Source organism: Embleya sp. NPDC055664, assembly GCF_053618075.1.
Genome location: NZ_JBSHGZ010000004.1, coordinates 1 through 167,482, shown reverse-complemented (window position 1 = coordinate 167,482; position 167,482 = coordinate 1). Strand labels below are relative to the sequence as shown.

Sequence of the window (167,482 nt, the reverse complement as noted above, 5' to 3'; positions counted from 1 at the left end):
GGTATTGGTCTTGCGGCGTGGGGGGGGGCCGGGGTGGGGTGCGGGGGGGTGCGGGGTGGACGGACGCGGGCGCCCCGCCCGGCTTTCGGTCGGGGCGCCCGGGGCGCGGGTCGGGGCCCGCGGGTTTACGAGGTGCGGGCCGGCGGCGGCTTGGTCGCGTGTACGTGCTCCTCCCACGGCTGCCGGGGCGGCCCGGGGTGGATCGCCTCGTCGATCTCCAGGAGCGACTCGCTGTGCCGCTCGCGCTCGAACGCCTCGGCCCCGCCGCGCACCCCGAACAGCCGTTTGGCGACGATGATGTAGACCACCGCGAGGATGTTCAGCACCAGCGTGCAGACCTTGAACCAGCTCACGTGCTCGCGCATCTCGTAGCCCTCCAGCGGCAGGAACGCCGCGGTGGCGACCACCGTGAGGTATTCCGCCCAGCGCTTGAGGTACCACAATCCGACCGCCTCGACGATCTCGATGACCGCGTAGACGACCATCCCGATTGCCACCCAGATCAGGGTCGAGCGTTTGTAGTCGAACGTCTTGCGGATCGAGTCGACGATCGGCGAGTGGTCCAGGTCGTAGTGGAAGTGCTCGGCCACCGGCCGGAACGCGGTCAGGTCGTCCTCGAACAACCGGCGTACCGAGTCCTGCGAGTTGCTGAACCGCCAGACCGCGTAGGCCGCGAGCAGGATCAGTACGCCGCGCGCGGCCCGCTCGATGGACAGGAAGCGCAGGATCAACACGTCGCGCAGCGCCCGACCGCGCATCACCACCGGCGCGTCGCCGGCGGGCCCGCGGCCCTTGACCTCGCCGAGCACGTAGTCGCCGCAGCGCAGGCAACGCCACGCCTCGCCGACCGGCGTGGTCGCGTGCAGCCGGTCGCGCAGCGCGGGTTCGTCGGGAGCGTACGTCTCATGGCCGCGCCGTGCGCAGGCCCGTCGATTCCAGTCCACGCGGTGAAGTTACGGTCTTCCGGACCGGCCACGTTCACGATTCGACCGGGTTCGTACCAAGGATTGGTCATCGAAGCGTGAAATGAGGTCGTACGCTCCGGATCAGGGCGCCCCGTTCCCGGCGAGAACATGGTCCAGACTTGCCGCCCACTGCCGTACGACCGCCCGCCGACGCTCGTCGTAATCGATGACCAGGGCGCTGATGCCCAGACCGCGGGCCACGTCGAGGGTGGCCTCCACGGCGGCGGACACCCCGGGCAGGGAGACGTCGGCGTCGAGCAGCTCGACGGCCATGTCGTATATCGCCGCGGTCAGTCGCAGATCCAGCGGGATCACCCGCGCGCGCAGCACGGGATCGTTGACCGCGGCCGTCCACAGGCTGAGCGCGGCCCGGTACAGCCTGCCCCGGAACATCGACGCCAGTGCCTCGACCACCGCCTCGGTGTGCGCGGGGCCGGGCGGGATCCGGGCGCCGTCCAGGCGGGTACGGGCGACCAGGTCACCGGCGATGTGGTCGATCGCGGCGGTGAACAGGTCCTCGCGGGTGGGGAAGTGGTGCTGCACGGCGCCTCGTGAGACGCCCGCGCGCTCGGCGACCACGGTCACGGTGCCGCCGAGCCAGCCCAGCTCGGCCAGCACGTCGACGGCGGTGTCCAGGAGTCGGGCGCGGGTGACACGACTGCGGTGTTGACGTGGTTCGCGTACTGGTGCGCTGGTCACGTAGGTCAGCCTAACCCCCGAAACGGGGCTCGATGCCGGTTTTGTCGGTTGACGTGCACGGGATCGCCGACGCGCGCACGAGGATGTCGCCGCCCGGGTCGATGCTTGACAGCATTTGCGCCGGCGGGTCGAATGTCTTAGCGAACGTTCAGTAACCTTGCCGGCAGGACCCTGCGGGAATCCGGGAGCGGCCGGCCCACAGCGGGATCGCGGCACGATCGCGCGGACCGCGCACCGGATGCCACGACCGGGTCCGGCCGTCGCGGTGCGCCGGTTCCACCGTCGTGAAGGAGACGCAACGCCATGACCACAGCCGTCGTCGTCGACGCCGTACGCACCGCCTCCGGCAAGGGCAAGCCCGGCGGCGCCCTGTCCGGTACCCACCCCGTCGACCTGCTCGCGCACACGCTGCGGGCCCTGGTCGAGCGCAACGGTCTGGACCCGGCCCTGGTCGAGGACGTGATCGCGGGCTGCGTCACCCAGGGCGGCGACCAGTCGCTGAACATCGCCCGCAACGCGGTGCTCGCCGCCGGATTCCCCGAGGGCGTGCCCGCCACCACGGTGGATCGGCAGTGCGGATCCAGCCAGCAGGCCGCGCACTTCGCCGCGCAGGGCGTGATCGCCGGCGCGTACGACATCGTGATCGCGGCCGGTGTCGAGTCGATGAGCCGGGTGCCGATGGGCCTGGCCTCGCACGGCGGCAACCCGTTCGGCGGCGAACTGCTCGCCGCGCGCTACCCCGAGGGCCTGATCCCGCAGGGCTACTCGGCCGAACTGATCTCGGCCCGGTGGAACCTGGACCGGGAGACGCTGGACCGGTTCTCCGCCCGCTCGCACCGCCTCGCCGCGCAGGCCGCCGCCGAGGGCGCGTTCGACCGCGAGATCGTGCCGATCACCGTGGCCGGCGGCGCACACCGGGTGGACGAGACGGTACGTCCGAGCACCTCGGAGGAGGGACTGGCCGGTCTCAAGCCCGCGTTCGTGGACGAAGGTATGGCCGCGCGCTTCCCGGAGATCGACTGGCGGATCACCCCGGGCAACTCCTCGCCGCTGACGGACGGCGCGTCCGCCGCGCTGATCATGAGCGAGGAACGGGCGAACGCGCTCGGCCTGACCCCGCGCGCCCGCTTCCACGCGTTCGCGGTCACCGGCGACGATCCGCTGCTGATGCTGATGGGCGTCGTCCCGGCCACCCGCAAGGTGCTGGAGCGGGCCGGCCTGGGGATCGACGACATCGACGCGTTCGAGGTCAACGAGGCGTTCGCGCCGGTGCCGTTGGCGTGGGCGGCGGAGGTGGGCGCCGACCTGGAGAAGGTGAACCGGCGCGGCGGCGCGATCGCGATCGGGCACCCCCTCGGTGCCTCCGGCGGGCGGCTGCTGAGCACGCTGCTCGGGGTGCTGGAGGCCACGGGCGGGCGGTACGGGTTGCAGACGATGTGCGAGGGCGGCGGGATGGCCAACGCGATGATCATCGAACGGCTCTGAGGTCGTTCGGTCGTTCGGTCGTTCGGTTGGTTGGTCGGTCGGGTTTTTCGGTCGGGTTCGTCGGCCGCGTTTTTGTCAGTGAACAGCGAGTTACGGAGACACACGTATGCGCATCGAAGGCACCACCGCCCTGATCACCGGCGGCGCCTCGGGGCTCGGCCTGGCCACCGCCGAACTGCTCGTCGCGAAGGGCGCGTCGGTCGTGCTCGTCGACCTGCCCTCCTCGCAGGGCAAGGAGGTGGCCGAACGGCTGGGCGAGCGGGCTCTGTTCGTACCCGGCGACGTCACCCGCGAGGACGAGGTACGGGCCGCGGTGGAGGCGGCCGACGCGGACGGCACGCTGGCGATCACGGTCAACTGCGCGGGCATCGCGAACGCGGCTCGTACGGTGGGCAAGAAGGGCGCCTTCCCGCTGGACGTGTTCGCGCGCGTGGTCAACGTCAACCTGATCGGCACGTTCAACGTGCTGCGGTTGGCCGCGGAGCGGATGAGCACCCACGAGCCGGTGGACGGCGAGCGCGGCGTGGTGGTCAACACGGCGTCGGTCGCCGCGTTCGACGGGCAGATCGGGCAGGCCGCCTACAGCGCGTCCAAGGGCGGGATCGCGGCGATGACGCTGCCGGTCGCGCGGGATCTTTCGGGGTTGGCGGTGCGGGTGATGACGATCGCGCCGGGGTTGTTCGAGACGCCGCTGCTCGGGTCGTTGCCGGAGGCCGCGCGGGAGTCGCTGGGCGCGCAGGTGCCGCACCCGAGTCGGTTGGGGCGGCCGGCGGAGTATGCGGCGCTGGTCGCGCACATCGTGGAGAACCAGATGCTGAACGGGGAGGTCATCCGGCTGGATGGGGCGATCCGAATGGCCCCTCGGTGACGCTCGGCGCCGGGCCGCAGGGGACCTGGCCTTCGGCCTAGGTTTTTGGCCTCAAACGCCGGCCGGGCTGGATGTTGTTGGGCTGGGGGTTCGGCCGGCGTTTTGCATTGGTTTTGTGAGGTGGCCTCAAGCGCCGGCCGGGCTGTGGGTTGCCGGGCTGGATGTTACTCGGCTGGGGGTTCGGCCGGCGTTTTGCGTTGGTTGCTTGGGGTGGCCTCAAGTGTTGGTGGGGGTGGGTGTTGGCGGGTTGAAGGTGCCTGTGTAGCCGACTGTGGACAGGGAGATTTGTACGTAGCGGTCGGCGATTTGTTGGGGGGTCAGGGGGCCCGTGGGGCGGTACCAGTTGGCTACTGCCTGGCAGCACGTGATGACTGCTCGGCCGGCGTCGATCGGGTATGGGGTGGTGAACTCGCCCAGGGCCACGCCGTCGCGGACGGCGGCGTGCATCAGGGATTCGAGTTCGTCGCGCATCGCCACGTAGCGGGCCCGGTTGGCCGGTTCCAGGCTGCGCATCTCGGTGTCCAGGAACGCCAGCGGCGCGCGGTTGGCCATGTACAGGACGATGCACTCGACCAGCGCGGCGAATCGTGCGGCCGGCGCGTCGTCGGCCGCTTCGAGCGCGGCCCGGCAGCGGCCCAGGGCGGCGTTCATCGAGCCGATCAGCAACTCGACCAGCAGGGCCTGCTTGTTCCGGTAGTGGTAGTACAGCGCCGGCACCGTCACGCCCACCCGGCGGGCGATGTCGCGCACCGTCGTGCCGTGATAGCCGTGCTCGTCGAACGCGGCGAGCGACGCGGCCAGGATCGGCGGCAGCAGCAGCGGTCGGTACCCGCGCCAGTCGGTGTGACCGTCGGCGCGCAGATCCGCCGCCAAAGGCTCCGCCATGGGTCCGCCTCCTGATTCCGCGGACTTGCTCCGGCCGTTCCGGGACGCATCGTCTTGGTTGCCGGGCATTCTAACGATCGCTCGCTCGGTACCCGTACCCGTGCGCCGGCCGCGCGACCCGGGCCGCGGTCCGGGTCGCGCCGGGGTCAGCCGCCGATCTCCTGCAGGGTCTTGACCAGTTCGGCGAAGCCGATGCCCACCTCGTCCAGCACCCGGAGCAGCGCCGGCGGCGGGTCGCCGATCTGCCGGTTGAGCGGGCCGACCCGGCCCGGGACGCTAGCCAGGTCGCCGCCACGGAAGCGCGACTCGGGGTCGGCCGGCGGGCGTATCTGGTAGCTGCGCCAGTTCCGGGCGGGCCAGTTCAGCAGCGTCAGGTCGGGCGCCTCCCAGGCCATGAACGCCCAGCGGCGCTTGTTGCCGGCCTGGATCAGCACCGGCTCGCCGTACTGCGCGAGCCGGGTCGCGGCCACCGCCGCGATCGGGACCGGGTTGCCGAACGAGCCGGTGATCCGCCAGATCCCGTCCTCGATGCCGGCCACCCAGCCGTGCGCGGCGAATTCCTCGATGGCCTCGGCGTACGGGCTGTCCTCCGGCGCGGGGGCGAACGTGGTGGTGCCGGCCGACTCGAACTCGGTCCCGGAGGCGACGTAGAGCGGCGGCGGGGTCGGCGCCGGAGGGGGCGTCGGAGCGGGCGCGGCGACCTCGACCGGACGCGGCGGCGGGCTCACGGGTGTCGCCGGCGCCCGGGGCGGCTCGGGGGCCCTGGGCGCGGCGGGAACGGGAGCCGGGGCCGGCGCGGCCGGCGTTGGCGTCGGCTCGGCTCGCGGTGTCACCCGCTGCTCGCTCGGCCGTGCGGCCGTGGCCGGGCTGTACGCGAAGACCACGCCGGAGTGTGTCACGCCGCCGTCGGCACGCGGAAGACTGCCCCGCACCGCCGGGCCCTGACCGGCCGCCGGCGGGAAGGTCGCGCTCGTCGCGCCGGCCGGGACGACGCCCAACTCCCGCCAGGAGCCCGCCGATCCGTCGACGGACGTGGCGATCGTGACCGGCTCGCGGGCCGGCCCGGCGAGTACCACGTGCAGCCCCGCGCCGTCCGCCCGGGCGCCGAGCAGGACCAGTTCGGGCGTGGCCGCCACGCCGCGCAGCGCGTCCAGGTCGGCGGGCGCGACGGTGCGGCCCTCGCCGAGCGGCAGGACCGGGTCGCCGACGGTGTGTACCGCGAGGTCGAGACCGCCGCCGGCCGCCGCGGTGGTGCCGAGGCCGGCCCGGCTCAGGTCCGCGTTGCCGGTCAGCGCGGACCACTGCTCGCCGATCCGCCACTGCGCGAACCGGCCGTGCGTCAGCCGCTGTTCGGGCAGCACCCGCACCTCGGCGGGCCGCCCCGCGAGGGCCGAGCGCAGCACCGCGCCGGAGTAGCCCGACCAGTTCTCGTGTACGCCCAGCACCACCCGCGCGGGAGCCAGTCGGGCGATCAGCTCGCGCAGCGTCTCACCGGCCGGGTCCACGGCGGGGGCGTACAGGTGCAGCTCGTCCACCGGACCGTTCGGGAGCCGGTCGAGCAGCGGGCGGTCGAGGTTGTCCAGGAGCCGGGCCTCGGGACCCGGGGTCTCGTCCGCCAGGATGTGCCGCTCGGTCAGCAGTCCGGCGATCTCCCGCAGGTGCTCGGCGGCCCACGGCGCCATCGCCACCGCGTCCAGGTCCGGCAGCTTGTCCAGCCAGTCCGCGACGTCGGCGAGCAGCGCGTTGGAGGCGTCGTCCTCGGTCTCGACCACCGTCCACAGGCCGTCGTCGCCGGCCCAGCCGGGCAGTGCGGGGGTGCCGCCGCCGATCGCGATCCGGCAGGCGTGCTCGCCGATCAGTACGACCAGCTTGGCGCGCAGCGAGCCGGGACACACGGTGGGTGCGTAGAGGTAGTCCCGACCGGCGCCGCGCACCCGGCTCGGGTCGTACGCCTCCTGGGCGGCGTCGCCGAGGATGGCGACGCGGGCGGACAGGTCCCGGGCGAGGGGTACGGCGACCCGCTCCAGGAAGGGCAGGTCGACGCCGAGGCCGAGGAACAGCGCCTCGTGCAGGGCGGCCCCGTCGGCGCGCTCGCGCCATTCGCGCAAGAGCGTGACGGGGGATGCGGATCGGGTGTGCTGCGACGCGGTCATATGTCGATGTCCAAGGTCGTTCGTCCCGAGGGGGTGGCGTGCGGCTGCGGCTCGCGGATGCGGTCGGTGGAGCCTTCGACACGGTTTCGATGGTAGGCCCGGTCGCGCCGTGGACGAGGGGGATCGGCGGGCGGAGGTACCCCCGGCCGGACGCCGAGCGGCGTACGGGCCGCACAGGTCACGCCGGCGAGCATCCGAAACCACCTTCCTCGTCGCGAGGATCATCGCAGGAGCCGCCCCCGGGGAGGGCGAAGGCCCCACCTGCCGGGCACCACGACGGGCCATGTCCGGGGGCGACGCGCCCCCGCGTCCATGTCGCCGATCCTGCTGCCTGAGATATTAGGCGCACCGGTCCGGGAAGGTGCCGGCCGCCTCGGGATCGCGAGCCGGCGGCGCCCGGCCGCGCCGATCCGGGCAGCGATCGGGCTTTGCCGGTCTTCGCCGATTCGTGTGTGCGGAGCCGACCGGGGCCGGGATCCGGAGAGAATCCGGGCATGACATCGAGCTCGCCGGCGCGCCCGAAGAGCCGGACCGCCGTTGCCCGCGAGGTGATCCGGCGGCGCATCCTGCGCCTGGAGATGCCGCCCGGGACGGTCTTCAGCGAGGGCGACCTGGCCGCCGCCCTGGACCTGGGCAAGACGCCGGTGCGCGAGGCGCTGAACCTGCTCACCCACGAGAGCCTGGTGGCGGTCGCGCCGCACTCGGGCTATCTGGTCATGCCGGTCACCCTGCGCGACGTCCGGGAACTGCTCGAACTGCGGGTGACGGTCGAGACGTTGCCGGCCCGCCTGGTGGCCGCGCGGGGCGAGGGCACGGCCGGCCTGGACGCGGCGGCGCTCGCGTGGTGGCAGGCGACCAGCGGGGAGCGGACGGACGCGGTGCCGACGCCGGTCCAGGGCCTTGCCTACGCCGCCGCGCTGGCCGAACGGGCCGGCAACGCGCGGGCGGCCGGGGTCGAGGGGTACGTACTGCGCCACCAACTGCGGCACCTGTACCTGGCCACCGCGCTCGGCGACCCGCTCTGGCCCGCGCCCGACCGCTCCGCGCTGCCGGTCGCACTGGCCGCGGGCGACCCGGACGGCGCGGCGGCCGTGGTCGAGGACGGGATCCGGGCCCTGGGCGCGGCGCTGTTCGCGACGCTGGTGCCGGTGGTGGCCGCGTACCTGAACCGGCCCGCGGACGGTGGGCCCGGGGGCCTGCCGCCCGACGCGGTGCTCGACCTGAACCTGGGCACGCTGCTCCGCGACGGCGACGGCGACGGTGCCAACGCCGTCGCCGTGCGGCCGGGCCGGGTGATCACCGCCGAGGCGACGGCCCGGTGATGTTCACGTCGAGCAGCGCGTCATTGGCCAGCAACGTGTCGAGCACCCGCTCCCGACAGCCGGTCAGCCGGGTGTGCGCGGCCCGCCCGGCCGCCTCCGCGTCGCCGTCCGCCAGCGCGTCCAGGAGCGGACCGTCGTCCCCCGCGATCACCCGCAGGTGCGGCCCGTCGGCGGTGACGCACAACCGCAGCAGCCGGTGGTGGGCGTACAGCGTGCCGGCCAGCGCGCGCCGCAGATGCCGGTTGCCCGCCAGGTCGGCGATCACCAGATGCAGCCGGGTGTACCGCTCCAGCCAGGCATCCGGCCCGGCCACCGGGGTCGGCGTACGCACCCAGGCGCCCTCGCGCGCCGGCGCCGAACCGACCTCCGCCGCGCGCCGGGCCACCGCCGCCGAGGCGTCCCGGGCGAGCACCCGATGCAGGTCGAACAACTCGCGCGCGGAGCGCAGCGTGACCCGGGTGACCCGGTAGCCGCTGCGCGGGATCACGTCGACGAACCCGTCCTCGGCCAGCAGCGCCAGCGCCTCGTGCACGGGTGTCTTGCTCATGCCCAGCTCCTCGGCCACCGCCTTCTCGGTGAACCGCGAGCCCGGGGCCAGCTCCAGGTACAACACCCGGCGTCGGATCTCCCGATACGCCGATCCCGTCAGCGACCCCGGTCGCCCCTCGCCACCGGTGCGGTACCCGGGCGGACTCGCCTGCGCCATGACACTCCTCGGGACTCGGTACGACTCGGTACGACTCGGTCGGGTGCGATGTGGTGCGAGGTGGTGCGGTGGGACGCGCTGTGGTGCGATTCGGTGCCGTGCGGGCTCGCTGCTCGCTGCTCGCGGCTCGGTGCTCAGTAGAAGTGCCGCAGGTCCGGCCAGATGCGGGACCAGGGCTTCGTGGTGCCGGCGCACAGCTCGACCACCGCGTGCTGCTCCTCGTTGTCGACCCCCTTGCCGTTGTCCACCCGGGTGACCAGCCGGCAGTCGACGAAGTCGCGGTATCGCGCGGTGACTTCCCCCTCGCGGACGACCACGACGGGCCCGTCGGCGCGGTCCGGCGGCGGGCCCCAGTCGGCGAAGGACATGTGGCCCGAGTACGGCTTCGGCAAGCCCCGGGCCGGCCCGTATCGGTCCAGCGCGCCGGCCTCGCCGTAGTTGCCCGCGAACAACACCGCCCGGCCGCGCTGGTCCGGCGGGATCCGCCCCCAGGCCACCGCCGCCGCGTCGGCCAACTCCGGCCAGCCGATCTGCTCGCCCTGCTCGGGGTTGATCCCGATCACCGCGTTCACCCGTCCGGCCGGCAGCAGCGGCAGCGAGATGACCGCGCTGGTGACGGTGGCGACCAGGAGCATCGAACCCACCGGCACCCGTCGCCCGGGCCGGCTCGCGGCCCACTGCACGGTCGGCTCGCACCCTGCCGCGACCAGCACCAGGAGCAGTGGCAGCGCGTAGTACGACTTGCCGCCGGAGGCGATCACCAGCACACACAAAACCGCGTAGCCCGGCACTATCGAGCGCGCCCAGTCGATCTGCGGCGCGCGCAGCAGCCGGCGCGCGCCGGCCACCCAGATCGGTACGAACAGGGGTGACAGGTAAGCGATTTGCAGCGGGACGAACATGATCCGGTTCTTGATGCCGTCGTCCGTGCTGATCCCGCCGGCCACGGTGAACTGCGGCCAGTCGTGGGTGGCCTGCCACCACAGGCCGGGCGCGCTCAATCCGATCGCGATCGCCGCGCCGCCGACCAGCCACCGACTGCGCAACACCTCGCGGGGGCCGACCGCGAACAGGCCCACGAGCAGGGCCACCACGAGATAGCCGACCAGGTACTTGTTCAGCATCGCGAAGCCGACGGCGGCACCCACCGCGAGCCACCAGCGCCCGTCGCCGGTGCGCAGCAGCCGCAGAACGAACCACGCGATCAGCAGCCAGGCGACGATGTCCAGGGTCGCGGTGGACCACAGGTGACCGATGCCGAGCACGATCCCGGAGGTGGCCGCGCAGGCCGCCGCGAGCAGTTGGCCCGCCCGTCCGCTGCCGAACTCCCGGGCGATCAGGGCGACCAGGAGCACCGTCCCGGCGCACGCGAGGGCGGCGAATATGCGGAGGTCCTGCGGGTCGTCCCCGAACAGTTCGCCGGACGCCCGGGCGAGCAGCGGGGTCAGTGGAGGCTGGTCCACGTAGCCCCAGGCGAGATGTCGACCGGCCACGACGAAGTACAGCTCGTCGCGGTGGAATCCGTAGCGCGCGGACACCGCCGCCTGCAGCGCGAATACCGCGACCATGATCAGCACGATCGGTCGCTTGGCGAGCGGGGGCAGGGCGGGCGGGGCCGGGGCAGGCAGCAACGGTTCGGTCGACGTGCCTTTCTCCACACGGCTCATTAGGTCATGGTGCCGGATCGACGAGCGGTACGGCAGAGACTCGCGCGCAGGTCCGGACAACAAGTCGGATCGGTCGAACGGACGGCCTAACGACGCCGGAACGGACGGCTCGACGCCGTCGGGGCGGAATCGGGGATGACCGTTTTCCGACGCGATGACCGGATCCCGGCGCACACTGTCCTTCGGGGGTGGCCTGCCATGGACATGCGGGGTTCGGGGCGCTCGGTCGCGGGCCGGTATCGGCTGCGCGAGCGGCTGGGTGCCGGGGGGAGGGGCGTGGTCCGGCGCGCCGCCGTGTTCGGCGAGCCGCCGCCGGAGTCGCGCCGGGCGGGGCCGCTGACCGGGGTGATCCTGGGGCTGCCTGCCAAGGAGCCGGAGCGGCGAGCGGACGCGGATGAGGTCCGGTGGGCCCTCGACGCGGATGTGACGGACAGCGGGACACGGCAGGTGGGGCCGGAGTTGGCGGGGCGGCCGTCGGCGCTCGCGGAGCCGGCGCGGCCGGTGGAGGCGGAGCGGGCAGACGGGGAGGCGAGCACGGTTCGCGCGCCGATGGGATCGCCCGCCGTCGAGGGCGGTGGGGACGGGAGCACGGTTCCTGTGCCGGTTGGATCGCCCACCGTGGCGTTGCCGGTTGATCGGGTGGCTTCAGGCGATGTCGTCGACTCGGCCGATCCGTTGCCCCGACGTCGCCAGTGGCGCCGGGTGGGGGCCGGTCCTCGGGGCGGTCGGCGGGATTCTCGTGGTGATCGTGGTGGTGAGCCTGCTGCCCAACGGTCGCGGTGGTGGGGGCGGTGGCGGGGGTGACGAGGGTACGAGCGGTCCGGCGGCGGTCGAGTCCGAATCGGCTTCCCCGGACCCGACGGACACCTCGTCCCGGGGCGATGCGGTGCCTCCGTCCTCGGACGGCGGTGCGGCCGAGCCCGCGCCCGCGTCGACGGGGGTCACGGCGACCGACTACACGCTGCGGGGGTTCGGGCCGGTCGTACCCGCCGTGCCGGCCGTATCGATCGACTCCCGACAGCCGGCGGCAGGCCCGTCGCACCTAGGCAACTCCCGTGTTGCGAGCGGCGGATCGTGGTCGCGCTCGGGGCGGCGGCTGCTACGGTGGCTCCCGACCGTCCGGACGGTCCGGAGGGTTCGAGCGGGTTTTCACACGGGGACGGGGGCGTGCCGATGCGTGATCGGCTGTTGGACGCGGTGGAACGCATATTGGTTCGGGACGGCGTGGAGTCGGTGCGGCTGGACGCGGTCGCCCGGGAGGCCGGGGTCAGCAAGGGCGGGTTGCTGCACCACTTCCCGAGCAAGCAGGACCTGGTGCGCGGGGTGGTCGAGCGGCTGGCCGATCGGTTCGAGGCCGCGCTGCCCGAACCCGGCGCGCCGCCCGGGGCGTTCACGCTGGCCTGGTTGCGGGCGAGCATCCCGGCCGAGTCGCCGACCGGCGATCGCAGCGGCGCCGACCAGGTCCCGCTCGCGCTGCTCGCCGCGGCGGGCGGACCGGACGTACTGGCCGCGCTGCGCGCCCGCTACGCCCACTGGCAACTTCGGCTCGCCGACGACGGCCTGGAGCCGGCCGTGGCCGATCTGGTTCGGATGGCCGTGGACGGCTGGTGGGCCGCTCGGCTGTTGGATCTGGGCGTGCCGCACGACGACGCGCACACCCGACTGCGGGCGCTGCTGGTCGAGTTGATCCGGACTCGAGGCGGCGCGGAGTGAGCGCCGGGGTGGGCGCGTGTGTACGCGAACTGCTCCCGGGCGGCGCGAGCCGTGCCGTCTCCCGGGTGCGGACCGTCGACGTGATGTGCTTCACCCGCGTCTCGATGGCCGTTGCCGACGTGGGCTTCCTGCTCTACTGGACGGTCACCCTCCTCGCGCTGCTCCCGGCCGAATACGCGTACAAGGACTACGCCGATCCGGTGATGAGCGACTGGAACTACTCGTTCATGCCACTCGACGTCGCCGCCGCGGTGACCGGGCTCGCCGCGCTGCGCCCGGGGCGGCGGATCGCACCGGACCGGGTACATGCGCTGCTGCCGATCTCGCTGGTGCTGACCGCCGTCGCCGGCCTCCAGGCGGTGGCGTTTTGGACCCTGCGCGGCGACTTCGCGATCGAGTGGTGGTTGCCCAACCTGTTCCTGCTGCTGTTCCCGCTGCCCGCGCTCGCCCGGCTCGTGCGGCGTACGACGATCGTCCGGCCCTGACCGGGGCGGGTAACGTCACCACCCGGAACGCTTCGCGTTCCGCGCCCGAGGGCGGCTTTCCGGCCCGGACGCCCGACCCCTGCGAGGAAGCCCCCCACGTGTCCAAGATCCCCGACATCGGCGCCCCGGCACCGGACTTCACCCTCGACGCGGTGCGTCTGACCGAGGGCGAGGCGATCCGCGAACCGCTCACCCTGTCGGCGCAGCGCGGTCGTCCGGTGGTGCTCGCCTTCTACCCCGGCGACGACACCGCGGTGTGTACGAAGCAACTGTGCTCGTACTCCTCGGGTTTCGAACAGTTCACCGACCTCGACGCGGTGGTCTGGGGGATCAGCCCGCAGGGACTCGACAGCCACGAGCGCTTCGCCCGCAAACACGGCCTGCGGATGCCGCTGCTCGCCGACACCGAGCATCGAGCGGTCGAGTCCTACGGCATCGGCATGGGCGGCAAGGCGCTGCGCCGGGCGGTGTTCATCGTGGACGCCCAGGGTGTGCTGCGCTGGAAGCACGTGGCGCTGGTCGGCCTCACCTACCGGGGAGTCGACACGCTGACGGCCCAACTGAGGTTGCTCGACGCCTGAGTCGGGCCGTGGTGCTCGGCTTCAGAAGTTCAGCGGTTGGACGAAGGTCGGCGCCCCCTCGGTCGGCCCGCCGCTGATCAGGGCGACTCCCGTGGAGCCGGTGTGGACCGGGCCGCCGGAGTCGCCGGCGGCGCCGGACTGGGTGCTGCGGGCCAGGCCGGTGACCGGGCCCTCGGGATAGTTGACGGTGACGTCGAGGGCGTCGATGGTGCCGCAGCGGGTGCCGCTGGACGCGCCGGTGCCGCAGACCCGGTCGTCGAGGCGGGGGCGGCCGAAGGCGGTGATCGTGGCGGTGGCGTCGTCGTCGAGGATGTCGGGGGCCAGGGAGACGCCGTCCGCGCCGGGGACGACCGCCCAGTCGGCGCCCGGGAAGCGGGAGTCGTCGACGGTGCCGATGAGGGTGCCGCTGCCGTCGTACCAGGTGGACGCGTCGTGGGCGCAATGGCCCGCCGTCGTGGTGGTGTTCGGGCGGTAGCCGTTGAAGCCCGCGGTGCAGATGTAGACCGTGCCGGTGAGGCCGCTGTACAGGGTGCTGCCGCCGTGGAAGCCGGCCGCCTGCCGCGGCGTCGCCTCGCCCGCCGGTGCCCGGGCCACGCGCGGGCGCATCGGGGTGTCCACCTCGGTGATCTCGACCAGTGCGGGGACCAGGCGGGCGGCGGCCAGGAAAGCGGCGGTGAGCGGGTCGGCGGCGCCGCGCAGGATGGCCACGGTCAGCGTGCAGCGGCGGTGGTCGACGTACCAGTACTGGCCGGCGCCCGCCCGGCCGTCGAGCGCCAGCGCGTCGAGGCGGCCGTGCAGCGCGCGCAGTCGGTCGAGCCGGTCGGTCAGGCAACCGGCGCCGGCCGGGTCGGCGCCGGCCGGGGTGGTGAGCGAGGTGAGCACGAGGACGACCGCCGCGGCCATCGCCCCCGTCGACCGCGTCATGGTGCTCCGCGTGGTCCGCGTGGTCCGCTTCATGCGGAAGACCGTACGGATCACGCCCGGTTCGGGCGGGCGAAACCGCGCCGAGGTCACCCGATCGGGCGCCCCATGCCCGCATCCGAGCGTGGGCATGGGGCGATTCCGCATTCCGGTGGCGCGTCGATCCGCGCGGGCGGATGTGTTCGCCGGCCCGGACCACCTTGCGCCGAATGCGCAAGGTAAGGCTAACCTAAGTGACGTCCTGGGGGGCGCCGTTTTCACCCCCCGTACTTTCTCGCGCCCGGAGCCCCACATGACCACTTCTCTTCGCCCGCTCGCGACCGCCCGGCGGCGTGCGGTTCGGTTGCTCGCCGTGGCGGGGGCGGCCGGTCTGCTGCTCACCGGATGCGGATCCGACTCCGACTCCAAGTCCGATTCGAAGTCCGACCCGAAGTCCGCCGCGAGCCAGGGCGGCAGCGGGGGCGGCGACGCGGCCGGCGGCACCCGGACGGTCAAGGACGCCACCGGTACCACCGTCCAGGTGCCGGCCAACCCCAAGCGCGTCGTGGTGCTCACCCAGGAGGACCTGGACGCGGTGCTCGCGCTCGGCGTCAAGCCGGTCGGCATCACCAACGGCCAGGGCCTGGACAAGCCGCCCGCCTACCTGGCCGACAAGGTCAAGGGCATAGAGGTGATCGGCAACCTGCTCCAGCCGGTGATGGACAAGGTGATCGCGGCCAAGCCCGACCTGATTCTGGCCGGCGACATGCAGGACACGCAGATGCTCGGCCAGTTGCGCAAGATCACCCCGGCGACGCTGGTGACCATGGCGCCCACCGACGACTGGAAGTTGTCCTTCCGCGGCGTCGGCAACGCGGTCAACAAGCTGGAGCAGGCGAACAAGGTGATCACCGACTACGAGGCCAAGGCCAAGAAGACCGGCGAGGACCTGACCGCGAACAAGGGCGCCGCGGTGAGCATCGTGCGCTGGAACCCGAACGGCCCGAGCTGGATGGAGAAGCGCCAGTTCGCCAGTGGCGTCGCGCTGGACATGGGCCTGACCCGGCCGAAGGCGCAGGACAAGGACGGGAACGCGCACACGCCCGCGCTGAGCCTGGAGAAGATCTCCGAGATCGACGGCGACTGGCTCTTCCTCGGCACGCTCACGGCGGACGGCGCGAGTGCGCTCAAGGAGGTGCAGAGCAAGCCGGCCTACAAGGAGTTGAACGCCGTGCAGAAGAACCACGTGGTCACGGTGGACGGTTCGGTGTGGTCCACGCGCGGCGGGCCGCTGGCGGCCGACGTGGTGCTCGGCGACATCGCGAAGGCGCTGTCGGCGACTTCCTGAGCATGGGCCGGGTGAACCGGGCTCGGTGATTCCGGGCCCGGAGCCCCGGGCTTGAGGAGCCCGGCCCGACCGGCTTGGGTCCGACTGTTGGTGATTCGACTGTTCTCGACCTGCGGAAGGCGACCGGCACCATGGACACTCCGATCCTGCACGCGCTGAGCCGGGCGGTCGACGCCGGACGCGCCGACGCCTGCGCCGAGTTCTGGGCCCGGGTCGAGGCGGTCGGCGCCCCGCTGGTCGAGCCGGATCCGGACGATCCCGGGCAGCGGTTGGTCACGTTCGTGTGGCGGGACGGCCCGGCCGGGCCCACCGGCGACGTGCTGGCGCTGCTGCACACCTTCACCGATCGGGACCGGCACGCGGGCGATCTGACGCCGCATTTGCTGCGTCGGGTGCCGGGGACGGACGTACGGGCGATCACCCACCGGCTGCCCGCCGGGCTGCGCGCGTCGTACCAGTTCTTCGTCGGAACCGGCTCGCGGGCCGAGACGCTGCGTACGGATCGGGCGGCCTGGCTGGGCGTGTTGGACGCCGCGGTGCCCGATCCGTACAACCACGCACCCACCCTGGCCGCCCGGGACGGCCGCAACCCGTCCTCGATCCTGGCGCTGCCGGACGCCCCCGCGCAGCCGTGGGCGCGGCGTCGGCCGGGGATCCCGCGCGGGCCGCGCGAGGATACCACGGTCGACGGCCGGCGGGTGAGCGTGCTGCTGCCGCCCGCGATGGGACAACAGCCCTGCCGGGTCGTGGTGTTGCTGGACGGGGAGGTGTGGGGTTCGGTGCTCGCGATCGGCGACACCCTCGACAACCTGCACGCCGACGGCCGCATCCCGCCGACCGTCGCGCTGCTCGTGGACACGATGGGCCGGGAGCGGCGGATGGCCGATCTCACCTGTAGCGAACCGTTCGTGGACTGGCTCGCCGACGTGTTGTTGCCGTGGGCGGGCGAACGGTACGGCGTGAGCGCGGATCCGGCGCACACCGTACTGGCCGGGCAGAGCGCGGGCGGGCTGACCGCCGCGTTCGGGGCGTTCCATCGGCCGGACCGCTTCGGCAACGCACTGTCCCAGTCCGGGTCGTTCTGGTGGCCCGACCCGGACGAGACCAACGACGGGCCGGAGTGGTTGACCCGGCGGTTCGCCGCGACCGAGCGGCGGCCGATCCGGTTCCACGTCGAGGTGGGCCTGCTCGAATGGATGCTCGTGGCCGAGAACCGGCGATTGCGCGACGTGCTGCGCGAGCGCGGATACCCGCTCACCTACGTCGAGTTCGACGGCGGCCACGACTACGCCTGCTGGCGCGGCGGGCTCGCCGTCGGACTCGTCGGACTGCTGTCAGCCGGAGGCTGACGCGCCGGTGGGTGCGGCCGGCTCGCCCCGGGCTGCGGCTTCGCCCCCGGCTTTCCCCCCACCCTCGACCCGGTCCTCGCCCGGCTCCGCGTCGTTCGGCTCGTCGTCGTCGAACGGCGGCGGTTCCGGCGCCTCGCGCGGCAACCGCAGGGCGAACAGCGCGCCGAGGGCGACCAGTCCCGCCGTGACCCAGATCGCGGCCCGATACGGCCCCGGCGCACTCGCGTCGTGTCCGTCGGCGCCGCCGGCCTCGATCACCGCCGCGCCGGCCGCGATGCCCAGCGAGCCGCCGAGCGTGCGCACGATGGTGAACAGGGCCATCGCATGGCCCATGTCCGGCGGTTCGATCCCGCCGAACCCGGCGATCTGTACGGTCAGCACCGCCGTGCCCAGCACCAGTCCGACGCAGAACATCAACACCCGTACCGCCCAGGCGTGATCGGCCACCCCCGGCAGCGCGAGCGCGCCGAACACCAGGGCGGCCAGGACCAGCGCGGGAGTGGTCAGCCGGCGTGGGCCCAATCGGGGCAGCAGGCGATCCACCACCTGCGAGGCGAACATCAGCCCGACCGCCTCCGGGAACACCCCGAGCCCGGCGTCCAGTGCCGAGGCGCCCAGCGCCGCCTGATAGAGCAGCGGGAAGACGAACAGCACGCCCATCAGCCCCGCCGAGGTCACCAGCGCGAGTGCGGTGGCCGCGCCGAACGCCCGGTCGGACACCAGGCGAAGGCGCAACAGCGGCTCGGTGGCGCGCAGTTGGTGGGCGATCGCGACCACCAGCAGGATCAGGCCGAGCAGGCCGGAGACGGCGATGGCGGGCGTGGTCCAGCCCTGCGACGGACCGAAGCCGAGCGCGTAGGTGAGCAGGCCGAGGGTGGGCGTGGTGAGCCAGAACCCGGTGCGGTCGAACGGGGCGACCACACCCGCCCGATGCTCGCGCAGCCCGTACAGGCCGAGCAGCACTGCGGCTGTGCCGATCGGCACATTGACCAGGAACAGCCAGTGCCAGGACAGGTGTTCGGTGAGGAACCCGCCCAGCGGCGGGCCGAGGGCCGGCATCAGCGCGGTCGGTACGATCAGCCACTTGGCCAGCCGCATGCGTTCGTGCGGCGCGAACGCCGTGAACAGGATGGTCATCCCGACCGGCGTGAGCAGCCCGCCCGCCAGGCCCTGGACCGCCCGGGCCAGGACCAGCGAGACCAGGTTCTGCGACAACCCGCACGCGGCCGAGGCGGCGGTGAACACCGCGAGCGAGCCGAGGAAGACCCGCTTGGTGCCGTGACGGTCGCTCAGCCGCCCGGCCACCGGCAGTGCGGCCACCAGCGCGACCAGGAAGGCGATCTCGACCGTATTGGCCGCCACCGCCGGGCGATCGAAGTCCTCCGCGATGGTGAGCAGCGCCGGGTTGACGATGGTCGAGTCCAGGCCGTTCATGCACATCGCGGCGGTGTAGACGAGCACCACGATCCAGGCGGAACCCTGCGACGTGGCGGTCCGGGTTGCGCCCTGTTCGGTGTGTTCCGGGTTCACCGCGCGACCGGGCCGAGGTCGGTCCAGTGCGCGGTGATCCACTCCAGCGCGGCCGGGCGCGGGCACGGCCCGTGCGCGATCGCCCAACCGTCCGGCACGGCGGCGAAGTCCGGCCACAGGGAGTGCTGACCGACGTCGTTCACCAGCACCAGGAACTCGCCGTCCTCGTCGTCGAACGGGTTCGTCGGGGTCTCGCGATCACGGCTGCTCATCGGTCTTGCTCTCCAATGCGGTCAGGCGGTCGGCGACCACGCGGGCGATGTGCGCGATCGGGCCGGGCAGGGTCATGTCCTTGTGCGAGCAGACCACGTCGGTGTTGTCGATCCGACCGCTCACGTACGGGGTCCAGGTGTCGGGGGTCAACGTGTCGTCGATGGTGTCGACGGTGGCCCGGAAGAAGAGCACATCGCCCCAAAAGACCCGGTGGTCGTAGGCGCGGACGAGGTGATTGGTGTTCAGGTAGATGTCGCCCAGCGCCTCGATCGTGGCCGGTTCCAGACCGGCCAGCGGGCTGCCCTCGCGGCGCAACACCTCGATCACCGGGCCGAGTTCGAGCGGTGCGCCGGCCAGGCTCTCCGGTCCGTAGCCGCCCATCGTGAGCAGCGCCTCCAGCGCCTCCGCCCGGTCCGGGACGGGCAGTTCGCGAAAACCCTCGGCCGGATAGGCGTCCAGGATCGCGAGCAGCTCGACCGGCAGGCCCAGCTCCTGGAGCCGGGTGGCCATCGCGTGCGCGATGATCCCGCCGGTGGACCAGCCGAGGAGTCGGTACGGGCCGCTCGGGTCCACCTCGCGCAGGCGGTCCACGTAGTGCGCGGCCAACTCCTCCAGCGTGGCAGGCAACGGCGCGTCGGCGGTCGCCGCACCGACGCCCTGTGCCTGGAGGCCGTGGATCGGCACGTCGGCCGGCAGATGCCGGATCAGGCCCGCGTAGCACCACGACAGTCCGCCCGCCGGGTGTACGCAGAACAGCGGCGTTCGATCGCCGGGAGCGGCCGGGCGCAGCGGCAGCAGTACGTCCAGCGCGTCGGTGCGGTCGGTGGCCTCCAGGGCGGCGTCCAGGCCCGCGGCGGTGGGTGCCTGGAAGACGGTGCCGATGCCGATGTCGACGCCGAGAACAGCCTTGATCCGACCGGCCAGGCGCACAGCGAGCAGCGAATGGCCGCCCAGGTCGAAGAAGTTGTCGTCGATGCCGACGCGGGGCACGCCCAGGACCTCGGCGAGCAGCGTGCAGAGCAGTTCCTCACGCGGCCCTCGCGGTGCCCGTCCGGTGGTGGTCGGGGTGTACTCCGGGCGGGGCAGCGCCTTGCGGTCGAGTTTGCCGTTCGCGGTCAGCGGCAGGCGGTCGAGTACGACCACGGCCGACGGGACCATGTGCACGGGCAGTGTCGCGGCGGCGTGTTCGCGCAGCGCGGGTCCGTCGGCGGCCGGCTTGGCGGTGGGTTCGGCGTCGGGTTCGAGCGCCGGTTCGGGGCTGGGTTCGGGGGTGGGTTCAGCGGTGGGTTCGGCGACCACGTAGCCGACCAGGCGTTTGTCCCCCGGCGTGTCCTCGCGCAGGATCACCGCCGCGTCGGCGACGGTCGGGTGCGCGGCCAACACCGCCTCGATCTCGCCGAGTTCGACCCGGAAGCCGCGAATCTTCACCTGCTGGTCGGCGCGCCCGAGGTAGTCGAGCGTGCCGTCGGCGCGGCGTCGGGCCAGGTCGCCGGAGCGGTACATCCGGGTGCCGCGCTCGCCGAACCGGGCCGCGTGCGGGTCGGCGACGAAGCGCTCGGCGGTGAGCGCGTGCCGACCCAGGTAGCCCCGGGCCAGGCCCTCGCCCGCGACGTACATCTCGCCGGTCACCCCGGGCGGCACGGGCTGGAGGTACCGGTCCAGGACGTAGACGCGCAGGTCGGGGATGTTCACCCCGATCGTGCTCGCCGTGCCGGCGGCGGCCGAGGCGCGGTCCAGCGGATGGTAGGACACGTGCACGGTGGTCTCGGTGATCCCGTACATGTTCACCAGGCGCGGCGCGTCGTCGGCGTGCCGTTCGTACCAGTCGGCGAGCCGGGCCGGTTCCAGCGCCTCGCCGCCGAACACCACGTAGCGCAGCGTCAGTTCGCGGCCGGGCCGCTCCCGGTCGGCGGCCACCGCCTGATGGAACGCGGACGGCGTCTGGTTGAGCACGGTGACCCGCTCGCGGGCGAGCAGGTCCAGGAAGGCGGCCGGGTCCCGGCTGATCGTGTGCGGCACCACCACCAATCGGCCGCCGAACAGCAGCGCGCCCCACAACTCCCAGACGGAGAAGTCGAACGCGTAGGAGTGGAACAGGGTCCACACGTCGTCCGCGCCGAAGCCGAACCAGTGGTCGGTCGCGGTGAACAGGCGGGCCACGTTGTGGTGGGTGACCGGTACACCCTTGGGTCGGCCGGTGGATCCGGAGGTGTAGATGACGTAGGCCGGGTCCGACGGGCGCAGCGGGCGTTTGCGCTGGGCCTGGGTCAGGTCGAAGCCCGGGTGGGCGTCGGCCTCGTGGCCGTCCACGTGGATTCGGGGCAACTCGTGCGCGGGCAGGCGGGGTGCGGTCGCGGTGTCGGTGAGCAGCGCGGCGGGGTGGGCGTCGTCGAGCATGTAGGCCAGCCGGTCGGCCGGGTAGTCGGGGTCCAGCGGTAGGTAGGCGGCGCCCGCCTTGGCCACCGCGAGCAGCGCGACGACCAGGTCGAGTGAGCGGGGCAGGGCGAGCGCGACGATGTCGCCGGGGCCGATGTCGCGCGCCACCAGGAGCCGGGCGAGGCGGTTGGCCCGGGAGGAGAGTTCGGCGTAACTCAGCGACAGGCCCTCGCAGTCGACCGCGGTCCGCGTGAAGTGCTCCGCGGCGACACGCTCGTAGCGGGCGACCAGGGTGGTGGAGGAGGTGGCGGTCGCGGTGGGGCCGACGTTCCATTCGACCAGCGCGCGGTGCCGTTCGGCGTCGTCGAGCAGCGGCAGTCGGTCGATCGGGGTGTCGGGTGCGGCGACGGCGGCGCCCAGCAGCGCGGCGAGTCGGCGGGACAGGCCCAGCGCGGTGCTCCGGTCGAACAGATCGGTGCGGAACTCCAGGAAACCGCCCAGGCCCAGGCCGGGTTGCTCGCCCACGTTCAAGGTCAGGTCGAACTTCGCGGTGCCGGTGGGCGTGGCCACCATACGCGCGCGCAGCGGGCCGAGCGCGAACTCGGCGTCGGGTCGGGACTGCCACGCGATCATCACCTGGAACAGCGGGTGCCGAGCCAACGATCGGGCCGGATTGAGTTCGTCGACGACCCGGTCGAAGGGCAGGTCGGCGTGGTCGTAGGCGGCCAGCGTGGTGGTGCGGACCCGGTCGAGCAGGGTGCGGAAGTCGGGGGAGCCGGAGGTGTCGGTGCGCAGCACCAGGGTGTTGACGAAGAACCCGACCAGGTCCGCGGTGGCGTCGTCGTCGCGGCCCGCCACCGGGGTGCCGAGCGGGATGTCGGTACCGCAGCCGTGCCGGGTGAGCAGCGCGGCGAACGCGGCCTGGACGGCCATGAACACACTGGTCCCGCTCGCCCGGGCCAATTCGACCAGGCCGGTGTGCGTGGTGGCGTCGAGCCGGAACGGCACGGTGTCGCCCGCCGTCGAGGCGACCCGGGGGCGGGGCCGGTCGGTGGGCAGCGCCAGTTCGTCGGGCAGCCCGGCCAACGTCGCGCGCCAGAAGTCGAGTTGCCGCCGGGCGAGGGGGGTCGGGTCGCCGGGGTCACCGAGCAGCCGGGCCTGCCACGCGACGTGGTCCGAGAAGCACACCGGCAGCGGCGCGAGATCAGGCGCGCGACCGGCCACGCGCGCGGTGTACGCGGCGGCCAGGTCGCGGGCGAGCGGGGTGGTGGAGGCGCCGTCGCCGGCTATGTGGTGCAGCAGCAGAACCAGGGTGTGGGTGGTGCGGTCGGCGGTGAACAGTGTGGCGCGCAACGGTGTTTCGACGGCGAGGTCGAAGGGGTGGCGCACGGCGGAGGCGAGTTCGGCGGCGGAGGCCGCGATGTGCAGGGTGGGGCGGGCCTGATCAGGGCTCAGGATGTGCTGGTACGGCGTGTCCTCGATGGCCGGGTGTACGGTGCGCAGCGTCTCGTGCCGCTCGACCAGGTCGGCCAGCGCGAGGTCGAGCGCGGCGCGGTCCAGCGGTCCGGTCAGGGTCAGCACCAGCGGGATGTTGTAGGTGGGGCTGGGCCCTTCGAGCCGGTACATGAACCACAACCGCTGCTGCGCCGGGGACAGCGGCAGCCGGTCGGTGTCGCGCGGGACGGGGGCGAGCGCGGGACGCGGCTCGGGACGGGCGCCGGCGCGGGCCAGTTCGGCCAGGCCCGCCGGGGTCGGCCGGCGGAAGACGTCGGCGAGGCCGATCGGGGACCGGAAACTCTCCCGGGCCCGGGCGGCCAACCGCGCGGCGAGCAGTGAGTGGCCGCCCAGTTCGAAGAAGTCCGCGTTGCGGTCGGGTTGTTCGGGCAGCGCCAGGACCGCCGCGAACAGATCGCACAGGATCTCCTCGTGCAGTCCACGCGGGCCCTCACGCAGGCCCGGCACGGTCGGCGCGGGCTCCGGCAGCGCACGCTGGTCGATCTTGTCGTTGGCGGTGCGCGGCAGCGCGGGCAGCACCTGGATCGCCGCCGGCACCATGTGCTCGGGCAGCACGTCGGCCAGGTGCGCGCGCAGCGCCTCGGGCGCGGGGGAGCGGCCGGCGACGGGCACCGCGTAGCCGAGCAGGCGTTTGCCGTGCGCGCCCTCGCGGGCGATCACCACGGCCTGGGCGACGTCGCGGTGCGCGGCCAACATCGCCTGGATCTCGCCCGGTTCGATCCGGAAGCCGCGGATCTTCACCTGTTCGTCGGCGCGCCCGAGCAGTTCGAGGGTGCCGTCGGCGCGGCGGCGGGCGAGGTCGCCGGTGCGGTACATCCGGGCGCCCGGGTCGCTGTGTGCGGCACCGAACGGGTCGGCGACGAAGCGCTCCGCGGTCAGGTCGGGCCGGCCCAGGTAGCCGCGGGCCAGGCAGGCGCCCGCGATGTGCAATTCGCCGGTGACGCCGACCGGGGTCGGCCGCAGCGCGCCGTCCAGGACGTAGGCGCGCGAGCCGCGCACGGGCCGGCCGACGCCGTCCGCGCCCCAGAAGTAGGCGTCGACGGTGGTCTCGGTCGGCCCGTACAGGTTCAGCGGCCGGCTGCCGGGGATGGCCGCAAGGCGGCGCCACAGCGGGTCGGGCACACTCTCGCCGCCCACCACGAGGATCGCCGGGTGGTGCCGGTCGGGGTCCAACAGGCCGTCGGCCAGCAGGACTTCGGCGTAGGTGGGGGTGACGTCCAGGTAGTCGAGGCGGTGTTCGTTCACGTAGGCGATCAGCGCGCCGGGGTCGCGATAGGTCGCGTCGTCGAGCAGGTGCAGTTCGTGGCCGTGCACCATCCACAGGACCGGGTCCCACGACGCGTCGAACGCGAACGACGCGCTGTGGCCGATCCGCAACCGCTCCCGACCGGTGCGCTCGACGGCCGGCGCGATGTGGTCGGTGCCGTGCCCGGCGTACAGGTTGGCGAGCGAGGCGTGGGTGACCGCGACGCCCTTGGGCCGGCCCGTCGAGCCGGAGGTGTGGATCACGTACGCGGTTTGCTCGGGGCGTGGCGGTCGCGGGGCCCGGTCCGGGTGGGCGGCGAGCCGGGCGCGGATGCTCGGGTCGTCGAGGACCAGCGTGCGGATGCGGTGCGCGGGCAGGGCCGCGAGGGTTTCGGTGGTGCCGATCAGGCACGCCGGACGGGTGTCCGCCAACACGTCGGTGATCCGCCGGGCGGGGTGGCCCAGATCGAGGAACTGGCAGACGCCGCCCGCCTTGAGCACCGCGAGCAGCGCGACGGCGGTGTCGGCGCCGCGGTGCAGGGCGACGGCGACCGGGACATCGGCGGTGACACCGACCGCGATCAACTCGTGCGCGAGCCGGTTGGCGGCCGACTCGAGTTCGGCGAACGTACGCGCGTCGGCGCCGGCGCGGACCGCGATCGTGTCGGGTGTGCGCGCGGCCCGGCGGGAGTACAGCTCGGGGAGCGTGGCGTCGACCGGCGGTTCGGCGCGGCCCTCGGTCGCCGCGTGCACCTCGGCGGGGGTGAGCAGATCGACCCGGCCGATCGGCAGCGCCGGCGCCTCGTGGAGCAGCGTGACCAGGCCGTCGAGGTAGCGCAGCAGGCCGCGTTCGTGCTCGGCCAGCGAGGTCGGGTCGTAGCGGTCGCGGTGCGCGTCCAGGTCGAGGCGCAGGCCGCCGGCGGGGGTCGGCACCACGCCCAGGGCCAAGTCGTCGATCGGTCCGGCGGCGAGGTTGTGCACCCGGCCGACCGCGTCGCCGAAGACGAGGTCGCCCTCGAAGGTCTTGATGTTGACCATCGGCCCGTAGAGCGGCTGTTCGCGTCCGGCGGCGCCCAACTCGCGCAGCAGGTCTTCCTGGCGGAAGCGCTGGTGGCGGCGCACCGCGCGCAGTTCGAGTACGACCCGGCGCAGCAACTCGGGTGCGGTGTCGCGGGGTTGAACCGCGATGCGCATCGGCAGGATGTTGACCGTCATCGCGGGCGTGCGCAGGGCGGTGACGCTGCGCCGGTTGAGCAGGGGCAGCCCCAGGGTGATCTCCCGCGCCCCGGTGACGCGGTGCAGGTATCCGGCGGTGGCGGCGAGCAGGAGTTCGGCCCAGGTGGCGCGGACGGTGGTCGCGGCCTCGGTGAGGCGGGTGGTGCGGTCGGCGTCGAGTTCGAGGGTGCGGTGCAGGATCGGCGAGGCGGGGGTGGGTGTTTGCGCCTGCTCCGGGTCGGCCTGCGATGGCGGGACCGACGCCGTGGGTCGGGATTCGGCCAAGGTCACGGATCGGGGGCGGTCCGCGAGATGTTCCAGCCAGAATGCGCGATCGGTGTCGTACGCTTCGCTGGCTCGGTAGTCGGCCTCCTCCGCGACCAGTTCGCGCAGGGTGCCGAAGGGGTTGGGGGTGGTCGGGGCATGGGTGGCGAATCCGGTGTACAGCTCGGCGACGCGCCGGCCGATCAGGGTGAGTGCGTACGCGTCCACGGCGATGTGGTGGACGCGCCGGTACCACCAGTGGCGGTCGTCGGCGAGCCGGAACAGCGCGTGGGTGACCAACAGACCGGTGGTCGGGTCGATCGGCCGGGCCAGGTCGGCGCGCAGCCACTCCTCGGCCGCCGCCTCCGGGTCGGCGGCGGTGTGCACGTCGATGCGGTGCAGGGGGTCCTCGCGGCCGTCGGCGGTGGATCGTACGCCCTGGACCGGGGTTCCGTCCGGGCCGATCGACACCAGCAGGTTCAGCGTCTCGGCCTCGGCGCCCACTTGGCGCAGGGCCCGCGCGAACAGGTCGGCGTCCAGTGGGCCGCGGATCTCGATCCGGTCGGCGGTGTTGTACTCGGGGTCGTCCGGGGCCAGGGCCTGCGCGTAGTGGATGCCGGCCTGGGCGGCGAGGAGGGGCAGCCGCACGGATTCGGGGACTTCGGGGCCGTCCTGACTCGGGTCGGCGTCCGTGACCGTGGGCTGGGCCGGGTAGTGACGCATGGTGTGGGGACTCCCGGAATGCGACGAGGGCAGGCGGAGCGTACCGATCCCCGGCACGCCAAGTTAGGTAAGCCTAAGCTATCTTTCGAATGCTCGACGGGGTGCCCCCGGGAGCGATGGAACTCGATCAGGCGGAGCTCTCGATCAAGCGGAGCTCCCGAAGGGACGGAGCTCTCGGTGACGTGCGCGGCGCGGCTCGCGAAGGAGCTGTCGGTGCGGCTCGCGGTGGGGCTCTCGGTGCGGTTCCGGACACTGCTCTCGAAGCGGCTCTCGAAGCAGCTTTCGATGCAGCTCTCGCTGAAGAACATGAACTGGAGCGGAACATGAGCGTGGCCGACGTGGCGAACCTACCGGCCTCGGACGCCGACCGGGCCGCGATTCGCGATCGAGTCCTGACCAACCGCGACGAGTTGCTCGCGCTGAGTCGACGCATCCATGCCTACCCGGAGCCGGCGTTCGCCGAACACCGGGCTTCCGCTTGGTGCGTGGAACTGCTGCGGGCGCACGGCTACACCGTCACCGCGCCCGCGCACGGCCTGGAGACGGCCTTCGTCGCGACCGTCGGCACGGGCCCGGTGACGGTGGCCATCGCGTGCGAATACGACGCGCTGCCGGGCCTGGGCCACGCGTGCGGACACAACCTGATCGCGGCGGCGGGGGTCGGCGCGGCCCTGGCGCTTGCCCCGGTCGCCGGGCAACTGGGCCTGACCGTACGGGTGATCGGCACACCGGCCGAGGAACGCGGCGCCGGCAAGGCGCTGTTGCTGGAGGCGGGCGCGTTCGACGGGGTGGACGCGGCGATGATGGTGCACCCGTGTCCGTTCGAAGTGGCCGAATTCCGCTCCTTCGCGCTCGGCACGCTGTCCGTGGAGTTCCTGGGCACCGCGGCGCACCCGAGCCTGAATCCGCACGAGGGCCGCAGCGCCGCCGATGCGCTGACGGTGGCTCAGGTCGCCCTCGGGCTGCTGGGGCGGCAGTTGCCCGCCGACTGGAGGGTGCACGGCATCACCACGGCGGCGGGCACCGCGCCCAACGTGGTCCCGGAGCGGGCCACGGCGGAATACGAACTGCGCACCACCGACGCCGCCGACCTGGCCGAACTGCGCACCCGGGTCGAGGCATGCTTCCGCGCGGGCGCACTGGCCATCGGCTGCGAGGTCCGGCTGACCCGCCCCGAGCCGGACTACCTCGACTTCCGCACCGACCCGACCCTGATCGCCCTGTGGCGCGCCAACGCCCGGGAGCTGGGCCGCCCGGAACCCACCACGCGCCCACCCTTCGCCTGCACCGACATGGGCAACGTCTCCCACGTCATCCCCACGATCCACCCGGTCCTCGACATCACGGGCGGCACGAGCGCCCCCCACGAGGCGGCCTTCGCCGAAGCCGCCATCTCCCCACAGGCCGACCAGGCCCTCCTGGACGCCGCGATCGCCATGGCCTGGACCGCCGCCGACTACGCAACCCTCCGCCACAACACCCCCCACTGACAACACCCCACCGCCTCCCGGCCCCAATCCCTGCGGGATTCACATAGCGATTCGAATTCCGCCCGATTTCCCGAGTGCGGCCCTATCTCGGATTAGTCCGTTGACACGTGTCGGGAGCATGTATGTCCCAGCTTGCTTTCTCGATCGAACCTGCACTACTGAAGACTTATAGACAAAGTCTCGACCTTGGAATGGCAGTCCTACTGTCCGGATCTGCCGTATAAGTGACCTGACTTTACCAAGTCTTTATGGGTTTCCCTTGCCTCGGTCAAGCCTTGATCTTGTGGTGGAGTCGATAAAGGAAAAAGAATCCAACCGCGCCGTCTGGCGTCGCTGCACATTGCCCCGGGTGGGGGGTCGTGACCGGGGAGAGCCATGTCCGCACGTGGTGGGTCCATTTTCCGTACGCGCATTCCGCGTATGCGCCGACGCTTCGGAGCGGTCGCGGTCGTCGCCGCGATGACCCTGCTCGGGACCACGGTGCCGAACGCCCTCGCGACGCCCTCGAAGCCGAGCACGTCGATGCCGGACCTCCCCGGCCAACCCGGCGGAACCGCCGCCGGCCGAAGCCACACGGTCGACAGCGACGCGACGCGCATGCCGGGGAGCGAACGATCCGCGAAGGCGGCATCGGAGACGCCACAGGACAAGCGCAAGTCGGCGGCTCCCGCGAAGCCCACGCTCAGCAACAACCTGAAGCCGCAGACCCCGGGGCCCGTCGACGCCAAGGACGTGAAGTTCCCGGTCGACCCCAAGAACCCCAAGGGTGCCCAACGTTCGGCCGCCGGTACACCGCCCAAGGGCTTCGATCCGGCGACCAGCGTCGAGGAACCACAGCGCCGCGACGAGACGACCAAGGTCTTCCGCAACGCGGACGGCACGTTCACCACTCGGTCCTACGCGGCCCCCGTGCACGTGCGGCAACCCGACGGTTCGTGGGCGGACATCGACACCACGCCGGCCCGGCAGCCCGACGGGCGGCTCAAGCCGCGGCAGACCGAGGCCAAGTCCGATCTGGCGCCGAGCGCGGACGACCGCGCGATCCAGAGCCTGAAGATCGACGACGGGCACTCGGTGTCGCTCGCGCTGGCGGATGCCGCCCCCGTCGCGCCGCGGATCGACGGCAACGCGGTGATCTATCCCGACGCGCGCCCGCACGCGGACGTCAAGTTCGAAACCACCAACGCCGGGATCAAGGAAACGCTGGTCCTGGACTCGCCGCAGGCACCGTCGACGTGGACCTTCCCGATCACCGTTGCGGGTCTCCAGGCGGTTCGGACCACAGAGGGCGAGATCGAGTTCAAGGACGATCACGGCGTCGTGCGGGCGGTGATCCCCCGGGGCTGGATGCAGGATTCGTCCGGCAAGGGCGACGCGGGCGCCGGGGTCCGTTCGTACAACGTGGCGTACGACTTGGTGCAGCACGAGGGTGGCATCGCGCTCCGGGTGACGCTCGATCAGGACTGGCTGCGTGATCCGAAGCGTGTGTATCCGGTCATGGTCGACCCGTCACTGAACAACAAGTCCAGCTTCTCCACGTTCGTCAACTCGTGTTCGACCGATACGCACCACCACGATCCGTACATGGTGACCGGCACCAGCAACACCGGGTGCGTCAACCAGGCCTACATGGCGTTCAACAACTTTAGGACGCAGCTCCCCAACGCCTACGTGACCGGTGCGGCGCTTCAGTCGTACGTGACCTACTCGGCGTCGTGTGCGCCCAATGTGGTCAACGTCGTGCCGATCACGCAGTGGTGGGACGCGAGCAAGTTGCGCGCCTTTCCCGGGCCGGCCACGGGCGGCGTGATCGGCTCGGCCTCCTTCTCCGGTGGTGAGACGCCGTCCGGGACCAACTGTGGTCAGGCGCCGGGTTGGCGGGCGATTCCGTTGAGTTCGGGTGGCGTCGACCTTCTCACCTCGTGGGCCCAGGGCCGCGACAACTACGGTTTGTCGCTGGTCGTCGACGCCGGCAACCGCGACGCCTACAAGATCTTCGCCAGTTCCAACGGCGCATCGCAGAACGCGCCCTACCTCCAGGTCGAGTGGAGCCCGTGGAACGCCGTTTACGACTGGGGGCAGTTGAACCCAGCGCCCACCAACAACACGCCGGGCAAGATCTCTTTCGGCGCGAAGAACATCGGCATGAACACGTGGACCGTGGGCGGCAACGGGATCATCTGGAGCACCGTCGACTCCAACGGGACGATGCGGACGGGCGGACAGCCGATCCCCTTCGACACTCCGAACGGCCATAATTTCGAGACCGACGTCAACATCGATCCGATGCCGCCGGGCTCCTACTACCTGTGCATCGAACTCACCCGTCCCGGTGGGGTGTTCGGTGACCAGGGCGTGACACCCCGCTGTGGGACGATGACCGTCGGCAACGTGCCTCCGGTGCTAGGCACCCCTTGGCCGCCGAACAACTATGTCCAGGGCTCCTTGACCCCGCAGTTGACGGCATCCGGCAGCGATCCCGACAACTCACCCGGAGGTCCCCTCGAGTACAAGTTCACCATCTGCCCCGAAAGCGGCTCGTGCTTCGAGTCGGGTTGGGTCGGTGAGCGTTGGCGGGTGCCCGCGGGTGTGCTGGCCTGGGACAAGTCGTTTTCCTGGAACGTCCGGGTCTCCGACACGGTGGATATCGATCAGACCGAGACTTGGTGGTCGTCGTTCCGCACCGAGGTGCCGCAACCCGGCGTGAGCTCCAACCTGGCCGGGAAGCCGGGTGAGCAGGCGATCAAGGGCGTCGACCCGTATCTGGGCAACTACACGACCGAGAGCGTCGACGCGTCGATCAAGGCGGCCGGGCCGGCGCTGGAGGTCCGGCGCACGTACAACTCCCTCGATCCGCGAGGAAATGGGATCGGACGCGGCGCACCGCTCTTCGGGCCGGGATGGTCCACGGTGTACGACGCTCGCATCTGGTCCGACGACATCGGTGCCATGGTCACCTATCCGGACGGCCGACAGGTCCGATTCGGGCGCAACAGCAACGGGACGTACGAACCCCCGCCGAGCCGGCAGTCGACGCTGCAGGGAGGTTCCTCGGGTTGGCTGCTCACCGATAAATCCGGGTTCCGCTACATCTTCGACCAGTGGGGTCGCTTGACCCAGTTGGCGACGCACGACGGGCGTACGCAGACCGTCACGTACAACGACGTGCTGGGCGTCGACCGTGTCGTCGACGACACCAGTGGCAGATCGCTTCGCTTCACCTGGAACGCCTCGCCCCTGGTGGGTGGTCATGTCACCAAGGTGACGGCGGACGCGCCGTCGGCGGGGGCACGTGCACCGGAGTGGACCTACGAGTACACCGGCGCCGCGCTGACCAAAGTGTGCTCGCCTGACGCCGGTACCAAGTGCACGGTGTACGGCACGACGCCGATCTCGCAATACCGCTCACTGATCGCCGACGCGATGCCGGAGAGCTACATGCGGCTCGGCGAATCGGCCGGTTCGGCTACGGCGGTCAGGGAACCCGGCTATCCGGTCGCCATGCCGGATGGCCAGTACAGCGGCAATGTGGTGCTGGGCGTGCCGGGCGTGTTGACCGGTTCGAGCAACACCGCGGCCAGGTTCAACGGAAGCTCGTCGGTGATGGAGCCCTGGCACAACCTCCAGCGCGAGACGGCGGAATCCGCGATCGAGATGTGGTTCCGGTCGACCTCGAACAACGGTGGCGTGCTGTACGGCATGCAGAACAAGAGCGTTCGGGACAGCGCAGGGGCCTTGGACCTCTGGCCGGCGTTGTACGTCGGTACGGACGGCAAGTTGCGCGGCTCACTCCCCGGCGTCGCCGCCTACAACCCCATGACATCGACCTCCTCGGTTACCGACGGCGCTTGGCACCATGTCGTACTCACCGCCGACGGGGTCAATCAGCAGCTCTGGCTGGACGGTCGGCGCGTCGATGAACGCGCGGGCGCGGCAACGGCGTCGCGGTACCAGACGAACGCGTCCGTCGGCGCCGGGTACATCCACAGCTGGTGGCCTGCCGCAGGGCAGGATCTCCGCGGTTGGTTCAACGGTGACATCGACGAATTCGCGCTCTACGACCACCCCTTGAACGCAATGCTGATCGGCCAACACAGCGACATGCGTTCCGGCGGGTTCGGTATCACCTCGATCACCACGCCCGAAGGAAGGACCGCCGCCGGCCTCACGTACGCGACCGGTCAGGATCGAGTCGGGACGGTCACCGACATCAACGGTGGCAAGTACTGGATCACCTTCCCGGACACGTCCACCACCACGACCTATTACCCGAACTCGGTGCTCAAGGCCCGGCCGTACGACTACTACCGACTGGGCGAGCGGTCCGGGACCACGGCCAAGAGCACCGTGTTCACCGACGGACACGACAGCAACGCCACCTATACCGACGTTGCGCTCGGGCTGGAGACCCTGCCCTATCTGCGAGCGGACGACACGGCGGCGGGCTTCAACGGAAGCACATCGCAGGTCAAGCTCCCGGACGGCGAACTCTCCGGCGCCCCCAATCTGACGGCGCAGATGTGGTTCAAGACGGACCGGGCCGGGGTGCTCCTGTCCAGTCAAAAGCGCGCGATCACCGACCCCGCCGTGACCACCGGGGACTACACGCCCGTGCTCTATGTCGGGACCGACGGTCGGGTGCACGGACAGTTCTGGGACAACTCGCTGAATCCGATGACGAGTCAGAGCCGGGTGGACGACGGTTCGTGGCACATGGTCACGCTCATCGCGAACGCCGGTTTCCAACTCCTCATCGTGGACGGCGCCTGGGCGGACTCGCGGGTGGGGAAGCCGTTCAACTTCGACGACCAGCGCTTCGTCTACGTCGGAGCCGGTGCGATCTCGGGTGGCTGGCCGGCCCAACCGGCCGACAAGCTCGGACACTTCAACGGGGTGATCGACGAGGTCGCGATCTACCGGCACGCCGACCTGGGCCTGTTCCGGGTAACCGCCCAATACCGCCAGAGCCTCGGGCTCTGGGGCGAGATGATCCACGCGATCGACCCGGGCAACAACGTGCTCAGCTACATGTACGAGCCGGGGAGCCGGGGAAGGCTGCTGTCCTACGTGGACGCGGCCCAGGGCAAGTGGCTCTACGACTACGACGATCGCGGCTACCTCAAAGCGACGACGGATCCGAACGCGCACACCGTCAGATACGAGAACGACGAGCGCGGGAACGTGCGTTCCAAGGAGACCTGCCGGAAGGCATGGGAATGTCAACGCGAGTTGTACAAGTACTACCTGGACGAGGCGAATCCGACCGATCCGCGTAACGACCAGGTGATCGGTTCGTGGGACGCCCGGGCGGCGGGGTACGACGACAACCGGTACGCGAGGGGATACATCTACGACGCGTCCGGTCGACTCGCGATCTCCTGGGAACCGGATCCCCTGGACGGCGGCGGCAGTTCGCAGTTCACCCTGCGCGAGTACACGGCCGGGACGGAGCCGGCGGCGGGCGGAGGCACCCAACCCAAGGGATTGGTGAAGGCGGAGACCACGCCGGGTGGCAAGAAGACCGCGTACGCGTACAACCGCGCGGGCGACCTCGTCTCGACGGTGGCTCCTTCGGGACTGGAGATGCGATACACCCACGACGCGCTGGGACGAGTCCTGACGCAGACCGAGGTCTCGGATTCCCAACCGGCGGGCGCGATCACCACATTCAACTACGACGCGTTGTCGCGTGTCGTCCTGCGAGTGGATCCGACGATCACCGACGCCGTCACCGGTCGTGTGCATCTGCCGTTGATCTCCACGCAGTACGACCAGGACGGCAACCCCACCCAGCAAATCGTCACCGACTACACCGGCACCGATCCCTCCCGAACGACCTCGGCCACGTACGACGCGTCCAACCGCCTGGCGACGAGCACCGACGGCGCGGGCAACGTCACCACGTATGGATACGACACCTTCGGCAATCGCACCAAGGTGGTGGATCCCGAGGGCGCCGAATTCGCCTACACCTACTCACCCACCGGGCACCCGACCCAGAGCGCGCTGAAGAACTGGAAGGGCCGACTCGGGGACGAGACCGCGAAGACGCTGGTCCTGGAGTCGAAGGCATACGACCCGGCCGGCCGACTGGCCACCACGACCGACGCGATGGGTCGCACCCGTCACGTCTTCTACTACGACGACAACCTGGTCGGGATGGTCCGCCAGGACGGCTTCCGCAACGCGGACGGCACCACCCGCGACATCGTTCTCCAGCGCAACGAGTACGACAACGCGGGCAACATGATTCGGCAGACCGTGGGTGGCACGGACGTCACGGAGAGTACGTTCAACGCGGCCAACCTGGTCACCAAGACCGTGCGCGACCCCGGTGGGCTGGCCCGCACCGACTCGTACTCCTACGCCCGCGACGGCGAGATCCTCGCCACCACGCATGCGCAGGGCACCGTCGCGCAGACGACGAAGTACGCGTACAACCCGGCCGGCATGCAGATCAGCAAGACGGTCGGCGACTCGTCCACTACGGCCGTCACGTCGTGGACGCGCGATCAGCGGGGCCTGGCGCTGACGCAGACCGAGCCGAGAGGGAATGTGAACGGCGCCGACAAGGCGGCTTTCACCACCACCTTCGGATACGACGAGGTCGGACGACAGACCAAGACGATCAGCCCCACGATCTCCATCGAGTCCGCGGGCGGCGCGCCGGTGTCGTCGCGAGCGATCACCATGACCGGCTACAACACGTTCGGCGAGGTGGCGGAGAGCAGCGACGCCAACGGGAACATCACCACGCGCACGTGGTCCGCCCACGGCATCAACACGGCGACCGCCGCGCCCGCCTATACGCCGCCCGGGGCGACGACACCGTTGAAGCCGACGGTGTACAGCCTGCCGGACAAGAACGGTCGTCCCGTCGCGGACATCGACGCGACGGGGGCGATCACCCAGACCAAGTACGACGCGCTCGGCAACGCGGTGCAGCGGAAGGATCCGGCGTTGCCGGGCAAGGACGCCGGGATCTGGTCCTTCTACTACAACGCCGCCGGTGAGCGCATTCAATCCGTGGCGCCGGACGGTGGGTTCAGCACGGCGACGTATGACGACCTCGGGCGCCAGGTCACCGCCGGCACGTTGGAGCTGGTGCCGACCGGCAAGACGTACACCACGAAGTACACGTATTCGGACACCGGTGAGCGGCTCAGCACGGTCGGGCCGAACGGTGAGACGGAATGGACGTTCTACAACGCCCTGCACGAACCGACCCTGTTCATCGATGCGACCCAAAGAAGCCGTGTCGTCGAGCGTGACCTCAACGGCAAAATCACGAAGTCGACTCTGGCCGACGGGACTTACCACACGCAGACGTACGACGCGTTGGGTCAGCCGGTGATCACGAGCGACTACGACGCCGACGACACACTCCTGCGGATCAGTTCGACCTGGTACGACGTGTCGGGCAACCTCATTCAGACGATCGACCCGAAGCTCAAGTCGACCAGGTACGAGTACGACGCCCTGGGCCGACGCACCCGACAGACCGAACCGGGCCCCACCTCGGCGGGCATCGTCACCGCCTTCGGTTACGACGCGGCGGGCAACCGCACGCGGTACACCGACGGCAACGGCAACGTCACGACGACGACGTACAACTCGCTCGGGCTCCAGGCGTCGATGGTGGAACCGGCCACCACGGCGCATCCGGCCGCGGCGGACCGGACTTGGTCGACCGCGTACGACCTCGGTGGTCGTCCGGTCAAGGAGACACGTCCGGGGGGCGTGAACGTCGATCGCACGTACAACGTCCTGGGCGGGCTCACGTCGCAGACGGCCACGTCCACGGGGCCCGACGCGGCGTCGTCGAGCAAGACCTTCGACTACGACCGCCAGGGCCGCCTGGTGAAGGCGTCCACGCCGAGTGGCGACGACACGTTCGGTTACGACTGGCGCAGCCACATCGTGTCGACGAGCGGCCCGTCGGGGACGTCGAGCTTTGCCTACGACCATCTCGGCCGGATGACCGGTCGGACCGACGCGTCCGGGACGTCGAGCTACACCTATGACGAAGCCGGTCGCACCAAGACCGCGACCGACGCCGTGACCGGGACGAATCTGGCCTACTCCTACGACGGCATCGGTCAGTTGACGCAGGTGGCGTACGGCGGTACGGGAGGGTCGGTCAGGACCTTCGGTTACGACAAGCTGCACCGGATGACGTCGGATGTGCTCAAGACGTCCACGGGCGCGCAACTGAACTCGATCACCACGAGTTTCGACGCGGCCGACCGGATGACCGGCAAGACGACGGACAACGGCACCGGTCCGGTGGTGAACACCTACGGCTATGACGACGCGGGTCGGCTGACGAGTTGGAACAACGGCTCGACGACGGTGCCTTACGAGTACGACAACGCCGGGAACCGGACGCGGGACGGGCCACGCACGGCAACCTACGACCAGCGCAACCGGCTGCTGAGCGATGGCGCGTACACCTACGACTACACCGCGCGCGGCACGCTCGCGAAGAAGACCACGGTCGGCGGTTCGGCGTTCACCAGCCTCACCTACGACGCCTTCGACCGGCTCACGGCCGACGGATCGTCGACCTACACGTACGACAGCCTCGACCGGGTACTGACCACGGGCGGACGCACCTTCGCCTACAGCGGCACGGGCAACGACCTGGCGACGGACGGCGCGGACACCTACAGCCGCGGGGCGAACGGCGACCTGATCGGCATTCGCAACGGCTCGACCGGCCAGGCGGACCTGGCCGTGGTCGACGAACACAGCGACATGGTGGCCACGTTCCAGGCGAGTGGGACGACGCTGAGCCGGTCGGTCACGTACAGCCCGTACGGCCAGGTGCTCTCTTCGTCCGGGCCGCGTACGAGCGTGGGGTACCAGAGTGGTTGGACCGACGCCGGCAGCGGCAAGGTCAACATGGCCGCTCGCTGGTACGACCCGTCCACGGGCGCGTTCGCCTCGCGCGACGGCGTCACGCTCGATCCGTCGGCGTCGACCAACGCGAACCGGTATGCGTACGCGAGCGGCAATCCGCTCATGTACACGGACCCGACCGGGCATTGGTCGATCAAGGGGGCGCTGAAGAAGGTCGGCAAGGTGGCCGCTGTCGCGGCGCCGATCGTCGGCGGTCTGGTCGGTGGTGCGGCGGGCATGGCCATCGGCAACCCGGCGCTCGGCGGTGCGATCGGCGGCGCGCTCGGGGGTGCCCTCGCCTACGGCATCACCACCGCCATCAACGGCGACAACTTCAGCTTCAAGGAACTCGCGTACCAGTCCGGGCGAGGCGCCATCGAGGGGGCGATCGGTGGGCACTTCGCCAAGGTCGGCGGTTATGCCGCCCAGTTCGGGTTCGGCGCGTTCGCGAGTGGCATCGGCTACGGCTTCGACGTGGTCACGGGGCGCGCCGACTTCAACTGGGGCGACCTGGCCATGCAGATGGCCATCGGCGGCTTCTTCAACGCCGCCGGTCGCTACGTGAGCAACAAGTGGAACAAGTGGCGCGGCGGCCGGGAGGAGGTCGAGGGCCCGGGCGGCCGAAGGGGCGAGGAGGACGGCCCCGGCGGTCGGCGCGGCGATGAGGAGGAACCCGCCGCGCGCAAGGCCCGCGAGGACGCCGACGCCAAGGCCCGAGAGGCCGCGGAGGCCGAAGCGGCCCGCAAGGCGGAAGCGGCCCGCCTCGCCGAGGAGGTCCGAGCCCGCTCCCCACAGGGCGCCGCCGACGACGCCTCGGCCGGCAAGGGCCGCGCCTACGAGGCGGCCACCACCTACGCCCCCCGCCCCGAGCCCATCCGCCCGGAGTACCTGGCGAAGCCGGCCTCCATCCAGGAAGCCCAGGCCCAAAACGCCGTCCGAGTAGTCGAAAACGCCCCCAAGCTCAACGACGGCACAAGCACCGCAACCTTCACCCCCGCCGAGGCGACGAATCCGTCATCGCCGCGCGGAGGTTCAAGCGAGAGCGGTAGCTCAGCCGGTCGGGAGACTCCCGGGCGAGGAACCTGTGCGAGACCGAACAGCTTCGTCCCCGGTACGCAGGTGCTGATGGCCGACGGAACCCACAAGAGCATCGAGGACGTTCGTATCGGCGACGAGGTCTTGGCCACCGACCCCGAGACCGGTCAGAGCGGACCTCGAACAGTCACCGCCGAGATCACCGGCACGGGCGACAAGAACCTGGTCGAACTCACCGTCGACGTCGACGGCCCGGCCGGCACCCAAACCGAAACCATCACCGCCACCGACAACCACCCCTTCTGGGTCCCCGAACTCGGTAAGTGGAAAAACGCCGCCGACCTCAAGCCGGGTCACTGGTTGCGAACCGCTGCCGGCACCTGGGTCCAACTGACCGCAATTCGATCCTGGGCCCAGCTCGCAACCGTCCATAATCTAACCGTCGACGACCTGCACACCTACTATGTGCTTGCAGGTGCGACGCCGGTTCTCGTCCATAACGAAAACTGCGACGATGAAGCTATTGTTCACATGGCAAATTATCCGGATAGGCAACATGCTCTCATTACCATTCATTACGGTGACGATATTTTGCGGACCCATCAGTTCGGCAGTCTTACCAATCCTGTCAACGGTATAACCAGGTTCACCCTGGATGAGCTGCCGAGGCTGACGATCAACCTTCGAGTGCCTTTGCCGCACGGGCTGCGAGCAATCATGAAAGCGGAGGATGGATTGTATAAAACGGAAATGGGAAGATATCCGCCCTACAGTTTGCCGGATCAGGGTTGCGTGTCCTATTGTGCGCAAGTTTTGAAAGCCGGAGGCGTGGAAAACATTCCGGAGCACAATGACGAGGCGCAAGCATGGCTCTTTGCGCGCTATGGATAAAGGATGTGATGTATGTCTCGACCCGAAGGTTGGGAGTGGCTGGACGAGCCGCGAGAGCATTGGGATATCCCTGCTTCCCTCCGCGGGCCTGGCGGCTCGCCACAATCCAACCTCGTTATCGCAATGCTCTCATGTGAATTCTTGGGTCACGAGACCGTAGCGCTCGCAGGTCGATTCATCGCCGAGTATTCGATGCTCTATCTTCGTCCACCGGACAGAGGGCTGAACTTCCACGAACAGTCGCGACTCGGGGCTGTGATCACCAGGCATACCCGGCGCACATATGAGGCGTGGGAGGGGTTCAAGGCGGCTGCGGAGAACGATGGTCCGGCCGCCGAGGTTCGTCGACTCATTCAGGAAGGCAGGCAGGCGCTTGCCCTTGAGTTGAACAGTGCAATCTCGGCCTTCCGGCAGCTTCCGGGAAGCGTGCTGTGAACCATCGGTGTGCCATGCATGTGGCGACGCGGTGTGGTGATGGAGCATCCTGCGACGGAGGTGTCCTTCGCCGGCCTGCGGAGCACTCGGTATGCACAGCCACGACGTGATCTGGGATGGTCCGCAGCGGCGCACGTGATGTATTCGGTGTCCGCCATCCATGAGGCAATCAGATGCCCACCGTGGTGCGGATGAGGTTGCGGACTTGTGAGTGGGTGATTTTGGGGTCGGGGGATAGGGCGGTTATTTGGGGGGTGGGTTGGCCGGAGTCGGCTATTGCCCATTGGATGTCTGTGGTTCGGCCGGCCATGGATCGGGCGGCTGTGGTTACGTGTTGGCCGGTGGCGATGATTATGCGGCATTTGCGTGACACGAGGGCGGTCAGGTAGGTCTCTGCGTCGGTGGGGGATGTGGCTGGGATTTGTAGGCGTTGGGCGTTGATTTTGTTTGTGGTGGCTGCGTCTTGGAGGGCTTGCCAGGCTGCGTCGGCGGTGGCTGGGCCCGTGGGGTCGTCGGTGCCTACTGCGGCGCAGACCACTGGGTTGAGGGAGACGTTGCGGGCTGCCGGGAGCTTTGGTTTGTCGTTGCCGTTGTCGTCGCGCAGGGCGAAGAACGTGATGACTCCGGTGATGGCCACTGCCATGGCTATGGCTGCGGCTAGCAGTTTGGTGCGCATCGGTTGGGCCCACCTGTTCGTGTGAGGCTTTTGGCTCGCCTCGGGGTGGGAGAACCTGAAGGGGTTTCTATCACTTGGGTTGTTTGTTGGTCAGGCGGTTTCGGGTGGGGTGGGGAGGAACTTTCGGGTGATTGTGGTGAGGAAGGGGTCGCGGAGGCTTTGGAAGGGTTGGTCGTCCACCATGTAGGTCCAGGTGGTGCTGGGGCGGGTGAGGTTGGAGGCTTCCTCGTCCAGGCCGGACTTGGTGATTTTGGCGGTGTCGAGGGATTCGGCTGCGGTGCGTTGGGCGCGTTGGAGCAGCGGGGCGAAGGCTCGTTGGGTTTCGGCGTGGAAGGCGTCTATCGGGTTTTGGCGGGCCAGGGCGCGTAGGTGGATGCCCTCGCGGAGGTCGGCGGTGCGGGCCAGGTGGTCGGTCCAGGCGCGGTCGAGGGCGTGGAGGAGGAGTTGGCGGGCGGCTTCGGCCAGGACGGAATCGCCTACCTCTTCGTGGAGTTCGGCCCAGCGGTCCGGGTTGAGGTCGGCCAGGATGACGGTCGCCGCGTCGTCGTGCAGGACGTCGTGGCGCAGGGCCAACACCTCCTGGCGTTGCAGGTGGAGTTGTTGGTTGTACATCCACGTGGTGCGGTGGGTATCGAACAGGGCGCCTTCGGCGACTCTTTGGGCCTGTTCGACGTAGCGGCGCACGGCCGCGTCGAGGATGCGGCCGTCGGACTCGACCCGGGCCGCGCGGGGCGGGGGTTCGGTGGTGTGCCGGGTGATGGACTCGTCGTCGAGGCTGGTCAGGAAGACCGAGGTGCCCGGGTCGCCCTGACGGCCGGCGCGGCCGCGCAACTGGTCGTCCAGCCGTCGGGTGTGGTGTCGGCCGACCCCGACCACGAGCAACCCGCCCAGTTCGACGACCCGTTCGTGGTCGGCCTCGTCCGCGCCGCCGAGGCGGATGTCCGTACCGCGCCCGGCCATCTGGGTGGACACCGTGATCGCGCCGATCGCCCCGGCCTCCGCGATGATCGCCGCCTCACGGCTGTCGTCCCGGGCGTTGAGCACTGCGCACCGCAGGCCCGCCTCGCGCAGCGCGGCGCCGATTCGCTCCGACGCGGCGACGTCGCGGGTGCCGATCAGGATCGGTCGGCCCGTGGCGTGGGTGCGCTCGACCAGCGCGATCAGCGCCGCGTCCCGGGACTCCTCGTCGTGGTAGAGCCGATCCGGCTCGTCCACCCGCACGCAGGGCAGGTTCGGCGGCAGGTCGCCCGTCTCCAACCGGTAGAACTCGCGCAGCTGCTCCGCGACGATCACGGCCGTGCCGGTCATCCCGGCCACCGTCGGATAACTCCCGATCAGATCCTGCACGATCAGCTGGTCCAGGACCTCCCCGCGCGGCCCGGCGGTCAGCCCCTCCTTGGCCTCCACCGCCGCGTGCAGCCCGTCGGGCCAGCGCTGCCGCTGGGCGACCCGGCCGCGGTTGGCGTCCACCAGCTTGATGCCGCCCTCGCGCACCAGGTAGTCCACGTCCCGGCGCAGCAGCGCCCGCGCGTACAGGGCGACGTTGACCTGGGACAGGCGCGCGTCCATGCCGCGCGCGTACAGGTTGTCCACGCCCAACGCCCGCTCCACCTCGGCCACGCCCGTGTCGGTGAGCTGTACGGTCATCGCGTCCGACGCGGCCTCGTAGTGCCGGCCCTCGACCAGGTCCGCCACCACCCGGGCCGCCTCCGCCTCGTCGGACCCCGCGGCCGTTCCGCCGGCCAGGACGAGCGGGATCCGGGCCTCGTCGATCAGCACCGCGTCGGCCTCGTCGACGATCGCCACATCCGGCGCGGGCAACACCAGTTCGGCGACATCCGTACGCAACCGGTCGCGCAGCGTGTCGAAGCCGACCTCGGTGACGGGCACGTGCACCACGTCGCGGCCGTAGGCGGCCCGCCGCTGTGCCGGGGTGGATTCCTGGGTCACGTGCGCCACACGCACGCCGAGCAGGTCGTAGACGGGCCCCATCCACTCGGCGTCGCGGCGGGCCAGGTAGTCGTTGACCGACAACACGTGCACCCGGCGGCCCTGGAGCGCGAACCCGGCGGCGGCCAGCGCGCCGACCAGGGTCTTGCCCTCGCCGGTGGCCATCTCCACCACCGTGCCGCGCAACAGGCTCAGTACGCCCAGGAGTTGCACGTCGTAGGCCCGCTCGCCCAGGGCCCGCCGGCCCGCCTCGCGCCCCAGTGCGCACAACTCGACCATGGCGTCGTCGTCCCAGGGCGTGCCCGGAATCCCGGACGCCCGGCCGGCCCGACCGAACCGGCCGCCGGAACGCGCGCCGGCCCCCGCTTCGGGGTCCGCGCCGCCGACCCGTACCCGTAGCGTGTGCGCCGCCGCGCGCAGCTCGGCGTCGGACAGATCGCGCAGCGCCGCCTCGCGGTCGGCGGCGCGCCGGACCAGGGGGCGCAGGCCGGTCGGGGTCACGGTTCCGGGCTTGCCCAGGAAACGACGGACGGACCGGGTGAGAGCGCCGGACGAACCCACTGGGCCTCCACTTCCGCGGGGCGGATGGCGCCCCTGTCGTCGGCAGCCGAGGCGACGGCGACGTCGGTCGGATGCCGTGCGACGCGCGGTGTACCCACCCGCGCCCGCCCGTTCCGCACCGCGCCCCCGCGACCCGACACACACATCACAACCTCGGCCCCACGTCGCCGAGGATCCGGTCGGTGCGGCCGTTCGGACAACGAAGCGAGGTCCACGGCTGTTCCCTGTTCGTGACCCGGATTCCCTGTCCGTGATCGCATACCCCGCGATCGGTGACCCCGCCCGGCGGGATCCGGCCGGCGACCGGTGCGGCGACCCGGATTCCTTGTGATTCAGTCGTCGCACAGATAATCTCTGCACAGGTTAAATGTCGCCGAGCAAGCGGAGCGGGCACATCATGTGGATTCACGAGCACACGGTCGAGACCGAGGTCGGCGCCGAGGCGATCTGGAAGGTGCTTGCGGACGTGGACAACTGGGCGCGCTGGGACACCTCGATGGAGGCGGTCGTGCTGGAGGGACCGTTCGAGGTGGGGTCGTACGTCTCGATGACACCGACCGGGCAGGAGCCGATCCGGTCCGTGATCGTCGCCCTCGAAGAGAACGAACTGTACGCGGACGAAACCGAGTTCGGCGGCGTGCGGCTGCGCTTCAGCCACGCCCTGGAGCGGCTCGCGAACGGCGTCGGCACTCGGGTGGTGCACCGCCTGGAGATCACCGGCCCGGACGCCGACCGCGTGGGCCCGGAGCTGGGACCGGCGATCACGGCCGACTTCCCGGAGGCGATGGACGCCCTGCTCGGCCGCGCGGCGGCCTGAAACAGCGCACCGGGCGAACGAATGGGGCGGGGCCCGCGAGTTCGCGTGGCCCCGCCCCGAGTCGATGCGCTCCGTGCGCGAAGCGTACGAAGTGTGCTCAGTCCGCGAGCAGTTCCGCGCGCAGCCGGGTCAGGATGCGGCTGAGTAGGCGCGACACGTGCATCTGGGAGATTCCGAGCCTGGCGCCGATCTGGGCCTGGGTCAGTTCCTGGCCGAACCGCATCGACACGATCTCCCGGTCCCGCTCCGGCAACGCGGCCAGCAGCGGCTTCAGTACGTGCAGGTTCTCCGCGATCTCGTAGCCGGGGTCGACGTAGGACGAGCGGCCGGAGTAGCCGTCGCCCGGACCGTCCTCCGAGGTGGGCGCGTCCAGCGAGGAAGCGGAGTAGCCGGCCGCCGCGGTCAGCCCCTCGGTGACCTCCTCGATGCTGAGGTCCAGGTATTCGGCCAGCTCGGCGGGAGTGGGTTCACGATCGAATCGACCGGTGAACGCGTCCCGCGCGCGGGCCAGTTCGAGCCGCAGCTCCTGAAGGCGCCGCGGCACGTGTACGGCCCAGCTGGTGTCCCGGAAGAAGCGCTTGATCTCACCCGAGATGGTGGGTATCGCGAAGGTGGGGAACTCGGTCCCGAACGAGGCGTCGAAGCGGTCGATCGCCTTGATCAGCCCGATGGTGCCGACCTGGACCATCTCCTCGACCGACTCGTGCCGCGAGCGATAGCGGCCGGCCACGAACCGGACCAGGGGGAGGTTGAGTTCGATCAGGGTGTTGCGCACGTACTGGTACTCGTGTGTGCCCTCCTCCAACACCTTCAGTCGGTCGAAGAGGACCTTGGACATCGCTCGCGCGTCGCTCGCGGTCGGTTCCGCGCGATCCGGCGAAGCCAAGGTGTCGAAAACCCGGTCGGCGAACTCGCCGGACGTGCCGACCGAGGATTCCGGAGCCGAGGACGCGAGTGCCGGGAATGCGACGGAACGAGCCGTGTGAGCAATCTCCGCGGCGGCTGTGGTCGCGGTCGTCGTGCTCGGGTTCATCGTCTGCCTTCCCCTCTTGTCGTACACGGTGCGTGGGCGCGGGTGCATTGTTCCGACGTCCGGGCATACTGCCCCGCCTCTTTCGGCGTACACCCCTTCGCCGCGGATTATTACGATCCGGCCTCGACCCCACCCTACGCGCGTGCCGAGCCGGACCGACCCAGCAGCACCCACAGCAGGAACGGACCGCCCAGCACCGTGGTCACCACGCCGACCGGAATCTCCGCGCCGTCCAGGACGATTCGGCCCAGCATGTCGGCCAGCACGATCAGGATCGCGCCGACCAGCATCGAGCCGAGGATCGGCACCCGCAGCGGTCCGGTCAGCCGTCCGGCGATCACCGGCGCGGCCAGCGCGACGAAGCCCACCGGCCCGCAGATCCCGACCGCCAGACCTGCCAGGCAGACCGCCGCGACCAGGCAGATCAGCCGGATCCGGCCCGGATCCAGGCCGAGCGAGGAGGCGGTGGAGTCGTCGAAGCGCAACACGTCCAGCTTGCGCCCGAGCGCGAGGGCGAGCGGGACCAGCACCGCGAGCCCGATCAGTACCGGCCATGCCACGCTGTATCCGCGCCCGTTCAGGCTGCCCGAACTCCACACGTACAGCGCGCTCGCCGAGTTGAGCGATCGCCGGGCGAGCACCACCTGCGTGATCGCGGACGCCAGCGCGGACAGCGCCAGGCCGACCACCAGGACCCGATAGCCGCGTCGGCCCAGGCCGCCGGCGACCGCGGTGACCACCACGGCGGCGACGAGCGCACCGATCGGTCCGGCCCACCACGCACCGAACGAGCCGCTCGCGCTGAAGCTGACCGAGACCAGGACGGCGGCGGTGGCGCCGTCGTTGACGCCGAGCAACTCCGGGGTGGCGAGCCGGTTTCGGGCCAGTGTCTGGGTCAGGCAGCCCGCGACGCCCAGCGCCGCGCCCGCCGCCGCGCCGGCCACGATCCGACCCAGTCGGAACTCGCGGACCAGCAGCACGTCGAAGTGGTCGCCCCGGCCGAGGATCGCGTCGAAGGTACGGACCAGGCCCAGTTCGCGCTGTCCGGAGTAGACCGACACCACGATCGCCGCGGCCAGCGCGACCGCGAGCAGCGTCGTAACCAGCACCGCCCGACCGGGCAACACCAGGGAGAACCGGCCCCGGCGCAACACCAGATGCTCGGGCAACCGCCGAATGCTCCGCCCGAGCGCCGCGGAACGCGCGGCCTCGTCCGCACGCGCCGCCCCCGCGCCCCCGCCCCCGCGCCCGATCAGACGCCGCACCCGCGCCGCACCGCCGAAACCCCCACTCGACGCCGACACCGACTCCGGCGCGTCCGTCAGCCCCAGCGCGCCCAGCCGCCGCGACCGCACCACGCCGATCAACAGCGGCGCGCCGATCAGCGCCACGATCACCGAGACCGGCGCCTCGAACGGCCGGGCAACCACCCGGGCCGCGACGTCGGCGGCGGTCAGTACGGCCGCGCCGATCAGCGCGGAGAAGCACAGTTGGGCGAGGATGCGCGGGCCGGCCAGGGTCCGGGCGAGGAATCCGGCGAGCAGGCCGAGGAAGGAGATCGGGCCGATCAGGGCCACCGAGGACGCGGTGAGCAGGGTCACCGACACCGCGACCAGGGCCCGGGTCAGCGCCGGGCGATGGCCGAGCCCGCGAGCCAGGTCGTCGCCCAGGACCAGCGCCGACAACGACCGCGAGACCAGCACGGCGAGCACGAACCCGCCCGCGAGCACCGGCGCGAGGCTGCCGAGCGAGTCGAAGCCCTGGATGCCGGCCAGCGAACCGAGGATCCAGAAGCGGAAGTTGTCGTACGCCTCGGTGGAGTTGACGATCAGGATGTTGGTGATGCCGCCGAAGGTGGCGCTCAGCGCGGCGCCCGCGAGCACCAGCCGCATCGGCGAACCGCCGCCGCGCCGGGCGGAGATGGCCAGGACGAGCAGCCCGGCCACGGCGGCGCCGGCGAACGCCCAGACCAGATAGCCGTATCCGGTCTGCACGCCGACCAGGGTGATGCCGAGCACGACGCCGAGCGAGGCGCCCGCGTTGACCCCGAGCAGCCCGGTCTCGGCCAGCGGATTGCGGGTGACGGTCTGCAACAGGCAGCCCGCCGTGCCCAACGCGGCGCCGGTGAGCAACGCGGTGAGCGTGCGCGGCAGCCGCAAGTCGCGAATGACCAGGGTCAGATGACTGTCGGAGCGGGCGCCGTGCCGGTTGAATATGTAGTCGAAGGCGCCGCCGACACCGACCTCGCCGGCGCCCACCGAAAGCGAGATCCCGGTCAGCACCACCACCGTCGCGGTCAGTGCGATCGCGGCGATCAGGACCGTACGCCGACCGGCCGCGCGCCCGGAGGGGTCGTCGCGGCGATCGTCCGAGTGCGCACCGGGCGTGGCGTCGGTGGACATGCTCGGCGGGCCACCCAGGTTTTGCAGAATCGGCTGATGCACAGTCATAAAGTGAGGCTAACCTAACCACCGAGCACCCTTGGAAGGCCGCATCACGCCGACTTCGAGCCCGCGCAGAGGGCCCCACCGGGATCGACCATGAGATCGATATTAGGTTAGGCTAACCTAAATCCCGATCAACGGGGTTGTGCTTGCCAAGGGGAGTTTCGTGCACCCATCAGACCTCGCCGGTCGCGTCGCGGTGGTCACCGGCGCCGCGCAGGGCATCGGTGCCGCCGTCGTCCGGGCCCTCGTCGACCACGGCGCGACCGTCGCCGCCACCGACCGCAATCCGACCGGCGTCAAAGACCTGATGGCCGACGACGGCACCGACGCGGTGATCGCATACCCGCTCGATGTCACCGACGCCTCGGCGGTCGACGCCACCATCGCCGCGATCGAGAATCACCTCGGGCCGATCGACATCCTGGTCAACGTGGCCGGCGTGCTGCACGTCTCGCCGGTGACCGAACTCACCGACCGGGACTGGGCCGACACATTCGCGGTCAACACCACCGGGGTGTTCCACACCGGCCGGGCGGTGGCCGGATCGATGGCCGCGCGCGGGCGCGGCAGCATCGTCACGGTCGGATCCAACGCGGCCGGCATCCCACGCACCGGGATGGCGGCCTACGCGGCCTCCAAGGCCGCCGCCACGATGTTCACGATGTGTCTGGGACTGGAGCTGGCACGCAGCGGTGTGCGCTGTAACGTGGTCTCGCCGGGTTCCACCGACACCCCGATGCAACGCGCCCTGTGGACCGACCCCGAGGCGCCGAAGCGGGTGCTCGATGGCGACCCGGCGGCGTGGCGCACCGGGATTCCGCTCGGCCGGATCGCGGACCCCGCCGACATCGCCGAGGCGGTCGTGTTCCTGGCCTCGGACCGAGCTCGGCAGATCACCATGCACAACATGTACGTCGACGGCGGCGCCACGCTGCACGTGTGACGAACGGGCGCTCCTCGTATGGGACTTCGGCCACGAGCCGCCCGGCGGAACGGCCATGCACCTGTACCCGCACGCACACTCGCATCGCAACACCGCGCGCGGCGACCGGTACCGCAGACCGTGGAAGCGGACCGCGCGCACCGGTTCGACGTGCCCCACTCGCCCGGCCCACCGGCCGACCGGCCGGTCGTCGGTGCCGCACGGACTCCGTACCACCCCGTCGGAGAATCAAAGGAGCCTCAGGTGACCACCCCAGAAGCCACCGGCCTGGCCACAGTGGGCGCGGCGACCGCGCTGCTGGAGGCGTATCGTCCGGGCGACACACGCTTCTTCGCGTCCCCCACCCGCACCCTGCTCGCGCACGGCACGCAGGCCGAAGTCCCGCACGACGCCCGCCCGTTGCCGACGCGCGTGGCCGCGACGCTGGCCGACGCGAGTCCGGTCGGCGGCCGGCCCCCGATCGTGCTCGGCGCGGTGCCCTTCGACCAGGGCGCACCCGCCGCGCTCGTGGTGCCCGGCACGATCGACTGGGGGCCGCCGCTGTCCGCCGACCCGCTGATCGCACTGGCCGCGCCCGCGCCACCGCCGACCGACTGGGACATCCGTCCGGTGCCCGCGCCGGAGACCTACCGCGCGGGCGTCGCCGAGGCCGTACGGCGCATGCGCGCCGGGGCGTTCGACAAGGTCGTGCTCGCCCGCACCCTGGAACTGCACGCGGCCGATCCGCCGGACATACCCGTCCTGTTGCAGCGCCTGGCCCGCCGCGACCCGCAGGGGTACACCTTCGCGGTCCCGGGCACCCGGCCCGACCACACCCTGATCGGCGCCAGCCCCGAACTGCTCGTCTCCCGGCACGGCGACCGGGTGGTCGCCAACCCGCTCGCCGGATCCGCCAAACGCAGCACCGACCTGGCCGAGGACGTACGCCGCGCGATGGCCTTGCTCGAATCCGAGAAGGACCTGCACGAACACGCCGTCGTGGTGGCGGCCGTGCGGGACGCGCTCGCCCCACACTGCGCCACCCTGGAGATCCCCGAACGGCCGACCCTGGTCTGCACCGCCGCGATGTGGCACCTGTCCACCACCGTCACCGCCACCGTGGACCCGGAAAGGCGGCCCTCCGCACTGGAGTTGGCCTGCGCACTGCATCCGACACCCGCCGTCTGCGGCACCCCGACCACCACCGCGCGGCAGACCATAGCCGACCTCGAACCGTTCGACCGGGGTCTGTACACCGGCATGGTCGGCTGGGGCGACGCGGACGGCGACGGCGAATGGGTGGTCACCATCCGCTGCGCCGAGGCGGCGAGCGACGTGCTGCGCCTGTACGCCGGTGCCGGGATCGTCGCGGAGTCCTCCCCGGACGCGGAAACCGCCGAGACCGAGGCCAAGTTCCGCACCTTCCTGCACGCCGTGGCGGGTGAACGATGAGCACCCCGAAGCCGCCGAGCACCGCGACCACGCCGAGCACGCCGAGCACCCCCAACCCCGGGTCGCTCGCGCCCACCTGGCCCGCCGAGTTCGCCGAGCGCTACCGCGCGGCCGGTTGGTGGCGCGGCGAGACTTTCGGCGGCGTCCTGCGCGACCGCGCCGCCGCGCACCCGCACCGGGTCGCCGTCGTGGACGGCGAACGCCACTGGACCTACCGCGACCTGGACGAGCGCGCCGACCGCGTCGCCGCCGGACTGCTCGCGCTCGGCGTCGCCAGGGGCGACCGGGTCGTGGTGCAACTGCCAAACGTGGCCGAGTTCTTCGCGGTGATCTTCGCCCTGTTCCGGATCGGCGCCCTGCCGGTGTTCGCGCTCCCCGCACACCGCCAGACCGAGATCGGCCACTTCTGCGCGTTCAGCGAGGCGGTCGCCTACGTGATCCCCGACGTGTCCGACGGTTTCGACCACCGCACCCTGGCAAGCGCGGTACAGGCGGTCACGCCCACGCTCCGGCACGTCCTGGTGGTCGGCGATCCGGGCGAACACACCGCACTGGTCGACATCGAGCGCGACCCGGTCGAGATCACCGACCCCCCGGCCCCGGGCGATCTCGCCTTCCTGCAACTGTCCGGGGGCAGTACGGGCGTGCCCAAGCTGATCCCGCGCACCCACGACGACTACATCTACTCGCTGCGCGGCTCCAACGAGATCTGCGCGGTCGACGCGGACAGCGTGTACCTGTGCGCGCTGCCCGCCGCCCACAACTTCCCGCTCAGCTCGCCCGGCACGCTCGGCGCGCTGTACGCGGGCGCACGCGTGGTGTTGTGCCCCAAGCCCACCCCCGACGTCGCCTTCGCGCTGATCGAACGCGAACGGGTGACCATCACCGGGGTGGTACCGCCGCTCGCCCTGGCCTGGACCGAGGCCGCCGAGCGCGGCGGCTTCGACCTGAGCAGCCTGCGCGTACTCCTGGTCGGCGGCGCCAAGTTCAGCGAGGAGGCGGCCCGCCGGGTCACCCCGACCCTCGGCTGCACCCTGCAACAGGTGTTCGGGATGGCCGAGGGCCTGGTCAACTACACCCGCCTGGACGACCCCGACGAGATCATCGTCACCTCGCAGGGCCGGCCGATCTCCCCGGACGACGAGATCCGCATCGTCGACGACGCCGACGTGCCCGTCCCCGACGGCGAGACCGGACACCTGCTCACGCGCGGCCCCTACACCATCCGCGGCTACTGGAACGCCCCCGAGCACAACGCGCGATCCTTCACCGAGGACGGCTTCTACCGCACGGGCGACGTGGTCCGCAGACTCGCCTCCGGCCACCTCGTGGTGGAGGGCCGGGCCAAGGACCAGATCAACCGCGGCGGCGAGAAGGTGGCGGCGGAGGAGGTGGAGAACCACATCCTGGCCCACCCGTCCGTACACGACGCGGCCGTGGTCGCCGTACCGGACGCCTACCTGGGCGAACGCACCTGCGCGTACGTGATCCTGCGCGCCGGTGCCGAACCGCTCAAGCCCGTGGCCATCCGCCGCTTCGTCCGCGAACGCGGCCTGGCCGGCTACAAGGTGCCCGACCACGTCGAGTTCGTCGAGACGTTCCCGTATACCGGCGTCGGCAAGGTCAGCAAGAAGGACCTGCGCGCGGCGATCGCGGCCGGACTGGCCGCCCGGGCCGGCTGAGCCCGCCTCCACCCCCACACATCCACCTCCCGAAGGACCGCCTCCCCGATGGCCCTCCCCAAGATCGCCCCCTATCCCATGCCGAACGCGGCCGACCTGCCGACGAATCGGGTGGACTGGACCGTGGATCCCACCCGCGCCGCGCTCCTTGTGCACGACCTCCAGAACTACTTCCTGTCCGCGTTCACCCCGAACGCCTCGCCGATCACCGAACTGCTCGCCAACGTCGCCCGTCTCAAGGACGACTGCGACCGACTCGGCGTACCCGTGGTCTACTCCGCCCAGCCCGGCGGCCAGACCGCCGAACAGCGCGGCCTGCAACAGGACTTCTGGGGCCCGGGCCTGCCCGACGACCTGCACGCGGCGGCCGTCGCCGCACCGGTCGCGCCCGGCCCCGCCGACACGGTGCTCACCAAGTGGAAGTACAGCGCCTTCGTCCGCACCGAGTTGCGCCGCTGGATGCGCGACCTGGAGCGCGACCAACTGATCATCGTCGGGGTGTACGCGCACATCGGCGTGACCACCACCGCGTGCGACGCCTGGATGCAGGACATCCAGACATTCGTGGTGGCCGACGCGGTGGCCGACTTCACCTCGGACAACCACCGCATGGCCCTGTCCTGGGCCGCCGCGAACTGCGCGGTGGTCACCGATACCCAATCACTCTTCGCGGGAAAGTAGACCGGACATGGCCCTGACCCTCGAACTGATCCGCACCGACGTGGCCGACATCCTCGGCGAGGACCCGGCGGACATCCCCGACGACGAGAACCTGGTCGACTACGGCCTGGACTCGGTGCGGGTGATGGCGCTGGTCGAGCGCTGGACCCGCGACCACGGAGTGAGCGTGGACTTCGCCGACCTGGCGGAGCGGCCGACACTGGAGGGGTGGACGGAACTGCTCGCGCCCAGGCCGTAGTCGCCCGGTCACGGGTGGCGTGGATCCGGGGCGCACAGGGCGTGGTCGATCAGCGCCCGGGTCGCCGCGTCCACCCGTGCACCGCCCGCCTCGTCGTTCTCGTCGACGCCGTTGCGCACCACCAGGACCGCACGACTCCCGTCGCCGGTGACGCCGTTCTCGCTGGAGAAGCCCAGATCGTCGCCGCCGTGTTGCCAGTACCGCCCGCCGCAGCTCAACTCGGTGCTCTCCAGCCCCAGACCGTACCCGCGTCCGGGCTCGTCGGGGATCGGGTGGGTGCGTTGCATCTCGGCCAATTCGGCGGGGCCGAGCAGCCGGCCGGACAACAACGCGACGAAGAACCGGTCGATGTCGCTCGGCGTGCCGTGGATGGCGCCCGACGCGTCGGCGACGGTGTGGTTGAGCACGGTGGTGTCGGTCGGCCTGGTGTCGCCCGCGAAGGTGTGCTGCGCCTGCGCGTGTGGCCGCGGCAGATACGGATCGTCGCCCGGGACGCGGGTGTCGTGCAGGCCGAGCGGGCGGATGATGCGGTCCCGCACCTCCTCGCCCCACGAGCGGCCGGTGACCTCGCGGATGATCAGGCCCACCAGCAGGTAGTTGGTGTTCGAGTACGCCCACGAACTCCCCGGCTCGAAGCGGCTCGGCAGGGTCAGCGCGGCGGCGACCAGATCCTCGGCCCGGTAGTGCCGGAAGCGGTTCTCCAGGTAGCCGCGCGCCGAGTACAGGGCCGGTACGGCCGCGGGCAGCGCGGTGTAGCCGGGGATACCGCTGGTGTGCTGGAGCAAGTGACGCAGGGTGATCCGGCGGCCGTCGTTGCCGTTGCCGCGCACCAGGCCGGGGAGCCAGGTCTCGATGGGGGAGTCGAGCCGCAGTCGGCCCTCGGCGACCAGTTGGAGGGCGACGGTGGCGACGAAGGTCTTGGTCGTGCTGCCGGTGCGGTAGTGGCCGTTCGGGGGCAGCGGCCGGCCGGTGTGGAGTTCGGCCTCACCGCTGCGAGCGGTACGGACGGTGGTGGGCCCGCCGGGCGTCGGGCGAGCCGTGTAGTGCACGGTGACGCCGATCGTGCCGGCCGCGCGGACCGCGTCGGTATCGCGTTGGAGGCGGGAGGCAGGGGCGTCGGCGCTCGCCGTCGCCGCGCCCGGGCGGGCCGCCGTCAGGGTCAGGGCGATGCCCAGGGCCAGGGCCGCCGGGCGTAACGACCTTTTGTGGATCCGGTTCGGCGCGGTCATCGTGGCGCGCTCCCTTCGGGGCAGAGCAGGCGGTCGGTGAGTTGTTGCACGGCCACCTCGGCGCGCAGGCCGTGTTCGTCGTCCGTGTAGGTGCCGTTGGCCACGATCACCACGCTGCGCCGGCCGTGCTCGGTGACGCCCATGCGGATCTTGGAGCCCTCGACGTCCCCGCCGTGGCCCCAGCGATACCCGCCGCACGGCAGCGGTTGGCGCATCAGGCCGAGGCCGCACCGCACACCCGGCATCACCTGCTCGAAGTCGGGCGGCATCGGCACGGTCTCGCGCATCAGCGCGAGTTGCGCCGGTGGAAGCAGTCGGCCGCGCAGCAGCGCGGTGAAGAAGCGCTCCAAGTCGGCGTGGGTGGTGACGAGTTCGCCGGCGGCGTCGGCCCAGGACATGGTGCGTACGGTCGTGTCCACCCACTCGTCCCGGTCCGGGAAGCGGTGGTACGAGTGGGCGTACGGCGCGGGCAGGGTCGGGTCGTCGCCGGGGGCATGGGTGTCGGTGAGGCCGAGCGGGCGAAGTACCCGGGTACGCACCTCCTCGGCCCAGTGTCGGCCGGTGATCCGCTCGATGATCATCCCGGCCAGGATGTAATTGGTGTTCGAGTACTCCCAGTTCGGCGCCGGGTCGTCGGGCGCGGCGGGCGGGAAGCTCGGGGGGAAGCGCAGTGCGGCGGCGACGAGTTCGGCCGGCCCCGTGTGGCGGAACCGCAATCGTTCGAAGTCGGCGGCGGTGTCTCCGAGTTCGATGCTGTAGTTGTGCAGCCCGCTGGTGTGTCGCAGCAGGTTGTGCACGCTCACCCGGCGTCCGTCGTTGCCGTTGCCGGCCACCACGCCCGGCAACCACCGGTCCACCGCATCGGTGAGCGACAACCGCCGCTCGGCGACCAGTTGCAGGACGACGGTGGCCACGAACGCCTTGGTGGCACTGCCGGCCCGCAACGCGCCGCCGCGCGGCATCGGTTGCCCGGTACGCAGCTCGCCGGGTCCGGCGCTTGCCTCGATCCGCTCGGACCCGTCCCGGAGCAGGATCGCGACATTGACGTAGCCACCCTCGCGCAGCAGCCACTCCGCCTCCCGGCGCAGTCGCGCACCGCCCGTCCGGGCCCGCTGCGTGCCGGTGGCAGCGGTGGCGGGCGTGGTGGCGACCACGGCGGACCCGGCCAGCGTCACGGCCAGTACGCAGCAGCGACGACGGGTCACGGCGGTGGGATTGCCGGGCAGGTGGATCGTATTCGGGAACACGCCGACTCCTCGGGGACGCACGGGTATCCCCCGAGGGTCCCGCCCGGCGGGGTGCCGCAACGACCGTGCGGACACCCGAACCGGCCGGGGTGCAGCCCGGTGTGCGGAGGTGGGGCGAACCGAACCTGCCGGGTTAGAGTCGGGGCATGGCAACAGACGAGGCGACGACCGTTCGGGTCGACAGTTGGATCTGGTCGGTGCGGCTGACCAAGACCCGCTCGCTTGCCGCCGCGGCCTGCAAGGCCGGGCACGTGCGGGTCAACGGGGACCGGGTCAAGCCCGCCCAGACCGTCAAGGTCGGGGACGAGGTGCGGGTGCGCGTGGACGGCTACGAGCGGATCGTCGTGGTCAAGCGCATCGTGCGCAAGCGGGTCGGGCCGCCGGTGGCCGCCGAGTGCCTGACCGACAACAGCCCGCCGCGTCCGCCTCGGGACGCGCTCCTGATGGTTCCCCAGCGGGACCGCGGCACGGGCCGCCCGACCAAGCGCGACCGTCGCCTCTTGGAGCAGTTCCGCGAACACTGACCGCGAACACCGACCGCGAACACCGACCGATGGCGCGGTGGGCCCACCGAGCGGAGTGGGCCCACCCACGCGGGTCAGAGCGCGGTGGATCCCGTGGACCCCTCGTCCTTCGCAGCCCCCGCCGATCCCGGAGACCCCACCGGGCCCGCAGGCCCCGCGGACCCCACCCACTCGACCACGGCGTCCCTCGAAGCCACCGCGTGCGGCAGCGTCTCGCCGCGGAAGAACGACGGCGCGACGAACCGGTAGCCGAGCATGAGTACCGCGCCCAGCAACAGCGCGCCGATCCCGGTCAGGAACACCCCGCCGAGCTGCCAGTGCGGCGCGAACGGCAGGGTCCAGTACGTCGTGCCGTAGTCCTTGTCCGAGTAGACGTAGCACGCGTCGATGAAGAAGTACGCCAGCAGTGCGCCGCCGAGCCCCGGCATGATGCCCTTGGTGATCAGGTCGCGTCGGCTGCGGGTGAGCACGCGCCGGTAGTACCAGACGCAGGCGAAGCCGGTGATGCCGTAATAGAAGGCGATGGCCAGGCCGATCGAACCGATCGAGTCGGTCAGGACGTTGGTGCTGACCCGGGTGATCGCCACGTAGAAGGCCACCGACGCGATCCCCATGCCGACCGTGGACCAGGTCGGCACCTGGTTGCGGGTGTGCACGCGCGCGAACTTCTCCGGGATGGCCCGGTGCGCGGCCATCGACAGCGCGGTGCGCGCGGTCGGCAGGATGGTGGTCTGGGTGGACGCCGCCGACGAGGTCAGCACCATGAACACCAGCAACTTGGCCATGAACCAGCCGAATCCGACACTGCCGAAGACGCTCGAACCGAGGCCGGACAGTACGTCCCCGGAGTTGTCCGGATTGGCCAGACCGCTGCCGGTGTCGCCGGCGCCCGCGAAGGACAGCGCCGAGGTGCTGATCAGGACGTAGATCAGCAGGAGCAGAACGGTCGAGATCACCGCGGCCCGGCCGGGGGTGCGCGCGGAGTCCGCGGTCTCCTCGTTGATCGAGACGGCCGTGTCCCAGCCCCAGTAGATGAACACCGCGGCCAGGACGCCCTTCGTCAGCGCGTCGACGGAGTCGATCTCGAACGGGTTGAACCAGGACCCCGCGATGTGGACCGAGCCGTCGGGGGCGTTGCCGAGGTAGACCTTCCAGAGCGCGGTGAGGCCGAGGGCTACCAGGACCACGATCTCGATGGTCAGCAATACCTTCTGCAGGTTGGCGGACAGTTCGATGCCGACGTAGCAGATCCAGGTCATCAGGATGATCCAGACCACGCCCGCGAAGGTGGTCCAGAACGTGTCCTCGGCGAGGCCGTAAGCGCCGACCAGCTGGAAGCCGTACTGGCCGGCGATCTGCGCGAGGTTGGCCATCACGATGACGTCCGCGACGATGATGGCCCAACCGCCCATCCAGCCGGTCATCGGGCCGAACGTGCGTGAACCCCAGGTGAAGGTGGTGCCGCAGTCGGGGTTGTCCTCGTTGAGTTCCTTGTAGCCGTAGGCGATCAGGAACATCGGGACGAAGGCCAGGACCATGACGATCGGCGATTGCAGGCCGACGCCCGCGACGATGATGCCGAGGGTGGCGGCCAGGCTGTAGGCCGGTGCGGTGGAGGCGAGCCCGATCACGACGCTGGACGCGAGGCCCAGGGCGCCGGTCTTGAGGCCCTTCTCGCCGGCTGCGCGACGCGGGGGCGGTTCGGGCGAGGAGGGTCTTGCGGGGTCGGTGGAGACCATGGCGAACCGTCCTGTCCTAGACGGGTGGTTTCTACCCGTTCGACCGAAAACGGACCATTGAAGCAGGGGATCAGATTAGACCCCCCGGCAAGCCGTCCGGCAGCCCCGGAGGCCGGAAAAATCAAGGGAACTGATGCTGTGTCAGGTGCACGGGACGGCAAGTGTCGCGGGGTGCGGCGGGATGGTCACCGTCGGCCACGAAGTCGACCCGGCGCGGCCGGCGCCGGGCGCCGCTCAGGCGGGCACCCGGGTCGCTTCGGCGGCCGGATGCGCGGCGTGCGCGGATGTACGCCCGCGCATGCGGGAATCCGTCCAGGCGCTCGCCAGTGCGATCAGGCCCAGGGCGACGCCGACCCACGCGACGGCGGCGTAGTCGAAGCCGGCCGCGATCACCCGGCCGCCGAGCAGTGGGCCGACGGTGATGCCGACGTTGAACGCCGCCGTGTTGGTCGCGCCGGCGAGGGTGGGGGCGTCGGACGCGATGGCGAACACCCGGGCGTTGACGGCCGGGTTCGCCGCGAAGCCGCCCGCGCCGAGCAGGAAGACCAGGACGAGGGTGGCCGGCACGTTCCGCGCGGTCAGCGCGAGCAGCAGGGACACGACCACGACCGTGCCGAGGCTGCCGTACAGGGTGCCGAAGGGGTGTTCGTCGGCCAGCCGTCCGCCGACCGTGATCCCGACCACCGCGCCCACCCCGTACCAGGACAACACCAGCGGCACCCACGCCTCGCCGATCCCGGTGGTGTTGGTCAGCATCGTGCCGAGGTAGCTGAACACCGCGACCACGGCGCCGAAACCGGCCGCCGTCGTGGTGTAGGCGACCCACAGTCGCGGCCGGCGCATGGAGCGCAGTTCGGTCCGGACCGCGCGCGGCGCCTCGTTCGCGGTGTGACCGCCGGGCAGGACCGCGTACACCGCGACCGTGCTCAGCGCGGTGAGCAGGGCAACCGCCCAGAAGGCCGCGCGCCAGCCGGCCCAGGTGCCGATCATGGTGCCGAGTGGGAGGCCGACCACGGTGGCCAGGGACAATCCGCCCGCGACCACCGCCATCGCCTTGGCCCGCGCGTTCGGGGCGACCAGACCGATCGCGGTGACGGCCGCCACCGCCCAGAAGCCGGCGTAGGCGATGGCGCTGACCACGCGGGTGGCGAGCACCACCCAGTAGCCGGGGGCGAGTGCGCCGACCACGTGGCCCAGGACGAACACGGCCTGGAAGGCGATCAGGGCGGTACGCCGGGGCCAGTGCAGGGTGAGTACGGCGAGCAGGGGTGCGCCGACGACCATGCCGACGGCGAAGGCCGAGATCAGCAGCCCGGCGTCGGGGATGGAGACGCCGAGGTCGGCGGCCATCGTCTCCAGCAGCCCGGAGAGCATGAACTCCGAGGTGCCTTGCGCGAATATGCCGAGTCCGAGGATGTAGACGGCCAGGGGCATGCGGGTACTCCCGAGTCGGTGGTGCGGTGTGCGTTCGTGTTTTGGAATGTACGGTTCAAAACAGGGGCATGCGTGAGCCGGGCCCGGGGGTGCGGTGGGCGCCGTGTCGGCTCGGCGCGCGCGGGTCGCTAGAGCGCCGCGAGTGTCGTCTCCGCGATCGCCGTCAGGCCCGCACGGTCGACCCCGCTGCGGGCGGCGAGTCGGATTCCCGACACCGCGCCGATCACGGCGTGCGCGAGGGCGTCGGCGTCCTTGTCCCGGTCGATGTCGCCGTCGAGCCGTCCGGCGTCGATCGCGGCCCTGATCGCCGCGTGCCGGCGGCGGTAGTCGCGTTCGAGCAGCGCGGTCACCTCGACGTCGCGGCCGGACAGTTCGATCGCGGTGTTGACCACCAGGCAGCCGCGCCGGTCGCCGGGGTTGTCGGTCTCGTCGACCACGATCGAGGTCAGCAGATCGCGGATCTTGTCGTGTACGGGGCGATCGCTCTCCAGGTTCGCGACCTGGACGCTCGTCATGTGCTCGATATAGCGCCGCAGCGCGCGCAGGAACAGATCGCGTTTGCTGCTGAACGTGTTGTAGATGCTGCTGCGGCCGAGGCCGGTCGCGTCGCACAGGTCCTGCGTCGAGGTGGCCTCGTAGCCCGCCCGCCAGAACGCGTCGAGCGCGGCCTGGACCGCCTGCTCCTCGTCGAACTTCCGTGGTCGGGCCATACGGAGCACGCTAGCAGGTTTTGTAATGAGTGGTCCAATAAGGTTGATCGCTCCCGCCCGTCGACGCCGCGCGCCGGAGAGGGAAGGATTGTCGACCATGGTGGAGTGGGGGCCTCTGGCCGGGCTGGACGGGATCGACTGGGCGGGTTCGGGACACGCGTACGGCTCGGCCGAGGACGTGCCCGAACAGCTGCGCGCGTTGCGCTCGGCGGATGCGGAGGAGCGGAGGCGGGCGCTGAACGCGCTCTACGGCAACATCTTTCATCAGGGCAGCCGGTACGAGGCGACGGCGCACGCCGTCCCGTTCCTGCTCGCGCTCGTCGCGGATCCGGGCACCCCCGATCGGGCCGACCTGGTGCATCTGCTCGCGGCGTTGGCGATCGGATACGACGAGGCGCATCTCCCCGACGGGGTGGCGATCGCCGCCTGGCGCGCGGCGGTGGGTCGAACACGTGCGGAGGGTGCGGAGGGGGCTCGGCGGCGGTTCGACGGCTGGATCGCGGAGGCCGACGGCGAGGCCGAGCGACGCGTCCGGGAGCGGCGGCGGGACACCTTCGACTTCGAGGAGTCGTGCCGGGAGGCCGAGTACGAACTGCGCGCGTACGACGCGGTGCGTGCCGGTGTGCCGACACTGTGCGGTGTGCTGACCGATCCCGATCCGCAGTTGCGGGCGGCGGCGGCCTACGCGGTCGGCTGGTTTCCCGAGGAGGCGTCGCGCATCCTGCCCCGGCTGCGCGACCTGCCGGCGACCGAATCGGTACCGGGCGTCGCGGCGAACGCGATCGTGGCGATCGGGCTGCTCGGCGACGCGGCCCAGATCGCCCCGCTGCGGGCCTACCACCAGGGCACCGACGAACCCCTGGCCCGCTGGGCGGCAGCGATCGCACTGGCCCGCCTCGGCGCGGCCGACCTCGAGGTGATCGCCGAACTCGCCGCCTGCATGGTGGACCCGCCGGCCGACGACGAGGCGGTCCCGCTGGGGTTCTTCGACGGCGACCTGGGGGCGTACGCGTCGAGCAGCCTGGTCGCCCTCGAAGTCGGCGAACTCCCGGTCGACGTACTGGAATCGGTCCTGACGGGGCTGTCCCGCACCTCCGGCCCCTCGGCCTTCGCCATCACGGACGCCGCACTTCGCCTGGCCTTCGGCACGGAAACACTGGGAGTGCCCGCGCCCGCCTTCGCCGACTTGCCGGCGGCACGGCGACGGGTCGTGGCGACCCTGGCCGAACTGGATGTGGACACCTGGAAGTGGCTCAACTTCCGCGAGCTGTTGCGGGCGCGCGACCTGCCGGACGACCGGGCGGCCTGCCGGAGGTACGCGGGGTTGGCGGCGGACTGAGCCCCGCGGGGCGCGGCCTATTCCGTCGCCGGCGCCCGCAGCGCATCCGGGTCGGTGGCGGCCGTCAGCAGGCGGGCGTGGATGGCGGTGCCGGCCCGGGTGTAGGCGCTCTCGTCGTCGTGCAGGACGCTGATGCCGTTGGCGGCCTCCAGGAACGCGATGATCTCGAACACGAGTTGGGCCACGTCCAGGTCCGGGTGGGCCTCGCCCCGGGTTTTCGCCGCCTCGGCCTCGGCGGTCAGCAGTGCGCGCCAGCCGCTCCAGGCGCCGGCCAGTGCGTCGCGGACCCGGCCCGGGCGGGCGTCGAACTCGGCGGCGGTGTTGAAGAAGAAGCAACCGCCGGGGAAGACCCGGTCGCGCGAGTAGGCGATCCAGTGCTCGGTCAGCCGCCACAGCCGGACCAGGCCGGCGGGCCCCTCCATCGCCGGGGTCACCACATGGTCCACGTAGACCTCGACCGCCGCGCCGATCGCGGCGAGTTGCAGTTCCTCCTTGGAACCGAAGTGGGCGAACACCCCGCTCTTGCTGATCTCCAGGTCGCTCGCGAGCCGGCCGATGGACAGTCCCTCCAGGCCCTCCATCGAGGCGATGTCGGCGGCCCGGTGGACGATCGCCTGCCGGGTGCGATCGCCCTTGCGGACCCGCCCGTCGGTCGCGGACGTGCTCATGGCCACTCCTGTCTCCGCCGGCCCGACCGGTCCGGCCCCTCGGGTCGGCCCGCCGCCTGCTCGGCCGACCGGCGTCGATTATCCCGCTGTCGTGCCTCCCCTCGGGCCTTGACAGTCTTCGCCGACTTGATAAATAGTACGACCGGTCGTGCAATTTTGACAGGGCGGGTTGCGTTTCAGCCCGGCGAACCACTCACCCAGGGGGCGTGCGGACATGATCCATACGAAGGGGTCCGGCACCATCGCCGGCCGGAATGATTCCGAACTCGCCGCGAAGGCACCGGAGTTCGTCGACACACGGGGGTCGGCGAACTCCGGGTCGGTCGTCAGGCGGGCCGGGGAGACGTCTGCGCGGTTGGCTCTGCGGGCGACGACGGCGCTGTCTCCGCGAGCCGCCGGGGCGCTGGCCTACGTGCTGTTTCGGCGTCCGTTCGGGCGCAGTCCGGTCCGGCCGGCGGAGCGTTCGGCGCACCTGTTCGCGGTCACCGACACCTTGGATGTCGGCGGTCGGAAGGTGGTCACCTACCGCTGGGGCGACGGGGCCGAGCCGGTTCTGTTGCTGCACGGATGGCAGTCCCGGACCTCGCGCTTCGCGCCGTTCGTCGAGGAGCTGCGGGCCCGGGGGCTGACCCCGATCGGCTTCGACGCGCCGGGCAACGGGGATTCGGGTGGGATCGGCCCCACGGTGTTGGACTATGCCGAGATCGCCCGGCAACTCCAGGAACGTCATGGGGAATTCCGAGCCATGCTGGCGCATTCCTTCGGTGTGCTCGGGGCGTTCCAGGCGTTGCGCTCGGGGGTGCGGGCGGATCGGGTGGTGGCGATCGGCGGCGTGTGCGACATGGAATACCTGTTGCACCGGTTCAGTGCCCGACTCCGGTTGGATGCGCGGGTGGTGGCGCTGGTCCGGGAGCGGGCGGACGAGCGACTGCTGGCCCCGGAGTCGGACATCTGGGAGCGGTTCTCCGCGTCCTACGGTCCCGAGCGGGTACGGGTGCCGATCCTGGTCGTGCACGACGAGGACGACCCGATGGCGACGGTCGATCAGGGGTATCGGCTCGCGGCGGCCTACTCCGACCGGGCCCGGCTGTTCGTCACCAGGGGACTCGGCCATCACCGCGTGATGAGCGACCCGGCCGTGGTCGCCGAGGTGCTGCGATTTCTCGACGAGGACCACGGATACCGGTCCAGGATGCGCGACGGCGTGGCCGTGTTCTCGTCGTCGACGACGTGCAGGTAGCGCAGGCCGACGTAGTTCGCGGTCGGGTGGCCGGCGAGCAGCGGACTGTCGAAGCTGCCGGTGCCCGTGGCCATGTCGGTGCGCGGGTTGGCCAGTTGGATGTACGTGAAGGTGCCGGCGCTGCGGGCGATCCAACCGGTGAAGATCACCACGTGGCCGTCGGCGGTGTCGTCCAGCGCGTCGCCGGGGAGCAGGTCGTCGCGGCCGACCCGAACGGTGACCGAACGCCGGTCGAGGGAATCGGTGTTGAAGTCGGTGCTCGGCAGATGCCAGGCCATCGCGACCATTCCGGAGCAGTCCGTGCGGTACTCGTGCGCGCCGTCGGCGTCCGGGGCGACGGCCTGTTGGTCGTACTCGACCCTGCGGTCGAACCAGTCCTTCGCCCGGGCCAGGACCTCCGAACGGGCGATGGCCCCACCACGCGCGGAGGCGGCCTCGGCCGTCGGTGCGGTGGTCGGGCCGATGGCGGTCGCGGACAGGAGGAGGGCGATCGTCACCCGGGCGCGGACTCGGGTACGGATCCGGATGTGACGGCGAAAGGCTGCAATAAGGATCGAATGGTGCATTTCACTAGATTTATTCACAATTCGACGATCTCGATGCATCCTCCGGGGCGTGTCGGCCTGCGGATCAGTGGCTCAGTGCCGCCCGGGACGCGGCCAATGCGGCGGCCTCGATCGACCTCGGCGGGGTTCGGCCCGCCCCCAGGTGTCGGCGCAGCGCCGCGTACGGCACGTCGACCAGCGCGAACGTGACCCGCTCCAGGCCCGCCGGCGAGACGCGGCCGAAGCGCGCCCGGGTGTACGCCCGCAACGCCTCCCGCAGCGCGTCGTTGATCCCGGCGGGGTCTCGGCCGAGTTCGTTGGGCCAGTGGGCGACCAGGTCCTCGTGACGGTGGAGGAGCAACACCCGAGCCTGGTCCGGATGCTCCCGGGCCCAGTCGAGCACGGCCCGGATCGCCCGGTCGGCGCCGCGCTCGGGGTCCGGGTCGGCCAGCGCGGCCAGGAAGGGCTCCTGGAAGCGCTGCACGGTGCGCACCCACAACCGGGCGAGCAGCAGGTCGCGCGACGCGAACCGGTGGTACACGGATCCGACCGGCGCCGCCGCCTCGGCGGCCACGGCCGCCATCGTCACCCCGGCGGCGCCGGCTCGCGCGGCGACCCGCAGCGCGGCGTCGAGGAAGTCGTCGTCGCCGAACCTCGGTTTGCGGCCCACGTCCGTCCGCCTCACCCTCGTGCTTGATTTTTAATGGAACCATGATTCTAGTATGGAGCCATTAATATCGGGAAAGCGCTGTGAACGATCGGCGGTCGACCATGTCCATCACCCCCACCCTCCTCGACACGGCCCTGCGCATCGTGCGCTCGCATGGGTTGGGCTTTTTGGCCACGACCGACGAGCGCGGCGTGCCCCGGGTGCGCCTGGTGCAGCACCTCGCGGTCGAGGACGACGCCACGATCTGGTTCGCCACCAGTCCGCGCTCGCGCAAGGCGCTCGACATCGGTGCCCGACCGGAGGTGTCGTACTCGGTCGAGGATCGCCCGGCCGTCGCCTACGCGACGTTCTACGCCCGGGCCGAACCGGTCGACTCCGAGCGGGAGTCGACCGCGCGCTGGGACGAGACGCTGCGGCCGTTCTTCCCGGCGGGTCCGACCGGCGGCGACTTCGTGCTGGTGCGCCTGGTGCCGCATCGGGTCGAGGTGCTCGACTTCTCCGCCGGGGTGCACCCGGAGCCCTACGGGCTGGTGCCGGCGATGTCGGTGGTCTTCGGCGCCGGGGCGGGACCGGCTCAGGCGGGGAAGTCGAAGGTGTAGCCCTGTTGGACCAGCCAGGGAAGCAGCTGCTTGAGCGCGGCCAGGGTCTGCGCGCGGTCGCCGCCCGCGTCGTGCATCAGGATTATCCCGCCCGGCTTCAGCTCCTTCTCGGCAGTGGCCAGGATCTTGTCCGCGCCGGGGCGCTGCCAGTCGCGCGTGTCGTCGGACCAGTCCAGCGAGCGCATGCCGTACCCGGCCGCCATCGCGCGTACCTGCGGTGACCAGTCGCCGCCGGGCGCACGGAACCAGTCGACCTTCGTGCCCGGTCCGGCCGCCGCGACGATCTGGTCGTGCGCGGTGGTGATCTCGTACTTGATCCGGGACAGCGGGCGCTTCGCGATGCCCTCGTCGTGGGTGACCGAGTGGTCGCACAGCCGGTTGCCGTCCGCGACGACCTCCTTGACCAGCTTCGGATTGGCCTTCGCGTTCGGGCCGAGCATGCAGAACGTCGCCTTCGCCTTGTACTGCTTGAGCAGCGCGAGCACCTGCGGCGTCCATTGCGGGCTGGGCCCGTCGTCGAAGGTCAGCGCGACCGTGCGCCCGCCGGTCGCGGTTTTGCGCACCAGCGCGTCCGGCACCAGCGGCGCCGGGATCGACGCCTGCGGATCGGCCGCGGTGGGCGCGTCGGACGGTGGCGGACCGACCTCCGCGGACCCCTCGCGCCCACCGGGCTTCGCCTTGTCTCCGGAACCTCCCGAATCCGACGAACACGCCGCGGTTCCGGCGGCGAGCACCCCGGCCACGGCGAGAACGGTCAGACGACGCAGGACACGGCGGGTGGGCAGGCTCGTCACCGGTGACTCCAAGCACTGTTCGGAACTACGGACACATGTCCGAACACGTACGCGGCCAACGGGCGGGTTCCCCGCCCGACACCCATTTTGCGGCGACTTGGCGCGCCCTTTCCCTCGGTGGGAGGTCAGCCGCGGTCGAGGGCGCCGAGCGTGGCGGGCAGGTCGGGGGTCTCGGCGGCGGGGCGGTTGTAGGGGAGTCGGCCGAGTACGGCGGCCATGCCGCAGGTGTTCGTGACGGCGGAGAAGACCAGGCCGGAGCCGATCGCCGCGGACAGCAGGCGCACCTTGGGTGCACGGCGGCCGGCGAGCAGGCCGAGCACCACGAGGGAGCCGGCCGCGAAGCGGACCTGACGCTCCATCGGCCACACCGCGCGGGCGCCGTCCGGGGCGTCCAGGGCGTGGCCCTCGGCGGCCCAGGCCGAGGTGCCACCGCTCAGGTGCGCGGCCTCGATGCCGGCGGCGGCCAATTCGGTGCGGGCCCGCTCGGAGCGGGCACCGGAGGCGCAGACGATCAACAGTTCGGGGTGCGCTGCCCGCTTGAGCACCGGCACCGCCTCGCGCAGCCGGTCCAGCGGGACGTTGTACGCGCCGGGGATGTGGCCCGTGGCGAATTCGCCGGGGGTGCGCACGTCGAGCACGGTGAACGCGGTCAACCGGGCGCGGACCTGCGCGGGAGCGAGGGCGGTCATGGTGATCGGCCTTTCGACGGCCCGCCCGCCGCCGGGCCGGGGACCGCGCCGGTGCGTGGCGCGGCTCCCCGGACTCGACACCGGGTGGGGTGATGGGGAGGACTACCTTCCGGTAACGGTGGGATCGAGCAGGGTGTTCCGGTTCGGCGGCGTATTTCGGGTCGCAGCGGCACGCCCGACCCGCTCCAGGGGTTCGGCACTCCCGACGCGGTCCGCCTGCCCCGCCCGCTCCAGGAGTTCGGCGACCAGGGGTGCCACCTGGTCCAGTTCGAGCAGAAAGCCGTCGTGGCCGTACGCGGAGCGCACCACGCGCAGGGGGCCCGCGTTCGGGATGGCGTCGGCGAGGGTCCGCTGCCCGCTCGGCGGGTACAGGCGGTCGCTGTCGACGGCCGCGACCACCGTCGGCGCGGTGATCCGGGCCAGCGCCGCCGCCACGCCGCCCCGGTCCCGGCCCACGTCGTGGCTGTTCATCGCCTCGGTCAGGGCCACGTAGCTGCCCGCGTCGAAGCGTGCGGTCAGCTTGGCCGCGTGGTGGTCCAGGTAGGACTCGACGGCGTAGCGGCCGTTCGGGCCCTCGCCCGGTTGGCGCTCCCGGCCGAAGCGGGCGGCCAGCTCGGGCTCGCTGCGGTAGGTGATGTGCGCGATGCGGCGGGCCAGGCCGAGCCCCCGCCAGGGCCCGGCCGAGGCCGGCCGGTCGTGGTAGTCGCCGCCGGCCCACCCCGGATCGGCCCGGATCGCGTGCAGTTGTGTCGAGCACCACGCGATCTGCTCGGCGCCGGCCGCCGCCGTGGTGGCGATCAGGAACAGCGCGCCGACCCGCTCCGGATGGGTCACCGCCCACTCCACCGCCCGCATCCCGCCCATCGACCCGCCCACCACGGCCGCCCACCGCTCGATGCCCCACACGTCGGCGGCGGCCACCTCCGCGGCCACCTGGTCGCGAATGGTCAACCGGGGAAAACGACTTCCCCAGGCCCGGCCGCCCGGACCGGGCGAGGCGGGGCCGGTGCTGCCCCGGCAACCGCCGAGCGCGTTCGGCGCGACCACGAACCAGCGGTCGGTGTCCAGCGCCCGACCCGGGCCGATCAGGCCGTCCCACCACCCGGGGGTGGGAAAGCCGGGACCGGCCGGGCCGGCGACGTGGCTGTCCCCGGTGAGCGCGTGCAGGACCAGCACCGCATTCGAGCCGTCCGGGGCGAGCCGACCCCACGTCTCGTAGCCGATCCGGACCTCGGGCAGCACCTCCCCGGACTCGGTCCACAGCGGTGCGGGCAGGGTCAGCGAACGAGGCCCCGGCGGGGCGGGTGTGGCGTGCGACATGGCGAGCGTTCCGTCCGAAGTTCCCGGCTGTCCCGGCTAGTTCGACTGCGCGGCGGCGCGGAATCCGGCCACCAGGTCGGCGCGCAGGTCGGCCAGGCCCTCGATGCCGACGGAGAGCCGGACCAGGCCGGGGGTGACACCCGTGGCCAGCCGTTCCGCGTCGGTGAGCTGGGCGTGCGTGGTACTGGCGGGGTGGATTACCAGGCTGCGCACGTCGCCGATGTTGGCCAGGTGGCTGAACAGGGACAGCGCGTTCACGAACCGGCGGCCCGCCTCGACCCCGCCCTTCAACTCGAACGCCACGATGGCGCCGGCGCCGCGCGGCAGATAGCGCTTGCCGGCGGTGTACCACCGGCTGCTCGGCAGACCCGCGTAGTGCACGGTCTCCACCTCTTCCCGGCTCTGCAACCACGCGGCCAGCGCACTCGCGTTCGCCACGTGCCGCTCGACCCGCAGCGACAACGTCTCCAGGCCCTGGAGGATCAGGAAGCTGGTCAGCGGCGCGATCGAGGCGCCCACGTCGCGCAGCAGTTGTACGCGCAACTTCGCCGCGTACGCGCCCGGGCCCAGATCCGGCCAGTAGCGCAGCCCGTTGTAGCTCGCGTCGGGCTCGGCGAAGCCGGGGAATCGTTCGGCGTGCGCGCCGAAGTCGAAGGTGCCGCCGTCCACCACGACCCCGCCGATCGCGGTGCCGTGCCCGCCCAGGAACTTGGTCGCCGAGTGCACCACGACGTCCGCGCCGTGCTCGATCGGCCGCAGCAGATACGGCGTGGGCACCGTGTTGTCCACCACCAGCGGTACACCCGCGGCGTGCGCGACATCGGCGACCGCCGCCACGTCCAGCACGTTGGCGCGCGGATTGCCCAGCGTCTCGGCGAACAGCAACTTCGTTCGCGGCCGGATCGCGGCGCGCCAGGCGTCGAGGTCGTCCGGGTCGTCGACGAAGGTGACCTCGACGCCGAGCTTCGGCAGCGTCCAATGGAACAGGTTGTACGTACCGCCGTAGAGCGACGCGCCGGCGACGATGTGGTCGCCCGCCGCCGCGAGGTTGAGCACCGCCAGCGTGGTCGCCGCCTGCCCGGAGGCCGTCGCGACCGCCGCCACGCCGCCTTCGAGCGCCGCCACGCGCCGCTCCAGCGCGTCGGTGGTGGGGTTGTGGATCCGGGTGTAGATGTGGCCTTCCTCGGACAGGTCGAACAGTCCGGCCGCGTGGTCGGTGTCCCGGAAGACGAACGAGGTGGTCTGGTAGATCGGCACCGCACGGGCCCCGGTGGTCGGATCGGGCTCGGCGCCGGCGTGGACCTGCCGGGTCTCGAAGGACCACGAAGCGGGGTCGTCGGTACGTACGGAGCCGTCGGTGCCCACGGGTTCGGCTTCGACGACGGGCGGCGTGTCGGTGGCTTCGAGAGTCATCGGGAAACTCCTTGCGGGGTAGGGGTGTCGGCGGTGGGCACGGGCAACGGTGGGTGGAGCCGGGCCGATTGCGGGTACGCGGGACCACGCCCCCGGGCGGGTGGCGAACGGGCGTACCGCACCGACCGCACGGCACGCGGCGAAGTGGCCGCGAGACGGGCGTGGTTCGGCCACCCGAAGGCCCGGGCCGAAAGGTGCCCGGATACGGGGGGAGCGGAATGCGGGAAGCGGGAAAACGTGGGACGCGGCGGAGCCGGCGGGTCAGCGCCCGGGCTCACACACCGCGCGAACCACCGGGACCGGAACGGTCACCGTGGTTCAGCGGGACATGCGACAGGCCATGCTGGTCACGCGCACGAGATCCACGTGGCGGCGACTGACGAGCATGGGGCAGGACATGGCCGCGAGTGTAGGCGGCCCGAAGCGGTTTGCGCCACGGGGTACCGCCCGACGCCCGCCGTCGGTCGGTCCCGGACCCGCGCATCGGCCGCCGACCGGCGCGATGTCCGACCCGTACCCTTACGCGTCGTCGACCGGATGTGACGGAAAGTCCGCTGGACCAACACGCCTTCCTCGTGCTTACATCACGGCCATGTCTCCGCGTCAGGTCGCTTCCGCGCTGCTCGACCCCTTCTGGGTGGGTCGACGAGCCGACCACTTCGACCAGATCTGTCGCTGACCCCTGCGCTCGTGCGGTGCGCTTTCGCGCCGCCGAGCAGGTGTGTGCCCGCCCCCGCGTGACCGATGCCGGTCCGCCGCGCGCCGGCCCGCCCGCGTTCCGCGTCGCCGCCCTCCGGGCCGGCGCGCCCATTCGTACCCGATCTCGCCCCACCCGCCGCGGGTCCGCCGTGCCGCGTTCGGCCCCGTCCCGGGCCGGCGTCCGGCCCGGCGTGCCCGAGGCTGTACCGAGGACCCCAGTCATGGCAACCAGCGCACCGCCCACCACCCTGCCCGTGATCGACATCTCCCGATTCCGCGACCCCGCCGCGGACCCGGCCGCCTTCCTGGCCGAACTCCGCTACGCCGCACGGGAGATCGGCTTCTTCTATGTGATCGGCCACGGCGTCGACCCGGAGCTGCGGGCCCGCGCCCTGGCGGTCTCGAAGCGCTTCTTCGCCCTGCCCGAGGCGGACCGGCTCGCGGTGGAGAACATCAACTCGCCGCAGTTTCGCGGATACACCCGCACCGGCACCGAGTACACCGAGGGCGGCCCGGACTGGCGCGAACAACTGGACATCGGCCCCGAGCGGGCGGCGCTGGACCTCGGCCCGGACGATCCCGCCTACCTGCGGCTGATCGGCCCCAACCAGTGGCCGGCCGCGCTGCCCGAACTGCGCGAGACCGTACTCGCCTGGCAGGCCGAGGCGTTGCGGGTCAGCCGCGAGGTGCTGCGGGCGCTGGCCGCCGCGCTCGGCCAGGACAGCGGCTACTTCGACGAGTGGTTCGACGAGGAGGCCGCGGTCCACGTCAAGGTGGTGCACTATCCGGGGCGGCCCAGCGCCGACGTCGACCAGGGAGTGGGCGCGCACAAGGACTACGGCTACCTCGCGCTGCTCCAGCAGGACGAGATCGGCGGCCTCCAGGTGCAGGCCCGGGACGGCTCCTGGATCGACGCGACGCCGCTGCCGGACGCGTTCGTGTTCAACATCGGCGAGATGCTGGAAATCGCCACGCGCGGCTATCTGCGGGCCACCCGGCACCGGGTGGTCGCCCCGCAACCGGGCGTCGACCGCTACTCGTTGCCGTTCTTCCTCGGCCCACGCCTGGACGCCGTGGTCGAACCGCTCGACCTGCCCGCCGAGTTGGCCGCCGAGGCCGACGGGGTCACCGAGGATCCCACCAATCCGCTCAAGCCCGCCTACGGGGAGAACGCGCTCATCGGGTGGCTGCGGTCGCATCCGCGCGTGGTCGAGCGGTGGTGGTCGGACCTGCTCCCGGACGCCGCCGAACCGACCAACCCCCGACCGGCCTTCGAAACCCTCCAGGTGCATGCCGGGGCCCGCCCCGACCCGGCCACCGGCGCCCGCGCCGTGCCGATCTACCTGACCAGCAGCTACGTCTTCCGCGACGCGGCGCACGCGGCCGACACGTTTGCGCTCACCGACCTGGAGACGCACGCGTACACCCGGCTGTCCAACCCCACCACCGCCGTGGTGGAGGAGCGCATAGCCGCACTGGAAGGCGGCACCGCCGCGGTGGCCGTGGGCAGCGGTCAGGCCGCCACCACCCTCGCGCTGCTCAACCTGGCCCGCGCCGGCGACCACCTCGTCGCGGCGGCGTCCCTGTACGGCGGCACCCGCACCCTGCTCGAACACACCTTCGCCGACCTGGGCATCGAGGTGACCTTCGTCGACGACCCGGACGACCTCGACGCCTGGCGCGCCGCGATCCGACCGGCCACGAAGGCGCTGTTCGGCGAGAGCGTCGGCAACCCGCGCGGCAACGTGCTCGACCTGGCCGCCGTCGCGGAGATCGCGCACACCGCGGGTGTCCCGTTCGTGGTCGACAACACGGTGCCCACGCCCTACCTGCTCCGCCCGATCGAGCACGGCGCCGACATCGTCGTGCACTCCACCACCAAGTTCCTCGGCGGTCACGGCACCGCGATCGGCGGGATCGTGGTCGACGGCGGCACCTTCGACTTCGGCGCGCACGCCGACCGCTACCCGGGCCTGGTCGCGCCCGACCCGACCTATCAGGGCCTCTCCTTCTGGGAGCGGTTCGGCCCGGACCGGATCGCCTACGCGCTGCGCCTGCGGGTACGGCTGTTGCGCGACCTCGGCCCGGCGGTGTCGCCGCTGAACAGCTTCCTGCTGCTCCAGGGCATCGAGACGTTGTCGCTGCGCCTGGACCGGCACACCGCCAACGCCGAGCGGGTGGCGGCCTGGCTCGCCGCGCGCCCCGAGGTGGTGCGGGTGGACCACCCGAGCCTGCCCACCAGCCCGTGGCACGCGGCGGCTCGGCGCTATCTGCCGCGCGGCGCGGGGGCGGTGTTGTCGGTGGACCTGGCCGGCGGCCTGCCGGCCGGGCGGCGCTTCGTCGAGGGACTGCGGCTGTTCAGCCACCTGGCCAACATCGGCGACGCGCGCAGCCTGGCGATCCACCCCGCGTCCACCACCCACGCACAACTGGACCCCGAGCAGCGGCTCCACGCGGGGGTCACCCCCGGTCTGGTCCGGTTGTCCGTCGGCCTGGAGGGTATCGACGACCTGCTCGCCGACTTGGAAGGCGGGTTGTCGGCCGCGGCGGCCGGCACCGACACCTTCGCGGAGGGCACCCGATGACCACCCGTCAGGCCGTTCACGAGAGCCGGATCCGCGGTGCCCGCGGCGAGTTCCACCTGCGCGTGTGGCCCGTCGAGGGTGAACCCGTCGCGGTCGTGCTCTTCCTGCACGGACTCGGCGAACATGCCGGCCTGCACGAGCCGTTGGCACATCGACTCAACGCCGACGGGATCGAGGTGTGGGCCCCCGACCAGATCGGCCACGGCCTCAGCGACGGCACCCGGGTCCTGGTCGAGAGCCTGGACGCGCTCGCCGACGACGCCGAACTGGTCCTGGCGCGGATCACGGCGGGCCGCCCCGGCGTACCGCTGATCCTGGCCGGCCACTCGCTCGGCGCGGCCGTCACCCTCCTGCTCGCGGGCGAGCGGGTCGCCGCCGGGTCCGCCCGCGCGCTGGTCCTGGCCGGCGCCGGGACCGGGTTGTCGGCGGGCGAGAGCGGTCTGCGCGCGCTGCTCGCCGAACACGACATCGACCCGATGTCGCTGCGCAAGGACCCGAGCGAGCTGTGCGGAAACGCCGAGTACGCCGAACGGTTGCGCAACGACCCGCTGGTCTGGTCCGGCGGCCTGCGCCCCGAGACGCTGGACGCACTGGAAGCCGGCGGCGAGCGGATCGCCGCACTGATCGCCGGCGGCACGATCACCCGTCCGGTGCTCTTCGTCCACGGCGAGGCCGACGACCTCGCGCCCGCGAGCGCGGTCCGCGCCGCCGCCGAGACACTGCCCGACGCCCGGGCCCGGATCTTCCCCGGCGACCTGCACAACGTGCTCGCCGAACGCGACAGCGACCAAGTACACGACGAAATCGCCGAGTTCGTGCTGACCGCAGCTCGCGGCTGAGCCCTCGGTCCGACTCCGAGGGCTGTACGCCCCCGCCACGTCACGTCACCCCGCACCACCCCACCCGCAAGGAGATCGATCCACCATGCGCCGCTCCGCGCTCCGCATCGCCGCCGTCCTCGCCCTGGCCGGACCGGTCCTCGCCGCGTGCGGCTCCGGCGGCACCCCGAACCCCGCCGCCAACGGCGCCAACACCCAGGCCCCGGCGCCCGCGGACAGCGCGCTCGACCCGAACGCCACGGCCCGGGTGCGGCTGGTCCTGGAACCCACCAGCCTCAACCTGACCACCACCGCCGGCGTCGCGCTGGAACAGGTCCTGCTCGACAACGTCTACCAGGGCCTGCTCGGGGTCGACACCAACGCCGACAACAAGATCGTGCCCGCCCTGGCCTCCGGCTTCGAGACGTCCCCCGACGGCCTCACCTACACCTTCCACCTCGCCCCCGGCGCCGCCTTCCACGACGGCTCGCCGGTCACCGCCGAGGACGCCGTCTGGTCGCTCCAACAGGTGCTCGCGCCCGGCTCCAAGCAGCCGAACGCCAAGACCCTGGCCACGATCGCGGGCGTCGCCGCGCCCGACCCGGCCACCGTGGTGATCACCCTCAAGCAGCGCGACACCAACCTCACCTGGGCACTCACCCAGCGTCAGGGCGTGATCTACAAGAAGGGCACCGACTTCGCCAAGCTGGACACCACGGAGAACGGCACCGGCCCGTTCAAGCTGGACGGCTGGCAACGCGGCTCGGCGATCACCCTCGTGCGCAACGACGCGTACAAGGGCGCCAAGGCGAAGGTGGCCAAGGTCGTGCTCAGCTACATCCCCGACCGCAACGCCGCGAACAACGCGCAGGCCACCGGCCAGACCGACATCGAGACCGCCGCCGAGGCCACACTGCTCCAACCCTTCACGGGCAATGACAAGTTCACCGTGCTGCGCGGCACCACCACCGACAAGTACACGCTGGCGATCAACAACGCCAAGGCGCCGCTGAACAACCCGGCCGTGCGGCACGCCATCCGGCGCGCGATCGACAAGGACGCGCTGATCAAGTCCCTCGGCGGGGCGGGAGTTCGGCTCGGCGGCCCGATACCCACCTCCGACCCGGGCTATCAGGATCTGACCACGATCGACCCGCACGACGCGGCGGCGGCGAAGAAGGCACTCGCCGACGCCGGGGTCACCGATCTCAAGCTCACCCTGAAGATCCCCAACATCTACCCCGCCGCGATCGGTGACGTCCTGGTCTCCAACCTCAAGGACGCCGGCATCGAACTCACGGTCAAGCAACAGGAGTTCACCGCCTGGCTGAGCGAGGTCTACACCGCGAGGGACTACGACCTGAGCCTGGTCAACCACGCGGAGCCGCACGACGTCGGCAACTTCGCCACCCCCGGCTACTACTTCGGCTACGACAACGCGCAGGTGCGCGACTGGTACACGCAGGCCGTGGCCGCGCCCGACGAGCGCACCCGCACCGACCTGCTCGCCCGGGTCGGCCGCCAGGTCGCCGAGGACGCCGGCGCCGACTGGCTGTTCCAGGCCCAGACGCTGACCGTGGTGCGCAAGGGCGTCAGCGGCGCACCCCAGCACCACACCAGCAGCCGACTCAACCTCGCCGGCATCGGGATCGGCAAGTGACCTCGCGTCGGGGGCCGTCGCACGACGGGTCGTCGCGGCACCGGCCGGATCGGGGTCGGGCATGACCGTGTTCGTCGTGCGCCGGCTCGGACTGCTCGCGCTGTCCCTGCTCGGCGCGAGCATCCTGACCTTCGCCCTGCTGCGACTGCTCCCCGGTGATGCCGCCGCCTCGGTCGGCGGCATCACCGCCGACAAGGCACAACTCCGGGCCATCCGGCACGACTTGGGCCTGGATCGACCGCTGATCGTGCAGTACTGGACCTGGCTGACCGAGGTGCCCACGGGCGACCTCGGCCACTCACAGCTCAACGGCTCCTCGGTGACCGGCGAACTCGGCGAGAAACTACGGGTCACCGGCCCGCTCGTGCTCGGCGCGCTGGTCCTGGCGCTCGCCTTCGCGGTACCGCTGGGGATGCTTGCGGCCGTGCGCCGAGAACGGCGCGACGGTACCGCGATCAGCGTGGCGAGCCAGCTCGGGATCGCGCTGCCCACGTTGTGGGTGGGCCTGTTGCTGATCCTGCTGTTCGCCGTGCAGACCCCGCTGCTGCCCGCCCAGGGCTTCCCCGTGGACGGTTGGACGGATCCCGGCGAGGCGAGCCGCAGCCTGGTGTTGCCGACGCTGACCCTCGCCCTGTCCGAGGGCGCGGTGCTGCTGCGCTTCGTCCGCTCGGCCACGCTCGACGTGCTGCACCGGGACTACCTGCGTACCGCGCGCGCCGCCGGGCGCACCCGCACCGGCGCGTTGCTTCGGCACGGGCTGCGCAACGCGGCCGGGCCGGTGTTGTCCATGCTCGGCGTACAGGTCGCCGCCCTCCTGGTCGGCGCGATCGTGGTGGAGAAGGTGTTCACCCTCCCCGGCGTCGGCTCGATGCTGGTCGCCGACGTGGGCAACCGGGACCTGGTCAAGGTGCAGGGCGAGGTGATGCTCCTGGTGGCGATCGTGCTGTTCGTCGGCTTCCTGGTGGACATCGCCCAGCGGCTGATCGACCCGCGCCTGGCGGACGTTCGGGTCCGGGAGGTGTCCGGATGAGGGCGCGCATCGCCGTCGGCGCGGCTTTGCGTGCGCTGCTGCGCGACCGTAACGGCCTGATCGGCGGCACGTTGATCGCGATCCTGGTCGGCGCGGCGCTGCTGTCGCTGGTGTGGACCCCGTACGACCCGACCGCCGTCGACCCGAACTCGCCCTGGTTGCTCCCGTTTTCGCACGGGCACGTGCTCGGGACCGACATGCTCGGGCGGGACCAGTTCAGCCTGATCCTGGTCGGCTCCCGGGAGACGCTGGTGATCGCGCTCGTCTCGGCGGCGATCGCCGCCGCGCTCGGCGTGCCGCTGGCGCTGGCGGCGGCGCTCGGGCCGCGCCGGGTCGCGGCCGGGGTGGTGCAACTGGTCGACGTGGCCATCGCGTTCCCGGCGCTGCTCACCGCGATGATCCTGGCCGCCGTGTTCGGCGGATCGGTATGGACCGCCGCGAGCGCGATCGGCGTCGCGTTCGGGGTACACCTGGCCAGGATCGCCCGGGCCGAGATCGAGCGGGTGGCCGGCACCGACTACGTCCTGGCCGCCGCCGCGAGCGGATCGAGCACGTGGCGCACCATCCGGCGGCACATCCTGCCGAACATCGCGCCGACCCTGCTCGTCCAGCTCTCGCTGGTGATGGCGGTGGCCTCGCTGACCGAGGCCGCGCTGTCCTACCTCGGATACGGCAGCCCCGCGCCCGCCGTGTCCTGGGGCCGGATCCTGCACGACCAACAGCCCTACATCGCGGCCCGGCCACTGCTCGTGGTCTGGCCCGGACTCGCCGTCGCACTGACCGTGCTGGGCTTCAACCTGCTCGGCGACGCGCTACGGGACGCGACCGATCCGCGCCTGCGGCACGGGGGACCGGGGCCGCTCGCCAAGGACGAGGGCGAGCGCGCGGTGCGGGCGATGCGTACGCCCGCCGAGGTCGACGGCGCGCTCCTGGAGATCACCGACCTCACCATCCGGATCGCCGGCCGCACCGTGGTGGACGGCGTCGACCTGACCCTCGCGCCCGGCGAACGGCTCGGCCTGATCGGCGAGTCCGGGTCCGGCAAGTCGCTCACCGCGCTGGCCGTGCTCGGCCTGCTGCCCGAGGGCGCCCAGGTCACCGGCAGCATCCGGCTCGACGGCGCCGAACTGCTCGGCCGCTCCGAGCGCGAACTCGCCCGCATCCGCGGCGATCGGGTCGCCATGGTCTTCCAGGAACCGCTCACCGCGCTCGACCCGACCATGCGTATCGGCCGGCAGATCGCCGAACCGCTGCGTCTGCACCGGGGCATGACCCGCCGTCGGGCCGACGAGGCGGCGATCGAGCTGGCCGCGCGGGTGGGCCTGCCGGATCCGGCCGACCTGGTCCGGGCCCGGCCGCACCAGCTCTCCGGCGGGCAGCGCCAGCGGGTGGGCATCGCGATCGCCCTGGCCTGCCGACCGGCGCTGCTGATCGCGGACGAGCCGACCACCGCACTGGACGTGACCGTGCAGCGGGACATCCTCGCGCTGCTCGACGAGCAGGCCCGGGAGCAGGGCACCGCGCTGCTGTTCATCACACACGACCTCGCGGTGGTGTCCTCGGTGAGCGATCGCATCGCGGTGCTGCGCGGCGGGCGCACGGTCGAACAGGGCCCACTGGAGACGATCCTGCACGACCCGCGCGCGCCCTACACGCGCGCGCTGCTCGCCGCCGCGCGGGCGACGGCGTTCGTGCCGATCGAGACGCCGACCGAGATCGTCACCGACTCCGTGGAGGCCGCGTCGTGACCACGCCCGCCGTACTGCTGCGCGCCGAGGGGCTGACCCGGACCTACCGGCTGCCGCGTCGTTCGTTGTGGGCCCCACCCGGGCGGCGGTACGCGCTGCGCGGGGTGGATCTGGCGCTGGCCGAAGGCGGCGCGCTCGGCGTGGTCGGCGAGTCCGGCGCGGGCAAATCCACCCTGATCCGGCTGCTGCTCGGCCTGGACCGGGCCGACGGCGGCACGGTCCACTACCGCGACCGCGAGGTCCGTCCCGGACCCGCCCGCACCCTGGCCTGGTTCCGGCGCGAGGTGCAGATCGTGCTTCAGGACCCGATGAGCTCGCTCGACCCCCGCGCGTGCGTGCGCGACATCGTGGCCGAACCGCTCGAATGCCTGGGCGTCGCCGGCGACCACGACGCGCGGGTGGACGAGGTACTGGCCGCCGTCGGCCTCGACCCCGACACCCGGGGCCGCTACCCGCACGAGTTCTCCGGCGGCCAACGGCAGCGTGTCGCCATCGCCCGAGCCCTCGCCCCGGACCCGCGCGTACTGGTCGCCGACGAGCCGGTCAGCGCGCTCGACGTGTCCGTCCGGGCGCAGATCCTCGACCTGCTCGGCGACCTCAGGACCCGGCTCGGCCTGTCCCTCGTGCTGGTCTCGCACGACCTCGGCGTGGTGCAACACCTGTGCGACGAGGTCCTGGTCCTGAAGGCGGGCGAAGCCGTCGAGGCCGGCCCCACGGCGCGGGTCCTGGGCAGCCCGAGCCATGCGTACACCCGCGACCTGCTCGCGGCGATCCCCACGTTGCCCGCGCCGAGGGAGTCGGCCGTGTAGCGCGCCCGGCGGGTGGGTAGCAGCGCTGATCCCGGGTCGGCACGGCCCGGGTGCGCCCACCCCGGAGGGACCATGTCGATCGAGCCCGCCGCCGACGAAGTCGAACTGCGGGTCAACGGGGACCCGCGCCGGATCCGCGTCGACCCGCGCGTCACCCTGCTGGACGCGCTGCGCGACGAGTTCGGGCTGACCGGCCCGAAGAAGGGCTGCGACCTGGGCCAGTGCGGCAGTTGTACCGTGCTGCTCGACGGGCGCCGGATCACCTCGTGCCTGACCTTCGCGGTGATGCACGACGGGCGCGAGGTGACCACGATCGAGGGCCTGGGCGGTGACCCCGAAGGGGAGTTGCACCCCATACAGCGGGCGTTCGTCGACCACGACGCGTTCCAGTGCGGCTTCTGCACCCCCGGGCAGATCATGGCCGCGGTCGCGCTGCTCGCCGAGGGTCACGCCGGGGACGACGACGAGATCCGCGAATGGATGAGCGGCAACCTGTGCCGCTGCGCCGCGTACCCGAACATCGTCACGGCGATCGCCGCCGCGGCCGGGCGGTGACCGCCATGCGCCCCTTCACCTACACCCGTCCGGACGAACCCGCGCACGCCTGGGCCGAGCTGGGCCCGGACGCGATGTACATCGCCGGCGGCACCAACCTCGTCGACCTGATGAAGTGCGGCGTGGCCGACCCCGCCCGACTGGTCGACATCGGCGGACTGCCGCTGGGCGGGATCGGGCCCGACGGCGACACGCTCCGGATCGGCGCCCTCGTTCGCAACAGCGACCTGGCCGGGCACCCGGTGGTGTCCGAGCGCCTGCCCGTGCTCGCCCAGGCCCTGCTCGCCGGCGCCTCGCCACAACTGCGCAACCTCGCCACACTCGGCGGCAACCTGATGCAGCGCACCCGGTGCGGCTACTTCCGCGACCCGTCGATGCCGTGCAACAAGCGGCTGCCGGAGAGCGGCTGCGCGGCGCTGGACGGCGACCACCGCGGCCATGCGGTGCTCGGGACGAGCGAGCGGTGCATCGCCACCCACCCGTCCGACCTCGCGGTGGCGCTGCTCGCGCTGGGTGCCCGGGTGCGGATCGACGGACCCGGCGGTCCGCGCGTGGAGCCGATCGACACCTTCCATCTGCCGCCGGGGGACACCCCCGAGCGGGAGACCACACTCGCGCACGGCGAGTTGATCACCGGGGTCGAGGTGCCGCTGACGGCACTGGGTGCCCATTCGTACTACCTCAAGGTGCGCGAGCGGGCCTCGTTCGCGTTCGCGATGTGCTCGGTGGCGGTCGCCCTGGACGTCCGCGAGGACACGGTTCACGACGCCCGGATCGTGCTCGGCGGCGTGGCGACCACGCCGTGGCGGGCGGGCGCGGCCGAGACGGCGCTGATCGGCGCGCCGCCGAGCACCGCCGCGTTCGCCCGGGCGGGGGAGGCGGCCACCGAGGGCGCCCGGCCGCTGCGCGACAACGGATACAAGGTCGAACTCATCCGTCGCGTCGTCGCTCGGGCGCTGACCACGCTGACCGCCGTGGAAGGGGACCGCGGATGAGCCCGGAGCAGCCGTGGATCGGCCGACCCCGGACGCGGGTCGACGGTCCGGTCAAGGTCACCGGTACCGCGATGTACACCGGCGACGTGGCCCTGCCCGATCTCGCCCACGCCGTGCTGCTGCAGAGCACCATCGCCAAGGGCCGGATCCTCGACATGGACGTCGCCGCCGCCGAGCACGCGCCTGGTGTGCTGGCCGTGTGCGCCTCCGACGGCTCGCTGGGCATCGGCCCGGTGGCGTCCTTCTATTCGGCGGACAACGGGCCGATGGGTGACGGCCGGACACCGCTGTCCGACCCGGTGGTCCACCACCACGGGCAGCATGTCGCGATGGTGGTCGCGGAGTCCCGGGAGCAGGCGTGGGCCGGCGCCGAGCTGATCCGGGTGCGCTATCGCGAACAGGCGCCACTGGCGCGGATCGAGGACGCCATCCCGCAGACCCCGCCGGGCCGCGAGGATGTGGTCCGGGGCGACCTGACCACGGGCCTGGCGGTGGCCGACGCGACGATCGAGGCGTACTACGAGACACCGCCGCAGCACATGAACGCGATGGAGCCGTGCACCACCACCGCGCGCTGGACGGGCAATCGGCTTACCGTCCACGACTCGACGCAGTACGTCTTCGGGGTACGCGCGGCGCTGGCCGAGGCATTCGGGCTGCGGCCCGAGGACGTGCGGGTGTTGTCCGGGTTCGTCGGCGGCGGCTTCGGCAGCAAGGGCACGGTGTGGCCGCACGTATTGCTCGCCGCGGCGGCGGCGCGGCTGGTCGGCCGACCGGTGCGCCTCGCGCTCACCCGGCCGCAGATGTTCACCTCCTGCGGCGTGCGCCCGCCCACCCGGCAGCGGGTGGTGCTCGGCGCGCGACGGGACGGCCGGTTGACCGCGATCGCCCACGACGGCACCACGGCGACGTCCTTCGGGGAGAACGTGGTGGAGAACATCGGCGCGACGACCGCGATGTTGTACGCCTGCCCGAACGTGACGATCCGTCAGCGCATCGCGCGGCTCGACATGCAGCCGCCGACCTTCCAGCGGGCGCCGGGCCGGGCCCCGGGATCGTTCGCGCTGGAGTCGGCCCTGGACGAGTTGGCCCACGAACTGGGCGTCGACCCGGTGGAGTTGCGGCTGTGCAACCACGCCGACACCGATCCCTCGTCGGGGCGGCCGTGGTCGAGCAAACACCTGCGCGAGTGTTACCGCCTGGGCGCCGAGCGGTTCGGCTGGGATCCGAACGACCGCACGCCCGGCACCCGTCGCGACGGCGATGTGCTGATCGGCAGCGGGATGGCGAGCGCGACCCACGAGATGGACCCGGGACGGGCCGCGGCCTACGCCGAACTGCGGGTCGACGGCACGGCCGTGGTGGGCGTCGCCTCGCACGAGATCGGCACCGGGACGTACACCGTCTTCGCGCAGATCGCCGCCGACGTGCTGGGCGTCGGGCCGGAGCGCATCTTCGTCCGGCTCGGCGACACCGAACTGCCCGAGGCGCCGCCCTCGATCGGCTCGCAGACCGTGGCCTACGTCGGCCCGGCGATCCGGCGGGCCTGCGAGGCGGTGCGCGACGACCTGCTGGCCGGTGCCCTGGGCGATCCGGAATCGCCGCTGTATCGGCGGGAGATCGGCACGATCGACTTCGGCCCCGACACCTTCGTGGGCGAGCTGTCCCGGATCGGCTCGCCGTCGATCTCGGCGATCGGCCACGCCCATCCGGACGCCGGATCGCCCTACGCCGTGCACTCGTTCGGTGCCCAGTTCGCCGAGGTCGCGGTGGACGCGCTGACCGGGACGGTGCGGGTGCGGCGGATGGTCGGCGCGTTCGACATCGGCCGGGTGATCAATCCGCGCACGGCGCGCAGCCAACTCATCGGCGGGATGACCTTCGGTCTGGCCCAGGCGTTGATGGAGGCGACCACGATCGACCCGCGCCGGGGACACGTGGTCGAACCGCATCTGGCGGGGTATCACCTGCCGGCGAACGCCGATGTCGGTGCGCTCGACGTGCTGTTCACGAATGTCCCGGACCCGCACATCGGCGACGTCGGCGCGCGCGGCGCGGGCGAGATCGGCGTGGTCGGCGCGGCGGCGGCGATCGCCAACGCGGTCTTCCACGCGACGGGGGTGCGGGTGCGCACGTTGCCGATCACCCCGGACCGGGTGGTGGAAGCCGGATCAGGGCTGGGGAGGGGGAACTTCGGCGAGTGACGGGGGTTTCCCGTCGGCGTCGGGCCGTTCGGCCGACGGGAGGGTGAACACGATGCGGGTACCGCCGGTGTACTCGGGGTCCAACCCGATCGTGCCGCCGTGGAATTCGACGATCTTCTTGCACATCGCCAGGCCCATGCCGTTGCCCGGATAGGCCTCGCGGGTGTGCAGGCGCTGGAAGATCACGAAGATCCGGTCGGCCTGGGCCGGATCGATGCCGATGCCGTCGTCGGTCACCGAGATCCGCCACATACCGTCCACCGCCTCGGCCTCGACCGCGACCCGGACCGGCCGGTCCGGCTTGCGGAACTTCACCGCGTTGGCGATCAGGTTCTGCACGACCAGGGAGAGCTGGGAGCGGTCGCCGCGCACGGTGGGCAGCGGATCGTGCCGGACCTCGGCGCCCGCGTCCCGGATGGCCAGATCCAGATCGCCGACCACCGTCTCGTACACGGCGTTCAGGTCCACCGCCGCGTCGGTCGCCGGACCTCGGCCCACCCGGGAGAAGGCGAGCAGGTCGTCGATCAGGGTCTGCATCCGCACCGCGCCGTCCACCGCGAAGTCCAGATAGCGGTCGGCCCGCTCGTCGAGTCGCCCGTGGTACCGCTTGTCCAGCAGACGGCAAAAGCTCGCGATCTTGCGCAATGGCTCCTGGAGGTCGTGCGAGGCGACGTAGGCGAACTGCTCCAAGTCGGAGTTGGAGCGGCGCAGTTCGGTGGCCTGCTCGTCCAGCCGGTGCCGGGCGTCGTGGGAGAACGCCAACTCGTCGGCGAGGCGGCGGCGCATCGCCTCCATCGCGTCGGCCAACGCGCGCAGGTCGGCGGGGCCGGTGGGGGTGATCTCATGTCGAAAGTCGCCCCCGGCCACCGCATTGGCGTCCGCCACCAGTCGGCTCATCGGCCGGGTCACGCCGTGCCGCAACCCCGCGAACACCATGATCGCACCTCCCACGACCACCAGGGCTATCCCGCTGAACACCCAGGTGCGCAGGTCGCGGACGTCCTGGAGGTCGGCCCTGGCGTTGTCGCGCTGCCGTTGGAGGCGGTGCAGCTGCTCGCGGGTGGCGGTGCGCAGCGCCGGGTAGGCGGAGGTGTCGGCGACGGCCGCGCGTACCTCCGCCGGCGGCTCGCTCCCGGGCGGGACGGCCAGCACGGGCCGGACCACCCGGTCCTGCCACGCCTGCGCGCGCTCCTGCACCACTCGCAGTTCGTTGCGCGCGGTCGGGTCGTCGCGCAACAACTCGCGCAGTACGGCCGCCTGTTCCTGCTCGGTGGCGCGGCCCGTCGCGTAGCCCTCCAGAAGCGAGGCGTCGCCGGTCCACACGTAGCCGCGCACCGCGGCGTCCTGGTCGGCGTACGCCGTCTCCAGGCGCACCGCGGCGATCAGCGCCGGCGAACTGTAGTCCACCAGCCGTCCGTTCACCGAGGTGGAATGGGTGAACACCCATGCGCCGAGCGCGGCCAGCAGGGCCGATACGACCAGCGTCGTGGAGACCCCGACAAGCAGCCAACGCCTGGTGTCCCAGGTGTGCCGCCGCGTTCCGGCCCCCGGCGCCCCCGACCCGGCGCCGACCCCCTCGTGTCGCTCCACCACACCGTCCCCATCGTGCCCATCGCGCCGAGCCCGCCGGCGGCGGGCCGGACATCGTGCGAGGACCGATACCTGCCCGAAACGGCGACCTTTGCACCTGCCGAGCGGCGGCGGATCAGGCGCCGGTGGAGGACCCCGGCCGGACGATCATCAAGACGGTCACGGTGGCCCAGAGCAGGTTGAACACACCCGTGAGCATGCCCAGGCGCACCGTGGCGCGGTGGAACGGGGACAACGGATCGGGGGCCACGGCCGTGGCGGTACCGGCCCCGCCGTCCGCCGTCCCGATGTCGGCCAGCAGCGCGCTCTGTCGGGGTAGCACCGCCAACCCGAGAACCGCGGCGGCGATCGCGGTCAACGCCATCGACACGATCAGCCACGCGTCGCCCACCACGTCCATCTGCAGGGCGACCCCCAACCCGAAGACCGGTACCACCACGCCGACGACCGCATAGACCCGACAGGTCCGATGCAGCGCGCGCACCACCGCCGCGGCCTGCTCGTCCTCCGGACGGGCCCGCGCCTTCCGGACGGCGGGCGGGAACATACTCGCGGCAACGGTCACCGGTCCGACCGCCAAAATCGCGGCAAGCACATGTACGGCAAGCAGAAACTTGGTCACCAGCCGAGGCTAAAACTCGCCCATGATCGGCACGAGTGGCAACGGTGCCACCCACCAACGGATTATCGCCAGGGGCTGCCGCGCCACAGGCGGGGGTGCGGCCTCAGCCCGTTTCGCCCCACCTGCGCTGCTCGTCCTCGACGATCCGCCGCACCGTCGTCTCGTCCGACACGTCGACCGCGTCCGGGCTGGCCTCCGCCAGGTCGCTGCGCCGCGCGTACGCGTCGAACAGCGCGGACTTCTCGGCCAGGATGTCGAGCATGCGCTGATCGACACTGTCCGGGGACAACAGGCGATGCACCTGGACCGCCCGGACCTGGCCCATGCGATTGACCCGCGCCTCGGCCTGCTGCTCCGTCGTGGGCTTGACCTGCGGTTCGCAGATCACCACGACCGAGGCCGCCTGCAGGTTCAGCCCGACTCCGCCGGCCTGGATCTGTGCGAGCAGCACCGCGTGGCCGGACACCGCGGAGAACTCGTCGACCATCTTCTGCCGGTGTGCCGCGGCCACCGCGCCGGTGATCGGCCCGAAGCAGCGTGGACCGTCGAGGGCGGCGCCCACCGTGGCCAGCACGTCCCGGAAGAAGGAGAACACCACCACCTTCAGGTCGATCTCGGCGGCCTCCGAGACCAGTTCGCGCAGCCGCTCCAGCTTGGCCGAGTCGTCGGCGCAGACGTACGCGGCCCGGCGCATCCGCATGAAGTTCCCGGCGGCCACCGCGTCGCGGTAGGCGTTTCGATCGGCGGCGCTGAACTCCTCCCACTCCTCGACGCGCAACAGTTCGGGGAGTTCGGTGAGTACGTCCTCCTGGTTGCGCCGCAGGTACGCGGGCGCCACGGCCATGCGGAAGGCGCGGGATCCCGCGAGCGCGTCCCGACCGTGGATCCCGGGGACCAGGTCGGGTTGCAACCGCTGGACGAGGGACCGGAATTCGGCGACCCGGTTCTCCATGGGGGTGCCGGTCAGGAACAGGACGTGCCCGGCGTGCTCGGTCCAGCCGGCCAGCGCCCGGGAGCGTCCGGTGTCGGGATTCTTCACATAGTGCGCCTCGTCCACCACGAGCATCCCCACGGCCGCTTCGGCGGTGGGCGCGGGGAGCGTCTTGAGCCCGTCGAAGGTGGTGATCGCGACACCGCCGGACTCCTGCCAGTGACCGAACGCCTCCACCCGGGTCCGGCCGTGCACGACTATGGGACGTAGCTTGCTGTGCTTGCGCACCTCGCGTTCCCAGTTGATCAGCACGCTGCTCGGGCACACCACCAGGAAACGGTGGTGACCGCCGGCGGCGAGGTGGGCGAGTGCCGCGATCGCCTGGACGGTCTTGCCGAGCCCCATCTCGTCACCGAGGATCGACCGACGCTGCCTGAGCGCGAACCGAGCCCCGAAGGACTGGTATCCGCGCAGTGAGGCGAGCAGAAGGGTCTCGTCCAGCGGTTGGGCGTTGACCCGTTCGGCGATCTCCGCGGGGATGAATCCCTCGGCCGCGTCCCGGTCCGGTACCCGGCCGGCGATCGTGTCGAGCAGGGCGTAGTAGTCCGCCGGGCGCTGCTCGAAGTCGCACCACGCCTCGAAGTCCGAACCGGGGACGCGCAACAGGTCGGTCGAGGCCTGGGCGAACAGCAGCGGCAGGTCGCGCTCGGCCGCGTCCGAGACCAGCGTGTGCAGTTCGGCGAGGGCCGCGGCAACCCGTTCCCGCTTGTCGGTTCGGGCGAACCACATCCGCAGCCGACTGCGACCCGGGCCGGCGGCGGCGCGCGGGGCGACCAGGCGCCCGGTGAGGTCCTCGGCGATCGCCGCCGTCCTGCGGGCCTCCGGGCCGGCCGCGACCAGGGTGTACAGCGCCCGGACCAGCGCGGTGATCTGCTCCGTGGGCCGGTCGGGGTCGATGCGGACCGTGACGGTGTCCTCGACTGCGCGGGCGATCCGCCGTGCGGCGCCGACGGCCTGGGCGGCGGTCTGCTCGCCGACGCCCGGCACCTGGCGCAGTCGGTACGGCGGCGCGTCGTACACGGCGCCGACCGTCGCAAATCCGGCCGCCTCCAGGGCGCCGAGGCGCAGTCGGCCGTCGGTGGCCTCGCGGAGCTGGTCGATCGGGATGCGGGCCAGCGCGGCGGCCACCAGTTCGGCGCGGAGCGGGGACAACGCCGAGCGCACCGCGTCGAGCGCCCCGGCCTGGTCGGTGGTGACGGTTCGGGCGGCGGTGTACAACGCCTCCGCCGCGGCCAGCACTTCCCGCGCGCGTCTGCCGCCGGCCGGTGCGCCGGCTGCCGGTTCGGCCGATCCCATCGAGTACTCCGCCCCATCCTGCTCGCTGCGACGGGGCATCCTCCCATGCCGCGCTCGAAATCCGGGGTTCGCGGACGTGGGGGCGGCCGGCGGGTGACAGTGGAGGGGCCGGGGTGCTTCGGGTGCTCCGGGCGCTCTGGGTGCTTCGTGTGCTGCGGGAGAGGGGTTGGTGGGTCGTGGCGAGTGGTGAAGGGGAGCGGGTGGAGGAGCCCTGGTGGAAGTCGGCGGTGGTCTATCAGATCTATCCGCGGAGTTTCGCGGACTCCGACGGGGACGGGATCGGGGATCTGGGCGGGATCCTGGCTCGGCTCGATCATCTGGTCGGGCTCGGGGTGGACGTCTTGTGGTTGTCGCCGGTGTATCCCTCGCCGCAGGACGACAACGGGTACGACATCAGCGACTACCAGGGCATCGAGCCGATGTTCGGTACGTTGGCCGACTTCGACCGGCTGACGGCGGCGGTACACGAGCGTGGGATGCGGCTGGTGATGGACCTCGTGGTCAACCACACCTCGGATGAGCACGCGTGGTTCCGGGAATCGCGTGAGGGGCCGAACAGCGCCAAACGGGACTGGTATTGGTGGCGCCAGGGGCGGCCGGAGCGCGGGGTCGTGGGGGAGGAGTCGGCGGCGCCGAACAACTGGGGGTCGTTCTTCTCCGGGTCGGCGTGGCAGTACGACGACGCGAGCGGGGAGTACTACCTGCATCTGTTCTCGCCGAAGCAGGCCGACCTGAACTGGGAGAACCCGGAGGTTCGCCAGGCGATTTACGCGATGATGCGCTGGTGGCTCGACCGCGGGGTGGACGGGTTCCGGATGGATGTGATCAACCTGATCTCGAAGCATCCGGACCTGCCGGACGGCGAGTCGACGGGCGACGGGCTGTACGGCGACGGGTCGCCGTACTACGTGTGCGGGCCCCGGGTGCACGAATACCTCGCGGAGATGCATCGTGAGGTTTTCGCCGATCGGCCGGAACGGGTGCTCACCGTGGGCGAGATGCCGGGGGTGACGTTGGAGGACGCGCGGCTGTTCACCGACCCGGCGCGCGGCGAGGTGGACATGGTCTTCCAGTTCGAGCACGTGGGGCTGGACTTCGGGCGGCACAAGTTCGACGTGCGGCCGCTGCGGCTGACCGCGCTCAAGGAGTCGTTGGGCCGCTGGCAGACGGGCCTGGCCGAGGTGGGCTGGAACAGCCTGTACTGGAACAACCACGACCAGCCCCGGGTGGTGTCCAGGTTCGGCGACGACGGGCCGCGATACCGGGTGCGTTCGGCGACGATGCTGGCCACCGTGCTGCACCTGCATCGGGGCACGCCCTACATCTACCAGGGCGAGGAACTGGGCATGACCAACGCGCCGTTCGCCTCGGTCGAGGACGTGCGGGACATCGAGGCGCTGGGCCATTACCGGCAGGCGATCCGGGCCGGCGAGGACCCGGAGCGGGTGCTGGACGGACTGCGTGCGCGGGGGCGGGACAACGCGCGTACGCCGATGCAGTGGGACACGTCCGGACACGCCGGATTCACCACGGGCACACCGTGGTTGCCGGTCAACCCGAACCACACCACGATCAACGCGGCGGCGGCGCGGGCCGACCCGGAGTCGGTGTACCACCACTACCGCCGACTGATCGCCCTGCGGCACAGTGAACCGACCGTCGTACACGGCGACTTCACGATGCTGTTGGCGGACGACGAACGGCTGTACGCGTTCACCCGGCGCTATCGCGACACCACGTTGCTGACGCTGGCCAACTTCACCGGCGAGCCGGTCGAGCTCCCGGCGGCGCTCGCGACCGAGTGGGCAACGGCGCCGCTCGTCCTCGGCAACGTGGGCACGTCGATCGACCCGACGACGCTGCAACCGTGGGAGGCCCGCGTACAGCGAAAGGGGTAGTCGGGCGTGTGGGGGATACTGGGGGTCTACCTAAGGAATCTCATGATTCGCAGGACCCGCATGACTCTCGGCATTCTCGGCTCCTCACTCAAGGAGAACGAGCACCGATTGCCGGTCCACCCGCTGCACGTCGAGCGGATCGCGCCGGACGTCCGCGAACACCTGTTCCTGGAGGAGGGCTACGGCGAACGTTTCGGCGTAGCCGACGCGGAACTCGTGCGGCACGTGGCCGGCCTGCTTCCACGTAAACGCCTGCTCGCGGAGAGTGACGTGGTGCTGCTGCCGAAACCGACCCACGAGGACGTGGCCGCGATGCGCGACGGCCAGGTGTTGTGGGGCTGGCCGCACTGTGTGCAGGATCCGATCATGACCCAGCTGGGCATCGATCGTAGGCTGACGATGATCGCGTGGGAGGAGATGAATCACTGGACCGCGACCGGCGCGTTCAGTGTCCACGTGTTCCACAAGAACAACGAACTCGCGGGCTACTGCTCGGTGTTGCATGCTCTCGCGCTCGGCGGCGCGACCGGCAGCTACGGCCGCCGGATGCGCGCGGCGGTGCTCAGCTTCGGCGCGACGGCGCGCGGCGCGGTGATAGCTCTGGAGGCGATGGGCATCTCGGACGTCACGGTGCTGACGGCGCGGGACGCGGTCGCGGTGGCGTCGCCGATGCCCTCGGTCGTGATGAGCCATTTCCGTTTCGGCGAGGACGACCCGTCGCGTCTGGAGGCGCTCACCGAGGACGGGCCGGTGCCGTTGGGCAGCCACCTCGCCGGCTACGACATCGTGGTGAACTGCATTCGGCAGGACACCGACGCGCCGTTGACGTTCGTACTGAACGAGGATCTGCCGGAGTATCGGCCCGGTTCGTTCTTCATCGACGTCTCCTGCGACGACGGCATGGGCTTCGAATGGGCCCACCCGACCACCTTCGACGCACCCGCCTTCACGGTCGGGGACAACTGCCACTACTACGCGGTCGACCACAGCCCGTCCTACCTGTGGGACTCCGCCACGTGGGAGATCAGCGAGGCCCTCATCCCCTACCTCGGCACGGTCATGGCCGGCCCGACCGCGTGGGACGCGGACGCGACCATCACCAACGCGATCGAAATGCGCGACGGCGTGATCCGAAACCCGAAGATCCTGACCTTCCAAAACCGCGCGACCGACTACCCACACGCACGGGCGGCGGGCGCGGGCGTCTAGGTCGGGGGGACTGTGCGGATTCGGGTGGTGGAGCGGGACGCGGGGGAGCCTCGGCGGGTCGTGTTCGGGTCGGATGTCGGTGGTGGGGTCGGCTACTGGAATGTCGGGCCGGACTTTCCGGATCAGGTGCCGATGGTGGGCGAGTGGTACGACGTCGAGGTCGATCCGGCGGACGAGGTGCTCGCGTGGACCCGGGTGCCGGCGGGTGACGTGACGGGATTTGCGCCGGTGGACGGAGGCGGGGTGGTCGTGTCCGGGGTGCTGGAGCGGGTCGAGCCGGGGGCTTCGTTGGTGGTGATGCGGCTCGGGCTCGGGCTGATGTCGATCGATGTGGCGTGCGGGGGCGAGGAGTTGGCCGTGGGGGATGTGATCCGGTTCGAGACGCCGTGGATCGAGGTGTGGCCGTATCTGCCGTGAGGGGTGAGCGCGCCGACGGGGTCCGGGCCGGGGGCGGCGTGGGGTGGGTCGTAGGGTCGGTTCGCCTTGGTCGTTGCCTGGAAGGGATGTTTGGGTCGTGCGTCTTGCGTTTGCCGGGTTCGCCCACAGTCACCCGTTCACCGATGCCGGGGTGGCTCGGGATCTGGGGGTGGGCGAAATCGACGGGTGGGACGGTGGTGAGCCCGGGCGGTTTGCGGCGTTTCGGAAGCTGCATACGTGTGAGCCGGCCGCCTCGCTTGCCGAACTGATCGCTCGGCGGCCCGACGCGGTGGTGGTGACGGTGCGGCCGGCCCTGATCGCGGCGACCGTGGCGCGGGTGTTGCGGGCCGGGCTGCCCTGCTTCGTGAACAAGCCGGCTGCTGCCTCGGCGAGTGCGCTGGCCGAGTTGGACCGGGCCGTGGCGGGGCACGAGGAGCGCTTCCTGACCTCGTCCGTGTTGCGCTTCGCGCCCGCCGTGGTGGACCTGGCCGAACGCCTGGCGGGGCGACGGGTGCTCGGGGCGCGGGCGTTGGTCCGGCACGACATCGCGGGCTTCCTGACGCCGGAGCGGGCCTGGCAGGACGATCCGGCCGAGGGCGGCGGCACGCTGGTCTCGCTCGGCCTGCACGGCGCCGAACTCCTCGACGCGGTGGCCGGTCCGGGTGCGCGGGCGGTGGCGGCGAGCCGGTCGGTGCTGGTGCATCCGGCCACCCGCTCCGAGGACACGGGCACGATCCTGGTCGGCTGGCCGGACGGGCGGCCGGGCACGATCGAGGTGTCCGGGGCGGGCGGCGAGGAGGTGTACGAGGTGGCGGTGCAGACCGAGGACGGGGTACACACCACCCGCCTCGGCGGCGCTCCCGACTGGCAGGAGGCGCTGGGCTACCGCGCCACGATGCGCACGATCCTGGCCATGGCGGGCGGCGCGGCGTCGCCGTTGCCGTGGTCGCGGAGCAGGGCGGTCCTGGAGTGCGCCGTCGACGCGGCGACGATGGCGCGGGCCTGACCGGGCCGCCGCGTCACGGGCGCGTGGTGGTGGCCAGGCGCAGGATGGGCAGCGAGGCCAGGAGCACGATCGGCAGGAGCAGGAACGCGGTACGGACCGGCATCAGGTCGGTGGCCACGCCGAGCAGGAACGGCGCACCTCCGGCGGCCAGGGTGGTGGCCCCGGCGAGCCGGGAGACGGCCAGGTCGGTGCGGCCGCCCGCCGCGCGGATCGCCGTCGCGGTGGCGAGGGGGAACTGTACGGACAGGCCCAGGCCGGACAGGAACAGGCCGGTATAGCCGAGCCACGGCACCGAGGCCGTCCAGAACACCACGAAGCCGACCAGGTTGACCGCGACGGCCCCGCCGTACAGCCGATCCAGCGGCACCCGCAACACCAGCCGCCCGCCCGCCAGTCGACCCAGACACAGGCCGGCCACCACGGCGGTCATCGCGGTGGCGGCGGCGCTCTCCGACATCCCGGTGCGATCGCGCAACAGCGTGGAGGCCCACAACGACAACGAGAACTCCACCGCCACCGAGCACACCGTCAACAACCAGGCCCACCAGTAGGCGGCCGGCAGGCCCCGGGCCGGCGGCCGTTCGTCCTCGGTCGCTGTCTCCCGGTGGTCCGGTGCCGGGCGGGCCGGCGGGTGCGGATCCGGGATCGGGGTTCGGCCGTACACCAGGGCCAGGGCGGCGAAGAGCACCGGGACCACGACCATGGCCCAGCGCCAGCCGGGGCCGGAGGAGTCCATCACACCGATCAGCAGCGGGGCGGCCGTACCCACGCCGGCGGCCAGGCCGTTGGCCTCGCTGAGCGCGCTCGGCCCGGCGATCGGGCCGTGGTGGTCGGCCAGCGCCGTACCCGCCACGTTCACCACCAGGAACGCACCGAACCCGCACAGCAGCGCCGCGCTCAACGACACGGCCGGGGTATCCGCCGCGCAGTACGCGAGCACCCCCAGACACAGCACCACACACCCGGTCCACAACGTGCGCCCACGCCCGAAGCGGCGCATCGGCCGGTCGCCGAGCAGGGCGATCAACACGCCTGCCGCCGCATAGGCCGTACTGTGCAGCGCGGCCACGGCGTTGCTCACGCCCAGTTCGTCGCCGAGCAGCGTGACGGAGGGGCCGAAGCAGTACAGGAAGTAGCCGAACGCGGCCATGTGCAGGTACAGCGACCAGGTCGCCCGGTCGCGGACCAGCCCCGGCGCGGAGCCGTCGATCACGCGAGATCGCCCACAGTCGTCCCCATCCGCATCGTGTGGGCCCCGTCGCGGATGAACCCGCCCCGCCCGGATCGTATGCGATCCACATGAACACCCGATGCCCAAACGACCACAGAACCCGGACCCGGGCCGCACGGTCACGCCCCCGCGCTCCGAAGCCGGCCGGTGCGACGCCCGCCCGACGCCCCGGCCACCCCCGGACGGCCCGACCCGGACCGTCCACCCCCGTCCCCCCGCCCCGTCCCCCCGCCCCGTCCTCCCGGTCCCGCCCATCCCCCCGACACCGACCGCCCGCTCAGCCCACCCCCGCCGACCACCCCTCACGCAGGCGTCGCTCCGCCGCCCCGCCCTCGTCCACCGGCGCCCGCCCCTCGCCGCGCAGGCGATCGAGCCCGAGCAGGGCCGCACCCACCACCGGGGGGTCCGACGCGACCTTCAGGACCGCCCTCGGCGCGACCTCCAGCACCCGCCGCGCCACCGCCGCCATCAACAGCGGCGGCTCCGCGGCCAGCACGCCGCCGCCGAGGACCACATCGGCCGCCTCGCCCAGCAGGTCCAGCCGACCCAGCGCCGTCACCGCCAGTACCGCGATCTCGGCCGCCTGCCGCTCGACCACCTCGCCCGCCACCGGATCGCCCGCCGCGGCCACCCGGAACAACAACGGAACCAGCTCGTGCAGCCGCTCGGCCGGCAGCTCACCGAGGTGCACCGCCTCGGCCACCGCGGTCGCCGACGGCAGACCGAAGTGCTCGGACGTGGCCGCGGCCAGCGCCGTGGCCGGCCCCCGACCGTCCTCGGCCCGCACCGACGACCACATCACCTCCTCCATCAGGCCGATCCCGCCGCCCCAGTCGCCGGTCATCCGCCCGAGCGCCGGGAAGCGCGCGGTACGCCCATCCGGCAGCAGGCCCACGCAGTTGATCCCCGCGCCGCACACCACCGCGACCCCGCGCGGCGCATTCGTGCCCGAACGCAGCACCGCGAACGTGTCGTTCCCGACGGTGACCGTGCGGCTCCACCCCCGATCCTCGAACTCCTTGCGCAGCCGCAACTCCTCCACCGGCAGGTCGATGTTGGCCAGATAGGCCGCGACATGCTCCACCGGCCCGACCCCAGCCGCCGCGCGCAGCACCTCCTCGACCAGTTCGGCAACCGCCTCCGCCGCCGCGTCGTGGCCGAGCACGTACGGCTTGTAGCCCGGCCCGCGCGCCCTGCCCCAGACCCGACCGTCCGCGTCGACCACCGCGACATCGGTCTTCGAATTGCCCGCGTCGATCGCGAGCACGGCCGGGGCCGGCCCGGGCGAGGCGCCCCCGGTCACCGCGCCCACGGAAGGTGCTCCTTGCCCGCGGCAAGGAGCCGATCGGTGAGCGACTCGGCGATGTCGTACTGCCCGACCAGCGGGTGCGCCAACAACGCGGTGAACACCCGGTCCCGCCCGCCGCGCAGCGCCGCGTCCAGGGCCAACTCCTCGTACGCCGCGACATGCGCGATCAGCCCGGCCTGCAACGGCCCCACCGGCGCCACCGGCAGCGGCGTCGCCCCGTTCGCGTCGACCCGGGACTGCACCTCGATCACCGCGTCGTCCGGCAAAAACGGCAGGATGCCGTTGTTGCGCACGTCGGCGACCTGGATCCGGGACGCCTCGTCGGCGCCCTTGCCCATCAGCGCGGCGACCAGCGCCACCGCCGCCTCCGAGTAGTACGCCCCGCCCCGGCGCTCCAACAGCTCCGGCTTGGTGTCCAGGGTCGGATCCTTGTACAGCTCGAGCAGTTCGCGCTCGATCGCGGCCACCTCCTCGGCCCGCGAACCGGTGTGCCGCTGCGCGGAGACCACCGCGTCGTGCGCGTAGAAGTAGCGCAGGTAGTAGGAGGGCACCGTGTTCTGCCGGTACATCAGATCCACCGGCAATTCGATGTCCGCCGCGATCGTGGCCCCGTGCTCGGCCAGCAGACGCGGCAGCAGGTCCGGCCCGGGCGCGCCCAGGTCGTCCAGCACGTGGATGCCCCGCTCCCAGGTCAGGTGGTTGAGCCCGACATGGTCCAGGCGCAGCCGATCCGGCGCGACGTCCAACAACGCGGCGAACCGCCGCTGGAAGGTGATCGCGACGTTGCACAGCCCCACCGCACGATGGCCCGCGTCGAGCAGTGCCCGGGTGACGATGCCCACCGGGTTGGTGAAGTCCACGATCCACGCGTCGGGGGCGACCCGGCGGACCCGCTCGGCCGCGTCCAGCACCACCGGCACCGTGCGCAGCGCCTTGGCCAAACCGCCCGCCCCGGTGGTCTCCTGCCCCACGCAGCCGCAGTCCAGCGGCCACGCCTCGTCCTGCGCCCGGGCCTGCTGACCGCCCACCCGGAGCTGGAAGAGCACCGCGTCGGCGCCCTCCGCTCCCGCGTCCAGGTCGTCGGTCAGCACCACCCGGGCCGGGTGTCCGTAGCGGGCCAGGATTCGGCGGACCACCGCGCCGACCGACTCCAGGCGTTGCACCACCGGGTCCACGAGCACGAGTTCGTCGACCGGCAGGGTCTCGCGCAACCGGCCGAGGCCGTCCGCGAGTTCGGGAGTGTAGGTGGACCCACCGCCCACCACCGCAAGCTTCAACCCTTTACTCCCGTCAATGTCACGCCCTCGATGAACGCCTTCTGCGCGAAGAAGAACACGAGGATCACCGGCGCCATCACCAAGAGGGTGGCGGCCATCATGAGATTCCAATTGACCTGATGCGCGCCCTTGAACGACTCCAGGCCGTACGACAACGTCCACGCGCCCGGATTCTCCGAGGCGTACACCTGTGGACCGAAGTAGTCGTTCCAGCAGTAGAAGAACTGGAACAGCGCCACCGCCGCGATCGCCGGCCGGATCATCGGCAACACGATCGAGATCAGGATGCGCAGCTCGCCGCACCCGTCCACCCGGGCCGCGTCCAGGTATTCGGACGGGATGGTGAGCAGGAACTGGCGCAGCAGGAAGATGGTGAACGCGTCGCCGAAGGCCATCGGGATGATCAGCGGCCACAACGTCCCGGTCAGGTGCATCTGCTTGGCCCAGAAGATGTACATCGGGATGACGATCACCTGGGGCGGCAACATCATCGACGAGATCACCAGCATCAGCGCCACGCCCCGGAAGCGGAACCGGAACTTGGCCAGCGCGTAGGCCACCGGCAGGCTGGAGACCACGGTGAACAGGGTGCCGAGCCCGGCGTACATCAGCGTGTTGCGCCACCACGTGCCGAAGCCGGGGGTTTTCATCACCTCGGTGTAGTTGCCCCACTCCCACGACGTGGGCCACAGATGGCTGGTCAGCGCCTGTTTGTCGGACATCACCGAGGTCAGGAACAGGAACACGAACGGAAGGATGAAGAACAGCACGGCGGTGACGGCGAGCGTGTGCACGCCGATCCAGCTCAGTACACGCTTGCGCCGATGCGGCTGCGCCGGTGTCCGGGCGGGCGCGGGCGGCGGCACGACGCCGGCCGCCTCGGCCGTGACGGTCTGGGCCATGTAACCGATCCCTTCTGGGCACGGTGGATCGTCGAACTCGGGTTTTCGGCAGGGAGGTTCGAGGACGGGCGGGGCGGTCGTGGCGCCTTCGGCGGCGCCGGCCGCCGCCGCGCTCAGTCGTCGTCCAACAACCCCGACCGCCGCCGAAGCAGCACGAAGGTGAATGCCATCGCGATGGCGAACAGGATCAGCGAGATCACGCACGCCGCACCGGTGTTGAAGGTGGAGAACCCTTCCTGGTACACGAGTTGCGGCAGCGTCAGGGTGGTGCCCTGCGGATAGCCCGGCTCGAACGGCTGACCGGAGTTGCCGATGATGCCGCTGGCGACCTTCCCGGCGACCATCGCCTGCGTGTAGTACTGCATCGTTTGGATCACCCCGGTGACCACCGCGAACAGCACCACCGGCGTGATCGCCGGCCACGTGACGTAGCGGAACTTCTGCCAGGGCCCGACGCCGTCCAACTCGGCCGCCTCGTACTGCTCGCGCGGCACGTCGAGCAGTGACGCGGTGAAGATCACCAGCAGGTCGCCGATGCCCCACAGGGCGAGCAGGGTGAGCGCGGGCTTGGACCAGTCCGGGTCGGTGAACCAGCCCGGCTGTGGCAGTCCGGCGTCGCCGAGCAGGTTGTTCACCGGCCCGGTACCGGGGTTGAGCAGGAACGCGAAGCCGATCGTGGCGGCCACCGGCGGCGCCAGATACGGCAGATAGGACAGCGTACGGAACAGCCCGGATCCGCGCTTGAGCCGGATCGCCAGCATGCCCAGAGCGAGCCCGAAGATCACCCGCAGGGTGACCATCACCACGACCAGCCACAACGTGTTGCGCAACGCCTGCCACAGCGCCGGGTAGTCGTTGAAGACGTAGTTCCAGTTGCGGGTGCCCACCCACACGGGCGGGTTGATCAGGTCGTAGCGCGTGAACGAGTAGTACACGGTCGCGCCGAGCGGATACGCGAAGAAGACCGAGAAGCCGATCAGCCACGGGGACAGGAACGCGAGCGTGCGCAGGTTCCGCCGGCGGCGCTGCCTGCGCAGCGCCGCCGGGACCTTCGCCGCCGCGGGGGCGGTCGTGGTCATCGGATCACTGGACCTGGGCCACGTCGGTGTCGATCTGCTTGTCCAGATCGGCCAGACCCTTGCTCGGGTCGCCACCCCCGCCGGCCTCCCACTTGTACGCGAACTCCTGGAAGGTCACCTGGTACTTGCCGCCGTTGGGGCTGGCGGGCGTGGTGTTGCTCGCGGGGTGCTTGAACGCGTCGATGAACGGCTTGAAGTGCTCGTCGTTCGCCAGCGGCGACGCGGCCAGCGCGGCATTGGTGGTCGGCACGTTGTGGATCGCCCCGGCGAGCTGGTTCAGCGCGTCGGTGTCGGTCGTCACGAACTTGACGAACTCCCAGGCGGCGCGCTGGTGGTGGCTGGACTTGGCGATGCCGATGGTGGTGCCGGTCAGGTAGCTGCGGCCGTACTTGTCCAGCTGGTCGTCCGGGACCGGGAACGGCGCGGTGCCGTAGTTCAGGTTCGGCGCGTCCTTCGCGATCATCGCGGTGCGCCACTCGCCGTCCATGGTCATCGCGAGCTTGCCGCTCATGAACGGGTTCTCCGCGGAGAACTCCTCACCGAAGGTGGTGCGGAACTTCTCCAGCTTGTCGAACCCGCCCTGGCTCTCCACGAATTGCCTCTGCCAGTTGAGGAACTGCGGGACGCCCGGGTCCTTGGACAGGGCCGACTTGCCGTCGGGCGTCTGGTAGGTCGGACCGTACTGGGCGAGCACGTGCGCCGGGGTGAACTCGTAGGCGTGGAAGGTGGGCAGGAAGCCCGCGACCTTGAAGGTGCCGTCGCCGTTGAGCTGGTTGAGCTTCTTCGCGGTCGCGATGAGTTCGCTCATCGTCTTCGGCGGCCCCGCGATGCCCGCCGCGGCGAACATGTCCTTGTTGTAGTAGAGCCCGTAGGAATCCGCGAGCAGGGGCAGCGCACACCGCTTGCCCTGGAACTGGGTGTAGTCCATCACCGCCTTCGGGAAGGTGGTGGTGGGATCGATGTTGGACTGGGCCAGCCACGGCGCGAGGTCGAGCCACGAGCCCGACGAACAGAACTGGCCGACGTTGTCCGTGGTGAACGAGGACACCACGTCCGGGCCCTTGCCCGAGCGGATGCCCTGGGTGATCTTGTCGTCCGTCACGTTGGAGACGATCTTGACCGTGATGTTCGGGTGCGACGCGTTGAACTTGGCGACCAGGTCCTTGACCGCCTTGGTCTCGCTCTCGGCGCTCCAGCCGTGCCAGAAGGTGATGGTGACCTTCTTGTCGGGCGCCTCCGAGGCGCCGGTGCCGGACCCCGAGCCGCCGTCGTCGCCGGCGCACGCGGAGGCCATCAGGGCGAGCGTGGCGGCGCACGCGAGGGTCGTGAGGGAACGACGGAGCCGTGGGAGTCTGTGCACTGGGTCCTCCTCCGGAGATGGCGGCGGCGCGGCCGGGACGAGCGGCGCCGTGGTCCTGGCGGTGGTACGGGTGCTGCCGGTGGCGCTGGGTGTGCCTGGACGGGGGTGTGCCCGGGCGAGGGTGGGCCCGGGGCGGGTACGCCCGGGTGCCGACGGGTCGCGGCGGTGGACGGCGTCGGGTGGCGCGCGTACGGGGATGGGCGTACGAGGACGGGCGTGCGTGTACGAGGTGGGTGTACCGGGTGGGCCTATGGGGTGTGCGTGGTGCGTCAGGTCGTGGTGAAGACGACGTCGCGCGCGACGTCGAGCGCCGCGTGCACGGCGCCGGTGAGCACGGGGTTGGCGGGTACGTCGCCGAGCACGACGCGTGGGCGCGGGATCGCGAGGCGGTGCAACTCGTCCACCACACGTGAGCGCAACGCTTCGCCGCCGGCCATCGGGATGGCCCCCGACAACACGACGAGTCCCGGATCCAGGACCGAGACGATCACCGCGATCCCCACCGCCAGCCGGTTCGCCAGCTCGTCGAGGAAGGCGCCGCCGCGCGGTTCGGTCGCCCGCACCGCCCGGGCGACGGCCTGCGGCGCGGTACGACTGCCCACGCCGTAGGCGCGGGCCAGGGACAACACCGCGGGCGCGCCCGCGAGTTGCTGGAAGCCGCCGGTGTTGCGCCGGCTGACGTCGTGCGGCAGCGGCGCGCCGGGCATCGGCATGTAGCCGACCTCGCCCGCGCCGCCGGTCGAGCCGCGGTGCAGTCGGCCGCCGATCACGATCGCGCAGCCGATTCCCTCGTCGACCCACAGCAGCACGAAGTCCCCCGCGTCGCGGGCCGATCCGTCCCGCTGCTCGGCGAGCGCGGCGAGGTTGACGTCGTTCTCCACGTCCACCGTCAGGCCCAGCGCCTCGCGGATCTGGTCCAGCACCCCGGGGGAGTGCCAGCCCGCGAGGTGGCGGCCGTAGCGGAACTGCTCGGTGGTCGGGTCGAACGCGCCCGGGATGCCGATCACCATGTGCGCGAGATCGGCGAGGTCGAGCCCGGCCGGCTTGGCGGCGGCCCGGACCGCCTCCCGGATCCGGCCCGGCGTATCGGCCGACTCCCGGCGCGGGGTGGCCAGTTCGTGCTCGCCCACCACGCGTCCGGTCAGATCGGCGATGGCCACCCGGATCCGGGCGGGCGTGACGTCCAGGCCCGCGACGTGTCCCGCCGCCGGGTTGATCTCGTACAGCTGGGCGCCGGGCCCCCGGCCGCCCTCGGTGGTACCGACCCCGACGACCAGGCCCGCCGCCTCCAGGCGGGAGAGCAGCTGAGAGGCGGTCGGCTTCGACAAACCGGTCATCGAGCCGATCTGACCCCGGGACAGCCGCCCGTGCCGCAAGAGGAGTTCGAGCGCGGCCCGGTCGTTGATGGCCCGCAAAAGGCTCGGCCGCCCGGCCTGCTCCCGCCCGGACGCTGTCGCGCCGCGCTCGGTGCTCCCGGCCATGAGCGGTCTCCCTTTCGCCACTGTTAGGAAACCTTCCTAAGAGTTGTAGAGGAAATTAGGCCCGCTCTCTCGGCACTGTCAAGGGTGTCCGGCAAGGTCGTTCGCCTTGCCCGACAAGGGAGTCCGTCCGCCGGAGCCGGCGCGGGGCCCGACGTGCGGCTGCCCGGCGGGCCCATCTGCGGGCCTGCCGGGCAGCACGATCGAAGAAACAGGATTGTGGGTGGAGCTACGGACGACTGCTACCGGTGGGTACTACCGACCCGAAATACCCACCGGCGGCCTCGACTTCGCGCGGACTCCGCGCGAGCCGGCATCCTCAGCACGGTCCGAGGTCGAGCCACACCCCCCACTGTCCGGTGGTTCCGGGGGTCTCGCCCTGGGTCCACCACTTGGCGCGGTAGGTGTGCCCCTGGTACGAGACCGTGTTGCCGCCCACGTAGACGGTGTTCGCGTCCCACGGCGGCGCGGAGCAGTTGCCCGGACCGGTGCCGACCGTCAGCCGGTAGTCCACGCTGTGCGTGGTGCCGGTGCCGGTGGCGGTGACCGTCACCGTGTACGTCCCCGGCGTTGCCGTGGAACTCGCGGACAACTTCAGCGACGACGACGCGCCGGACTGGACGGTGCCGGGAGTGAACACCGCGGTCACGCCGGTGGGCAGGGTCCCGGTGGCCAGCGTGAGCTGCTGCGGGGTGCCGCTGATGGTCGCCGTGGTCAGCGACGTGGTGACATCCCCGCCGGGCGTCACGGTGCCCTGGGTCGGGTTGAGCGAGAGGGAGAAGTCGGGGTTGCCCGGACCGGAACCGACCGTCAGCTGGTACTGCGCGCTGTGCGTGGTGGCCGTACCGGTGGCGGTGACCGTGATCGGGAACGTCCCCTGGGCCGCACCCGCGCTCGCCGTGAACTTCAGCGACGAGCTGTTGCCCGACTGCACGGTACCCGGGGTGAACACGGCGGTCACGCCGCTGGGCAGGGTCCCGGTGGTCAGGGTGAGCTGCTGTGCGTTGCCGCCCGTGGTCGCGGTGGCGACGGAGGTGGTGACGTCACCGCCGGGCTGCACGCTGCCCGAGGTCGGGTTGAGCGAGAGGGAGAAGTCGTCCGGGTTGCCGACACAGGTCGGGTCGCCGGTCTGGGCGGGCAGGCTGACGGCGTCCCACGCGGCCTTGGTCTTGTTGAACAGCGCGCAGGTCGGGTCGAGGCTCTTCGCCGCGGTCAGCGTCGTGGTGCGGTACTTCTTGTAGGTCATGCCGCTGGTCTTGAGCAGCATGCCGCCATAGAAGACCTTGCCCGCGTTCTGGATGCCGACGCCGGCCAGCGTGGTGTTGTTGCAGGTCGGGCTGCCGGGCTTGCCGTTGCCTGCCGGGGCGGTGCCCTCGGCGAGCAGGTAGAACCAGTGGTTCAGCGGTCCGGCCGCCTTGTGCACCTCGGTGTTCGGGATCGAGGAGCTGTAGCAGTCGGGGTCGCCGTTGGTGGACGGCTTGTACATGTAGCGGATCGGGCCCTGGCCGACCAGGTTGACCGTCTCGCCCACCGTGTAGTCCGGCGAGTCGAAGGAGGTGGGCTCGTTGGTGTACGCCTCGGTCAGCGCGCCGAAGATGTCGCCGGTGCCCTCGCCGAGTCCGGCTTCGCGGCTGGTGCCGCCGGGGGTGAACTGGTCGATGCCGTGGCCGAATTCGTGACCGACGACGTCCATCGAGCCGATCCACTGGTTGGCCTGGTTGTGGCCGATGGAGACGGACGAGCCGTCCCAGAAGGCGTTGATGTCGCTGATGCCGACCTTGACCGGCCAGCTGCCGCCGGTGCCGTTGTGGCCATTGCGACCGAGCCAGTCGCGGAGCATGTTCCACTCGTTTTGCGCCGCCCACATGACGTCGACGCAGCCGGTCTCCTTGCTCGACGCCTGGCCGTTGCCCCACGAGTCGGTGGACTTCGTGAAGACCTGGCCGGTGGCGTTGTCGGCGCAGCTCAGACCGGGACGGGTGGAGTCGCGGAGGGAGTAGGAACCGGCCGAGCCGCTGGTCTGGATGGTCAGCGGATTGGGGCCGTTCCACTGGCTGTTGCCGGTGCCGGCCTTGACGTCGTCGACCTTGTCGAGGACCTGGCCGGTGCTCGCGTCGACGAACACGTGCAGTCGACTGGGGGCGGTGTCGGTACGGCCGGTGACCACCGTCTCCCACGCCAGGTTGCTGTTGCCGTCGAGGACGTGGACGACGAGGCGGTGCGATTCGACCTTGTCCACGACCGGAAGCTGGGCCTTGGAGGTGGCCTCGGCGGTGCCGGCGGCCACGGTTGCCCGGGTCGGGACGGATATCTGCGCGCTGGTCGCGGCCTGGGTCCCGCGGACCCGGCCCTGACCGTCGGCCATGACCACCGCGTCGCCGCCGACGACCGGCAGGCCGCGGTAGGTGCGCTGGTAGGCGACCGAGTACAGGTCGTTGATCCAGGGGGTGACGAGCTGACGTTCGAACTTCTCGTCCGGGCCCTTCGCGAGGGCGTCCAGACCGTTCGCGACTGCCCGGTCGGCGGCGGATACCGCCTTGTCCTGCGAGCTTGCGGGGGGAGGGGAGGACGGTTCGTTGGTACCGGCCGAGGACGGGCCGACCGCGCCGATCGCCAGGCCGGCGATCAGGGCGAGCACGGTCCCGGCCGTGGTCGTTCTGCGATTCATCGAGGCTCCTTGGGAGGGGACATGCCTCGACCACGTCGCCGACGTGCACCGCGGCGCTGGGGAGCGACACGGGCGACCGTGCAGGCCGGGTACGTGCCCGAGCGAGCGAAACACTCACACGGGTGTGGGGCGGCGGAGAAGCGCTCGGCGGCGATCGGCTAGTTCTGGCAAATGCTCGGGGCCGAACGGAATCCCGGACGACGGGGCCCGTTTGACGGGTCGGGGCGACGGGTCCGGATGAGGGATTCGGGCGATGCATCCGGATGACGGATCCGGGTGACGGGCGACGCCTTCCGGTCGCCTGCCGATGATTAGCGGTGAAATATCGGGCAACTCTCAAGATCCGGCAACCGGGTCGGATCCGGAACACCGTACGGACCGACCCGGACCGGACGGGCGCACCGGACCGGGGCGGGGCGTACCGAACCGTGCGGGGCGCACCGACCCGCACGGACGTACGGACCCAGGAGGCGACGTTGGCCGGCAGCACAGCGACGACCGGGCAGTCGAGCGGCGGTGGCGACGGGACCCCGGGCGGTGGTTCCGGCGGCGGCTATTCGGAGAACCTCGGCCACGTCATCTTCATCACGGCCGCCGCCGCCATGGGCGGATTCCTCTTCGGCTACGACAGTTCGGTGATCAACGGCGCGGTCGAGGGCATCCGGGGCAAGTTCTCGCCCGGTTCCAGCCTGCTCGCCCAGGTGGTCGCCGCCGCGCTGGTCGGGTGTGCGATCGGGGCCGCGATCGCGGGCCGGATCGCCGACCGGATCGGGCGCATCCGGGTGATGCAGATCGCCGCTGTGCTGTTCGCGGCCAGCGCGGTGGGATCCGCGCTGCCGTTCGCGCTGTGGGACCTGGCGCTGTGGCGGGTCCTGGGCGGCACGGCGATCGGGATGGCCTCGGTGATCGGTCCGGCGTACATCGCCGAGGTCGCGCCGCCGGCCTATCGCGGCCGGCTCGGCTCGTTCCAGCAGGCCGCCATCGTCACCGGCATCGCGGTCTCGCAGTTGGTCAACTGGGGCATCCTCAACCTGGCCGACGGCGACCAGCGCGGCAAGCTGATCTTCGGCCTCGAGGCGTGGCAGGTGATGCTCGGCGTGATGGTGCTGCCGGCCGTGCTGTACGGCCTGTTCACCTTCACCATCCCCGAGTCGCCGCGCTTCCTGCTTTCGGTCGGGCGGGAGGCGCAGGCGCGGAAGGTGCTCGCCGAGGTGGAGTCCGACGACGTCGACCTGGACGCGCGGGTGGCGGAGATCCGGGCGGCGATGCGGCGCGAGCACAAGTCCACGTTCAAGGACCTGTTGGGCGGTGGCGGGTTCGTGTTCCTGCCGATCGTGTGGATCGGCATCGGGCTGTCGGTGTTCCAGCAGCTCGTCGGGATCAACGTGATCTTCTACTACTCGGCGTCGTTGTGGCAGTCGGTGGGCATCGACCCGAACAGCTCGTTCCTGTACTCCTTCACCACCTCGATCATCAACATCATCGGCACGATCATCGCCATCTCGCTGGTCGACCGGGTGGGCCGCAAGCCGCTCGCGCTGGTCGGTTCGACGGGCATGGCGATCTCGCTCGGCCTGGTCGCGTGGGCCTTCTCGGCCCGCACCGGGAAGGGCAAAAACATCAAACTTCCGGACACCGAGGGCACCGTCGCGCTGATCGCGGCCCACTCGTTCGTGCTGTTCTTCGCGCTGTCGTGGGGCGTGGTGGTGTGGGTCTTCCTCGGCGAGATGTTCCCGAACCGGATCCGCGCGGCGGCGCTGGGGGTGGCGGCGTCGGCGCAGTGGATCGCGAACTGGGTGATCACGGTGTCGTTTCCGACGTTGTCGGACTGGAATCTGTCGGCCACGTATGTGATGTACGCGTGCTTTGCGGTGTTGTCGATTCCGTTCGTGGTGAAGTTCGTGCCGGAGACGAAGGGCAAGACGTTGGAGGAGATGGGGTGAGGGTGGGGCGGCCGGTCGGTCGGCCCGACCGGCCGGGGGTCGGTGGTTTCGTCGAGCTTGGGCCGGGGCTCGGCTGTGGGGCTGGGGCTGGGGCTGGGGCTGGGGCTGGGCTGTGGGGCTTGGGCTTGCGCTCGGGTTCAGCCGAGGTCTCGGTGGCGGAGGCCGGTCAGGCCCGTGATGGGCAGGATGGCGGCGAGGGTGAGCAGGTAGGCGTACGGCGTGGCGGTGACGTCGGCGCCGGGCAGCTTCGGCAGGTGGGCGAACGGTGATACGTCCAGGAGCGCCTGCGGCAGCTTCAGGGCCGGGCCGAGCCAGCCGAGCGCGATCACCAGGCCGACCAGGCCCCAGACCGCCGGGGTGAGGCGGGGCAGGGCGCCGACGATCAGGACGGCCAGGCCGGTCATCACCCACACGGCGGGCGTCTGGGCCAGGGTGGCGAGCAGGACGCGCGGGAGTTGGCCGGAAACATCCCCCACGGTGATCCCGTACGACAGGCCCATCGCGAGGCCGCCGGCGGCCAGGACGGCGGCCGTGCCGAGGTAGGCGACCACCAGGTGTCCGCCGGCCCAGCGCAGTCGGCCGACCGCGTTGGCGAGCAGCGGTTCGGCCCGGGCGGCGGTCTCCTCGTCGCGCAGGCGCAGGATCGCACCGGCCGCGAACACCACGCAGATCAGGCCGAGCAGGCCGATCAGGGTGGACAGGAACGCGTCGGTCAGGTCGATGTGGCCGCCCATGCGGCGGACCAGGTCACGGGTGCCGTCGTTGTCGCCGACGATGTCCTTGGCGCCGTCGGCGATGCCGCCGAACACCGCGCCGCCGAAGGCGAGGCCGATCGCCCAGGCCGCGAGGGTGCCGCGTTGGAGGCGCCAGGCCAGGCCGTATGCGCCGGCCAACGACGCGGGGGCGTGGGCCGGTCCGGGGCGTGGGCGGATGAAGCCGGCGCCGATGTCGCGCCGACCGGCGAGGGCGTACGCGAGCACGGCGCACCCGGTGGCGAGGGCGGCGGAGGGGAGCAGGGCCCACCACCGGTCGCCGGCGAAGGGGCGGACGTTTTCGGCCCAGCCGAGGGGGGTCACCCACACGAGTGGATGGCTGCCTTCGTCGGCCGCGGGTCGCGCCGCGTCGCCCGCCGCGCGCAGGACGAAGGCGACGCCCAGGACGGCGACGGCGATGCCGCGGGCGAGGCGGGTGTTCTCGGTCAGTTGCGCGGACACCGCCGCGATGCCGGCGAAGACCATGCCGGTCAGCGCCACGGCGGTGCCGAACGCGAGGGAGCCGGCGGTGGATTGGCCGGCGCCGCGCAGGACGGCGGTACACAGGAGCAGCAGCGCGAGGTTGGCCAGGGCGGCGCCGGCCAGGGCCGCGGTCAGGGGCGCCCGGCGGCCGACCATCGCGGCGGACAGCGCCTCCTGACGACCCGTCTCCTCTTCGTCGCGGGTGTGCCGGATCACCACGAGCAGGCTCATCAGGCCGGCGAGGAGGGCGACGGTGGCGCCGACGCGCCAGACGGTGAGGGCGCCGTAGGAGTCGGCGTAGACCGCGCCGTACAGGGCCCGGAACGAACCGTTGGCGTTCATGTCGTGCGCGACGTCGGCGCGTTCGGCGGCGGTGTCGTACAGCTTTTCGAGGGAGCGTTCGGTGCTGAAGAGGGTGCCGACCAGGGCCACCACCCAGACCGGGATCAACACGCGGTCGCGGCGCAGGGCGAGGCGGATGAGGGTGGGGGTGCCGGCGAGGTGGTGGGCCGACGCGGTGGGGGCGGGGGTGATGGCGGTGGCGGTCATCGGGACACCACCACGGGGTGGGTGTCCTCGGTGCGGTAGTGGCGCAGGAACAGCTCCTCCAGGGTGGGCGGGCTGCTGGTCAGGCCGCGTACGCCGATCTCGGCCAGCCGGCGCAGCACCGGGTTCAGGTGCTCGTTGTCCACCTGGAGCACGGTGTGGTCGCAGTCGCCGCGCAGGTCGTGCACACCCGGGAGGTCGGCCAGGCCGTCGGCCGGGCCGGTGAGTTGGACCCGTACCGTGGTCCGGCTCAGGTGGCGCAGGTCGGCCAGCGAACCGGACTCGACGGTGCGTCCGTTGCGGATGATGCTGACCCGATCGCACAGCGCCTCGACCTCGGCCAGGATGTGGCTGGACAGCAGCACGGTGCGGCCGCGGTCGCGTTCCTCGGCGACGCAGGCGCGGAAGACCTCCTCCATCAGCGGGTCCAGGCCGGAGGTGGGCTCGTCCAGGATCAGGACGTCCACGTCGGAGGCGAACGCGGCGACCAGGGCCACCTTTTGCCGGTTGCCCTTCGAGTAGGCGCGGCCCTTCTTGGTGGGGTCGAGTTCGAACCGGTCCAGCAGGTCGGCGCGCCGGGCCGGGTCCAGGCCGCCGCGCAGCCGGCCGTACAGGTCGATCACCTCGCCGCCGCTGAGGTTGCGCCAGAGGGTGACGTCGCCGGGTACGTAGGCGACCCGACGATGCAGGGCCACCGCGTCGCGCCACGGGTCGCCGCCGAGGAGGGTGACGTCGCCCCGGTCGGCGCGGATCAGGCCGAGGAGGACGCGGATGGTCGTGGACTTGCCGGCGCCGTTGGGGCCGAGGAAGCCGTGTACCTCGCCGGTCGCGACCTCGAGATCCAGGCCGTCGAGGGCGTGCGTGCGCCCGAAGGACTTGTGCAGACCGGAGACGCTGATCGCCGTGTTCATGTTTCAGAACATACGCGTCCTTCAGAAAGTTGTGAAGTTAAGAAAAGTCAAGAATCATGAAGACGAAGCGGCAGCGTGCTTCGTGGGTGCCCGGAGGGTGGTCGTAAGGTGAGCCGGATGCGAGAAGAAGAGTCGGTGGCGAAGCGGGACGAGGCGGCCGTCGCCCGCTACGTCGAGCGCTTCGCGGGCGAGCTGACGGATGCCGGCATGCAGCGGATGGGCGCGCGCGTGTTCGCCGCCCTCCTGGCGGCCGACTCGGCGAGCATGACCTCGGCCGAACTCGCCGAGTCGCTGCGGATCAGCCCGGCGGCGGTGTCCTCGGCGATCGGCTACCTCACCCAGGTACGCATGGTCCACCGCGAACGCGAGCCGGGTTCGCGCCGGGACCGCTACTGCCTGCACGACGAACTCTGGTACGAGACCTACGGAGAGCGCGACAAACTCCTGAGCCGCTTCGAGACAATCCTCCGAGACGGCGCCCAAACCCTGGGCCCGGACACCCCGGCAGGCGCCCGAGCCCTCGAATCCGCCGACTTCTTCGCCTTCCTCCAGGAAGAATTCGTCGGAGTCATGCAACGCTGGCGAGCCCGAACCACGGGGTAACACCGACGAGGCCGATACCCGGCCCGACGGGCGGTGCGGGTGGCTGGTAGGGGGTTGGTCCGGGTCGTGGGGTGGGGCTCCGGTCGGGTCCTCCGGGGCGCCTTCCCGAGTGGGTTGGCGGGCGGGTGTTTTCGGGGTGCGGTGGGCATGTGGGTGACGGAGGTTCACGAAACCGGATCTCGCGGGGTGTCGCACCCTTCGCGCGAGAGAAACCGCAGGACAGCGGAAAAGGGGGCGGTTTCGAGCACCTCGGGATCCGGTTTCGAACCCACCGGGCACTTTTGGTCTCCTCGACGGCCTCCGTGAGCTCGCACCACGCGAAGTCGACTCCCAACGGCATATTGAGGCGAAACAGCCGGGTGATGGGTGGATGCAAGACCGTGCTCGCAACTGAAGCGCGAAGCACGGGCGTTGCGGAGGATGATCCGGAAAACGCGACCTTTGGGCCGGACATGCGCGCCGGCTTGACGTGCTCCGGACGATCACCGACTGTGTGCCGTTTGGTAACTGTCCCAAGACCGTTGCCTCGACGCAGCGGTGTGGCCCCTTCGGTCGGCGGGTCTACCCGTTCGCGTCCGAGGGCGGGTCGGAGTATCGGGGAGTCGCATGACCCTGTCGTTCTCGCGGCGCCTGTGGGAGCACGCCCTCGCGACGCAGCCTCATTCGTCCCCGGGGCTTGTCCTCGTCGCGGGAGGTGTGGCCTTGACCTGTGTGGTGCATCGGTTGGCCTGGTCCACCGTGCGGTGTTACTCGGTGATGGCACACGAGGCGGGCCACGCCCTGGCCGCGCTCCTGTGCGGGCACCGTGTCGTCGCAGTCCGCTTGGAGGTCAACAACTCCGGTACCACCCGGCATCGAGGAAACGGCGGCCGTCTTCGTCGAGTTCTGATCTCGGCGGCGGGCTATCCGGCGCCTTCTTTGGTGGGAATCGGTGGCGCGGCGCTTCTCCGGGCGGGGTACGTTACGGCGACATTGTGGGGCGTGATCGCTCTGATGCTCTTGTTGTTGACGACGATTCGTAACGTGTTCGGCGTGGTGATCATTCTTCTCGCGTCCAGCGCGCTGGTGGCAGTGTCATGGCGTGGGCAGGCGGAAGTGCAGGCTTTCGCCGCGTACCTGGTCGTCTGGTTCCTGCTGATCGCCTCGGTACGGCACGTCGTAGAGTTGTTGCGACGGCATCTGAGAGGCAAATCCTCGTCCGACGCGGCTACGCTCGCGGCATCCACCTCGATACCGTGGCCGGTGTGGGTGGCAGCCTTCGGGCTGGTCTCGATCGCCATGGCCTGGCTGGGCGCCACCTGGCTGGTCGATGTCGGGGACATATTCGCAACCTCGACACAACCACCGTCCCTGTCCGAATGAGCGCCGATCCCACGAGCGCGACCACCTGGGTCCCGCGATCCAAACCGGCATCAACCACCGTGCCGCGGTTCGACTTGTCCCGCACGGGTTCGAAGGAACGGTGAAGCAGCCGCCTCTCGATCAGTGCCCTCGTCGAGGTGCCGTTACCGCAGTGGCTCTCGCTTACGTTGTCGCAAACACTCGACCCGAGCCCCCACCCTCCCCGCCGCTGTCGGACGGGTTTCCCGCCGAGCGATGCGCACGTCTCGGTGGTCGGTCGGTGCGATTCGCGAAGGTGCGCATCCGGCGGCTGCGGTGGCTGCTGATGATCCGTCCGGCCTCCGGCGCCGTCACCTCGGCGGACTCCTCGTCCGGCACCCGCTGGTGGCCACCCGTCCCAGCCGGTCCGGCGTTTGAGGACCCTCAGGGCGTGCCGGGCTCGATCGGCACGTTGGGGCACTGCGCGCCCAGCCGCCGGAGCGTGTCGAGCTCGGTCGGGTCGACCGCCAAGTCGTACTTGGTCTTCACGATCACCCAGTCCGTGAGGTACGTACAGCGCGCCCCCTCATACGGCGGCAGCCACGTGCTCGGGTCCTGATCGGCCTTGGAGCGGTTGTACTTCGCCGTCACGGCCACCAACGCCCGAGGCTGGTCGAGGTCGTTGGCATACGCCTCGCGCTGCTTCGAAGTCCACGCGGACGCGCCCGAGTCCCACGCCTCGGCCAACGGCACCATGTGGTCGATGTCCAGCCCGGCCGCGCCGTCGACGTAGGCATCTTCGTAGTAGGAATACCAACGGCCCCCGACAAGAGCGCACTTGGCGCCGATCTCGGGCGGAAGCACGGCCTCGTCGATCAGTACCTCCGCGCGCGTCGTGCAACCGTTCTTGTCCGCGTCGATCCAGTGCCGGAACGCGGCGCGGTCATAGCCGGAACGATCCTCCTCCGCGACCCGAAGATTGGCGATCGCGTCGTGCAGCGGAATGCGCGTGGCCGACGCCGTCGCCCCCGCGGCCGGCGCCGCCACAGCCGTGCTCGGCGTGAACAGCAGCGCGCCGATGCTCGTTGCCGCCACCACCAGGGAAGCCATCCGGCGCCCAGTGGTCATCGTCCTGGTCCTCGTCACCGTCATCTGAGTCATCGTCATCGTGTCGCCCCGGAGTCGTCGTGATCAGGTTCGCGGTCCTGTTGTAGCGACTGACGGGACGGGATCGGCGACGACGCGGATCGGGCCACTCGAAAGAGTGCAACCGGCAGGAGCGGATGGCCTGTTCGGTAGTGTCGCGCCGTCTCGTCGCCCGATGCGAACAAAGGATGAGCCGATGAACGACGGTGCCGGTTTCGCGGACACATCGCCGACCACCCTCGCCGACCTGCTCGGACGCGCGCAGGTGATGGACATCGGCATCCGGCCGCTGTGGGGCCCGATGCCGCGCGTCGCCGGCCCCGCGTTCACCGTGCGGTGTCCGCCGGGGGACAACCTCATGCTGCACGCGGCCATCCATCGCGCCGAGCCCGCCTCGATCGTCGTGGTCGAATCGGGCGATGTGGACTACGCCTTGGCCGGCGGCAACGTATGCGCCGTTGCGCGGCGGCGCGGGATCGCGGCATTCGTGGCCGACGGGGTGATCCGGGACCTGGCGGAGGTACGGGAGATGGGCTTCCCCGTCTTCGCCCGGGGCGTGATACCCATCCCGGGCACGAAGGCGGCCGTGACACCGCTCAACACCCGGGTGCGCTGCGGCGGCGTCGACGTCGACCCCGGCGACATCGTGGTCGCCGACGAGGAGGGCATCGTGGTCGTCCCGAGCGCACGCCGAGCGCAGGTACTCCACGACGCCCAACACAAATCGGCCAAGGAAGCCGCCGAAACCCCGACCGACTGGGAGACAGCCCACCGCGCTCGAATCGACGCCCTGCTCACGGCCAACCAGCCGACCGATTGACGGCTTGATGTTGGTTACCCCGGGTGACCTCGGCTCGGCCTTGGCGGCGGCGACAACCGAGCGGCCGCGGCTTTGACGCGCGCGACGAGGACAGCCCCGGTGCTCCCCCGTACGTTGTGCCGACCAGGCGCGAACGGAGAGTGGAGCCCAGGATGAGCGAACGGATCCCGTCGGAGATCACGCGGTCGGCGCCCGGGACGGGCGAGCGCACGCATGTGAAACCGGACGTGCAACAGGTGCTCTCGGGGCTTGCGGAGAGGCTGCGAAGCGGGTGGCCGGTGCCGGGGATCGCGATCAGCGTCGTCGATGGGACCGGCGAGTCGACGTTCGTCACCGCGGGGTTCGCGAACGCGGAGTCCGGGGCGCCGATCTCGCGTCGCACGCGCTTCGAGATCGGTTCCATCAGCAAGACCTTCACCGCCTTCCTGTTCGGCGTACTGGCGGACGAGGGGAAGGTGGACCTCGACGCGGCGGTCGCCGATTACCTGCCCTGGTTCGCGCCGAACGGCGGCTCGCGCGCGATTACCATCCGGCACCTTCTGCAGCACACCTCCGGCTTGGTGACCGGGGCCGACACGCTGCCCGATGCCGCCGCCCGCGGCTACGCGCTGCGCGATGCGAGGACCTGGGTCGAACCGGGTGAGCTGTTCCATTACTCCAACGAGGGCTACAACCTGCTGGGGTTGATCGTGGAGCAGGTGACGGGGCAATCGTTGGCGGACGCCATGACCGAACGGCTGCTGCGCCCCCTGGGCATGCGCGACTCGGCGGCGCGGATCACCCACGAGGACATCGCCGAACTCGCCACGGGGTACCGGTTCCTGCGCGACGACCGCCCGCCGCTGCCGTCGGCCCCCCTCGCGCCGGCCGGCTTCTTCGAGTATTCGTCGGCCGACGGGAACGTCCTGGCGACCGCTTCCGACCTGGGCCTGTTCGCCCGCATGTTGCTGGGCCGGGGCACCCTGGACGGCACCACGATCCTCGGGCCGGAGCGTTTTCGGCAGCTCCTCACGGTGCCTGCCGACACGGTCGGCCGCGGCTACGCGTGCGGCGTGGGCGTGGAAGTGATCGACGGCCGCACCTGGCTGACGCACGCCGGCGGGATGGTCGGATACCGCTCGTACCTCGCCGTGGACATCGACGGCGGGCACGGTGTCGCCGTGCTGACCAACGCACCCGGCGAGTGTCGCATCATCGACCGTTTCGCCCGCCATGTGCTCGCCGTCGTCCAGGGAGCCCCGGCGGACCCGGCACTGTTCGACCCGGAGCGGATCCCCGACGCCCGGCGCTACGTCGGGGTCCACGGAACGGCGCCGCGTCGGATCCGCGTCGAGTCCGCGGGGGACGACCGCCTCACGCTCACCTCGGAGGGGGTGACCGGCAAGCTGTACGACGCGGGGGACGGGCGGCTGGTGTGCGATCACCCGGAGTGGTCCGCCTACCACCACTCCCGGGACGGACGCTGGCTCTACGGCCCCGAGTCACTGGGCCCCGACCCGGCTGCGCCGAGCGCCCCACCGCACGCACTCGTGGGTCGCTACCGGAGCTACACCCCCTGGTATCCGGCTTTCGACATCGTGCAGCGGGCGGGACGCCTGCACATGACCGCCGCGACCGGCGTGGAAGCGCCCTACGACGAACCGGAACTCGTCCCGCTCGACGCCGAGACGTTCCGCATCGGAGCCGACCCCCGGCTGCCGGAGCGCCTGACGGCCGGCCCCGCCCCGGACGGCGCGGTCCTCTGGGTCGACGTGGACGGATGCCGCTACACACGCTCGTTCCGGAACCAACCGAAGCCGTGAGCAGCGCTCGTCCGCACCACCCGTGATGGTTTGAACGCGCGGGTCGGGCATTGTGTGTGCCCATGGAAGAAACCGAGAGCCCGCATGAGCCCGAACCCCGGTCGGGGGCCGCCTTCATGGCGCTGTCGGAGGTGGCGTGGTGTTACCGGGTGGACGGGGTCGAGCCCGCGGATCTGCCGATGGTCGCCGCCGAGGCGTTGGCGGCCGGGTTGGAATCGCCGGCGCTGTGCGAGTTGGCCGGGCTGGGCCGGGGTGGCGATGTTCGTGATCTGCGGGACCTGTTCGAGCAGGCGCTCGCCGAGACGGGGATCGAACTGCCGACTCCCGACCTGGCCTGGCGTTACGCGCTACGGCGACTGGCGGCCAGGATTGTCGAAGAAGGTGTTCCCCTCGCCGAGGTGGCCGGCGGCAGTTGGTGGGACGTGGCGGCCGAGACGGAGGAGGAGCGGGAGTTCGTCTCGTTGATGCCGCAGTGTGCGTGTTGCGTGGAGTACGCCCTGGGGTTCGACGAAGAGCGCTGGACGAGCGAGGTACGGGCGGCGGCGATCGTGCTGAACTCGTCGCCTGTTCGGGTCGGCCCCGCGCGCTGATCCGTTCCGGTCGACCCGGTGCCCGGGTGCGATCAGGGCCGGGGCTCGCGGAGGTCCTCCCACGAGGGGTGATGGTGCATGGTGTCCCGGCCGCAGGGGCAGTAGAGGGCGGCTCGTCGGTCGAGGACGAAGACGATGCCGATCCAGTAGTGGCGGAGGGCGCGTAGGCACCACCGGTAGGGGAGGACTTCGTCGTCCGGGGCCAGGCCGGCCAGGTAGGTGCCGAGGTTGGCGCCGAGCGGTACGAGGTCTATCGGTTGCGGAAGCAGCGTGTGCCAGACGCCCCGGTCGGTGAGGGCGAGGCCGGTGTCGTCGTCGGTGACCACGCCGATCGTCATGGGGCGGTCGTTTGTGGATGGGTGTTCGTTCATGCGCCGGAAGGTTGCGGACGTGCCGTGTGCCCCGGCTACCTCCAGGTCCCCATCGTGGTGGGCGCCGACGGGTGAGACGTGCATGATCGCGTCGATCCGGCCCAGATACTCCGGGACTTCCTCGAACCAGCCGACCAGGTTTCGTTCGTCGTCGAACGCGCGGGGGACGGGCGTGCCGGGGGCGCTCCAGGCCAGGGTCGTGTGGCCGCCCGGGACGCTCGGGAGGAGGTGGACGTCGGCCAGGCGGAGGCATTTCAGGAAGGTACGAGCGGTCTCGAAGGTCTGAAGCAGCCCGACCACTCTTTCGGGTGACATCAAGTGGCTGCCGGTGGAACAGGGTTGGCTTTCGGACACGACAACTCCGTTTCGATGGAATCGAATCGAGCGGTGAGGAACGGCGGTTCAGCCCGGCGCGTCCGCTGAGCCGAACTCAGTGTGATGCGCGGCAAGTTCGCCCGAGATCACCGCCCGAACCCACTTGCCACCGCCACGAACGGGCCCCGACCCGAGCCCACATCCCATGGCCCAGACCAGAAACAACCCACGCCCGCAGCAGTCCCGGTCGTCGGCGGGAGGCTCAACCCCGAGCGCGAACGGCCCACCACCATCCACGACTTCGACCACGACACCCTGATCGCCCACCACGTACGAGATGGACCGAGCCCCACCGGCATGCCGCACGGCATTCCCCACCAACTCGGACGCCACGAGCCGCAACACATCAACGGCGTTGCCCTGATTGCATCCGGTGCTCCACTGGGCAACGAACTCCCTTGCCACAGAGGCTGCTTCTGGACCGGGAGGAAGATCGATCCGGCGCACTCCTGTGCACGGATTCGCGAATTGGGTCATTGCGCGCCGACTCCCCACTGTCAGTGGTGCCCAGGGCATCGCGATCTTGCTGCACTTGGTGATCTTTCAAGCACAGGCGGTGACTTGAAAGAGACTGCATGGGCCGCATCACATGAGTCAAGCCACATGCGTGAATTATTCAGAAGTCATGCGAACGAGTGGCGCCGCCGCTAGGCTCGCGCCGTCAGCGATGCTGCGCGGTTGCACAATGGGGTGGAAATCCTCGGATGGAAGGCGCTCGATGGCAGGCACGGGACCGGGCAATCTGAAGGCTCGACGAGAACTCGGGGCGCGACTCCGCAAGATCCGCGTGCGAATGGGACGCTCATCGGAGAGCGTGGGCAAGGCCATTGGCATCAGCCAGTCGACGCTCACGCGTACCGAAACCGGCGATCGAACCTGCACGGAACGAGAGTTCTATGCGCTGGTCGACTTCTTCGGGTTGGCCGGCGGTGAACGCGAGGCGCTTGAGCTGATGGCGATGTCCGTCTGGAACGCGGATCCACCGTGGTGGTCGCGCTTTGGCGACGTCATCTCGGCCAACTACGCCACGGTTCTGGAGTACGAGGACTGGGCCACCCTGCGCCAGGACTACCAACTTGCCGTCATGCCACCGCTTTTGCAGACCGAGGCGTATGCGCGAGAGGTCACCGCCGTTGGGTTCAACGATCTGAACCCCGATCAGGTAGACGACTTGGTCGAGGTGCGTACTTGTCGTCAGCGGCGTGTCTATGAAGACCCCTGCTTGGCTATAGAAGCCGTGATCACCCAAGCCGTACTCGAGTTCGAAGTCGGCGGTAGCACCGAGCACGACGCGCAACTTCGACACCTGCTGGAGATGACCGCGTTGCCCCACGTGGAGGTGCGGGTGATTCCTTTCGCGGCCGGAGCCGGAGGGACCCAGTCGAATCCCTTCCAGATCCTCTCCTACGGTGAAGGCGAGCCCTCCGTGGCATTCGGACAGGGCGTCGGCGGGAGCACGTTCATGGACGATCCCCGTGACGTGCGGCGGATCACTCGGCTCTTCAAGAACCTGGCCAGACACGCGCTGAGCCCGGAGGATAGCCGTGAACTGATTGCCACGATCAGAAAGAACTGACATGACCCTGCGTCACACTCGCCCTGAGGCCCGTCTCGCCTGGCGGAAGAGCTCGTACAGCCACAACGACGGCGACTGCGTCGAGACCGCGCCGGCCACAGCCGCCGTCGCTGTGCGGGACAGTAATAACCGCACTGTCGGCACTCTCGCTATCCCCCACGACGCGTGGACTTGCCTGGCGGAAGCTCTCAAAAGCTGACTGGCAGCTGGGCGCGAACGCCCTTTGTCCCCGATGCGCATCGGGGACAAAGGGCGTTCGCTGATGGGGAGTTGGGGTCAGATGCCCGTCAGGCGCCATAGGGACGTGGTTTCTGCGGCGCGGGCTGCGTGTAGTGGGGTTTTGGGGTCGCCTGCTCTTGGGTGTTGGGGCTTCGTGGTGGTTCTGTCCAGCACCTTGAGGCCGGCTGCCTTGATGGCGGTGGGGACCTCGTGGGGGGTTCTGAGGGCCAGGTGTTCGGCGAGGTCCGACAGGATCAGCCAGGCTTCGCCGTTCGGTGTGAGGTGGGAGGGCAGGTCGTTCAGGAAGGCTCGGAGCATGGTGCTGTTCGGGTCGTAGACGCCTTGTTCCACCGCGGATGTCGGGTGGGCGGGGATCCAGGGTGGGTTGCAGACGATCAGGTCGGCGCGGCCTTCCGGGAAGAGGCAGGGGCCGACTACTTCGATGCGGTCCGTGAGGTCGAGTCGGTGGATGTTTTCGCGGGCGCAGGACAGTGCTCGCGGATTGATGTCGGTGGCCACCACGTGGTCGACTCCTCGGTGGGCCAGGACCGCGGCGAGTACGCCCGTTCCCGTGCCGAGGTCGAATGCGGTACGGGCGGGGCCGCCGCCGGGGAGTGGTGCCTGTGCGACCAGGTCGACGTACTCGCCCCTGACGGGGGAGAAGACGCCGTAGTGCGGGTGGATCCGGGCGGCGAGCGCCGGAATCTCCACGCCCTTCTCGCGCCACTGCCGTGCCCCGATCACGCCCAGCAGTTCGGTGAGTGAGATCGCCGACAGGCCATGCGGTGGGCCGTATGCCTCGGTGCATGCGCGACGGACGTCGGGGGCTCTGCGTAGCGCCAGGGAGTGGTCGTCCTCCAGTAGTACGAGGAGTTTGCCCAGAACCCGGGCGCGGTGGCCTCGGGTGCGGCGGTGGAGATGGAAGGACTCGGCCGGGCTGCCACCCTCACCCGAACGGGGAGGCTTTCGGTCGAGACGGTGGTTCATCGCGCGCAGCAGTTGACGTGCATTGTGGTAGTCGCCGCGCCACAACATCGCCGTGCCTTCGCAGGCCAGGCGGTATGCGGTATCGGCTTTCATCCGGTCGTCCGCGACGACGACGCGTCGCGGAAGCGGTGCGGCGCTCTCGGAGTGCCAACGGGCGGATCGGACTGTGTCGGTTTCGGTCCAGTGGATCGTGGACACCACGTACTCCTCGTGATCGAACGTGCAGGGCACGAAGAGCACTTCGACGAGGAGCAGGAGAAAACGACGCGCGTGCTACGACGGCACAGGCGCGTGTATCGGGGCAGGCAGGGCTACCGCTCCCGCGTCGAAGCGCGAGAGGAGACGTCGCCGAGAACCATGCCTAGCGTCACGACCAGCCCTTTCAGGGACGTGGTGGAGAGATGACATGTGAGGCTCGCACAGTTCTCGGCGCACGGGCAACCCGGATTCGGCGACGGGGGCGGCGTGCGCCTCCCCCCGGATGACGCTCCGTTTCGTTACCAGGTCTTGCCGGCCTGCTCGTTCGTGGTGCGGTTGATGCGGTTGAAGAAGTTGGTCAGGGCGATCTCCAGGGTGATTGCACCCAGTTGTTCCTGGGTGAAGTGGCCGGCGGCGGCCTCCCAGATCTCGTCGGTGACGCCCGCCGCGCCGTCCTGGATCCGGGTGGCGGCCTCGGTCAACGCGAACGCCGCTCGTTCCTCGTCGGTGAAGAAGGGTGTCTCGCGCCAGACGGCCACGTGGTGCAGCCGCTCGTCCGACTCGCCGGCCTTCTTCGCCGCGTCGATCGAGGCGTAGACGCACGGGCTGCAGCTGTTGATCTGGCTGACCCGTAGGTGGATCAGCGCCAGCAGGCGCGGTTCGACGCCCCCGGCGTGGATCGCCTTGAAGAGGTGTTGGAAAGCGGTGGTCAGATCGGGGCTCGGCGCGCTCTTCAGCCGTGCTTCCATGGGTCCTGCTCCTTCATCGGTTACCTGCGCCCCTTCGGGCCCGTCATCACCCATGACGGAGCGGATTCGAGGAAGGTAACAACATGTCCGGCACCAACCCCGACCCCGGGCCCGGCCCCGCGGACCCGATGGTCGAGGCATTCGAATCCCAGCGCGACCGCCTGCGCGCGGTCGCGTATCGCATGCTCGGGTCGCACTCCGACGCGGAGGACGTGGTCCAGGAAGCCTGGCTGCGGCTGTCCCGCCAGGACCCGGCGAGCATCCACAACCTCGGCGGCTGGCTGACCACCGTGGTCGGCCGGATCAGCCTGGACGTGCTGCGCTCGCGGCAGGCCCGCCCGGAGGCGTCCTACGACGAGCAGTTGTCGGAGTTCGTCGTGACGATCGACGACGGCCGCGCGCCGGAGGAGGAGGCGGTGCTCGCCGATTCGGTCGGGCTCGCGCTCCTGGTCGTGCTCGAATCGCTCCGGCCGAGCGAACGGCTCGCGTTCGTGCTGCACGACCTGTTCGCGGTGCCGTTCGACGAGATCGGCCGGATCCTCGGCAAGTCCGCCGACGCCACCAAGATGCTGGCCAGCCGGGCGCGCAGGAAGGTACAGGAGACCGAACGGCCGGCGAACGGCGTCCGGGAGCAGCGCGAGGTGGTCCACGCGTTTTTGGCGGCGGCTCGCCACGGCGCCTTCGAGGAGTTGTTGCGAGTGCTCGACCCCGAGGTGCGGTTGGTCGTCGACACCCCCGGCGGTACGGTCGTCACCCTCGGCGCCACCAAGGTCGCGGCCGGTGCGCGACTGGCCGGGGACGGGGTCGCGTTGGGGCGACCGGCGTTCGTCAACGGCCTCCCTGGGGTCGTTTCCTGGAGCGAGGACGGCTCTCCGCTCTCGGTCCTCGCGTTCACCGTCGTCGACGGCCGCATCACCGAGATCAGGGCCGTGGTCGACCCGGCGAAGCTGGCCCTGATGGATCTGCCGGATCCGAGGTGAGCCAGGGGCGTGCGACGGAGGTCGGGAATGCCGCGACATACACTCGCGGTGAGGGCGAAGCGCCGGACCGCGATTCCGGCACCGGTGTGGGGGAGGGGTCGGGATGTTCGGTTCGAGGAAGAAGACGAACCTCAACGATTTGATGGCGCAGCTCAGGCCCGACCTGAGTCGGGAATCGCTCGGCGTCGGGCCCGACTTCCCGGGAGTCGCCCCGAACCCGATCCTGAGCGGTGACGCACGCAAGCGCAATGCGGAACTGCGTACGGGGACGCTTGCGCTCGGCGTTCTCGTCGACTGGCGGGAGGTCAACAGCAATCCGCGTGTGGTCCTGATGTTCGACGTGGAGACCGTCGACGGCATCTCGTTCCGCGGTATCGCCGACGAAGCCCTCACGATCACCGAACTCACCCGACTCGCCCCGGGACAGACGTTGCCCGTGCGCTACCGGCCGGCCGTCATGGACCACTACGTCTGCCTTGCCCGGGACGCGGATCCCGCCCACGTGCAGCGGCTCTCCGACGAGATCGCGAGCCGCAAGCGGGCCTGACCCGGAAGCCCTTGGCCGGACCCTGCGGTCCGTAAGGGCGTCCGTCAGCTCGGGTTCGGGCCCGCCGTGCGGAACGGGCGGAAAAATGTACGCAGTTCCTCGGCGTACAGCTCGGGTTCCTCGAACGCCGCGAAGTGGCCGCCGCGTTCGGCGTCGGTCAAGCGCACGACGTTCGCGGTGCGCTCCATCCAGGCGCGCGGTGGGCGGATCAGGTCGCCGGGGAACAGCGTGAAGCCGGACGGGACTTCGACTCGGCGGGCGAGTTGCGCGGGCGGGATCGAGCCGTTGGCGTGATACATCCGCATCGACGAGCCGATCGTCTCGGTGAGCCAGTAGATGGTGATGTTGGTCAGGATCTCGTCCTTGGTGAAGCTGTGCTCGATGTCGCCGTCGCAGTCGCTCCAGGCGCGCAACTTCTCGACGATCCAGGCGGCGAGACCGGCCGGCGAGTCGGTGAGCCCGACGGCGGCGGTCTGCGGCTTCGTCCGATGCATCGCGGCGTAGCCGCCCTCGGCCGCGCCCCAGGCGGCGACCTCCCGGAACCACTCGCGCTCCTCGGGCGTGAACTCGGCGAGGTCGCCGGAGACCACGGGTACACCGGCGTCGGTGCGGTGCACGGCCACCACCCGGTCGGGGTGATCGAGGGCGAGGTAGCGGCTGACGTGGCTGCCGATGTCCCCACCCGCCGCGCCGAATCGGGCGTAGCCGAGCCCGTCCATCAACTCGGCCCACAGACCGGCGACGGCGATGGAGTCGAGGGGCGGACCGGTCGGGCGATCCGAATACCCGTAGCCCGGCATGTCGGGTACGACGACGTCGAACGCGTCGGCCGGATCACCGCCGTGCGCGCCGGGATCGGTCAGCAGCGAAATCACCTTGGAGTAGCGCCAGAACGAATCCGGCCACCCGTGCCCGAGCACCAACGGCAACACGGGCCCGGTCGGCGCGACGGCCCGGGCATGCACGTAGTGGATCCCGAGCCCTCCGACCGTCGCCCGAAAGCGCGGCAGCCGATTGAGCGCGGCCTCCTGCGCGCCCCAGTCGAACCCGTCCGCCCAATAGCCCACCAACTCCCGGAGATACCCGAGATCGACCCCGAGCCCCCACCCGACCTCCTCCGGCGCATCCGGCCACCGCGTGGCCCGCAACCGCGCCCGAAGGTCGGCGAGCACGGCGGGATCGGTGCGCCCGATGAACTGCTGTGGCTGGAACACCTTTTCGTCCGACATAGGACGCATGCTAACTCCGCGACGATCACACCCCGGACCGCACACGCACCCACGCCCTCACGGCCCGGATGGTCGCGATCACGTCACCGCCTATGTGCGGAAGCGGGTCCACAGGTTGGGGTATCGGCCGGCCAGGGCATCGTCGAATTCCAGGTTGATCGCCGTGCCGACCGGGTCCACCGGTTGGGGTGGGAGGCCCACCGGGGGCATGGGGGCGCCGGTCATCTGTTCGTACGCCTCGTCGGCGGCGTAGCCCAGATCCTCGCCGTCGCCGTCGATGTCCGGGTCGAAGGTGTCGAGGAGGTCGGCCAGGTCGTCGGGGTCGCGGAGGGCGCCCTCGAAGACGTCCCTGCCCTGGCCGATCAGCCAGCAGCGGAACGCGTCGAAGACGTCGTCGCTCGCGCCTTCGAGCAGGACCGCCGCCGCGCCCCACAGGTCCCAGCGGTACGCGCGGGTGTAGCGCGCCTCGAAGTGTTTGGCGAAGTCGCAGACGGAGTCGGGATCGAGCTGCGTCAGGCGCTCCACCAGCAGGTCGGCCTGCTCCTCGGGGTCGCCCTCGGCCGCCTCGCGCGTGGCGTCAATGAGTTCCCAGAACTCGCTCTCGTCCATCACGGTCGGATCATCGCATGCGCGGGGCCGAACGCCCGGGAGGACATGAAGGGCAATTCGGTCCGCCCGCCCGGGCCCGATCTCGGGCTCAACCGTCGGCGCGCGAGGCGGCTCCGTCCAGGATCACCGCGACGGTACGCCGGGCGAAATCCGGCTCGACCGGGACCTGGCGGAAGACCACCCGAAGCCAGGCGGCGCCGGCCAGCAGGTCCATCAGCAACATCGGGTCCGCGTCGGCGGCGAGTTCGCCCCGGGCGACGGCGCGCTCGAAGACGGGACGTTCGCGCGCCAGGCGGCCGGCGAAGAAGGTGCCGGCGTGTTCGGCGAGTTCGGCGCTGTGGGTGACCGCGCCCAGGGCGGCGACGGCGATGTCGGCCGTCGGCGGGGTGGTGAGCAGGGACACCATGCCGTCCAACAGTGCCTCCAGGTCGCCCCGGAGGCTGCCGGTGTCGGGCATGGGGAAGTCCAGGCGCCGGGCACCGGTGAGCGCGGCGCCGAGGAGGGCCCCCTTCGACGGCCACCAGCGGTAGATCGTGGTCTTGTTCACCCCGGACCGCTCGGCGACTCCCTCGATGGTCAGGCCCTCGTAGCCCTTGTCGGCGAGGAGGTCGAGGGTGGCGTCGAAGATCGCCTGGGCCTTGCGCGGACCGCCGCTGCCGGAGCCCGTGGCGCTGCCGCCGCCGGCGATGGGTTCCGCCGGGTGTCGTTCGTCGTTCATGCCGGGAGACTAACAGCTCGAATGCAACGCTACGTTGCGTTGTGTTTTGCTGCTAGCGTGACGCCCATGAAGCCTGGGAAGCACCACCCCGAACCCACGCCCGAATCCGCTCCCGAACCGGCGGCGTCGACCGCGCGCGTCTGGGAGATCGAGGAATCGCTGACCGTCCCGCTCGGGCCGGAGGCCGTGTACCCGATCGTGGCCGACGTCCGGCGGATGAAGGACTGGAGCCCGGAGGTTTTCGCCGTTCGGCCCCGCGGGCGCAGCTTCGTCGGCTTCAACCGGCGGGGCCCGTGGGTCTGGTTCACCGTCTGCCGGATCGTGATCGCCGACCCGGGCCGGGAGTTCGCGTTCGACGTCACCTCCTTCGGCCTGCCCATCGCCCGCTGGGGCTACCGGCTCGCCCCGGCGGAGGAGGGGGCGGCGACGCTGGTCACCGAATACTGGATCGACCGCCGCCGCGACGGATGGCGCCGCCGGATCGCCGAGATACTCGGACTGGTCTTCACCGGCACCCCGGCCGCGCGGCGCGCCGAGCGCAACCGCGCGGGCATGCGCACGACGCTGCTCCGTCTCCGGGCCGCGTGCGGCGGCGCCCCCTGACGTCGAGGGCTACCGCGCCCCGCCCGCCCCGTACAATCGCCGGATCCGCGCGGGGTCCGCCGGCGCCTCACCCGACAGCGTGAGGAAGTGCTCGACCTGCCACGCGCGCGTCCGCTCCGCCTGCCGAACGGTCGGCGTCACCCACGGCGGGTAGACCCGAAAACCCCGCTTGCCCCCGACTCCGCCCACGGACAGGATGCCGCGTTCCGCCAACACCGCCGTCGGAAACACGAACTGCCCGACGTGTTCGCCCTGCCGGCAACCGATCACCACCAGGTCGATCGCGTCCTCGACCGCCGACGGCTCGATCGGCCCGGCGGCCGACCGCCGCCACAGGGTGACGAACAGGCCGACCTTGGTCGGCGTGGTCCTCGCGCTCCGAAAGCGGATTCGGGCACCGGCCACGGTGAGCGTGTACGCCCCGTATTCGGCGCTCTCCGGTTCGGCGACCGGCCGGCTGCACCCGAACCCGATCGGGTCGTAGACCATCTCCTTGGCGGCCGTCAGATCGGCGGGCAGGGACGACGACCCGTCGCCCGGCCAGGGCTCGACCCCCGGATCGGACCCGGCCGAAAGATCAGGGTTCGTAACCATTCGGGCATCCTGCCGGCACGCACCGACATCCCGGGCGCCGACCCCGGGCACCGACCCCGAACGGTGTGATGCCCGGTGACCCAAACCTCGGGCCACCGGGCATCACAATCGGGACAGCGGTCGTACGGACTACCTACGTGCTATCTGGCCTCGGTGCGCGTCCTCAGCACGGTCCGAGGTCGAGCCACACTCCCCATTGCCCGGTGGTTCCGGGGGTCTCGCCCTGGGTCCACCACTTGGCGCGGTAGGTGTGCCCCTGGTACGAGACCGTGTTGCCGCCCACGTAGACGGTGTTGGCGTCCCAGGCGGGCGCGGAGCAGTTGCCCGGACCGCCGTCGCCGACCGTCAGCGTGTACGTGGTCGAGTGCACGACCGAGCCCGTGCCCGTGATGGTGATCGGGTACGTGCCGGCCGCGGTGCCCGCCGAGACGGTGATCGTCGCGGTCGAGGAGGTGCCGCTCTGGACCGACGGCGGGCTGAAGCTCACGCTGATGCCCGACGGCGCGTTCGAGCCGAGCGTCACCGTCTGCGCCGTACCACTGGAGGTGGTGGTGTTCACCGTCGTGGAGACGGTGGCACCGGGCTGCGCGTTGCCGGAGGACGGAACGGCCGAGATGGTGAAGTCGTTGGTGGGCGTGGTGCCGCCGACCGCGGTCTTCCAGATCGTGTACGCGACACCGTCCGCGCTGCGGTTGAGCACCGTGGCGCTGATGTTGGAGGAGGTGTCACACGAGGAGTGGTAGCAGGAGTCGTAGGACTGGTTGGCCTGCCCGCCCCACTTCGTCGCCTGTGCCGAGGTCTTGCGCGCGTCGGCACCGGCCGCGTAGCCCGACGTCGGGATGCCGGCCTGCTGGAAGGAGTAGTCGTCGGAGCGTCCCTGGCCCTCGACGTTCTCCTCCGGGCGCAGGTTCAGCGAGTCCCAGTACGCCTTCATCGGCGCGGAGGTGGCGGAGTTGATGTTGTTGATGAAGTAGCCGCCGTTGGGCGAGCCGACCATGTCGAAGTTGTAGTAGCCCTTGATCGCCGCGCGCTGCGTGGAGCCGAGCTGGCTGACGTAGAACTGCGAGCCCTGGAGGCCCTGTTCCTCGCCGGCCCACCAGCCGAACCGCACGTGCTTGGTCAGGCTGGGGTTGGCCTGGGCGAGCGCGAGCGCGTTCTCCAGGAGGGTGGCGGAGCCCGAACCGTTGTCGTTGATGCCGGGACCGGCACCGACGCTGTCCAGGTGGGCGCCGAACATGACGACCGAGTCGGCGGGGCCGCCGGGCCAGTCGGCGATCAGGTTGTTGGAGCGGTAGGTGCAGGAGGTGCAGGTCTGCTCGCTGACCTGGTAGCCGGCCGCCTGGAGCTTACCCTTCACGTACGCCACCGACGCGGTGTAACCGGCGCTGCCCGCACGGCGGTTGCCGCCGTTCTGGTTCGCGATCTGGTTGAGCTGCGTCAGGTGCGACTGCACGTTCGCGACGTTGATGTCCGGCGGGTCGCTCGGGTTGCCCGGCCCGCTGCCGACGGTCAACGTGTACTGCGCGGTGTGCGAGGTGGAACCCGTGCCCGTGATGGTGACCGAGCTGGTGCCCGCGCTCGCCGACGCGCTCGCCGACAGGGTCAGCACGGAGGACTGGTTCGTGCCGATGGTCGCCGGGTTGAACGACGCGGTGACGCCGGCCGGGAGGGGGCCGGTGGTCAGGGTGACGTTCTGCGCCGGACCCGAGACCAGCGTGGCGGTCACGGTGGTGGTCGTGGTGCCACCGGGCGTCACACTGCCGCTGGTCGGGCTGACCGCGAGGCTGAAGTCCGAACCCGGGTCGACGTTGCAGACCGGGTCGCCGGTCTGGGCCGGCACGCTGATCGCGTCCCACGCCGCCTTGGTCTTCTTGAACAGGTCACACGTCGGGTCGATGGTCTTGGCCGCGGTGAGCGTCGCGGTCCGGTAGCGCTTGTAGGTCATGCCGCTGGTCTTGAGCAGCATGCCGCCGTAGAAGACCTTGCCGGCCTTCTGGATGCCCACGCCCGAGAGGGTGGTGTTGTTGCAGGTCGGGCTGGTCGGCTTGCCGCCGCCCGGGTTGGTGCCCTCGGCGAGCAGGTAGAACCAGTGGTTGAGCGGTCCGGCCGCCGCGTGCTCCTCGGTGTTGGGAATCGAGGAGCTGTAGCAGTCGGGGTCGCCGTTGGTGGACGGCTTGTACATGTAGCGGATCGGGCCCTGGCCCACCAGGTTCACGCTCTCGCCGACCGTGTAGTCGGGAGCGTCGTACGGCGAGGGCTCGTTCGCGTAAGCCTCGGTCAGCGCACCCATGATGTCGCCGGTGGCCTCGCCGAGTCCGGCTTCACCGCTGGTGCTACCGGGGGTGAACTGGTCTATGCCGTGGCCGAATTCGTGGCCGACGACGTCCATCGAGCCGATCCACTGGTTGCTCTGGTTGTGGCCGATGGAGATGGAGGAGCCGTCCCAGTAGGCGTTGACGTCGTTCAGGCCGACCTTGACCGGCCAGCTGCCGCCGTTGCCGTTGTGCCCGTTGCGACCGAGCCAGTCGCGGAGCATGTTCCATTCCTTCTGCGCCGCCCAGAAGACGTCGGCGCAGCCGGTTTCCTTGCTCGACGCCTGGCCGTTGCCCCACGAGTCGGTGGACTTCGAGAAGACCTGGCCGGAACTGTAGTCGGAACAGGTCAGACCGGGGCGGTTCGGGTCGCGCAGGGAGTAGGTGCCACCGGAGTTGGTGGTGTCGATGCTCAGCGGACTCGGGCCGTTCCACTGGCTGTTCGCGCTGCCGGCCTTGACCTCGTCGGTCGTGCCCAGCACCGCGCCGGTGGTCGCGTCGACGAACACGTGCAGCCGGCTGGGCGCGGTCGCGGTACGACCCGCCACCACCGTCTCCCAGGCCAGCGCGCTCTTGTCGTCCTTGACCCGCACGACGAGGCGGTGCGATTCGACCTTGTCCACGACGGGGAGTTGGGCCCGGGACGTGGCCTCGGCGGCACTGGCCGCCACCGTCGGTTGGGTGATCACGGAGATGCGCGCATCGGTCGATGCCTGGGTCGCGTGGACTCGGCCCTTGCCGTCGGCCATGACCACCGCGTCGCCGCCGACGACCGGCAGGCCGCGGTAGGTGCGCTGGTACGCGACCGAGTACAGGTCGTTGATCCACGGCGTGACGACCTGGCGTTCGTATTGCTCGTCGGGGCCCTTGGCGAGGGCGTCCAGGCCGCTTGCGGCCGCCCGGTCGGCGGCGGATACCGCGAGTGCCTGCGGGTTTGCGGGGGGAGGGGACGGGTCGGCGACGGCCGGTGCTCCGGCCGCGCCGATCGCCAAGCCGGCGAGCATGGCCAGGACGGTCCCGGCCGTGGTCGTTCTGCGATTCATCGAGGCTCCTTGGGAGGGGACATGCCTCGACCACGTCGCCGGCTTGCGCCGCGTACGCCTCGTGAGCGACGCGGGCGACCGTGCAGGCCGGGTTCGTGCCCGAGCGAGCGAAACACTCACACGGGTGTGGGGACTTGGTGAAGTGATCGGCAACGGCCGGCAAATTCCGGCAAACGCCAAGCAGACCCCGGGAGTGGCGGGAGTGCCTGGTCGCCCGGTCGGGCGGCGGTGCGATGCCCCGACGAGTGCGCCGACGACCGTTCAGTGACCCGGCATCTGCTCCAAGAGGTCGCGCACCTCCGGCAGATCGCTCCAATGTTGGGTCAGACGTCGGCGCAGGCCCAGTAGTTCCCGATTTGTGGTCGCGGTGCCCAGACCGGCGGCCTCGTGGATGACCGGAGCCGCAGTGGTCACCGCCGCGTCGGGTCGGCCGGCGCAGGCGAGCGCGTCGGCCAGCCGTACGGTCAGCAACACCCGGGCGGGGCGCAGCGGAACGGGCAGCAGGTCCAACGCGGCCTCCACCGACTGCACCGCCGACCGGGCCGAGGCGAGATCGCCGGTACGCGCGGCCAGATCGCGCAGCGCGCCGCCGACGGTGGCCTCCATGCGGAGCCGGCCGGCCAGTCCGGTCAGCCACGGTGCCTCGGCGCGGTCGCGTTCGTCGAACCGGTTGATCTGCCGATGCGCGGTGGCGATCTCCTGGCGACACTCGCCGATGTTGCCGCCGAGCGCGTGGCCGCGGGCCTGGTAGAGCTTGGCGAGCGTGGTGATCCAGGCCCGGCCGGTGTCCACGGCCTCCAGTGCGCGGGCGTAGGCCAGTGCGGCCGTCGCGTCGCCGTCGAGGCGGGCCAGCGAGCACACGTCGCCGAGCAGCGAGGCGCGGGCGCCCGGACTCTCGCAGACGTCCGCCCAGTTGAGGCCGCGGTCGTACCAGGCCATGCCGATCACGCTCTGGCCCTGCTGCATCCGGAAACGTCCGGCGAGTTGGGCGTAGTCGGCGGCCAGGCGCAGCTGCGCGTGCGGCGAACGGCCTTGCGCGTTCAGGGATTCGGCCCAGCTGACGATGCGGCGCAGCACGTACTCGACGGAGCCGACCAGGCCGGTGGTGGTGCCGCCGTGCAGGCCGGCCTGGGTGTAGCCGCCGAGCAGGGCGGTGAGTACGTGGACCACGTCGGGGTCGACGCCGGTCGGGTTGTTGCCGTCGATGCCGGCGAGGATGGTGAGCGCGTCGGCGTACGGCGGGACCTCGCACTCGTGGCAGCCGTCCTTGCCGTGCAGCGGGCAGGGCAGGCCGTGATAGGGCAGCCGCTCGGGCCAGAACCGGTCGGCCAGGGGGGCGAGTCCGGCCGGCGCCTCGCCGCCGGGTATCACCGAGAAGTGCGTGCGGTGCAGCACGGGCGGCGGGATGGCGCGGCTGGTCAGGAGGGCGGACAGGTCGCCGCCGGTGTCGAGGAGGTCGTCGAGCCGGCGCGGCAGACCGGCCGGCGGCTCGCGCAGGCCCGCCTCCAGCTTGCTGATCAGGCTGTGGTGATAGCCGACGCGCAGCCCGAGTTGCTGCTGGGTCATTCCGGCGAGGCGGCGCCGGGTCCGCAGCGTGCGGCCGAACTCCGCCCACAACGGTGTGGACGCGACCTTTAGAGGTGTGGACGCGACCTGTGTGGTGACGGGTGCGTTCGGGAGCCTGTTCACGTTCGTCCTCCCCGAGGTAACTCCGGATGGTCGACGGTTGGTCACTGCCCGGAGCAGGGTGACAGACGAGAGTGCGAGTTGTCTCCGATGGAACGAGGCATTCCGCTTTTGGCGTGTGGTGGGGGTGGGATTGGGCGGGGGGTGGGTGGCACGGGACGCGGTGTGACATATCACCCCGGGTTGGCGGGGGCGGCCTTGGGAGCCGGCCGGGCCGTTCGGGCTCGGGTGTTGCTTCGGCGGGGTGGGGGTTGGGCCGGAATGGGGCTTGTGGTTGGTGGGGTGATCAGGCCGTGGGCGTGGCTTTCGGGGGGAGGTTCGACAGGAGGCCGTCCCTTGCGCCTGGGCCCGGGGTTGCCTTCAGGGTTTCGGGGGTCAGGGGTTCCCGGCAGGCGGAGCAGATGTGGACCGCGGTTGTGGGGTGGCCGCACGGGGTGTGGGTGACGATCACCGGGGGGCCGTCGGGGGCGGCCCACTGGTCGCCCCACTGGCGCATGGCGTTGAGTACCGGCCACAGGGCGCGGCCCTTGTCGGTCAGGCGGTAGTCGTAGCGGACCGGCTTGTCCTGGTAGGCCACGCGTTCGAGGATGCCGTGCTCGATCAGGTGCTCCAGGCGCTGGGTGAGCACGTTGCGCGAGATGCCGAGCCGGTCGTGGAAGTCGTCGAAGCGGGTCACGCCGAAGAAGGCGTCCCGCACGATCAGCATCGTCCACCACTCGCCGCCCACCTCGAGGAACTGGGCGACCGAGCAGTGCATCTCCTGGAAGCTCTTGCGGCGCATGGCGTCAGTGTAATGGGTGGGTTGCATGATTGTACTTAGTAAGTTGCTTTATAGAACTCGCCCGTTCTAGGTTGGCCGAGTTGCTTCATAGGACTTACTCGCTCGGTGACCCGGGAGGGCTCTCGTTATGGCCGGTAATGGTTCGGATCGACCGCCGCGTGCGTTCGCGGCGGTGTTGGTCTGTGCGGGCGTGGTGCTCGTCAACCTGGACCTGTTCATCGTCAACGTCGCGATGCCCTCGCTGGCGGAGACGTGGTCGGGCTCCTCGCTCGCCGACCTGTCGTGGGTTCTGAACGCCTACACGGTCGTCTTTGCCGCCCTCCTCGTGCCGGCCGGGCGGTTGTCCGATCGGATCGGGCACCGGCGTGCGTTCCTGGCCGGCGTCGCGGTCTTCACCCTGGCCTCCGCGCTGTGCGCCGCCGCGCCGGAGTTGGCGGTCCTGGTGATCGCCCGACTCGGCCAGGCGGTCGGCGCCGCGCTGTTGATGCCGGCGTCGCTGGGGTTGTTGCTCACGTCATACCCGCCCGAACGTCGCGGTACGGTGATCCGCGCCTGGGCCGCGATCGGTGGAATCGCCGCCGCGGTGGGCCCGGTGCTGGGTGGCCTGTTGCTCGAACCCGGTTGGCGTTGGGTCTTCGTGGTCAACCTGCCGATCGGCGTGCTGACGCTGGTATTCGGCGCGCGCCGACTGCCCGATCCCGCGCCGACCGATCGTGGGCCGCTGCCGGACCTGGTGGGGGCCGTGCTGCTGACCGCCGCGATCGGCGCGTTGTCGCTGGGCGTGGTGCGGGCGCCGGACTGGGGTTGGTGGTCCGGCCGTACAGTCGGCGTGTGGGTGGCCACCCTGGTGCTGGTGGCCGGATTCCTGGTGCGCAACGGGCGGCATCCGCGTCCGGTGGTCGAGGGCGCGCTGGTGCGGAATCGGGTCTATGCGGTTTCGGGGGTGGCGAACGTCCTGTTCGGTGTCGCGTTCGCCGGGATGTTGATCTCCGCCACGATGTGGATGCAGACCGTGTGGGGGTGGAGTGCGCTGCGGACCGGCCTCGGGACCGTTCCCGGGCCGCTGTGCGTGCCGTTCGTGACGGTTTTGGCCGGGCGGTACGCGGCTCGGGTCGGACCGGGGCCGCTGGTCGTGCTGGGCGGGATCTCGTTCAGTGCGGGTTTGGGTTGGTGGATTGTCCGACTCGAACCGCACGCGCACTACGCGAGCGACTTCCTGCCCGGTTCGATCCTGAGCGGCATCGGCGTCGGGCTGGTCCTGCCGACCCTGATCGCCACCGCGACCGGTGCGCTGACCCCGGATCGTTTTGCCACCGGCTCGGGGGTGATCACGATGCTGCGGCAGGTCGGTGCGGTGCTCGGGGTCGCGGTGTTCGTCGCGGCGGTCGGCACGGAGGCCACACTCGACGGCTACGACCGGGCCTGGTACATCCTCGGCGGCGCGACGCTGCTCACCGCGCTGGCCGCCCTGTTCCTGCCGAGGGCGGGGCGCGGGGCGGGCGCGGCAACGGGGGTGGCGGTCGAACGGGGCTCGGGAGCGGCGGCTTCGGCGGCTTCGACGACGGTGACCTGACGAGCGGGGGCCCGGGGTGGGGCCTGTGTCCCGTTGGGTTCTCGTCTGTTGTGGTCAGGTTTCCTTTGTTGCCTTGGCGGCCTTGGCGGCGCGTTTGGCTTCCTGTTTGTGGGCGCGGACCTTGGCCAGGGAGTCGGGGCCGGTGATGTCGGCCACCGAGCGGTAGGAGCCGACCTCTCCGTAGGCGCCGGCGGCTTCGCGCCAGCCCTTGGGGGTTACGCCGTATTGCTTGCCGAGCAGGGCCAGGAAGATCTGTGCCTTCTGCTTTCCGAAACCGGGCAGTTCCTGGAGCCGCTTCAGCAGTTCGGCGCCGGTCTTCGCGTCGGCCCAGACCGCGCTCGCGTCGCCGTCGTAGTGCTCGACCAGATACTGGCACAGCTGCTGGACGCGGTGGGCCATCGAGCCGGGATAGCGGTGTACGGCGGGCTTCTCGACGAAGAGCGCGGTGAAGGCGTCCGGGTCGTAGGCGGCGATCTCGTGCGCGTCCAGGTCGGTGGCGCCCAGGCGTTGGGTGATCGTGTAGGGGCCGGTGAAGGCCCACTCCATCGGGATCTGCTGGTCCAGCAACATGCCGGTCAGCGCCGCCAACGCACTGCGTCCCAACAACTCGTCGGCCTCGTCCTGCTGGGCGAGGTGCACTGTCGTGTTCATCCCCCGATGATCCCCCGACCGGCCCCGGCCCCGCACCCGGACTCGCCGGGTGAACTCGCGATCAGCCGCCGGCCGGCCCCGGCGCCGTCGGCGGCGGTACGGCTCTGGGGTGGTGGCGGATGCCTTCGGGCGGTTGGGTTAGGGGTGGGGTGGGGGTTGGGTGAGGAGTTGGAGGGAGCGTTCGCGCATTTCGATTTTGCGGATTTTGCCGGTTACCGTCATGGGGAACGCGTCGACCAGGTGGACGTAGCGCGGGATTTTGTAGTGGGCCAACCGGCCCGTGCAGAATTCGCGGAGGGCGTCGGCGGTCAACTCCGGGGCGCCGGGGCGGAGTTTGATCCAGGCCATCAGCTCCTCGCCGTAGCGGGCGTCCGGGACGCCGACGACCTGGACGTCCTCGATGTCCGGGTGCGCGTAGAGGAACTCCTCGATCTCGCGCGGGTATACGTTTTCGCCGCCGCGGATCACCATGTCCTTGATCCGGCCGACGATGGAGACGTAGCCGTCCGCGTCCATCGTCGCCAGGTCGCCGGTGTGCATCCAGCCGTCGGCGTCGATCACCTCGGCGGTGCGCTCGGGGTCGCGCCAGTAGCCGAGCATCACCGAGTAGCCGCGCGTGCAGAATTCGCCGGGGGAGCCCTCGGGGACGGTCGCGCCCGTGGTCGGGTCGACCACCTTGATCTCCAGGTGCGGGTGGACCCGGCCGACCGTACCGACCCGGCGCTCCAGCGAGTCGTCGCGGCGGGTCTGGGTGGACACCGGCGAGGTCTCGGTCATCCCGTAGCAGATGGTCACCTCGGTCATGCCCATCCGGTCGATCACCCGCTTCATCACCTCCACCGGACACGGTGAACCGGCCATCACGCCGGTGCGCAGCGAGGACAGGTCGTACTTGCCCGCCTCGAAGTCGGGCAGGGCGAGTTCGGCGATGAACATGGTCGGCACGCCGTACAGGACCGTGCAGCGCTCCTCGTGTACGGCACGCAGCGTGGCGGCCGGGTCGAACAGCGCGGCCGGGATCACCATGCACGCGCCGTGGCTGGTCGCGCCGAGATTGCCCATCACCATGCCGAAGCAGTGGTAGAAGGGCACCGGCAGGCACACCCGGTCGGCGGCGGTCCAGCCCTGGATCTCGGCGACCAGGAAGCCGTTGCCGAGGATGTTGCGGTGGGAGAGGGTGGCGCCCTTCGGGAACCCGGTGGTGCCGGAGGTGTACTGGATGTTGATCGGATCCTCGGGCCGCAGCGTGGCCTCGCGGGCGCGCAACCGGTCGAGCGAGACGTCGGCGCCCTCGGCGAGCAGGGCCGGCCAGTCCGGGGTGTCGATGTGCACGACACGTTCCAGGTCGGGGCAGGTCGGGCGGACCTCGGCGACCATCGCGGGGTAGTCGCTGGTCTTCACGCGCGAGGCGGCGATCAGGAGCCTGGTGCCGGATTGGGCGAGGGCGTATTCGATCTCGTGCACCCGGTAGGCCGGGTTGAGGTTGACCAGGATCGCGCCGACGCGGGCGGCGGCGTACTGGACGAGGGTCCATTCGGCGCAGTTGGGCGACCAGATGCCGACGCGGTCGCCCGCCTCGATGCCGACGCCGATCAGGGCGCGGGCGAGGTTGTCGACGGCGGTGTCGAACTCCGCGTACGTCCAGCGCCGGTCGCTCGCGCATTCGACGAGCGCGTCGTGGTCCGGGTACGCGGCGGCGATCCGGGCCAGGTTGGCGCCGATGGTCTCGTGGGGGAGGGGCGGCGTGCGCTCTCCCTGGCGGGAGGACGGGGGGAATTCGGCCTGTGGCGGGGCGGGCACGGGGGTGGTCATCGCGGGTCACCTGCCTGGACGGGGTGGGTGGCGGGGCCGGGTTTTCGGTGTGGCGTGTCTGTGTGGTCGCGACGGTAGGTGGGGGCGGGCGGGGGCGGCGAGCGGAGTACCCCCGAATGGGGGTGATGCCGGGCGGGGCTCGGCAGTACGGTGCCCGGGCGCGGTGTGGGTGTGCCCTGGATGGGTACGACGCGAGCCTGAGTGTGGAGTGTGGGGAGGGGCCATGGGCGGACCGGCGGGCGCGGTCGAGGATCCGTTGGCGCGGGCCGTCGAGCGGTTTCGGGCGCGGACCGGGGTGGACGTGGCGTTCGCCGGGCCGTGTCCGAGTACGGCGGACCGGTTGGTGATCTCGTACCTGAGCGGCACCTCGACGCGCGTGTTGGCCGGGTTGACGGTGGTCGCCGGGAGCGGGGTCGGCGGCAAGGCGATCACGACGCGGCGGCCGGTGCGGGTGGTGGACTACGTCGCGGCGTCGGCGATCAGCCACGAGTACGACCGGGCGGTGACGACGGAGGGGGTGCGGGCGGTGTTCGCGGTGCCCGTTCCCGTGCCGGGGCCCGGCGGTGGGCGGGGGGTGGTGGCGGCGGTGCTGTACGGGGCGTTGCGGCGGCCGTCGGACTTCGGGGACGGGATTTTGACCACGGCCTGTGACGCGGCGCGGGAGGCGGGGCACGAGATCGCCGTGGCGCGTGAGGTCGAGCAACGGATGGCGCGGGCGGCGGAGTTGCCGGGGTGGGCGGCGTTGGAGATCCGGCTGGCCCATGCGGATTTGCTGGCGCTGGCGGGGTCGGCTGCGGTCGACGATCCGGTGCTGGGGGAGCGGCTGCGGGCGGTGTGTGGGCGGTTGGCGCGGACGGCCGCGGCTGCGGCTGCCGCCGTCGGGGAGGGCGGGGGTGTTGCGCGGGTGGCGGGGCCACGGTTGACGGTGCGGGAGATGGATGTGTTGGCCCTGGTGGGGGTGGGGCGGACCAATGCGGAGGTGGCGCAGGCGTTGGGGGTGGGGGCGGAGACGGTGAAGAGTTACCTGCGGTCCGCGATGCGGAAGCTTGGGGCGCACAACCGGGTGGAGGCGGTCGTCGCCGCGCGCGCGGCGGGCCTGTTGCCGTAGCCCTTGCGGGTGGCGGGGGTCGTCGCCCGGTGCGTGTCGGCCCGAATCCGACGGAGGCCGGCCGCTCGCCCCGGCCGTCCTCAAACGCCGGACGGGCTGGATTGGTCGGGAGTCCCGTGCGTGGGTTGCGGTCGCGAGTGGGTGTGGCTTTGTCCCGGCGTTGGCTCGGGGTCAGGTTCCGGTCCCTTTCGGAGGTCGGACTGTAGCTGATCCTGTACGTCGGCAAGGCTTTCCCCCTCGATCAGACGCCTTTCGGCGGCCTCGTACAACCCGCGGACCCATTCGTGGGCGGCTTCGTCCTCCGCTTCGATCTCGGGGGTGCGCGCCCACCTGTACAGCGTCAGATGCATGTCTCGCGCCGGCGTGTTCTCGATCTCCTTGGTGAAGGCGTCGCGCCGGTCCTCGGGCAGGGCCGCGCGAATTCCGGCGATGGTGGCCGGCAGCACGACGAGCCGGTCCCCGACCGTGGTCCGGAAGTGCCGGCCGTCCGGCTCCGGTCCGTCGTCCCGGGGCTGGTGTGTGCCGTCGTTCATGTGGTCCTCTCCATGGCGAGGGTCGAATGCTCTCAGTGTTCTTGCCATTGCGGTGCGTGAGCAAGGGTGAGGGTGGTGCGAGTCCCGAAGCGGTGGTGGGGGGAATCGGGGGAGACGGTAGTTTTGGGGATGGTCCGGGGGACCTTTGGTGTTTGGTGTGTACCGGATTTGGTGCTCGGGGAGTTTGCCCCGATCGAGTACTCGTGGAGGGACGCCATGTCCTTGTTGACCGTGTGGCCTGAGGACGATGCCACCGAGGTGGTCGTGCGGACTTCGGAGCCGGGGGAGATCGCCCGGGAGTTGGAGCCGATCGGGGTTCGGTTCGAGCGGTGGACGGCCGATGTGGCGTTGCCCGATGGGGCTACGCAGGATCAGGTGATCGCGGCCTACAAGACCGAGGTGGATCGTATTTCCGCGGCCGAGGGGTACATCCTCGTGGACGTGATTCGGCTGCAGCCGTCGGATGATCCGGAGTGGCCGGCCAAGGCCGCCGGGGCGCGGGCGAAGTTCTTGACCGAGCACACGCATGAGGATGACGAGGTGCGCTTCTTCGTCGAGGGCGCCGGCATCTTCTACCTCCACATCGCCGGCCGGGTGCACGCGGTGCTGTGCGAGGCCGGTGATCTGCTCTCGGTGCCCAAGGGCATCACGCACTGGTTCGACATGGGCGTGGAGCCGTCGGTCGCCGCGATCCGGTTCTTCCACGACGAGGACGGCTGGGTCGGCGACTTCACCGGTGACCCGATCGCGTCGCGCTTCCCGGACTTCGACGAGATCTGGGCCGGGTACGCCGCGTGAGTTCAGGTACGAACCCGGTCGACGCGCCGCTGACGGTGGTCGTCGACATCGAGGGCACCACCAGCGCCACCGGCTTCATCACCGAGCAGTTGTATCCGTACTCCCGCGTGCACTTCGCCCGTTGGCTGGACGAGCACGGCGACCACCCCGACGTGGTGCGTGCCGCCGAGGCCGTGCGTGAGCTGATCGGCGAACCGGACGCGGACAACCGGCGGATCGTCGAGGCGTTGAACGGCTGGCTCGACCGGGACGAGAAGGTCACGCCGCTCAAGGCGCTCCAGGGCCTGATCTGGGCCGAGGGCTTCGCGTCCGGCGAACTCACCTCGCACTTCTACCCGGACGCGATCCCGGCGCTGCGCGCGTGGCACGCGGCCGGGCATCGGCTGTACATCTTCTCCTCGGGCTCGGTCGCCGCGCAGCGCGCGTGGTTCGGCAGTTCGCCCGAGGGGTCGCTGCTGCCGCTGTTCTCGGGGCACTTCGACACGGAGAACGCCGGCCCGAAGCGGGTCGCCGACTCGTACCGCACGATCGCGGCGCAGATCGGCGAGCAACCGGAGCGCTTGGTCTTCCTGTCCGACGTGGTCGAGGAGTTGGACGCGGCGCGCGAGGCCGGGTGGTGGACCATCGGCGTACGCCGGCCGGACGCCGACGAGCCGTACTACGACCGGGGCGTCGGCGATCACCCGGAGACCGCCACCTTCGCCCGGCTGGACCCGACGGGCGATCGGCCGATCCTGCGCGAGCCCTGAACAACGAACGAAGGGCGGTCGGCGGCGCGAACTCCCGTGCTGCCGGCCGCCCTTCGGCGAAAAACAGGGCTCAGCCGAAGCGCTCCACCCGGATCCGGGTCCTCGGTACGCCGGCCGCGGTGAGCAGTCGGCCCGCGTGTTCGGCGAATCCGGTCGAGCCGCAGACGAAGACCTCGTAGCGCTCGTCCGCGACGGCCGCCGCCGCGTGCGGGGCGAGCGTGTCCGGGGCGAGCCGGCCCACCGGATGCGGATACCCGGGCGGCGCCGCGCGGCTGTACAGGACGGTGTGCTCCTCGCCCGGCAGCGGGGCCAACTCGGCCGCGTACAACAGGTCTTGCGGCGTGCGGGCGCACGCGACCAGGCGCAGCGGCACGGTCAGCGCACGGCGCCGCCGGTGGCGCACCATCGCCATCAGCGGGACCAGGCCCGACCCGCCCGCCACAAGGAGCACCGGCCGATCGCCCGGCCACGCGAAGAACCCGCCCAGGGGGCCGCGTACTTCCAACTCGTCGCCGGGCCGGGCCACATCGTGCACGAAGCCGGACACCTCGCCGCCCGGCATGCGGTCGACGGTGAACTCGATGTGCCCCTCGTCGTCCGGCGCGGAGGCGACCGAGTAGTGCCGCTGCGCGGTGTAGCCGTCGGCTGCGGTCAACCGCAACATGTAGTGCTGGCCCGCCACATGCGCGTTCCACACCGGCAGCGCCAGGCGCACGGTCACCGCGTTGGGCGTTTCGCGCCGTATCTCGACCACGGTCGCGCGCTGCCAGTCCACGGCGCCGCGCAGGCTCGGCGCGGCCCGGCCGGGGGCGGCGAAGGCGGGGATCGGCGGGAGGTTCACCGGGGCCGCCGGGGTCGACTCAGTCACCGGAGTAACGCTCCTCTGCCCACGGGTCGCCGCGATGGTGGTAGCCGTTGACCTCCCAGAAGCCCGGCTCGTCGTGGTCCAGCAGGCGCAGGCCCGCGATCCACTTGACGCTCTTCCAGAAGTACAGGTGCGGCACCAGCAGCCGCGCCGGCCCGCCGTGCGCCGGGGTCAGCGGCTCGCCCTCGAAGTCGAAGGCGATCCAGGCCCGGCCGCCGGTCAGGTCGGCGAGGGCGAGGTTGGTGGTGTAGCCGGTGTGCGAGAAGGCCACCGCGTGGGTGGCGCCGGCGCGCGGTCCGGCCTCGGCCAGGAACACGTCCAGCGATACGCCGGTGAAGTCGGTGCTCAGCTTCGACCAGGACGTGACGCAGTGGATCGGGCCGTCGTACGTCTCCCGGGGCAGTGCGCGGGCCTGGTCCCAACTCCACGAGCGCGGCCGGTCGACCAGCCCGTCGATCCGGAACGACCAGTCGGCCGGAGCCAGTTCGGGAGTGACCTCGGCGGAGAGCACCGGGAAGTCGTGGCGCGCGTCGTACTGCCCCGGCGGCAGCCGCGGATCACGCTCGGCGGCGGTGTGCCGGCCGACGAAGCCGCGCGTGGTGGAACCCATGTCGCCTTCTCCCCTCACGTCGTTCGACCGGGACCAGGACCAGGACCAGCCCCGAGGCCGCCGACCCGCTCTCGCAGCGCCCCCGCGAGCGCCTCGACCTCCTCGATCGCCGCGCCCTCGTCGATCGTAAGCAACCGCCGGTCGCGCAGCACGATCCGGCCGTCGATCACCGTGTCCCGCACGTCGGCGGGCCCGGCCGCGTAGGCGAGCATCGACCACGGGTCGTGCCGGGGCGTCAGGTGCGGCCGGTTCAGGTCGAGCACCACCAGGTCGGCCGCCTTGCCCACCTCGATCGACCCGGTCAGCGCGCCGATCCCGATCGCCCGCGCGCCGTCGACGGTGGCCATCCGTACCGCCGTGCGCGCGCCGACCACGGTCGGATCGGGCGCCCCGGAACCGACCCGGTGCAGCGTCGCCGCCGCGCGGATCGGGCCGAACAGGTCGAGCGCGTTGGCGCTGACCGCGCCGTCCGTACCCAACCCCACCGGTACCCCGGCCGCCAGCAGTTCGGGCAGTCGGGCCACCCCGGAGGCCAGTTTGAGGTTGGACACCGGGCAGTGCGCGACACCCGCGCCGGAGTCGGCGATCAACCCGATCTCCTCGTCGGTGAGGTGCACCGCGTGCGCGAGCAGGGTGCCGGGGCCCAGCAGCCCCAGATGGTCCAGGAGTTCCACCGGCCGCCGGCCGTGCCGCCGTCGCACGGTCTCCGCCTCGGCCGCGTTCTCCGCCGCATGGATGTGCAGCAACGCGCCGTGTCCGCGGGCCAGTTCGGCCACCGCGAGGAGCCGGTCCGGGTCGAGCGTGTACGTACTGTGCGGCGTCACGCAGCGGATCGCCGTCCGGGCCAGCAACTCCGGTGCGAGCCGCAGCCGGGCCGCGAAGTCGAGCCCGTCGGGCGGCCCCGGCACATCCATGAACGTCGGCCCCGTCACCAGCCGAAAGCCCGCGTCGGCGGCGGCCTCCAGGCCCGCCTCGGGAAACCAGTACATGTCCATCGCCGTGGTCACGCCCGCCCGGATCGACTCGGCCAGCGCCAACCGCACCGCGGCGCGCACCACCTCGGCGGACAACACCGCGCTCTCCGCGGCGACCAACCGGTCCAGGAACACCTGGAGATCGACATCGTCGGCCGTACCCCGGAACAGCGTCATCGCCGCATGCGAGTGTGCGTTGACCAGCCCCGGCAACACCAGGCATCCCCGCGCGTCCAGGGTCGGCGCACCCGGGAACCGCGCCCCCACCTCGGCCGCCGGCCCCACCGCGACGATCCGCCGGTCGGCGATCGCCACCGCGCCGTCGGGCACGTACGTATCGGCCGCGTCGACGGTGAGCACCGCGCCGCCGGTGACGAGCAGATCGATCACGCGCCGTCCGCCGCCTCGTCCTCGGCCAGCCGGTACAGCGCGTCCAACGCCACCACCACGCCCCGCTCGACGCCCTCGGCAACCACCGTGCGATGCGGGTCGTAGGTCGACGCGCCCGACTCGTCGACCAGGTCGTCGGCCGCGATGCCGTCCACGACCAGCACCCCGCCGGCCCGGTGCCCGCCCAACGCGGCCCAGACCAACAGCGCCGACAACTCCATTTCGATCGCCAGCACACCCGCCGCCTGATACGGCTTCATCGGCAGTTCCAACACACCCGGCATGAACGCCGCGCGGGTCCACACCGTGCCCCGGTGGTGCGGCGCGGCGTGCGCGCGGGCCGCGCTCTGGAGCGCGAGCACCACCTCGGGCGTGGCGGACGCCGGGAACTCGGCGGGCACCAACTGCTGGGTGACCCCGTCGTCGCGCACCGCGCCGGTGGCTATCACCAGGTCCCCGTCGTGCACCCCGCGCGCCATCGCGCCCGCCGTGCCGAGCCGGACGAAGGTGCGCACCCCCGCCTCGGCCAACTCGCCGAACAGGCATACCGCGCCGGGCCCGCCCACACCGTGCGAGGACACCACCACGGGCAGCCCGCGCCAGGTGCCCGCGTAGCTGACGTACTCCCGGTTGGCACCGATGTGCCGCGCGTCGTCGAGGCGTTCGGCGACCAGCCCGGCACGCGCCGGGTCGCCGACGACGAGTGCGTGCGCAGGCAGCCCGCTGCTGGGGATCCGGGTGATCGGCAATACGGCGGGGCGGGTGGTGGTGGTCATGAGGGCGACTCCGTGGTGGTGCGCGCGATGCGGCGTGGACGGGGGATGCGGCCGGTGAGCCGGCCCGGCGGCGCGCCGCCGCGTCGGCCGCGCGAACGGGTGGCCAGGAACAGCGCGACCAGGGTCATCACGTAGGGCGCGGCGTCGGCGGCCTGCTGGGGCATGCCCTCGCCCTGGAGCCGGAAGCCGATCGCCTCGACCAGCCCGAACAGGATGCCGGCGAGCAACACCCCGACCGGCAGCGCCCGACCGAGCATCACCGCGACCACGGCGATCCAGCCGCGACCGGCGGTCATGTTCTCCGAGAACAGGGTCACGTTGCCCAACGCGAGCTGCGCGCCCGCGAGTCCGCACAGCGCGCCCGAGGTCAGGATCGCGGCGTAGCGATAGCGGGCCACGCTCACCCCGAGCGACTGGGCCGCCTCCGGAGCCTCGCCGACGCCGCGCAGCCGTACACCCCACGGGTGTCGGGACAGCAGGACCGCGATCACCACGACCGCGACCCAGGACAGGTACACCAGCGGCGAGTGGCCGGACAACGCCGGACCGACGAAGGGCACCGACTCCAGGCCGGGGATGTCGACCGGTTGCAGACCCTTGAGGTCCGGGTCACCGAAGGTGCCCTGTTTGCCGAAGACGGTCCGCAGGAGGAAGCCGGTCAGACCGACCGCGAGCAGGTTCAGCGCGATGCACAACACCACCGCGTCGGCGCCGAGGGTGACCGCGCCGATGGCCAGCAGCAGCGAGAAGACCATCGCGGCCAGGACCGCGGAGATCACCCCGATCCACACGCTGCCGCCGAACCAGCTGCCGGTGACGGCGGCGAAGCAGCCGATCAGCATGGTGCCTTCGAGGGACACGTTGAACACGCCCGCGCGTTCGCACAGCGCGCCGCCGAGGGCGGCGAACAGGATCGGGGTGAGCGCGCGCAGGGCGGAGAAGATCAGTTCGGCGTCGAAGGACATGGTCACTTACCTCCGTCGCCGCGCGCGGGGGCGGGCACATTCGGGTCGGGATCCGGCGGCGATACCGTCGCGAGCGGTCCGGGATCGGCCCCTCGCCCGAGTCGGCGCAACCACCCACCTTTGCGGAACACCCCGCCGCGCACGGCCAGGAAGATGATCACCACGGCCTGGAGCACCGAGGTCAACTGCTGCGGCACGGCGGTCTCCTGCTCCATGCCGAAGCCGCCGATGGTCAGCGCGCTGAAGAAGAACCCGGCGGCGACCGTGCCCAGCGGGGACGCGGCGGCCAGCAGCGCGGCGAGCAGCCCGGTCCAGGTGTAGCCGGGCGTGGTCAGCGAGCCGTCGACCAGCCGGTACGGGAAGCCGAGGACGGCGATCGCGCCGACCAGCCCGGCCAGCGACCCGGAGGCGAACATCAGCCGCAGGGTCAGCCGGGCCCGGTCCACCCCGGCGTAGCCGGCGAAGCGCGCACCCAGGCCGGTCATCCGCACCTCGTAGCCGGCCGCGGTGCGGTGGTCGACCACGAAGTAGACGAGCGCGGCCAACCCGATCAGCACGATGCCCACGCTGACCCCGGTGCCCGCGCCGGATCCGGCGGCGAACTCGGGCAGCTTGACGCCCTCGGGCAGCCGATCGGTCTGCGGGATGCCCGAGCCCTTCTGGAGCAGTGGGAAGCGCACCATGTAGGACACGAACGACATCGCCGGGTAGCTCAGGAGCAGGCTGCTGACCAGGAGCGGAACACCGCACCGGGTCTCCAGGACGGCGGCCAGCGCGGCCCACAGGCCGCCCGCGAGCATGCCCGCGAGCAGGGCCAGGACCACGGTGATCGCGCTGGGGAAGGGGGAGTACAGGCCGACCGCGACGGCGGCCAGGCCGCCCAGGACCAGTTGGCCGTCGCCGCCGAGGTTGACCAGGCCCGCGCGCAGCGGGATGGCCAGCGCCAGGGCCAGGCCGACGATCGGGATACTCTCCCCGAACGTGTCGCCGATGCCCTCGGAGCCGAACGCCCCGGTGAATACCGCGCGATAGGCGGTGACCGGGTCGGCGCCGGTGCCGGCCAGGATGATCGCGCCGAGCAGCAGCGCGGCCACGATGGACGCGGTGACCGGGGACAGCACCGCGCCGCGCAGGCGCAGGGCGGCGTACCGGGCCGGGCCGGGGGCGTGCTCGATGGCCGTACCGGCCTTGATGGCAGTCATGTCTGATAACCCGTCAGGCCAGGTGGGCGGTGGTCGGTGCGGAGTCGGGATCGGGGCCCGGGTCGGCGTCCGCGGTCGCCTCGATCGTGCCGCCCGCCATGGCCAGGCCGATCCGGTGCGGATCGGCCTCGGCGCGCGGGAGTTCGGCGACGACGCGGCCCTCGTACATGACCAGGACCCGGTCGGCCAGCGCCAGGATCTCGCTCAGCTCGGCGGAGACGAGCAGTACGCCGTGGCCGGCGTCGCGATACTCCACCAACCGCGCGTGGATGTTCTCGATCGAGCCGATGTCCACACCCCGGGTGGGCTGTTCGACCAGGAGCAGCGGCGCGTCGTGGGTGATCTCCCGGCCCAGGATGGCCTTTTGCTGGTTGCCGCCGGACAGCGTGCCGATGGTCACCGCAGGGGAGGCGGCCTTGACCCCGAAACGTTCGATCACCCGCGTCGCGTGTTCGCGGATCGCGCTCCGGCGCAGGAAGCCGCCGCGCGCCACGAGCGGCGCGGTGCGGTGGAAGCCCATCGCCAGGTTGTCCGCCAGCGAGGCGTCACGCGCGGCGCCGACGGTGGCCCGGTCCTCGGGGACGTAGGCCAGACCGGCCGCCCGTCGCCGCTGTACCGAGGCGCCGCTCACGTCCGAACCGGCCACCAGCACCCGACCCTCGGCGGCGGGCCGCAACCCGGCCAGGGCTTCGACCAGTTCGCTCTGCCCGTTGCCCGCCACGCCCGCCACGCCGACGATCTCGCCGGCCCGTACGGTCAGCGACACGTCCTCGACCAGCGGCTTGGCGCCGCGCCCGGCCGACACGGTGAGCCCGCGCACCTCCAGCACGTCGGCGGCGGGGGTGCCGGCCGGGTGGGTGCGGTCCAGGTCGATCCGCCGGCCCGTCATGGCCAGCGCGATCTCGGCCGGCGTGGTCTCGGCGGTGACCAGTCGGGCGGTGACCCGGCCGTCGCGCAGCACGGTGACCCGGTCGGCGACCGCCATCACCTCGCCCAGCTTGTGGGTGACGAGCAACACGGTGCGCCCGGAGCGGGCCAGGCCGCGGATCACCTCCAGGAGGCGATCGGCCTCGGCGGGGGTGAGTACGGCGGTGGGCTCGTCCAGGATCAGCACGCGCGCGTCGCGGTAGAGCAGCTTGAGGATCTCCACCCGCTGCTGTACGCCGACCGGCAGGTCCGCGACACGCGCGTCGGGCGGTACGCGCAGGCCGTGCGTCTCGACCAGTTCGGTGACCCGGGCCCGGGCGGCGGCCCGGTCGACCAGGCCGCGGCGGGTCGGCTCGCTGCCGTAGACCACGTTCTCCGTGACGGTCAGGGACGGGAAGAGCTTGAACCCCTGGTGCACCATGCCCAGTCCGGCCGCGATCGCCTGGACCGGCGAGCCGAAGGAGTGCTCGGCGCCACGCAGCAGGATGTGGCCGGCGTCCGGGCGTTGCAGGCCGTACAGGATCGACATCAGGGTCGACTTGCCCGCGCCGTTTTCGCCCATGACGGCGTGGATCTCGCCGGTCTCCACCCGCAGATCGACCCGGTCGTTGGCCAGTACGCCGGGGAAGCGCCGGACGATGCCGCGCATCTCGACCTCGGCGAAGTCACCGGGGGCGGCGGCGTGCTGATCGTTCATCGGGCGTGTCTCCGGTGGAAAATGGGGCGGTGGGACGAGCGTTGGCCGGGGTCGGGGCGCGGTGTGTGCCGTGCCCCGACCCCGGCTCGCCAACTCGCTACTTGGCCGCGGCGGGGTCGGCCACGGTGATCGTGCCCGCCACGATCTGGTCGCGCAGGACCTGGACGGTCTTGATCACCTCGGGACGCTGGGCGATCAGGCACTGCGAGGTCTCCACGCCGCTCTCCAGGCCGGTGAGGGTGATGCCGCCCTCCTTGACGCCGTAGGAGGTGACGCCGCCGGGCTTGCCGCCGACGATCTGCTCGACGCCCTTGTCCACCGCGATGTCGGTGCGCTTGATCACGTTGTCCACGACCGTGCCGGGTGCCGCCGAGCACTGGTTGACGTCCACGCCGAACGCCTGGAGGCCGGCCGACTTGGCCGCGTTGAACACGCCGAGGTTGCCCGCGGCGGAGGCGGCGCCCATCACCTGGTCGACATCCTTGGCCTTGAGCGACGCGGTCTGCTCGCCGGCGCGGGCCGGGTCGTTGAACGGCTTTTGGCCGCCGACGAACAGCTGGGTGAAGGAGCTTGCCGGGTTGGTCTGCTTGGCGCCCGCGCCGAACGGGTCGGAGAAGCGGCGGATCTGCGGGCTGTCCAGCGCGACCACCGCACCGACCTTGCCGCTCTTGGTCAGCAGGCCCGCCTCGGCGCCGGCGAGGAAGGTGCCCTCGTGCTCGCGGAAGGTGGCGCAGGTGATGTTCGGGTACGGCTTGGTGGTGCACGAGTCCACGAACAGGAACTGCTGCTTCGGGTTGGCCTCGGCCTGCTGGGCCAGCACGTCGGCGAACTCGAAGCCGACCGCCACCACGACGGCGGGCTTTTGCCGGACCGCGGCCTCCACGTTCTGCTGGATCGCGCTGGTGTCCTTGCTCTCCAGGACGGTCGCGGTGCCGCCGGCCTTCTTGGCCGCGTTCTGCGCGCCGGTGGCGGCCAGCTTCAGGAAGTCGTTGACGCCGATCGGCTCCGGGGTGACCAGCACCACGTTCTTGCCGGCGCCGCCGCCCGAGCCGCCGGCGGCCGGGGTGTTGCCCTTGTCCTTGTCGGCGGAGGCGTTGCACGCGGTGGCGGCCAGCGCGGTGCCGACGAGGAGACCGGCCACGGCGAGGCGGTGGCGGAAGGTGTTGCGGTACATGAGCGTCCTTGGGAGGAGTGTCGACGCCGGCGGTGCGGTGTGTGGCGTCGGTGGTTCGGGGACGGAAACCTCGCGATCCCGGAGTCGGGTCTCGGGATCCCGGAGCTGTCGGAGCTGTCGGAGCGGCGGCCGGTGCGGCGCGATCGGTGCGGGTTTGCCGGTGCGGGACGACCGGTCAGTGCGAGCGCCGACAACAGCGGTCGGTGCGGCGCGTGTCGGCGTCGAGGACGCCGCGCTCGTCGAGCGAAAGGGGCGGACGGTGACACGCCATGGAGCGGCCGCGGCACTCGATGCGTACGTTGTCGCAACGCCACGTTTCGGCCACAGCCGGCTCCTTTCCGATCGAACCAGACACGCTCGAAGGTCGATGTGATGATCACATGACTGGTTTCGGGGGGAGGTTAGCACCCTCACCAGGCACTTCTCTCACTTGTTCAGGATGTGGACAGATTGTCCATGATGTGGCCGATGGGTGGGCGTGGGGTACGCGGGTTCGTCCCGCATGGCGGGTGTGGGTCCGCCGGGTGTGGAGCGGCGACGTAGCATCCGTGGTGCCGGACCGTGCGGTTGCCGCGTCCGCCGCCGCACCGCGGCCTGCCCTCGGGCCGGTGTTCGCACCGCCCGCGCGGCGCTTGTTCCCCGCCCGGAAAGGACCCCCGATGGCCTCCGAGATACGCTCGCTCGCCTGGCACGACACCGGCCTGCGGCTGCTCGACCAGACCGCGCTGCCGCAGCGGATCGTGTACCTCGACATCACCGAGGTGGACGCGCTGATCGACGCGATCCGCCGACTCGCGGTGCGCGGCGCGCCGGCGCTCGGCGCGGCGGGCGCGTACGGCGTCGCGGTGGCGATGCGGCAGGGTGAGCGGCAGGACTGGGACGCGGCGCGACTGGCCGCGGAGATCGGGCGGATCCGGGACGCCCGGCCGACCGCGGTCAACCTGGCCGGCGGCGTGGACCGGGTGTTGCCGTTCGCGGCGAAGGGCGTGGACGCGGTGCTCGCCGAGGCGGACGCGGTGGTCCGGGAGGACGTCGAGGCCAATCACGCGATCGGCCGGCACGGCGCCGACTGGATCCTGTCCCGGGTCGGGCGTCGACCGCTGCGGGTGCTCACCCACTGCAACACCGGCTCGCTGGCCACCGCCGGGTGGGGGACCGCGCTGGGCATCGTGCGCGAACTGCACGCGCGCGGCGCGGTGGAGGTCGTGTACGTCGACGAGACCCGGCCGCTGCTCCAGGGATCCCGGTTGACCGCCTGGGAGTTGGCCCAGGAGGGCATCGCGCATCTGGTCCAGCCGGACGGCGCGGCGGCGAGCACGATCCTGCGCGGGTTGGTGGACGTCGCGGTGATCGGGGCGGACCGGATCGCGGCCAACGGCGACACCGCGAACAAGATCGGGTCCGTGGGCGTGGCACTGGCCTGCGCCGACGCGGGGATCCCGTTCGTGGTCGCGGCGCCGCTGACCACCTTCGACGACGCGACGGCGCACGGGGACGAGATCACCATCGAGGAGCGCCCCGAGTCGGAGGTGTTGGAGGTGGCCGGTGTGCGCGTCGCACCGGCCGAATCGCGCGCGTTCAACCCGGCGTTCGACGTCACGCCGGCGCGGTTGATCAGCGTGATCGTGAACGAGACGGGTGTGCGGGAGTACTGAGCCCGGCCCCGGCGGTCGAGCCGCGCCGGGCGACGACGGCGCATCCATCCGTTTCGCGCGGCTCGCTCCATCCACATCCGTCCCGATCCGGGGCCGGCCCGCCCCGGGTGCGAGGATGGCTCGTCGGTCCCGGTCCGAGGTCCGGACCGATCCCCACCCATCGCAGCCTCGTGAACGACACAGTGAGGAACCTCCCATGACGACCCCCGACGCCGGAATCCCCGCCTCGGTCTCGGATCCCGTCCACGCCGCCGGGGCCATCCTCGCCCGGGAGGCCGCGCGTTTCGCCGGACTCGGCTGGATGCGCGGCACCTCCGGCAACCTGTCCGTGGTGCTCTCCCGCGACCCTTTGCGGCTCGCGGTCACCGCCTCCGGCCTGGACAAGGGCGAACTGGCGACGGACGACCTGGTCGTGGTGGACGCCGCCGGCGACCCGGTCCCCGAGGCGGCGAGCACCCCGCCGCGCCGGCCGTCCGCCGAGGCCGGCCTGCACGCCCGCGTGGTCGCGCTGACCGGGGCGGGCGCGGTCTTCCACGTACACACCCTGGCCGCGGTGCGCGCGGGCAAGCGCTGGCCGGCCGGGATCGAACTGCGTGACATGGAAATGCTCAAGGGCATCGGCCGTTCCGCGCACGACGAGACGGTCACCATCCCGGTGATCGCCAACAGCCAGGACATGACCGAACTCGGCGACCGCCTGGAAGCCGCCCTGGTGCCCGGTGTGCCCGCGGTCGTCGTCGCCTCGCACGGGCTGTACGTCTGGGGCGAGACCCCGATCCAGGCCCGCCACCACGTCGAGATCGTCGAGTGGCTCCTCGAATACCGCATCGCCGAGGGCTGAACCCCGACGCACGCGGCCGATCCGGACTTCGGCACCCGATTCCCGAAGTCCGGAACGCGGCCGGGTCGCACTTGCCGGCAGCCCACACGATTCCGGGGCCCGGCTATGTGCGCCCGCGGGTCTGGCCGTCGTAGCGCAGGATCGGGCTGTCCTCGCGCAGCAGGCGTTGACGATAGGCGACGGCCAGCCAGGCGGCCTCGCGGTAGGCGGCCTCCAACTCGTGATACACCGTGTCGATCAGCGCCGGCGCGGGGCCGTTCTCGGTGCGGAAGGCCAGGAACAGCCGTACCGCGAGCGGATCCCCGGCCAGCGGACGCACCGCCATGTCGGGACGCGGACGCGAGGTGGGCTGGCACGGCGTGACCACTTCGCCGATCGCGACCAGGGAGGCCGCGGTCAGGTAATCCCCGTGCAGGATCCGGGGGTTGATGCCCGCGTCGGACAACACCTCGCGCAGGCCCTCCCATTCGCCGTCCACACTCGGATCGACCATCCACTGGTCGTCGGCCAGGTCGGCGAGTTTGACCTCCGGTTCGGTCACCGCCGGATGATCCGGCGACAGGGCGATGAACTGCGGTTCCCGCTCGACGAGTACGCGGCGGCGCATCCCGTCCGGAACGCGCAGCGGGAAGCCCTCGACCTCGTGCACGAACGCCACGTCGAGCTGGCCGGCGGCGACCATCCCGAGCAGTGTGCTCGCCGATACGTCCACCCGGAGATAGGTGTCGGTGGTGGGCAGGCGCAGCCGAAGTCGGCGCAACCAGTCGGCGATCACCCGGTTCGCGGTGCCGCCGATGCGCAGGTTCGGCCCGGCGGTGCGGACCGCCTCGGCCTGGGTGTCGATGACCAGCGCGCTCATCTCGGCCATGATGGGTCGGGCCCGGTGCAGCATCGTGAGGCCGAGGGGGGTGGGTCGGCTGCCGGTCCGGTCGCGCACGAACAGGGGGGCGCCCAGGGCGTTTTCGATGCGTCTGAGCTGGGCGGTCAACGAGGGCTGGGTCATGCCGAGCAACCTGGCCGCCGCGTGCAGGCTGCCGGTGTCGCCGATGGCACACAGTGCGCGGAGGTGCCTCACCTCGAGCTCCATGATGCGGAGGATAGGACGCTCCACCGAGGTCGTACCAGACACGTGTGCACGCGAGATCGGTCGCGGGCGGTGAATCCGCCGTAACACGATGCGTGGATGGCCGGTAACGGTGCGGGAACGCCCGGTGGTGCCACGGGAGCGGTGCGGGAACGGCGCGCGAACGGCGGGTGATACGACCGTGCTATCGCCGGTTGTCATCATCCGGGCCGGACGGGACGCCCATGAGACTCGTTTCCGCACCGAACTGGTCTTCGGCACCCAAGGAGCACCGCCATGTCCCCTGCGCGTCCCCGAACCCCCCGTAAGACCGTGATCACCGCCATCCTCGGCCTCGGCCTCGCGGCCGGAGTGATCGCCGCCCCCGCGGCGTCGGCCGGCCCCAGCGATGTGGCGGCCCCCCTTCGCCACTCCGCCAACTACACCGGCAACGAGGATCAGGCGCAGAACCAGGCGTTCCTCGACGCGGTGATGCGGTCCGTGGCCGCCAAGCGCGCCGCCGCGCCGGGCGCCGCCGTGGTCACCGTCACCTACAGCTCGTCCAGTGCACCCACGTTCCGCACCCAGATAGCGCGTTCCGCGCAGATCTGGAACAGCTCGGTCACCAACGTCCGGCTCCAGGAGGGCAGCAACCCCGACTTCCGGTACTACGAGGGCAACGACTCGCGCGGTTCCTACGCGAGCACCGACGGCCACGGTCGGGGTTACATCTTCCTCGACTACCGGCAGAACCAGCAGTACAACTCGACCCGGGTCACCGCACACGAGACCGGCCACGTGTTGGGTCTGCCGGACCACTACTCCGGGCCGTGCAGCGAACTGATGTCCGGTGGCGGCCCCGGCCCGTCCTGCACCAACCCGAACCCGAACGCTCAGGAGCGCTCGCGCGTCGACTCCCTGTGGCGCAACGGCCTCGCGGCCTATTCCACGAAGTTCTGACCCGGCTCGCGGCGCCCACCGGGTTCCTCCCCGGCTCCCTTCCCCCGGGCGTCGCGTCGTCCCCAGAACCGGCACCCGATCGTCGTCGATGCGACGGTCGGGTGCCGTTCCATGGGGTCGGGGTGGGGTTCGGGCGGTTGGTTCGGCGGGAGGATGGGGGGATGGAGAACCTGGTGCCGCTCGTGGTCGTGGATTCGGCGAATGTGGTGGGGGCCGTGCCGGACGGGTGGTGGCGGGATCGGGTGGGGGCCACCGAGCGGTTGCGGGATGCGTTGGTGGAGGTGGCTTCGGCGGGGGTGCCGGCCGGGGCGGCCGTGCCGGAGTGGGCTTGTGCGGGGCCGGTCGAGGTGGTGTTGGTTGTCGAGGGGGCGGCCGGTGGGGTCGTCGGGGTGGAGGGTGTGCGGGTCGTGCGGGCGGAGGGGAGCGGGGACGATCGGGTGGTCGACGTCGTCGCGGCCGCGCCCGGGCGTCGATGCCTCGTGGTGACCGCCGATCGGGGCCTTCGGGCGCGCGTATCGGCCCTCGGGGCCGAGGTGGTCGGGCCCCGCGCGGTGCGACCGTAGGGTCGGGCGCCGGATATCGTGGGGGGTGGTGGTTCGGGTGCCGCCTTGGACGTGGGTGAGTGGCGGAGGGCCGGATGACCACCAATCGGGTGCGTAAAGGTGTGATTCGGGGGCGGATGGCCGCCTCCGGGGAGTCGTATGTCGTGGCGGCGCGGCAGATGGCCGTGCCGCGCGGGGCCAAGGCTCCCGACGCGCGGACCGCGACGGCGTTGCGCACCCGCTACTGGGAGCCCGCCGAATCGTTCGATGTGCCCTGCCCCTGCGGGGGGACGTGTGCGCCCGGTGAGCGGTGTGAGCGCTGCCACGCGACCCATCGGCACGCCGCCCGGGTGCCCGGGAGCCGGGTCGACGTCGAGGTGTGGCGGGACCGGTACGACTGCACCGGGTGCGCCAACACGTACTCGTTCGAGGTGACCCTGCCGGACCGGCCGTGGGGCGTGGTGCGGACCGTTCCGCAGCGGGGCGGGCGGGAGCCGATCGTGCGGGTCGAGGTGTTCGAGGGCGTCGACCACCCGGACCCGCCGCGCTGACGGCGGGTCAGCGCACGCGTTCCAGGCGGAAACGTTGGTCGGCGCCGCCGGAGCAGGCGGCCTGCTCCGCCTCGGCCTTGACCGTGGTTTCGGCCGGGCCGCCGAGGATGCCCACGCACAGGCCGCTGTGTACCGGGCTGATGCGGTAGACGCCGGGCTCGGCGGGCTGGGCGGGCTCGATCAGGAAACGTTCGTTGGCGGCGCGGGTGCACGGGCCCGGGCTGAGCAGCGCGCCGGGAGTCAGCATGGACTCGTCCACGCGCAGGCAGCCGACGCCCTCGACCGGGTGGTGCCATTCGATCTGGTACACGTCCCGGTTGAGCGAGGTCAGGTAGGTGTCCGGGACCAGGTTCGCGCACGGAATCTGGGCGGCGATGGGGCGATCCGTGCGGCCGTTGCGCTCGCGGCCCTCGCCCAGGCACAACGAGCCGTCCCGGATCTGGCCGGGCTTGATCAGGTACTGCCCGTTGGGCAGACGACCGTGGTGGTCGTCGTCGCTGCCGGCGCGGATCGCGACCACTATGGCGCCGGCCGTCACGACGCCCGTCGTGACGGCGGCGATCGCCCAGAGACGCCAACGGCGTCGGGCGGGCTTCGGGGCGATCGGCGGGTCTGCGGGGGCCGGCGGCTCGGCGTCGTCCGGGCGTTCGGCGATGCGGCCGGCCGCCAGGTCGTCGCGGACCTTGAGCCAGCGGGCGGTGGCCTCCGGGCCGAGGCCGCAGGCAGTGACGAGGGCCTCGACCAGATCCGCCCGGGGCAGCGTGGTGCGACCGAGTGCGGCGGCGACCGTACTGGCCGGCAAAACCCGGCCGGACGCTTCGGCCTTGGCCGCCAACTGCCGATAGGTCAACGCCGACCACTCGCGTAACTCACGCAACAAGGCCACGTATTCGGCCGCCGTGGTCGCCGTGTCCGGCCGCGGAGTTCTGTCGTCACGCCCTGTCACAAGACCCCCGTCGGTTACGTCGGCACATACTCACCGTCGCTGATGCGCGACCCATGGTGCCGGCAGTTCGACGGAGCGGCGAGCCCCAGAAAAGCGATATACCGGACGGTGTGCGCGGGCTCCGCGATCGGGCGGCCGGCCCCGGATCCCGTCCGGAACACGTTCGGGACGAGGGCGCCACCTGCCGGGACACGGGCTTCGATGTCCGGGACGGGTGCGGTCTCTTGCGCGTCACGGGGTGCATACCCGCAGGGCGGCAGAGCAGAGGTGGATCGTGGGGTGATCGGTGGGCCGCCGCGCGGTGGGTCGGGGCGATGCGGTACGACATCTCCTGTGATCGACGAAGCCCCCACCGCGCCGCGGACCGTACGCCTGTTCGTGGCCCTCGCCCCGCCCGACGACGCCAAGGACGAACTGGCGCGCGCCCTGCGGCCGGTGCATGCCGCGCATCCTCGGCTGCGCTGGAATCGCATCGAGGACTGGCACATCACGCTGGCCTTCCTCGGCGAGGTCGCGGTCGACGTGGTCGAGGCGCTGCGACCGCCGCTCGCGGAGGTGGCCGTCGCGGCCGAGCCGCTCACGCTCGCGCTGCACGGCGCCGGGCAGTTCGACGAGCGGGTGTTGTGGAGCGACGTACGCGGCGATCTGGACGCGCTGCACACGCTGGCCGACGCGGTCCGGGGCGTGGTGGCGGACTGCGGAATCCCGCTGGAGAATCGGCCGTTGCGGGCCCATCTGACCCTGGCCCGGGCCCGCCGCGACAACCTCGACGGCATCGCGGCCGCCGCTGCCGAACTCGCCGACTTCGCCGGACGGCCCTGGCCCGCCCGCATGTTGCACCTGGTGGCGAGCAACCAGGGCCGCGGACCAGGACCGATCCACTACCGCGACGTGGACGCCTGGCCACTGCCGACCCGATAGCGCCGACGCGTACGGGAGTCGGCCGCCCGGCCCGAACACGGGGATTGCCGGGGGTACAAGCGCGGGTACGTGCTTCCGTGTGATCGTGAGGTCGCCCGGTGTGGTGAAGTCGGGCCCCGTTCGGTGGAGGTTTCGATGACATCGATCAGCGAAGGTGCCTACGACCGCCGCCGGTTGCGGCAACTCGTCGCCGGCGGCACGCGGGCCGACGGGCCGGGCCGGCGCGATCTGCTCAAGCTGCTCGCGGCGGCCGGAGCGCTGTCGGTGTTGCCGACGACCGGTGCCTTCGCGGCGGGATCGGCCGCGCCGGGCATCGTCAAGCCGCTTCCGCCCGAGTGGTTCACCGTGCGCGGCACCAACGCCGAGACCGACTTCGCGGCGCTCGCAGACACCGGATACCTCACACCGGTCGAGCGTTTCTTCGTGCGCAACCACACCTCGACTCCGCAATCGGCCCCCCGGGACTGGCGGTTGCGGCTGTGGGGGAGCGGACTGCGCACCAACGTCGGATACGACGACGCGATCACCCTCGACTTGGACCAGTTGCGCCGACTGCCCGCCCATACGCACACCGCCGCCATCGAGTGCGCGGGCAACGGCCGCAGCCTCTACGCCTCCCAGCAGGGCGAGACCGTGCCGGGCACGCCCTGGACGCTGGGCGCGATCGGGGTGGCCCGGTGGCGCGGCGCGCGGCTGTCCGACGTGCTGCGCCGGGCCGGACTGCGCCCCGACGCGGTCGACGTGATGCCGCGCGGACTGGACGATCCGTACGTCGGTGGTGGGGTCGACTACGGCCGGGTGCGCCGGCCGCTGCCGTTGGCCAAGGCGCTCGACGACGTGCTTTTGGCGTACGAGATGAACGGCGCGCCGCTCGCGCCGGACCACGGCGCGCCGGTGCGGGTGGTGGTGCCCTCGTGGGTGGGCATCTCCTCGATCAAGTGGGTCGGTGACATCGAGGTCTCCGCGCAGCCGCTGTACTCGCCATGGAACACCGAGTTCTACCGGATGTTCGGCCCCGCCTTCCCCGAGGGCGGTGGGCCACCGCTGACCCGACAGACCCTCAAGAGCGCGTTCGAGCTGCCCTTCGGCGCGCGGCTCGCGGCCGGTGTCACACACCGGCTCACCGGCCGGTCCTGGTCGGGCGCGGGCGGCGTATGCCGGGTGGAGGTCAGTACGGACGGTGGTGTGCGATGGCGGCACGCACACCTGTGGGACGAGCCGAGGCGGGACGGGTGGGTGCGCTGGAGCGTGGATTGGCGACCCGCCGAGTCCGGGCCGGCGCTGTTGCTCGCCCGGGCGAGTGACACGGCCGGGCGTACGCAGCCGGACCGCGCCACGTTCAACACCCAGGGGTATCTCTTCGACGCGGTCGTTCGCCACCCGGTGACGGTGGGCTGACCCGACACCGCCCCGGCCGGCGCGAGGCCGATCGGGGCGGTGTGGGTGCGAACGGGTCAGGCCAGCGTGGCGAGCGCGCTGTTGAAGGTCGCCGACGGGCGCATGACCGCCGACGCCTTGGCCGGGTCGGGGCGGTAGTAGCCGCCGATGTCGGCCGGCTTGCCCTGGACCGCGATCAGCTCGTCGACGATCGTCTGCTCCTGCTCGCGCAGCGTGTGCGCGAGCCCGGCGAACGCCTCGGCCAGTGCCGCGTCCTCGGTCTGCGCGGCCAGCTCCTGCGCCCAGTACAGGGCCAGGTAGAAGTGGCTGCCGCGGTTGTCGATGCCACCCAGGCGCCGGCTCGGCGACTTGTCGTTGTCGAGGAAGGTGCCGGTGGCCCGGTCCAGGGTGTCCGCAAGCACCTGGGCGCGGGCGTTGCCCACCGACTGGGCCAGGTGCTCGAAGCTGACCGCGAGGGCCAGGAACTCGCCCAGGCTGTCCCAGCGCAGGTAGTTCTCCTTGACCAGCTGCTGCACGTGCTTGGGCGCGGAGCCGCCCGCGCCGGTCTCGAACAGGCCGCCGCCGTCCATCAGCGGGACCACCGAGAGCATCTTGGCGCTGGTGCCCAGCTCCAGGATCGGGAACAGGTCGGTCAGGTAGTCGCGCAGCACGTTGCCGGTGACCGAGATGGTGTCCTCGCCCCGACGGATGCGCTCCAGGGAGAACGCGGTCGCCTCGACCGGCGACAGGATCTCGATCCGCAGGCCCTCGGTGTCGTGCTCGGGCAGGTACTGCTTCACCTTGGCGATCAGGTTCGCGTCGTGCGCGCGGCCCTCGTCCAGCCAGAACACGGCCGGGGCGCCGGTGGCGCGGGCACGGGAGACGGCGAGCTTGACCCAGTCCTTGATCGGCGCGTCCTTGGTCTGGCACATCCGGAAGATGTCGCCCGCGGACACGACCTGGGACAGCACCACGGTGCCGGTGCCGTCGACCACGCGCACCGTGCCGGCGGCGGGGATCTCGAAGGTCTTGTCGTGGCTGCCGTACTCCTCGGCCTTCTGCGCCATCAGACCGACGTTGGGCACCGAGCCCATGGTGGCCGGGTCGTAGGCGCCGTTGGCCTTGCAGTCGTCGATGACGACCTGGTACACGCCTGCGTAGCTGCTGTCCGGCAGCACCGCGAGGGTGTCCGCCTCCTTGCCGTCCGGGCCCCACATGTGCCCGGAGGTGCGGATCATGGCCGGCATCGAGGCGTCGACGATCACGTCGCTGGGCACGTGCAGGTTGGTGATGCCCCGGTCCGAGTCGACCATCGCCAGCGCCGGACCGGCGGCCAGTTCGGCGTCGAAGGACTCGCGGATCTTTGCGCCGTCGGGCAGCGTGTCCAGGCCCTTGAGGATGGCGCCGAGGCCGTCGTTCGGGCTCAGGCCGGCCGCCGCGAGCGCCGCGCCGTGCTCGGCGAACGTCTGCGGGAAGAAGGCGCGGACCGCGTGGCCGAAGATGATCGGGTCGGAGACCTTCATCATGGTGGCCTTCAGGTGCACCGAGAGCAGCACGTCCTCGGCCTTGGCCTTGGCGACCTGCGCGGCCAGGAACTCGCGCAGCGGCGCGGCGCGCATCACCGACGCGTCCACCACCTCGCCCGCGAGCACCGGTACCGACTCGCGCAGCACGGTGGTGCTGCCGTTGTCGCCCACCAGCTCGATGCGCAGCGTGCCCGGCTCGGCGATCACGGCCGACTTCTCGGTGGACCGGAAGTCGTCGGCGTCCATGGTGGCGACGTGGGTCTTCGACTCGGCGGTCCAGGCGCCCATGCGGTGCGGGTGCGCCCGCACGTAGCTCTTCACCGACGCGGGGGCGCGGCGGTCCGAGTTGCCCTCGCGCAGGACCGGGTTGACCGCGCTGCCCAGGACCTTGCCGTAGCGGGCCCGAACGTCCTTGTCCTCGTCGGTCTTCGGGTCGTCCGGGTAGTCCGGGAGCGCGAAGCCCTGCTCGCGCAGCTCGGCGATGGCGGCCTTGAGCTGCGGGATCGAGGCGGAGATGTTGGGCAGCTTGATGATGTTGGCTTCCGGCGTCTTGGCCAGGTCGCCCAGCTCGGCGAGCGCGTCGTCGAGGCGCTGCTCGGCGGTCAGCCGCTCCGGGAAGTGGGCGATGATGCGCCCGGCCAGGGAGATGTCACGAGTCTCCACCTTGACCCCGGCCGTCGCCGCGTACGCCTGGATCACCGGCAGGAACGAATACGTCGCCAGCGCCGGGGCCTCGTCGGTGTGCGTATAGATGATGGTCGGGTCAGTCACAGGATGCTCCGCTCCATGTCCGCAACATTGCTCGACATCAAGATATCTTGCGGCGGGTGGTGGTGCGTCGCGGGCCCTGCCGGTTCCGGGACGGACTGTGGGTGCGGCGCGACATATTGCGACGGTCGGCTGTATCGAGGCGGTCGGCCGGTCAGACTGTGACGTGTCGCACCGCATCCCAGGGAGGAAGCCCGGATGAGTACGGACGTCGTGGTGATCGGCGCGGGGGTGATGGGTTCCTCGATCGCGCTCGAACTCGCCCGCGCGGGGCGGCGGGTGACCGTGGTGGACAAGGCCGGCGGGGTGGGCCTGGGCTCGACCGGCGCGTCCAGTGCGATCGTGCGGTTCAACTTCCCCACATACGCCGGCGTGGCCGCGTCGTGGGAGGCGCTGTTCTGCTGGCGGGCCTGGCCCGAGCACCTGGGCTGCGAGGTCGCCGACCCGGTGCGCTTCGAGCGTTGCGGGCTGGCCCTGCTCGATGCGGATGCCGCGCCGCGCGGGGCCTACCTGCCACTGTTCGACGCGGTCGGGGTGCCGTACGAGGAGTGGGACGCGCAGACGCTGGCGGCCAGGATCCCGGGTCTGGACGCCGGGCGGTACTGGCCGCCCAGACGGCTGGACGACGAGGCGTTCTGGGCGCCGGCGACCGGCACGCTCGGGGCGGTGTTCACCCCCGACGCGGGATACGTGAGCGATCCGCAGCTGGCCGCGCAGAACCTGGCCGCCGCGGCGCAGCGATACGGCGCCGAGTTCCGGTTCCGACGCACGGTGACCACGATCGAGTCGACGGCCGGTCGGGTGCGCACGGTGGTGCTCGACGACGGGTCCCGGCTCGCGTGTGCGACGGTGGTCAACGCGGCCGGGCCCTGGTCCGGGCGGATCAACGAACTGGCGGGCGTGGGCGCCGACTTCACCATCGGGGTGCGACCGCTGCGGCAGGAGGTCGAATATCTCCGGGCACCCGACGGCTACAACCCGCAGGGCGCGGCCGGGGTCGCCGTGGCCGACCTGGACCTGGGCGTGTACCTGCGCGGCGAGGTCGGCGGCGGGATGCTGGTCGGCGGGGTCGAGCCCGAGTGCGACCCGCTCCAGTGGCTGGACGACCCGGACGAGGCGAACCCCAACCCGACGCAGGCCGTGTTCGAGGCCCAGGTGACCCGGGCGGCCCGGCGGCTGAGCGGGCTGACCGTGCCGAACCGGGCGCGCGGGGTGGTCGGGGTGTACGACGTCGCCGACGACTGGACGCCGATCTACGACCGAACCGAACTGGATGGCTACTACGTGGCCATGGGTACCAGCGGAAACCAGTTCAAGAACGCCCCGCTGGTGGGGCGGATGATGGCCGCCCTGATCGAGGCGGTGGACAACGGGGCGGACCACGACGCGGATCCGGTGTGCTTCGTCGGCCCACACACCGGCAAGCGCATCGACCTGGGTGCGTTCTCCCGCCGGCGCAGCGTCAACACGGCCAACTCCGGGACGGTCTTCGGCTGATCCCCGGGCCGGCGGGACCGACGGGTCGCCGGACACGGCGCAGGCCCCGTACCGCCGTGACGCGGGCGGTACGGGGCCGATCGGATGCCCGAGATCAGCGGCCGAGGCCGGTGCGGGCCGCGACGGCCGTGTCCGGGTGGTCGGCGAAGACGCCGTCCAGGCCGAGGCCGTAGAAGAGTTCGTACTCGGACGTGATGTCACCGCGTGCGTTCGGGTCGGCGCCGAGCCGGAAGTCCAGCGGCAGGAACTGGTTCTCCGCGCGGAACGTCCAGGCGTGCACGAGCAGTTGGTTGCGGTGCGCGTCGCGGATCACCGAGGTCGGCGCGAGCAGCTTGCCCGCCGCGTCGCGGGGCACGATCAGGTTCTTGTTGACCCCGATGCCGTCGGCGTAGGAGTGGATCCACTTCAGGTTCTCCGGCTTGGCCAGATCCTGGTACGTACGCGGGTCGTTCGCCACCACCAGGTCGTACGGGCGACCGCTCGCGTCCAGCAGTTGGATCAGCTTGTTGTCGGTCATCCGGTCGAGCTTGCGCAGGTTGGCGGTCTCGAAGGACTGGATGAACACCTTGTCTTTGCGCCCGGTGAGCCGGTTCTGCTTGAGGACCCGCACCAACGGCTCCTCCAGCGCCAGACCTATCGACTGGAAGTAGCTCGGGTGCTTGGTCTCCGGGTACACGCCGATCGTGCGGTCGAGCCGGCGGCCCTCGGTGCGGGCCAGGTCCAGCACCTCCTGGAAGGTCGGCACCTCGAACTTCCCGTCGAACGTGGTGTTCGTGGGCCGGACCTGCGGCAGCCGCTCCTTCGCGCGCAGCGTCTTGAGCTCGGCCAGCGTCAGGTCCTCGGTGAACCACCCGGTGACGGGCGCGCCGTCGATGGTCTTGGTGGTCTTGCGCGCGGCGAACTCCGGGTGCGCGGCCACGTCGGTCGTGCCGGAGATCTCGTTCTCGTGCCGGGCGACCAGCACGCCGTCCTTGGTGGACACCAGGTCCGGCTCGATGTAGTCGGCGCCCATCCGGATCGCGAGGCGGTAGCTCTCCAGGGTGTGCTCGGGACGGTAGCCGCTGGCCCCCCGGTGCCCGATCACGATCGGGTGGGCCGACGGCCGCGACGCATCGCGGGACGTGTCGTCCTGGGCCGCGGCGGCGGGAACCGCGATCACGGTCGCGAGCAGCACGCCGGCCACACCGAGCGCGGGAAGGATACGTCGCAACGCCATCTCCTCTGTCGTCCCGACGCGGGCACGCGCGGGAGCACGAATCGTGCAAACACGCCGAGTCAATCGCCGACAGACGACGCGTGGTGAGGACGAAGCCGGCCCGTGGATGAACCTCCGGAGAACGTCCGGCGGCCCGGGCCCGATGCGACGGTGCCCGGGCCCGGCCGGGCCCGGGTCAGCGGGCGGCGGCGATCGTGGTGGGACGTTCGGCGCCCTCGGCGTGCCGTTCGGCGTCCTCGCCCGGGAGTTCGAGGCGGCTCAGGTGGTCCGGGGTGAGCGCGCGCAGGAAGTCGGCCGCGTCGAAGGCCTCGCCCGCGGCCAGGACGCCGGTCGTGGTGTGCCGTCCGGTCAGGAGCCGTTCGGCGGCCTCGACCACGAGGGGCGCGGTGACCGCGTAGATGTCGTTGCCGCCGGCCACCGCGCGGTGTTCCCGGTCGCCGGTGCGCACGACCACCTCGACGAGGAAGGTCTGCGCGGAGCGGCCGAGGGCATCGGCGGGGGACGGGGAGGGGTTGGGCGTGCTCGCGTCGTCGACGTCCCGCAGCGGGGCCAGGTTCATCACCGCGCGCACCTCGGGGGTGCGCAGGTGACGGGGGATGGTGACCTGATCGGCGGTGGCGAACTCGGTGACCGCCAGGGCGCCCATCGGCGCGGGGAAGCGCCACTCGGACTGCTCCTCCGAGTACGAGAAGGGCTGCAGCCGGCCGCCGGTGAACACGAGATGCCGTCCCGCGTTGGTTCGGCCGGTGAGTCGGCTGCCCTCGGTGGGCAGCCAGCTGTCCAGGCCGAAGGCGATGGTGATCTCGTCCGCCGCCGACCGCTCGCCCATCGCGACCGTGGCCAACAGGTCGCCCAGCGCGCCGTAGAAGGCGAACGACGGCGCCAACACCAGCCCGGCGGCCCTGGCCTGCTCGCCCCGGGTGTCGAACAGCGCGGCCGTGGCGGCCTGTTCGGCGGCCACGTCGAGATAGTGCGCGCCCGCGCGGATCGCCGCGTCGGCCACCGGGAGGGTGGTCTTTGAGAACGGTCCCGCACAGTTGATCACGGCGGCGGCGCCGGCGAACGCCCGGTCCAGCGCGGCCGGATCGGCGACGTCGGCGACCCGGATCGACGCGTCCGGATAGCGCTCGCCGAGTTCCCGGAGCTTTTCCTCGTTCCGACCGGAGAAAATCACCGTCCGACCCCGGCGGTGCAATTCGGCGACCACGAAACGCGCGGTGTGTCCATAGGCCCCATAAACCACGACCGCACTTTTCCGGAGAGCGGCGTCGACGTTCGGCGTATTCGTGGCGATGGCGTTCATGATTTCGCTTTCCGGAATCGGGATCCGACCGGAACACCCGGTCGGGAGAAGCACATGTACACATCCTCTGCGCCCGCCGGGGGCGCAGCCAGTGTCGGGAACGACATGGTCCGTGCAATTCCGGACACGGCGAGCGCGATGGTCGAGGGTGGGGCCCGGGTGGGGTGCGCGGGGCGCCCCGAGGCTTCGCCGGCCGGCCCGGGATTTACCGGCGCTGATATACGGGCCGACCGACTGTGCCGATTATCGCGCGATATGGGCGGTTCCGTGATTGCGGACGGCGAGCGAATCGTGCCACGGAGTCATTGACCGACGAATTTCCGTTGTGTCAATGTCGTCACCAGGTACCCGCGACCCGCCCGTCGCGTCGTCCGCCCACCACGGGCGCCCGGCGGGTGGGTCGTCACACCCGGGCCGACCCGAGCGGCCGCGGGAGGAGCGCGCGCGGGGGGCTACGCGCGTGGAGACACATCCGTCCGACCGACGGCTCGACTCTCCGCGAGACACCCCGAGACCGTCGCGACACCACCGCGCTTGACTGGAGGGTTCCATGGAATTCCGGATTCTCGGCCCGCTCGAATCGGTCCACGGCGGCGCACCGGTGGACATCAAGGGCACCCGCCAGCGCACCGTGCTGGCCCTGCTCCTCCTGGAGGCCAACCACATCGTGCCCACCGACCGGCTCGTGGACGGCGTCTGGGACAAGGCGCCGCCGACCACCAGCCGAGGACAGATCCAGATCTGCATCTCCTCGCTGCGCCGGCAGCTCCCGGCCGCCGCGTTACCCGGACTGATCACCACCCGATCGCCCGGCTATCGACTACGCGTCGCCGACGGCCAACTCGACCTGCACGCCTTCGAGTCCGGCGTGGCCGCCGGCCGCCGCGCCGCGGCCGAGCGGCAACCGGAGCGCGCCATCCGCGAGTTCCGGGCCGCGCTCGACCTGTGGCACGGACCGGCGCTGGCCGGGATCGACAGCCGACTGGTCCGGCACGGTGTCGCGCACCTGGACGAACGCCGCCTGGTGGTGCACGAGGAGTGCCTGGAACTGGAGTTGGCCACCGGTGCGTCGCACGGGCCCGCCGGCGAACTGCTCGCGCTGGTCGCCGCGCATCCGCTGCGCGAGCGGCTGCGGGTGCTGCTGATGACCGCGCTGTACCGGGCCGGCCGGCAGGCCGAGGCGCTGGAGGAATACCGCAAGGCCCGGGAGATCCTGATCGAGGAACTGGGCATCGAGCCGGGCGAGGACCTGCGCCGGCTGCACCGGGCCATCCTGAGCGGCGACCCGGATCTGGTGCGACCCACGGCGCCGGCGATGATCGAACCGGTCGTGATCGCGCCGACCCGGGTACCGCGCCTGCTGCCCGCCGACTTCGCGGACTTCACCGGACGCGTGGACCTCGCCCGGGAGTTGACCCGGCCGCGCGACACCGCAGGGCCCGGCACGGCGGTACCGATCACCGTGGTCACCGGACGCTGCGGCGTGGGCAAGACCACCCTGGCCGTGCACGCCGCACACCGGCTGGCCCCGGACTTCCCCGACGGCCAACTCTTCGCGCACCTGACCTCGGCGGACGGCCCGGTGGACCCCCGCGACGTGCTCGGCCGCTTCCTGCGCGCGTTGGGCCTGAGCGGATCGGCCATCCCGGACGGTCTGGAGGAGCGCGCCGAGACCTATCGCGACCTGCTCGCCGGCCGCCGGGTGCTGGTGGTCCTGGACGACGCGACCGCGGAGAGCCAGGTCCTGCCGTTGTTGCCCGGCACCCCGGAGTGCCGGGTTCTGGTCACCTCCCGGCGCCGCTTCACCGGCCTGCCCGCTGCCGATCGGCTGGAGGTGCCCGCCTTCGACCCGGACGGCTCGGTCGAACTGCTCGCCCGGATCGCGGGCCGGCACCGGATCGCCGCCGAGCCGGACGCGGCGGTCGCGCTGTGCGCCGCGTGCGAACACCTGCCGCTGGCGCTGCGGATCGTGGCCACCCGGCTGGCGGCCCGGCCGCACTGGAGCGTGTCGGACCTGGTCGCCCGGCTCGGCAACGGCTCCCGGCGACTGGACGAGCTGTGCTACGGCGAGGTGAGCGTGCGGGGGAGCATCGCGCCCACCTACGAGGGCCTGACTCCCGAGGCCCGGCGGCTCTTTCGGCTGCTCGCCCTGCTCCAAGCCCCCGGATTCGCCTCGTGGGTCGGCGCGCCGCTGCTGGGCACCGACCCGCTGCGGGCGCAGGACCCACTGGAGGAACTGGCCGAGTGCTACCTCCTCGACGTCGAGGTGAACGCCGGTACCGGCGTGGCCCGCTACCGCTTCCCCGAGCTGGTGTACACCTTCGCCCGGGAGCGGCTGGCCGCCGACGAACCGGCCGGCGTTCGTCGCGCCGCGCTGGAACGTACCCTGGGCGTACTGCTGTTCCTGCTCGGCGAGGCCAGGCGGCGACAGCGCGGGGCAGCGTCGAGCGGGCCGCACGTGGGCGGGCGGCAGCGGGTGTTCTCCGCCGAACTGGTCGAGCGGCTGCTGGCCGATCCGCTCGCCTGGTACGCGCAGGAGCGCCCGTGGATCCTGGCGGCCATCCGACAGGCCGCCGCCGCCGGGTTCCTGGAGCACGCGCGCGGACTCGCGATGAGCACGGTCACCCTGTCCGAGACCCGGACCCACCCGGACGCCGGGCACGCGGTGGTGGGGTTCGGCGACGAGTTCGTCGAGGCCGCCTCGGCGCCCGACGCGTCGACGCGCGCGCTACGGGCCCACCTGCGCCTGGCGGAGGCAGATGCCGGGGCCGGGAAGTTCCGCACGTTGCTCGACCCGGCCGATCCCGGGTACGGGCGCGGCGAGGAGCGGCAGGCGGGCGTGCTCGCGGTGGCCGCCCGCGCGCTCGCGGCGAACGTGGCGCGGCCGCGGGCCGGGTCCGTGCCGTCGCCGCCGGTCGGGGATCTGGTCGAACCGGGCCTGGATTCGGGTGCGTTCGGGTCCGGGACCGGGCCGGTGGGCGATGCCGGCGCGTGGGTTCGGGCGATGATCCCGCAGGCGCGTGCGCTGCGCGCGGAGGGTTGTCCGTCGGGCGGTCCCGGTGCTGCGACGGTGCGTGCGGAGTAGGCGGCTCGGTCGGAGCGGGCGGCGTGTACGGAGCAGGCGGATCGTTTTCGGCACGCGCCTTGTGTCCGAGTGGGCGGCCGGGCCCGTCCGTCGTCCGGTCGTACGCGCGAGCCCTGGCCGAGCCCGCCGTACTCCGGTCCGGACGACGACACGGGTCCGGCCGTCCACCCTTGCCGGTGCGCTTCCGGCCCCCACCCTCGCCACGTCCCGCCCTCCCCTCGGGACGCGCGGTGACCCCGGAACGCTCCCGGTTCGACACGTGCATTCGGGTCCGGAGCCGGTTTTGGCCCCGGACACGCTCCCACTTGCGCACGTGTCGTGGATCCGAGGATGCCGCCTCGGACCCGGTCCGTCCGGGAACGTCTCCCCGGACCGGGCTCGCCCTACCCGCCTCGCCGATCCGGTTGCCACGCGCGTATATCGGCGTCACGGTGCGAGCGGGCGCTCCCCCCTCGACACGCACGATATGCGGGCCGCCTTTCCTTTTCCTATCGGTGCATTCTCCGTTTCCTATCCTTGACGCCCTCGTATTCGCGTCCTTACGGTGCGAACGTTTGCCGACGAACACATCGCCACGGGGCTTCCGCCGAGGTATCGCACCGATGGGAAGGGCGTCACGATGGACCGCGACTCCGGGCAAGGGCGAGAAATTTCGAAGGCGTTGCGGGGGAACGAGAGGGGTCGTGGACGATGAACGGGGCGGGTGCGGCCGACGGGCGGATCGGGTCCGCCGCGGGCGGGTCCGGCGGTCGTGACGGTGGTGTCGCGGCCGGTTGGCGGGCGGCGGTGGCCGGGGTCTGGCGAGACGGGCTCGGGTGTGGTGCCGACGCGGGCGCGGAGGCCGGGGTTCCGGTTCGGGACGACGCGGACTTCTTCGCCGAGGGCGGCGATTCGGTTGCGGCCGTGGAGACCGCGATCGCGCTGCGGGAGTTGACCGGCTCCGAGGACCTGGCGCTCGACATCCTCTACGACCACCCGGAGTTCGGCCGGCTTCTCGCGGCGCTCGGCGACGGACATGTGGCCCCGGGGCAGGACGAGTTCCGCGAACTCACCCCGGCCGAGGAGCACCTGTGGGTGGCCGAGCAGCGGCACCCGGGAACGCCGGTCCACCACATCGACGCCCACTACCGGTTCGCCCGCTCGCCGAACGTGCCCCGGCTGATCGCCGCGCTGGACGAGGTGGCCGGACGGTATGCCGCGCTGCAGCGCGGATTCGCCGCGCCGGGACGGGCCTTCGAGGTGTCCGGGGTGTCGGTGCCGGTGCGGTGGGTGGATGCCCAGGGCGTGCCCGACACGGTGGTACGCACCCTGCTGGACGACGAGATCCGGACCCCGTTCGACCTCGCCCACCCACCGCTGCTGCGCGCCCTGGTGGTGGACCGGGGCGAGGTCGGCGCCGAACTCCTGCTCACCGCACACCACCTCGTCTGCGACACCGCCTCGCTGGCGCTGCTCGAAGGCGAGTTGCAGCGCCGGTACGCGGGAGCGCCGGACCCGGTCGCCCGGCCCAACCCGCTCGGACCGCCCCCGGCCCCGCTCGTCGCCGACCCGGCCGCCGCGCTCGCCTCCTGGCGGGCGACCCTGGCCGGGTGCCCGCGCGCCATCGCGCTGCCGCACGACCTGCCCCGGCCCGGGACACTCGACGTCGCGGGCGGCGTGCACCGCATGGTGGTCCCGGCCGCGACGAGCGCCGCGCTGCACGCGGTGGCCGCCGGCGAGCGGCTGAGCCCGTTCATGACCTGGGTGGCCGGCTACCTCGTCGGCCTCGCCGCGGTGACCGGCGAGCGCGACCTCGTGGTGGCCGTACCGGTATCCACCCGCCGACCCGAACAGCGGGACGAGGTCGGCACGTTCGTGGACACCCTGCCGCTGCGGCTGACCCTGACCCCGGGTCTGACCGCCCGCGCCCTGGCCCGACGGGTCCGCCGGGTGGTCACCGAGGCGCTGGCCCGGCGGCACGTACCCTTCCGGCGCATCGTCGCGGCGCTGCCGCCGGCGCACGGCGAGCAGTCGCGCGCCCCGCTCGCCCAGGTCGGGCTCACCTACCTCGACACCTCGGAGCGGGGACTGCGACTGGGCCGCTCGTGGGCCGGCCGCACGTCGATGCCGACCGGCGCCACGAAGTACGAACTGTTGTGGGCGCTGACCCGGCGGGGCGACCGTACGATCGCCGAACTGGAGTACCGGATCGGCCTGTTCAGCGAGCAGGCGGCGGCCGACCTGCATGCCCGGATGATGACCGCGATCGAGGCGGCCTTCGTCGATCCGGACGTGGAACTGCCGCTACCGGCCGGGGTGTTGCCGAGGCGCACCGCGCGGCGGCGCACGATGGGGGAGCGGGCCGCCCGAATCGAGGCGGTGCCGCCGCGGGCCGTGGACGCGATCGGGCTCGGGCCCGACGTCGAGGTCGGCAAGGCCCCGCGTGGAGAAACCTTCGGCCTGGCTGCCGGGTTCGTCGAGGCCCGACGCATGGCGAGCCCGATCGTCGAGGACGCGGAGTATGTGCCGGTGCACGAACTCGTGCGCCGACACGCGCGGGAACGCCCGGACGCGATCGCCCTCCGGCACCGCGAACGCGAGCTGACCTACCGCGAGTTGGACGAGCAGGCCGCCGAGGTGGCCGCCGGACTGCGGGCCGCCGGGCTGCGTCGTGGCGCGGTCGTCGCCGTCCCGATCGGTCGCGGCGCCGACCTGGTCATCGCGTGCCTGGGTGTGCTGCACGCGGGATGCGCCTACCTGCCGGTGGACGTACGGCAGCCGACCGCCCGCACCCGCGGCATCGTCCGGGCCACCGCCCAGGCGGCCCTGGTCGCCGACGAGACCACCGCGGCGCTCGTGGTCGACCTGGTACCGGTGTTGTGCCTGGAACTGCTCGCCGAGCGGCGCCGATCCGGGGCCCGGACGGCGCCCTCGGCGCCGCCGCCGCGCGTGCACGGGGACGACATCGCCTACGTGATGTCCACGTCCGGGTCCACCGGTACGCCCAAGGCGGTGATGGTGCCGCACCGGGCGATCAGCCGCCTGGTCCCGCACGCCGAGTATCTGCGGATCGGCGTCGAGGACCGGGTCGCGCAGCTGTGCAACCCGGCGTTCGACGCGTCGACGTTCGAGATCTGGGGCGCGCTCTCCGGCGGCGCCACGCTGGTGATCGAGGACGCCGACGTGGTGCTCTCGCCGACCCGACTGCGGGCCTTCCTCGCCGAGCAGCGGATCACCGTGTTGTGGCTCACCACCACGCTGCTCAACCAGGTGATCGACGTCGCGCCCGACGCGCTCGGCCGGCTGCGGGTGTTGCTCGCCGGGGGCGAGCCGCACGATCCGCGCCGCCTGGAGAAGTTGTTCGCGGGCGGCCGGTCGCCGGCCAGGGTGGTGAACGGGTACGGGCCCACCGAGAACACCACGTTCAGTACCACCCACGACATCACGCCCGACAACCTCCGGGCCGGAGTGGTGCCCATCGGCAGGCCGTTCGGCGACGGCACGGCGTACGCGCTCGACCCGAGCGGGCTCCCGGTCGCGGCCGGTGAGGAGGGCGAACTGTACGTGGGCGGCGAGGGGTTGGCGCACGGCTACCTGAACGCCCCCGCGGCCACGGCCGCTGCGTTCGTACCGGACCCGTTCGACCCGCGCGGCGGGCGCCGGCTGTACCGCACCGGCGACCGGGTGCGGCAACTGCCTTGCGGATCATTCCAGTTCCTCGGGCGCCGGGACCACCAGGTCAAGGCCAAGGGCGTGCGGGTGGAACTGGGCGAGGTGGAGGCGGTGGTACGGCGCCAGCCGACGGTGGCCGACACGGTGGTGTTCGGCCGGCCCACGGACAACGGCACCGAGATCGTCGCGTGTGTCACCCCGGCTCCGGTCCCGGCCGTGATCGGCGCGGGCAGCGGCGGCGCGGCCCTGGGTGTGCCGGCGCTGGACGTGGCGGCGCTGGGCGAGCGGCTGCGGCTGGAGTTGCCGGAGTACATGCTGCCGACGCTCGTTCCGCTGGACCGGATCCCGATCGATGCCGAGGGCAAGGTCGACCGCGCCGCGCTGGAGGCGGCAGCGTGTCCGACGGCGGAGGTGTCGCGACGGGCGAACCACACCGCCGCGCAGGTCCTGGTGACCAATGACGGGAAGTGGTAGGCCGCTTGTGGCCAGGTGTATGGGTACCTCTGCGTGTCTGCGTCCGTGCACCGCTGCACACGCCGGGTGGTCGGTGGTGCGCCTGCGGTGACCTCGGGCGATCCCCGGTCGGTGCGCCGACCCGGTGATGCCCCTGCGTCATCCGGATGACCACGCGCAACCTGTTTATCGCCCGGGGGTTCGACCGTAGAGTGATGGCCGCCGCGGCGCGCCGGGCGGTTTATACCGTTCCACGCGCGTCGCGGTGAGTCGATCGTGCGCCATGTCGGACCCGCCGCCGCGGTGTTGTACAGCCGAGGCGGCACCCAGCCACGACACAGGAGGCCATCACCTTGGCACCGAAGATCGCCCGTCCCCTCCTCGCCCTCGTCGCGACTCCCGTGCTCGCCGCCCTCCTGGTGGGTGCCGGAACGCAGGGGGGCGCTGCCACGCCCGGTGCTCCCGGGGCGGGCGACCCGTACTTCCCCGACTCCGGGAACGGTGGAATCCACGTCGTCCACTACGGCCTCGACCTGGACTACACACCCACCACCAAAAACCTCGTGGCCACCGCCGACCTCACGGTCACCGCCACCCAAAAGCTCAGTTCGTTCAACCTCGACCTGTCCGGACTGACCGTGGACAGTGTGCGGATCGACGGCCGACGGGCCGCCTTCAGCCGCGCGGGCAACGAACTCACGGTCACCCCGTCCCGGGCGCTGGACAAGGGCCGCAGGTTCCACGTGGTCGTCACCTACTCGGGTGTACCGGCGCATGTGTACGACCCGGACGGCTCCCCCGACGGCTGGATCATCCAACCCGACGACTCGGTTTTCGTGGCCAGTGAACCCCAGGGCGCGATGACCTGGTTCCCCAGCAACAGCCATCCGAGCGACAAGTCCACCTACGACGTGGAGGTCACCGTCCCCGACGGCTGGACCGCGGTGTCCAACGGCCGGTTGCGCGACCGGCGCAGCCGCGACGGCAAGACCACGTTCGCGTGGCGCGAGTCGCAGCCGATGGCCGCCTACCTGGCGACGGCGAGCATCGGCCGGTTCCAGACCGAGCAGTACACCACCCGGAGCGGGCTGCCCGTATACAACGCGGTCGCCCCGAGCCAGGCCGCGGCGGCCAAGCCGGTACTCGACCAACTGCCCGCCGTGATCGAGTTCGAAAGCAGGCTTTTCGGCCGATACCCGTTCGACGCCGCGGGCTCGATCGTCCAGGACGCGCCCGACGTCGGCTACGCCCTGGAGACCCAGACCCGGCCGATCTACGACCGGGCGCCGCGGCTGGACACCCTGGTGCACGAGACGGCGCACCAGTGGTTCGGTGACTCGGTGACGCTGACGAAGTGGCAGGACATCTGGCTGAACGAGGGTTTCGCCACCTACGCCGAATGGCTGTGGGACGCCGAGCACGGCGGCCCGAGCACGGCGCAGAAGTTCGCCACCGACTACGCGCTGCCGGAGACCGACGCGCTGTGGTCCTTCCCGGCCGGCGACCCGGGCGACGGCGGCCACATCTTCGGCAAGCCGCCCTACGCGCGTGGTGCGATGGTGTTGGAGAAGCTGCGCCAGACCGTGGGCGACCGGGACTTCTTCACCATCCTCCGGGCCTGGGCGAGCGAACACCGGTACGGCCACGCCGACTCGGCCGCGTTCATCGCACTGAGCAAGCACATCTCCGGCAAGAACCTGGACGCCATGTTCGCGACATGGCTGTACGGCCGAGGCAAGCCGGCCACCCCGTAACACGATCGACGGCACGACCGAACATGCCCCGAGAGCCCCGGGTCGGATGCGACATCCGACCC

Annotated in this window: 127 protein-coding genes and 3 pseudogenes; 62 read left to right on the top strand and 68 right to left on the bottom strand. The window is 71.3% G+C overall.

The genetic code is table 11. The features are described from left to right. Positions 1 to 125 precede the first annotated feature (125 nt). Positions 126 to 944, bottom strand: a complete 819-nt coding sequence (locus ACWGR4_RS08620) for a DUF2127 domain-containing protein (RefSeq protein ID WP_379998055.1) — start codon at positions 942 to 944, stop codon at positions 126 to 128. Between the two features lie 102 nt (positions 945 to 1,046). Further along, positions 1,047 to 1,664, bottom strand: coding sequence for a TetR/AcrR family transcriptional regulator (locus ACWGR4_RS08615; RefSeq protein ID WP_379998053.1), 618 nt, complete (start codon positions 1,662 to 1,664; stop codon positions 1,047 to 1,049). Positions 1,665 to 1,967: 303 nt separating this feature from the next. On the opposite strand from ACWGR4_RS08615, the gene ACWGR4_RS08610 reads away from it, so the two are divergent. Together ACWGR4_RS08610 and ACWGR4_RS08605 are read left to right on the top strand one after the other, a co-directional pair. Then, entirely contained in the window at positions 1,968 to 3,149 is a 1,182-nt protein-coding gene (locus ACWGR4_RS08610; RefSeq protein WP_452128854.1) for a thiolase family protein, read from the top strand. A gap of 106 nt (positions 3,150 to 3,255) precedes the next feature. Continuing rightward, a complete protein-coding gene (locus ACWGR4_RS08605) occupies positions 3,256 to 4,017 on the top strand; it encodes a 3-hydroxyacyl-CoA dehydrogenase (RefSeq protein ID WP_379998049.1) in 762 nt (253 codons plus the stop codon). A 216-nt stretch (positions 4,018 to 4,233) separates the two neighbouring features. On the opposite strand, the gene ACWGR4_RS08600 is transcribed toward ACWGR4_RS08605, so the two are convergent. Continuing rightward, positions 4,234 to 4,902, bottom strand: a complete 669-nt coding sequence (locus ACWGR4_RS08600) for a TetR/AcrR family transcriptional regulator (protein WP_452128855.1) — start codon at positions 4,900 to 4,902, stop codon at positions 4,234 to 4,236. Between the two features lie 146 nt (positions 4,903 to 5,048). Continuing rightward, positions 5,049 to 7,055 (bottom strand): hypothetical protein, encoded by a 2,007-nt coding sequence (locus ACWGR4_RS08595; protein ID WP_452128856.1) that lies wholly within the window; start codon positions 7,053 to 7,055, stop codon positions 5,049 to 5,051. Between the two features lie 494 nt (positions 7,056 to 7,549). Here ACWGR4_RS08595 and ACWGR4_RS08590 point away from each other — a divergent pair, with 494 nt between their 5' ends. Continuing rightward, on the top strand, positions 7,550 to 8,377 hold the full coding sequence (locus ACWGR4_RS08590; RefSeq protein ID WP_452128857.1) for a GntR family transcriptional regulator: 828 nt from the start codon (positions 7,550 to 7,552) through the stop codon (positions 8,375 to 8,377). On the opposite strand, the gene ACWGR4_RS08585 is transcribed toward ACWGR4_RS08590, so the two are convergent. Together ACWGR4_RS08585 and ACWGR4_RS08580 are read right to left on the bottom strand one after the other, a co-directional pair. Next, positions 8,352 to 9,083: a GntR family transcriptional regulator gene (locus ACWGR4_RS08585; protein ID WP_379998041.1), complete on the bottom strand. Its 732-nt coding sequence runs from the start codon at positions 9,081 to 9,083 to the stop codon at positions 8,352 to 8,354. The two genes, ACWGR4_RS08590 and ACWGR4_RS08585, sit on opposite strands and share 26 nt — an antisense overlap. A 134-nt stretch (positions 9,084 to 9,217) precedes the next feature. Beyond that, positions 9,218 to 10,750 carry an ArnT family glycosyltransferase gene (locus ACWGR4_RS08580; RefSeq protein WP_452128858.1) on the bottom strand — a complete coding sequence of 511 codons (1,533 nt, stop codon included), beginning with the start codon at positions 10,748 to 10,750 and terminating at the stop codon, positions 9,218 to 9,220. Positions 10,751 to 11,923: 1,173 nt separating this feature from the next. On the opposite strand from ACWGR4_RS08580, the gene ACWGR4_RS08575 reads away from it, so the two are divergent. From ACWGR4_RS08575 to ACWGR4_RS08565, 3 genes are all read left to right on the top strand, one after another. Then, on the top strand, positions 11,924 to 12,463 hold the full coding sequence (locus ACWGR4_RS08575; RefSeq protein ID WP_379998036.1) for a TetR/AcrR family transcriptional regulator: 540 nt from the start codon (positions 11,924 to 11,926) through the stop codon (positions 12,461 to 12,463). Beyond that, positions 12,460 to 12,948: a DUF5360 family protein gene (locus tag ACWGR4_RS08570; protein WP_452128859.1), complete on the top strand. Its 489-nt coding sequence runs from the start codon at positions 12,460 to 12,462 to the stop codon at positions 12,946 to 12,948. Before ACWGR4_RS08575 ends, ACWGR4_RS08570 begins: the two co-directional genes overlap by 4 nt. A 98-nt stretch (positions 12,949 to 13,046) precedes the next feature. Further along, positions 13,047 to 13,529: a peroxiredoxin gene (locus tag ACWGR4_RS08565; RefSeq protein ID WP_452128860.1), complete on the top strand. Its 483-nt coding sequence runs from the start codon at positions 13,047 to 13,049 to the stop codon at positions 13,527 to 13,529. Between the two features lie 21 nt (positions 13,530 to 13,550). Here ACWGR4_RS08565 and ACWGR4_RS08560 read toward each other — a convergent pair whose 3' ends face one another. Then, positions 13,551 to 14,486, bottom strand: coding sequence for a S1 family peptidase (locus ACWGR4_RS08560; protein ID WP_452128861.1), 936 nt, complete (start codon positions 14,484 to 14,486; stop codon positions 13,551 to 13,553). Positions 14,487 to 14,742: 256 nt separating this feature from the next. Here ACWGR4_RS08560 and ACWGR4_RS08555 point away from each other — a divergent pair, with 256 nt between their 5' ends. Beyond that, complete coding sequence (locus tag ACWGR4_RS08555) at positions 14,743 to 15,777, top strand: ABC transporter substrate-binding protein (RefSeq protein ID WP_452128862.1); 1,035 nt, start codon at positions 14,743 to 14,745, stop codon at positions 15,775 to 15,777. 131 nt (positions 15,778 to 15,908) lie between these two features. Further along, on the top strand, positions 15,909 to 17,126 hold the full coding sequence (gene fes, locus ACWGR4_RS08550) for an enterochelin esterase (RefSeq protein ID WP_452128863.1): 1,218 nt from the start codon (positions 15,909 to 15,911) through the stop codon (positions 17,124 to 17,126). Here fes and ACWGR4_RS08545 read toward each other — a convergent pair. From ACWGR4_RS08545 to ACWGR4_RS08535, 3 genes are all read right to left on the bottom strand, one after another. Next, positions 17,112 to 18,590: a DHA2 family efflux MFS transporter permease subunit gene (locus ACWGR4_RS08545; RefSeq protein ID WP_452128912.1), complete on the bottom strand. Its 1,479-nt coding sequence runs from the start codon at positions 18,588 to 18,590 to the stop codon at positions 17,112 to 17,114. The genes fes and ACWGR4_RS08545 overlap by 15 nt on opposite strands. Positions 18,591 to 18,652: 62 nt before the next feature. Continuing rightward, entirely contained in the window at positions 18,653 to 18,868 is a 216-nt protein-coding gene (locus ACWGR4_RS08540) for an MbtH family protein (RefSeq protein ID WP_379998023.1), read from the bottom strand. Continuing rightward, positions 18,855 to 26,207: an amino acid adenylation domain-containing protein gene (locus tag ACWGR4_RS08535; RefSeq protein ID WP_452128864.1), complete on the bottom strand. Its 7,353-nt coding sequence runs from the start codon at positions 26,205 to 26,207 to the stop codon at positions 18,855 to 18,857. The genes ACWGR4_RS08540 and ACWGR4_RS08535 overlap by 14 nt, the downstream gene beginning before the upstream one ends. A 177-nt stretch (positions 26,208 to 26,384) precedes the next feature. Here ACWGR4_RS08535 and ACWGR4_RS08530 point away from each other — a divergent pair, with 177 nt between their 5' ends. The 4 genes from ACWGR4_RS08530 to ACWGR4_RS08515 all read left to right on the top strand — a co-directional run bounded on the left by ACWGR4_RS08530 (position 26,385) and on the right by ACWGR4_RS08515 (position 38,959). After that, positions 26,385 to 26,534, top strand: coding sequence for a hypothetical protein (locus tag ACWGR4_RS08530; protein WP_452128865.1), 150 nt, complete (start codon positions 26,385 to 26,387; stop codon positions 26,532 to 26,534). Continuing rightward, positions 26,531 to 27,697: a M20 family metallopeptidase gene (locus ACWGR4_RS08525; RefSeq protein WP_379998016.1), complete on the top strand. Its 1,167-nt coding sequence runs from the start codon at positions 26,531 to 26,533 to the stop codon at positions 27,695 to 27,697. The genes ACWGR4_RS08530 and ACWGR4_RS08525 overlap by 4 nt, the downstream gene beginning before the upstream one ends. Positions 27,698 to 28,072: 375 nt before the next feature. Next, complete coding sequence (locus ACWGR4_RS08520; protein WP_452134190.1) at positions 28,073 to 38,524, top strand: LamG-like jellyroll fold domain-containing protein; 10,452 nt, start codon at positions 28,073 to 28,075, stop codon at positions 38,522 to 38,524. Between the two features lie 12 nt (positions 38,525 to 38,536). Next, complete coding sequence (locus ACWGR4_RS08515; RefSeq protein ID WP_452128867.1) at positions 38,537 to 38,959, top strand: hypothetical protein; 423 nt, start codon at positions 38,537 to 38,539, stop codon at positions 38,957 to 38,959. Positions 38,960 to 39,128: 169 nt separating this feature from the next. On the opposite strand, the gene ACWGR4_RS08510 is transcribed toward ACWGR4_RS08515, so the two are convergent. Further along, positions 39,129 to 39,635 (bottom strand): hypothetical protein, encoded by a 507-nt coding sequence (locus ACWGR4_RS08510; protein ID WP_452128868.1) that lies wholly within the window; start codon positions 39,633 to 39,635, stop codon positions 39,129 to 39,131. A gap of 90 nt (positions 39,636 to 39,725) precedes the next feature. Beyond that, the gene (secA2, locus tag ACWGR4_RS08505) at positions 39,726 to 42,146 is read right to left on the bottom strand and encodes an accessory Sec system translocase SecA2 (protein ID WP_452128869.1); all 2,421 of its coding nucleotides are present in this window, start codon (positions 42,144 to 42,146) and stop codon (positions 39,726 to 39,728) included. A gap of 397 nt (positions 42,147 to 42,543) precedes the next feature. Here secA2 and ACWGR4_RS08500 point away from each other — a divergent pair, with 397 nt between their 5' ends. After that, a complete protein-coding gene (locus ACWGR4_RS08500) occupies positions 42,544 to 42,963 on the top strand; it encodes an SRPBCC family protein (RefSeq protein ID WP_452128870.1) in 420 nt (139 codons plus the stop codon). A 97-nt stretch (positions 42,964 to 43,060) separates the two neighbouring features. Here the strand turns inward: ACWGR4_RS08500 and ACWGR4_RS08495 are convergent, their stop codons facing one another. Continuing rightward, positions 43,061 to 43,996, bottom strand: a complete 936-nt coding sequence (locus tag ACWGR4_RS08495; RefSeq protein ID WP_452128871.1) for an RNA polymerase sigma factor SigF — start codon at positions 43,994 to 43,996, stop codon at positions 43,061 to 43,063. A gap of 134 nt (positions 43,997 to 44,130) precedes the next feature. Then, positions 44,131 to 46,446 carry a Fe(3+)-hydroxamate ABC transporter permease FhuB gene (gene fhuB, locus ACWGR4_RS08490; protein ID WP_452128872.1) on the bottom strand — a complete coding sequence of 772 codons (2,316 nt, stop codon included), beginning with the start codon at positions 46,444 to 46,446 and terminating at the stop codon, positions 44,131 to 44,133. A 160-nt stretch (positions 46,447 to 46,606) separates the two neighbouring features. Here fhuB and ACWGR4_RS08485 point away from each other — a divergent pair, with 160 nt between their 5' ends. The 5 genes from ACWGR4_RS08485 to ACWGR4_RS08465 all read left to right on the top strand — a co-directional run bounded on the left by ACWGR4_RS08485 (position 46,607) and on the right by ACWGR4_RS08465 (position 51,418). Next, on the top strand, positions 46,607 to 47,386 hold the full coding sequence (locus ACWGR4_RS08485; RefSeq protein WP_379998000.1) for a 2,3-dihydro-2,3-dihydroxybenzoate dehydrogenase: 780 nt from the start codon (positions 46,607 to 46,609) through the stop codon (positions 47,384 to 47,386). Between the two features lie 243 nt (positions 47,387 to 47,629). Next, positions 47,630 to 48,817 carry an isochorismate synthase gene (locus tag ACWGR4_RS08480; RefSeq protein WP_452128873.1) on the top strand — a complete coding sequence of 396 codons (1,188 nt, stop codon included), beginning with the start codon at positions 47,630 to 47,632 and terminating at the stop codon, positions 48,815 to 48,817. Further along, positions 48,814 to 50,499: a (2,3-dihydroxybenzoyl)adenylate synthase gene (locus ACWGR4_RS08475; RefSeq protein WP_452128874.1), complete on the top strand. Its 1,686-nt coding sequence runs from the start codon at positions 48,814 to 48,816 to the stop codon at positions 50,497 to 50,499. Before ACWGR4_RS08480 ends, ACWGR4_RS08475 begins: the two co-directional genes overlap by 4 nt. Positions 50,500 to 50,547: 48 nt before the next feature. After that, on the top strand, positions 50,548 to 51,180 hold the full coding sequence (locus tag ACWGR4_RS08470; protein WP_379997994.1) for an isochorismatase family protein: 633 nt from the start codon (positions 50,548 to 50,550) through the stop codon (positions 51,178 to 51,180). A 7-nt stretch (positions 51,181 to 51,187) separates the two neighbouring features. Continuing rightward, entirely contained in the window at positions 51,188 to 51,418 is a 231-nt protein-coding gene (locus ACWGR4_RS08465; protein WP_379997992.1) for a phosphopantetheine-binding protein, read from the top strand. A gap of 8 nt (positions 51,419 to 51,426) precedes the next feature. On the opposite strand, the gene ACWGR4_RS08460 is transcribed toward ACWGR4_RS08465, so the two are convergent. Next, positions 51,427 to 52,647, bottom strand: a complete 1,221-nt coding sequence (locus tag ACWGR4_RS08460) for a serine hydrolase domain-containing protein (RefSeq protein WP_452128875.1) — start codon at positions 52,645 to 52,647, stop codon at positions 51,427 to 51,429. Then, a complete protein-coding gene (locus tag ACWGR4_RS08455) occupies positions 52,644 to 53,894 on the bottom strand; it encodes a serine hydrolase domain-containing protein (protein WP_452128876.1) in 1,251 nt (416 codons plus the stop codon). Before ACWGR4_RS08455 ends, ACWGR4_RS08460 begins: the two co-directional genes overlap by 4 nt. 146 nt (positions 53,895 to 54,040) lie before the next feature. Here ACWGR4_RS08455 and ACWGR4_RS08450 point away from each other — a divergent pair, with 146 nt between their 5' ends. Continuing rightward, a complete protein-coding gene (locus ACWGR4_RS08450) occupies positions 54,041 to 54,418 on the top strand; it encodes an RNA-binding S4 domain-containing protein (RefSeq protein WP_452128877.1) in 378 nt (125 codons plus the stop codon). 74 nt (positions 54,419 to 54,492) lie between these two features. Here ACWGR4_RS08450 and ACWGR4_RS08445 read toward each other — a convergent pair whose 3' ends face one another. The 3 genes from ACWGR4_RS08445 to ACWGR4_RS08435 form a co-directional block, all read right to left on the bottom strand. Beyond that, positions 54,493 to 56,157: an APC family permease gene (locus ACWGR4_RS08445; RefSeq protein ID WP_452128878.1), complete on the bottom strand. Its 1,665-nt coding sequence runs from the start codon at positions 56,155 to 56,157 to the stop codon at positions 54,493 to 54,495. 234 nt (positions 56,158 to 56,391) lie between these two features. Further along, positions 56,392 to 57,591 (bottom strand): Cmx/CmrA family chloramphenicol efflux MFS transporter, encoded by a 1,200-nt coding sequence (locus ACWGR4_RS08440; RefSeq protein WP_452128879.1) that lies wholly within the window; start codon positions 57,589 to 57,591, stop codon positions 56,392 to 56,394. A 128-nt stretch (positions 57,592 to 57,719) separates the two neighbouring features. Continuing rightward, positions 57,720 to 58,301: a TetR/AcrR family transcriptional regulator gene (locus ACWGR4_RS08435; RefSeq protein WP_379997980.1), complete on the bottom strand. Its 582-nt coding sequence runs from the start codon at positions 58,299 to 58,301 to the stop codon at positions 57,720 to 57,722. Between the two features lie 97 nt (positions 58,302 to 58,398). On the opposite strand from ACWGR4_RS08435, the gene ACWGR4_RS08430 reads away from it, so the two are divergent. Next, a complete protein-coding gene (locus ACWGR4_RS08430) occupies positions 58,399 to 59,640 on the top strand; it encodes a hypothetical protein (RefSeq protein ID WP_452128880.1) in 1,242 nt (413 codons plus the stop codon). Positions 59,641 to 59,657: 17 nt separating this feature from the next. Here ACWGR4_RS08430 and ACWGR4_RS08425 read toward each other — a convergent pair whose 3' ends face one another. Next, positions 59,658 to 60,308, bottom strand: a complete 651-nt coding sequence (locus ACWGR4_RS08425; protein WP_452128881.1) for a TetR/AcrR family transcriptional regulator — start codon at positions 60,306 to 60,308, stop codon at positions 59,658 to 59,660. A gap of 214 nt (positions 60,309 to 60,522) precedes the next feature. Here ACWGR4_RS08425 and ACWGR4_RS08420 point away from each other — a divergent pair, with 214 nt between their 5' ends. After that, positions 60,523 to 61,548, top strand: a complete 1,026-nt coding sequence (locus ACWGR4_RS08420) for an alpha/beta hydrolase (RefSeq protein ID WP_452128882.1) — start codon at positions 60,523 to 60,525, stop codon at positions 61,546 to 61,548. Between the two features lie 630 nt (positions 61,549 to 62,178). Here ACWGR4_RS08420 and ACWGR4_RS08415 read toward each other — a convergent pair. Beyond that, on the bottom strand, positions 62,179 to 62,763 hold the full coding sequence (locus tag ACWGR4_RS08415; protein WP_452128883.1) for a TetR/AcrR family transcriptional regulator: 585 nt from the start codon (positions 62,761 to 62,763) through the stop codon (positions 62,179 to 62,181). A gap of 101 nt (positions 62,764 to 62,864) precedes the next feature. Between ACWGR4_RS08415 and ACWGR4_RS08410 the strand changes: the two genes are divergently transcribed. Next, on the top strand, positions 62,865 to 63,362 hold the full coding sequence (locus ACWGR4_RS08410) for a pyridoxamine 5'-phosphate oxidase family protein (protein ID WP_452128884.1): 498 nt from the start codon (positions 62,865 to 62,867) through the stop codon (positions 63,360 to 63,362). On the opposite strand, the gene ACWGR4_RS08405 is transcribed toward ACWGR4_RS08410, so the two are convergent. The 5 genes from ACWGR4_RS08405 to ACWGR4_RS08385 all read right to left on the bottom strand — a co-directional run bounded on the left by ACWGR4_RS08405 (position 63,338) and on the right by ACWGR4_RS08385 (position 67,977). After that, positions 63,338 to 64,156 (bottom strand): polysaccharide deacetylase family protein, encoded by an 819-nt coding sequence (locus tag ACWGR4_RS08405; RefSeq protein WP_379997968.1) that lies wholly within the window; start codon positions 64,154 to 64,156, stop codon positions 63,338 to 63,340. The two genes, ACWGR4_RS08410 and ACWGR4_RS08405, sit on opposite strands and share 25 nt — an antisense overlap. A 125-nt stretch (positions 64,157 to 64,281) precedes the next feature. After that, complete coding sequence (locus tag ACWGR4_RS08400) at positions 64,282 to 64,845, bottom strand: rhodanese-like domain-containing protein (protein WP_379997966.1); 564 nt, start codon at positions 64,843 to 64,845, stop codon at positions 64,282 to 64,284. A gap of 102 nt (positions 64,846 to 64,947) precedes the next feature. Then, the gene (gene metX, locus ACWGR4_RS08395; protein ID WP_452128885.1) at positions 64,948 to 66,165 is read right to left on the bottom strand and encodes a homoserine O-acetyltransferase MetX; all 1,218 of its coding nucleotides are present in this window, start codon (positions 66,163 to 66,165) and stop codon (positions 64,948 to 64,950) included. Positions 66,166 to 66,201: 36 nt separating this feature from the next. Further along, positions 66,202 to 67,578, bottom strand: coding sequence for a bifunctional o-acetylhomoserine/o-acetylserine sulfhydrylase (locus tag ACWGR4_RS08390; RefSeq protein WP_452128886.1), 1,377 nt, complete (start codon positions 67,576 to 67,578; stop codon positions 66,202 to 66,204). A 318-nt stretch (positions 67,579 to 67,896) separates the two neighbouring features. Then, entirely contained in the window at positions 67,897 to 67,977 is an 81-nt protein-coding gene (locus ACWGR4_RS08385) for a putative leader peptide (protein WP_379998678.1), read from the bottom strand. Between the two features lie 521 nt (positions 67,978 to 68,498). On the opposite strand from ACWGR4_RS08385, the pseudogene ACWGR4_RS08380 reads away from it, so the two are divergent. The 10 genes and pseudogenes from ACWGR4_RS08380 to ACWGR4_RS08335 all read left to right on the top strand — a co-directional run. Then, positions 68,499 to 69,326: pseudogene (locus ACWGR4_RS08380) on the top strand (isopenicillin N synthase family dioxygenase); the annotation flags it as partial. A gap of 180 nt (positions 69,327 to 69,506) precedes the next feature. Beyond that, entirely contained in the window at positions 69,507 to 70,862 is a 1,356-nt protein-coding gene (locus ACWGR4_RS08375) for an O-acetylhomoserine aminocarboxypropyltransferase/cysteine synthase family protein (protein ID WP_379998676.1), read from the top strand. After that, positions 70,859 to 71,701, top strand: coding sequence for an alpha/beta fold hydrolase (locus tag ACWGR4_RS08370; protein ID WP_379997960.1), 843 nt, complete (start codon positions 70,859 to 70,861; stop codon positions 71,699 to 71,701). Before ACWGR4_RS08375 ends, ACWGR4_RS08370 begins: the two co-directional genes overlap by 4 nt. 85 nt (positions 71,702 to 71,786) lie before the next feature. Continuing rightward, positions 71,787 to 73,340, top strand: coding sequence for an ABC transporter substrate-binding protein (locus ACWGR4_RS08365; RefSeq protein ID WP_379997958.1), 1,554 nt, complete (start codon positions 71,787 to 71,789; stop codon positions 73,338 to 73,340). Between the two features lie 61 nt (positions 73,341 to 73,401). Next, entirely contained in the window at positions 73,402 to 74,370 is a 969-nt protein-coding gene (locus tag ACWGR4_RS08360) for an ABC transporter permease (protein WP_452128887.1), read from the top strand. Further along, positions 74,367 to 76,118, top strand: coding sequence for a dipeptide/oligopeptide/nickel ABC transporter permease/ATP-binding protein (locus ACWGR4_RS08355; RefSeq protein WP_452128888.1), 1,752 nt, complete (start codon positions 74,367 to 74,369; stop codon positions 76,116 to 76,118). The genes ACWGR4_RS08360 and ACWGR4_RS08355 overlap by 4 nt, the downstream gene beginning before the upstream one ends. Continuing rightward, on the top strand, positions 76,115 to 76,927 hold the full coding sequence (locus ACWGR4_RS08350; protein WP_452128889.1) for an ABC transporter ATP-binding protein: 813 nt from the start codon (positions 76,115 to 76,117) through the stop codon (positions 76,925 to 76,927). Before ACWGR4_RS08355 ends, ACWGR4_RS08350 begins: the two co-directional genes overlap by 4 nt. Positions 76,928 to 76,999: 72 nt before the next feature. Further along, positions 77,000 to 77,482 (top strand): (2Fe-2S)-binding protein, encoded by a 483-nt coding sequence (locus tag ACWGR4_RS08345; protein WP_452128890.1) that lies wholly within the window; start codon positions 77,000 to 77,002, stop codon positions 77,480 to 77,482. Between the two features lie 5 nt (positions 77,483 to 77,487). Beyond that, on the top strand, positions 77,488 to 78,477 hold the full coding sequence (locus tag ACWGR4_RS08340; RefSeq protein WP_379997947.1) for an FAD binding domain-containing protein: 990 nt from the start codon (positions 77,488 to 77,490) through the stop codon (positions 78,475 to 78,477). Next, positions 78,474 to 80,681, top strand: a complete 2,208-nt coding sequence (locus ACWGR4_RS08335) for a xanthine dehydrogenase family protein molybdopterin-binding subunit (protein ID WP_452128891.1) — start codon at positions 78,474 to 78,476, stop codon at positions 80,679 to 80,681. Before ACWGR4_RS08340 ends, ACWGR4_RS08335 begins: the two co-directional genes overlap by 4 nt. On the opposite strand, the gene ACWGR4_RS08330 is transcribed toward ACWGR4_RS08335, so the two are convergent. The 3 genes from ACWGR4_RS08330 to ACWGR4_RS08320 form a co-directional block, all read right to left on the bottom strand. Next, positions 80,649 to 82,271: a sensor histidine kinase gene (locus ACWGR4_RS08330; RefSeq protein ID WP_452128892.1), complete on the bottom strand. Its 1,623-nt coding sequence runs from the start codon at positions 82,269 to 82,271 to the stop codon at positions 80,649 to 80,651. The genes ACWGR4_RS08335 and ACWGR4_RS08330 overlap by 33 nt on opposite strands. Before the next feature lie 115 nt (positions 82,272 to 82,386). Then, positions 82,387 to 82,893, bottom strand: a complete 507-nt coding sequence (locus ACWGR4_RS08325; protein WP_452128893.1) for a hypothetical protein — start codon at positions 82,891 to 82,893, stop codon at positions 82,387 to 82,389. A gap of 103 nt (positions 82,894 to 82,996) precedes the next feature. Next, positions 82,997 to 85,180 carry a DEAD/DEAH box helicase gene (locus tag ACWGR4_RS08320; RefSeq protein WP_452128894.1) on the bottom strand — a complete coding sequence of 728 codons (2,184 nt, stop codon included), beginning with the start codon at positions 85,178 to 85,180 and terminating at the stop codon, positions 82,997 to 82,999. Between the two features lie 200 nt (positions 85,181 to 85,380). Between ACWGR4_RS08320 and ACWGR4_RS08315 the strand changes: the two genes are divergently transcribed. From ACWGR4_RS08315 to ACWGR4_RS08300, 4 genes are all read left to right on the top strand, one after another. Further along, positions 85,381 to 87,078, top strand: a complete 1,698-nt coding sequence (locus tag ACWGR4_RS08315) for a glycoside hydrolase family 13 protein (protein WP_452128895.1) — start codon at positions 85,381 to 85,383, stop codon at positions 87,076 to 87,078. Between the two features lie 42 nt (positions 87,079 to 87,120). Continuing rightward, a complete protein-coding gene (locus tag ACWGR4_RS08310) occupies positions 87,121 to 88,287 on the top strand; it encodes a N(5)-(carboxyethyl)ornithine synthase (protein WP_439674141.1) in 1,167 nt (388 codons plus the stop codon). 60 nt (positions 88,288 to 88,347) lie between these two features. Then, the gene (locus ACWGR4_RS08305; RefSeq protein ID WP_452128897.1) at positions 88,348 to 88,704 is read left to right on the top strand and encodes a hypothetical protein; all 357 of its coding nucleotides are present in this window, start codon (positions 88,348 to 88,350) and stop codon (positions 88,702 to 88,704) included. A gap of 97 nt (positions 88,705 to 88,801) precedes the next feature. After that, the gene (locus tag ACWGR4_RS08300) at positions 88,802 to 89,710 is read left to right on the top strand and encodes a Gfo/Idh/MocA family protein (RefSeq protein ID WP_452128898.1); all 909 of its coding nucleotides are present in this window, start codon (positions 88,802 to 88,804) and stop codon (positions 89,708 to 89,710) included. Between the two features lie 13 nt (positions 89,711 to 89,723). Here ACWGR4_RS08300 and ACWGR4_RS08295 read toward each other — a convergent pair whose 3' ends face one another. From ACWGR4_RS08295 to ACWGR4_RS08255, 9 genes and pseudogenes are all read right to left on the bottom strand, one after another. Next, entirely contained in the window at positions 89,724 to 90,923 is a 1,200-nt protein-coding gene (locus ACWGR4_RS08295) for an MFS transporter (protein ID WP_452128899.1), read from the bottom strand. A 295-nt stretch (positions 90,924 to 91,218) separates the two neighbouring features. Next, positions 91,219 to 92,253 (bottom strand): N-acetylglucosamine kinase, encoded by a 1,035-nt coding sequence (locus ACWGR4_RS08290; RefSeq protein ID WP_379997927.1) that lies wholly within the window; start codon positions 92,251 to 92,253, stop codon positions 91,219 to 91,221. Next, complete coding sequence (locus ACWGR4_RS08285; protein ID WP_379997925.1) at positions 92,241 to 93,527, bottom strand: family 4 glycosyl hydrolase; 1,287 nt, start codon at positions 93,525 to 93,527, stop codon at positions 92,241 to 92,243. The genes ACWGR4_RS08290 and ACWGR4_RS08285 overlap by 13 nt, the downstream gene beginning before the upstream one ends. Next, positions 93,524 to 94,429, bottom strand: a complete 906-nt coding sequence (locus tag ACWGR4_RS08280) for a carbohydrate ABC transporter permease (protein WP_379997922.1) — start codon at positions 94,427 to 94,429, stop codon at positions 93,524 to 93,526. Before ACWGR4_RS08280 ends, ACWGR4_RS08285 begins: the two co-directional genes overlap by 4 nt. Before the next feature lie 113 nt (positions 94,430 to 94,542). Beyond that, the gene (locus ACWGR4_RS08275; RefSeq protein ID WP_379997920.1) at positions 94,543 to 95,508 is read right to left on the bottom strand and encodes a carbohydrate ABC transporter permease; all 966 of its coding nucleotides are present in this window, start codon (positions 95,506 to 95,508) and stop codon (positions 94,543 to 94,545) included. A 4-nt stretch (positions 95,509 to 95,512) separates the two neighbouring features. After that, on the bottom strand, positions 95,513 to 96,802 hold the full coding sequence (locus ACWGR4_RS08270) for an ABC transporter substrate-binding protein (protein ID WP_452128913.1): 1,290 nt from the start codon (positions 96,800 to 96,802) through the stop codon (positions 95,513 to 95,515). Between the two features lie 335 nt (positions 96,803 to 97,137). After that, the gene (locus tag ACWGR4_RS08265; protein WP_379997916.1) at positions 97,138 to 98,349 is read right to left on the bottom strand and encodes an ROK family transcriptional regulator; all 1,212 of its coding nucleotides are present in this window, start codon (positions 98,347 to 98,349) and stop codon (positions 97,138 to 97,140) included. Between the two features lie 316 nt (positions 98,350 to 98,665). Beyond that, positions 98,666 to 98,794: pseudogene (locus tag ACWGR4_RS08260) on the bottom strand (carbohydrate-binding protein); the annotation flags it as partial. 336 nt (positions 98,795 to 99,130) lie between these two features. Continuing rightward, a pseudogene (locus ACWGR4_RS08255) lies at positions 99,131 to 101,014 on the bottom strand (M4 family metallopeptidase); the annotation flags it as partial. Positions 101,015 to 101,490: 476 nt separating this feature from the next. On the opposite strand from ACWGR4_RS08255, the gene ACWGR4_RS08250 reads away from it, so the two are divergent. Next, entirely contained in the window at positions 101,491 to 102,957 is a 1,467-nt protein-coding gene (locus ACWGR4_RS08250) for a sugar porter family MFS transporter (protein ID WP_379997912.1), read from the top strand. Positions 102,958 to 103,094: 137 nt separating this feature from the next. On the opposite strand, the gene ACWGR4_RS08245 is transcribed toward ACWGR4_RS08250, so the two are convergent. Then, complete coding sequence (locus ACWGR4_RS08245) at positions 103,095 to 104,741, bottom strand: ABC transporter permease (protein ID WP_452128900.1); 1,647 nt, start codon at positions 104,739 to 104,741, stop codon at positions 103,095 to 103,097. Next, positions 104,738 to 105,649, bottom strand: a complete 912-nt coding sequence (locus ACWGR4_RS08240; RefSeq protein WP_452128901.1) for an ABC transporter ATP-binding protein — start codon at positions 105,647 to 105,649, stop codon at positions 104,738 to 104,740. Before ACWGR4_RS08240 ends, ACWGR4_RS08245 begins: the two co-directional genes overlap by 4 nt. 117 nt (positions 105,650 to 105,766) lie before the next feature. Between ACWGR4_RS08240 and ACWGR4_RS08235 the strand changes: the two genes are divergently transcribed. After that, entirely contained in the window at positions 105,767 to 106,252 is a 486-nt protein-coding gene (locus tag ACWGR4_RS08235; protein ID WP_452128902.1) for a GbsR/MarR family transcriptional regulator, read from the top strand. A gap of 606 nt (positions 106,253 to 106,858) precedes the next feature. Beyond that, entirely contained in the window at positions 106,859 to 107,614 is a 756-nt protein-coding gene (locus ACWGR4_RS08230) for a M50 family metallopeptidase (RefSeq protein WP_452128903.1), read from the top strand. A gap of 402 nt (positions 107,615 to 108,016) precedes the next feature. Here the strand turns inward: ACWGR4_RS08230 and ACWGR4_RS08225 are convergent, their stop codons facing one another. Continuing rightward, positions 108,017 to 108,700 carry an HNH endonuclease family protein gene (locus tag ACWGR4_RS08225; RefSeq protein ID WP_452128904.1) on the bottom strand — a complete coding sequence of 228 codons (684 nt, stop codon included), beginning with the start codon at positions 108,698 to 108,700 and terminating at the stop codon, positions 108,017 to 108,019. A gap of 214 nt (positions 108,701 to 108,914) precedes the next feature. On the opposite strand from ACWGR4_RS08225, the gene ACWGR4_RS08220 reads away from it, so the two are divergent. The 3 genes from ACWGR4_RS08220 (at position 108,915) to ACWGR4_RS08210 (ending at position 111,930) form a co-directional block, all read left to right on the top strand. Continuing rightward, positions 108,915 to 109,538, top strand: coding sequence for an RraA family protein (locus ACWGR4_RS08220; RefSeq protein ID WP_452128905.1), 624 nt, complete (start codon positions 108,915 to 108,917; stop codon positions 109,536 to 109,538). Positions 109,539 to 109,690: 152 nt separating this feature from the next. Continuing rightward, complete coding sequence (locus tag ACWGR4_RS08215; RefSeq protein WP_452128906.1) at positions 109,691 to 111,340, top strand: serine hydrolase domain-containing protein; 1,650 nt, start codon at positions 109,691 to 109,693, stop codon at positions 111,338 to 111,340. A 62-nt stretch (positions 111,341 to 111,402) separates the two neighbouring features. Next, complete coding sequence (locus ACWGR4_RS08210) at positions 111,403 to 111,930, top strand: hypothetical protein (RefSeq protein WP_452128907.1); 528 nt, start codon at positions 111,403 to 111,405, stop codon at positions 111,928 to 111,930. Positions 111,931 to 111,962: 32 nt separating this feature from the next. On the opposite strand, the gene ACWGR4_RS08205 is transcribed toward ACWGR4_RS08210, so the two are convergent. Both ACWGR4_RS08205 and ACWGR4_RS08200 read right to left on the bottom strand, forming a co-directional pair. After that, positions 111,963 to 112,616 carry a hypothetical protein gene (locus tag ACWGR4_RS08205; protein ID WP_452134189.1) on the bottom strand — a complete coding sequence of 218 codons (654 nt, stop codon included), beginning with the start codon at positions 112,614 to 112,616 and terminating at the stop codon, positions 111,963 to 111,965. Between the two features lie 87 nt (positions 112,617 to 112,703). Then, positions 112,704 to 113,153, bottom strand: coding sequence for an ATP-binding protein (locus ACWGR4_RS08200; protein ID WP_452134188.1), 450 nt, complete (start codon positions 113,151 to 113,153; stop codon positions 112,704 to 112,706). A gap of 241 nt (positions 113,154 to 113,394) precedes the next feature. Between ACWGR4_RS08200 and ACWGR4_RS08195 the strand changes: the two genes are divergently transcribed. Beyond that, a complete protein-coding gene (locus ACWGR4_RS08195) occupies positions 113,395 to 114,252 on the top strand; it encodes a helix-turn-helix domain-containing protein (protein WP_452128910.1) in 858 nt (285 codons plus the stop codon). A gap of 1 nt (position 114,253) precedes the next feature. After that, positions 114,254 to 114,451 carry a DUF397 domain-containing protein gene (locus ACWGR4_RS08190; RefSeq protein ID WP_452128911.1) on the top strand — a complete coding sequence of 66 codons (198 nt, stop codon included), beginning with the start codon at positions 114,254 to 114,256 and terminating at the stop codon, positions 114,449 to 114,451. Between the two features lie 77 nt (positions 114,452 to 114,528). Here ACWGR4_RS08190 and ACWGR4_RS08185 read toward each other — a convergent pair whose 3' ends face one another. Continuing rightward, positions 114,529 to 115,656: a methyltransferase gene (locus ACWGR4_RS08185; protein WP_452130560.1), complete on the bottom strand. Its 1,128-nt coding sequence runs from the start codon at positions 115,654 to 115,656 to the stop codon at positions 114,529 to 114,531. 299 nt (positions 115,657 to 115,955) lie between these two features. Further along, entirely contained in the window at positions 115,956 to 116,405 is a 450-nt protein-coding gene (locus ACWGR4_RS08180) for a carboxymuconolactone decarboxylase family protein (protein WP_452130558.1), read from the bottom strand. Between the two features lie 83 nt (positions 116,406 to 116,488). Between ACWGR4_RS08180 and ACWGR4_RS08175 the strand changes: the two genes are divergently transcribed. After that, positions 116,489 to 117,385 (top strand): sigma-70 family RNA polymerase sigma factor, encoded by an 897-nt coding sequence (locus ACWGR4_RS08175; protein ID WP_452130557.1) that lies wholly within the window; start codon positions 116,489 to 116,491, stop codon positions 117,383 to 117,385. A 103-nt stretch (positions 117,386 to 117,488) separates the two neighbouring features. Further along, positions 117,489 to 117,932 carry a hypothetical protein gene (locus ACWGR4_RS08170; RefSeq protein ID WP_452130556.1) on the top strand — a complete coding sequence of 148 codons (444 nt, stop codon included), beginning with the start codon at positions 117,489 to 117,491 and terminating at the stop codon, positions 117,930 to 117,932. Positions 117,933 to 117,976: 44 nt separating this feature from the next. Here ACWGR4_RS08170 and ACWGR4_RS08165 read toward each other — a convergent pair whose 3' ends face one another. The 3 genes from ACWGR4_RS08165 to ACWGR4_RS08155 form a co-directional block, all read right to left on the bottom strand. After that, positions 117,977 to 119,161 carry an epoxide hydrolase family protein gene (locus ACWGR4_RS08165; RefSeq protein WP_452130555.1) on the bottom strand — a complete coding sequence of 395 codons (1,185 nt, stop codon included), beginning with the start codon at positions 119,159 to 119,161 and terminating at the stop codon, positions 117,977 to 117,979. A 90-nt stretch (positions 119,162 to 119,251) separates the two neighbouring features. Next, entirely contained in the window at positions 119,252 to 119,770 is a 519-nt protein-coding gene (locus ACWGR4_RS08160; RefSeq protein WP_452130559.1) for a DUF4240 domain-containing protein, read from the bottom strand. An 88-nt stretch (positions 119,771 to 119,858) separates the two neighbouring features. Then, positions 119,859 to 120,488: a TetR/AcrR family transcriptional regulator gene (locus ACWGR4_RS08155; protein ID WP_452130554.1), complete on the bottom strand. Its 630-nt coding sequence runs from the start codon at positions 120,486 to 120,488 to the stop codon at positions 119,859 to 119,861. 66 nt (positions 120,489 to 120,554) lie between these two features. Here ACWGR4_RS08155 and ACWGR4_RS08150 point away from each other — a divergent pair, with 66 nt between their 5' ends. Further along, positions 120,555 to 121,091 carry an SRPBCC family protein gene (locus tag ACWGR4_RS08150; RefSeq protein ID WP_452130553.1) on the top strand — a complete coding sequence of 179 codons (537 nt, stop codon included), beginning with the start codon at positions 120,555 to 120,557 and terminating at the stop codon, positions 121,089 to 121,091. Positions 121,092 to 121,100: 9 nt separating this feature from the next. Here ACWGR4_RS08150 and ACWGR4_RS08145 read toward each other — a convergent pair whose 3' ends face one another. From ACWGR4_RS08145 to ACWGR4_RS08130, 4 genes are all read right to left on the bottom strand, one after another. Further along, complete coding sequence (locus tag ACWGR4_RS08145; protein WP_452130552.1) at positions 121,101 to 121,685, bottom strand: MepB family protein; 585 nt, start codon at positions 121,683 to 121,685, stop codon at positions 121,101 to 121,103. A gap of 163 nt (positions 121,686 to 121,848) precedes the next feature. Then, positions 121,849 to 125,040 (bottom strand): M28 family peptidase, encoded by a 3,192-nt coding sequence (locus ACWGR4_RS08140; RefSeq protein ID WP_452130551.1) that lies wholly within the window; start codon positions 125,038 to 125,040, stop codon positions 121,849 to 121,851. A gap of 261 nt (positions 125,041 to 125,301) precedes the next feature. Beyond that, positions 125,302 to 126,729: a helix-turn-helix domain-containing protein gene (locus tag ACWGR4_RS08135; RefSeq protein WP_452130550.1), complete on the bottom strand. Its 1,428-nt coding sequence runs from the start codon at positions 126,727 to 126,729 to the stop codon at positions 125,302 to 125,304. Positions 126,730 to 127,012: 283 nt separating this feature from the next. Further along, positions 127,013 to 127,507 carry a winged helix-turn-helix transcriptional regulator gene (locus ACWGR4_RS08130; RefSeq protein WP_379997854.1) on the bottom strand — a complete coding sequence of 165 codons (495 nt, stop codon included), beginning with the start codon at positions 127,505 to 127,507 and terminating at the stop codon, positions 127,013 to 127,015. 127 nt (positions 127,508 to 127,634) lie between these two features. Here ACWGR4_RS08130 and ACWGR4_RS08125 point away from each other — a divergent pair, with 127 nt between their 5' ends. Continuing rightward, positions 127,635 to 129,080, top strand: a complete 1,446-nt coding sequence (locus tag ACWGR4_RS08125) for an MFS transporter (protein WP_452130549.1) — start codon at positions 127,635 to 127,637, stop codon at positions 129,078 to 129,080. 54 nt (positions 129,081 to 129,134) lie between these two features. Here the strand turns inward: ACWGR4_RS08125 and ACWGR4_RS08120 are convergent, their stop codons facing one another. Both ACWGR4_RS08120 and ACWGR4_RS08115 read right to left on the bottom strand, forming a co-directional pair. Next, a complete protein-coding gene (locus tag ACWGR4_RS08120; RefSeq protein WP_452130548.1) occupies positions 129,135 to 129,731 on the bottom strand; it encodes an HhH-GPD-type base excision DNA repair protein in 597 nt (198 codons plus the stop codon). 138 nt (positions 129,732 to 129,869) lie between these two features. Then, positions 129,870 to 131,543, bottom strand: coding sequence for an AMP-binding protein (locus ACWGR4_RS08115; RefSeq protein ID WP_379997848.1), 1,674 nt, complete (start codon positions 131,541 to 131,543; stop codon positions 129,870 to 129,872). Positions 131,544 to 131,766: 223 nt separating this feature from the next. Between ACWGR4_RS08115 and ACWGR4_RS08110 the strand changes: the two genes are divergently transcribed. Next, positions 131,767 to 132,651 (top strand): helix-turn-helix transcriptional regulator, encoded by an 885-nt coding sequence (locus tag ACWGR4_RS08110; protein WP_452130547.1) that lies wholly within the window; start codon positions 131,767 to 131,769, stop codon positions 132,649 to 132,651. 80 nt (positions 132,652 to 132,731) lie between these two features. Here ACWGR4_RS08110 and ACWGR4_RS08105 read toward each other — a convergent pair whose 3' ends face one another. Then, on the bottom strand, positions 132,732 to 133,184 hold the full coding sequence (locus tag ACWGR4_RS08105) for a hypothetical protein (RefSeq protein WP_452130546.1): 453 nt from the start codon (positions 133,182 to 133,184) through the stop codon (positions 132,732 to 132,734). A gap of 216 nt (positions 133,185 to 133,400) precedes the next feature. On the opposite strand from ACWGR4_RS08105, the gene ACWGR4_RS08100 reads away from it, so the two are divergent. Then, a complete protein-coding gene (locus ACWGR4_RS08100; RefSeq protein WP_439674104.1) occupies positions 133,401 to 133,982 on the top strand; it encodes a 1,2-dihydroxy-3-keto-5-methylthiopentene dioxygenase in 582 nt (193 codons plus the stop codon). Continuing rightward, positions 133,979 to 134,731 carry an acireductone synthase gene (gene mtnC / locus ACWGR4_RS08095; protein WP_452130545.1) on the top strand — a complete coding sequence of 251 codons (753 nt, stop codon included), beginning with the start codon at positions 133,979 to 133,981 and terminating at the stop codon, positions 134,729 to 134,731. The genes ACWGR4_RS08100 and mtnC overlap by 4 nt, the downstream gene beginning before the upstream one ends. 70 nt (positions 134,732 to 134,801) lie before the next feature. Here the strand turns inward: mtnC and ACWGR4_RS08090 are convergent, their stop codons facing one another. The 8 genes from ACWGR4_RS08090 to ACWGR4_RS08055 form a co-directional block, all read right to left on the bottom strand. Further along, on the bottom strand, positions 134,802 to 135,599 hold the full coding sequence (locus ACWGR4_RS08090) for a ferredoxin reductase (RefSeq protein WP_379997838.1): 798 nt from the start codon (positions 135,597 to 135,599) through the stop codon (positions 134,802 to 134,804). Beyond that, positions 135,592 to 136,206 carry a sulfite oxidase-like oxidoreductase gene (locus ACWGR4_RS08085; protein ID WP_395786537.1) on the bottom strand — a complete coding sequence of 205 codons (615 nt, stop codon included), beginning with the start codon at positions 136,204 to 136,206 and terminating at the stop codon, positions 135,592 to 135,594. Before ACWGR4_RS08085 ends, ACWGR4_RS08090 begins: the two co-directional genes overlap by 8 nt. A gap of 14 nt (positions 136,207 to 136,220) precedes the next feature. Continuing rightward, positions 136,221 to 137,570: an amidohydrolase family protein gene (locus tag ACWGR4_RS08080; protein WP_452130544.1), complete on the bottom strand. Its 1,350-nt coding sequence runs from the start codon at positions 137,568 to 137,570 to the stop codon at positions 136,221 to 136,223. Beyond that, a complete protein-coding gene (locus ACWGR4_RS08075; protein WP_452130543.1) occupies positions 137,567 to 138,346 on the bottom strand; it encodes a nucleoside phosphorylase in 780 nt (259 codons plus the stop codon). The genes ACWGR4_RS08080 and ACWGR4_RS08075 overlap by 4 nt, the downstream gene beginning before the upstream one ends. After that, entirely contained in the window at positions 138,343 to 139,311 is a 969-nt protein-coding gene (locus tag ACWGR4_RS08070) for an ABC transporter permease (RefSeq protein ID WP_379998671.1), read from the bottom strand. The genes ACWGR4_RS08075 and ACWGR4_RS08070 overlap by 4 nt, the downstream gene beginning before the upstream one ends. Positions 139,312 to 139,313: 2 nt before the next feature. Further along, positions 139,314 to 140,513 carry an ABC transporter permease gene (locus tag ACWGR4_RS08065; RefSeq protein WP_452130542.1) on the bottom strand — a complete coding sequence of 400 codons (1,200 nt, stop codon included), beginning with the start codon at positions 140,511 to 140,513 and terminating at the stop codon, positions 139,314 to 139,316. A 13-nt stretch (positions 140,514 to 140,526) separates the two neighbouring features. Then, on the bottom strand, positions 140,527 to 142,137 hold the full coding sequence (locus ACWGR4_RS08060; RefSeq protein ID WP_452130541.1) for an ABC transporter ATP-binding protein: 1,611 nt from the start codon (positions 142,135 to 142,137) through the stop codon (positions 140,527 to 140,529). A gap of 97 nt (positions 142,138 to 142,234) precedes the next feature. Beyond that, complete coding sequence (locus ACWGR4_RS08055; protein WP_452130540.1) at positions 142,235 to 143,311, bottom strand: BMP family ABC transporter substrate-binding protein; 1,077 nt, start codon at positions 143,309 to 143,311, stop codon at positions 142,235 to 142,237. A gap of 659 nt (positions 143,312 to 143,970) precedes the next feature. Here ACWGR4_RS08055 and mtnA point away from each other — a divergent pair. After that, positions 143,971 to 144,966 carry an S-methyl-5-thioribose-1-phosphate isomerase gene (gene mtnA / locus ACWGR4_RS08050; protein ID WP_379997824.1) on the top strand — a complete coding sequence of 332 codons (996 nt, stop codon included), beginning with the start codon at positions 143,971 to 143,973 and terminating at the stop codon, positions 144,964 to 144,966. A gap of 196 nt (positions 144,967 to 145,162) precedes the next feature. After that, positions 145,163 to 145,807, top strand: a complete 645-nt coding sequence (gene mtnB, locus ACWGR4_RS08045) for a methylthioribulose 1-phosphate dehydratase (protein ID WP_379997822.1) — start codon at positions 145,163 to 145,165, stop codon at positions 145,805 to 145,807. A gap of 103 nt (positions 145,808 to 145,910) precedes the next feature. Here the strand turns inward: mtnB and ACWGR4_RS08040 are convergent, their stop codons facing one another. Next, entirely contained in the window at positions 145,911 to 146,894 is a 984-nt protein-coding gene (locus tag ACWGR4_RS08040; protein ID WP_379997820.1) for a LysR family transcriptional regulator, read from the bottom strand. A gap of 273 nt (positions 146,895 to 147,167) precedes the next feature. On the opposite strand from ACWGR4_RS08040, the gene snpA reads away from it, so the two are divergent. The 3 genes from snpA (at position 147,168) to ACWGR4_RS08025 (ending at position 148,923) form a co-directional block, all read left to right on the top strand. Continuing rightward, positions 147,168 to 147,830 (top strand): snapalysin, encoded by a 663-nt coding sequence (snpA, locus tag ACWGR4_RS08035; protein ID WP_452130539.1) that lies wholly within the window; start codon positions 147,168 to 147,170, stop codon positions 147,828 to 147,830. A gap of 161 nt (positions 147,831 to 147,991) precedes the next feature. Further along, positions 147,992 to 148,393 carry an NTP pyrophosphohydrolase gene (locus tag ACWGR4_RS08030; RefSeq protein ID WP_452130538.1) on the top strand — a complete coding sequence of 134 codons (402 nt, stop codon included), beginning with the start codon at positions 147,992 to 147,994 and terminating at the stop codon, positions 148,391 to 148,393. A 74-nt stretch (positions 148,394 to 148,467) separates the two neighbouring features. Beyond that, positions 148,468 to 148,923, top strand: coding sequence for a hypothetical protein (locus ACWGR4_RS08025; protein ID WP_452130537.1), 456 nt, complete (start codon positions 148,468 to 148,470; stop codon positions 148,921 to 148,923). Between the two features lie 7 nt (positions 148,924 to 148,930). Here the strand turns inward: ACWGR4_RS08025 and ACWGR4_RS08020 are convergent, their stop codons facing one another. Beyond that, the gene (locus ACWGR4_RS08020; RefSeq protein WP_452130536.1) at positions 148,931 to 149,809 is read right to left on the bottom strand and encodes a helix-turn-helix domain-containing protein; all 879 of its coding nucleotides are present in this window, start codon (positions 149,807 to 149,809) and stop codon (positions 148,931 to 148,933) included. A gap of 393 nt (positions 149,810 to 150,202) precedes the next feature. Here ACWGR4_RS08020 and thpR point away from each other — a divergent pair, with 393 nt between their 5' ends. Continuing rightward, entirely contained in the window at positions 150,203 to 150,790 is a 588-nt protein-coding gene (gene thpR / locus ACWGR4_RS08015) for an RNA 2',3'-cyclic phosphodiesterase (protein ID WP_452130535.1), read from the top strand. Between the two features lie 135 nt (positions 150,791 to 150,925). Then, positions 150,926 to 152,188, top strand: coding sequence for a sulfite oxidase (locus ACWGR4_RS08010; protein WP_452130534.1), 1,263 nt, complete (start codon positions 150,926 to 150,928; stop codon positions 152,186 to 152,188). 56 nt (positions 152,189 to 152,244) lie between these two features. Here ACWGR4_RS08010 and ACWGR4_RS08005 read toward each other — a convergent pair whose 3' ends face one another. Beyond that, positions 152,245 to 154,464: an NADP-dependent isocitrate dehydrogenase gene (locus ACWGR4_RS08005; protein WP_452130533.1), complete on the bottom strand. Its 2,220-nt coding sequence runs from the start codon at positions 154,462 to 154,464 to the stop codon at positions 152,245 to 152,247. 195 nt (positions 154,465 to 154,659) lie between these two features. On the opposite strand from ACWGR4_RS08005, the gene ACWGR4_RS08000 reads away from it, so the two are divergent. Continuing rightward, positions 154,660 to 155,958 (top strand): NAD(P)/FAD-dependent oxidoreductase, encoded by a 1,299-nt coding sequence (locus ACWGR4_RS08000; RefSeq protein ID WP_379997804.1) that lies wholly within the window; start codon positions 154,660 to 154,662, stop codon positions 155,956 to 155,958. Positions 155,959 to 156,052: 94 nt separating this feature from the next. On the opposite strand, the gene ACWGR4_RS07995 is transcribed toward ACWGR4_RS08000, so the two are convergent. Then, positions 156,053 to 157,174, bottom strand: a complete 1,122-nt coding sequence (locus ACWGR4_RS07995) for a glycerophosphodiester phosphodiesterase (RefSeq protein WP_452130532.1) — start codon at positions 157,172 to 157,174, stop codon at positions 156,053 to 156,055. 175 nt (positions 157,175 to 157,349) lie between these two features. Next, positions 157,350 to 158,477, bottom strand: coding sequence for a saccharopine dehydrogenase family protein (locus ACWGR4_RS07990; RefSeq protein WP_452130531.1), 1,128 nt, complete (start codon positions 158,475 to 158,477; stop codon positions 157,350 to 157,352). A 550-nt stretch (positions 158,478 to 159,027) separates the two neighbouring features. Between ACWGR4_RS07990 and ACWGR4_RS07985 the strand changes: the two genes are divergently transcribed. The 3 genes from ACWGR4_RS07985 to ACWGR4_RS07975 all read left to right on the top strand — a co-directional run bounded on the left by ACWGR4_RS07985 (position 159,028) and on the right by ACWGR4_RS07975 (position 167,420). Beyond that, positions 159,028 to 161,562: a BTAD domain-containing putative transcriptional regulator gene (locus tag ACWGR4_RS07985; protein ID WP_452130530.1), complete on the top strand. Its 2,535-nt coding sequence runs from the start codon at positions 159,028 to 159,030 to the stop codon at positions 161,560 to 161,562. Between the two features lie 690 nt (positions 161,563 to 162,252). After that, positions 162,253 to 165,687, top strand: a complete 3,435-nt coding sequence (locus ACWGR4_RS07980) for a non-ribosomal peptide synthetase (RefSeq protein WP_452130529.1) — start codon at positions 162,253 to 162,255, stop codon at positions 165,685 to 165,687. Positions 165,688 to 166,019: 332 nt separating this feature from the next. Beyond that, the gene (locus tag ACWGR4_RS07975; RefSeq protein ID WP_379997794.1) at positions 166,020 to 167,420 is read left to right on the top strand and encodes a M1 family metallopeptidase; all 1,401 of its coding nucleotides are present in this window, start codon (positions 166,020 to 166,022) and stop codon (positions 167,418 to 167,420) included. Positions 167,421 to 167,482 lie beyond the last annotated feature (62 nt).

Bases quoted from the DNA above. Each gene is read 5' to 3' on its own strand.
- ACWGR4_RS08610 (WP_452128854.1), top strand. From the start codon at position 1,968: ATGACCACAGCCGTCGTCGTCGACGCCGTACGCACCGCCTCCGGCAAG.
- ACWGR4_RS08605 (WP_379998049.1), top strand. From the start codon at position 3,256: ATGCGCATCGAAGGCACCACCGCCCTGATCACCGGCGGCGCCTCGGGG.
- ACWGR4_RS08600 (WP_452128855.1), bottom strand. From the start codon at position 4,902: ATGGCGGAGCCTTTGGCGGCGGATCTGCGCGCCGACGGTCACACCGAC.
- ACWGR4_RS08595 (WP_452128856.1), bottom strand. From the start codon at position 7,055: ATGACCGCGTCGCAGCACACCCGATCCGCATCCCCCGTCACGCTCTTG.
- ACWGR4_RS08590 (WP_452128857.1), top strand. From the start codon at position 7,550: ATGACATCGAGCTCGCCGGCGCGCCCGAAGAGCCGGACCGCCGTTGCC.
- ACWGR4_RS08585 (WP_379998041.1), bottom strand. From the start codon at position 9,083: ATGGCGCAGGCGAGTCCGCCCGGGTACCGCACCGGTGGCGAGGGGCGA.
- ACWGR4_RS08580 (WP_452128858.1), bottom strand. From the start codon at position 10,750: ATGAGCCGTGTGGAGAAAGGCACGTCGACCGAACCGTTGCTGCCTGCC.
- ACWGR4_RS08575 (WP_379998036.1), top strand. From the start codon at position 11,924: ATGCGTGATCGGCTGTTGGACGCGGTGGAACGCATATTGGTTCGGGAC.
- ACWGR4_RS08560 (WP_452128861.1), bottom strand. From the start codon at position 14,486: ATGAAGCGGACCACGCGGACCACGCGGAGCACCATGACGCGGTCGACG.
- ACWGR4_RS08555 (WP_452128862.1), top strand. From the start codon at position 14,743: ATGACCACTTCTCTTCGCCCGCTCGCGACCGCCCGGCGGCGTGCGGTT.
- fes (WP_452128863.1), top strand. From the start codon at position 15,909: ATGGACACTCCGATCCTGCACGCGCTGAGCCGGGCGGTCGACGCCGGA.
- ACWGR4_RS08540 (WP_379998023.1), bottom strand. From the start codon at position 18,868: ATGAGCAGCCGTGATCGCGAGACCCCGACGAACCCGTTCGACGACGAG.
- ACWGR4_RS08535 (WP_452128864.1), bottom strand. From the start codon at position 26,207: ATGCGTCACTACCCGGCCCAGCCCACGGTCACGGACGCCGACCCGAGT.
- ACWGR4_RS08525 (WP_379998016.1), top strand. From the start codon at position 26,531: ATGAGCGTGGCCGACGTGGCGAACCTACCGGCCTCGGACGCCGACCGG.
- ACWGR4_RS08520 (WP_452134190.1), top strand. From the start codon at position 28,073: ATGTCCGCACGTGGTGGGTCCATTTTCCGTACGCGCATTCCGCGTATG.
- ACWGR4_RS08515 (WP_452128867.1), top strand. From the start codon at position 38,537: ATGTCTCGACCCGAAGGTTGGGAGTGGCTGGACGAGCCGCGAGAGCAT.
- ACWGR4_RS08510 (WP_452128868.1), bottom strand. From the start codon at position 39,635: ATGCGCACCAAACTGCTAGCCGCAGCCATAGCCATGGCAGTGGCCATC.
- ACWGR4_RS08500 (WP_452128870.1), top strand. From the start codon at position 42,544: ATGTGGATTCACGAGCACACGGTCGAGACCGAGGTCGGCGCCGAGGCG.
- ACWGR4_RS08495 (WP_452128871.1), bottom strand. From the start codon at position 43,996: ATGAACCCGAGCACGACGACCGCGACCACAGCCGCCGCGGAGATTGCT.
- fhuB (WP_452128872.1), bottom strand. From the start codon at position 46,446: ATGACTGTGCATCAGCCGATTCTGCAAAACCTGGGTGGCCCGCCGAGC.
- ACWGR4_RS08475 (WP_452128874.1), top strand. From the start codon at position 48,814: ATGAGCACCCCGAAGCCGCCGAGCACCGCGACCACGCCGAGCACGCCG.
- ACWGR4_RS08470 (WP_379997994.1), top strand. From the start codon at position 50,548: ATGGCCCTCCCCAAGATCGCCCCCTATCCCATGCCGAACGCGGCCGAC.
- ACWGR4_RS08465 (WP_379997992.1), top strand. From the start codon at position 51,188: ATGGCCCTGACCCTCGAACTGATCCGCACCGACGTGGCCGACATCCTC.
- ACWGR4_RS08460 (WP_452128875.1), bottom strand. From the start codon at position 52,647: ATGACCGCGCCGAACCGGATCCACAAAAGGTCGTTACGCCCGGCGGCC.
- ACWGR4_RS08450 (WP_452128877.1), top strand. From the start codon at position 54,041: ATGGCAACAGACGAGGCGACGACCGTTCGGGTCGACAGTTGGATCTGG.
- ACWGR4_RS08445 (WP_452128878.1), bottom strand. From the start codon at position 56,157: ATGGTCTCCACCGACCCCGCAAGACCCTCCTCGCCCGAACCGCCCCCG.
- ACWGR4_RS08440 (WP_452128879.1), bottom strand. From the start codon at position 57,591: ATGCCCCTGGCCGTCTACATCCTCGGACTCGGCATATTCGCGCAAGGC.
- ACWGR4_RS08435 (WP_379997980.1), bottom strand. From the start codon at position 58,301: ATGGCCCGACCACGGAAGTTCGACGAGGAGCAGGCGGTCCAGGCCGCG.
- ACWGR4_RS08430 (WP_452128880.1), top strand. From the start codon at position 58,399: ATGGTGGAGTGGGGGCCTCTGGCCGGGCTGGACGGGATCGACTGGGCG.
- ACWGR4_RS08425 (WP_452128881.1), bottom strand. From the start codon at position 60,308: ATGAGCACGTCCGCGACCGACGGGCGGGTCCGCAAGGGCGATCGCACC.
- ACWGR4_RS08420 (WP_452128882.1), top strand. From the start codon at position 60,523: ATGATCCATACGAAGGGGTCCGGCACCATCGCCGGCCGGAATGATTCC.
- ACWGR4_RS08410 (WP_452128884.1), top strand. From the start codon at position 62,865: ATGTCCATCACCCCCACCCTCCTCGACACGGCCCTGCGCATCGTGCGC.
- ACWGR4_RS08400 (WP_379997966.1), bottom strand. From the start codon at position 64,845: ATGACCGCCCTCGCTCCCGCGCAGGTCCGCGCCCGGTTGACCGCGTTC.
- metX (WP_452128885.1), bottom strand. From the start codon at position 66,165: ATGTCGCACGCCACACCCGCCCCGCCGGGGCCTCGTTCGCTGACCCTG.
- ACWGR4_RS08390 (WP_452128886.1), bottom strand. From the start codon at position 67,578: ATGACTCTCGAAGCCACCGACACGCCGCCCGTCGTCGAAGCCGAACCC.
- ACWGR4_RS08385 (WP_379998678.1), bottom strand. From the start codon at position 67,977: ATGTCCTGCCCCATGCTCGTCAGTCGCCGCCACGTGGATCTCGTGCGC.
- ACWGR4_RS08370 (WP_379997960.1), top strand. From the start codon at position 70,859: ATGACCACCCGTCAGGCCGTTCACGAGAGCCGGATCCGCGGTGCCCGC.
- ACWGR4_RS08365 (WP_379997958.1), top strand. From the start codon at position 71,787: ATGCGCCGCTCCGCGCTCCGCATCGCCGCCGTCCTCGCCCTGGCCGGA.
- ACWGR4_RS08360 (WP_452128887.1), top strand. From the start codon at position 73,402: ATGACCGTGTTCGTCGTGCGCCGGCTCGGACTGCTCGCGCTGTCCCTG.
- ACWGR4_RS08355 (WP_452128888.1), top strand. From the start codon at position 74,367: ATGAGGGCGCGCATCGCCGTCGGCGCGGCTTTGCGTGCGCTGCTGCGC.
- ACWGR4_RS08345 (WP_452128890.1), top strand. From the start codon at position 77,000: ATGTCGATCGAGCCCGCCGCCGACGAAGTCGAACTGCGGGTCAACGGG.
- ACWGR4_RS08340 (WP_379997947.1), top strand. From the start codon at position 77,488: ATGCGCCCCTTCACCTACACCCGTCCGGACGAACCCGCGCACGCCTGG.
- ACWGR4_RS08335 (WP_452128891.1), top strand. From the start codon at position 78,474: ATGAGCCCGGAGCAGCCGTGGATCGGCCGACCCCGGACGCGGGTCGAC.
- ACWGR4_RS08320 (WP_452128894.1), bottom strand. From the start codon at position 85,180: ATGGGATCGGCCGAACCGGCAGCCGGCGCACCGGCCGGCGGCAGACGC.
- ACWGR4_RS08310 (WP_439674141.1), top strand. From the start codon at position 87,121: ATGATTCGCAGGACCCGCATGACTCTCGGCATTCTCGGCTCCTCACTC.
- ACWGR4_RS08280 (WP_379997922.1), bottom strand. From the start codon at position 94,429: ATGGCCCAGACCGTCACGGCCGAGGCGGCCGGCGTCGTGCCGCCGCCC.
- ACWGR4_RS08275 (WP_379997920.1), bottom strand. From the start codon at position 95,508: ATGACCACGACCGCCCCCGCGGCGGCGAAGGTCCCGGCGGCGCTGCGC.
- ACWGR4_RS08270 (WP_452128913.1), bottom strand. From the start codon at position 96,802: ATGGCCTCCGCGTGCGCCGGCGACGACGGCGGCTCGGGGTCCGGCACC.
- ACWGR4_RS08265 (WP_379997916.1), bottom strand. From the start codon at position 98,349: ATGGCCGGGAGCACCGAGCGCGGCGCGACAGCGTCCGGGCGGGAGCAG.
- ACWGR4_RS08245 (WP_452128900.1), bottom strand. From the start codon at position 104,741: ATGACCGCCACCGCCATCACCCCCGCCCCCACCGCGTCGGCCCACCAC.
- ACWGR4_RS08240 (WP_452128901.1), bottom strand. From the start codon at position 105,649: ATGAACACGGCGATCAGCGTCTCCGGTCTGCACAAGTCCTTCGGGCGC.
- ACWGR4_RS08235 (WP_452128902.1), top strand. From the start codon at position 105,767: ATGCGAGAAGAAGAGTCGGTGGCGAAGCGGGACGAGGCGGCCGTCGCC.
- ACWGR4_RS08230 (WP_452128903.1), top strand. From the start codon at position 106,859: ATGACCCTGTCGTTCTCGCGGCGCCTGTGGGAGCACGCCCTCGCGACG.
- ACWGR4_RS08225 (WP_452128904.1), bottom strand. From the start codon at position 108,700: ATGACCACTGGGCGCCGGATGGCTTCCCTGGTGGTGGCGGCAACGAGC.
- ACWGR4_RS08220 (WP_452128905.1), top strand. From the start codon at position 108,915: ATGAACGACGGTGCCGGTTTCGCGGACACATCGCCGACCACCCTCGCC.
- ACWGR4_RS08215 (WP_452128906.1), top strand. From the start codon at position 109,691: ATGAGCGAACGGATCCCGTCGGAGATCACGCGGTCGGCGCCCGGGACG.
- ACWGR4_RS08210 (WP_452128907.1), top strand. From the start codon at position 111,403: ATGGAAGAAACCGAGAGCCCGCATGAGCCCGAACCCCGGTCGGGGGCC.
- ACWGR4_RS08205 (WP_452134189.1), bottom strand. From the start codon at position 112,616: ATGTCACCCGAAAGAGTGGTCGGGCTGCTTCAGACCTTCGAGACCGCT.
- ACWGR4_RS08200 (WP_452134188.1), bottom strand. From the start codon at position 113,153: ATGACCCAATTCGCGAATCCGTGCACAGGAGTGCGCCGGATCGATCTT.
- ACWGR4_RS08195 (WP_452128910.1), top strand. From the start codon at position 113,395: ATGGCAGGCACGGGACCGGGCAATCTGAAGGCTCGACGAGAACTCGGG.
- ACWGR4_RS08190 (WP_452128911.1), top strand. From the start codon at position 114,254: ATGACCCTGCGTCACACTCGCCCTGAGGCCCGTCTCGCCTGGCGGAAG.
- ACWGR4_RS08180 (WP_452130558.1), bottom strand. From the start codon at position 116,405: ATGGAAGCACGGCTGAAGAGCGCGCCGAGCCCCGATCTGACCACCGCT.
- ACWGR4_RS08175 (WP_452130557.1), top strand. From the start codon at position 116,489: ATGTCCGGCACCAACCCCGACCCCGGGCCCGGCCCCGCGGACCCGATG.
- ACWGR4_RS08170 (WP_452130556.1), top strand. From the start codon at position 117,489: ATGTTCGGTTCGAGGAAGAAGACGAACCTCAACGATTTGATGGCGCAG.
- ACWGR4_RS08165 (WP_452130555.1), bottom strand. From the start codon at position 119,161: ATGTCGGACGAAAAGGTGTTCCAGCCACAGCAGTTCATCGGGCGCACC.
- ACWGR4_RS08160 (WP_452130559.1), bottom strand. From the start codon at position 119,770: ATGGACGAGAGCGAGTTCTGGGAACTCATTGACGCCACGCGCGAGGCG.
- ACWGR4_RS08155 (WP_452130554.1), bottom strand. From the start codon at position 120,488: ATGAACGACGAACGACACCCGGCGGAACCCATCGCCGGCGGCGGCAGC.
- ACWGR4_RS08150 (WP_452130553.1), top strand. From the start codon at position 120,555: ATGAAGCCTGGGAAGCACCACCCCGAACCCACGCCCGAATCCGCTCCC.
- ACWGR4_RS08145 (WP_452130552.1), bottom strand. From the start codon at position 121,685: ATGGTTACGAACCCTGATCTTTCGGCCGGGTCCGATCCGGGGGTCGAG.
- ACWGR4_RS08140 (WP_452130551.1), bottom strand. From the start codon at position 125,040: ATGAATCGCAGAACGACCACGGCCGGGACCGTCCTGGCCATGCTCGCC.
- ACWGR4_RS08130 (WP_379997854.1), bottom strand. From the start codon at position 127,507: ATGCGCCGCAAGAGCTTCCAGGAGATGCACTGCTCGGTCGCCCAGTTC.
- ACWGR4_RS08125 (WP_452130549.1), top strand. From the start codon at position 127,635: ATGGCCGGTAATGGTTCGGATCGACCGCCGCGTGCGTTCGCGGCGGTG.
- ACWGR4_RS08120 (WP_452130548.1), bottom strand. From the start codon at position 129,731: ATGAACACGACAGTGCACCTCGCCCAGCAGGACGAGGCCGACGAGTTG.
- ACWGR4_RS08115 (WP_379997848.1), bottom strand. From the start codon at position 131,543: ATGACCACCCCCGTGCCCGCCCCGCCACAGGCCGAATTCCCCCCGTCC.
- ACWGR4_RS08110 (WP_452130547.1), top strand. From the start codon at position 131,767: ATGGGCGGACCGGCGGGCGCGGTCGAGGATCCGTTGGCGCGGGCCGTC.
- ACWGR4_RS08105 (WP_452130546.1), bottom strand. From the start codon at position 133,184: ATGAACGACGGCACACACCAGCCCCGGGACGACGGACCGGAGCCGGAC.
- ACWGR4_RS08100 (WP_439674104.1), top strand. From the start codon at position 133,401: ATGTCCTTGTTGACCGTGTGGCCTGAGGACGATGCCACCGAGGTGGTC.
- ACWGR4_RS08085 (WP_395786537.1), bottom strand. From the start codon at position 136,206: ATGGGTTCCACCACGCGCGGCTTCGTCGGCCGGCACACCGCCGCCGAG.
- ACWGR4_RS08075 (WP_452130543.1), bottom strand. From the start codon at position 138,346: ATGACCACCACCACCCGCCCCGCCGTATTGCCGATCACCCGGATCCCC.
- ACWGR4_RS08070 (WP_379998671.1), bottom strand. From the start codon at position 139,311: ATGTCCTTCGACGCCGAACTGATCTTCTCCGCCCTGCGCGCGCTCACC.
- ACWGR4_RS08065 (WP_452130542.1), bottom strand. From the start codon at position 140,513: ATGACTGCCATCAAGGCCGGTACGGCCATCGAGCACGCCCCCGGCCCG.
- ACWGR4_RS08060 (WP_452130541.1), bottom strand. From the start codon at position 142,137: ATGAACGATCAGCACGCCGCCGCCCCCGGTGACTTCGCCGAGGTCGAG.
- ACWGR4_RS08055 (WP_452130540.1), bottom strand. From the start codon at position 143,311: ATGTACCGCAACACCTTCCGCCACCGCCTCGCCGTGGCCGGTCTCCTC.
- mtnA (WP_379997824.1), top strand. From the start codon at position 143,971: ATGGCCTCCGAGATACGCTCGCTCGCCTGGCACGACACCGGCCTGCGG.
- mtnB (WP_379997822.1), top strand. From the start codon at position 145,163: ATGACGACCCCCGACGCCGGAATCCCCGCCTCGGTCTCGGATCCCGTC.
- ACWGR4_RS08040 (WP_379997820.1), bottom strand. From the start codon at position 146,894: ATGGAGCTCGAGGTGAGGCACCTCCGCGCACTGTGTGCCATCGGCGAC.
- snpA (WP_452130539.1), top strand. From the start codon at position 147,168: ATGTCCCCTGCGCGTCCCCGAACCCCCCGTAAGACCGTGATCACCGCC.
- ACWGR4_RS08030 (WP_452130538.1), top strand. From the start codon at position 147,992: ATGGAGAACCTGGTGCCGCTCGTGGTCGTGGATTCGGCGAATGTGGTG.
- ACWGR4_RS08025 (WP_452130537.1), top strand. From the start codon at position 148,468: ATGACCACCAATCGGGTGCGTAAAGGTGTGATTCGGGGGCGGATGGCC.
- ACWGR4_RS08010 (WP_452130534.1), top strand. From the start codon at position 150,926: ATGACATCGATCAGCGAAGGTGCCTACGACCGCCGCCGGTTGCGGCAA.
- ACWGR4_RS08000 (WP_379997804.1), top strand. From the start codon at position 154,660: ATGAGTACGGACGTCGTGGTGATCGGCGCGGGGGTGATGGGTTCCTCG.
- ACWGR4_RS07995 (WP_452130532.1), bottom strand. From the start codon at position 157,174: ATGGCGTTGCGACGTATCCTTCCCGCGCTCGGTGTGGCCGGCGTGCTG.
- ACWGR4_RS07990 (WP_452130531.1), bottom strand. From the start codon at position 158,477: ATGAACGCCATCGCCACGAATACGCCGAACGTCGACGCCGCTCTCCGG.
- ACWGR4_RS07985 (WP_452130530.1), top strand. From the start codon at position 159,028: ATGGAATTCCGGATTCTCGGCCCGCTCGAATCGGTCCACGGCGGCGCA.
- ACWGR4_RS07980 (WP_452130529.1), top strand. From the start codon at position 162,253: ATGAACGGGGCGGGTGCGGCCGACGGGCGGATCGGGTCCGCCGCGGGC.